The following is a 225,098-nucleotide window of genomic DNA, read 5'->3' as shown; positions in this document are numbered from 1 at the left end:
TCGGGGAAGCGTCGTTGTGGCGCGGAAGGCGCCCGCGGTCAGGACGAGGTCGCCAGGCTGATCGGCGACCCAGGCCGCGCCAGCCGCCGCCAGCGCGATCAGGACGAGGAAGAGGACGATGCGAAGCATGACGATCCCTATACGCGCTGATTGTTGCGCGAACCTTTATTGACCAGGCTTGACGAGATCCGCCATGGCGGCGTCGGCGAATTTGCGTGAGGCTGCGAGCGCGGCGTCACGGGCATCGGCCTTGTCGAGCCAGGCTTGCGCCGGTGCACGATCGGCCTCGGGCAGCGTCTTCAACTCGCGCCGTGCCTCGACGAAATCGTTGCGCAACGCAGCCGCCGTCACCCGCGCGACGATGGCGCCGCGATCGTTGCCGACCCCGTCGGTACGCTCGATGCGGACGAGTTTTGACGCCCCTGCCTGAAGGCGCTCGACGATGCCGGTGCCGCTGGCCGGAGCTTCCGCCGGCGGCGACAATTTTGGCACGATGTTGAGGAGCTCGCGACTCAATGCGACCGGCGTCGGAATGCCTGACGATGCAAAGGTGTCGAGCGGCTTCAGCATATCTGGCTTTGCTGCCAGCGACCGCGCGGCGGCGAGCTGCGACTCGAAGGCATCGCCGTGGCGAACGGCGACGTCGAGCAGGGCCGCCGCCACCACATGGCGCAGCGGCTTGTCGTCCATCGTTTTCGCGTCGGCGATCTTCTCGCTTTGCTGTGCGAGTTCCGCACGTTCGGTCTTGCTGGCACGTTCGAGCTGAGCGAGGCGGTCGTTGAGAGCGGCAAGATCGGGCGCGGCAGCGCGCGGCGCCGATGTCGCGTCGTTCAGGGCGCTCGCAGTCTTGTCGGATTGTGCGCGCAGATTGGCAATCTCGCTGCGCAGGCTCGTTGCGGATTTCTCCAGCGCATCGATCCGCGCCACCATGGCCGGATCGGCGGCAGGCTTGCCCGCCTTGGCTTCGACCGCGGCAATGCGTCCGCTTAGCGCGTCGACGGCTGCGCCCGTCACTTGCGGAGCAGCCGGCGGTGCCTGCACCGCGGGCCAGCCCAGTATCCAGCCGACCGCGATCACAATTGCGGCTGCGACAGCGCCGGAGAACGGCGCGATAACCCAAGGCGAAATCGACGGCGATACCGATGCGGACGCAACGGAAGACTCCTCCGCGGCAGGTTCGGGCTGCGGCTCGGCATTAGCTTCTTCGGACTTGGCTTCTTCAGACTTGTCCTCTTCGGACTTGGCCAGCTCATGCGCGGCCTGTTGGGTCGCTGCCTCAGGCTCGCCCGCCACCTCCTGCGGCTGGGTCGAGACTTCCGTCGCCTCGAGGTCGATGGTGGGCGGGATGCGCTTGGCGCGGCCGGACTCGGGAGCCAATCCTGCGTCTTCAGGCTTGTCGTCGGCCATCGTGACGGTTCCTCACACTTACCTGCCCTGAACGAACGGACCCGATTGCGTCGGATTCGGCCCGACCTCTTACGCCAAACGGGTGCGCAAAGCACGCTCCAAGGTGTCAAATAAGGCATTTTCGTCCGGCGTCGCCGCCACCAGAACCTGCGAGGCACCGGCCTCGCGCAGCACGCCGGCGACGGCCTCGGACAGGCAGCATTGCGGGATCGCCAGAGCCGAGATTTCGACGCCTTCGCCCCGCGCGGCCTCCAGGAAAGCCCGCGCACTGCGCCGGGAGTAGTGCAGCACCGCCCTGATCCCATGGGCGGCAAAGCCCTCACAGACATCGCGCGGCAACAGCTTGACCGGCGCCATGCGATAGGTCGTGTGCGTGACGACGTTGAAGCCTTCGGCGCTCAGCTCGCCTCCGAGGTCGCGCGACAGATCCGCGCCCGCGAGATAGAGCAACGTGCCCTTTTTCTTCAGCCGCTTGTCGCGCGCGCTCTGCATCACCTTGTCGCGCAGGGCAGTACCGTCGCCGCCGGCGACGATCACCTCGGCAAAGCCGGCATCGCGCGCGGCGGCGGCCGTGTGCTCGCCGACGGCAAACAGCGGCAGCTCCAGGAGACCAAGGTCCTGCAATCGCGGCGCGACGGCACGGATCGCATTGGCCGACGTGACGATGACGGCGCTGTAGCTCGTTTCACTCTCGGCATGGAAGGCGACCGGTTCGAACTTGAGCACCGGCGCGAGCAGCACCACATGACCCCGTGCACGCAGATTTTCCGACGTCGCCTCATTGTCGGGATGCGGCCGTGTGACAAGAATGGACATCGCTTGTGTTCCCGAACCACGTGGCGGTGGCGCTTTCACGAGGAACGGCCGCGCGTGACGATTGCGTTGGCCGACCCCGGAATGCTACCGGACGTACCAGAACTCTGCTTTGCGGATGAGCGCAAGGGGGGGTGAGAAGGGCGCAAATTGGATAACAATTCGCCAATGCTGGTACTGGGCATCGAAACCACCTGCGACGAGACCGCCGCGGCGGTGATCGAGCGTGCGCCTGACGGCGCAGGCAAGATCCTGTCGAATATCGTGTGGTCGCAGGTCGAGGAGCATGCCCGTTTCGGCGGCGTGGTACCGGAGATCGCGGCCCGCGCCCATGTCGACCTGCTCGACGGCATCATCGACCGCGCCATGCACGAGGCCGGCATCGACTTCGCCCAGCTCGACGGTGTCGCGGCCGCCGCGGGCCCAGGACTGATCGGTGGTGTCATCGTCGGGCTCACCACCGCGAAGGCGATCGCGATGGTGCACGCCACGCCGCTGGTCGCGGTGAACCATCTGGAGGCGCATGCGCTGACGCCGCGCCTGACCGACGCACTCGAATTTCCCTATTGCCTGTTTCTCGCCTCGGGCGGCCATACCCAGATCGTCGCCGTCACCGGCGTCGGCCAGTATGTGCGGCTCGGCACCACCGTCGACGATGCGATCGGCGAGGCCTTCGACAAGGTCGCGAAGATGCTGGGACTGCCCTATCCGGGCGGACCGCAGGTCGAGCGCGCGGCGAAGAGCGGCGATCCCGCGCGATTTGCGTTTCCGCGGCCGTTGCAGGGACGCCCCGACGCCAACTTCTCGCTATCGGGATTGAAGACGGCGGTGCGCAACGAAGCAAGCCGGTTGGCCGAGATCACACCGCAGGACGTCAACGATCTCTGCGCGAGCTTCCAGGCTGCCGTGCTCGATTCCACCGCCGACCGGTTGAGCGTAGGTCTCAAACTTTTCCGCGAGCAGTTCGGCGCACCGCGCGCGCTTGTGGCGGCCGGCGGCGTCGCCGCCAATCAGGCGATCCGCGACGCGCTGCATGACGTTGCGAGGAAAGCCGGAACACAATTGATCATGCCGCCGCCGGCGCTCTGCACCGACAATGGTGCAATGATCGCTTGGGCCGGCGCCGAACGTCTCGCACTCGGCATGACCGACACGATGGAAGCACAGCCTCGCGCGCGCTGGCTGCTCGATGCGAACGCGACGGCACCGGCCGGATACGGCAAGACGCGCGCGGGATTCTAGCAATGACAGCGTTCCAATCGATTGCGGTGATTGGAGCCGGCGCCTGGGGCACGGCGCTGGCGATGGTGGCGGCTCGGGCCGGACGGAACGTGACGCTGTGGGCGCGCAATCCCGAGCACGCGACGCGAATCGCATTGAGCCGCGACAATCCGCGGCTGCCGGGCGTGCGGCTTGCTCCGGATATCGTCGTGACGAGCGATCTGGCCCTCGCCGCGCAGGCGGACATGCTGCTGATCGCGGTGCCCGCGCAGCATCTGCGCGGTGCTGTCAACATGCTCGCCTTGCACCTGGAAAAGCCGGTGCCGATCATTGCCTGCGCCAAGGGCATCGAGCACGGCACCCATAAATTCATGACCGACGTGATCGCCGAGGCCGCGTCCCACGCGCAGCCGGCGATCCTGTCGGGCCCGAGCTTTGCCGACGATGTCGCGCGTGGTCTGCCGACCGCGGTCACGCTGGCGGCGAGGGACGAAGCGCTGGCCAACAGCCTGGTGCAGGCGCTGGGCTCGACGACCTTCCGGCCCTATCACTCCACCGATGTCCGCGGCGTCGAGATCGGCGGCGCCGCCAAGAACGTGCTGGCGATCGCGGTCGGCATCGCGGTCGGGCGCAAGCTCGGCGCTTCCGCCCAGGCCGCCCTCACCACCCGCGCCTTTGCCGAGCTGACACGCCTCGGCCGCGCGCTCGGCGCACGCAGCGAAACACTCACGGGCTTGTCTGGCCTCGGCGATCTGATCCTGACCTGCTCGAGCCCACAATCGCGCAATTTCGCGCTCGGCCTGGCGCTTGGCCGCGGCGATCAGCCGCCCGCCGCCAAGCTTGCCGAAGGCGAATTCACCGCGCCGGTCCTGATCGAGCTCGCGGCTTCGCAAAACATCGAAATGCCAGTATCGGAAGCCGTCGCATCGATCCTGACCGGCAGAAGCACGATCGACGCCGCGATCTCGGGGCTCATGACGCGACCTTTCAAGGCAGAGGAATGAACATGGCGTACTGGCTGGTGAAATCCGAACCATCGGTGTGGTCCTGGGACCAGCAGGTGGCGAAGGGCGCCAAGGGCGAGGCCTGGACCGGCGTGCGCAATTACACCGCGCGCCAGAACCTCGTCGCAATGAAAAAGGGCGACAAGGCGTTCTTCTATCATTCCAACGAGGGCAAGGAGATCGTCGGCATCGCGGAGATCGTCAAGGAAGCCTACCCCGATCCGACCGACAAGACCGAGAAATTCGTCTGCGTCGACATCAAGGCCGACAAGCCGTTGAAGATTCCGGTGACGATGGCGGCGATCAAGGCCGAGAAGAAGCTCGCCGACATGGCGCTGGTGAAATATTCGCGCCTCTCGGTGCAGCCGGTGACGGCCGAGGAATGGAAGCTCGTCTGCAAGATGGGTGGGATGTAGGCTTAGGCACTGTAGCCCGGATGAGCGAAGCGATATCCGGGACTACTGCTGCGATCCCGCATGTCGCTACGCTCATGCGGGCTACGATATCGGAGTTCGCGTCTCCGGCAGCGCAAACACCTCGCATGGCGCGGCAATGCCGCGCAGCGAATGTGATCCGAGCGCGATCAGAGGCATGTCCGTCTCGGCGGCGAGCGCGCCCGACGCCAGCACGGTTCTGCCGAGCGGCTTGCACAATCCTTCGAGCCGGCTGGCGAGATTGACGGCGGGGCCGATCGCCGTGAAATCGAGCCGGTTGGCGGCGCCGATATTACCCCACAGCATTTCGCCGAGATGCAGCGCCGCCCCGAACGCGAGTGGCGGCACACCTTGGGCACGGCGCTCCGCGTTGAGATACGCCATCCCGGCTTCGGCTGCGCTCGCGGCACGCAGAGCTGCATCGCACGCTTGGCGCGGTGACGCCCCGACCACCGGAAAGATCGCGAGCACGCCGTCGCCGATGAATTTCAGCACCTCGCCGCCGAAGGCGTGAACCGCGCCGGCGATGCGATCGAACCATGCATCGAGCGCCGCGATGACGTCGGGAGGCGGATTGGTTTCCGACAGGAGCGTGAAGTTGCGCAGATCGGCATAGAGCAGCGCGGCCTGTATAGTCTCGCCGAGATCGCGCCGCAGGGGTGCCGCCAGCACCCGCTCCGCGCTGCGCTTGCCGAGATAAGCATCCAACGTCGCGCGCAACGTGGCACGCGCGGCAAGCACCGCAAGGGGCGTCGCGGCGAAACGCGCGGCCTGGCGCAATTGCTCGGTCTCGTCTGCGGTGAACGGACGCGGCCCGATCCAGCCGAGCAACGGCCCGTCAGGCCGTCCGACCAAATGTTCGTGCACCTCACCGTCCGCGATGTCGCGCAGCCAGCGGCGGCCGGCATCGTTGGGCGGGTCGGGCGCGAGGCCGCCTGGTGCGAAGCCGAGCGCTTCGATCACCCGGCCGTTCTCCGCGCGCCACAACCAGGTCCGCTTCGCGATCAGCGGATGCGGCACCTCGAGCGTCAGGCTGCCTGCCGCAAGCGGCACGCCGTCGGCGACCAGATGTGCGCCGAGGTCCGCGAGCAGGCGGTCGGCCCCGGCGCTATCGGCGGCGGCGTCGACAAGCCAGGCGAGCGTCGGAGAGAGGTGCATGGCCCGATCATGACGATGCCAGGCCGTCTTTGTCACGGGCAATCCTTGACGGGCCGCTCGCGCGCCGCCATGTCCCAGTGTCAGCCCAGGGATGATCGCGGATGACCGAACCGTTCATAGTGCGACGCGAGACCCAGATTGCCGCCCCACGTGCCACCGTTTTCGCTTACCTGACCGACCCCGAGAAGATTTTGAGCTGGATGGGTTCCGACGCGACCACGGAGCCGCATCCCGGCGGGCTATATCTGCTCAAAGGCATCGGCCCTCGCGGTGGCGTCGCCCGCGGCGCGTTCCGCGAAGTCGTGCCGGTGCATCGTCTTGCCTACACGTTCGGATGGGAGGGCGGCCAGGAAGTGCCGCCCGGCTCGAGCCTGATCGAGATCGACCTGATCGAACGCGACGGCGGCACATTGCTGTGCATGACCCATAGCGGGCTGCCGACCGAGGAACAGGCTGCCGCCCACGCGACGGGATGGGCGCATTATCTGGGACGGCTCACGGCGGCAGCCGCGGGCGGCGATCCCGGTCCCGACAACGGCGTTTCCAACAAGGCGTAACGACGCCGAGGTCAGACCGCCGCGGTCGCCACCACCTGCTGTAAAAGCTGCTCGCGCCTGGCCTGCGAGCGCTGGCCCTTCATGGTCGCGGCGAAGCGTTCGAGGATGCCGTCTTCGAACGCGGTGACGATGGTGTCGTGAACATAGCTCTTGCGGCAGATCGCCGGCGTGTTGGAGAGCTGATCGGCGGCGCCGCGGATTGCCTCCAGCACCTGCTTCTTGCGGCCACGCTGGCTGGTCGCCGGCGTGATCCGCGACAGCGATTCCACCACAACCGCAGAGGCCATCAGCGTGCGGAAATCCTTCAGCGAGATCTTGATGCCGGCGATCTCGCGCAGAAACGCGTTCACCTGTGTGGTGCTGACCGCACGCACGATGCCGTAGGGATCGCGATACTGGAACATGCGCTTGCCGGGAACGCCCTGCAAAATGCCGATGGCGCGCACGAGCTTGGCGGCGTCGCACTCCTTGCGCACGGCCTTGCCGCCCTTCGCCTTGAAGGTCAGCACGAAGCTGTCGTCTTCCAGCGAGACGTTGGACTTCAGCAGCGTGGTGGCTCCGCGGGTGCCGTTGAGACGGGCATAGGATTCGTTGCCGGGGCGGATCGCGGTGCGCGCGATCAGTTCGATGACGGCCGAGAGCGCGAACTCGCGGGTCGGCTCGTCGCCCGACAGGAACGCCGAGACCTTGCGCCGGATCTTGGGCAGCGCGCCGACGAGTTTTTCAAGGCGATGCGCCTTGCGTTGCTCGCGGACCTTCTCCCAATCGGCGTGATAGCGATATTGCAGCCGGCCCGCGGCATCGCGTCCCACCGCCTGGAGATGCGTGCTTGGATCGGCCGAGTAGCGCACCTCGCGATAGGCCGGCGGCACCGCCATGGAATGCAGCCGCCGAATGGTGCGGGGATCGCGGATGTGGACGCCGTTGTGCCGCACGAAGGAATAGCCCTTGCCGCGCCTGATGCGGCGGATGGTCAGCTCGTTCTGGTCGCCGAGCCGCAGGCCCAGTTCCTTGGCGAGGGCCTCGACCGTCGCCGCAGGCGCCGCGTCGAACACTTTTTTTGGGCTGGGACGGCCGGAACCGGCCGGTTTCGGCCATTGTCCGAGGGCTTTGGCCAGCGCAATGGCTGCAGGATCGGCTGAAGCGGGCCGTATCGTCCCGAGATTCTGCTGATCCATCATAGTCTTATGCCTTAGCCCTGTCTGTTATCGGTCAATGCCGCTGTTCTGATTTTCGTTCCAAGGGGTCTCGTTGGACCCGGGTTGGCCATTTAGGGTGTTCCGAACCGCATTGCGAGTCCCGAATCAGTGAGAGACGGTTTCTAAATACCTCTGCTGGGTGCATGGCGCTCTGCGCGGGCCCATTCCGACGATCTGGATAAAGACCCGAAAGCCGCCCGTTGCCCTGTTTCAAAACTGCGACAGTCGCAAGAAGCGGCTTGATCCTCCGCATGGCAGGCTGCTCGCCGAAGGTCCAGCTTGTGCACCTTGTCGGGTCCGGTTAGCCCGACGCATAATCGGTTCAACGATCAAGTCGGCTCGCCAGTGGTCTGTGCTCGGCTTGCCGTATCTGGAGGGAAACATGTCCGAGAAGATCTACGACGTCCCCGCGGAATGGGCGAAGCGCGCCTGGGTCGACCAGGCCAAATACAAGGACATGTACGCCCGCTCGATCTCGGACCCGAACGGTTTCTGGGCGGAGCAGGCCAAGCGCATCGACTGGATGCACGCTCCGACCAAGATCGAGAACGTCTCCTTCGCGCCCGGCAACATCTCCATCAAATGGTTCGAGGACGGCGTTCTCAACGTCGCCCATAATTGCATCGACCGGCATCTCCACAGCCGCGCCAACCAGACCGCGATCATCTGGGAAGGCGACGATCCCTCACAATCCCGGCACATCACTTACAAGGAGCTGCACGACGAGGTCTGCCGGATGGCCAACATCCTGCGCACCCGGAACGTCAAGAAGGGCGACCGTGTCACCATCTACCTGCCGATGATTCCGGAGGCGGCCTACGCGATGCTGGCCTGCGCGCGGATCGGCGCGATTCACTCCGTGGTGTTCGCCGGCTTCTCGCCCGACAGCCTCGCCCAGCGCATCAACGACTGCCAGTCCAAGGTGATCATCACCGCGGATGAGGGCCTGCGCGGCGGCAAGAAGGTGCCGCTGAAGGCCAACGTCGACGCGGCGCTCGCCAAGGCAGACGGCGTCGACTGGGTGGTCGTGGTCAAGCGCACCGGCGGCGCGGTCGAAATGAATCCCTCGCGCGACCTCTGGTACCACGACGCCGCCAAGATGGTGACGACGGAATGCCCGGTCGAGCACATGCACGCCGAGGATCCGCTGTTCATCCTCTACACCTCGGGCTCGACAGGCCAGCCCAAGGGCGTGCTGCACACCTCCGCGGGCTATCTCGTGTTCGCCGCGATGACGCATCAATACGTCTTCGACTATCACGACGGCGATATCTACTGGTGCACCGCGGACGTCGGCTGGGTCACCGGCCACAGCTACATTCTGTACGGACCGCTCGCCAACGGGGCGACCACGCTGATGTTCGAAGGCGTGCCGAATTACCCGGATAATTCGCGATTCTGGAACGTCATCGACAAGCACAAGGTCAACATCTTCTACACCGCGCCAACCGCGATCCGCGCGCTGATGCAGAGCGGCGACGCGCCCGTGAAGAAGACCTCGCGCGCCAGCCTGCGCCTGCTCGGCTCGGTCGGCGAGCCGATCAATCCGGAAGCCTGGGAGTGGTATCACCGCGTCGTCGGCGACAACCGCTGCCCGATCGTCGATACCTGGTGGCAGACCGAGACCGGCGGCATTTTGATCACGCCGCTGCCCGGCGCCACGAAGCTCAAGCCGGGCTCGGCGACGCAGCCATTCTTCGGCGTGATGCCCGAGATCGTCGATGCCGACGGCAACGTGCTGGACGGCGAGACATCAGGCAATCTGTGCCTGACGCGGTCATGGCCGGGCCAGATGCGCACGGTCTATGGCGACCACGCCCGCTTCGAGCAGACTTATTTCTCGACCTACAAGGGCAAGTATTTCACCGGCGACGGCTGCCGACGCGATGCCGACGGTTATTACTGGATCACCGGCCGCGTCGACGACGTCATCAACGTCTCCGGCCACCGCATGGGTACCGCCGAAGTCGAAAGCGCACTGGTCGCGCATGAGAAGGTGTCGGAGGCCGCCGTGGTCGGCTTCCCGCATGACATCAAGGGCCAGGGCATCTACGCCTATGTGACCCTGATGGCCGGCATCGAGCCGACCGAGGATCTGCGCAAGGAGCTCGTCACCTGGGTGCGCAAGGAGATCGGCCCGATCGCTTCGCCCGACCAGATTCAGTTTGCACCGGGTCTGCCAAAAACGCGCTCCGGCAAGATCATGCGCCGCATCCTGCGCAAGATCGCCGAGGACGAGCCGGGCAGCCTGGGCGACACCTCGACCCTGGCCGATCCCGGCGTGGTCGACGACCTCGTCAAGAACCGGCAGAACAAGAAGTCGGCGTAAAGGCGGTCTCGTGCCCCGGACGCAGCGCAGCGCTCGTTAGCGGTGCGCTGCAGAGCCGGGGCCCATGCAACAGCAGACTCTGAGGCTTTCTGGGTCCCGGCCTTCCGTCGCACCGCTTCGCGCTTCGCCGCGTCCGGGACACGAGACCCATCCCCGCGTTAGCGCTCCCCCGAACAACGGTCGTTCACCTCCTCACGCACTTGTCAGGCCGCGCCCCGGCGGCCGGGCATCTTTCCCGCCGAGTGTTGTTTTCAGGTCATTTACTTTGTTTCGAACATTTCCTTTGTTCCCCCTGCTGGCTGGCCCTTGGCGGCCGTGCGTGGAAACCATCCGGTTAACAAGCGCGGTTAAGAATGTCCCCTGACAAGGACTTGCAACAAGGACTTGGCGAGCCAGCGATTGCCGGTTTTGCGTAATTTTGGACGGTCCGTTCGGGGCAGGGGGAAAATCGATGTCGATGAGGATTGCTGTGGCGCTGGCCGCCACCGTCGGGGCTGGGGTCTTGATGTCGACGGCGGCGCAGGCGCGGCCGGAAATGGTGGGGACGCACCTGGCCGACTATTCGCCGGGCACCATCGTGGTCAAAACCAACGAGCGTCGGCTCTATCTCGTCCTCGATAACGGCCACGCCGTGCGCTACCCGGTCGGCGTCGGCAAGTCCGGCAAGCAGTGGGCCGGCACCACCCGCATCGACGGCAAGTACCGCAATCCGGCCTGGTCGCCGCCTGCCGAAGTGAAGCGCGACAAGCCGACCATCCCGGACGTTATCCCGGGCGGCTCACCGCGCAATCCGATGGGCGTCGCGGCGATGACGCTGTCCGGTGGTGAATATGCCATTCACGGTACCAACGTGCCGGGCTCGATCGGCGGCTTCGTCTCCTATGGCTGCATCCGCATGCTCAACGACGACATCACCGATCTCTACAGCCGCGTCTCGGTCGGCACCACGGTGGTCGTGACGCGCTGATCGCCGGCATCGGGGTGAGACGGCAAGAGCCGCGTCTTTCGACGCGGCTTTTTTGTCACCAGAAGCGCCAACTCCGCGCGCACCAGCCGTCGCGATGGCCGCCATTGTAGCTCCGCGCGTAGCCGCCGGCGAGCAACGCCGCCGAGACATTGGCCGTACGTTTCGTCGCGACGTCAGCGAGAACGCGTCCGTATTTGTCAGGTCCGAGATTGGTAATCGTCACGCCACCTTGCCCGAGCAGATCGCGCAATGCGCGGGCCGCGGCTTCGGCCTTGTCCAGTTCCTCCTGGCAGGAGGCTTTCATCTCGGGTGCATCGATGCCGCGCAGGCGAACGCGCGCGACGAGGTCGCGGCCACCCTGCTGATGCACGCGCGCGAGAAAGGTGTCGCCGTCGATGGTGCGGATGACGTCGACGGGCTGGCGAGCATCGGCATTGCCAGATTGCTCGAGGATGATCTCGGCTTCCTGCGACCGGCCGTCGGCGCCATGCGGAACGGGCCAGTTCGGCCCATGCCGGAAGGTGAGCACGATCGCCACCACGACGCCGACCACGAACATCCACGGCAACAGCCCCGAGAAACGGCGACCGAAAGGCGAGCCGCCGAACTGCGGCCGATAGGCATTGGGACGATCCTGGAAACGCATCATTGCAGGCTAGGGCTGAGTCGGGGAAGCCGGCAAGGCACCTTCAAGACACCATCGGATGCCGACTTGGTGGTCCGTCGCCTGATCGTGGTCGCGGAAGTCCGGAACGTTGCTCCGTAGAATCGCACCTATGCGCGCCACGCTGTTCCGAGCACTCTCCAATCGATACGTCCTGTAGTTGTACGGAGTTTGATCTTCAGCCGTTGTTTAGTATTAAGGCCGAGTACTCGGTATGCGTGTGGGGGAGCGGTAAGCATGGCATCGTTCAAGTTTCGCATCGGTACAAAGCTCGGATTGACCGCGAGCGCGGGGGTCCTTCTCGTCGGTGGCATGCTTGCCAACCAGCTCGTCCGCAACGAGCAGATCGCGGATCTGAGCCGGCTGGTGGTCATCAACACCGCCAACAAGGCCAATGCCCAAGGGGCCGAGCTCGCAGTGACCCGGGCACGCCTCGCCATAGCGGAAATCGGATCCGCATCCTCAGCCGAGGGTCTCGGCAAACATCTCGAAACGTTGCGCGGCTCCATCGCCGCTGCCACAACCGAAATGGACGCCGCATTAGAGCGGTCCAGGCGCGCCGAAGCCAAAGAGCTCTGCCGCGAGGTCAAGATCCTGCTCGAGGCCTCTCTGAAGGCCGGCAACGATCTTGGCGAGGCACGTCGCACCGCCGTCACCGAATTCGCCGCAGCAAACCAGATCGAAGAGGCCTGGAACAAGGCTATCGAGAAACTGCTGGCGTCGTCCGCACTCGTCGCATCGCAGAACCACCTCAACGTCGAGGTCGCGTTGCGCGAAGCCGACGCCTTGTTCAAGGCGGTCAGCGCGGCCGATTGGCATTTCACGGCGACCGGCGACGTCGCGCAGAAGGACCATATCGCCGGACGGGCCGACGCCATGATCCGCGTTCTCAAGCAGGTTCGTCAGTCCGCCGGCGACAAGGATATCGCTGATGGAATCGACGCGCTCGCCGGGCTCGCGGGGCGCTACAAGGCGGCAACCGGCACAGTCATGAAGGCGGAGGAAGCGAAGAGGCGCATTTTCGACGAGCGGGTGCTTCCGGCCGCCAGGGAAATCACGACGCGTGTCGACAAGCTGGTCGCCGCCAACAATGAGTTTATGGCTCTGCGGCAGACCCAGCTCGTCACCGCGCTGGAGCAGGCCACCCAAGTCAGCCTGATCGTCGGCGTCCTCGTGATCCTGGTCCTGGCCGGCTCGGCGCTATTTTCGGTGCTGAGCATCGCCCGGCCCATCCGCCGCATCGGCGACGTGCTGCTGCAGCTCGCCGGAGGCAACAAGGCCGTCGAGATTCCCTACACCTCCCGCGGCGACGAAGTCGGCGACAATGCCCGTGCGGCAAGCACGTTCAAGGACAATCTGATCCGCATCGAGCAGATGGAGGCCGAGCAGAAGGATCAGGAGGCCGCAGCGACCGCCCGACGCAAGAACGAGATGATCAAGCTCGCCGACGCATTCGAAGCCGCGGTCGGCGGCATCGTGAACTCGGTTTCAACCGCTTCGCAACAACTCGAATCCGCCGCCGGCACGCTGTCGGGAACGGCCGAAGAGACCGAGCAGCTTTCCGGAATGGTGGCCGCCGCTTCAGAGGAAGCATCCGCCAACGTCGGAGCCGTAGCATCCGCTGCCGAGGAAATGAGCGCATCGGTCGTCGAGATTGGCCGTCAGGTCCATGATTCCAGCCGCATCGCCGGCGAGGCGGTGCAGCAGGCCGAGCGCACCGACGCCCGGATCAATGAATTGCTCAAGGCCGCAGGCCGGATCGGCGACGTCGTCAAATTGATCACTGCGATTGCGGAGCAGACCAACCTTCTGGCGCTCAATGCGACCATCGAGGCCGCACGCGCCGGCGAGTCCGGCCGTGGGTTTGCCGTGGTGGCCAGCGAGGTCAAGGCACTCGCGGCCCAGACCGCGCGTGCCACCGACGAGATCGGCGCACAGATTGCCGGCATGCAGACCGCGACGCAAGATTCCGTCGGCGCCATCAAGGAGATCGGTACGACCATCTCCAAGATTTCGGACATCTCGACCACCATTGCTGCCACCATCGAGGAGCAGGGGGCTGCAACCGCCGAGATCGCACGCAACGTCAGCGAAGCCGCCAAGGGAACGGTCGAGGTCGCTGACAAGATCGCCCAGGTCAGTCACGGCGCCAGCGCCACCGGTTCGGCGTCGACGCAGGTGCTCGCATCCGCGCGCTCGCTCTCGACCGAGAGCGGTCGCCTCAAGGACGAGGTCGCAAAGTTCCTTGACACGGTGCGGGCCGCCTGAGGCGCCGCAAATCATGCGGCCGACCTGAGGCCGGCCGCACGCCACTTTCCGACCCGTCCATCAATCAACGGCTTTGGGAGGCCCCCACGCCGAGCCCCCGCTCGCGCCTGGGTCAAACATGGCAAATGGGGGATTGAGCGATGATCATCAGCATTGTCGGCGGCGGCGCAACCGGCATCACGATCCTGCGTCATCTGGCGGAGCTCGCCACATCGGGACGAGACCACCACGCGATCAGCGGAATTCAGCTCTTCGATAAATCCGGCTTCGATGGTGGGACGGCCTATCGCACGCAGAGCGATCGCCACCTGCTCAACATGAAGGCGTCGACGATGTCGATCCGTCCGGGCGATCCGGAGGAGTTTCTGCGCTGGCTTCGGGTCCGCGGTCTCAGCTGCCACGGCAACAAGCATCTGCCGCGGATGGTCTACAGGGACTATCTCGACGCAGTGCGACTGGCCGCGATCGCTCAATGCCGCAGCGCCGGTCTGTCCGTCCATGTCGAAGATGCCGAAATCGTCCGCATGCGGCTCTCGCCGGATCGCGATGTCTTGCTGACGACCGACCGCAACATCACGCATATCTCGTCTTTGCTGGTCCTCTGCACCGGTCACAACGCGCCCGACGATCACTACGGTCTCACAGGAATCCCGAACTATCTCCGCGATCCCTATGCGCAATTCACCTTCGCGGATCGCGACGGCTTCGAGATCGGTATCCTCGGAAGCGGGCTCAGCGCGGTCGACACTGCAACGGCGCTGGCCAAGACCCACCAAGCCGTCAGGATGACTTGCCTCTCCAGAAGCGGCCTGTTTCCCACGGTGCAGCCGGCGACTGTTCCCGCAACCACGAACGACTTCCGCGACGCGCTGCATCGCTATGTGACCAGCCGTGAGCGGATCGAGGCCGACGGCTTTGCCGCCCGTCTGTCCGAACTGCTGCTGGAGACCACCGGGATTCGCTGCGATCTGTCATGCCGGAACGTCGATGGCGACGCACTGAGCGATCTCGAGCGCAACATCTTGCGAGCTGAAACCGGCGATCTCAACGTCCACTCCTATCTCGTCAGCGTCATCGACGTGATGTGCGACGCCTGGAGCCGGATGAGCGATGCCGAGAAGATGCGTTTCATGGACCTCTATAATTCCGGCTGGCTTCGCAACCGTTCGGCGATGCCGCTGGAGAACGCGATCCGTATCCGCGACCTGATGCGGTCGGGCAGGCTCTCGGCGCGCGCCCGGCTACGCAGGGTGACCGCCATTGACGGCCGATTTCGCGCGATCCTGGGCGAGGGCGATCATCACGACGTCGATTGCGTCATCGACGCGACAGGACCGTCCTACCGGCCGGATGCCAGCCCGCTCTATCAGGACATGCAGCGACAGGGGCTCATCGCCTTCGACGCGCTCGGCGGGATTCGCTGCGGCTACGACGACAGTCGTGTCCACGACCGCCACGGCACACCTCATCCGAACATCTATGCGGTCGGTGGCCCCACCAAGGGTACACACTTCTACGCCGCAGCTGTCGACGTCAACATGCGCCGCGCACAGATCGTGGTCGATTCGATCCTCAACCCGAAAGGTCCGAAGATGAGCACCATCACGACGTCAGTCGAAGAAACCGACCGCCTTGCCGATCTGGTCCGCCGCGACGATCCTTCGCTCGATACCATGGTGCTCGCGCCGGACGGCAAGTATCAGACGCGGCCCGCCGCGCTGGACGAATTGATGTGGGAGGTGAGGGACTGCCTTGGCGAGGCGTTCCGGCACTGGGCTCCGGAGGACTTCCCGACGCTCTACTGCGCGTGGGGCCGCTGCCGCGTAGGTTCGACAGCGCTCACCAACCTCTTCGGCGTCGCCGGGATGCCCTCCTATTTCCAGCCGGTGAAGGCAATCCTGCGCCATCGTCTCGTCGGAAACGCGGGGGAGCCCTGGGCCGTGCCGGTCGCGGCGGAGCAGCCGCACGTCTTCAGCAAGGAAATGGCGGGCCCCTATGTATTGGCCGAAAGCCTGTTCCTGCCGCTGCTGCCATTGATCGAGGCCGGCTGGCCGGCAGACAAGCTCCACATGATCATGCTCGACCGCGATCCCGCCAGCTCACTCGCATCGTGGCTGGAGAAATGGTCGGACCGCGTTCCGGAGGACCGGCTGATCCAGAACTACGTCATCTCCACGCTGAACGCCCTTCGCGTCGAAAGCTACGCAAGGCGGCAGGGTGTGGCCGTCACCCGCTACGTCTATGAAGCCAGCAAGGACGCGACCGGCTCGGTGCGAAAGCTGTTCGACCGGCTCGGCCTCGGCGCCCGCTTCACCGAGAGCGCCGTCACCGATTGGCGGGAGCGCGGGCAGATCGAATCGAAGGGTTCGGGCGTCACCTTCCTCAGCGAGCCCAAGGTCTACACCGTCGTCGGCCTTCATGGATCGGACACCGCCTACCGCTATCGCGGCCGCAAGACGGCGTCGCTGAGCGATGCCCAGCTGGCGGTCATCGAACGCTACGACATCAACGGCATCTACCGCGCCTCGGTCGCGGCCTGCGTCGATGACCTCTCACTGGACGCCGACACTGCGATGCGCCTGTTCGGCGACCGCCTGGGCACGGCCGCATGACCGCTCAGATCGATTCCGCGATAGAGGCGCCAGTGCGCGGCGCCTCCGATCAACCCGCGGCGCGCCACAGCGTTACCAGTCATCTCCAGCGCCTGGAGGCGGAAAGCATCCACATTCTGCGGGAGACCGTGGCCGAATTCCGCAAGCCTGTGATGCTGTATTCCATCGGCAAGGACTCCTCCGTGCTGCTGCATCTGGCGATGAAGGCATTTCATCCCGGCAAGCCGCCCTTTCCGCTGCTGCACGTCGACACGACCTGGAAGTTCCGCGAGATGATCGCGTTTCGCGACCAGCGCGCACGCGAACTCGGCCTCGATCTGATCGTCCATACCAATGACGACGGATTGAACCAGGGCATCGATCCCTTCACCCACGGCTCGGCCCGTTACACCGACGTCATGAAGACGCAGGCATTGCGGCAGGCGCTCGACCTCCACGGCTTCGACGCCGCGATCGGAGGCGCGCGACGCGACGAGGAGAAGTCGCGCGCCAAGGAGCGCGTGTTCTCGCACCGGAGCGCGGCGCATCGCTGGGATCCGAAGAACCAGCGGCCGGAGCTGTGGAGCCTGTACAACACGATGCTCGCGCCCGGCGAGAGCATGCGGGTGTTTCCGCTGTCGAACTGGACCGAGCTCGACGTCTGGGATTACATCCTGCTCGAGGACATCCCGATCGTTCCCCTCTATCTGGCAGCTCGGCGCCCGGTGGTCGAGCGCGACGGCGCGCTGATCATGGTGGACGATCAACGGATGCCGCTGCTTGCAGGCGAAGAGCCGCGGTGGCGCTCCGTCAGGTTTCGCACCCTTGGCTGCTATCCCCTCAGCGGCGCGACGATCTCGACGGCGGCAACTCTGCCCGAGATCGTACGGGAGATGATGGCATCACGCACCTCGGAACGGCAGGGACGCATGATCGACCGGGACAGTCCCGCATCGATGGAGCGCAAGAAAGCGGAGGGCTACTTCTGATGTCCTATCACGAGGCCCCCACGATCGCCGCAACCGACGTGCCGCGGCTCGAACAGGACGACGATCGTCCGACGCTGCGTTTCGTCACCTGCGGCAGCGTCGACGACGGCAAGAGCACGCTGGTCGGCCGCCTGCTCTACGATTCGAAGACGCTCCTCGACGACCAGCTCGACGCGCTCGCCTCGGAAAGCAAAACGTCCGGCACCACCGGCGGCGATCTCGATTTCGCTCTGCTGGTCGACGGTTTGCAGGCCGAGCGCGAGCAGGGCATCACGATCGACGTCGCCTACCGGTTCTTCGCCACCAAACTGCGGCGCTTCATCGTCGCCGACACGCCCGGGCATGCGCAGTATACGCGCAACATGGCGACCGGCGCCTCCAACGCCGATCTCGCCGTGGTGCTGGTCGACGCCCGCAAGGGCGTGATCACGCAGACACGGCGCCACAGCCACATCCTGTCGCTGCTCGGCATCCGCCACGTCGTGCTCGCCGTGAACAAGATGGATCTGATCGGCTTCGACGGGGACTGCTTCGCGGCCATCACCGCCGAATATCTGACCATGGCCGGTCAACTCGGGATCTCCCAGGTCCAGTGCATCCCGGTCGTTGCGCCCGACGGCGACAACATCGTCGCCGCGAGCGCGCGGATGCCCTGGTACGCCGGGCCGACCGTCACGGCCTATCTGGAATCGGTGGACGTTGCCGGCGACGTCTCGCAGCGGCCGTTCCGGCTGCCGGTGCAATGGGTCAACCGGCCTCATGCGGAGTTTCGCGGCTTCTGCGGGCGAATCGCCAGCGGTACGATCGCGACCGACGAGAGCATCGCCGTGCAGCCCTCGGGCCGTCGCACGAAAGTCGCGCGCATTCTCACACCCGGCGGCGAGCGCGACCGGGCTGTGGCGGGCGATTCGGTGACGCTGACTTTGGCGGACGAGATCGACGTCAGCCGCGGCGACGTGCTGACGGCAGGACCCACGCCCCTGATCTCGGATCAACTGGCCGCCCATCTCGTGTGGTTCGACGACGAGGCCATGGTCGCGGGCCGGCGCTATTTGCTCAAATGCGGCACGGCCTCGACCGGCGCGGTGATCACGACGCTCAAGCACCGTGTCGCCATCGACACCATGGCGCTGGAGAGCGCCGCCACGCTCGATGCCAACCAGATCGGCTACGTCCATTTCAGCCTCGACCGTCCGCTGGTGTTCGAGGCCTATCGCGACGACCGCGACATGGGCAGCTTCATTCTCGTCGATCCGATCAGTCACCGCACGGCTGCCGCGGGGATGATCGACCTGTCGCTGCGGGCGGCCACCAATATTCATTGGCAGCACCTTGCGGTGGATAAATCCGTGCGGTCACGGCTGAAGCAGCAGCGGCCCTGCGTGCTCTGGTTCACCGGCCTCAGCGGTGCCGGCAAATCGACGATCGCCGATCTCGTCGACCGCAGGCTTGCCGAACTCGGACGCCACGCCGCGCTGCTCGACGGCGACAATCTGCGCCACGGCATCAATCGCGACCTCGGCTTCTCCAGTGCGGAGAGGATGGAGAACGTCCGGCGCGTCGCGGAGATCGCAGCGCTGTTCGTCGATGCCGGCATGGTCGCGCTGGTCGCGCTGATCTCACCCTTCCGCAGCGAGCGCGAGCTGGCCCGCCAGCGGGTCGAGGCAGGCGAGTTCATCGAGATCCATGTCGCGACCCCGCTCGCCGAATGCGAGCGCCGCGATCCGAAGGGACTCTATCGCAAGGCACGGGCAGGGGAGCTGAAGGGTTTCACCGGCATCGATGATCCCTACGAGGCACCGCAGGCGCCGGAGATCACCATCGACACCTCGGAACTGTCAACCGAGGCGGCCTGCGAACGCATCATCCGCTATCTCCGGGAGCATGATTATCTGTAGCGGCCGGGACCGGTCTTGCCCGGCATCATCCGGGCGGCCGGCACAGAGCTCAGAAGTCGGAAGCGATGCCCTTGCGCTCCCAATCGCCATAGCGGGTCGGTTCGGGTCCTTTTGGCCCCTGCAACTCCTTTGGCGTCGCCTGGCCGTCGTTTTTGGCTCGGACTGCCGCAGCCTGCCGGCGCGCTTCGGCCTCGGCCAGCGCACGCTGGGCGGCCGGTGTGAGCTGCTTGCGGTCGGAAACGGGAGGCTGGTCACTCATCGTCGGCTTTCTAGCGCGGGACGGCCCGCGACGCGACGCCCAATACCGCATTCCTGAAATGGCTCCGAAAGGGCTGAAAAACCCGGAAGCGATTCTTACATTTGGCATATTCGCGTGCCAGAGATCGCCTTCTCAAGGCATGCGCCCATTACGGCGAACTGCCGCTCGCTCAGAACCTTGTTTCCGCATGCCTTCTCAACGTTTCGCTCCTCCATCCGAAGTGCCCGGTCTCGCGGCGCGGCGGATTGCCGCCGACATCGTCGACGGCGTGCTGCAAAAGCACCGCACGCTTGACGAGCAGCTCGACGGCAGCGGCGCCCATCCCGGACTGAAGACGCTCCCCGATCGCGACCGCGCGCTGATGCGCCGCCTGGTCGCCACCGTGCTGCGCCGGCTCGGCACGCTCGGCCATGTGCTGTCCCGCTTGCTCGACAAGGGCATTCCCTCCGACGCGCCGCGCGCGCAGAGCGCGCTGTTGATCGGCGCTGCCCAGATCCTTTGGATGGATGTGCCCGATCACGCGGCCGTCGATCTCTCCGTTCGCCTCGTGCAATCCGACCGGCGCGCCGCGCGCTATGCCGGCCTCGTCAACGCCGTGCTGCGCCGCTGCGCCCGCGAGGGCAAGGCGCTGGTGGACGAGGTTGCGGCGCAGTCGCTGGACCTGCCGCCCTGGATGGTCGCGCGCTGGAGCGCGCATTACGGCGAGACGGTCGCAAGGGACATGGCGCTCGCGCTCAGCCACGATCCTTCGCTGGATCTGACCGTGAAGTCGGACGCCGCGCAATGGGCGAGCCGCTTACATGGCGAAGTGCTGCCAACGGGATCGGTGCGTACGGTGCTGCACGGCGCGGTGACCATGCTTCCCGGCTTCGCCGAAGGACAATGGTGGGTGCAGGACGCCGCCGCTGCGCTGCCGGCCCGGCTGTTCGGCGACATCAAGGGCAAATCCATCGCCGATCTCTGCGCCGCTCCCGGCGGCAAGACCGCGCAGCTGGCGCAGGCCGGTGCGCATGTCACGGCCATCGACCGCTCGCCTGCCCGGGTGGCGCGGCTGCGTGAGAATCTGACGCGGTTGTCGCTCCAGGCCGAGACTGTCGTCGCCGACGCCGCGGAATGGGTGGGTCCGGCCGATGGCTTCGACGGCATCCTGATCGATGCGCCCTGCACCTCGACCGGGACGATCCGCCGCCACCCTGATGTCTCCTGGCTCCGTCAGGAATCCGACATCGCAGCAATGACCGTGCTCCAGCGGAGGCTGCTGCAAAACTCGGTCCCGCTGCTCAAGCCCGGCGGGACGCTGGTGTACTGTACCTGCTCGCTGGAACCCGAAGAGGGCGAGCATGCGGTCGCCGCGCTGCTGGCCGCAGAGCCTGGGCTTCGCCGGGTCCCGATCGATGCGTCCGAGGTGTCGGGGCTCAGCGAGATCGTCACCGCCGAGGGCGATTTGCGCACTCTGCCCAGCCATCTGCCGAACGCCGATCCCAAGCTCGGCGGGCTCGACGGATTTTTCGCGGCCCGGCTCGTTAAATCCTGATTTTGCACTGGATTTTGCAACCACGGCGCTGATTCGCGTCGTTCAAGGTGGTGTCGGCCGTCCGATTTTGGGATTAATAAGGATTCGTCGGAATCCTCTCCCCATCAAGGCAAGGCGTGTCGGTCGCTCAACGCAGACGTATCTCGACGCTGGTGATGAACCGCTTCGCGCGGAACATGCTCGCGCGCGCGAGCGGCGGTTCCGTCGCCCTGTCGCGGGTCTGGCCCGGCCGCGCCGACCGGCTGATCATCGCGCCGCATGATCTGCGCACCGCGGATGCGACCCGCGCCGCCGAGATCTATGCCGGCCGCTTCGTCTTCGCCGGCAAGATCGTCAACTGCCACGGTCGATCGATCTTCGATCTCGAGCCGCCCTCGGAGGATTGGGAGGTCGCGCTGCTCGGCTTCGGCTGGCTGCGCCATTTGCGCGCCGCCGACACCGCGCTGACGCGCGCGAATGCGCGCTCGCTGATCGAAGACTGGATCGCCAACCCTGCCAGCAAGCGCCGTCCCGTCGCGCGACGCGCCGACGTGCTGGCGCGGCGCGTGATCTCCCTGCTGTCGCAGGCACCGCTGGTGCTGAACGATACCGACAACAAATTCTACCGCCGTTATCTGCGCGCGCTGGCGCGCGAAATCCGCTTGCTGCGCTACACCATGGTCAACATCCCCGACGGAGTGCCGAAGCTCCAGGTGCTGATCGCGCTGTGCTATGCGGCGCTGTGCCTCGCCAACCAGGCAAGTCACATCCGCAGCACCTCGAAAAAGCTCTCCGATGAATTGCAGCGGCAGATCCTGCCCGACGGCGGGCATGTCTCGCGCAACCCGGGCGCGCTGATCGAGCTGTTGATCGACCTGTTGCCGCTGCGGCAGACCTTTGCCGCGCGCAATATCGCGCCGCCGCCCGCGCTGCTCAACGCGATCGACCGCATGATGCCGATGCTGCGCTTCTTCCGCCACGGCGACGGCAATTTCGCGCTGTTCAACGGCATGAGCGCGACGCCCTCGGACCTGCTCGCGACGCTGCTTGCCTATGACGACACCCACGGCGCGCCGATGTCGAACATGCCGCATACGGGTTTCCAGCGCCTCGATGCCGGCCAGACCACGCTGATTATCGACACTGGCCCGCCGCCGGCAGCCAGCGTCAGCCACGACGCCCATGCCGGCTGCCTGTCGTTCGAACTGTCCTCCGGCATCAGCCGCATCGTCACCAATTGCGGCATGCCGGCCACGGGCCGCGACAATTGGCGGCCGTTCGCACGCGGCACGGCGGCGCATTCGACGCTGACCTACCACGACACCTCGTCATGCCAGTTCGTGGAGATGTCGGCGATGAAGCGGCTCTTGCACGGTGCTCCGGTCACCAGCGGCCCCGTCGAGGTCGAGAGCTATCGCGAAATCGTGCAGAACGGCACGCTGCTGACGACGTCGCATGACGGTTACCTGACAAAATTCGGCGCGATCCACCGCCGCGTGCTGATGATCGCCAATGACGGCGCGCGCATCGACGGCGAGGACACGCTGTCGCCGCCGCAAGGCGGACGATTCAAGGGTCCGGATGCCGATTTCGCGCTGCGATTCCATCTGCACCCGGCGGTGAAGGCGAGCCGGCTGTCCGATGCCCGCGGCGTCATGCTGGTGCTACCGAACCGCGACGTCTGGACCTTCGAGGCGCTCGACGACAAGGTGGAGCTGGAGGACAGCGTATCCCTGGCCGGCAATGACGGCCCGCGCCGCACCGCGCAGATCGTGATCCGCCAGGATGCGCGGCAGGCGCCCTCGATCCGCTGGAGTTTTGTCCGCTCCAGCGCCTCGCCGGCAGTCACGAATGCCCGCAGAAATGCGCGGCGGGAGCCGGAACTTCCGCTGTAGACGCATGTGATTCGGCCCGATCTGAACGTTGTGAAAGCGATCGAAAACTGCTATCGAGCCCTCGCTCGCGCGACTGGCGACCTTGGATGGAGCACCATCGGGAAGCGCGGGACTGAGAAGCCGCGCGCCTGGGCATAGACACTCCTTCAGACAGAGGATCTTGCTCATGACTGACCATCCCCGCCGCGTCACCCGCGCCCTTCTCTCCGTTTCCGACAAGACCGGCCTGATCGACTTCGCAAAGGCGCTTGCCGCGCACGATGTCGAACTGATCTCGACCGGCGGCACCGCAAAGGCGATCGCCGCGGCCGGCCTTGAGGTGAAGGACGTCTCCGAGCTGACCGGCTTCCCCGAGATGATGGATGGCCGCGTCAAGACGCTGCATCCGAAGGTGCATGGCGGCCTGCTCGCGATCCGCGACAACAAGGACCATGCGGATGCGATGACGGCGCATGGCATCGCGCCGATCGATCTCCTCGTCGTCAATCTCTATCCGTTCGAGGCGACCGTCGACAAAGGCGCGGGCTTCGAGGATTGCATCGAGAACATCGATATCGGCGGCCCCGCGATGATCCGCGCCGCCGCGAAGAACCATGACGACGTCGCCGTCGTGGTCGAGGCGCAGGACTACCAGGCCGTTCTCGACGAGCTCGCCGCCAACAAAGGCGCAACCACGCTGAAGTTGCGCCGGCGCCTTGCTGCCAAGGCGTACGCGCGCACTGCTGCATATGACGCCGCGATCTCGAACTGGTTCAACCGCCAGCTCGAGATCGACGCGCCCGATTTCCGTGCCTTCGGCGGCCGGCTGATCCAGTCGCTGCGTTATGGCGAGAATCCGCACCAGACCGCGGCGTTCTATGCGACCCCCGACAAGCGGCCGGGCGTCTCGACCGCGCGGCAGCTCCAGGGCAAGGAGCTCTCGTACAACAACATCAACGACACCGATGCGGCCTATGAATGCATCGGCGAGTTCGACGCCAAGCGCACCGCGGCCTGCGTCATCGTCAAGCATGCCAATCCCTGCGGCGTCGCGGAGGGCTCCGACCTCGTCAGCGCCTACCGCAAGGCGCTGGCCTGCGATTCCACCTCGGCCTTCGGCGGCATCATCGCGATGAACCGCGCACTCGATGCCGACACCGCGCGCGAGATCACGAAAATCTTCACCGAGGTGATCATCGCGCCCGACGCAAGCGAGGAAGCGATCGCCATCATCGGCGCGCGCAAGAACCTTCGGCTTCTGCTCGCCGGCAGCCTGCCCGATCCGCGCGCGTCCGGCCTCACCGCCAAGACGGTGGCGGGCGGTCTCCTCGTGCAGAGTCGCGACAACGCCGTGGTCGACGACATGACCTTCAAGGTTGTCACGAAGCGCGCGCCCACTGATGCCGAGATGCGCGACCTGAAGTTTGCGTTTCGGGTGGCGAAGCACGTCAAGTCCAACACCATCATCTACGCCAAGGATCTCGCCACCGTCGGCATCGGTGCCGGCCAGATGAGCCGGGTCGATTCAGCGCGGATCGCGGCACGCAAGGCCCAGGATGCGGCCGCCGAGCTGAAGCTCGCCGAGCCGCTCACCAAGGGCTCGGTGGTGGCGTCGGATGCGTTCTTCCCGTTCGCCGACGGCATGCTGGCCTGCATCGAAGCCGGCGCCACCGCCGTGGTGCAGCCCGGCGGCTCCATGCGCGACGACGAGGTCATCAAGGCTGCCGACGAGCATGGCATCGCCATGGTGTTCACGGGCACGCGCCACTTCAGGCATTGATTGAATGGCGGTAGCCCGGATGGAGCGAAAGCGAAATCCGGGTTCTCGCCTCACGGAGAGACCTTCCCGGATTGCGCTTCGCTCCATCCGGGCTACGAAGCTACTCCCGCACCCGCATCAACAGCGCCAGCCCCGCAACGAAGAACACCACCAGCACGGCCATGCCGGCCTTTTGGCTCGCCGTCACCGCGGTGATCACGCCGATCAGCAGCGGGCCGATGAAGGACGTCACTTTCCCAGTCAGCGCGAACAGACCGAAATACTGCGCGATGCGGTCCTTCGGTGCGAGACGGATCAGGAGCGTGCGTGAGGCGGCTTGCAGCGGACCGCCGGCTGCACCGATCAGGCAGCCCAGCACCAGATAAGCGCGCTCTGACGCAGCGGCGAACAATGCACCGCCGGGCGTGGGCGGCGCGACCTTGATGAAGAAGATCGAATCCTTGTCGACCAGCAGGATCGCCGCCAGCGCCAGCAGCAGGACCAGCATGCTGCCGGCGATCACGCGCTTCGGCCCGAAGCGATCGTCCAGCTTGCCGCCGAACCACGCGCCAAACGCGCCGGCGATCGCGAGCATGATGCCGAAGGTGCCGATCTGGATCGTGTGCCAGCCGAACGTGCCGGCAGCATAGATGCCGCCGAAGGCAAACAGCGACACCAGACCGTCGGTGTAGATCATGTTGGCGAGTAGAAACGCCGCAAGCGATTTCTGCTGCGGCAGACCTTTGATCGATTGCTTCAGCTCCGACAAGCCTTCGTGCAGCGCCTCGCGCACCGGGCGCTTCGCCGGATAGTCCGGCGTGAACAGGAACATCGGCGTCACGAAAATGATGAACCAAAGCCCGGTCAACGGTCCGGCGGCGCGGTCGCCTTGATGGCTGACGGGATCGAGCCCGAACAGAGGCGTGAGCCCGAGCAGCGTGCGACCGGTCTCGGGATTCGCGGCGAGCAGGCCGAGCACGATGATCAGGCTGACGATGCCGCCGACATAGCCCGTCGCCCAGCCGGTGCCGGAAAGCCGGCCGATGCGCTCCGGCGGCACCAGCGTCGGCATCATCGCATTGTTGAAGAGGGTGGCGAATTCCGCGCCGACGCTGGCGAGCGCGACCGCGGTGAGCAGCGGCGGAACGATCGAGGGATCGCCGGGCTTCCCGATCCACAGCGTGCAGGATGCCAGCACCAGCACTGCGCCAAATCCCGCGATCCATGGCTTCCTGCGGCCTGAAGCATCGGCGATAGCCCCCAACACCGGCGACATCAACGCGATCGCGAGGCCCGCGGCAGCCATCGCAAAGCCCCACAGCGATTGCCCGGTGGCGGGATTCGGCGCAATGCCGGTGGCGAAATAGGGCGCGAACACGAAGGTCGTGATCAGCGTGAAATAAGGCTGCGCGGCCCAGTCGAAGAAGATCCAGCTGACGACGGCGCTACGCGGCGGATAGGTCCGCTGCGCGCCCGCGATGCGCGCATCCGGGGCGATCGTCGTCACTCCATAATCCTCATCACGAACAGTTTTGCCTCTGTCTGGGCAAACCGTATAGCATTGCAGCGCTGCATGTGAACTGCCCATGGCCTTTGCGGAAGTTTGATGATGTCGTCTTTTTCGACACGGCGGACATTTTTCGCCTTCCTTGCCACTCTGGCGTTCGGACTTCCGGCCGCGACCGCGCAGGATGCGCGGCGGGCCTATGTACCGCCCGCGCTCGACACGGTGCATGCCGTTCCCGCTGAGCACGGCATGGTGGTGGCGCAGGAGAAAATCTCTGCGCTGGTCGGCGCCGACATCCTGCGGCGCGGCGGCAATGCCGTCGACGCCGCGGTCGCGACCGGCTTTGCGATGGCCGTGACCTATCCACGCGCCGGCAATATCGGCGGCGGCGGCTTCATGGTGATTCATTCCACTGAGCGCAACGAAGACATCACGATCGATTATCGCGAGACCGCGCCGGCTGCGACCACGCCCCAGATCTTCCTCGGTGCCGACGGCAAGCCCGATGCGGCGAAGTCGCGGGATTCCGCGCTCGGCGTCGGCGTGCCCGGCACTGTTGCGGGTCTTGCGCTGGCGCTGGAAAAATATGGCTCGGGCCGGTTCACGCTGGCGCAACTGCTCGAGCCCGCAATGGCGCTCGCCCGCGATGGCTTCCTCGTCGGCGACGACATCGCCGACACGCTGCCGGGCTGGCACAAGCGGCTGGTGCGCTGGCCCTCCTCGGCCAGGATCTTCTCGCGGCCCGATGGCACGCCACTCAGTGAAGGCGACCGGCTGGTGCAGAGCGACCTCGCCGAAACGCTGTCGGCTGTCGCCGCACAGGGCCCGCGCGGTTTCTATGAGGGGCCGGTCGCGGAGAAACTCGCCAAGGCCGTGGCCGACGCGGGCGGCATCATGACGCCGGCCGATTTGAAATCCTATCAGGCGGTGATCCGCGCCCCGGTGCGCGGCACCTATCGCGGCTATGACATCGTGTCGATGCCCTTGCCGTCGTCGGGCGGCGTGGTGCTGGTGGAGACGCTTAATATCCTCGAAGGTTTTCAGCTCGCCGATCTTAAACAGGGATCGCCGGCTTCGCTGCATCTGCTGATCGAGGCCATGAAGCGCGGTTATGCGGACCGGGCGCGCTATCTCGGCGATCCCGCCTTCGTCAACGCACCGATCGGGACGCTCACCGCCAAAGATTACGCCGCTAAACTGCGGGCAACCATCTCCGCCGATCGCGCCACGCCGTCGAAACAGCTCGTTTCCACCGCGACCTCACCGCACGAGGGCAGCAACACCACGCATTTTTCCGTCGTCGACGGCAGCGGCAACGCAGTCAGCAACACTTATACGCTGAACTTCAGTTACGGCGTCGGCCTCGTCGCCGACGGCACCGGCGTGCTGCTCAACAACGAGCTTGACGATTTCACAGCGGCGGTTGGCGCTTCCAATGCCTACGGCCTTGTCGGCTACGAGGCCAATTTGCCCGGGCCGGGCAAGCGGCCGCTGTCCTCGATGTCGCCGACCATCGTCCTGAAGGACGGCAAGCCGGTTCTGGTGACGGGCTCGCCCGGCGGCAGCCGCATCATCTCGACCGTGCTCCAGGTGATCGTCAACGTGCTCGATTACAAGATGGACGTGGCGGCCGCCGTGGTCGCACCGCGGCTGCACCACCAATGGCTGCCCGACGAGGTCCGGATCGAGAGCGGCTTTTCCGACAATGTGCTGCTCGAGCTGAAGGCGATGGATCATCTCATCGTCACGCCGATGGGGCAGACATCGGCGAATTCGATTGCGGTGACCGCCAACGGTCCGCTCGGCGCGCCCGATCCGCGTAGCCGGGGTGCGGAAGCAGCGGGGCAGTAACCCTGTCGTTGCATGGCGCGAAGGCCGGCGGCCGGCTTGCGCAGGCCGCCGCGCGTGCTACCACCGCGAGGCCAAAGAGGCCGCAAAAGAAAACACTGTCGGGAAACGCACATGACCACCGTTGATCCGAACCAGCGCATCGAACGCGCCGAGATCGAGGACACCAGCCTTCTTGCTTTCTATCGCGACATGAACGCGCCGGAGCGGCGGACGTTCTGGGCCTGCGCCGCGGGCTGGGCGCTCGACGGCATGGACTTCATGATCTATCCGCTGGTGATCGGCACCATCATCGCGCTATGGAAGGTCGATGCGGGATCGGCCGGCCTCGCCGGCACCGTGACGCTGCTGGCTTCCGCCATCGGCGGCTGGCTCGGCGGCTATCTCTCCGATCATATCGGCCGGGTCAGAACGCTCCAGATCACCATCATCTGGTTCTCGTTCTTCTCGCTGGTCTGCGCGGTCGTGCAGAATTTCGAACAGCTCCTGATCGCACGCGCGGTGCTGGGCCTCGGCTTCGGCGGAGAGTGGGCGGCGGGCGCCGTGCTGATGGGTGAAGCGATCCGGCCGCAATATCGCGGGCGAGCGGTCGGCTCGGTGCAGTCGGGCTGGGCCGTCGGCTGGGGCCTCGCGGTGCTGTCGCAGGCGATCCTGTTCTCGGCTTTGCCGGCGGAGACGGCGTGGCGCTGGATGTTCGTGGTCGGCGCGCTGCCGGCGCTGCTGGTGTTCTACATCCGCCGCTCCGTGACCGAGCCGGAGATCGCGGCTGAGGCCCGCGCCAAGCAGGCCGCGAGCGGCAATCGCCCGGCGCTCTGGGAAATCTTCTCCGGTCCAATCCTGAAGACCACGATCCTGGCGTCGCTGATGGCGACAGGCTGCCAGGGCGGCTATTACGCCGTCACCTTCTGGGTGCCGCAGTTCTTGACCAAGGAGCGGCATCTGTCGATCGTCGGCTCGACCGGCTATCTCTCGACGCTGATCATCGGCTCCTTCATTGGCTATCTCACCGGCGCCTGGCTCGCCGACCGGATCGGACGGCGCAATCTCTTTCTGACCTTCTCGATCGGCGCGATGGCGGTGGTGCTGCTTTACACGCAGCTGCCCCTCACCAACGAAATCCTGTGGGTGCTCGGCTTCCCGCTCGGCTTCTTCGCCTCGGGCTATTTCTCCGGCGTCGGCGCGTTCCTGACCGAGCTTTATCCAACGCGACTGCGCGGCTCGGGCCAAGGGTTCTGCTACAATTTCGGCCGCGGCATCGGCGCGCTGTTTCCGTTCCTGGTCGGAGCGCTGTCGGCGACGACGTCGCTTGCGAATGCGATCGCGATGTTCGCGGTGGTGGCTTACGCGCTGTTCTTCATCGCCGCTTTCGCGCTGCCGGAGACGCGCGGGCGCGTGCTGCACGCGGACTGATGAAGGCCAACTATCGTCCGACCTGATACGGCCCGCCCTTTTCGAGGGCGCGACTGTATGCCGGCCGCGCATGAATGCGCTCCAGGAACGCCATCGCCTTGGGATGGCCGAGCTCGAGCCCGCCGCGCGCCTGGGCTGCCTCGAGCGGAAAGCTCATCTGGATGTCGGCGGCGGTGAATTCGTTGCCGGCGAACCACTCGCTCTTGCCGAGCTCGCCTTCCCAATAATCCATGTGCTGCTTGATCTGCGGATTGACCAATGCGGTGAGCGCCTGGTTCGAGACCTTGCGCACCAGCGGGCGGAGCAACGCCGGCGCGCGCTTCGGCATCAGCGTGAACAGCAGCTTGAGCAGCAGCGGCTGCATCGCCGAGCCCTCCGCATAGTGCAGCCAATAGGTGAAGCGCAGCCGCTCGGGCGTGTTCGGCGGCGGGACCAGCCGGCCGTTGCCGTAGGTGGCGATGAGATATTCGATGATCGCGCCGGATTCAGCGATGGTGTTGCCGTTGTCGGTGATGACGGGCGACTTGCCGAGCGGATGGATGGCGCGCAGCTCCTTCGGCGCGCGCATGTCCGGCTGTCGCTGATAGCGCACGATCTCGTAGGGCACGCCCAACTCCTCGAGCAGCCACAGCACGCGCTGCGATCGGGAATTGTTGAGGTGATGAACGGTCAGCATCGCGTGGTCCCCGGGGCTAGGCATGGTCGATCGGCCGCGCGTTCGTGCCAGCCCGGGAACGCAATGTCGAGCCATCCGGTCGGATATTTTAACCCGGGTATATTGACCTTTGTAATTCACCCGGGTATTAAAGTCGCCACCGTGATCAATATGGCAATGATTCCAATGCAGAAGACTTTCACCGCTTTCCAAGGGCATCGCCGTCTGGTCTCCGGGCCGGCAGGAGAGGTCGCGCTGGTCGTCAAGCGGATGGCGGAGCGGCCGGACGAGCCCATCGTCATCTTCGAGGACGCCACGGGCCGAACGATCGACTTCGATCTGCGCGGCGGAGACCGCGAGGTGCTGGCGCGGCTGGCGAAGCTTGTCCCGTCCCCGGTTGAGGAGACGCCATCGCCGAGCGGGCCGCGCGGCCGCGGCCGGCCGAAGCTCGGCGTGGTCGCGCGCGAGGTGACGCTGCTGCCGCGGCACTGGGAGTGGCTCAGCGCGCAAGCAGGCGGCGCTTCGGTCGCGCTGCGGAAACTTGTCGAAGAGGCGCGGCGTGCCAGCGGCGACAAGGATCGCGCGCGGCAGGCGCGCGATGCGGCCTATCACTTCATGTCGACCATGGCCGGCAATCTGCCGCAGTTCGAGGAAGCTTCGCGCGCGCTGTTTGCGGATGACCGGCGGCGTTTCACCGGACTGATCGCAGATTGGCCCGCCGACATCCGCGACCACATCGTCAAGCTCGCCTACAGCGACCGCGCTTGAGCTTGAGGCGTTCGTACGCGCAACTCGCGCCCAACGTGTTCGCGCGCTCACAGTATTATGACCGTCATTAAACGGTGGACCTGTGGTGCGCGCCGCGCCACAATGGATGGCAATCCAGATCAAGAAGCCAGGTCAGGGAGGATGATTTTGACCCGCACAGCCCCGCAATTCCTATTCGATTTCGGCAGCCCGAACGCCTATCTCAGTCATCTCGCGATTCCGGCCATCGAGCAACGCATCGGCGTTAAATTCGAGTACGTGCCGATCCTGCTCGGCGGCATCTTCAAGTCGACCAACAACAAGTCCCCGGCCGAGACGCTTGCCGGCGTCAAGAACAAGCGGGAATTCCAGGCGGTCGAGACCGAGCGCTTCGTCAAGCGCTTCAAGGTGCAGCCCTATGTCTGGAATCCCTTCTTCCCCGTCAACACGCTGAACCTGATGCGCGCGGCGATCGCGGCGCAGCTCGAAGGCGTGTTCGAAACATACGTTGAGGCCGCCTTCCATCACATGTGGCGCGAGCCGAAGAAGATGGACGATCCGGAAATCGCGGCCAAGGCGCTGGCGTCCTCCGGCCTCGACGCGCAAAAGCTGTTCACCCGCGCGGCGGAACCGGAGGTGAAGGGCAGATTGATCAAGAACACCGAGGAGGCTGTTGCACGCGGCGCGTTCGGCTCGCCGACCTTCTTTGTCGGCGACGAGATGTTCTTCGGCAAGGAACAGTTGCGCGAGGTCGAGGAGATGGTCTCGGGGAAGTGATTTTCGTATGATGGACAGATCGAGCCATCATCTCTGATGTCGTCCTGGCGAAAGCCAGGACCCATAACCACCGAAGGCTGTGGCTGTGACGAGCTGGGGCTCCAGCTTGCCCGACAATATACAGTCGGGGTAATGGGTCCTGGCTTTCGCCAGGACGACAGCAAGAAACAACAAGGACAATCCCATGCGTATCCTCGTGGTCGGCGCTGGCGCCATCGGCGGCTATTTTGGTGGCAGGCTGTTGCAGGCGGGCCGCGACGTCACCTTCCTGGTCCGGCCGCGGCGCGCCAGCGAGCTCGCGAGCGCCGGCCTCGTCATCAAGAGCCCGAACGGCGACGTGACCTTGAAAAATCCGCCGACCGTTCAGGCCGACGCGCTCAAGGACAAGTTCGACGTCGTGCTGCTCAGCTGCAAGGCCTTCGACCTCGATGACGCCATCAAGTCGTTCGCGGCAGCAGTCGGGCCGAATACCGCGATCATCCCGATGCTCAACGGCATGAAGCATCTCGACATCCTCGACGGCAAGTTCGGCAAGGAGCGCGTGCTCGGTGGCCTCTGCGCCATCGCCGCGACGCTCGACGAAAAGCGTGAGGTGGTGCAGCTGCAGCCGATGCAGTCGATCAATTACGGCGAGCGCGATGGCAAGCTGTCGGATCGGGTCAAGGCGATCGACGAGGCCTTCAAGAGCGGCATCGTTGGGGCCACCGCCAGCCAGAACATCATGCAGGACATGTGGGAGAAGTGGGTGTTCCTGTCCTCGCTGGCTGCGTCCACCAGCCTGATGCGCACCTCGGTCGGCAACATCCTCGCCGCTCCCGGCGGCAGGGATTTCCTGCTTGGCATGCTGGACGAGACCAGCGCGATCGCCGCCGCGTCGGGCTACACGCCGGGCGGGCCGTTCTTCGAGCGCGTGAAGGGCAACCTCACCACCGAGGGTTCGCCGATGACGGCCTCGATGTTCCGCGACGTCAAGGCCGGCCTGCCGGTCGAGGCCGATCACGTCATCGGCGACCTCATCGAGCGTGCCGATGCCGCCAAGGTGCCGGTGCCGAAGCTGCGCATCGCGTACACGCATTTGAAGGCGTATGAGAAGCAGCGGGCGGGCTGACCGCAGCTTCCGCTATTTGAAATACGCGAGATAGTGCGAGACGGCGGTGATTTCCTCATCGCTCATGTGATAGGCGACATCGGCCATCGCGGCGCCGCCACCGCCGACGCGCTGGCTGCTCTTGTAGTCGTGCAGCGCCTTGACCAGGTATTCCTCGCGCTGGCCCGCCAACCGCGCGACGGCCTTGGTGCCGGCAAAGCTATCGGTATGGCATGAGGCGCAGCGGCGGCCGGCGGCAACTTGCGCGCCCTTTTTCGACAGGTCCGGATCCTTGTCCTCCGCCGCTGTCGGCGGCGTCAGCGCGGCGAAATAGGCGCCGAGATTGCGGACGTCCTCGTTGGTGATCTCCTCGGCGATCGGCTGCATCTGATCGTTCTTGCGCGAGCCGGCGCGGAAGAACACCAGCTGCCATTGCAGGAATTGATCGGGCTGGCCAGCGAGCGAAGGGATGTTCTCGGTCTGCGAGATGCCGTTCTCGCCGTGACAGCCGGCGCAGACGGCGGCCTTCTCCTTGATCGCAGCATTGTCGGCGGCGCTTGCGGAGAGAGAACCGAGCGCGAGAAGCGCAACCGCGCTGATTGCGTGCGAGATGAACTGCCGGCGCATGATTGGGATTCCGATCTATCGAACGCGCCATTCCGGGCGAAGAAGCGCGAGCTATGATGCGCAATGGCGCATCTGAGAATTCCATAACCCGCGTTCGTGGCCAAGGGTTCCGGGCTTGCGCGCAAGGGGCGCGCAATCAGAAACGACGGCGTGCGAAATTGAAATGAGAAAGGCTGCGGCGCCGCTCGGCACCGCAGCCTCGTGTCATCTTGCGCTACTTCTTGCTGTAGCTGATGCGGTAGATCGCGCCGGCCCAATCGTCGGCGACGAGGATCGAGCCATCCTTGGCGAGGATGATGTCGTCGGGACGGCCGAGATAGCCCTGGTCGCCCTCGATCCAGCCGGAGGCGAACACCTCCTGCTTGGCGTTCTTGCCGTCGGGCCCGACGATCACGCGCATGATGCGGCCGCCCTGGTACTTGTGACGATTCCAGGAGCCGTGCTCGGCGATCAGGATGTTGTTCTTGTACTCGGCCGGGAATTGGTCGCCGGTATAGAACTTCATGCCGAGCGGAGCGACGTGAGCACCGAGGTTCAGCACCGGCGGCGTGAACTCGGAGCATTTGTGGCCCATCGCGAACTTGGTATCCGGCAGGTCACCCTGGTGGCAGTAGGGATAGCCGAAGTGCTCGCCGATCTTGCTGATCATGTTCAGCTTGTCCGAGGGCAGATCGTCGCTGATCCAGTCGCGGGCATTCTCGGTGAACCAGAACTTACCGGTGCGCGGATCGACGTCGCCGCCGACCGAGTTGCGAACGCCGAGCGCGTAGATTTCCGCATTGCCGGTCTTGGGATCGACGCGGCGGATCTGCGAGACGCTGGTCGGGGGCACGCCGATGTTGAAGGGCGGTCCGAACGGAATGTAGAACCAGCCTTCCTTGTCGACCGCGATGTACTTCCAGCCATGCGCGGCATAGGACGGCATGTCGTCATAGACGACCTTGCCCTCGCCGGGATTGTCGAGCTTGTTTTCGATGTCGTCGTAGCGGATCAGCTTGTCGACCGCGATGACGTAGAGCGCACCGTCCTTGACGGCCAGACCCGTGGGCATGTTCAGCCCCTTGAGGATGGTCTTGACCTCTTTCTTTCCGTTGTTGTCCTTGATCGCGTAGACGTTGCCGAGGCCGAACGAGCCGACGAACAGCGTGCCCTTGTCACCCCAGGCCATCTGCCGCGCGGCCAGCACGCCGGAGGCGTAGACCTCCATCTTGAAGCCAGCCGGCAGCTTGACCTTCTTGACGATATTGGCGAGTTCGGCGTCGGAGGCGCCGGTCGGCGGCCCCGACGGCGGCGCCAGGCCCTTCTGCGCCTCGGTCTCGTCGCCGAGGAACCAGTCGTCCGGCGGATGGGTCCAGAACTCCTTGGTGCCGGATTCGTATTTCTTCAGCGGCTTGTTCTTGTCCTGCTGCTGCGCGTGACCGACGCTTGTCCCCGCGAGAAGGGCAACCGCTGCAAGCGCCAGGATGGATTGAAAGACGGATCGATGGAATTTCATCGCGTCACTCCCCTAAGGCAGCCGTCAGGGCTGCACATTTATTTTATTTTGCTGTCGAGAGGCGAAGTTCGGACTCTGTCGAGAGGACAGACGCAGAAAGGTTAGCACATCTGCGAGCGGTGAGAAGCGCGCCGCGTGCGATGCGATAGCGCTCAGTAAAAATTGAGACGGAAAGTCAATGATGGCGAACGCCGCGACAACAACGCTCTCGCTGCAGCGCGGAATCAAGATCACGCGCGGCTAATTTACAGGCAGCAGGAGGTTCGGAACAAAAAAACGCGAAAACAACCCCATGCACAGTAGAACGGCTCCGGCCATCTTGCTGCCGGTGATTCCGGGTAGACATCTGACGAGTCGAGCGAATTAGCAAAGGTGGCGGCTACGGGGCGACGGGGTAGGGACCATCGTCGAAAATCGTCTCATGATAGCCTTTCGATCCGATATCGCGCGCCAGCGTGCTGCGAAAATCGCGATCATCGCGAAGACAGTTCAGGACATGCGCGAAGTCGAATTCGGGCCGCCAGCCGAGCTCGTGCCGCGCGCGCTCGTTGACATAGACGCGATCGATCGCGGGGAACAGGCGCCAGCCGCGCGCCGCGTAGAGCTCCGGACAATCCGGATAGAGCTCGCGCACCACACCGGCCGCGTCGCGCGCCAGCGCAGTCAGGTGGCGCTGCTCGAACGGGCTTGTGGCCGACAGGATGTAGCGGGCAAATCCGATGTTCGGCGCGCGCTCGACTGCGAGCAGATGGGCGCTCACCGCGTCCGCGATATCCAGCCGGCGATAGAGCAGCTCGTTGGCCTGCGCGTTCTCCGGCGCGTAAGCCGACCGCATCGCCGGATCGTCATCGTCTTCCGGAAAGAAGCGCGAGGTCCTCAAGACCACGACAGGCAGGCCGCGCTCGCGACAGAACAGCTCGCAAAGGGTCTCGGCCATCAGCTTGGTCGTGCCGTAGATGTTCTTCGGGATCGGCGGCAGGTCCTCGGTGACCCACACCGCGGCCTGTCCCGCCTCGGAGCGGAGCTGCGAGCCGAACGCGCTGGTGGTGCTGGTGAAGACAAAACTGCGCACGCCGGCCGCCACAGCCGCTTCAAGCAGATTGAGCGTGCCGGTGACGTTGGTGTCGATGAAGGCTTGCTTGCTGTGGGTCGCCACATGCGGCTTGTGCAGCGTCGCGGTGTGGATCACCGCGGTGACGCCGTCCATCTGGCGCCGCGCGAAATCGGAATCGACGATCGAGCCGACAGCGTCGGTGAAGGGCGATGGCTTCAGGTCGATCCCACGCACAGACGAACCGCGCCCGCGGAGCGTGCGGAGAAGGCCCTCGCCGAGATGGCCCGCGCTGCCTGTGACCAGGATTGTCATTCGTTACCCAATACAGCCGCCAGCGGCGTGGAAAACCACGTGCCCGTCCGGTCCGGCTGGATGCTTTGGGAAAAATTGGAGCGGGCGAAGGGGCTCGAACCCTCGACCCCGACCTTGGCAAGGTCGTGCTCTACCACTGAGCTACACCCGCATCCTGTGTCGGTCACATGACTGCGCCGGCAACGGCTGTCGTATGCCAAAAGCGGGAGGGGAATGCAACAGCTACCGGCGGCATAGATGCGCAATCGGAGGCCCGATATAGACCCGAACGCGGCCAAATGACCCAAAAAGGCCCCGGAACCGTCGAATCGGCACGCACGGATTGAAATTCGGCCGTCCCGGCCCAATTTAGGGCCAACAGCGAAGCATATGAATTGGCGACGTGCTAAAGACCCGCCAATTCCAGACATCAGACGAGGGGATCCCGTGACGATCATCGACCAGGGTAACGGAGCAGCGGGCCCGGCTGCCGCCGATCTGATCAAGGACACGACCACCCAGACGTTCGTGAAGGACGTCATCGAGGAATCGAAGCGCCAGCCGGTGCTGATCGACTTCTGGGCGGAGTGGTGCGGCCCCTGCAAGCAGCTCACGCCCTTGCTGGAAAAAGCGGTCAAGGCCGCCAAGGGCAAGGTCAAGCTGGTCAAGATGAACATCGACCAGCACCCGGCGATCCCGGGCCAGATGGGCATCCAGTCGATTCCGGCGGTGATCGCCTTCGTCAACGGCCAGCCGGCCGACGGCTTCATGGGTGCGGTCCCGGAGAGCCAGCTCAACGCCTTCATCGAGAAGCTGACCAAGGGCGTGACCGCGCCGGGTGAGCCGAATATCGCGGAAATCCTCCAGGAAGCCGAGGCCGTGCTCGCCGAGGGCGATGCCGCCGCGGCCGCGCAGATCTACGCGGAAGTGCTGCAGCTCGAATCGACCAACATCGCAGCCCTGGCCGGGCTCGCGAAATGCTACGCCGTCTCCGGTGCGATGGAGCAGGCCAAGCAGACGCTCGCCATGGTGCCGGAATCCAAGCGCAACGACCCGGCCGTGAAAGCCGTGCAGACCGCGATCGATCTGGCCGAGCAGGCGGAGCAGCTCGGGCCTGTCGCCGAGCTGGAACAGAAAGTCGCCGCAAACCCGCTCGATCATCAGGCCCGATTCGACCTCGCGATCGCGCTCAACGCCCAAGGCAACCGGGCAGCTGCCACCGAGCAGCTGCTTGCGATCGTCAAGCGCGACCGCAAATGGAACGACGACGGCGCCCGCAAGCAGCTGGTGCAGTTCTTCGAGGCCTGGGGCGGCACGGACGATGCAACCGTCGAGGGACGCAAGCGCTTGTCGATCATCCTGTTTTCCTGACGCGCGCTGGCAAGGCCAGGGGACCCGGCAGATGCCGATCAACATCGAATATCGCGGGCCCGCCGACCTTCCGGAGATCCTTCCGGTGTTTCCGTTGCCGGGCGCGCTGCTGCTGCCGCGCGGGCAGATGCCGCTCAACATCTTCGAGCCGCGCTACCTCGCGATGATCGACGATGCCTTCCGCGATGGCCATCGCCTGATCGGCATGATCCAGCCCGACATCGCGCACTCGCCCAAGAATTCCGACAAGCCGGCGCTGTTCCGCGTCGGTTGTGTCGGCCGCATCACCCAACTCGCGGAATCTGGCGACGGCCGCTACATCCTCGAGCTCACCGGTGTCTCGCGCTTCAAAGTGCTCGAGGAGCTCGAAGTGCTCACCGCCTACCGGCAGTGCAAGGTGGATTTCTTCGCCTTCGTCGACGATTTCACGCCGCGCATGGGCGAGGAGGAGGTCGATCGCGAAGCACTGCTGACGGTGCTGGCGGACTTTCTGAAGGCCAACAACCTCAAGGTCGACTGGGAGGGCGTCGAGACCGCTCCCAACGAGGCGCTCGTCAACGCGCTGGCGATGATGTCGCCCTATGGTGTGGCCGAGAAGCAGGCGATGCTGGAAGCGCCCGACCTGAAGACCCGCGCCGAAATTTTGATCGCGGTCACCGAGATGGATCTCGCCAAAAAACGCACCTCAGGCGATCCGCCGCTGCAGTGACGGCCTGAACGCTCACGCAGCGCAGACGGCTGCTCCGTCATCTCGCAGCAGCATTTTCGCGATGCTGGATGCAGGCATCGGCCGGCTGAAATAGTAGCCTTGCGTTTCGGCGCAGCCGTCTTCACGCAGGATGTCCAGCTGCTCCCTCGTTTCGACGCCTTCGGCGGTCGTGGTCTTGCTCAAGCTGACTGCGAAACGAACCACTGCTCGCGCGAGATGTTGCGCCTCTGCCCTCGCGCTGGTCAGTTCGCTGACGAAGCTGCGGTCGATTTTGATCTTGTCGAACGGGAATCTTTGCAGAAAGCTCAGAGAAGAATAGCCGGTGCCGAAATCGTCCAGGGCGATTCGCACACGGAGTTGGCGCAGCTGACCGAGGGCCTCGAATACAGCTTCGCTGTCATGCATGATCGCTGTCTCCGTAACTTCGAGCTCGAGCCTGTGCGGCGCCACACCCGAACTCGCCAGCGCGCTGACAACGACCGGCACAAGCTCCTTGCTCCTGAATTGAGCGGGAGACAGGTTGATCGCGATGCTGAGATCGACAGGCCATTTTGCGGCTTCCGCACAGGCCGTCCTCAGGACCCATTCCCCCAGCGGCACGATCAGGCCGGTCTCCTCCGCAAGCGGGATGAATTCGCCCGGCATGACCAGACCTCGCTGCGGGTGGTGCCAGCGCAGCAGGGCCTCGAAGCCCCTGGTCTTACCGGTCGCGGCGTCGATGAATGGCTGGTAATAGAGCTCGAATTGACCGTCGGCAAGCGCATCGCGCAAGTCGCGCTCCAGATTCCGTCGCGCATGCATGATCTCGTCGAGTTCCGGCTCGAAGAAACGGAATGCGCCACGTCCACCATTCTTGGCCGAGTAGAGGGCGAGATCGGCGCTCTTCATGATCGCGTCGGGATCATTGCCGTCGCGCGGCGCGATGGCAATGCCGATGCTGGTGCCTACGGTGACCCGGTGATCGCCGAGGTCGAAGGGTTTGCAAAGCGCCTTTCTGATGTTCTCGGCGAGGGTCGCGGCCTCCACGGCCGGGCTGGTCACGTAGTCGATCACCGCGAACTCGTCCCCGCCCAGTCGGGCGATCAACGCCGTTTCCGTGGTGCATTCGCGCAAACGCGCCGCGACGGCGCGCAGCAGGGAATCGCCCGCCGGATGTCCAAGCGTGTCATTGACTTCCTTGAAGCGATCGAGGTCAAGCATGAGCACGGCAAGATCAAGACCACCATTGCGCGTAACTGCAATGGCATGCTCCATCCGCTCTCTGAGCAGCACCCGATTTGGCAGGTCGGTCAACGCATCGTGTTGCGCCATATGGGTGATTTTGGCCTCGGACCGGCGTTGCTCCGTAACATCAAGATGCGTGGCCACCCATCCGCCGCCGGGCATCGGCTGTCGCGTCACGCAGATCAACCGACCATCCGCAAACTCGTCGATCCTGCTCGAGACTGTGTCGAACGGCAACGCAGCCAGTCTCGAGATGTATTGCCCGGCAGCGCCCTCGCTCGTATCGCCCTTGAGGATGCCGTTCACAACGCGGTGCTTGATGATGTCGACGTGCGGCGTCCCCGTCTTCAGCAGTTCCGGCGGCAGCCGATAGAGCAGGGCATAGCGCTCGTTGCAGACGACGAGCCGCTTCTCCGTGTCAAACATGCAAAGGCCCTCGACCATGTTGTTGATGGCCGTGTCGAGCCTGATCTTCTGGTCCTGGATTTCCTTTTGCGAATCTTCCACCTGTTGCCTGGCAAACGAAAGCTGAGTGATAACTTCCTCGAATCGGCTGGTTCTGGTCGCAAGCCGGCGATCCGCCAGCACGCCCACAAAACTCATCCCGAGCACCGACAGGGCCACGCCCGCGATTGCCACGGCGAGGAAGCCGGGAGAAAGCGACAGGGTGTCGCTTGCCAGCGTCGGGTCTGGAACGATCTGTACCGCCCCCATAGCTGTGAAATGATGCGACACGATGGCGAGCGTCAGCAGCAGCGCCGCAGCGAAGGTCCCCCACCTGTCCTTGCGACCCAGGGCGACCGCAAGTGCGGCGTAGCCTAGGACCATGCCGAGGGCGATCGAGATGAGCACCAGCTCCGGCGACCAGGTCACGCGACCAGGCACTTCGAGGGCCGACATGCCCAGATAGTGCATGCTCGCAATACCGCCGCCGATGATGCCGCCACCGGCAGCCGCGCGCCAGCGGCCGGGGCTGCCGACGGCAACGCCAAAACCTGCCGACGTCAGGATCATCGCTGCGGCGAGCGACAAAGCTGTCAGCGTGATGGCGTAACCGGTCGAGACGCCGGGCTCGTAGGCAAGCATTGCCACAAAATGCGTTGCCCAGATTCCATAACCGATGGCGGCACCGGCGATCGCAATCCAGATCAGTCGCGTCCAGGCGCGCGATGCGTTCGCTCGATGAAAGATGCTGACGGCTACAATGCTTGCGGCGAAGCAAACCAGACCGGCGAGCATGACAAGCCGCCAATCGTGCTCTGCCGTGAGGCAGGTAAAAACGCGGAACATCGAAATCGCCTCCCTCGTCAATAAGCTCGACGATTGATCCGATTGGCTTTGGTCACGTTAATTTCTTGCAATGCCCGGTTGCATGCCTATCGGGAGGTAAACCCAACCTCGACAATGGCGCCGTTTGGCGGTAGCCGGTGCGGGCGAAGGACTTAATTCTCGTGGAACCACGGGTTTAGGCGGGCCCAAGGCTCCATCCGCTTGAATTAACCCGGTGCTGCTTAGAGGTGCCCGCGGATTCGTTTGCGGCCGGTGATCATCGCGCGGATCAGGTTCTCGCGCTGGAGACGCCCCATCAACAGCACGCCCAGGACGTGCAGCACGACCAGGAGGATGACCGCGTCGGATGAATAGTGGTGGGTGTCCTCGATCCACCAGACGCCGAAGAAAGTGACGGTCACCGACATCGCGCCTGATATCGTCGAGACCGCGAGCGAGACCAGCAGCGCCACCAGCATCAACGTGCCGGCTGGATTGAGACCGATATAGCGGCCGGTGATGCCGCGGCGCAGATTCCAGAGATAACCCGGCGCGGCCCGAAGTCTGACGCCGACCATGCGAAAGCGCGAATAGCGGCTTCCCCAAAAGCCCCAGACCAGACGGAACGCAAGAAGGCCGAGTACGGCATAACCGACGATGCGGTGAAGTCCGTCATAGACGGTCGGCGTGGACCACGCGGCCAGAACGCAAGCCGCGAGCGCCCAGTGCCAGAGCCGCAGCGGGAGGTCCCAGACCGCGACTGTCCGCGCGGCGGTTCGATCCGCGGGGGTCCGGTCGGACCCCCCGCGTGCGTGCGGCACCGTTTCTTCGATCAAGCGAGGACCACCCTCAGGCATGACTTTGCGCAGACCATTTGCGCGCAGACCATCTCGCGCGGTCTACTTCGCAATCGTGTGCTTCAGGCTGAGATCTTCTGGGCTGTAGAACAGCTCGTAAAGCTTGCCTTCCTTGACGCCGTAGACCTCGTAGCACGAGCCTTCGATCTTGGAGCGCCGCACCTCGTAGCCGAGCGCCTTGGCCTTGGCTTCGGCGTCGCTCGCCGGCTTCCACGACGCCTTGTCGAGCTTGGTGCAGTCCTTGAAACCATCGGCCAAGGCTGCCGATCCCATGCCAATCCCGATCGTCAATGCAACGGCAACAACACGAATAACCTTCACGAACGTCTCCTCTTCTGTCGTGGGCGCTGCGCCGGCAGGCGAAGCGGGACCGAAGGAAGCAAAGCACATGATGAAGTCAATGCGCTTCAGAAGCAGTTGGCTTTAGAGTTATTCTAACGATCCGAAAAAGCTCAGCGCTCTCCGTATGCAGCGCGTGTTTACAGCGACACTGCGGCCTTACGTCTCACGGTTTGATGGCAAGCAGATCGGGCGCGCCGCTCAGTAGCCGGCAACCGCCATCGCGACGACGGCACTTAGCGCCATCCATCCAAAATGCCGGCCGCGCGTGGCCCATGCGTTGGCGAAAGCAGCGAAGCCGAACACGCCGGCCATGGTGACGACGATCCAGTGGCGCGCCGGCTCCGATTGCATCCAGGGCGCCGCGATCAGGAGCGCACCTCCGCCGATCCAGGCGACGGTCGAGGCCTGCCACACCAGGCGGATCAGGGTGCGGAGCCGTTCCGGCTCTATGCGGGCGCGGGCAAAGACCTTGGTCTCGCCGAGAATGCCGTGAATGAGGGCCACGGCAATGGTCACGACCCCGGCGCACTGGAGCAAGAGATCACGCATCGTCAAAGCTCCCTGCAAATTTCGTCCATACAGTTGTGTATGGTGAGATAGGCGCTGGCCTGCCGGCTGTCAATACACTAGTGTATGGTCCGAATCCGGAACCCGATATGGCCGAACAGCTCACCGCCGACGATTGGATCAAGCAGGGCCTGAAGGCGCTCGCGAGAGACGGCTTCACCGCCCTGAAGGCCGATCCGCTGGCGAAAGCCATGGGGGTCTCGCGCGGCAGCTTCTATTGGCATTTTGCCGATCTCGGCGCGTTCCATGCTGCACTTTTGAAGCGCTGGCGCGAGATCGCGGCCGAGCAGATCATCGCCGACGTCGAGGCGGACAGCGGCGAGCCGCTGAAAGCGCTGCTGCGCAGGACTTTTGGCGCGCGGCTCGACCTCGAGCGCGCGGTGCGGAACTGGGCGGCCTTCGATGCGGCGGCACAGACGGCGGTGCGTGCCATCGACCGGCGCAGGCTCGACTATATCGAAGAGTTGCTGAGGAAGCGCGGGTTCGAGGCGGCGACGGCGCGAGCCCGCGCCCAAATCCTGTACTGGACGTTTCTCGGCTTCGCCCTGTCGGGCCCGCCATTGCCGGCCGCGCGGCTCGAGGGCCTGCTCGACGAGATCCTGCGGATGGCTTCGGCTTGAGCGACGCAATGGGCTGCTACGATTTTTTATGCTAGAGGCAACCGACCGTCGGAGACCCCAATGAACGCGCCCACCGAACGCCCCGAAGCCAGCGTCGATCCCAAATTGCTGGAGATTTTGGTCTGCCCGCTGACCAAGGGCCCGCTGGAGTTCGATTCTGCAAAGCAGGAGCTGATCTCGCGCAGCGCCAAGCTCGCCTATCCGATCCGCGACGGCATTCCGATCATGCTGCCGGAAGAGGCTCGCAAGATCGATTGAGAGACTTGTGGCCCGTTGGTCGTTTGGCGCGATGACCGCACCACACCCCAGGTGTCGTCCTGGCCTAGTGCGCAATTGCGCACGGGGGCCGGGACCCATAACCACCGAATTGGGTTGTTGCGCGAGCTGGTCACTCCGAGTCTTCGCAAAACTATTGCTGCGGCGTATGGGTCCCGGATCTGTGCGCGCTTGAGGCGCGCTTGTCCGGGACGACAGGAAAAAACTACAGCGCCTCGCCCTTCAGCAACCGCGGTATCTCACCGGTCAGACCCGCGGCCTGGCGGATGAACAGGTTCTTCAGCGGCGGGGCGCGGTCGACGAGGCCGAGGCCGATGTCGCGCACCGTGCGCAACAGCGTCGACTGGTTGGAGAACAGGAAGTTCAGCGAGTTGGTGGCAACGCCCATGGCCATCGTGTCGAAGCGGCGCCAGCGCTGGTAACGTTCGAGCACGTCGGCGGCGCCGATATCCATGCCGAGCCGCGCGGCATCGACCACGACCTCGGCCAGTGCGGCGACGTCCTTCAGTCCCATGTTGAGACCCTGGCCCGCGATGGGGTGGATGACGTGGGCGGAATCGCCGACCAGCGCGAGGCGCTGGGCAATGAAGGAGCGTGCGACGAAATAGGACAGCGGAAACGCGCGCGGCTTGTCGAGCGCCTTCACCTCGCCGAGATGCAGGCCGAAGCGCTGCTCGAGCTCGCCGTGAAATTCCTCATCGCTCAACGCAATGATACGCGCGGCTTCGCTGCGGCGCTCGGTCCAGACCAGCGAGGAGCGCTTGCCCGAAAGCGGCAGGATCGCGAACGGACCCGCCGGCAGAAAATGCTCTTCGGCGCGGCCTTCATGATCGCGATCATGGCCGACGGTGACGACGATGCCGGATTGATCGTATTCCCAGCCATGGGTGGCGATGCCGGCGCGCTCGCGCAGTTTCGACTTCGCGCCGTCGGCCGCAACCAGGAGGCTCGCCGCAATGACGCTGCCGTCGCCGAGCGTCACATCGATGCCCTCGGCTCGCGCGTCGTAAGACGACACGGTGGTCGCGCGGAGATCAATGCCCTCGGCCTCGGCGCGGACCACCAGCGCATCGATCAGGCGGCGGTTCTCGACCATATGCGCGAAGGGCTCGCCCGGCGCGACATCGCCGGCAAAGTTGAGGAACGCCGGACGGGTGGCGTCTTCCAGCTTGGAATCGGTGACGACCATGTCGAGGATGGGCTGCGCCTCGCCCTTGACGTCATCCCAGGCGCCGATCGCCTCGAACAGGCGGCGGCAGGCGGCCACGATCGCAGTCGCGCGCGGGTCCCGGCTCGGACGTGTGGAGAGCGCGGGGTCGGCGACGATGACGGGGATCTCGGGGCCGAGTCCCTGGCGCAACGCCACAGCCAGCGCCAGGCCCGCAAACGCGCCGCCACCGATGACAATGCTACCCTGTACCGACATATCCAATTCCCGGCTAAATCCTGGCCTTGCTAGCAGACTTGAGGTGGGCGAAACAGTGCGGTGAAACAAGGGCGGAAAGCCCCCATTGTGTCATTCCGGAGCAGCGAAGCCGGGGCGGCAAGGCGAAAGCTGAATTCCATGTCCAAGAGCCTGATCGACCTCATCTCGATCCTCGACCTCGAACAGCTCGAGGTGAATCTGTTCCGCGGCAACAGTCCGAAGACCAGCTGGCAACGGGTGTTCGGCGGCCAGGTGATCGGGCAGGCGATGGTTGCAGCGTGCCGCACCGTAGAGGGCAGGCTGCCGCATTCGCTGCATTGCTATTTCGTCCTGCCGGGCGATCCGCAGATCCCGATCATCTACCAGGTCGAGCGCCTGCGCGACGGCAAGAGCTACTCGACGCGACGCGTCACCGCGATTCAGCACGGCAACGCGATCTTCTCGATCATGGTGTCGTTCCATGCCGAGGAAGAGAGCGCGTTCGATCACCAGGACAAGATGCCCGACGTGCCGCGGCCGGAAAAGCTGACGGCGGAGGAGGTCGCGAAGCAGCCGATGTTCAAGGAGATGCCGGAGTTCATCCGCCGCTACTATGAATCCGACCGTCCGATCGAGCTGCGCCCGGTCGAGCTCGGCCGCTATTTCGGCCAAAAGATCGAGGACGGCCGCATCCATGTCTGGATCAAAACCGCGGCAACGCTGCCGGACGATCCGGCGCTGCACATGTGCGCGCTGGCCTACGCGTCCGACTTCTCGCTGCTCGACGCGATCATGGCGCGCTACGGCCGCACCCTGTTCGACAAGCGCATGATGCCAGCGAGCCTCGACCACGCGATGTGGTTTCACCGGCCGTTCCGCGCCGACGAATGGCTGCTCTACGCACAGGATTCGCCAAGCGCCCGAAGCGGCCGCGGCTTGACCCGCGGCTCGATCTTCAAGCCCGACGGCACGCTGGTGGCCTCCGTCGCGCAGGAAGGCTCGGTGCGCGAACGGAAAGCCTGAGAGGCATAAGCACGATCGATCGCGCTTATGCCTCTCGAGGTCAGGTCCGGAGCGATCCTCGCGGAGCCAGGACGGTCTCCGACGCGAACCAGTTCATGATCCAGCGATACACCCACGGGATCGGGATGATGAAGCCGCAAAGGAATGCAGCCACGATGCCCCGCCAGAGAATCCCGAGACCGCTGCCGTTGAAGACGATCTCGCGCCGCGTGCCTTCGATGCTGCGGCAGAACCAGCGCATTTGAGCCGCGGCGACCCAGGCCCAGCCGATGATGGTGATGATGGAGATCGCAAACAGCAGGCTCCAGCCGACATAGGCCCAGACCGTGCCGGTGAAGCTCAGGCCGAGCGGCTGCCCGTTGGAGGCGAGGTTCGCGACCATCCATTTGATCAGGAGCCAGTAGAGAACGATCTGGGCGATGAACAGCAAATTGCTCAGCAAGGGGACGCCGATCAACCCGATCACGATCGCCAGAACGATGAAGCCGAAATACCAGGGCACCAGCGCCATCGCATTGCCGGTGAAGCTGAGATTGGGCCGTCCGGGGACCTTCACGCAGGACACGATCCATTTCGTGTACCAGACGAACACCCACGGCACCGGGATGATGAAGCACATGCCGATCAGCATCACGATGCTGCGCCAGGTGAACTCGAGGATGCCGAAATCGACCGCCAGCGATCCTCCGCCGCCACCGCCGCCGTAGCCTCCGGAGCCCATCATCGGCGGGCCGCCAGCCGGCATCATCGGAGGCGCACCGCCGCCGCTGATCAGGCCAGGGATTTCGGCCGCCTTCTGCCAGCCGGCCATGCCCTCCGACCACACCAGCGTATCGGGGCGCACGACTCCCTGGGCGACGAGGTCGCGGAATTGCCCTTCCTGGTAGGGCCCCTGCTGCTTGCCCTCGGATGCGTAGAACCAACTCGCCATGAAGCGTCCCCCCTCAAACATAGTTTTGTACCGGCCGCGACGCTTGGGTTCATCGCATCCATGCCAAAAACGCATTGTGGAGGATGAACGGCTGCCCTGTACAGAGGCGGCCGTTCACATAGCCCAACGATTTTCCGCTTCAATCTGCAACTTTTTTATGCCATTTGCCCGGAAAGATGCCAGATTGACGCAGCGCCGGGGACATACGGCGCGGCGCATCCCGGGGAATAGGCCTGACCATGAAACTCGTCGTCGCGATCATCAAACCCTTCAAGCTCGATGAAGTCCGCCAGGCACTGACGGCGATCGGCGTCCACGGCATGACCGTGACCGAAGTGAAGGGCTATGGCCGCCAAAAGGGCCACACCGAGATCTATCGCGGCGCTGAGTACGTGGTGAATTTCCTGCCGAAGCTGCGGATCGAGATCGCGGTCGCCTCCGATATCGCCGAGAAGGCGGTCGCCGTCATCACCGCGACCGCGCGCACCGGCCAGATCGGTGACGGCAAGATCTTCGTCACGCCGATTGATCACGCGACCCGCATTCGCACCGGCGAGACTGACAGCGACGCGCTCTGATTCAAGACCCTCATGGTGAGGAGCGCGGAACGCGTTTCCGGACGATGCTTTGCATCGCCGGGCGAACCATGAAGGCCCGGCTCTCGCCCGCGGCCATCCTTCGAGACGCCCGCTTGTCGCGGGCTCCTCAGGATGAGGGTGGAGTGCGGTGAGGCAGGGACTAATTCTTATCTAGATCGCACCGGGCAACGGCGCCACGGCGTGCGACGCAATCAATAGCTGGGGGAAACGACATGGCGGGATTGTTGCGCCGCGCGGCTGCTATTGCCGCGCCGATCGGGCTTGTGTCGATCATGGCTTCGCCGGCGCGCGCCGCGGGCTCAGAGATCAACACCGCCGACACCGCCTGGATGATTGTCGCCACCGCATTGGTGCTGATGATGACGATCCCGGGGCTCGCGCTGTTCTATTCCGGCATGGTGCGCAAGAAGAACGTGCTCGCCACCATGGCGCAGAGCCTCGCCGCGGTGACGATCATCTCCATTCTCTGGGTCGCCTTCGGCTATTCGCTGTGCTTCGTCGGCGACGGCCCATGGATCGGCACGCTCGACCGCTGGTTCCTCGCCGGCATGACCATGGACAGCGTCAACCCGGCGGCGAAGACGATCCCGGAAGCGCTGTTCATGCTGTACCAGATGACGTTTGCGATCATCACGGTGGCGCTGGTCGCGGGCGCGGTCGCCGACCGGATGCGTTTCTCCGCTTATCTGCTGTTCTCAGTGGCCTGGTTCATCTTCGTCTACATTCCGCTGGCGCACTGGGTGTGGGGCGGCGGCTTCCTCGCCAGCATGGGCGTGCTGGATTTCGCCGGCGGCCTCGTGGTGCATCTGTCCGCCGGCACCGCCGGCCTCGTTGCGGCGAAGGTGATGGGACGCCGTCACGGCTACGGCACCGAAAATCTTTCGCCGTTCGATCTGTCGCTCGCGGTGATGGGCACCGGCCTGTTGTGGGTCGGCTGGTTCGGTTTCAACGGCGGCTCGGCGGGCGCAGCCAATTCGCGCGCGGTGCTGGCGATCATCGCGACCCATCTCGCAGCCTGCTCCGGCGCGCTGACCTGGGGTGCGATCGAATGGTCGACGCGACGCAAGCCGTCCGTGCTCGGCATGATCTCCGGCGCGGTCGCCGGCCTCGGCACCATCACGCCGGCCTCGGGATTCGTGGCGCCCTGGCACGGTATCGTCATCGGCGTGATCGCAGGCCTCGTCTGCTACTGGGCCTGCACCTGGCTGAAGCACCGGTTCGACTATGACGATTCGCTCGACGTGTTCGGCGTCCACGGCATCGGCGGGCTGACCGGGACCCTGCTGGCCGGCGTGTTCGCAACCAGCGCGATCGGCGGCACCGCCGGCCTGCTCGAAGGCCATCCGCAGCAGCTTCTGATCCAGCTGTATGGGGTCGCCGTCACCTTCGTCTGGTCGGCCGGCGTGAGCTTCGTCCTGCTCAAGCTGGTCAGCCTGTTCGTGCCGTTGCGCGTCTCGCGGGAGCACGAGCTCGAAGGGCTGGATATTTCGCAGCACGGCGAGGCGCTGCAGTAATGGGCCTTGCGCAACACATAAGCCTGTGCTTATGTGTTGCCATGATCGAAGCCGACATCTTCAAGGCGCTGGCCGACCCGACCCGCCGCAAGGTCTTTGAAAAGCTTGCCGGCGGAAGCCTGAATGCGAGCGCCTTGCGCGACGGATTGGAGATCAGCCAACCGGCGATGTCGCAGCATCTTGCGGTGCTGCGCGGAGCAGGCCTGGTGCGCGAACAGCGGCAGGGCCGCTTTGTGAATTACGAAGTCGATCCCGAAGGAATTCTCGCCATCGGGACCTGGCTTGCGCGCTACCGCGCCTATTGGCCGAAACGCATGGATGCCCTCGCCGATCTCTTGAAGGAGATGGATCAATGAGCGACGCCGCGAAGCCTGATCCCTCCGACGCAGCTCTCGTCCTCGAATATGAATTCGATGCGCCGCCGGCCAAGGTCTGGCGCGCGGTGACCATTCCGGCGTTGCGCGAGCGCTGGCTGCCGGATTGCGACCTTGCGGGCGCCGAGCCGGAATCATCAATCCCAGGCCAGGAGGTGCGCTACCGGCTTCGCGATTCCGAACCGCCGTTTCGCGAAAGCCATGTCATCTTCCGGATCGAACCGAACGAGGATGGCGGCACCCGCTTCCGCATCATCCAGCAAACCTGCATGAAGCTGCCGCAGCCGGCCAACAGCAATGGCTGCCTGATGCGCGCGGCCGCCTAACACCAACACCACTTCATCACCCGCAGACATGGAGGTCGCCGATGCGCGACATGCTTCAGCTCGTCCCTATGGTCGTCGAACAATCCGCCCGCGGCGAACGATCCTTCGACATCTATTCGCGCCTGCTGCGCGAGCGCATCATCTTCCTCAACGGCGAGGTCAATGATGCGATGTCGGGCCTCGTCTGCGCGCAGCTCTTGTTCCTGGAGGCGGAGAATCCGAACAAGCCGATCAATCTCTACATCAATTCCTATGGCGGCGTGGTCACCGCTGGCCTTGCGATGTACGACACCATGCAATTCATCAAGGCGCCGGTGCATACGCTGTGCATGGGCACCGCGCGCTCGATGGGCTCGTTCCTGCTGATGGCCGGCGAGCCCGGTCACCGCGCCGCCCTGCCCAATGCGAGCCTTCACGTGCATCAGCCGCTCGGCGGCTTTCAGGGCCAGGCGTCCGACATCCTGATCCATGCCACCGAGATGCAGGAAACCAAGCGGCGCATCATCCGGCTCTATGCCCAGCATTGCGGGCGCCCCGAACCGGACGTGGAACGGACCCTGGACCGCGACCACTTCATGACTGCGCAGCAGGCGGTCGACTGGGGTCTGATCGACCGGGTGTTCACGGAACGCAGCGCCGCCTGACGGTCTCTGCCTGCAACCGTCCGGCGAGCTCGCCCCGCTTAAGCTGTTTGGCCGGTTACGCGCATTCCGTGAGCACAAGTGCGGGGGGTCCGATATTTCGCCGCACGACAAGCCCTGCAACAGGCGTCCGCCTTACGGAAATACCGTTCTGCTGCCCGACGCATGAGCATCAATGTGTCGGCAGCTTGACGTGCCTTTATTTTAATCAGGCATGATCAGGTATTGAGCGCGGCGTAATAGCGCACCGCACCGCAATACGCGTCAAACGCGAAAACACCCGTTTTCATAGTCCGTTAGCCAACACGCCCGATCTGGCACGGCATTTGATTCTAAGGGTCCTGGCTGTGCCCGCGTAGTGAACTTTCTCCCTCGTGGCGAACCAGTCGAGAAACGCCCGGCCACGTCCGGACCGGGCCCAAGCGGGGATAGGACCCATGAAAATTGTTATGGCGATTATTAAGCCATTCAAGCTGGAAGAAGTCCGTGACGCCCTGACCGCCATCGGCGTTCACGGTCTCACGGTGACGGAAGTCAAGGGATATGGCCGCCAGAAGGGCCATACGGAAATCTATCGCGGCGCCGAATATGCCGTGAGCTTCCTGCCCAAGATCAAGATCGAGGTCGCTGTCGCCTCCGACCAGGTCGACAAGACCATCGACGCCATCACGACCGCCGCGAAAACCGGTCAGATCGGCGACGGCAAGATCTTCGTCATCAATCTCGACCATGCGGTTCGCATCCGCACCGGCGAGGCCGATGCTGCGGCCCTTTGATTTCGCGCTCAATCAAAATTCAATCAGGAGTAAATGAAATGACGTTTAAGCGTCCCTATGGCGCGGGATTGGCGGCTCTCGCAGTCGGCCTGTTCGCTGCGACCGCAGCCTATGCCGAGCCAACGGTCAACAAGGGAGACAACGCCTGGATGCTGACATCGACAGTGCTCGTGCTGTTGATGACGATCCCCGGCCTCGCGCTGTTCTACGGCGGCCTCGTCCGCTCCAAGAACATGCTCTCGGTCCTGATGCAGGTGTTCTACACCGTCTGCGTCGTCACCGTGATCTGGGCCGTGTACGGCTACAGCCTCACCTTCACCGGCGGCTCGGACTTCATCGGCGGCTTCTCCAAGGCCTTCATGATGGGCGTCACCACCGACTCGAAGGCTGCGACCTTCTCGGTCGACGCCAACATCTCGGAGCTCATCTATATGTGCTTCCAGATGACCTTCGCAGCGATCACGCCCGCCCTCATCGTCGGCGCCTTTGCCGAGCGCATGAAGTTCGCGGCGATTGCGCTCTTCATCCCGCTCTGGGTCACGCTGATCTACTTCCCAATCGCGCACATGGTCTGGTATTGGCCCGGCCCGGACATGATCCAGGACGCTGCCAAGGCTCTGGCTGCTGCGGCTGATGGCGCGGCGAAGACCGCGGCGCAGGCCAAGCTCGACGAGATCAACGCCGACGCAGGCTGGATCTTCAAGAAGGGCGCGATCGACTTCGCGGGCGGCACCGTGGTGCACATCAACGCCGGCATCGCAGGCCTCGTCGGCGCTCTGCTGATCGGCAAGCGCGTCGGTTACGGCAAGGAGCTGATGGCTCCGCACTCGCTGACCATGTCGATGATCGGCGCCTCGCTGCTCTGGGTCGGCTGGTTCGGCTTCAACGCCGGCTCCAACCTCGAAGCCAATGGCGGCGCAGCGCTTGCCATGACCAACTCCTTCGTCGCCACCGCAGCCGCCGCGCTGTCGTGGATGTTCGCGGAGTGGATCATCAAGGGTCACCCGTCCGTGCTCGGCGTCATCTCCGGCGCTGTCGCGGGCCTCGTGGCCGTCACGCCTGCCGCCGGCTTCTCCGGCGTGATGGGTGCGATCGTCCTCGGCCTCGTGGTCGGCGTGGTCTGCCTGTTCTTCTGCACCGTCGTGAAGAACGCGCTCGGCTACGATGACTCCCTCGATGTGTTCGGCGTGCACTGCGTCGGCGGCATCATCGGCGCCCTCGGCACCGGCATCCTCGTCAATCCGGCGTTGGGTGGTGCGGGCATCATCGACTACACCGCGATCCCGCCGAAGGTTGCCGATTACGACTTCGCAGCGCAGATGATCTCCCAGGTCTGGGGCGTCGGCACCACGCTGGTGTGGTCGGGTATCGGTTCGGCGATCCTCTACAAGGTCGTCGATGTGATCGTTGGCCTCCGCGCCAATGTCGAGAGCGAGCGTGAAGGCCTCGACATCACCGAGCACACCGAGCGCGCCTACAACATGTAAGTCTCCTCCCGGGCGCGGCCTCCTCGGAGGTCGCGCTCACAACTACGGTTTGGGGCACATACCCGGCAATGTCCCGGCCGTTGAGGGGCTCCAGCGCAAGTTGGAGCCCCTTTCTTTTTGGACCCGAGCACCGCTGGGCCGTCATAAGTTAAATTGCATTGCTGCGAGCTTGTTGAATATCATGCTCCCCATTTGGAGCAGGATTTCATGCGTCTGCCCTATTGCCTGGTCTGGTGCTTCCTGTTGCTCGCTTTGTCGAGCCTCGATGCCCGTGCGGACAAGCGCGTCGCGCTGGTGATTGGCAACGGCGCCTACCGAAACGTTCCCATGCTCGCCAATCCGACCAATGATGCGGCCGATGTCGGCGCGGCCCTCAAGCGATCGGGGTTCGATCCTCTGGTCGCGACCGACCTCGACCAGTCCGCCATGCAGGACACCATTCTTCGCTTCGCGCGTGAGGCTCGCGGCGCCGATGTCGCCCTGTTCTACTACAGCGGGCACGCGCTCCAGTTCGCCGGCGTCAACTATCTGGTGCCTGTCGATGCCGTCGTTCGCGACGAGGTCGATCTGCGCCGCCTGGTACGCGCCGACGAGATCCTGGCGGATCTCCAGCAGGCGAAGAACCTGCGCATCCTCGTGCTCGACGCCTGCCGCGACAATCCATTTGCCGACGAGTTGCGGCGAAACGTCGGACAGGGCCGTGGCGTCACCGTCTCTCGCGGCCTCGCCAAGATGGAAAGTCCCGAGGGCACCATCATTTCCTACGCGACACAGGCCGGCCGGACTGCCGACGACGGCAGCGGCCGCAACAGCCCCTATACCAGCGCGTTCCTGGAGCACATCGGCGACAAGGGCAACGTCAACACGGTATTTCAAACGATCAGCGCCGGCGTCTACCAGCGCTCCAAAGGCTTGCAAGTGCCGGAGCTGTCGCTGTCGTTCTTCGGCGAGTTCTACCTCAACGGCAAGCCCGAAACGGCGGCGTTGTCTCCTGCGACGCCTCAGGTCGATCCCTGCGCGGAGGCCAGCGACCATTGGCGTAGCGCGGAAGCGCTGGGAACGCTCGCGGCGTTCAAGGATCACCTCGCACGCTTCCCAGCGTGCGCGTTCGCAGATTTGGCGAAATCACGCATCGAGACTTTGGCGAAACCATCAGACGCCGCCAAGCGCGTAACCGCGTTCGATGGAACCTGGATCGCGAAGGAAACTTGCGAGAACAAGCCCCCGTTTCCCGAGGCCTATTTCCAGTATGCGCTGCGCGTCAAGGATGGCGTGCTGCACACTCTCTCCGGGGAAGAGGGCAAGCCCGGTGCCACAATCTATGACGGGAAGATTGAAGCGGACGGCAGCGCGACTGTCACCGTCAACGGGCTGATTGGCGAAAAGGATCCGCTTCGCCGCACCGCCGGCGCGCCCTATCAGTACAAGCTGGCACTCGAGCTGAAAGAAACCACCGGCGCCGGCGTCCGCACCGAGACCGGCCGACCGTGTCGGATGGAGCTCTCCAAGCTGACGACACCGAGCCCCGCTGCAAGTCCGGGCCAACCTGATTCGAAGCGGCCGACCAAGCGCGACGACAAGAGGGCCGTGCTGCCGCCAGATCAGGCCGGAGCAGGGCAACCACGGCAGACCGGAAGCGGCATGAGCTGTTCGTTCATGCGAAGCAGGTGCGCCACGGCGTGCGTCAGTATGGGCGGCCGCGCGGATTGCGCTTCAACCGCTTGTCCACGGCTGGAAGCCGAGTGCATGAGCAGCGGTTGCTGGCGCGGCCGGGGATTCAACGGCTGCGGGCTTGCCAAGCGATAGATGCACGAACCGGCTGCGGATGGTCTGCCTTTGTCCGCTCGCAAAGAAAAAGATTGCCATTCCGCACCGCTGGCGCAGAAATATCGACCACAAGAAACAACAAAAGGGAGGTCGTCATGCGTTTGGAAGGCGGATGCTATTGCGGCGAAGTGCGCTATGTCGCCGAGGGCGACCCAATGATGCAGGCGCAGTGTCATTGCCGCGAGTGCCAGTACATCTCGGGCGGCGCGCCCAACACCTTCATCGCGATGCCGGCGGCCGGCTTCAGCTACATCGCCGGGCAGCCCAAGCAGTTCACCCGCAAGGACCTCGAGCGCGCCGTCACGCGCGAATTCTGCGCCGAATGCGGCACCCATCTGGTGACCAAGGTTCCGGGACTGCCGGCTGCGATCCTGAAGGTCGGCACGCTGGACGAGCCTGCGCAGTTCCATCCGCAGATGGCGATCTACACCTGCGACAAGCAGGACTTCCATGCGATCCCCGCGGGCATGGCGACATTCGAGAAGCTGCCGGCGCACTAGAGCCGCAATGACGGCGCGCTCCCTCCCCCGCATGCGGGGGAGGGCTGGGGAGAGGGTGCCTCAACATCGGGACAGTCCCTGTTTGGAGAGAACCCTCACCCACGCCTCCGGCGCGACCTCTCCCGCAAGCGGGAGCGGTAAGAACCCCCGCAGCCATCCCGTTGTTATCCGGCCTTATTTTTCCTGCTCTGGACGGAGCCGGCGACCGATGGTTAATCGCGTCTTAACCTCGCCCTATCTATGGTGAACTGAACCGCTTCCCGTCGGCGCCTTGCTGCGACCGGCTGTTCCAAGAGTGCTGGCGTCCAGAATGGCTATGACCGCTTCATCCCGTGCGCCGCAGGACAGTGGAAGCTCCGATAGCGAACGCTCTCCCTTCGTCCGGCTGAACGAGCTGCTGGCACCCCATCAGCCCGGCAAGCCGTTGATTTCGCTTGCCGTCGGCGAGCCGCAGCATCCCGTGCCCGACTTCGTCGGCCCGGTACTGGCCAAGCACATCGCCGATTTCGGCCGTTACCCCGCGAACAAGGGCACCGACCCGTTCCGCAAGGCTGCCGGCGCCTGGCTGTCGTCGCGGTTCAAGCTGCCGCGCACCCTCGATCCCGAGAGCGAGATTCTCGTCCTCAATGGCAGCCGCGAAGGCCTGTTCCTCGCCGCGATCGCGGCCGCGCGCTATGTCGGCCCGCGTCCCGGCAAGCCGGCGATCCTGATGCCGAACCCGTTCTATCCGGTCTACGGCGCCGGCGCCCGCGCCGCCGCTTGCGAGCCGGTCTACCTGCCGACCACGGCTGAGAACGGCTTCCTGCCCGATCTCGACGCCATCGACGAGGCGACGCTGGCGCGCACGGTGGCGTTCTATCTGGCTTCGCCCGCCAACCCGCAGGGCTCGGTCGCCTCGCGCGATTATTTCACGCGCCTGAAGCAGCTCGCCGACCGCTACGGCTTCGTGATCCTCAGCGACGAGTGCTATTCGGAGATCTACACCCGCGAAGCGCCCGGCAGCGCGCTCGAATGCGCCGGCCCTGATTTCACCCGCGTGGTTGCGTTCCAGTCGCTGTCGAAGCGCTCCAACCTGCCGGGCCTGCGCGTCGGCTTCGCCGCCGGCGACAAAAAACTCATCGGCATGTTCCTCGAGCTGCGCAATATCGCGGCGCCGCAGGTGCCGGTACCGCTCCAGCATGTCGCGACCGTCGCTTACGGCGACGAGGCGCATGTCGAGGAGAACCGCAGGCTCTACCGGATCAAGTTCGATCTCGCCGACCAGATCATCGGCAATCGCTACGGCTATCGCCGGCCCGATGCCGGCTTCTGCGTCTGGCTCAACACGTCCGAAATCGGCGACGACGTGTCTGTGTGCCTGAAACTCTTCAAGGAAGCAGGCGTGCGCGTGGTGCCCGGCAGCTATCTGGCGCGGCTCCAGCCCGACGGCTTCAATCCCGGCGCAGGCTACATTCGCCTTGCGCTAGTGCAAGATGGCGAGACTACGGCGCAGGCGCTGCACCGCCTGGTCGAGACTCTGGGTTAGGCGGGGCCCGTGAGCATGTCGACAATCGAACGTGTCATTCCCTTGGTCGGCCATCTGCCGCCCTCGATCCGCGAGGGGTTGGCGCGGCGCGTGCGCGAGCTCAGCGGTCTCGGCCTGATCGCATTGTCGGGCGTCGCCTCGGCGGCGCTGATGACCTGGTCGGTGCAGGATCCCAGCCTCAGCCACGCAACGTCGCGGCCGATCCGCAACATTCTCGGCTATGCCGGCGCAATCGGCGCTGACCTTGCGATGCAGATCCTCGGGCTCGGCGCGATCATGCTGGTCCTGACGATCGCGGTCTGGGGGTGGCGCATGCTGACCCATCGCCCGTTCGACCGCGAGGCGCTGCGGCTCGGCTCCTGGATTCTCTGCACGGTGATCGCGGCGGGCTTCGTCAGCTGCTGGCCACATGGCGGCGCCTGGCCGCTGCCGACAGGCCTCGGCGGCGTGGTCGGCGATGCCTTGGTTCGCGCGCCCGCGGTGATCTTCGGACCGCCGGGCATGATCTATCGCATCGTGCTCGGCACGATCCTGTTCGCGGCGATGGCGGCGACCTTCCTGATCGCCTGCGGCCTCGGCGCACGCGAGCATGACGACGAACTCGCGGACATCGAGGACGACGACAAGCCGCTCGAACAGGACGAGGACAGCGATCGCGGTTCGGTGTCGCTGGGCTGGCTGTTCCATGCCTTGATGAGCACGAAGGCGCGACTGACCTGGTTGCTTGGTGCGGCCTACCGCTCGCTGGTCTCGAGCGGACCGAAGACCAAGGCCGTTGCATTCAGCCGCCAGGAGCCGAAGCTCGGTGGCGGCCGCACCGCGCCGTCGATCTCGCCCCAATCCGAAGACGAGCACGACGAGGACGAACACGAGGACGACGAGGAGGAGGAAGAGGAGGAGGAGCCGGCCGCGCGCGCCCCGCGTAAGAAGGCTGCGCCCAAGGCCGCTTCCAAGAAATCCTCCGACAAGTTCGAGCTTCCGTCCGTGTCGGTGCTGGCCGCGCCGAAGGCCGGCGATCGTCAGCCGCTCAGCAAGGCCGAGCTGGAAGCCAATTCGCGCGCGCTCGAAGGCGTGCTGCAGGATTTCGGCGTTCGCGGCGAGATCGTGAAGGCCCATCCGGGTCCCGTGGTCACGCTGTACGAGCTGGAGCCGGCGCCGGGCATCAAATCGTCGCGCGTGATCGGATTGTCCGACGACATCGCGCGTTCGATGAGCGCGCTGTCGGCGCGCGTCGCCGTCGTGCCCGGCCGCAACGCCATCGGCATCGAGCTGCCGAACGCCCATCGCGAAAAGGTCTATCTGCGCGAGCTGCTGGTCGCCAAGGAGACCGTCGATTCGGTTGCGAAGCTGCCGCTCTGCCTCGGCAAGACCATCGGCGGCGATCCCGTCATCATCGACCTCGCACGCACGCCGCACATGCTGATCGCCGGTACCACCGGCTCCGGCAAATCGGTCGCCATCAACACCATGATCCTCAGCCTGGTCTACCGGCTGCGCCCGGACCAGTGCCGCCTGATCATGGTCGATCCGAAGATGCTCGAACTCTCCGTCTATGACGGCATTCCCCATCTGCTCACGCCCGTCGTGACCGACCCGAAGAAGGCGGTGGTCGCGCTGAAATGGGCCGTGCGCGAGATGGAAGAGCGCTACAAGAACATGGCCAAGCTCGGTGTGCGCAACATCGACGGTTACAACACGCGCTTGCTCGAATTGAAGGCCAAGGGCGAAGAGCCAACGCGCACGGTGCACACCGGCTTCGACAAGGAAACCGGCAAGGCGATCTACGAGGAAGAGAAGCTCTCGCTCGACCCGCTGCCCTACATCGTCATCATCGTCGACGAAATGGCCGACCTGATGATGGTTGCCGGCAAGGACATCGAAGGCGCGGTGCAGCGTCTGGCGCAGATGGCGCGCGCCGCCGGCCTGCACGTGATCCTCGCAACGCAGCGTCCATCGGTCGATGTCATCACCGGCACCATCAAGGCGAACTTCCCGACCCGCATCGCCTTCCAGGTCACGTCCAAGATCGACAGCCGCACGATTCTCGGCGAGATGGGCGCCGAGCAGCTGCTCGGCCAGGGCGACATGCTCTACATGGCCGGCGGCGGTCGCATCAGCCGCGTGCACGGACCGTTCGCGTCGGACGACGAAGTCGAGAAGGTGGTGCGCCACCTCAAGACGCAGGGACAGCCGGAATATCTCGAAGCCGTCACGGCCGAAGAACCCAGCGAGGACGAGGACGGCGCGGTGTTCGACGCCTCCGCCATGGGCGCGGATGGCGGCGGCGATTTGTTCTCGCAGGCCGTTGCGATCGTCAAACGCGACCGCAAGGCCTCGACCAGCTACATCCAGCGCCGCCTGCAGATCGGCTATAACCGCGCCGCATCGCTGATGGAGCGCATGGAACTGGAGGGCATCGTCGGACCCGCCAACCACGCCGGCAAGCGCGAGATTCTGGTCGAGGAAGAAGACAGCCATATGTGAGGCGAGCCGCCTCGGACCACCATTTCACGCAAAAACGTTATCTGCTTTTGGCCGAAATCACGCTAAAAGGGCGCCCAGCCACACAGGACGACGCGTTGATCAGACATCCGGACATTCGATTCGCTGCCATCGTCGCCGCGCGAAGCGCGCGCATGGCAGGCGTGATTCTCGTCACCGCCGCGATGGTGAGTGCGGCGTCGTTCGCGCAGACCGTTCCCGTGCCGAAGCCCGCACCGAAGGGCCGCGATGGCAGTCCGGCCGGTGGAGGACCCGCTGTCACCGGCGCGACCCAGACGCCGCCGAATCCAGTGATTCCGGATCCGCGCCGCAACGTGCCGAGCAGCATCTTCCAGACCTTCGATGCGAACCAGAAGGCCCAGGCCGCCAAGGTCAGCGCCTATTTGTCGTCATTGTCGACGCTGGTCGGGAATTTCGTCCAGGTCGGTCCCGACGGCAGCAAGACGCAAGGCGACTTCTACATCCAGAAGCCGGGCAAGGTGCGCTTCGAATATGACGCGCCGAGCCCGATCGACATCGTCGCCGACGGATCGTCGCTGGTGGTGCGCGACCGCAAGCTCGCGACGCAGGACGTTTATCCGCTGTCGCAGACGCCGCTGCGTTTCCTGCTGTCCGACCGCATCGACCTGATGAAGGACACCAACGTCGTCAACGTCTCGGCCGACGACGTCTTCGTCAGCGTCACCATCGAGGAGAAGCAGGCGCTGGTCGGCACCAGCCGCCTCTTGCTGATGTTCGGCGCCAAGGACGGTCAGTTGAAGCAGTGGACCGTCACCGACCCGCAAGGCTACGACACCACGATCGCCGTTTATAATCTGGACACGAGCAAGAAGCTCGATCCCGGCATGTTCAAGATCGATTTTACCAATTACGGCCCGTCGCCGGGCTAGGTGCCGTAGGGTGGGTTAGCCGAAGGCGTAACCCACCATCTCGGTCCGCAAATTTGGAAGCATGGTGGGTTACGCTGCGCTAACCCACCCTACGATTCCGCTGCTGTGGACAAGCATTTTCCTCGCGCAAATCCATGCTAAGACGCATCCCTCATGCGTTTTTCCCTGACAACCTGGAACATCAATTCGGTGCGGCTACGCATCGATCTGGTCGCAAAATTTCTCAAGAGCTCGCGGCCGGACGTGCTGTGTCTCCAGGAGACCAAGTGCATCGACGACGCCTTTCCACTGAAGCGCTTCAAGCGGCTCGGCTACGAGCATGTCGCGCTGAACGGGCAGAAGGGTTATCACGGCGTCGCCATCGTCTCGAAGATTCCGTTCGAGTCGAAGGACATCCGCACCTTCTGCGACAAGGTTGATTCACGCCATATCTCAGTATCGTTCGGTGAGAAGGCCGGGATCGCGAAGCCCCTGGTGGTGCATAATTTCTACGTGCCGGCCGGCGGCGACATTCCCGATCCCGCGCTGAACGAGAAGTTCGATCACAAGCTCCGCTTCCTCGACGAGATGAAAGCGTGCGAGCCGTTGCATCCGCGCGGCGAGGATCGCCACATCCTGGTCGGCGATCTCAACGTCGCTCCGCATGAGAACGACGTCTGGTCGCACAAGCAGCTTCTGAAGGTGGTGTCGCACACGCCCATCGAAACCGAGAAGCTGCAAGCCGCGCTCGCCGCCGGCGAATGGGTCGACGTCGCGCGCGACCGCATTCCGATGTCGGAAAAGGTCTACACCTGGTGGAGCTACCGCTCCGCCGATTGGACCCTCGGCGACCGCGGCCGCAGGCTCGACCACATCTGGGTCTCGCGCGCGCTGAAAGACGCGGTCGGCGATTTCAAGATTTTACGCGACGCGCGGAGCTGGGAGCGTCCGTCGGATCATGTGCCCGTGACGGTGACGCTCGAGGTGTGATCTTGTAGCCCGGATGGAGCGTAGCGAAATCCGGGGCAGCTTTTCCGGAGGCACGAATCCCGGATTGCGCTTCGCTCCATCCGGGCTACGGCACTGCTAGCTGGTCAGCTTCGCACCCGCCATCAATATATCGCTGGCGATCTGGCTGGAGCGCACCGCGAATTCATCGCGAAGGCGGACGGCCGCAGCGGGGTCGCTTTCGAGCACACGCTGAAACAGGCTGCGCGCGACGCGGATGACGGAGGCGTGCTCGATCGCGATCGCGCTCGACGGCCGCTTCATCGGCACGATCAGCGCGAGCTCGCCGATCAGCGCACCGGGACTTGCGATCATCTCCGCGCCGGCGCCGTCGTCGACCCGGAAGGCGCCGCGCTGGACCACGAAGCCGGCATCGGCATCGTCGCCGAGATTGAACAAGACGTCGCCGCGGACGAAGTCACGCTGCTCGGAGCCGATCGCCAGCATGCGCAACGAAGCGTCTCCCAACAGGCGCAGTGTCGGGACACGCTCGAGAAGCGCTACATCGTCGTCGATTGACATTCAGGTCCGGGGCTCAAGGGCATGCAATCTAAAACGATTCGCACGCCCCAGAAGCGTATCACGGCACCAGCTTGTAGCCACCGGCTTCCGTGACCAGGATCTCCGGGTTCGCGGCGTCCTTCTCGATCTTCTGGCGAAGGCGGTAGATGTGGGTTTCCAGCGTGTGGGTGGTGACGCCGGAATTGTAGCCCCAGACCTCCTGGAGCAGGGTCTCGCGGGAGACCGGCATCTGACCGGCCCGGTAGAGGAAGCGGAGGATCGCGGTTTCCTTCTCCGTCAGCCGGACCTTGCGCGCGTTGGCGGCGGTCAGCATTTTGGAGCCGGGCCGGAAAGAGTAGGGGCCGACCGAGAACACCGCGTCCTCGCTGGCTTCGTGCTGCCGGAGCTGGGCGCGGATGCGCGCCAGCAGCACGGCGAAGCGGAAGGGTTTTGCGACATAGTCGTTGGCGCCGGATTCCAGCCCCAAAATCGTGTCGGAATCGGTGTCATGCCCGGTGAGCATGATGATCGGAGCCTTGAACCCGCCCTTGCGTAATGAACGCACCACTTCGCGGCCATCGGTGTCAGGCAGGCCAACATCCATCAGGACGAGATCAGGGGCATTGGCCTTCGCGGCGCTCGCGCCCTTGGCGCCGGTATCGACCGCGGAGGCTTCAAATTCTTCGTGCAGCGACAATTGCTCCACCAACGTATCGCGCAGATCGGTATCGTCATCCACGATCAGGATCTTGCGGGCATTGGCCATAGGGGGTCATCCTTTTGGGGTCCGGCGCGGCGCGCATCCATGCTGCACCCAACCGAGAGGGAAGTTTAGGGGTCGCCGTTATTATTATTGTTCGTGTTGAAGTAGTGGGCTGTTACCGATTCACAAGCCAGAACCACTCTAACCCAGAATAGCAGGCCGTTTTGATGAATGTCCTGTAATGAATTCGACATCGCACGTTCACATGAAAAATAAAGCTGCTTCAGCTAGTTACACCATGAACCGAAGCGCCGGGCCGCTGTCGGCGATCCGCGTTAAGCCTGCCGCCGGGAATCCGCGCCGGGGCTGGCTGACCGCCGGAGCGCTGACGATTCCGGTGGCGCTCGGACGCGGCGGCATTTTGGCGAACAAGCGCGAGGGCGATGGCGGCACCCCGAGGGGCAGCTTCCGTCCCAGACGATTGTGGTGGCGGGGCGACCGGCACAGCCGCCCGCAGACCTTCCTGTCGGCCCGGATCATCACCGGCGAGGACGCCTGGTGCGAGGATCCCAAGGACCGTCACTACAATCAGGCAATCCGCCTCGGCGAGGGGCAGGGCGGCGACCGGCTCAAGCGGGCCGACCATCTCTATGACTTCATCATCGAAATCGACCACAATACGAGGCCTCGGATCGCCGGCCGGGGCAGCGCGGTGTTTTTGCATCTGGCCCGCGACAATTTCGGCCCGACCGCAGGCTGCGTCTCGATGACCGAAGCGGCGATGCGACAATTGCTGCGGCGGCTGGGACCAAAAACAAAAATCATCATCGGGTGAGGACACATGCTCGACAGGGATCAGATCGCCGCCGCTTCGCAGGTCCTGATCAAACATTGGCGCGACGGCACCAAGCTTGACGCGCTGGAGCCACCGTTGCGGCCTCAGAACCGCACCGAGGGTTACGCCATACAGGCCGCACTCAGCGGGACTTTGTTCGGCTGGAAGATCGCGGCGACAAGCGAGTCCGGACAGAAGCACATCAACGTCGCGGGACCGCTGGCCGGTCGGATCATGAGCGACACCGTGATCGCCGATGGCGGCACAGTCTCGATGAAGGGCAACGCGATGCGCGTCGGCGAACCTGAGTTCGCTTTCCGCATGGCGCGCGATCTGCCGCCGCGCGCGGCGCCGTATACTGTCGACGAGGTGCTCGCCGCCGTGGACAGCTTGCATCCCGCGATCGAGATTCCCGATTCGCGCTTTGCCGATTTCGCCAGCGCCGGCGAGGCGCAGCTGATCGCCGACAATGCCTGTGCGCATCTGTTCGTGCTGGGCGCGGCGACGAATGCGAACTGGCGTGCCATGGATCTCGTCGAGGAGCGGCCGCAGATCACGCTGCGTGGCCAGCGCTATCTCGGCCACGGCAAGAACGTGCTCGGCGATCCCCGCATTGCCCTGGTCTGGCTGGCCAACGAGCTGCGTGGCCTCGGCATCACCTTGCGGGCAGGAGAGGTGGTGACCACGGGCACGTGCCATCCGCCGCTGCCGATCCAGGCCGGCGATCAGTTTGTCGCGGACTTTGGCGCGCTGGGAAAGGTGGCGGTGGGGTTTGAATAGGTTCTTCCCCACTGTCGTCCTGGCGAAAGCCAGGACCCATACCGCGTGATCTACGCAAAGGGCAGAACGGTCGTTGCCGCGGTCTTCGTCAAACAGACTATCGCGGTAATGGGTCCTGGCTTTCGCCAGGACGACCAAAAACAAATTCGCTTATGATCACCGGTGCCCGAAGATCGAACTGCCCACGCGCACATGCGTGGCGCCGAGCATGATCGCGGTCGCATAATCCGCGCTCATGCCCATCGAGAGCTTCTTCAATCCATTGCGCGCGGCGATCTTGGCGGTCAGCGCGAAATGCGCCGCCGGCGGCTCGTCCACCGGCGGGATGCACATCAACCCCGAGATTGTCAGCCCGTAGGTGTCGCGGCAGCTCGCGATGAAAGCATCGGCCTCGCCGGGGGCGATGCCCGCCTTCTGCGGCTCCTCACCGATATTGATCTGGACGAACAATTCCGGGTGCTTGTCCTGGGATTCGATTTCCTTGGCTAACGCCTGGCAAATGCTCGGGCGGTCGACCGAATGGATGGCATCGAACAGCGCGACCGCCTCTTTCGCCTTGTTGGATTGCAGCGGGCCGATCAGATGCAGCGCGATATCGGGGTAAACAGAAGTTAACGCGGGCCATTTGCTTTTGGCCTCCTGCACGCGATTTTCACCGAATACGCGCTGTCCGGCGTCGATGACCGGGGTAATTGCATCCGCGGCGAAAGTTTTCGACACCGCAATCAGCGTCACGGAGGCACGTTCGCGCCGCGCATCCCTGCAGGCGCGCGCGATTTCGGCTTCGACCGCGGCGAGCGCGTTTGGTGAATGGCCGGTTAGCGGCGCGGCGTTGGCTTCAGTCATGATGTCGCATCGGAGCTGTTGTTGCGGAGCTAGTTCTAATTTTACCGAGTTCAAGAAAGAGTTTTTGAACCCTTTGCTTTACCTTAGCCGCGGGGTGGGCAGCGAAGATGGCAAACGTCAGTTTCAACCGCAAACGAGCGAAACTCAAGCAGGTTCTCGGAATCCGGGCGCGGCTTGCGTTGCTCGCGGTAATTCTGGTGACGCCTTTGATGTTCGAGCGCATCCGTTCGCTCGAAGACACGCGCACGCGGCAGATCGCGCAGGCCACGGCCGAATTCACCACCGTTGCAAGACACAGCGCCGACGCGCAGCGCGAGGTGATATCGTCGGTCGAGACCATCCTGAAATCGGAAGCTTTCATCCGCGCCTCCGTCGGCGGCATCAGCAAGAGCTGTGACGTGCTGCGCGCGAGCCTGCCGTCGAATCTTCCCTGGATCCGCACGCTTCTGATCGCCGGCCAGGACGGGCGCATCCAGTGCGCCACCAACAACATGTATGTCGGCCTCGACCTCGGTGACCGGCCGTACTTCCAGCAGGCGCAGGAAACCGGCCGCTTCGTGCTGAGCGACTTCATCCTGTCGCGCCCGGTGCCGACACCGACCGTCATGGCGGTCTACCCGGTGTCCGCCTTCAGCGGCGTAGCGGATGCCGTCGTGCTCGCCACCGTCAACCTCGACTGGATGTCGAAGGTCATGAGCAATCTGGGTGGCCGCGCCGGCATCACGGCCGTGCTGGTCGACAGCGCGGGCACCGTGCTGGCGGCACCGGCCGACCAGCATAGTGCGATCGGACGTCCGCTCGACAACATGCCGCTGATGTCCGCGATCGCCGACAAGGCGCTGAGGTCTGACCAGGACGAAGGTTCACTCTCCTTCCTCGCCGCGGACGGCTCCCGCCGCGCGGTCAGCTATATCCGCATCGCCGGAACCAATGCCCGCCTGATCGCCAGCATCGACGAGGACAAGGTGTCCGCGGCCGTGAGCCGCGACATCCGCACCGCCTATCTCCAGCTCGCTTTCGTCGTCGTGTTCGTGCTGCTCGGCGCGCTGATCGCAGCCGAGAAACTGGTGATCAAGCCGATCAGGATGCTCGCCGACATGGCCAAGCGTCTGGGCGAGGGCGATCTGTCGGCGCGCGCCGCGCGCAATCGCCTGCCATCCGAGTTCGTGCCGCTGGCCCGTGCGTTCAACGCGATGGCCGCGCAGCTCAGCCAGCGCGAACGCGAGCTGATGGCGAGCAACGACCGGCTCACGGTGATGGCCTCGATCGACATGTTGTCGGGGCTCGCCAACCGCCGCGGCTTCCAGAGCCGCCTCGACTTCGAATGGATGCGCGCGCAGCAATATGGCAGCGACCTCGCGCTGTTGATGATCGACGTCGATCATTTCAAGCTGTTCAACGACACCTACGGCCATCTCGAAGGCGATTCCTGCCTGACCAGGCTCGGCGAGTCGCTGTCCGGCATCGCCGCCGACACGATGGGCTTCGCGGCCCGCTACGGCGGTGAGGAATTCTGCCTGTTGCTGCCGAACACCGACATCGCGCGCGCCGTCGAAATCGGCGAACAGGCGCGCGCGGCCGTGCTGAAGCTGTGCCTGCCGCACATCACCTCCGACCACATGATCGTCACCGTCTCGATCGGCGTTGCCGCGACGAAGCCCAACGAGAGCTTGCGGCCGGGCGATTTGATCGAAGCCGCCGACGCCGCGCTCTACGCCGCCAAGCACCGCGGTCGCAACAACGTCGTCGAACACGGCATCATGGTGATCGACAACGGCGCGGCGGAAATGATGATGGCGGGTTGAGGGCTAACCCGCAGCCCCGGTGGCATCGAGCTCGCGCTCGGTGACCACGCGATTGCGGCCGTTGTTCTTGGCGAGATAGAGCGCGCGATCGCAGCGCTCGATGAGATCTGTGATCGGTCGAGATCGTCGAAGCTGGTGGCCATCGCAAGTCTTCGGGTCCTGGCCACCAACCTGGCATCGACCTCTTAATCACACCCCAATGGCGGCCGCACTATTTGCCCGGGACGGTCGCGAAGGTTCCCAAATTGCGGCAACCCATTGACCCCTTGAGGACTTCTATGGCCTAGTCCGCCGTCTTTAGCTGGCCCAGATCCACGAAAACCCAACGATTCCATGACCTCCGAACGCTACAACGCCCGCGACGCCGAACCGCGCTGGCAAGCCGCCTGGGACCAACAGGCGATCTTCGTCTCCAGAAACGACGATCCGCGGCCGAAATACTATGTGCTGGAGATGTTCCCCTACCCGTCGGGACGCATCCATATCGGCCATGTCCGCAATTACACGCTCGGCGACGTGCTGGCCCGCTTCATGCGCGCCAAGGGTTTCAACGTGCTGCATCCGATGGGCTGGGACGCTTTCGGCCTGCCGGCTGAGAACGCCGCGATCGAGCGCAAGGTGGCGCCGAAAGCCTGGACCTACGACAACATCGCCGCGATGAAGAAGCAGCTCCGCTCGATCGGGCTGTCGCTGGACTGGAGCCGCGAGATCGCGACCTGCGATCCCAGCTACTACAAGCACCAGCAGAAGTTGTTTCTGGACTTCCTGCGCGAAGGCCTCGCCGAGCGCGAAAAGCGCAAGGTGAACTGGGACCCCGTCGACATGACCGTGCTCGCCAACGAGCAGGTGATCGACGGCAAAGGCTGGCGTTCGGGCGCCGTTGTCGAACAACGGGAAATGAACCAGTGGGTCTTCAAGATCACGAAGTACTCGCAGGAGCTGCTGTCGGCACTGGATACGCTGGACCGCTGGCCCGACAAGGTGCGGCTGATGCAGCGCAACTGGATCGGCCGGTCCGAGGGGCTGCTGATCCGCTTCGCGCTCGACGCGGCGACGACGCCGGCCGGCGAGAGCGAGCTGAAGATTTTCACGACGCGCCCCGACACGCTGTTCGGCGCGAAATTCATGGCGATCTCGGCCGATCATCCGCTGGCGCAGGCGGCCGCGGCGAAAAATCAGGAGCTCGCCGAGTTCATCGGCGAGATCAAGCGGATGGGCACGGCGCAGGAGATCATCGACACCGCCGAGAAACAGGGATTCGATACCGGCATCCGCGCGGTCCATCCGTTCGATCCGAGCTGGAAGCTGCCGGTCTATGTCGCGAACTTCGTGCTGATGGAATACGGCACCGGCGCCATCTTCGGCTGCCCTGCCCACGATCAGCGCGACCTCGACTTCGTCAACAAGTATGCTCTCGGCAATACGCCGGTGGTGTGCCCCGAGGGCCAGGATCCGAAATCGTTCGTCATCACCGATACCGCCTATGACGGTGACGGCCGCATGATCAATTCGCGCTTCCTCGACGGCATGACCATCGATCAGGCCAAGGACGAGGTGGCGAAGCGTCTCGAGAGCGAGCTGCGCGGCAACGCTCCGGTCGGCGAGCGTCAGGTCAATTTCCGCCTGCGCGACTGGGGCATTTCGCGCCAGCGCTATTGGGGCTGCCCGATTCCTGTCATCCACTGTCCGAAGTGCGACGTGGTGCCGGTGCCGGATGCCGACCTCCCCGTGGTGCTGCCGGAGGATGTGAGCTTCGACAAGCCAGGCAACGCGCTCGATCATCACCCGACCTGGAAGCACGTGACCTGTCCGCAATGCGGCGGCAAGGCGCAGCGCGAAACCGACACCATGGACACCTTCGTAGATTCGTCCTGGTACTTTGCGCGCTTCACCGATCCCTGGAACGAGAACGCGCCGACGACGCCAGAGGTCGCCAACCGGATGCTGCCGGTCGACCAGTATATCGGCGGCGTCGAGCACGCGATCCTGCATCTGCTCTACAGCCGCTTCTTCACGCGCGCGATGAAAGCGACCGGGCACATCGCACTGGACGAGCCGTTCGCCGGCATGTTCACGCAGGGCATGGTGGTGCACGAGACCTACCAGAAGGCCGACGGCACCTACGTCCAGCCGGTCGAGGTGAAGGTCGAGACCGGCGCCAACGGCCGCCGCGCCACGCTGCTGACGTCAGGCGAAGACATCCAGATCGGTCCGATCGAAAAGATGTCGAAGTCTAAGAAGAACACGGTCGATCCCGACGACATCATCGAGACCTATGGCGCCGACGTCGCCCGCTGGTTCATGCTGTCGGACTCCCCGCCCGAGCGCGACGTGATCTGGAGCGATGAGCGCGTCCAGGGCGCCTCGCGCTTCGTGCAGCGGCTGTGGCGGCTGGTGAACGATTCCGTGGAACCCGGCAAGGCCGCGCCGGCGGCCCGGCCGGCCAGCTTCGGCCCGGACGCCACCGCCTTGCGCAAGGCCGCCCATGGTGCGCTGGACAAGGTCACCACCGGGATCGAACGGCTGCACTTCAACGTCTGCCTCGCCCATATTCGCGAATTCACCAATGCGTTCGCGGAGGTCTTGCAGCGTCCCGGCCAGCCGGCTCCAGATTTGGCTTGGGCGATCCGAGAGGCGAGCCAGATCCTGGTCCAGCTGTTCTCCCCGATGATGCCGCATCTGGCCGAGGAATGTTGGCAGGCTCTCGGCCACAGCGGGCTGGTTTCCGAGGCCAATTGGCCCCAAATCGAACGTGATTTGCTGGTTGAAGACAGTGTGACCCTGGTGGTTCAGGTCAACGGCAAGAAGCGGGGCGAGGTCACAGTTGCAACAGCGGCCGAGAATCCGGAAATCGAGGCTGCCGTTTTGGCCCTCGATGCGGTAAAACTGGCCCTGGATGGCAAGCCCGTCCGCAAGGTGATTATCGTCCCCAAGAGGATCGTGAATGTTGTCGGCTAGGATCCGCATCGCAGCCCGCTTGCTGGCGGTCGCCGCACTGGCGGCCATGACGGCCGGCTGCTTCCACCCGATGTATGCCGAGCACACCGACGGCACGCCCGGCCTGCGCGAGAAGCTGATGGGGGTCGATCTGCCCCCGATCTCCAAAGCCAATGCCTCGCGCGAGGCCCGCGTCGGCGTCGAGGTCCGCAACGCGCTGGCCTTCAAGCTCTATGGCACCGCCACCGGCATGCCGCCGACCCACCGCCTGGAGATCCGCTTCTCAAGCAGCAAGTCGTCGCTGATCGTCGATCCCAATACCGGCCTGCCGAGCAGCGAAAACTACGGCCTCGACGCCCAGTACAATCTGATCGAGGTCGTCAGCGGCAAGTCGGTAATGACCGGCACCACGTTCTCCCGCGTGTCCTACGACATGCCCGGCTCCTATCAGCGTTTCAGCCGCAACCGCGCAATACGTGATGCCGAGGATCGTGCCGCCAACGAGATCGCCGAGAACATCACGACTCGCCTCGCCTCGTTCTTCACCGCGGGCACTTAATTCATCCCGTCCCCCCGGTTCGCCCGGAATGACGAATCCCAGGCAACATGGTCGCGCTGCGCGGAAAAGAGATCGACGCCTTTCTCGCCCGCCCCGATGTGGGCCGTTCGATCATCCTGCTCTATGGACCTGACGCCGGCCTGGTCCGCGAACGCGCGGATGCGCTGATTGCCTCGGCTGTCGACGATCCCAACGATCCGTTCTCGCTGGTCAAGGTCGATGGCGACGAGCTCTCCGCCGAGCCGTCGCGCCTCGTCGACGAGGCCATGACGGTGCCGCTGTTCGGCGGCCGCCGCGCCATCCGCGTGCGCGCCGGCTCGCGCAGCTTTGCCAGCGCTATCGACACGCTGGCTGAGATGGGCGTGAAGGATTGCCGCATCGTGATCGAGGCCGGCGAGCTGCGCCCGGAATCGCCACTGCGCAAGGCCTGCGAACGCGCCAAGACGGCCGTCGCGATCGCCTGCTATCCCGATAGCGAGCGCGACCTGGCCAAGCTGATGGAAGACGAGCTCCGCATCGCCAATTTGCGCATCGCGCAGGATGCCCGCGCGGCGCTGATGTCGTTCCTCGGCGGCGACCGCCAGGCCTCCCGCAACGAGCTGCGCAAGCTCACGCTCTATGCCCATGGCAAGGGCGAGATCACGCTGGATGACGTGATGGCTGTCGTCGCCGATGCGTCGGAGCTGAAACTCGATCCGATCGTCGATGGCGCCTTCGCCGGCCGACCCGAGATCGTCGAGAACGAGTTTGCCAAAGCCATGATCGCCGGCACCTACCCCGGCGTGATCATCTCTGCGGCGCAGCGCCAGGCGGCGTGGCTGCACAAATCGGCGCTCGCGATCGCCGACGGCACGCCCGCTTCCGCCGTGCTCGACAGCGGCTATCCGCGCCTGCATTTTTCGCGGAAGCCCGCGGTCGAAACCGCACTGCGCAATTTCAGCGTGGCGCGGCTCGCCGCCATCATCGAGCAGCTCGCGACCGCCGCGCTCGACACGCGCAAGCAATCCACCCTCGCCGCCGCCATCGCCCAGCGCACGCTGATGGCGATCGCCGCGAACGCGAAGCGGCGGAGCTGAGCACGCCGCTCTGCCCCCCGTCATTGCGAGGAGCCCTTGCAACGAAGCAATCCAGAATCTCTCCGCGGAAAGATTCTGGATTGCTGCGCTCGCGATGACGAGGACGGTGCGTGCCCCTCATCCTGAGGAGCGCGCTCTTGCGCGCGTCTCGAAGGATGCAGGCCGGGCCCTCGCCCTTCGAGACGCCGCTCCGCGGCCCCTCAGGGTGAGGGTGAGAGAGCGGAACTAGCGGCTACAGTGCGCCCTTCGCCAGCCGCCGCATCACCTCGTCGAGCTGATCGAGGTTGCGGTAATTGATCTGCACGGAGCCGCCGGGGTCGCGGTGGCTCACCGTGACCTTCAGCCCGAGCGCATCGCTGACGCGCTTTTCCAGATCGATCGTATCAGGATCCTTTTCCTTCCCCCCGGTGCTGCGGGCCTTCTGCGGCTTGCGCTCCGGCACGCCCTCTTCATGCGCCAGCGCCTCGGTCTGGCGGACGTTGAGGCCTTCGTCGACGATACGCTTGGCAGCCGCGAGCGGATCAGGCACGCCGATCAGCGCGCGGGCATGACCAGCGGTCAGATCGCCGCTCGTGATCAAGGCTTGCACCTCGGCGGGAAGCTTCGTCAGCCGCATCATGTTGGCGATGTGGCTGCGGCTCTTGCCGACGACTTTGGCGATGTCGTCCTGGCTGCGTTTGAACTCGTTGGCGAGCGCGTGATACCCGAGCGCCTCTTCCATCGGGTTGAGGTCTTCGCGCTGCACGTTCTCGACGATCGCGAACTCCAGCGCATCGCTGTCGCTGATGTCGACGGGGACGATCGGCACTTCGTGCAGGCCGGCCATTTGCGAGGCCCGCCAGCGCCGCTCGCCGGCGATAATCTCGAAGCGGTCCTGCGCACCCTTCACCGGCCGCACCACGATCGGCTGGATCACACCATGCTGCCTGATCGAATCGCTGAGCTCCCTGAGCTCGCTTTCCGAAAAGCTGCGGCGCGGATTGCGCGGATTGGGCTTGATGAACTCGATCGGCACCTTGCGTTGTGCGCGCGGCCGATCGACATGCTGAGCCTCGCCGCCGACGTCACCGATCAGACTCGCAAGACCCCGGCCCAGTCGCGAACGCGCTTCGTCGGCCATCGCCAGCTCCCTTGGATTCACGCTGCAGCACTCCAGAACTGAATTATCGAAACTCGTAACTCGTAGGATGGGTAGAGCGAAGCGAAACCCATCCTGTTGGCGCGACCCATGATGGGTTTCGCTGCGCTCTACCCATCCTACAGATCAGCGCACCTTCAATGCGTCGTCCGCAGCTCGCGCTCGCGCTGGATCACTTCGGTGGCGAGCCGCAGATAAGCTTCGCTGCCGACGCATTTGAGATCGTAGACCAGCACCGGTTTGCCGTAGGACGGCGCCTCCGAGATGCGCACGTTGCGCGGGATCATGGTCTTGTAGACCTTCTCGCCCATGAACTGCCGGACGTCGGCAACGACCTGGTTCGAGAGATTGTTGCGCGAGTCGAACATGGTCAGCACGATGCCGTGGATCGACAGGTTCGGATTGAGCGTCGAGCGCACCTGCTCCACCGTCTGCAGCAATTGCGACAGACCTTCGAGCGCGAAGAACTCGCACTGCAGCGGCACCAGGATTGCGTCGGAAGCCGCCATCGCGTTCACGGTGATCAAGTTGAGAGAGGGCGGACAGTCGATCAGCACGTAGGTGTAATCGGCGTCGGGCGAGACGTTGTTGTTGAGCGCGCTGATCGCGTCGCGCAGCTTGTACGCACGACCGGGCGTGGTGCCGAGCTCGAGCTCGAGGCCGGAGAGATCCATGGTCGAGGGCGCGATATGCAGCCGCGGCACCGCAGTCGACACCACCGCTTCCCGCAGGCTCGCCTCGCCCACCAGCACGTCATAGGTCGAGCAGGAGCGGTTGCGGCGATCAATGCCGAGGCCGGTCGAGGCGTTGCCCTGCGGATCGAGATCGACGATCAGGACACGCTCGCCAATCGCCGCGAGCGCCGTGCCGAGGTTGATCGCCGTGGTTGTTTTTCCCACGCCGCCCTTCTGATTCGCCAGCGCCAGAATGCGCGGATGGCCCTGCGGGACGGCGGCGGTCTGTTCTTGCTGCGGTTCGTCAATCACGCTCATCGCAAATTCCCCACTCGGCCCCTGACGCCTCACCCGCGCCGTTCGACGGAAGCCAGCTCGACGATCCAACCGTCGCCTGTCCGGCTTTGGTGGAGCTGCGGCTGAATATTCCAATATTTAGTGGCTTCGGTCAATTCAGACTCTACATCTTGACCCTTGAGAAACAACGCTTTTGCGCCTTGGCGCATCAGCGGCTCCGCAAAGCCGATGAGTTGGTGTAGCGGAGCCAGCGCACGCGCGGTGACGCAATCGACCGGGCCGGTGATTCTATCCACATTATCCCCGATCTCAGCGAGATGTACGACTCCCGGGGATGTAGTTATGCGGACGGCTTCGCGCAGGAAGGCCGCCTTCTTGGCGATTCGCTCGACCAGATGGACGCTGGCCCCGGCCGTCCCCGCCATGGCGCAAGCCAGCACTATGCCGGGGAAGCCGCCGCCACTGCCGAGATCGGCCCAGCGTTTGGCCGATGGGGCGAGAGCGACGAGCTGAAGGGAGTCGGCGATGTGCCGGGTCCAGAGATGCGGCAATGTCGAGGGCGCAACCAGGTTGGTCTTGGCCTGCCACTCCCGGAGCAGTGCGATGTAGCGATCGAGCCGGGCCTCCGTTTCATGTGAAACGGGCGCAAGCTTGAGCGCCGCAATCTTGTCGGCTGCGATGACGGCGTCCAGCGATCGATGGTTGGCGCTGGCCTTGTCGATCTTCGGTCTGGTCGGCGCCGGTTCGAAGCGACCACCGGCGCCCTCTCCCGCCGAGGGTTTTCCTGATGACGATCTGCCGCCGCCCGGCCCGCGCTGTTTCACGTGAAACCTATGCGATCGCTTTGGACGTCTTCCGCGCTTCGCGGCGGAGATAGGCCGCAAGGATGCCGAGCGCGGCCGGCGTCATCCCGTCGATTCGGCCGGCTTGGCCAACCGTGAACGGACGTGCCTTCTCCAGCTTGGCCCGGACCTCATTGGAGAGACCGGGGACCTGCTGGTAGTCGACGTCCGACAGCACCATCCCCTCGTCCCGCCTGAAGGCTTCAACGTCGGCGCTCTGGCGCTCCAGATAGACGTCGTACTTCGCGTCGATCTCGAGATGGGCGGCAATGACGGGATCAATGGCAGCGAGCTCCGGCCAGATCGCACGGACCTGACTCCAGCCGATGTCGGGATAGGCCATCAGCTCGAAGGCCGACCGCCGCTGGCCGTCCCGGTTCAGGGACAGTCCATGCTTGATCGCTTCGTTCGGGGTGATCGTCAGCGACTTCGACAGCGCTCGAGCCGCATTCAGGGCGTCCATCTTGGCGCGATGATGCACGGTCCGGGCGCTCCCGACGCATCCCAGGGCGATGCCCTTCTCGGTCAAGCGCTGATCGGCATTGTCTGCGCGCAGGGTCAGCCGGTACTCGGCCCTGGAGGTGAACATCCGATAGGGTTCGCTGATGCCGCGGGTGACGAGGTCGTCGATCATGACGCCGAGATAGCCATCGGCGCGGTCGAACACGGTCAGCGCGGCGCCGCTCGCGGCCAATGCCGCGTTCAGCCCGGCCACGATGCCCTGGCCAGCGGCTTCCTCGTACCCCGTGGTGCCGTTGATCTGCCCGGCCAGGAACAGGCCGCGCAGACGCTTGGTCTGGAGGGTCGGATCGAGCTCCCGGGGATCGACGTGGTCGTATTCGATGGCATAGCCCGGCCGGACCATCTTGACCCGCTCCAGGCCGGGAATGGTTGCGAGGATGGCGAGCTGGACCTCCTCCGGCAGCGAAGTGGAGATGCCGTTGGGATAGACCGTGCTGTCGTCGAGCCCCTCCGGCTCCAGGAAGATCTGGTGACCATCGCGATCGCCGAAGCGAACGATCTTGTCCTCGATCGAGGGGCAATAGCGCGGTCCGGAGCTCTTGATCTGGCCGGAGTACATCGGAGAACGATGGACATTGGCCCTGATCACGTCGTGGGTCGCAGGCGTGGTGCGGGTGATCCCGCACTGGATCTGTGGCGTCGTGATTCGCTGGGTCATCACCGAAAACGGCTCCGGAGGCTCGTCCCCCGGCTGCATCTCGACCGCCGGCCAGTCGATCGTGGTGCCATCCAGACGCGGCGGTGTCCCTGTCTTGAGCCGTCCAAGGGTGAACCCGGCGCGCTCGAAGGACGTCGAAAGGCCCATTGCCGGCGCCTCGCCAACCCTGCCGGCCGGCCAGTTCTTCTCTCCGAGATGGATCAGACCGCGGAGGAAGGTGCCGGTGGTGACGACGACAGCCCCTGCCCGAAGTTCGCGGCCATCTGCCAGGCGCAGGCCGATCACCCGTCCCTCGACCACGATCAGCTCGTCCGCCTCGCCTTCGATGACGGAAAGACCCTCGGTCTCCCGGATCGCCGCCTGCATCGCGGCGGCATAGAGCTTCCGGTCGGCCTGGGCGCGCGGACCACGCACCGCCGGGCCCTTACGTCGATTGAGGACGCGAAATTGGATGCCGCCGGCGTCTCCGACCCGGCCCATCAGACCATCGAGCGCGTCGACCTCGCGAACCAGATGGCCCTTGCCGAGACCGCCAATCGCGGGATTGCAGGACATTGCGCCGACCGTGGAGAAACGGTGCGTCACCAGGGCGGTCGCCGCGCCCATCCGGGCAGAGGCAGAAGCGGCCTCACAGCCGGCGTGGCCGCCGCCAATCACGATGACGTCGAAGCTCTCTCGCTCTGTTCGCATGGGCGGACTTCTAACTCAGAGGCGGGCAAGCCGGAAGTGGAAACTGGTCAAGGCAGTTGTTTCACGTGAAACGGGGAAAGCGGAGCCCAAGTGTTTTCCGCGAAAACAACCCCATGCACAGTAGAATGGCCCTTGGAAAGATTACCATTTTTAGTCAGGGGAAATGGAGATTACGAAGGGAAAAGCGTGGTCCGTAGGTCGCAACGCCTGAGGACGGACGGTGATCGGAAAGGCCACGGCAGAGCCTACAACCGGCATTGCGGGGTGTCCCTTCCGCACTCCCGCTCCTTAAGGCGCCATCGCTCGCAGCGCAGTCAGTCCCGAGGGCGACCGAGTGAACCTCAAGGGCCAATGTTTCACGTGAAACAGCTTGAACAGCGGCTGCCGCGTTTCACGTGAAACGGAAGAGGTGGAACAAAGGCTAGTTCTACAATGAAGAACTAGCGCTACTTCCCAACACAGAATTTCTGGAAAATGGCACCCAAGACGTCTTCGACATCCACCCGACCCAACAGCCGGCCCAAGGCATAGGCCGCAGCGCGCAGCTCTTCGGCGGCGAGCTCCTCACCCTGTTCTACGAGATCCAGACTCCGGCGCAAGCTGTCCGCTGCCCGGCGGAGCAGATCCCGTTGGCGGGCCCGGGTCACCAAGGCCCCCTCGGTCGTTCCGAAGAAGTCGGCGGCGAATTTCACGAGGGCATCGACCAGCTCGGGGATGCCGTCCCCCCGGCTCGCTGCGATTCCGAACTCACCGCGCGGGCCGACGTCCTCGACCCCGCCAAGATCGATCTTGTTGCGTACGATCCAGACCGAGCCGCCGGAGCGACTGCCTGCGTTGCCGGACTTCCCCAGCAGCGGCATCGCGGCCGGATCAACAGCGCGCCCACCCTCCACCAGCCACAACACGAGGTCGGCGTCTTCGGCTCGCGCCCGCGCCCGGCGCACACCCTCCTGCTCGACTGGATCGTCGGTCTCGCGAATCCCGGCCGTGTCGATCACCGTGACGGGATAGCCGTCGAGATCGAGCTGCACCTCGATCACATCGCGCGTCGTACCGGCATGCGGCGAGACGATCGCGACGTCGCGGCGCGCGAGCTGGTTGATCAGCGTCGACTTGCCGACATTCGGCTCGCCCGCGATCGCAACCACCAAGCCGTCTCGCAAGCGTTCAGCTTGTCCCTGTGCCGCAAGGACTTCTGTGATTTCGTCGTGCAGCGCACTGATCGCCTTCACCGCAGGCGCCATCAACTCGGCGGGCACATCGCCCTCGTCGGAGAAATCGATGCCGGCCTCGATCAAGGCCGAGGCGTCGATGATGCGCTCCCGCCAGTCGCGCGCGCGATTGCCGAGGAGACCCTGCAGCTGCCGTAACGCCTGGCGGCGCTGGCGGTCGGTGTCGGCGTGAATGAGATCGTCGAGGCCCTCCGCTTCGGTCAGGTCGAGCTTGCCGTTCTCGAAGGCGCGCTGGGTGAATTCGCCGGGCTCGGCGGCGCGCATATTCGGAATTACGGAGATAGCGGCGAAGAGTGCCGCCAGCACCGCGCGGCCGCCATGGACGTGAAATTCGGCGACGTCCTCGCCGGTCGCGCTGGCGGGGCCTGGAAACCACAACACCACCGAATCGTCGATCGGCTGGCCCACGCCGTCATGAAGCAGCCGGCGGCTGGCCTGTCTCGGCGCCGGCAGCTTGCCCGCCAGCGTCGTCAACGCCAGGCTGGCGCCTGGCCCGGAGACGCGCACCACCGCGAGCGCACTCGGCGGACGGCCGGACGACAGCGCAAAGATGGTCTGGTCTCGCGGATGCATGGCCTATTTGTCCGGCTGAAAGGGAAAAGGCAAACATCTGTTTCTGCCGACGAACGGCGGGTTTTGCTGCGCCAAATCCTGCAGCAAAACCTATGTTGCAATGCAATATATCCAGTGGCAATTGCTGCGAGAATTACTCACTGCGGAATGATAAACGAGCCGGATAATAAATATTACCAAGTAGTATCAAGGCCTTATTACAAAATCCGGTCGAGGCAACAAACACGCCGCCATGCTGCACCTTCGCTGCAGCAAAGCCGCACAAAAAAAGGGCGCCCGGAGGCGCCCTTTGATCATATTGCACCGCAATCAGGTGTTCATCGAGTCGAAGAACTCGGAATTGCTCTTGGTCGAACGCAGCTTGTCGAGCAGGAAGTCGATACCGTCCATCGTCCCCATCGGATTCAGGATGCGGCGGAGCACGTACATCTTCTTCAGGACCACCGGATCGGTGATCAGCTCTTCCTTGCGGGTGCCGGAGCGCGAAATGTCGATCGCCGGGAAGGTCCGCTTGTCCGAAACCTTGCGGTCGAGGATCAGCTCCGAGTTACCGGTGCCCTTGAACTCTTCGAAGATGACTTCATCCATGCGGCTGCCGGTATCGACCAGCGCGGTCGCGATGATCGTCAACGAGCCGCCCTCTTCGATGTTGCGGGCGGCGCCGAAGAACCGCTTCGGCCGCTGCAGCGCGTTGGCATCGACACCGCCGGTCAGCACCTTACCCGATGACGGCACCACGGTGTTGTAGGCGCGGCCGAGGCGCGTGATGGAGTCCAGCAGGATCACCACGTCGCGGCCATGCTCGACCAGGCGCTTGGCCTTCTCGATCACCATCTCGGCGACCTGGACGTGGCGCACCGCCGGCTCGTCGAAGGTCGAGGAGACGACCTCGCCCTTCACCGAGCGCTGCATGTCCGTGACTTCTTCCGGACGTTCGTCGATCAGGAGCACGATCAGATAGCACTCGGGATGATTATGCGCGATCGAGTGCGCGATGTTCTGCATCAGCACCGTCTTGCCTGTGCGCGGCGGCGCGACGATCAGCGCGCGCTGGCCCTTGCCGATCGGCGCGACGATGTCGATCACCCTTGCAGAAAGGTCTTTCCGCGTCGGATCGTCGATTTCCATGCGGAAGCGCTGATTCGGAAACAGTGGCGTGAGGTTGTCGAAATTGACCTTGTGCTTGGCCTTTTCCGGGTCCTCGAAATTGAGCGTGTTGACCTTCAGCAACGCGAAATAGCGCTCGCCCTCTTTCGGGCTGCGGATGTGGCCTTCGATGGTGTCGCCGGTGCGCAGGCCAAAACGGCGGATCTGCGAGGGCGAAACGTAGATGTCGTCCGGGCCCGGCAGATAATTCGCATCGGGCGAACGGAGGAAGCCGAAGCCGTCGGAGAGAACCTCGACGACGCCTTCGCCGACGATATCGGTCTCGGCGAGCGCAAGCTGCTTGAGGATGGCGAACAGCAGCTCCTGCTTGCGCATGGTGCTGGCATTCTCGACCCCGTTCTCTTCCGCGAACGAGACGAGCTCGGCCGGCGTCTTCGACTTGAGGTCCTGGAGTTTGATTTCCCGCATTGGGGTGGTCCTGTGGGGTAACCTGGGGAGGGGTGCGAGGAGGCTCTGAAATGCGGACGCGAAAAGGTAAGGTCCGCAGGTCTGGCAAGGAGAGCGCCGGTGAGGCTTCAAACCTGATGGGGTGTCCGGCCTCTGGAAAGCTCAGACACGACCACATCCGCCTGCGTTGGGTGGGATATTGCTAATATAGAAAATCGCCTCTCACTCCGCAAGCAGAAGCACTGAGCGATTGTTCGCGACCCCTGCCTAGAACGGCTTCACGATCACCATGATGACGATCAGAATCATCAGGCCAGTGGGTACCTCGTTGATAATCCGATAAAATTTCTGGCTCCGGGGGCGCCGATCCGCGGCGAAATCCTTCAGCCAGCGCGAAAAAAAGCCGTGGACCGCGGACATCGCGAGGACCAGTGCCAGTTTTACGTGCAGCCAGCCGAAGCTGAACCAATGGCCAGCCCAGGCGAGATAGAGCCCGGCGAGCCAGGTCACGATCATGGCGGGGTTGATGATGGCCTTGAACAGCCGCCGTTCCATGATCTTGAACGTTTCCGACTGCTTCGAGCCGATGTCGGCCTCGCAATGATAAACGAACAGCCGTGGCAGATAGAGCATGCCCGCCATCCAGGAGATGACGGCGATCACATGCAGCGCCTTGATCCAGAGATAGACGTCTTCAAACATGTCTGGGATCCGGATTCCTGCCCAGCCGCGGGGAACGCTGGGGATAGTAAGAACTCGTTAAGGTCTTGCCTGCACACATATCCGTCCGTAGCGCCCTTCTCCAATAAGAATCTTAGATTCTTAAGGTTTGAGTCTATGTGACGGTGAATTGGACTCACACATTTCCGTCCGCCCGTTCACACGCGCTTGTTCACATCCATCAACATATCCCTGATCACTCTGGCCGCCCTCGATAAGGCGGTCAGCTTCAAAGGCTTGCGCGTTTCTGTCGGCAGCTTATCAAGAGGGTTATCGGCACAATCCCGTTTCCCTTTCGACGGGGCGCCGAACTTGTTCTCACGGGCAGTGGTGTGAAGAAAATTGGCACTTGTCCCGCCCCCGGTGTCGCGCATCCCTTTCCGAGGGGTTAAGGTCCACAGAAATCCACAAACCAAACCGGTTTCATACAAAGGGCTTTTGTGCCGACCTCGAACAATTATTTCCATCTGCACCTCGTGTCCGATTCCACCGGTGAGACGCTGATCACGGTCGCGCGGGCCGTTGCCGCCCAGTACGCCAACGTGACCCCGGTCGAGCACGTCTATCCGCTGGTGCGCAGTCAGAAACAGCTCGATCGCGTGCTCGACGAGATCGAGGAAGCGCCGGGAATCGTGCTGTTCACGTTGCTCGAGAAGGATCTGGTCGCCAGGCTCGAGGACAAGTGCAAGGGGATCAATGTTCCGAGCCTGTCGATCATCGGCCCGGTGATGCAATTGTTCGAGGCGTATCTCGGAGCCGCCACGACCGGCCGGGTCGGTGCCCAGCACGTGCTCAACGCCGAATACTTCAAGCGCATCGACGCGCTGAACTACACGATGATCCATGATGACGGTCAGCATGTCGAAGGGCTCGACGACGCGGACGTGGTGCTCGTCGGTGTCTCCCGCACCTCCAAGACCCCGACATCGATCTATCTTGCCAACCGTGGCATCCGCACCGCCAACGTGCCGCTGGTTCCAGGCATTCCGGTGCCGTCGCAGTTGGAAACGTTGACGCGACCGCTGGTGGTGAGCTTGCATGCGACGCCGGAACGCTTGATCCAGGTGCGCACGAACCGCCTGCTCTCGATGGGCGCCGATTCCAGCGGCGACACCTACACGGACAAGCAGTCGGTCGCCGAAGAGGTCGCATTTGCCCGCAAGCTGAGCGCCAAGCACGATTGGCCGCTGCTCGACGTCACGCGGCGCTCGATCGAGGAAACCGCCGCGGCGATCATGAAGCTCTATAGTGATCGTCAGCGTAACCGGCCTTCTGAATAGTTTTGGGAATAGTTTCGTGATGGGTCTGTGGCTCGGCAAATCCTCATTGATCCTGGCCTCGCAGAGCAGCGCGCGAAAGATGCTGCTGGCCAATGCCGGGCTCGAGTTCAAGGTGATCACAGCTGATATCGACGAGCGCGCGATCCAGGCCGCCTCCGGGCTGTCTGGTCCGCGCGAGATTGCCTTGCTGCTGGCGCGCGAAAAGGCCAAGGCGGTCTCGGCTCATCACGCTGGAAGCACCGTCATCGGTGCGGATCAAACGCTGGCGCTTGGCGATCGCATCTTCAACAAGCCTGCGGGCCGCGCCCAGGCGCTGGCGCAACTGCGCGATCTCTCCGGACACAGCCATGAGCTGAATTCTGCCGTGGCGATAGCACGTAATGGTGAGATCATCTTCGAGGACGTCTCGGTCGCCCGCCTCACCATGCGGCAGATGACCGAGGCCGAACTTTCGACCTATCTCGACATCGCCGGCGATGCCGTCACCACCAGCGTCGGCGGCTATCAGCTCGAAAGCCTGGGGATCCATTTGTTCGAGCGTATCGAGGGCGACCACTTCACCATTCTCGGCTTGCCGCTGCTGCCGCTGCTTGCGTTCCTGCGGCACGAGCGGCTAGTTGCGGTGTGATTGGCAAAGATGGCTGGGCGCTGATGCGAATCTTGGGACTGACCGGCTCGATCGGGATGGGAAAATCCACCACCGCGAAATTATTCGCGGAGGCTGGCGTCCCTGTCTACGATGCCGATGCCGCCGTCCATCAGCTCTATGAGGGCGAGGCTGCGCCCGCGATCGAGGCCGCCTTCCCCGGCACCACCGCGAACGGCAAGGTCGATCGGTCAAAACTGTCGGCGCGTGTGGTGCACGATGCTGCGGCCATCAAGCAGCTGGAGCAGATCGTCCATCCGATGCTGGGCGCTTCCCGCAAAAAATTCTTCGCCGACGCCGAAGCCGCCAAGGCGCCCGTCGTGGTGCTGGACATTCCACTGCTGTTCGAGACTGGGGGCGAGACGCGGGTCGATGCCGTAGTCGTGGTGACGACGTCTCCGGAACTGCAGCGCGAGCGGGTGCTGGCGCGCGGCACGATGGACGAGGCCAAGCTCGACGCCATCATCGCCAAGCAGACACCCGACGCGGAAAAGCGCAGGCGTGCCGATTTCGTGGTGGATACGTCCCACGGACTCGATCCGGTGCGCGCCCAAATCGCGCACATCCTGGCGGAGGTCGTTAAGATGCCGCAGCGGCGCGCCTGATTCGGCGCCTGACACGGCTTCTCAGATCATGCGCGAAATCGTTCTCGACACAGAAACCACCGGCCTCGACCCGCTGCGGGGAGACCGCCTGGTCGAAATCGGCTGCGTCGAGATGCTCAATCGCATGCCGACGGGGCAGAGTTTCCACGTCTATATCAATCCCGAAAGGGACATGCCGGCAGAAGCCTTCGCGGTGCACGGGCTGTCGGCCGAGTTCCTGGCGACCAAGCAGCTGTTTCACGAGGTCGTCGACGATTTTCTGGAGTTCATCGGCGATGCGCCGCTGGTGATCCACAATGCCTCGTTCGACATCAGCTTCATCAATGCCGAGCTCGACCGGATCAAGCGCCCGGCGATCCCGCGTGAGCGGTTGGTCGATACGCTGCTGCTGGCACGGCGTAAGCATCCCGGCGTGTCGAACCGGCTCGACGATCTCTGCTCGCGCTATGCGATCGACAATTCACGCCGCACCAAGCACGGCGCGTTGCTCGACGCCGAGCTGCTTGCGGAAGTCTATGTGGATCTGGTCGGGGCGCGGCAATCGCAGCTGCTGCTGGCCTCGGAATCCGAGGAGACTCGCGCCAACGGGGCTGCTGATGCGCCACGGCGGCAGCGGCCAGCGCCGCTCGCGCCGCGGATTTCAGACGCCGAGCGCGAGGCCCACCGGGCCTTCATCGCAACGCTCGGCGACAAGGCGATCTGGAACGAGTTCTTGCCCGCTCCAGCTGTCGCTTCGGCCGGTTAGGCCTGACCGCTCGGCTGAGCGGCCATTTGCCGCTCCATGTTCTGACGATAGAGGCCGACGAAGTCGACCGGGTCCAGCATCAAAGGCGGGAACCCGCCGTCGCGCACGGCCGTGGCGATGATCTCACGGGCGAACGGGAACAGCAGGCGCGGGCATTCGATCATTACCAGCGGATGCAAATTGTCCTTCGGCACGTTGGAGATGCGGAACACGCCGGCATAAGCGAGCTCGAACGAGAACATGATCTTGCCGGCGGTCTCGGCCTTGCCCTCGACCGACAGGGTCACCTCGAACTCCTGTTCGCTGAGGTTGTTGGCGCTCACATTGATCTGGATGTTGATCTGGGGCGGTTGGCTCTGCTGCTGGAGCGAGCTGGGCGCATTCGGATTTTCGAACGAGAGGTCCTTGGTATATTGCGCCAGGACGTTGAGCTGGGGAGCCTGGGCCGCCTCGGGAGGGGTGCCGTTACCGTTGGTCATAAGAGTGTCTCCTTACCCGATTGGGCTGAATTTCGCGGCGGTTGGCTAACATAGGGCTACCTCGTTCCACAAGGACGAACGGTCCCGGATGGGGAATTCCGGCCACGGCCACAACTGCGGCGTTCATCCCGCCGATCCAGCGCAACTGCGCCTTAAACGATTGAAGATGCGCGATTTCCGGCCAGGATCGGGTTTCCCCTTAAGCATAAAACGCGCTACACTCGGTGCTGTGCCAAAAGGCGCCATTGGCCGGGCAAGATTTCGTGCCTACATCCCACGGACCTGACGCGCGGACCCGAAATGGTGATGTGGACTTGCCGTTCCGGTATGGAACGGTCTACTGGCCGGATCGATTTTCCCGGCACGATCCTTTCGAGACGGCCCCTTCTACAGACGACCAGAAAGCGAATACGACGTGGACATCTACACCATCATCTTCCTGGCGCTGGCGGTCTTCATCTTTCTGAGGCTGCGCAGCGTGCTGGGGCAGCGCACCGGCAACGAGCGGCCGCCGTTCGACCGTAACGCGCTCCAGGGTGCCCAGGACAAGAACGTCGTCACCATGCCGGGCAAGGTCATCGACCAGGCTCCGTTGGCGCCGACGGCCGAGCCGGCCCCGCCCTCCGACCGCTGGAAGGGCCTGACCGAGCCGGGCACCGTGCTCGCCCAAGGTCTCGATTCCATCGTCGAAAAGGACTCCACCTTCGATCCGCGCCATTTCATCTCCGGCGCCCGCGGCGCCTATGAGATGATCGTGCTGGCCTTTGCCAATGGCGACCGCCGCGCGCTGCGCGACCTGCTGTCGTCGGAGGTCTATGAGAGCTTCGATGCCGCAATCAAGGAGCGTGAGAAGAACGAGCAGAAGACCGAGACGCGCTTTGTCTCGATCGACAAGGCCGAACTCGTCGGCGCCGAGCTGCGCGACCGCACCGCCCAGCTCACGATCCGCTTCGTCTCGCAGATGATCTCGGCCACGCGTGACAAGGCCGGCAACATCGTCGATGGCAGCGCCGACACCGTCGCTGACATCACCGACATCTGGACTTTCGCCCGCGACATCACCTCTCGCGATCCGAACTGGAAGCTGGTTGGCACCGGAAGCGCGAATTAAGGCTTTCCTGAAGACCAGCGCGACGGCGCTCTGCGCAGGTGCCGTCGCGCTGTCGTCGTTTTCACTTGGCGCCGAGGCGGCGCGGCGCCACTATCGCAGCCATCACCATCATCTCCCGGAATTGCCTGCCGCGCCGCCGCGCGCCTTGCCGTATCCGCAGCTTCCCCTGCCGTTCGAGATTCCCGGCGCGCAATATCTGCCGCTGGCCTGGGCCGACGTGAAGGGCTGGGGCGACGACAATCATCTCGCCGCCTACCGGACCTTTCGCGCGAGCTGCCGTCCGATCAGCGCCCAGACCGGCGCGCCCGAACCGAAGGCTTTGGGCGCCTCTCTGGCCGAACCATGCCGGGTCGCCAAATCGCTCGAGCTTACCGACGACGCCAGGGCCAAAACCTTTTTCGAGGAAAATTTTGCGCCGCTACGGATCTCTCGCCTCGGCGAGCCGGATGGTTTCGTCACCGGCTATTACGAGCCGGTGCTGGAGGGATCGCGCACGCAGACCGACGTCTACAACGTCCCGGTCTATCGCCGCCCGTCGAACCTGTTCGTGCGCGGCTACAAGCAGGATTCGGTCAGCCTGCCCAACAAGGGCCCGGTCTATCGCAAGATCGGCCGCCGCAAGCTGGTCCCCTATTACGACCGCGCCGAGATCGAGGACGGCAAGATCGCCGGCCGCGGACTCGAGATTGCCTGGCTGAAGGACCCGACCGATCTGCTGTTCGCCCAAATCCAGGGCTCGGCGCGGATCAAGTTCGACGATGGCGGCACGGTCCGGCTCAACTACGACGCCTATAACGGCTATCCCTATACAGCGGTCGGTCGCATCCTGATCGAGCGCGGCATCATTCCGAAGGAAGAGATGTCGATGCAGAAGATCAGGGAGTGGATGGCGCAGACACCAGACGGTGCCAAGGAGCTGCGGCGCCAGAACCGCTCCTACATCTTCTTCCGCGAGGTCAATCTGTCCGACAAGGAGGAGGCCGTCGGCGCGCAGGGCATTCCGCTGACGGCCGGCCGCTCGATCGCGGTCGACAAATCGCTCCACGTCTACGGCACGCCGTTTTTCATCGAAGGCGAGTTGCCGATCGATTCCGAACGCGCGAAGACGCCGTTCCATCGGTTGATGATCGCGCAGGACACCGGCTCGGCCATCATCGGTCCGGCGCGCGCCGATCTCTATTTCGGCGCGGGCCAGGAGGCCGGCCGCGTCTCCGGGCGGCTGCGCCATGCCATGCATTTCGTGATGCTGGTGCCGAAGGGTCTCGATCCCACGGCGCGTGCCGCGCGGCTGCCGGTGCCGGACCCGCGGCCGTCGGAGAAGATCGCGAAGCTGTTTCCGCAAACAGAGCCCGCGAAGGACAAGCCGGCGGCAGCCGAGGCGCAAAGCAGGAGCGAGACGGTCGCTGTCGCCGGTCCAGTCCCGCTGCCGGTGCCGCGTCCCGTGATCGAGCCGGTTCAGGAGCCGCGGCGGCCGGTGAAAAATCGTTCCCATCGGCAGCAATGAAGCGATCGTCCCGTCCGCCCGTGCTGGAGCCTCGTCCCTCGCCGCGCCGTCGCGCGCTGAGCGAAGAAGAGCGCGCGCTGTGGGATACGGTCGCAAAGCAGGTCAAGCCGCTGAGGAAGCCTCGTGCGGTGAAGGCGCAAGCTGCGCCGCGCACCGAGCCTTCCCCCGCAGCGCCCCCCACGCGGCCTGCGCCATCACCACGTCCGATTGCCGCTGCCCCGGCACTGCGTGCAGCGAAGCCGGCGGTGCCGCCGCTGGCGCCGCTCGGCAAGCGCGAGCGCACAAAGTTGTCGCGCGGGCGCAGCGAGATCGAGGCGCGGCTCGATCTGCACGGCATGACCCAGATGCGCGCGCATCGCGCACTGACCGGATTTCTGCACCGCGCTCATCATGACGGCCTGACCTTCGTGCTCGTCATCACCGGCAAGGGCCGAAGCGGCGGCGAAAGCGGCGTGCTGCGCCGCCAGGTGCCGGAATGGCTGAGCCTGCCGGAATTCCGGGCTTTTGTGGTCGGCTTTGAGGAAGCCGGTATCGGCCATGGCGGCGAGGGCGCGCTTTACGTGCGGATCAGGCGGGCGAGATTCTAACCGCGGGCTCGCTGCAACCTCTCCCGCGTGCCTTGCGGGTGAGGTTTCGGAGCCCGCGGGACGATCGTCTGCTTCACTATTCTGCTGAAGACGTAGCGACCAACCCATCACTCCCGAATGCTGCACCGCGAACGGAGGACGCCGCTCGCGGCATTCGCCTATTTGACGGCTTCCCTTTTGCCGCGCTTGCCGCTTTCGTTTCGGCCGCTTACACAGTCATGTGAACGTCATATGGCGCTGCTAGCGCAAGCGATCATTTTTGACGGCCCAAGAGAACGGCCAAGGGAGGTTTACTTGATGGCTCTTAGACACTTTGGAGCGGCTGCCGCTATTGCGCTCACGGTTGGACTATCGGCCTCGCCGGCCTTGGCCGTGACCGAAATCCAGTGGTGGCACGCGATGACCGGCGCCAACAACGACGTCATCGTCAAGCTCGCCACCGATTTTAACGCGTCGCAGAGCGACTACAAGGTGATCCCGACCTACAAGGGCAACTATCCCGATACGATGAACGCCGGCATCGCGGCGTTCCGCGCCGGCAACGCCCCGCACATCATGCAGGTGTTCGAAGTCGGCACCGCGACCATGATGGCCGCGACCGGCGCCGTGAAGCCCGTCTACAAGCTTATGGCGGACGCCGGCGAAAAGTTCGATCCCAAGATCTACCTGCCCGCCATCACCGGCTACTATTCGACGTCGAAGGGCGAGATGCTCTCATTCCCCTTCAACTCGTCCTCGACTGTGATGTGGGTGAACCTCGACGAGCTGAAGAAGGCGAACGTGGAGATTCCGAAGACCTGGCCCGAAACGTTCGAGGCCGCCAAGAAGCTGAAGGCTGCGGGTCACGACACCTGCGGCTTCTCCGGCTCCTGGGTCACATGGGTCAATCTCGAGCAGCTCTCGGCCTGGCACAACGTGCCGCTCGCCAGCAAGGCCAACGGCCTCGACGGCTTTGACACCGTGCTCGAGTTCAACGGACCGCTTCAGGTCAAGCATCTCGAAACCCTTGTCGAGCTGCAGAAGACCAAGACCTATGACTACGCCGGCCGCACCAACACCGGCGAAGGCCGCTTCACCTCCGGCGAATGCCCGATCTACCTGACCTCGTCGGCGTTCTTCGGCAACGTCAAGGCGCAGGCCAAGTTCAACTTCACCGCCGTGCCGATGCCGTATTATCCCGACGTCAAGGGCGCGCCGCAGAACTCGATCATCGGCGGCGCTTCGCTCTGGGTGATGGGCGGCAAGTCGGCCGAGGAATACAAGGGCGTCGCGAAATTCCTGACCTTCCTCTCGGACACCGATCGCCAGGTCTATATCCACAAGGCGTCAGGCTATCTGCCGATCACCAAGGCGGCCTACGCCAAGGCAAAGGAAGAGGGCTTCTACAAGGATCAGCCCTATCTCGAGACCCCGCTGCTCGAGCTGACCAACAAGGAGCCGACCGAGAACTCGCGCGGCCTGCGCCTCGGCAACATGGTGCAGCTGCGTGACGTCTGGTCGGAAGAGATCGAGCAGGCGCTGGCCGGCAAGAAGACCGCCAAGCAGGCGCTGGATTCCGCCGTCGAGCGCGGCAACACGATGCTGCGGCAGTTCGAAAAAACCGCCGTCAAGTGAGGCAATGAGCGGCAGGCCGCGACCCGGCCTGCCGCTCTGCTGGCATCATGCAAAAGCAAGCCATTTTCCAGTCAAGGCTGTTACCGTACGCGCTGGTTGCGCCGCAGCTCGCGATCGTCCTGATTTTCTTCTATTGGCCGGCCCTGCAGGCGGTGATCCAGTCCTTCCTGCTCCAGGATGCGTTCGGTCTGTCGACCACCTTTGTCTGGTTCGAGAATTACATCGAGCTGTTCAAGGACGCGGCCTATTTCGAGGCGATCGCCCGAACGTTCTTCTTCTCGTTCGCCATCGCCGTCTCGTCGCTGTCCTTCGCGCTGCTGCTCGCCGTGATGGCGGACAAGCCGCTGCGTGGCTCGATGCTCTACCGCACGCTCCTGATCTGGCCCTATGCGGTGGCGCCGCCCGTGGTCGGCGTGCTCTGGATCTTCATGCTGCATCCCTCGCTCGGCGTGCTCTCGCGCTATCTGCGCAACGTGGGCATCGACTGGAATCCGCTGCTCGACGGCGACCAGGCCGCGGCGTTGATCATCCTCGCCGCCGCGTGGAAGCAAATCTCCTATAATTTCCTGTTCTTCCTCGCAGGCCTGCAAGCGATCCCCAAGAGCGTGTTCGAGGCCGCCGCGATCGATGGCGCCCGTCCGATGCGGCGGTTCTGGACCGTGACTTTCCCGCTGCTATCGCCGACCATCTTCTTCCTGCTGGTGGTCAACATCGTCTACGCCTTCTTCGACACGTTCGGCATCATCGACACTATGACCCGCGGCGGACCCGGAACGTCGACGGTCACGCTGGTCTACAAGGTCTATTCCGACGGCCTGCTTGGCGGCAATCTCGGCAGCTCGGCGGCGCAGTCGGTGATCCTGATGGTCATGGTCATCGTGCTCACCGGAATCCAGTTCCGGTTCGTCGAACGCAAGGTGACCTACTGATGGTCGAGGAAGAGGGCTTCCGGCGCTACATCGCCCATATCATCCTCTGGATCGGGATCGCGATCGTCGCTTTCCCCGTCTACATCGCGTTCGTCGCTTCGACCCAGGACAACGCGCTGATCGCCAACGGACAGATGTCACTGCTGCCGGGCGGTCATTTCTTCGAGGTTTACTACCAGACCATTTTCGTCGGCACGAGCGGATCGACCCGCGAGCCCGTCGGCAACATGATGCTGAACTCGCTGGTGATGGCCTTGCTGATCGCGGTCGGCAAGATCGCAATCTCGATCATCTCGGCCTACGCGATCGTCTATTTCCGCTTTCCGTTCCGGATGCCGATCTTCTGGATCATCTTCATCACGCTGATGCTGCCGGTCGAGGTCCGCATCTATCCGACCTACAAGATCGTCGCAGATCTGCACATGCTCGACAGCTATGCGGGCCTGTCGCTGCCGCTGATCGCCTCGGCCACCGCGACGCTGCTGTTCCGCCAGTTCTTCATGACGGTGCCGGACGAGCTGCTGGAGGCCTCGCGCATCGACGGCGCCGGTCCCCTGCGCTTCTTCTGGGACACGCTGCTGCCGTTGTCGCGCACCAACATGGCGGCGCTGTTCGTGATCCTCTTCATCCTCGGCTGGAATCAATATCTCTGGCCGCTGCTGATCACCACCCGCGACGACATGCAGACCATCCAGGTCGGCATCCGCAAGATGATCACCACCACTGACGCGCTGACCGAATGGCCGATCGTGATGGCGACCGCCGTGCTCGCGATGCTGCCGCCGGTGTTCGTCGTCGTCGTAATGCAGAAATTGTTCGTGCGCGGACTCGTGGAGACGGAAAAGTAAATCCCATGGCTAACGTCACTCTGCGCAACGTCCGCAAAACCTATCCCGGCGGCTTCGAGGCCATCAAGGGCGTCAACGTCGATGTCGGCGACGGCCAGTTCTGCGTGCTGGTCGGTCCCTCCGGCTGCGGCAAGTCGACATTGCTGCGCATGGTCGCGGGCCTCGAGACCGTCACCGGCGGCGAGATCGACATCGGCGGCCGCATCGTCAACCAGATCGAGCCCGCCGACCGCGACATCGCGATGGTGTTCCAGAACTACGCGCTCTATCCGCATATGAGCGTCTTCAACAACATGGCCTACGGCCTGCGCAACCGCGGCATGAAGGAGGCCGAGGTCAAGACCCGCGTCGACGAAGCCGCGCGCGTGCTCGAGCTCACCTCGATGCTGGAGCGCAAGCCGCGCCAGCTCTCCGGCGGCCAGCGCCAGCGTGTCGCCATGGGCCGCGCCATCGTGCGTCAGCCAAAAGTGTTTCTGTTCGACGAGCCGCTGTCCAACCTCGACGCAAAACTCCGCATCGCGATGCGGGTCGAGATCCGCAAATTGCAGCGCCGGCTCAACACCACGTCGATCTACGTCACCCACGACCAGCTCGAGGCGATGACTCTCGCCGACGTTCTCGTGGTCATGAATGGCGGTCAGGTCGAGCAGGTCGGCAATCCCCTGGCGATCTACGAAAAGCCGGCCACGACCTTCGTCGCCTCCTTCATCGGCGCGCCGCCGATGAACCTGATGTCGATTCGCGCCGATGAAATCAAATCGCAGCTCGGCAGCACTAACGCCGGCATCCTCGGCATCCGCCCGGAAGACTTCGTGATCACCGACCAGACCCCGGCCGGCGGCGTCACGCTCCCGCTCACCGTGGAAGCGATCGAGCGCGTCGGCGCCGAAACCTTCGTCTACGGCACGCGGGCTCAGGACGAGCAGCGCATCGCTGCCAATCCCGGCGAGCTGCCGCCCGGCGAGGTCATCGTCCGCATTCCCGGCTCAGAGGCACCGCCGATCGGCGAGAAGATCCGCGTCGCAGCGACGCGCCAAAAGCTGCATCTGTTCAGCGGCGACGGCCGGACGCGGATTGAGGCCTGACCGGGTTCCGCGGGGCCGCCGATTAAAAAACGCGAAAACAACCCCATGCACCATAGAAGGGGGTTTGTTTTCGTTGAGAAAAATCGCGCCGCAATTTCGTCGTGCCGGGCTTGTCGCAGGCGTTTCGCGCCATGACGACAAGTCGGCATTTGTGCATGGCAGAGTAAGTGAGCTGCCAATCCACAGCCCCCGGCTACGTCCTTGAACCTACAAGCGGATATGCCCATATTGCTGATCAAGGGGTGCCTGTACGGGGCCCTGATGCACCAAAGTCGCTTCGAGAGGACTTTGTAAACTATGTCTCGTGTTCCCACGCTTTCCAGTCCGTTCCTTCTGGGCTTCGACGAGATCGAGCGCGTGCTCGATCGGGTCGTCAAAGGCGCCGACGGTTACCCTCCCTACAATATCGAGAGGTGCGACCGGTCGGAGGGCCAGCCCGAGCGGTTGCGGATCACGCTGGCGGTCGCCGGATTCACCCGCGACCAACTCGATGTAACCATTGAGGAAAACCAGCTCGTCATTCGCGGACGGCAGCAGGACGACAAGACCCGGCAATACATCCATCGCGGCATTGCCGCGCGCCACTTCCAGCGCACTTTCGTGCTGGCGGAGGGGATGCTGGTGCTGGGTGCGGATCTGAAGAACGGATTGCTGGCGATCGATCTTGCCCGGCCGGAACCGGAGAGGATCGTTAAGACAATCGCTATCAATGAGCACGAATAATGGAACGAGTAGCGGACTCGACCGCTTAGTTTCTGTGAAGGAGTCGAGACCATGAGTGAAGGTCACGTTGCGTTCGAATACGAAGCCAAGAACGTCTCGCCCGAGACGCTGGCAACCCTCGGCGAAGGCCATATCGCCTATGTGAAGCAGATCCGCTCTGAGGATGTGCCGGGCCTGTTTCCCGAAGCGCCGAAGATCGCGCCGGGCCTCAAGCTCTTCGCGCTCCACGCCGCCGACGGCACGCCGATCATGCTGACCGACAGCCGCGAAGCCGCGATCGCCAACGCCTGGAGCAACGAGCTGCAAGCGGTGAGCGTGCACTGAGCACGCGCGCGTCGCACGAATAGAGTTTCAAGCGGGCATGCCTTCGAAGGAAGGGGTGCCCGCTTTGCTTTTAACGTACACTTGGTCCAAGTCCGGGGTCGCTTTAGATTGGCTCGATCGAGCCACGCGCTCCCTCAACCTCTCCCGCTTGCGGGGGAGGTCGGCGCGAAGCGCCGGGTGGGGGCTTTCTCCTCGCGGGGGTACTCTCCACCATCTCAACAATCCCAACGCGGAGACACCCCCACCCCAGCCCTCCCCCGCAAGCGGGAGAGGGAGCACACTGTCTTCGCAGCAGAGATTGAGCTTCATCAGATCACAACGACGACGGAGATCGCGGAATGCCCAAACCCGAAGAGATCAATCAAGATTGGGCACAAGCGATGGCTGCCGACTCGAACAGGATGTCGACGTCACCAAACCTTAGCGATCCAAATGCTCAGCCGACCGGTGGAGATATTGTCGTTGCACTCGCGAATTCGCCACTCGTAGGGATCGAAATTGCTCGACTATCCATTCGACCCACGGTGCGATCAGAACCACGAGATATGGACGAGTGGTTTTAAGTTACGCCGCAGTCGCCGGCGGCAGCGCGAGCACCGAATAGATCGCCTGGGCATCGCGCGAGGCGCGGAGTTTTTTCGCGATGTCCTGGTCGCGGAGCAGGCGGGCGATGCGGGCTAGTGCCTTCAAATGATCGGCGCCGGCGCCTTCGGGGGCGAGCAGCAGGAAGACGAGATCGACCGGCTGGCCGTCCATCGATTCGAAATCGATCGGACGATCGAGGCGCGCGAACAGTCCGAAGATCTTTTCCAGCTTGGGCAGCTTGCCGTGGGGAATGGCGACGCCGTAGCCGACCGCGGTGGTGCCGAGCTTCTCGCGTTGCAGGAGCACTTCGAACACGGAACGCTCGTTCTGCCCGGTCAGCTCGGCGGCCCTGGCCGCGAGTTCCTGAAGCGCCTGCTTCTTGCTGTTGACTTTCAATGCCGGGAGAATCGCCTCGGGCGCGACCAGATCGGTAATCGGCATGGAAGTCTTCCGAGGTGAATGAAAACGTCAGGTTCCGAATTGGCCAGCCTGGACAAAGAACCTGGGCGGGCCGACGTCAAGAAGATGAAGCAGGAGGCGGACTTAGCTCGCCCCTGATGTGGGGGGCTTCTACTCCAACGCAATCCCGGTGCCAACTCCCGCGTGCAGCTTTGCCCCGGTCATTGTTAAGGCGGAAAGGAGCCCCCGCGCCGGGCCGCAGGGGCGTCGTCCGGCGGCCTCAGGCCTTGCCAGCCACCTTGCCGTCCGCCTTGACCCCCGGGGGGTCGATCCAGCCGACATTGCCGTCGGCCCGGCGGTAAATGATGTTCACCCGGCCCGAGGAGCCGTGCTGAAACACCAGGCAGGGCGCCCCGCTGAGGTCGAGTTCCATGACTGCTTCGCTGACGGACAGCGGCTTCAGCGAGGTGGTGGCCTCGGCGATGATGACGGGGCTGTAGCCGGTGATTTCGTCCTCGTCCTCACCTTCGCCCGGCGCCTCCAGCACGTAGCTGGTGGCATCCATGGCGGCCAGCGCCGCGGAGGCGACATGGGCCTTGCGGGCGGAGCGGTCCTTGAGCCGGCTCTTGTAGCGCTTGAGCCGCTTCTCGATCATCAGCAGCGCCTGGTCGGCACTGGCATAGGCATCCGGTGCGTTCGAATCGGCCTCAAGCGTAATTCCCGAATCAAGATGCAGCGCACAGTCGGTGCGGAAGCCGAAGCCGTCCTTGCTCAGCGTGATGTGGCCGGAATAATTACCGTCGAAATATTTGCGCAGGACCTCTTCAGTCCGGTCGGTGACGCGGCCGCGCAGGGCCTCGCCGACGTTGACGCTCTTTCCCGAGATGCGGAGAGTCATGTGAACCTCGCTTGGTTCGTGCCTGGCCAGGATCGGGCCCGATAGCGGATCGAGAGTAGCGCGATTTGGCGCCGACGCAATCAGGCCGGTTCGGGATTGCGGGAGCGATCGGCCATGGCGGTGGAGAGGACGTTACCAAGAGCGCTCTGCTTGTCGCGACGGCGTTGCACCGAGGAAGGAATGCGCATGGCTTCGCGGTACTTCGCGACCGTGCGGCGGGCGATATCAATGCCCGAGCCGCGCAAGCGTTCCACGATGGTGTCGTCGGATAGGATCGCGGACGGCGCCTCCGCATCGATCAGCAGCTTGATGTGGTGACGCACGGCTTCGGCCGAATGCGCCTCGCCGCCATCGGCCGAGGCGATCGAGGCCGTGAAGAAATATTTCAGCTCGAACGTGCCGCGATTGGTCGCCATGTATTTGTTGGCGGTGACGCGCGACACCGTGGATTCATGCATCTGGATGGCGTCGGCGACGGCCTTCAGATTCAGCGGTCGCAGATGCGCCACGCCATGGGTGAAGAAGCCGTCCTGCTGGCGCACGATCTCGGTTGCGACTTTCAGGATGGTGCGAGCGCGCTGGTCGAGCGCACGCACCAGCCAGGTCGCGTTCTGAAGCGCGTCGGTGAAATACGATTTGTCGCCGTCCTTGCCGATCTTCTTCGAGAGCTGCGAATAGTAGGTCTGGTTGACCAGCACGCGCGGCAAGGTGTCGCTGTTGAGCTCGACATGCCAGCCGCCATCGGGGCCCGGGCGGACATAGACATCGGGCACCATGGTCTGGAGCCGGGCTGTACCGAACTTCATGCCGGGCTTGGGATTGAGCCGGCGGATCTCGCCGATCATGTCGGCGATGTCCTCGTCGTCGACGCCGCAGAGCTTGCGCAAGGCCGCGACGTCGCGCTTGGCGAGGAGATCGAGATGCTCGACCAGGGCCTGCATCGCGGGATCGTAGCGGTCGAGCTCGCGGAGCTGGATCGCCAGGCATTCGCTCAAATTGCGCGCGCAGACGCCGGGCGGATCGAATTTTTGCAGCACGGCAAGAACGTTCTCGACATCCTGCTGCGATGCGCCCAGCCGTTCGGCGGCCTGGCCGAGATCCGGGGGCAGATAGCCGGCCTCGTCGACGAGGTCGATCAAATACTGGCCGATCATGCGCTGCGCTGCGCCGGTGAAGGCAACCGAGAGCTGCTCGGCGAGATGGTCGCCGAGCGTGGTCTCCGCGGCGACGAAGGCTTCGAGATTGTAGTCCTCGTCACCGGAGGCGCCGCCGCCCCATTCGGTATAGGTGGTCGGCGCCGCATCCTGGGCGTTGCGCGCGGCCGCTTCGGCGGGTTCCTCGGAGAAGACGTTGTCCAGCCCGGTGTCCATGGTCTGCTCGATCTCGGCGCGGGTGCCGAGATCCTTGCTCATCCACTCTTCCTGGCCGGGCTCGAAGGCTTCGCCCGGGCCGCCGCCCGGCTCGTCGTTGTGGCCGCCATCGCTGTCGTTGAACTGGCCGGTCTCGGCCGGGCCCTCGCCCACGGGCGGCTCGTCGTTGGCCCGTTCCAGCAACGGGTTACGCTCGAGTTCCTCTTCGACGAACGTCGTGAGATCGAGGTTGGACAATTGCAGCAGCTTGATCGCCTGCATCAACTGCGGCGTCATGACTAGCGACTGCGATTGCCGGAACTCTAATCTCTGCGAAAGCGCCATGAAGCAAGAACCGATCCCAAAAAGTTGGTCCGATTTTTGCTTATCTTAGTCCGAGCCCGATGTACACGTCTTGACGAAATGGAAAAACGGGCTAGAGGCGGAATTCCTCGCCAAGGTAAAGGCGGCGCACGTCCGGATCGGCGACGATCTCATCCGGGCTGCCCTCGGTCAGGATTTCCCCGGCATAGACGATGTAGGCGCGATCGGTGAGGCCGAGCGTCTCGCGCACATTGTGGTCGGTGATCAGCACGCCGATGCCGCGGTTGGTGAGATGGCGGACAAGGTCCTGGATGTCGCCGACCGCGATCGGATCGATGCCGGCAAAGGGCTCGTCGAGCAGCATGTAGTTCGGACGCGTCGCCAGCGCGCGCGCGATCTCGACGCGGCGCCGCTCACCGCCGGACAGCGCGATCGACGGCGATTTCCGCAGGCGCGTGATGTTGAATTCGTCGAGCAGCGAGTCGAGCTGCTGCTCGCGCTTCTTGCGCGAGGGCTCGACCACTTCGAGCACGGCGCGGATGTTCTGCTCGACGGTGAGACCGCGGAAGATCGAGGCTTCCTGCGGCAGATAGCCGATGCCGAGCCGTGCGCGCTGATACATCGGCAGCTTGGTGACGTCGTGGCCGTCGAGCTCGATGGCGCCGCGATCGGCCTTGATCAGGCCGGTGATCATGTAGAACACGGTGGTCTTGCCGGCGCCGTTGGGCCCGAGCAGGCCGACCGCTTCGCCGCGGCGCACATAGATGCTGACGCCGCGCACGACTTGGCGGCTGCCAAAACTCTTTTCCACGCTATGCACAGCCAGGAAGCCCGGCCGCTTCAAGAGCTGAGGCCCGCCGGAACCGTTGGCCCTGCCGGCGGCCCTCACGGGATGAACCGCCTGGGCCCGGGGCGGCTCGGCCTCATAGTCGCCTTGGAACTGATCGGGCGCATGCATCGGCTGGTTCCGGGCGATCGGCGGCGCGTCCCTGACTGGGCTGGCCACGAGGCCGCCGACGCTGTCACCGAGCGCGGTGATGTCCTGGCGTGCAAATCCTGGCCGGCCGCGTTTGGCGGGGTGCCGACGGAACATGCTGAAGAGATCGACCATCCCCGCCTTCTAGCCTTTCGCGACGATCCTGCGCGATCTTCGCGCGATCTGCCGCGCCGGCCTCAGGATTCGCCGACGCAGCATGAATGAAGGCATGTCTCATGCCCAGTGAAACACGCCCGAAAAGCGGCGAACCCCGCTTCGAAAGCCCTTCGCGCTAGATACAGTCTCGGCGGGCAAGCTTCAACCTCGGATCGGGATCATCCAGATCAAGGCGTTGAAATCGCGAACGGAATTTACTTTGGCTTGTTCCCGCCGGGCAACTGCAAAGGCGGGGCCGTGCCCGGGGCCACCGGCGTCCCGCATTTGCCGTTCTGTCCGCCCTGGGACTGGATGAACAGGCCTTGCACCCTTCCGCTGTCCGACTCCACCCGGGAGACGCCGGTGGTCATGTCGACCAGGAGGCGGTCGCCGCGCAGCACGTTCTGGCACTGCGTCAGCACGACCTGGCTCCCAGCTCCGCCGAGCATGGTGATGAGATTGGTCTTCGTATCGAACACCGCGGTCTCGCCGGTCACCACCTGGTCCTTTTGGGTGACCACGACATTGCCGCGTGCCTCCAGCCGCTTGATCGAGGAGCTACCGCCCGGGCCCGGTGTCGCCGACTGGATCGGCGCGGCCTTCGCACCCTTTGCTGCCGCAGGCTGCGGCGTCGCCGGCTTGTCGCCGCCCGAGTCGTAGAACACCACCAGCGTCTTCGAGGTCATGGTGGTATCGCCCTGCACGACCTTCACGTTGCCCGAGAAGGTCGCCTCCTTTTTCTTATCGCGCATCTCGAGCGATGCAGCGTCGATCTGGATCGGCTGATCGCGGTTCTGCGAAAAACCCTGCATCGCGTTGGGCACGCTCGCCGAGCTCTGTGCGTGCGCCGCATCTGCAGTGAGCAGCAAGAGACCGGAGACAAGCGTCGCTACACTGACAGCAATGCGACGCTTGCTCAGATGAAGATGGGTCATGAGAATCATTTTGAATTCGCGGATTTGTTCTTGGACTTCGCCGCCGGCGGCGGCGTGGGCTCGACCGGCGCGGGCGCGCTGGCGGCGGGATCGTCCAGCTTGTCGAGGTGCATCACCACATTGCCTTCGAAGCGGATGACGTCGCCGCCCTCCGTGATCCGCAGCCGATCGGCGGTCAGCGTTCCGTTGGTCAGCTTGACGTCGACATGCTCATCAGAGGAGACCGTGCCCTTGCCCATGTCGACGAAGGCCGAGTTCAGCCGCGCCTCATAGCCGGTCGAGGTGCGCAGGAAGATGTCCTTGTGCAGGTCGAGCTGCTGCTGCTTGTTGTCGAATCTTCCGGTGCGGGCATCGAGAAACAGGGTCGATTGGTCTTCCATCAGCACTTTCGCGCGCAAATCATGGAGATCGACATGATCGGGATCGGTGATGTCCTGGGTCGCGGTCTTGGCCCAGAGCTCGTAGGGCCGTTGGTCCGGAGTAAAGCCGGACATATGCGGCGATTCCATCGTGATCTTGGTGCCTGTGACCACGAGATTTCCGGAGTCGAGCTTCACGGGGATCTGGAACGGGTTGAAAATGGTCGAGATAAGGACGAGCAGACCCATTGCCGCAGCCACTGTCGCCGGCACCGCGACGCGCAGAATCCGCACCAGGCGGCTGTGGCGCGCCGCGCTGGCGAACTTCGCCGCAAGCGCGGCATCATAGGTGACATTATGGGCCGAATTCACCTGGGCTCCTGAGGTGTCGCTCGCCTGGTCCGGCTGGCGGGCGCCCCATTGTAGCCGGCAACGCCAAAATATGCAGCCAGCGACAGGCCGTTACGAAAGTGTCTGAAACGGGGCGACCGCCCCAACCCGGCCGCGACGCGAAACGCTAGGAATGCGCGAAAATGTCCTCTTCGGCCCAGCCCTGGAGATCGAGCAAAGCACGGGTCGGCAGGAAGTCGAAACAGGCCTTGGCCAGCGCGGTGCGGCCTTCCCGCGCCAGCATGGCATCGAGCCGCTCGCGCAAGCCGTGCAGATGCAGCACGTCGGAGGCGGCGTAGGCGAGTTGCGGCTCGGTCAGGCTGTCGGAACCCCAATCGCTCGATTGCTGCTGCTTGGAGAGGTCGACATTGAGCACCTCGCGCACGAGGTCCTTGAGGCCATGGCGGTCGGTATAGGTGCGGATCAGGCGGGAGGCGATCTTGGTGCAGTAGATCGGCCCGGTCATGACGCCAAACGTCTGGTACAGCACCGCGACGTCGAACCGCGCAAAGTGGAAGATTTTCGTGTTCGCGGGATTGGCCAGCAGGGCCTTCAGGTTCGGCGCGTCGGTATGCCCCTTGGGGATCTGCACCACGTCTGCGCTGCCGTCGCCGGGCGAGAGCTGCACCACGCAGAGCCGGTCACGATGCGGGTTCAGGCCCATGGTCTCGGTGTCGATCGCCACCGCTCCGGTGTAGCGGGACAGATCGGGCAGGTCGCCGCGGTGCAGGCGTACGGTCATGGCGTTTCAAACCTCAATCGAATCGGTGCGCTTTTGCAGGCTAATCCCCGGGACAGATGCTGGCGAGGGCCGGCCGCGATGTATCCGCTGGCAGCCGCCGGCGCAAGCATCAGGCGCGGCTAGTAATTCAGGCGCACGAGCACGTCGTTGGTGGCGAACGGGCTGGCGGGCGCATCGCAAGCGCCGCGCCGCGCGAAGACGCAGGCCGGCTTGTCATCGCTCATCATCGCGCAACTTCGTTGCGAGAAATCCGCCGGCAATTCGCTGGCCACGCTCGCCGGCCCGATGATGCGGTTGAACCCGGCCCGGTGCGTCTGCACCATAGCTGGAAGACGCCCCTTGGCCAGGGGGTCGTCCCGATAAAAGGAATAGATCGGCCGGCGGGCCGCGAGCTGCCCACGTCCGGGCACAAAGGGATAGTTGATCGCGTAGAGGGCCAGACCGCAGGCTTCAGGATCGGCCTCGAGCTCCGCCATCAACTGGGCCACGCCGATGCCGCGCATCCAGTTGTCACGCATGATGAGCGTAGCGCCCGACAGACCGAGCGAGAGCAGCAGCCAGCCGCCACATACGACGGCGAGTGCCCGGGAGCGCCACGCGCTTTGCCGGCGCATCATCTCGACCCAATCGGCGGAGCCAAGCGCCGCCGCGATGATCAGCAGAGCGATCGACAGGAAAATGAAACGGTATTCCTTGTGCACGATCATGCTGTGAAACGCGACGTTCACGACGGCCGCGACGATCAGCAGGGGGGCATGTCGCCAGCCGCGCCAGAGCGCCAGCAGCATCAGCAGCGTCGCGCCCGACCACAGAATTGAAGCCTGCAGAACGTACGCGGCCGCCGGCGCGTCACCGAATTCCGATGCCCGGTCATGCAGGAGGTTTTGCTGAATATTCCGGACGAGCCACGCAAACGGCGCTGAGCCGTGGGCCAGGTCGAGGGCGCCGGACAGCGCCAGGACGATGCAAGCGCCCGCGACCAGCGCAATCGCGTTTCGCAGGTCGCGCCAGCACGCCGCCAACGCAAACACCGCACAAGCCGGTACATATTGAAAGCGCCAGACACAGGCGAGAGCAAGCAGTGCGCCTGCGGTGAAGAGCCGGTTTCGCGCGAGTTCGCCCGTCAGCAGATAGGCCGCCGGCAGGATCACGGCCGTCGCCAGCGGTTCGCTCAGCGTGTGGGGCGCGTAGTAGACCAGCTCAAACCAGACCGCGGCGGCAAACGCCGCGACGACGGCATGCGATCTGGAGATGCGTTCGCCGAAATGCCAGGCCGTCACGACGATCGACAACGAGGCAAGCCCGACCACCAGGCGAGGCACGACGAAGGCGCCCCACCCGCCCGGCGCAAGCCAGTCCCCCAGAGCGACCGGCCCTGCGAACAAGGTCGGCAGAAACCAGCTCCGGATACCGTCGCGCCATTCCCAGGTGACGACCCCCTGGTGACCAAGCAGGCGCCAGGCCGGCTCGAGATATTGATACAGCTCGTCGACGTGAACGATGTTCGGCCAGAAGGCGAGCGGCAGCCGGACTGCCGCAGCCAGCAGCAGCAATGCGCACAAGGCACCGTACCGCATCGCGAAGCTCTCGGCTCTGACGGCGGGCGCGATGTCGGGCAGAGCCGCGGCGCTGGTGGTCATTGTCGTTTGGTGTCGCCGGCCAAACCGGAGTGGGGCCTGACGTAAACGGTCTCGTAAGCGCCGGTGTATTGCTCGCGCCAGCCTCGCCGCTTCACCAGAAACTGCCGCAGCTGTTCGTGCGCCTTGACCCACAGCACGGCGTCGATCCGGTATTTATCGAGCACCATGTCCCACGCGGCTTCGTCGATCTCCCAGCTCACCAGCTTGAAATAGTCGCGCAGCAAATCGTCCGGATAGGCGGTCGCGGCGCGACCATCGACGAATGGGGAGACCGTGCCGTGCGTCGCGAAAATCAAGTAGCCGCCGACGTTCCAATTGTTCAGGACCCGCCGACCTGCGAGATGCTCTCGCAGGTAGCCGGCATCTTCGCTCGACAGCATCGGCGGAAGCGCGAGCGCCGGCGCAACGCGCAAATAGACAATCGGCAGGGTGCCGAGACCGACGATGCCCGCGGCCAGCAACGGTCCACGCACGTCAAGCGCAGTGAGACGCCGAGGCAGCAAGCGGCTGAGGTGAAGCGCCATCGGTGCGGTCGAGAAGATGAAGAAGAAAGCGATGTACCTGAACTGATACAGCCCCAGAATCAGGAACAGCCAGGACATCAATCTCGGCTCGAGCGGGATGGGCCTGGAGTTTCTGTAGCGGAGCTCGAGCGCGACAAAGGCCAACATGTACAGGATGCCGGGAATGCTGCCCGGCATTTCCATGTTGTGATAGTAAGACAGCCATTCGCCGATATTGCCCTGGACGAAGTGCCCCATCGTTGCGGCGGCACCGGCATAGATATTCCAGCCGAGCGGATTGACGAAGGTCGCGGCAAGGCACGCGATGCCCGCGAGAGCAAGGATCCTGAGGTCGGCCCAGGCCCCTCTAAGCACGGCGGCGCCGCAGAAGACGCCGATCACGAAAAAGCCGAGCAGGAAACCGCCGTGCAGATTGGCCCAGAGCACCATCAACAGGGGAAGCACGAACCATCGCGTTCGTCTCAGGCATTCGCGATAGAAGACGACGCAGAACAACATCGTGCATGTATTCGGCGAGACCGCGAGATACATGTTCGGCGAGGCTTCGTATGCGGGATAGAGCAGGCAGGCCAAGAAGACCGAAACGCAGACGGCGATCGCCGACGCGCCGTAGCCGAGAGAGATCGCGGTCAGGATGCCGACGATCGCCGCGCCGCAGGCCACCGTCAGCAGGACGAGGCCGCCAAAGCCTGCGTATTGAAATGTCGCACTGGCAAGCGCGTCCCAGAGCCAGGACAGATTGAGCCATGGCTTGTCGCCATGGGTGAACGACCATGGGTCCTCGAGCGGGAGTGCGTTGCGTTCCCGGATGAGATCTCCGGCCGCCAGATGCCAGCCCAAATCGTAGTGACCGAGCAGAAGCGGCGCGTTCAAGACGTAGAACAGGCAGATGAAGGAGATCAGGAACAGATAAATCCCCGACCTCAGGAAAAACGGGCTGATCGCGTTCGCAACCTTGTCGAATGCCGGCTCGTGCCAGACTTGGTGCTGATCCACCGCTTCCCTCACGACAAAGCGAGCCCGATGGCTCCGCGCTCGCCGACGGCCGGATGCGAGCCTGCCGGCTGACTTAGGGCCAGTTTGTCTAAAGTGGGGTAAATTCGGATCGTGCAATCGAGGGGTTTGGCGGAATAAATTCGGCTGGAGGGCGGGCTTCCGAAGCTTTCAAGCAGCTGTTTAGACTTGAAAATTCCAGCGTCCAATAATAGTTATTAGAGGTCGAACGGAGGTTCCGGTATGGCTGTGAGCGCCGATTTAGGAGAGACGCTCGAGAGCGTGATGAACGAGCTCGTGGCGTCCGGTCGATACCATTCCAAGAGCGAGGTGCTGCGTGAGGGCGTACGCCTCGTCCAGGAAAGAGAGGCCAGGCTGGCCGCCCTGGACGCTTCGATTGCACGCGGACTCTCAGATGCCGACGCAGGCCGGACCAGAGCGGGCTCTGACGTGTTCGATCGGCTCGAAGCCAGATTGGCGGTCCAGACGGACGGCAAGTGATCCTCACCGTCAGCGCCGAGGCAGAGGCCGATCTCGAACAGATCGTGGCGTATGTCGCGGAGCAAAGTCCTGCGAGCGCCCTCAAGCTCGTTCGCACGCTGCGAGAAAAATGTGAGTCTTTGCTGGACGCCCCACGCGCCTATCCCTTGGTGCCGCGCTACGAGCAATTTGGCGTGCGCAGGCGTCCGTTCGGTCAATTTCTGATTTTCTATCGTGTGGGTGACGACGCGGTTGAGATCATTCACATCCTCCACGGCGCGCTCGACTACGAGGCGTTGCTGTTCCCTGAGGAGTAGTTCGCGATCGCCGCTTGCTCAACGTCGGGCAGATAGCCCGACAAGCAATTTCAATCGCTTAGGGAAAAGATGGTGCCCAGGAAAGGACTCGAACCTTCACGGCCGTTAAGCCACTGGCACCTGAAGCCAGCGCGTCTACCAATTCCACCACCTGGGCATGCCGGTTAGGCACGGAGGCGGTTACTACGGTTCGGTGACGCGGTTGTCAATTCATGCTTGAACCCCGCTTCGGGATGCGGATTGCGCATCGCAAACCGGCCCGATACAAGCCTGACGAGACGCACTCTTCCCGCAGGAACGGACCCCAGGAATGGATCCCATGGCATCGAATCTGGACACGCTCGTCACGGTTTTCGGCGGATCGGGGTTTTTGGGCCGGAATGTCGTCCGCGCGCTGTGCCGGCGCGACTACCGGATCCGGGTCGCGGTGCGGCGGCCGGAGCTGGCCGGGTACCTCCAGCCCTCCGGCAAGGTCGGGCAGGTCCACACCGTGCAGGCCAACGTGCGCTATCCGGCCTCGATCGAGGCGGCGCTGCGTGATTCGCATGTCGTGATCAATCTGGTCGGCATCCTCGCCGAGGGCGGCGCGCAGAGTTTTGATGCCGTCCAGGCCAAGGGCGCCGAGACCGTCGCCAAGGCGGCCGCGGCCGCTGGGGCAGACCTGATCCATGTCTCGGCGATCGGCGCCGACGCGGAATCGCCCTCGCGCTATGCCAGGGCCAAGGCGGCTGGCGAAGCGGCGGTGTTGGCCGCGGTGCCGTCGGCGACGATCTTCCGCCCCTCCGTGATGTTCGGCCCCGAGGACCAGTTCACCAACCGCTTCGCGGCGCTGGCGCGGATGTTGCCGGTGGTGCCGCTGATCGGCGGTGAAACCAGGATGCAGCCGGTCTATGTCGGCGACGTCGCCACCGCGGTCGCGGATGCCGTCGACGGCAAGGCCAAGGCGGGCGCGACCTACGAGCTCGGCGGACCGGAAGTGCTGACCATGCGCGAGATCATCGAGGCCATTCTCGAGATCGCCGATCGCAAGCGAATGCTCATGCCGCTGCCGTTTGGCCTCGCCCGCTTCAAGGCCAATTTCCTGCAATTCGCGCCGGGCGCGCTGAAGCTGACGCCGGACCAGGTCACGCTGCTCGCGCGCGATAATGTGGTGTCGGACGCGGCGAAGGCCGCTGGGCTAACGCTGGAAGGCCTCGGCATCACGCCCGACTCGCTTGAAGCGATCGCCCCGCAATATCTCTGGCGCTTCCGCGCCGCCGGGCAATTCCAGCGCAAGAGCGCGTAGGTATTTTTCACCTCTCCCCGCTTGCGGGGAGAGGTCGGATCGCCCTTGCGATCCGGGTGAGGGGGTACAGGTCCCACCGCGATCTCACGTGTGGAGAGAGGCCCCTCACCCCAACCCTCTCCCCGTAAGAACGGGGCGAGGGAGTGCACCGCGGGCTTGGTGCGAATCTCACAGTCGCGAGAATCTCCGCTTCTTAGCGCGTCGACGTCCTCGGAAGTTTACCGCCCCAGCGCCAGCGCGATCAGGCCGAGCGTGCCGACGATCACGCGCCACCAGGCGAACACCACGAAGCCGTGGCGGGTGACGTATTCCAGGAACGTCTTCACCACGATGATCGCGGTGACGAACGACACCACGAAGCCGATCGCGACGATGCCCATGTGGTCCATCGTCATCTCGGAGCGGTTCTTGTAGAAATCGTAGGCGAACGCGCCAATCATGGTGGGAATGGCGAGGAAGAACGAGAACTCCGCCGCCGCGCGCTTGTCGGCCCCCAGGAACATCGCCGCGACGATGCTGGCACCGGAGCGCGATACGCCCGGGATCATCGCGATGCACTGCGCGATGCCGATATAGAGATACATCAGCAGCGGAAACCGGGTGGCGTCGTGCTCGCGCGCCTTGAGATCGAGCTTATCGACCCAGAGCAGGATGGCGCCCCCGACGATCAGCGAGAAGCACACCACCCATGGATTGAACAGCATGCTCTTGATGTATTTGCCGGCGACGAGACCGACGACGACCGCGGGCAGGAACGCCACCAGCACGCCGAGCACGAAGCGGCGTGCATAGGCGTCGCCCGTGAACATGCCGATTGCGACGTCCCACAATTTCTTGAAGTACAACACGACGATCGCGAGGATCGCGCCGAGCTGGATCAGGACCGTAAACGAATCCCAGAACGCGCCTTCGCCGAGATGGAAGAAGCGTTCCGCGAGCAGCAAATGGCCTGTCGAGGACACGGGAAGGAACTCGGTCACACCCTCGATGATGCCGAGGATCACTGCCCGGATTGCATCTGACATATTTACGGTCCATTTCGGCTGGAAAAGCGGGGATCTTCTCGCCCATCCGCTCCCTTGCTGCAATCGCAAAATGCGGCGTCGCGCCCTTGCTTCGCGGTTTTGAATGACTAGTGTGGCGCCGCACAAAACATTGATGGATTCTTAAGCACCATCACATAGTCAAAGGCTTCATGTTTACGCTGTTTCATCATCCGTTCTGCCCGCACTCGCGGTTCATCCGCCTGATCGCGGGAGAATACGGGCTTGAGCTGAAGTTGATCGAAGAGCGCAGCTGGGAGCGGCGCGAAGCATTTCTGCTGCTCAATGCGGCGGGCACGACGCCCGTCCTGGTGGACGACGAGCAGCCGCCGATCCCAGGCGCGGCGATCGTCGCCGAATATGTCGACGAGGCCTATGGCTCCGAGATGGGACTGAAGCGCCTGATGCCGGACACGATCGGCGAGCGCGTCGAGGTCCGCCGGCTGATGGCCTGGTTCAACGAAAAGTTTTTCGAGGAAGTCTCTCACCCGCTCGTCACCGAGCGCATCTACAAGCGCTTCATGAGCGAGGACAACGGCGGCGGACCGCCCTCGGCCGACGTGATGCGCGCCGCCAAGGCAAATGTGCGCTATCATCTGGCCTATATCGGCTGGCTGGCGCAGACGCGTAATTTCCTCGCCGGCGACCGGCTCAGCTACGCGGATCTCGCCGCCGCGGCGCACCTCTCGGCGATCGACTATCTGGGCGACGTGCCATGGAGCGAGGACGACGCGGCAAAGGCGTGGTACGCACGGGTGAAATCCCGCCCGTCGTTCCGTCCGCTGTTGAGCGAATGGCTGGCCGGCGTGCCGGCGTCGCGGACCTACGTGGACCTCGACTTCTGAATTCCGATCCGACCGAACTGAAGACGGCGCTTGCAAACGAGGCACGTGCGCTCGGCTTCGATTGCATCGGCATCACGGAGCCCGGCACGATCGAAAGCGCCGGAAAACATTTCCTCGAGTTCATCGCATCCGGCGGCCATGGCGACATGGACTGGCTCGCCGCGCAGCCGGAGCGCCGGGTCGATCCGCGCGGGCTGTGGCAGGACGTGCGCAGCGTCATCATGCTCGGCGTCAACTACGGCCCCGACCAGGATCCGCTCGCGATCCTGCAACAGCGCACGCGCGCGGCGATCTCGGTCTATGCGCAGGGCGACGACTATCACGACCTCATCAAGAAGCGCCTGAAGGCACTGGCGCGATGGCTGGTCGCGACCTCAACTTGTGAGGTGAAGCCTTGCGAAGTGAAGGTGTTCGTCGACACCGCGGCCGTGATGGAGAAGCCGCTGGCGCAAGCCGCGTATCTGGGCTGGCAGGGCAAGCACACCAATCTGGTCTCGCGCGAATTCGGCTCCTGGCTGTTTCTCGGCGCGATCTACACCACGCTGGAACTGCCGCGCGACGATTCCGAGATCGATCATTGCGGCTCGTGCCGGGCGTGCCTCGACATCTGCCCGACCGCCGCCTTCCCCGCGCCCTACAGGCTCGATGCAAGGCGATGCATCTCGTATCTCACCATCGAGAACAAGGGACCGATCCCGCGCGAATTTCGCAAAAACATCGGCAACCGCATCTATGGCTGCGATGATTGCCTCGCCGCCTGCCCCTGGAACAAGTTCGCGCAGGAGGGCCGCGAGGCCAAGCTCGCCGCACGTGACGTTTTGCGCGCGCCGGGTCTCGCCGAGCTCGCACGGCTCGACGACGCTGCGTTTCGTGCGCTGTTCACGAAGTCTCCGGTCAAGCGCATCGGCCGCGAGCGCTTTTTGCGCAACGTGCTGATCGCGATCGGCAACTCCGGCGATGCGGCACTGGCGGACGAGGCGCGGCGATTGCTGGAGGATGAGAGCGCGCTGGTGCGCGGGGCTGCGGTGTGGGCGCTAGGGCAGTTGATGCCGCGGGATGAGTTCGAAACGATCAGGACGAATGCGATTGTTGGCGAGCGCGACGAAAGCGTGCATGAGGAGTGGCGCACCGCCTCCTAGTTCCTCCGCTGTCATGCTCCGCGAAAGCGGGGCATCCAGTACGCCGCGGCGTCTCGACTGAACCACAGCCGTCTCGGAGTACTGGATCGCCCGGTCAAGCCGGGCGATGACACCGTTGTTGTGATGAGAGCGCTTCGCGCCTCCTCACCATGAGGATTGAGCATCTTGATTTCCCCGCAGCTTCCCGCAAAGTCGCGCGTCATGACAAACATGCCTTTCTTCACCCGCGACGGCGACACATTCCATCCGACGGAAGTCGCCAACGGCCCGTGGGATCCGAAATCGCTGCACGGACGCGTCATCATCGGCCTGCTCGGCTTCGCCATCGAGGAGCGCCATTCCGGCCCCGAATTCGTGCCGGCGCGGCTGACCGTCGATATGTTTCGGCTTCCGACCATCGACAAGCCGATCGAGATGACGACACGTCTGGTGCGCGACGGGATGCGCATCCGCGTCGTGGAAGCAGAGTTCTTATCCGGCGGCGTCGGCATGGCGCGCGCTTCGTGCCAGCTGTTGCGGCGAACGCAGAATCCGGACGGCAATGTCTGGTCGCCGCCGAACTGGGACGTGCCGAAGCCGGCCGACATTCCCAAGCCGACCGATCCCAGGCTCGGCATGAACGGCAAATGGACCACGCGACCGATTGTCGGCCACATGGGCTCGCTCGGGCCACGAAAGCTCTGGATGAGCGAGGTGCGCGAGCTGGTCGCGGGCGTGCCGATGACGCCGTTCGTCCGTGTCGCTACCGGCGCGGACTTCGCCAGTCCGTTCGCCAACGCCGGCGACAAGGGGCTCGGCTACATCAACAGCGACGTCACGATCTATCTGCACCGCCTGCCGGTGACGAACTGGATCGGCTTCGACGTCGTGAACCACCAGGCCACCGATGGTGTGGCGATCGGCGAGTGCTGGCTGTACGATGAAGCGGGCCCGATCGGCACCGCCACAGTTGCGGCGCTGGCGCAGCGCAAGCCGATGGTAAACCCGTCGAAGCGGTAGGTGCGCAACAACGACGGTTAACCCAAGTGCCGCTGCATTTCCGGCCGCGCCTTGAGTTCCGCGCCCTGCCTGGCGACGATCTTCGCGATTCTATCAGGTGCAAACTTCAAATCGACAAACGCCGGCGCGGTGTTCGCGACCTCGTGATAGCTGACGATCCTGCCGTCTCGAAGCGTCATGATCGCCACGCCCTCGAACATCGCCCGCGCGCCATTCGCCTCCGGCAAGGTCGAGCGATAGCTGAACGTGTAGCGCGCATAGAGCGTGGTGCTGTTCGATACCGGGTCGTGCATGTCCCAGCGGAAGTCGGTCGCCGTGCGGTAGAACCAGTCGTCGATCATCGCGGCGATCTTCTCGCGGCCGGCGAAGGCGCCATAGAACACGTCGTGATAGACGCCGTCCTCGGTGAAGAGATCAGCGAAGGCTTTTCCGTTGCGTTGTTCGACCGCGTCGCAGAAGGCGCGCAGCATGGCGGTGGTGGTCATCGGCGATTCTCCCCTCCCATTCTCAGTCATGCCCGGGCGTGACCGGGGCATCCAGTACGCCGCGGCTTCTCGGCTTGAGCACGAGCGCCTCTGGAATACTGGATCGCCCGATCAAGTCGGGCGACGACACCGAGTGCTAGGTCGCGATTTCACCCGATCTCGGCCACCGCGGCAAGAATGCGGGCGATGTCCTGCGGGCGCGAGAGGCGGTGATCGCCGTCCTGGATCATGGTCAGCACGACATCGTCGGCGGGCAGGCGATGAGTCAGCGCGAACGCGTGCTGCCAGGGCACGTCAGGATCCTGCGCTCCTTGCAGGATGCGAACGGGACAGCCGAGGTCGATGGCGCTGCCGAGCACGAGATGGTTGCGCCCCTCCTCGATCAGATTCCGCGTGATCGGATAGGGCGAGCCGTCGCCATAATCCGATGGTCTCAGCCAGACGCCTTTGGTCTCGATCTCCTTCTTCACCGCGGCCGAAAAATTCTTCCACATCAGCTCCTCGGTGAAATCGGGCGCCGGCGCGATCAGCACCAGGCCCGCCAGCGAGGCTTTGGCTTGCTGTGTCTCTTGCCGCTTTTTGATTTCGCGCGCGAGCAACAGCGCCATCCAGCCGCCCATGGACGAGCCGATCAGGACTTGCGGGCCGGCGCAGAACCGCTCGAACACCGCGACGCTTTCCTCGAGCCAGCGCCCGATGGTTCCGTCGGCGAAATCGCCACCGGATTCGCCGTGGCCGGAATAATCGAACCGGACCAATGCACGGCCGTGATCCCGGGCCCATTCGTCCAGCGCCACGGCCTTGCTGCCCCGCATGTCCGATTTGAACCCGCCGAGCCAGACCAGCCCCGGTCCTTGAGCAGATTCTTGACCAGATTCTTGCGTCGCGCGGCGGCGCACTGCGATCCGGCGTGCGGACGGGCCCTCGCCCACATCGATGAAGTCGAGCACGGCATCGGGAATTGCAGGGGTCATGGAACGTTTACTCTGGCTGTGCAGTTTGAGCTGTCCGGACGCGCTCCGCAGCGCAGCCGGACGTCGGCATTTGCCCTTTGGGACGCTTGCGGAACGGAAGCAAGGTGTCTATGTCCCTCTGCGTGCCCCGCCGTGGCCAAAATGCCTCGCATTTGAGGCTTTTTCGACCGCCGCACGAGCGATTGCTTGCCGGCAACCGTATCTTCCTGCAAAATAGCCGCCTCTTTTCATAACTTTGGAGAACCACCCATTCGCCGTCCCAATAAAGCCCCGCCCACTGCCGCCAAAGACGGGCCGCGCATCAATGACGACATTCGCAATGCGCAGATCCAGCTGATCGATCAGACCGGTGACAACAAGGGCACCATCGAGACCGTCGCGGCTATCCGCCTGGCCCAGGAAGCCGGCATGGATCTGGTCGAGATCTCGCCGAACGTCAGCCCTCCCGTCTGCAAGATCATGGACTACGGGAAGTATAAGTATTCCGCGCAGAAAAAAGCCGCCGAAGCCCGCAAGCGGCAGAAGATCGTCGAGATCAAGGAGATCAAGCTCCGCCCGATGATCGACGACCACGATTACGAAGTGAAGATGCGCGCCATGCAGCGGTTCTTCGAAGAAGGCGACAAGGTCAAGATCACCCTGCGCTATCGCGGCCGCGAAATGGCGCACCAGGAGATCGGCACCAAGCTGCTCGACAAGATCAAGACCGACGTCGCCGAGCTCGCCAAGGTGGAGCAGGACGCGCGGTTCGAGGGCCGTCAGGTCGTCATGGTGCTGGCGCCGCGCTGACGCGAGTTGTTCAGGATTGAGAGTTCAACGGCCCGTCCGGCCTTCCGGCGGGCCGTTTTGTTTTGGCCGAGGAAGAAGGGGAGGGAGCGCATCGAATGCTTGGCGACTAACTCCTCGTCGCCTGCCAGGTGCCGCTGCACTGATCGCCGGAGATGATACCCCTCCACGAACCGGCGCCGTTCACGCCGGCAAGCCGACCGCCGCCGCTGGCATGGGACGCCCCGACCGAGACCTGGACCGCGACGGTACCGCTGCGATTGACCTTGCCGGAGACCCGGCCACCGCCGGCGGACGACACCCGGCTGCCGGCGACGGTGAAGGGAACGCTGTAGCCGGAGCTGCAATTGCCGCGGGTGGTGGCGAAGGTGACGTTCCAGACTCCGTCATAGCCGCGGATGCGCGCATCGGCAGTCGAGGGAAACGCAGCCATGGCGAGCACGGCCAACAGCGCCAGGCGGCGCGGACGAGCGAAATCAGTCAAAGACGGAAGCGATTGGGAAAAATGGGGCATTCTGGTCCTGCTCCGGGCGACACGGCCCGGACATGAAGATAGCAATTCCGGATAGTCGGCGGCTAGGTTCCGCCGGTTCATCGTTGCCAATTCGCCCGTCCTCTGTCATAAGCCCAGCCTTCATTGCCCGGCTGATTAAGGGCTGCCGTGGCGGTGTCCGTGCGGGTTTCGCGCTTGTTCGTAAAACCTGAGCACAATCAACGCTCTAACGAGCATTTTGACGGCCAGCCGCCTTTGCGGGCGGATTTCTATGGCCATTAGGAGAGCCAAATGCCCAAGCTGAAGACCAAATCGGGCGCTAAAAAGCGCTTCAAGGTGACTGCCACCGGCAAAGTGATGTTCGCGCATCGTAGCAAGCGGCACGGCATGATCAAGCGGACGAAGAAGCAGATCCGGCAGCTGCGCGGCACCGCCGTGCTGTTCAAGACCGACGGCGACAACGTCAAGAAGTACTTCTTGCCGAACGCCTGATCGCGTCCACGATCATTGCCACCCGCGCCGCAGCTTTCGCGGCGATCCGAACATCAAGTCACTTCTGAAGGATATTTGTCATGGCTCGCGTCAAACGCGGTGTGACCGCCCACGCCAAGCACAAGAAAGTCTACAAGGCCGCCAAGGGTTTCCGCGGCCGCCGCAAGAACACGATCCGCACCGCCAAGCCGGCGGTCGAGAAGGCTCTCGTGTATGCCTTCCGTGATCGCAAGCGCAAGAAGCGGACGTTCCGCGCGCTCTGGATCCAGCGCATCAACGCCGCCGTGCGTCCGTTCGGCCTGACCTACAGCCGCTTTATCGACGGCATGGCCAAGTCCGGGATCACCGTGGACCGCAAGGTGCTGTCGGATCTCGCGATCAACGAGCCCGCGTCGTTCCAGGCGATCGCCGAGAAGGCCAAAGCCGCTCTGGCGGCCTGAAGCCTAACGGCCGGCTCCGCCGGCCTTCAGCGCGCGTTGCGAGTAGCGCTGGGCGATCTCCGCCCGGCAGAATGCGGTGAATGACAGATACATGGTGCCGGATTTATTCCGGTACTTCCGGTCGCACACGCGCATCTCGCGTTGGTAAGCCTGTTTCCGCGCACTGTTGAGGCTGGGCATGAAGTCCGCCTCGCATTTCTTCTCGACGGCGGCGCCGAGCTGGACATCGCCGCTCGCGGTCAATTGGCAATCCTGAAACACTTTCATCGCGCTTTCGCAGCCCTTCTGGGCACCGATGGTGTCGACGACCTCGTCCAGCGTCATGGATTTCTCCATGCAGACCATGGCGCGCGCCGGGGTGCTCGTGACAGAGAGAACGACAGCGAGAGCAGCCAGACCGGATCTTGAGAGCATCGCGAAAGTCTCCTCATATCCTCCTTGGTGCCAGCCTCCCGCGCGAGGTTCAACCCAGCCGCTCGTCAGCCCGAATCACCGGCTTTTCGCTTGACGTTACGGCCTTCGGGCGGCGACAACCCAGCCGAATTTGGCAGCAGGGATTTGACCGTGTCCGACCTCGCAATGCTCGAAACATCCATCCTCGACCAGATCGCCGCCTCCGGCGACGAGGCCGCCCTCGAAGCGGTGCGCGTCGCAGCCCTCGGCAAGAAGGGTTCGATCTCGGCGCTGCTTGCCACGCTCGGAAAAATGTCGCCGGACGAACGCAAGACCCAAGGTGCTGCGATCAACCAGGCCAAGGACAAGGTCACCGAGGCACTCGCCGCGCGGCGCGACGTCTTGAAATCGGCGGCGCTCGACGCGCGGCTTGCGTCGGAAACCATCGACGTCACCCTGCCGCTGCGCGATGCGCCGGCTGAAGCCGGCCGCATCCATCCGCTGAGCCAGGTCTGGGACGAGCTGACCACGATCTTCGCCGATATGGGATTCTCGGTCGCCGAAGGCCCGGATATCGAAACCGACGACTACAACTTCACCAAGCTGAATTTTCCGGAAGGCCATCCCGCGCGCGAGATGCACGACACCTTCTTCTTCCATCCGAAGGAGGATGGCTCGCGCATGCTGTTGCGCACCCACACCTCGCCGGTGCAGGTGCGCACCATGCTGAGCCAGAAACCGCCGATCCGCGTGATCTGCCCGGGCCGCACCTATCGCATCGATTCGGATGCGACGCACACGCCGCAATTCCACCAGGTCGAAGGCCTCGTCATCGACAAGCACTCGCATCTCGGCCACCTCAAATGGATCCTGCACGAGTTCTGCAAGGCGTTCTTCGAGGTCGACCATATCAACATGCGTTTCCGGCCCTCGTTCTTCCCGTTCACCGAGCCGTCGCTGGAAGTCGACATCCAGTGCCGCCGCGACAAGGGCGAGATCCGCTTCGGCGAGGGCGAGGACTGGCTCGAGATTCTCGGCTGCGGCATGGTGCATCCGAACGTGCTGCGCGCCTGCGGCATCGATCCCGACGAGTACCAGGGCTTCGCCTGGGGCATGGGCATCGACCGCATCGCCATGTTGAAATACGGCATCGCCGATTTGCGCCAGCTGTTCGACAGCGACGTCCGCTGGCTCTCCCATTACGGCTTCAAGCCGCTCGAAGTGCCGACGCTGGCGGGAGGGCTGAGCTCGTGATGGGCTTGCCCGGACGCACGTACGCAAAGACTCTCTCCGTTCCCTCCCCCCTTGTGGGGGAGGGTCAGGGAGGGGGGTAGCCGCGGATGCCGCACGCAGTTGTGAGCGAACGTCAGCGCAGCCGGGCGAAGCAGCTTCGCCAAGCGATGACGCGCGCCGAAACACTGCTGTGGCGGTATTTGAAAGCTAACCGGATGGATGGTGTCGGCATCCGACGTCAGACGCCGATCGGAAACTACATCGCCGATTTCGTTTGTTTCTCATCAAAACTCATCATCGAGGTCGATGGGGAATCTCACGATTTCGAAGAGCGCCAAAAGGCGGATCAACGGCGCGATGCGTTCTTTGCTGCCGAGGGTTTTCAGGTTCTGCGCTTCACCAACGAGCAGGTGATGACAAATCTGGAGGGCGTTGTTGAGGCAATCCGCCAGGCGGCATCCGCCGGAGCCCGCGGCTTACCCCCCTCCCTGACCCTCCCCCACAAGGGGGGAGGGAACATTGACACCGACAAAAGCAACTCAGTGAACACCGACAAGAGCCGAGGCACACAGCCATGAAATTCACTCTCTCCTGGCTGAAGGAACATCTCGACACAAACGAGCCGCTGGATAAGCTTGCCGAGAAGCTCACCATGATCGGGCTCGAGGTCGAGAACATCGAGGACAAGGCGAAGGCGCTGAAGCCCTTCACCATCGCGAAGGTGATCTCCGCCGAGCAGCATCCGAATGCCGATCGGCTGCGCGTCTGCATGGTCGACACCGGCGACGGTGGCGCGCCGGTGCAGGTGGTGTGCGGCGCGCCGAATGCGCGGACGGGTCTTGTCAGCGTGTTTTCGCCGCCCGGCACCTACATTCCCGGCAAGGACATCACCCTCGGGGTCGGCACCATCCGCGGCGTCGAGAGCCGCGGCATGCTGTGCTCGGCGGCCGAATTGCAGATTTCCAACGACCATGACGGCATCATGGAATTGCCCGCGGATGCGCCGATCGGCGCTGCTTACGCTGCATGGGCCGGCCTCGGCGATCCCGTGGTCGAGATCAATCTGACACCGAACCGGCAGGACTGCACCGGCGTGCACGGCATCGCGCGCGATCTTGCCGCCGCCGACATGGGCAAGTTCAAGGACCCCACCATCAAGCCGATCAAGGGCGAATTTCCTTGCCCGGTGAAGGTCACGGTCGAGGACGCGACGTTGTGCCCGGGTTTTGCGCTGCGGCTGGTGCGCGGCGTGAAGAACGGGCCGTCGCCGGAGTGGCTGCAGAAGCGGCTGACCGCGATCGGGCTGCGTCCGATCAACGCGCTGGTCGACATCACCAACTTCATGACTTACGACCGCGCGCGGCCGCTGCACGTGTTCGACGCGAAGAAAGTGAAGGGCCATCTCGTGGTGCGCCGCGCCCGTGACGGCGAGACGCTGCTCGCGCTGGACGGCCGCACCTACAATCTCGATCCCAACGTCTGCGTGATCGCGGACGAGCACGGCGTCGAATCGCTCGCCGGCATCATGGGCGGCGAGGCCTCGGGCTGCGACGAGACCACCACGGACGTGCTGATCGAATCGGCGCTGTGGAACGAGATCAACATCGCCCAGACCGGCCGCAAGCTCGGCATCAATTCGGACGCGCGCTACCGTTTCGAGCGCGGTGTCGATCCGGCTTTCATGGTGCCCGGGCTAGAGCTCGCGACCAAACTCGTGCTGGAGATGTGCGGCGGCACGCCGTCGGAGAACGTCGTCGTCGGCAAGACCTTCGGCGACGACCGCGTGATCGATTTTCCGGTCAACGAGGTCAAGCGGCTGTCGGGCATCGAAGTGCCGATGCCGGAGATGAAGCGCATCCTGACCCATCTCGGCTTCATGATGGCGGGCCCGGGCCCGGTCGTGAAGGTCGCCGTGCCGTCGTGGCGTACCGACGTGCACGGCAAAGCCGACATCGTCGAGGAAGTCGTCCGCATCCACGGCGTCGACAAGGTGCCGATGACGCCGTTCGAGCGCGGCGAGGACGCACGCAAACCCGTGCTGACCCCGCTCCAGCTCCGCACCCGCCGCGCCAGGCGCGCGCTGGCGAGCCGCGGCATCATCGAAGCGGTGACCTGGTCCTTCATCACCAAGTCTGCCGCAAAGCTGTTCGGCGGCGGCCAGCGCGAACTCGAGGTAGCCAACCCGATCGCGTCGGATTTGTCCGACATGCGCCCGACCCTGTTGGCCGGCCTGATCGCGGCGGCGCAGGTCAATGCCGATCGCGGCTTTGGCGATGTCGCGCTGTTCGAAGTCGGGCAGGTGTTCAAGGGCGATCGCCCGCAGGATCAGTTCATGGCGGCAAGCGGCGTCCGCCGCGGCTTTGCGTCATCGCAGGGTCTCGGACGGCACTGGTCGGGTTCGGCGCCGGCTGACTTGTTCGACGCCAAGGCCGATGCGCTCGCGGTGCTCGCTGCCGCCGGCGCACCGATGCAGGCCCTTCAGATCGTCGCGGGCGGCCCGTCCTGGCTGCACCCCGGGCGCTCCGGTACGATCCAGATCGGGCCGCAGAACGTGCTGGGTTATTTCGGCGAGATGCATCCGCGCGCGCTCGAGGCGCTCGGCGCCGGTGGCCCGCTGATGGTGTTCGAGGTGATCCTCGACCGCATCCCCGAGGCGAAGAAGAAGCCGACCCGTGCCAAGCCCGTGATCGAGCTGTCGGCATTTCAGCCCGTGTCGCGTGACTTCGCCTTCATCGTCGACCGCACCGTGAAGGGCGGCGACATCGTGCGCGCGGCCCAGAGCGTCGACAAGAAGCTGATCACCGCTGTGAACGTGTTCGACGTCTACGAAGGCAAGGGCATCGACGACGGCAAGAAGTCGATCGCAATCGCGGTGACGATCCAGCCGCGCGAAAAGACCCTGACCGACCAGGAGATCGAGGCCGTTGGCGCGAAGATCGTGGCGGAGGTGACGAAGAAGACCGGCGGCACTTTGAGAGCATGATCATGCTCGAGAAATCATAGAGCATGAGTCTCACTGACTTTCTTCCGAAGGACGTCAGCCTCACCATTGCGATGGCGCTCTGCGCCGTCGCTTTCGTTTCGGGCACCGCGCGCGGCTTCTCCGGCTTCGGCTCGGCGCTGATCTTCATGCCGCTGGCGAGCAGCATCGCGGCGCCGCGTCTGGTTGCCGCGCTGCTCCTCGTGATCGATTTCGTCGCGGCCGCGCCGCTGCTGCCCGACGCCTGGCGCAAGGCCGACCGCAAGGCCACCGCCGTGATCGTGCTGGGCGCGCTTGTCGGCGTGCCCGTCGGCACCTATTTCCTCAGCGTGCTCGAACCCGTCACGACGCGATGGATCATCTCCTGCTTCGTCGCCGCGCTGTTGCTTCTGCTACTGTCGGGCTGGCGCTATCGCGGCAAGGACCATGCCTGGCTCTCGGTCGGCATCGGCAGCCTCTCCGGCTTCTGCAGCGGCCTCGCCCAGACCGGCGGCCCGCCGATCGTCGGCTACTGGCTCGGCCGTCCCATCGCCCCGATTGTCGCGCGCGCCAACATCTTGCTGTTTTTTGGCGCGTCGGATTTTTTCTCGATGGTCAGCTATGCGACGACCGGCCTGATCTCGCGCGAATCGCTCGTGCTCTCGCTCATCGTCGGTCCGGTCTATGCGATCGGCGTCGCCTTCGGTGCGTCGCTGTTCGGCCGTGCCAGCGAAAAGGTGTTTCGCGCCATTTGCTACGCGCTGATCGCGATCGCGGTGGTCGCGGGACTACCGCTGCTGGATGGGATTTTGCGGTAAGCCATCCATTGTCGTCCTGGCGAAAGCCAGGACCCATTACCCCGGTCAGCGTTTGTAGCGCGACTGACAACCACAACTCTTCGCCAAACGACTTCCTGGGGTAATGGGTCCTGGATCTGCGCTGCGCTTGTCCAGGACGACGGCTGAATCAATTGCCCTATTGCCGCGGCGCCCTGCGCTTCTTCGTCGGCACGTCGGCCGGCTCATCCTTCAGCGCGCCGATCTTGCGCAAGGCTGCGTCCGCGGCGCGCTCGCCGCTTTCCCAGGCGCCGTCGACAGTGCCCCACAGCGTCTCGTGCGTGGCTTCGCCGGCGAGGAACATGTTGCCGATTGGCTCCGCGAGGATTCTTCGCGAGAGCTGACCGCCGGGCGAGGCCGCCGACATCGCACCCATCACGAACGGCGAGGCGTTCCAGCGCGTCACGCTCGCTTTCTGCACGGCCGCGGCGACTTCGCTGCCGAACAGCTTCGTGATCCATTCTCTGGCGAAGGCCGTCATCGCCTTCTCGCCTTGCTGAGTGAGATCGCGGCCGAACGAGCCGCCGACATCGATCGAACACAGCGAGGAGCCGCCGATATTGGCGAACATCAGCGCCGTGCGCGTCGAGTTGCTCTGCTCGATCAGGATGTCGTCGCGCGACAGGCCGAGCGGATTGCCCGGCAGTTGCAGCACGATGTGATCGTAGCTTCCGAGCGTGAGCTTCGATGCAGCATCGAGCGTGCGCTTGGGAATGTCAGGCCCAAACTTGATCGCGCCCGAAATCAGCACATTGGTCGAGACTGTGATGATGGCGGCGCGTGCGGCGATCCTGCCGGCCTGTGTCTCCACGCTGACGTCGCGATTGCTCCAGACGATCCGGCTCGCCGGCGTCGACAACGCGACCGGCGCCTGCTCACCGAGTTTGGTGATCAGGGTCCCCAGGCCCTGGCGGCAGGCGATCGCGGCGTTGCGATCCTGTGCCCGCGCCTTGTCGATCGCAGACAGCTCCTTCAGGTCCTTGCCGGCGAAGCTCGCGCCCAGCATGAACTCGGCCGCGCCGGCCCAATCACCGAGATCCTTCGGCAGCACCGAGGCGCAGGCGGTATCGAGCTTGCCGCGCGCGGCCTCGTCGATGGCGCGGTTGGCGCGCACCAGCGCCGCCAGGAACTCCTCGGTCTCGCCGGCCCGTGCGTTGCGGCGGCCGATGCGCATCTTCTGGCCTGACGGCGCCGGCAGAACGTCGAGCCCGGCGCTGCGCGCCAGCCGGATCATCGGATTGGTGTCGGGATTGTGCATCCAGCGCGCGCCGCGATCGAACGGCGTGTCGAAGGTCGTCGTGTCCGTGATGCAGCGGCCGCCGATCTGCGACGCCGCTTCCACCACCACGACCTTGCGATTGGCCGCCATGATGCGCCGCGCCGCGGCAATTCCGGCCGCGCCCGCGCCGATCACGACAATGTCAGCCTCGCGCGGCAGGGTCGCGGCGGTTGCGCGCAGGACCGGCATCGCGGCAAGGCCCGCCGACGCCGATAGGAAGCTGCGGCGCGTGATTGTCATGGCATGGTTTCCGGAGACTTGCAGCAAACGGGAACAGCTAGCGAACCTTGCCGTATCTGATGTTGCGCGGCAACCATCATGGTGAATCAATCGTGCTTGATGTCACGGAGCGATGAACCGAATTGCAACACGTTCCGACCATGGTAGAGAAGAGAAAAAGACGGCCGGAAAAGGCCGTGGGGGAGTTTTGAAATGGGGACGGTCCTGGATTCAGTCGGCAAGCTGATTGCCGCGTACCTCTCGAAGGAGGTGCCGGGCTATGAGCCGTTCACGCCGAGCGACCCCGAGCATCTGCGCGGCATCATGGAGCCCGGCGACGTGCTGCTGGTCGAGGGCAACAACCGCATCTCCGGCATCATCAAATATCTGACGCAGTCGACCTGGTCCCACGGCGCACTCTATGTCGGCCCGATCGAGGGCGCGGAAGAGCCCGACGGCGAGCCGCACGTGCTGATCGAGGCCAATATCGGCGAAGGCGTCACCTCCGCGCCGCTGTCGAAATATTTCCCCTATCACACCCGCGTCTGCCGCCCGGTCGGGCTGTCCTATGAGGACCGCACCACGGTCTGCCGCTATGCGATCAACCGCATCGGCTTCGGCTACGACACCAAGAACATCGTCGACCTGATGCGCTTTCTGTTTCCGCTGCCGATCCCGCAGCGCTGGCGGCGCCGCATGATCTCGATCGGCTCGGGCGATCCCACCAAGATCATCTGCTCGGCCCTGATCGCGCAGGCGTTCGACGCCGTGCGCTATCCGATCCTGCCGAAGATCACCAAGGCCGGCAGCCGTGCTGCCCGCCGCGAGATCCTGCATATCCGCGATTCCTCGCTCTACATGCCCCGCGACTTCGACATCTCGCCCTATTTCGAGGTCGTCAAACCCACCATTGTGCACGGCTTCGACTACACCGCCTTGCACTGGGCCGACAAGCAGAAGCCGCTCGAGGAGGTAGCCGGCACATTCAGTGTGTTTCCAGAAACGTTCAGTGCGCCGCCGCTCGTTCCTGAAGCGCTTGACGAAGAGGCGCCGCTTCCGGCTGAAGAAGTGAGCGCGCATCCAGCGGAGAGGGTCGATCGCATCACCGTCTCGGAGCGCTTCCGGCGGCTGAAGAAGCTGGCCATGGACCGCCCAAGGCGGCGCGGTCGGGCGCGCGAAAGGGCGGCGTAGCCTCGACTGCCCTGCGTCGTCCTGGCGAAAGCCAGGACCCATTATCCCAGAGAGACGTTTGGCGAAGATTCGTCGTTCGGTAGGGCTACCTGGCAAGCTCGATGGATTCCGCGGTATGGGTCCTGGCTCCCGTGCGCAATTGCGCACTAGGCCAGGACGACGCCAGAGGAAATATCGCGCATCCCTCTCCGCAATTGTGCGAGCGTCGCAAGGGAGCGACGAGCAGAACCTACCGCTCCGCCCGCCCGATCACCGCCATCAGCTCCGCGATCTTCTCGCGCTGGTCGGCCTTGTCGCCGCTCGCGATCGCATGCTCGACGCAATGGGCGACGTGATCTTTCAGAACCTCTTCCTCGACCCGGCGCAGCGCGGCGCGCACCGCCGAGATCTGCGTGACGATGTCGATGCAATAGCGGTCTTCCTCGACCATCTTCGAGAGGCCGCGAACTTGCCCCTCGATCCGGCCGAGACGTTTTCCGACAGATGCCTTGATGTCCTTGCGCATGCGGACTATATACCCCCCTGGGGTATCATTTGCAAGGCCGGAGCGTGGCAATGAACGACGCGGAACACGAGCACCATCACAAGCCGGAAACACATTCCGGATGCGGCTGTTCCAGTAAGGGTGCCCCGGTCGACAAGCCCGCGGCTGCGTCCTGCTGCGGCGCGCACGGCGATCACGCGCATGACCACGGCGCCGCGGCAAAAGTCCGCGATCCCGTCTGCGGCATGACGGTCGATCCCGCGACGTCCAAGCACCGCTTCGACCATCATGGCGAGACCTTCCATTTCTGCTCGGCCGGCTGCCGCGCCAAATTCGCCGCCGACCCCGCAAAATATCTCGCCAAAGAGAAGACACCCCAGCCCGAGATGCCCGCAGGCACGATCTACACCTGTCCGATGCATCCGCAGATCCGCCAGGCCGGACCCGGCACCTGCCCGATCTGCGGCATGGCTCTGGAGCCGGAAGTGGCAAGTTTGGAGACCGGCCCCAATCCTGAGCTTGCCGACATGACGCGGCGGTTCTGGATCGGCGGCGCGCTGGCGCTGCCGGCCGTCGTGCTGGAGATGGGCGGCCATCTCGCGGGCCCGCACAACTGGATCGATGCGACGCTGTCGAACTGGATCCAGCTCGTCTTCGCCACGCCCGTGGTGCTGTGGGCCGGTTGGCCGTTCTTCGTCCGCGGCTGGCAGTCGCTGCTGACGCGCAACCTCAACATGTTCACGCTGATCGCGATGGGCACGGGCGTTGCCTATGTCTACAGCCTGATCGGCACCATCGCGCCGCAGATTTTCCCGGCCACCTTCCGCGGCCACGAAGGCGCGATCGCGGTCTATTTCGAGGCGGCGGCGGTCATCACCGTGCTGGTGCTGCTCGGGCAGGTGCTGGAGCTGCGCGCCCGCGACGCGACGTCGGGTGCGATCAAGGCGCTGCTGCAGCTCGCGCCGAAGACCGCGCGCCGGGTCGATGCTGACGGCGGCGAGCACGAGGTCGAGATCGACGCACTTCATGCCGGTGACCGCTTGCGCGTGCGTCCTGGCGAAAAAGTGCCGGTCGACGGCGTCATTCTGGAAGGTCGTTCCTCGCTCGACGAGTCGCTGGTCACAGGCGAATCCATGCCGGTGACCAAGGAGACGGACGCGAAGGTGATCGCCGGCACGCTCAACCAATCCGGCAGCTTCATCATGCGCGCCGACAAGGTCGGGCGTGAGACGCTGCTGTCGCAGATCGTGCAGATGGTTGCGGACGCGCAGCGCTCGCGCGCGCCGATCCAGCGTCTCGCCGACCAGGTCGCGGGCTGGTTCGTGCCGGCAGTGATTGCGGTCGCGGTCGCTGCTTTCGCGGCCTGGGCTTGGTTCGGGCCGGAGCCGCGGCTGGCCTTCGGCCTCGTCGCCGCCGTCAGCGTGCTGATCATCGCCTGCCCCTGCGCGCTTGGCCTGGCGACTCCGATGTCGATCATGGTCGGCGTCGGCCGCGGCGCGCAGGCAGGCGTGCTGATCAAGAACGCCGAGGCGCTGGAGCGAATGGAGAAGATCGACACGCTGGTGGTCGACAAGACCGGCACCCTGACCGAGGGCAAGCCGAAGGTGGTCGCGATCGTGCCGGCCACCGGCTTTGCGGAAGATGATATCCTCCGCATGGCCGCCAGCGTCGAGCGCGCCAGCGAGCATCCTCTGGCCGATGCGATCATGCGCGCCGCAAAGGAGAAGCAGCTCGCGCTGGGCCAGGTCGAGCAATTCGATTCACCGACGGGCAAGGGCGCGACCGGCAAGGTCGACGGCAAAACCATCGTGCTCGGCAATGCCAGATATCTGACGTCGATCGGCATCGACACCCAAGCACTCGATGGCGAGGCCGAACGGCTGCGCGGCGATGGCGCGACCGTGATCAACATGGCGGTCGACGGCCGGCTTGCCGGCCTGTTCGCGATCGCCGATCCGGTCAAGGCTTCCACGCCCGAGGCCCTGAAGGCACTGGCAGCCGAAGGCATCAAGGTCATCATGCTGACCGGTGACAACCGCACCACGGCCGAGGCCGTCGCACGCCGGCTCGGCATCGCCGATGTCGAGGCCGAGGTGCTGCCGGATCAGAAGAGCGCGGTGGTGACAAAGTTGCAGAAGGCCGGCCGCAGCGTCGCGATGGCCGGCGACGGCGTCAACGACGCGCCGGCGCTGGCCGCAGCCGAAGTCGGCATCGCCATGGGCACCGGCACGGACGTGGCGATGGAGAGCGCCGGCGTCACGCTGCTGAAGGGCGATCTCACCGGCATCGTGCGGGCGCGAAAACTGTCGCAGGCGACGATGAGCAACATCCGGCAAAACCTGTTCTTCGCCTTCATCTACAACGCCGCCGGCATTCCGATCGCGGCCGGAATTCTCTATCCGACCTTCGGCGTGCTGCTCTCACCGATCATCGCCGCGGCCGCGATGGCGCTGTCCTCGGTCAGCGTCGTTGGAAATGCGCTGCGGCTGCGGGCAACGCGGCTGTGAGCGAGCGCCCTCTCTCTCGCACCGTTCACGAAACGAGGTAAGATGCGCGTAGCCCGGATGGAGCGGAGCGAAATCCGGGATCTGTCCACGTATCGAAGCCGCCACGGATTGCGCTTCGCTCCATCCGGGCTACCACATCATCGCCGAACGCGGCGTGCGTTATGGCCGCGTGGTGATGATCCCGACGGGGACAGCAAGCAGGCGAAGGCACGGAAGCAGGCGCACCGGCATGAGTAGATTTGCCGCGCAGGCGGTGCGTTCCCCTCTCCCCTTGTGGGAGACGGGTGAGGAGTATGTGTCCGCGACTACTCCGCTTCGAGCTCGCGGAGAGCCACCCCTCATCCGGCGCTTCGCGCCACCTTCTCCCACAAGGGGAGAAGGGAAGAGCGTTCCACCCTGCGGATTTAAGCCGCCTTCGCCGCGCTCCCACCCGGCAATCCCGCCCGGGCGAGGCCGCCGTAGAGCTGCTCATTCGGCATTTCCTCGCGCAGGATCCTGCGCACCGCGATCAATTTCTCCAAATCGATGCCGGTCGCAAAGCCCTTGCTCTCGCACAGGAACACGAGATCCTCGAACACGACATTGCCGGTCGCGCCGGGAGCGAAGGGGCAGCCGCCGAGGCCGCCGAGCGAGCCGTCGAGGATACGCGCGCCTTCGTCGAGCGCCGCGGCCGCGTTCGCGATGCCCATGCCGCGGGTGTCGTGGAGATGGATGCAGATCGGCTTTGACCCCGCGAGCTTCACCGCGGCGCGCGTCAGCTCCGCCACCTGCTTCGGCCCGGCATAGCCGACGGTGTCGGCGATGCCGACGAAATCGACACCGGCCTCCAGGCATTTGTCGACCAGCCGCAGCACTTCTGCAGGGTCGACCGCCCCGGTGATCGAGCAGCCCAGCGCCATCGAGATCGCCGCGTTGACCAGCGGCTTGTGGCTGGTGCCATCGCGCATCTCGCACAGGCGTTTCAGATTGGCGATCGCGGACTCGCGCGAGCGGTGCGCATTGGCCTGGCTGTGCTCTTCCGTTGCCGAGACCACGGAGGCGATTTCGCCGACGCCGGATTCCAGCGCCTCGTTCACGCCGCGTTCGTTGAGCGCAAGCGCGATGCCATGCGCGCCGGACAATGAAGCGACGGTCGCGACGACATCACGAACATCGATAAATTGCGGAAACGTCTTCGCCGGCAGGAACGAGCCGACCTCGAAATGCCGCACACCGGCGGCATATTCCTCGCGCACCCAGCGTTGCTTGGCTTCGGTCGACGGAATTTTCTTCACGAGCTGGAGCCCGTCGCGCAGGCCGACTTCGCGCAGGCTGACGCGTTCTGCGGGGTAAATCTCCTGAATCCGGCTCATGCGCGCCTCCCTGTTGTTTTTGACGTGGCGTCTTCATTTTCGGTGTTGATCTCGGCGCGAACGGTCGCGGTGTCGCCCCCGAGCGGCGCGACCCTCAGGCCTTCGCCTATATGGCTGCCGTTCCACTCGATCGGCAGCGCCGGCACCCGGAACGGCTTGCCGTCGGCGGTGACATTGTTGACGAGGCCGCCCGGCCGCAGCACATGCGGATCGGTGAAGAGATCCTCGGGCCGGTTGATCGCAGAAAAGCAGATGTTGAGCGCATCGAGCCTCTGCGACAGTCTTGCCACGTCCCACTGCCTGATGATCCCGGCCGCGCGCGGAATGATCCGCCCACGCGCCAGAATGCGATCGGTCGTGGTGCGCAAGGCGGGATCATCGAGGAATTCAGTCAGGCCGAACTCGCGGCAAAAGCTCTGCCAATGGCCTTCGGTGACGACGCCGATGAAGATGCGCTCGCCGCCGGCGGTCTCGAAGATGTCGTAGATCGGCCACGCATGCTCGCGCTCCGGCATCGAGCGCGGCTTGTTGCCGGTCATCTCGTATTCGACCATGTGCTGGGCAACCAGAAACAGGCAGTTCTCGAACAGGCCGATGCGGATGTCGGCGCCGTCGCGTTGTCCCCCGCGCTTCTGATAGAGCGCAGCGAGGATCGCGATCACACCGAACATGCCGCCCATGATGTCGTTGGCGGACGAGCCGACACGCTGGGGCTTTTCGCTGGTGCCGGTCATGGCGGCAAGCCCCGCCATCATCTGCACGACCTCGTCGAGCGCGGGGCGGTGCTCGTAGGGACCGGAGAGGAAACCCTTGTGGCCGGCGATGATCAGCTCCGGATGCCGGCGGCGCAGTTCGTCGGCGCCAAGCCCCTGCTTCGCGAGCTGGCCGTCGCGAAAATTCTCCAGGAACACGTCGGCCGTCGCCAGCAGCCGGTGCATGGTGTCGAGATCCTCAGGCTTCTCGAAATCCAGCACCACGCTGCGCTTGCCGCGGTTGAACAACGGGAAGAAAGCGGTGCCCATGCCTCCCAGGCTCCGGGTCTTGTCGCCCGCGGGCGGCTCGACCTTGATCACGTCGGCTCCGAGCTGCGCCAGGATCATGCCGCAGGTCGGGCCCATGACCATGTGGGTCATCTCGATGACGCGCACGCCTGCAAGCGGCAATCCGGCCACCGATTCTTCCGTCGCCATATGCGCCTGTTCCTTTGCCCGGCTGGTTCCGCTTGTTGTCAAGCGGGTTGGTGAAGCAACGGTCTTGCCGAATTCATCGTGGCTTCGTTGATGCGGGCGGTCAATCCGGCCATAAGCGGTGCCGCCGATCTCCCTTGCCGAAGTGGCCCGGGGTGTCTACCTCTCGCGGGTGATTTCGTGAGAGGTACTCCCATGCTGGATGCCGCCGTCAAGGCGCTGTCGCAAATGATCTCGCCGCCGATGCGCTCGATCCTGTGGCGGTCGATCGGCGTCGCACTGGTGCTGATCATCGTGCTGGCGATCGGCTTGCAGCGGCTCCTGAGCTGGTTTGCGACCTATGGCGAGGCCTGGCTGGAAGGCCTGCTCGGTCCGGGCTGGCACTCATCGCTCGAGGTGTTGTCCTGGATCATTTCGATCGCCGCGGGCTTCGGCGTCGTGTTCGGGGCTGTGTTCCTGATGCCCGCCATCACCTCGCTGGTGGCGAGCCTGTTCGTCGACGACGTCGCCGACATCGTCGAGCGCGAGCACTATCCGGCGGAGCGGCCGGGCGTCGCGCTGCCGTTCAGCCAGGCGATCTACGAGGGCGTCAAGACCGCGCTGCTGACGATCCTGGTCTACCTGATCGCGTTGCCGCTGGTGCTGTTCGCCGGCGCCGGTTTCCTGGTCTTCTTCCTCGCCACGGCCTGGCTGCTCGGCCGCGAATATTTCGAGCTCGCGGCGATGCGGTTTCGCTCGCCGGAGGAAGCCAAGGCGATGCGGCGCGACAATGCCGCGACCATCTTCACCGCGGGCCTGTTCATCGCAGCCTTCGTCTCGATCCCGATCGTCAATCTGGCGACGCCGATCTTCGCCATGGCCTTCATGGTCCACATGCATAAGCGGCTCTCAGGCCCGCGGCCCGAGCTGATCGAGCCGGCGCGACAGATGCGGTGAGGGGACGCTCCCTCTCCCGCTTGCGGGAGAGGTGACCAACCCCGTCGCGCGATCGGGCGAACCAACCATCGTCGCATTCAGGCGACCTTCACTCCGCATCTGCGCAACAGCATCCTGGCGAAGCCGAACGGCGCCGGCGTGAACGGGCCGGGCGGGGCACGGGTAACAAGCGCGACGACGCCGAGCGCGGCCATCGCCACCCAGAAGCACAGCCAGAAGCCGTCGATATAGGCGAGCACATTGGCCTCGCGCTGGACGAAGCCCGCGAGCGTACCGACCGCGCGTGCCTGTGCCGAGCCGGCACCATGGGCCGCAAAATGGTCGGCGAGCTGTTTCAGCATGCGGACCACATCGACGTCGCCGACGCCGAGATTCTGGCCGAGATAGAAGGAATGGATCTGCTCGCGGACGCGCAGCCACGTCCCCATCAACGCCACGCCGATCTCGGCACCGCCGAGCCGCATGATCTGGATATAGGCGGCAAACGAGGTCGCGCGGCTCGGATCGGAATTGGACAGCAGCGTGATGATCAGCGGCAGCAAGGTCAACGACTGCCCGATCGCCTGGAGCAGCACGATGCCGGCGAAATCCTCACGCGCCCAATCATGACTGAGCTGCGTGCCCCAGAGATTGGCGGCGGCGAAACAGGCAAATCCCACGACCACCACTGTCCGCGTATCGAAATGCCGCAGCAGCCAGATCGAGAGCGGCACCAGCACGAACATCGGCAACGCGCCGTAGGTGAGCAGCAGCAAGCCACTCTGCTCCGGCCTGAGCAGGGCGATGTTGGCGAGGAAATTCGGCACCAGCGACGCGTTGGACAGGCTGGTCAGCGTGTAGAGCAGGATCAGGACCAGCCCCAGGCCGATATTGCGCGAGAACAGGACGTTCACATGCGCCCAAGGCTGCCGCACCAGGGATTCGTTGACGAGAAAACCCGCGACCAGCACCGCGCCGGCAATGATCAACGCCATCACCGTTCCCGACCCCAGCCAGTCCAGCCGATTGCCTTGGTCGAGCCCGGCATAGATCATCGAGACGCCGGCGCCGAGCAGCAGCATGCCGCCCCAATCGGCCTCACGCAGCAAAGCGCGATTCACCGGCTCGTTCGGCGTGCCCCAATAAACCATCAGGCCCATCAGCGGCGCGATCACGACGCTCTGCCAGTACAGCCATTGCCAGCCGAGATGGTCGACATAGAAGCCGACCAGCGAGCTCGAGGTATCAAGCGCGAAGCCGACGCGGATCGAATAGATCGAGATCGCTGGGAGCCACCAGCGGATCGGCAAATTGCGGAACACGATCATCAACGTCGCCGGCACGAAGGTGCCGAGCAGGAGGCCATGCACGACGCTGAGCGCGAGCAATGTCGGATAGTCGTGCACGAACGGGATGATCAGCGAGACCGCGGCATAGACGAGGCTCGGGATACCGAGCACACGTCGCAGGCCGAATACGGTGGCAAGCCAGGCCACCGCGGGTGCGATGAAGATCTGCGAGCCGATGCCTGCTGTGGAGAGCCAGGCGCCCTCGTCGAACGAGAGCGAGAACGCGCCGCGCAGGTCCGGCAGGCCTATTGTGGTCAGGCGGCTGTCGAAATTGGCGAGGAACGAGCCGAGCAGCACCGCCGTCACCGCAAACAGCGGCTGTGGCGCGACGCCGCCGCGCGAGAGCGGTCCGCGACTGGAATCGTCATTTTCCGCCATTGCCGGCCTTGGTGTCGATGCTGGTGACGACCGACATGCCCGGCACCAGCCGCGCCAGCAGTGGCTGGTTGTCGTCGAACTGGATGCGCACGGGAATGCGCTGCACGACTTTGGTGAAGTTACCGGTTGCGTTGTCCGGCGGCAGCAGCGCGACCTGCGCGCCGGTCGCGGGCGCAATGCGCTCGACCCGGCCGCGCAGCTTCTCGCGCGGGAAACTGTCGACAGTGATCTCGACTGGCTGGCCCGGTGCGACGTGGGTCAGCTGGGTCTCCTTGTAGTTCGCGATCACGTAGACCTTCGGCAACGGCACAACGTTGATGAGATTGGTGCCGATGTTGACGTAGTCGCCAGGCTGGACCTGCCGCTCGCCGACGACGCCGTCGAACGGTGCCGATATCTTGGTGTAGCCGAGCTTGAGCTTCGCACTCGCCAGTGTTGCCTTGGTCGCTTCGAGATCGGCGGCGCGCTGCTTCCTGGTGCCTTGCAGCACCTCGAGCTGGTGCTGCTGGGCCGCGATCACGGCGCGGCTCGCGCGCACGTCGGCCTGCGCCTTGGCATAGCCTGCGACCGCCTGCTCGAACCGCTGCCGCGTGCCGGATTCGGTCTGCGACAGCGACTGCTGGCGCTCCTGCTCCTGCCGCGCCTCGACCTCCACGGCTTCGGCCGAGAGCCGCGCGGCCTGCGCCTGTGCAATCGTCGCATATTGCAGCTCGATCTGATTGGCCAGATTGTCGAGCACGGCTTGCGCGGCGGCGACCGCCGCTTCGGACTGCGCGACTTGCGCCTCATAGTCGGCAGGATCGATCTGGATCATGAGATCGCCGGCCTTGACGCGCTGGAAATCGGTGACCCCGACGGTCAGCACTTCGCCGGAGACGCGACTGGCAAGCCGCGTCAGCTCGGCGCGCACATAGGCGTCGTTGGTGGTCTGGACCGCCGAATTGCCGACCCATTCGTCGAAGCGCTGCGTGGCCAGCGCGACGAAGCCGAGCGCGACGATCACCGCGAACAGCGGAATCGCGAGCCGGCTCCACAGTGAACTCGCTGGTCGCTGCGTTGGCTTCGGTGGCGGCGCCGGTGTGGCAGCAGGTGGTGACGGCGAGATTTGTTCCTGCTGACTCACGCTAGACTCCAAAAACCACTTTCCCGAACGCTATTTTCAGACCGTCTTTTCCGGCCACCGGCAGAGATCGTTGATCAGGCAAACCTCGCAGCGCGGCTTGCGCGCGAGGCAAGTATAGCGGCCATGCAGGATCAGCCAATGATGGGCATGCAGCATGAACTCGGCCGGGATCACCTTTTCGAGACCGAGCTCGACCTCCAGCGGCGTCTTGCCGGGCGCAAGTCCGGTCCGGTTGCCGACGCGGAAGACATGCGTGTCGACTGCCATGGTGTGCTCGCCGAAGGCCATGTTGAGCACGACATTGGCGGTCTTGCGCCCGGCGCCGGGCAGTGACTCGATCCCGGCGCGCGTGCGCGGCACCTCGCCGCCGAACTCGCTGAGCAGCTTCGCCGACAGCGCAATGACGTTCCTGGCCTTGGTGCGATAGAGCCCGATGGTCTTGATGTACTCGCGCAGGCGTTCCTCGCCGAGGTCGAGCATCTTCTGCGGCGTGTCGGCGATCGCAAACAGCGCGCGCGTCGCCTTGTTGACGCCGGCATCGGTCGCCTGCGCCGACAGCACCACGGCGACCAGCAGCGTGAACGGATTGACGTGCTCAAGCTCGCCTTTGGGCTCCGGGTTGGCTTTGCGGAAACGGCTGAAGGCCTCGCGGACTTCTGGCGGCGTCCAAGGCCTCATGGCCTTGAGGGATTTCTTGCCGGGGGCCTTGGGCTTCGCGGCGGCCGCCTTCGCCTTTTTCTTCGGCACGGACGTTTTGCGCGGGGCCGGCTTGCGGGTGATTTTCGCCATGATCGGGATATACTGAGGGACGATGAGCACAGGCAATGAAATTGCGCGCGAACGATCGGGAAGCGAGGCTGAGCCTCAGATCTTTTCCGCGCGCCTGACGCCGCACCGCTCGCTGAACCGCACCGGCTTCCTCGCGGTGATGCTGTTCCTGAGCGCCGTCAGCTTCGTCACCGGCCTCGTCTTCCTGATGATGGGCGCGTGGCCGGTGTTCGGCTTCTTCGGCCTCGATGTGCTGGTGATCTGGTGGGCCTTCAAGGCCAATTTCCGCGCGGCGCGGGCCAGCGAGGAGATCGTGGTCACGCCCTCTGAATTACGCGTGCGGCGCGTCAGCCAGCACGGCCAAATCGTCGAATGGACATTCAATCCGCTCTGGGTCCGGCTGGACATGGAAATCGACGAGGATTTTGGCATCGAGCACCTCTATCTGATCTCGCGAGGTCACCAGATCCAGATCGCCCGCTTCCTCGGACCGGATGAAAAAGCAAGTTTTTACAAGGGTTTGGTTGAGGCATTAAATGCCGCCAGGCGCGGTCCGACCTACAATCCGGTGACCTGATTTGCGGATCGGAAATCGGGTGGTTTCGCACCCTGCCCTCTCCTACATTTGTCGTCATGATGACACTCGCGATACATGACCAGCGCCTGGCCGGGCCGGGCTCCCAGAACGCCGCGATGCGCGACTATGATTCCGTGCGCCGGGCGATCGCCTTCATTTCGGAAAACTGGCGCGCGCAGCCGACCATCGAGGCGATGGCGGATGCGGCCGGCGTCACCCCGGACGAACTGCACCATTTGTTCCGCCGCTGGGCCTCGATCACGCCGAAGGCGTTTATGCAGGCGCTCACGCTCGATCACGCCAAGGGCTTGCTCAGGGATTCCGCGAGCATCCTCGATGCGGCGCTCGACTCGGGCCTGTCGGGTCCGGGGCGCTTGCACGATCTCTTCGTCACGCACGAAGCGATGTCGCCGGGCGAATGGAAGAACGGCGGCGCGGGGCTGATCTTGCGCTATGGCTTTCATCACTCGCCGTTCGGCACTGCGATCGTGATCGCGACCGATCGCGGATTGTCGGGACTTGCTTTCGCCGATCCCGGTGAGGAACAGGTGGCGCTTGCCGATATGACGCGGCGATGGCGGAACGCAACTTACGTCGAGGATCACGAAGGCACCGCACCGCTGGCGCAGCGCATCTTCGACACAAAGCTCTGGCGGCCGGACCAGCCGCTGCGCGTGGTGATGATCGGCACCGATTTCGAGGTCCGGGTGTGGGAGACGTTGCTGAAGATCCCGATGGGCCGCGCGGTGTCCTATTCGGACATCGCCTGCAACATCAACAGCCCGAAAGCCTCACGCGCCGTCGGCGCCGCCGTCGGCAAGAACCCCGTGTCCTTTGTCGTGCCCTGCCACCGCGCTCTCGGCAAGAGCGGTACGCTCACCGGCTACCACTGGGGCATCACCCGCAAGCAGGCGATGCTGGGCTGGGAGGCCGGGCAGCTGGGGATGCAGTAAGACTGTCATCGGCAAAGTTTCGTAGGGTGGGCAAAGGCGCGCACTTCGCGCGCCGTGCCCACCATCGTTCCGCAATCGCTGCTGCATGGTGGGCACGCTACGCTTTGCCCACCCTACAATTCTGCGTGCTTAGCGCGGCCTAGCCGCCCCTCATCTTCAGCCCGCCAGATCCAGCTTCGAGGCCACCGTCGAATCCGCATTGAGGCGGTAGATGATCGGCACGCCGGTGGCGAGCTCGCGCTTCAAAATGCCTTCGGGCGAGAGCTTTTCCAGCACCATGATCAGCGCGCGCAGCGAATTGCCGTGGGCGGCGACCAATGTGCGCTTCCCGTTGAGCACGCCGGGCAGGATCTCCTGCACGTAATAGGGCAATGCGCGCGCGAGCGTGTCCTTCAGGCTTTCACCGCCGGGCGGTGGCACGTCGTAGGAGCGGCGCCAGATCAGCACCTGGTCCTCGCCCCATTTCTTGCGGGCGTCGTCCTTGTTGAGCCCCGAGAGATCGCCATAGTCGCGCTCGTTCAGCGCGAGGTTCTTCGTCGTCGGCAGGCCCTTCTGGTCGAGCTCGCCGAGAATGAGATCGAGCGTGTGCTGTGCGCGCGTCAACACCGAGGTGTAGGCGACGTCGAACACGAGGCCCTGCGCCTTCAGCTTGCGGCCGGCTTCCGAGGCTTCCTTCACGCCGAGCTCGGTGAGATCAGGGTCCTTCCAGCCCGTGAACAGGTTCTTCAGATTCCATTCGCTCTGACCGTGCCGCACCAGCACGAGAAGACGTTCGCTCATTGATTGCTTTCCGTTTAGTTCAAATGTCAGACAGGCCGAGCACGTCGGCCATGGAATAGTGCCCCGGCTTCTTGCCGTGCGCCCAGAGCGCGGCCTTCAGCGCGCCGTGGGCGAACAGCATGCGATCCTCCGCGTGATGCGACAGCGTCAGGCGTTCGAACGGGCCGAGGAAGCTCACGCTGTGATCGCCGGCCGCGGTGCCGCCGCGCAACGACGCAAAGCCGATATCGCCGGGCTTGCGCGCGCCGGTGATGCCGTCGCGGCCGCGATCTGCATGCTCGTCGAGCGCGATGCCGCGGCCGGTCGCCGCCGCCTGGCCCAGCATCAGCGCCGTGCCCGAGGGCGCATCGATCTTCATGCGGTGATGGGTTTCGACGATCTCGATGTCGAAGCTCTCGTCGAGCGCCTTGGCGACGCGCTTGACCACGGCGGCGAGCAGATTGACACCCAGGCTCATATTGCCGGACTGCACCACGACGGCGCGGTTGGTGACGCTCTTGATCACGGCGTTGTCGGAGCCCGATAGGCCGGTCGTTCCGACCACGTGCACGAGGCCGCGTTCGGCGGCGATCGCGACATTGGCCAGCGTCGCCGCGGGCACGGTGAAGTCCAGAATGCCGTCGGCGTCCTTCGACAATGCCCAGAGATCGCCGGACAGTTTGACGCCATTGGCCGGCAGGCCTGCGAGCACGCCGGCATCCTTGCCGAGCAGCTCCGATCCCGGCGCCTCCAGCGCACCGGCCAGCACCGCGCCTTTGGTCTCGGCAATCGCCCGCGTCAGCGCTCGGCCCATCCGGCCGCCGGCTCCAGCAACGATCAAGCGCATGTCGGACATGGTGCAATCCTCTCGCGGTCGTTGTAGCGGGGGGATGCAGTTCCGGCAACCAAGGGGGATTGGGGGCAGGCGGGCTTCCACCCTCCCCTGGAGCGCGGTCGCTTGCGGCCATCCTTCGAGACGCCCGCCTACGGCGGGCCCTCAGGATGAGGTCGGAATCCGTGGCAACAAATTCGACGGGCGCCGATACTGCTTAGCCTCATCCTGAGGAGACCGCGGAGCGGTCGTCTCGAAGGACGAGGCGCGCGCGCAGACCCAGCCTCAGCCGTCCGACGGCTGCGGGCCGTCATAGCCCTCGATGATGATGAGGTCGGCGACGGAGTGCGGCTGGCGCACCTTGATGTTGGCCTGGTATTCCGGCGAGTTGTAGCAGGCGATCGCGGTCTCGTAGTCAGGGAATTCGATCACGACGTTGCGGGTGCGGCTACTGCCTTCGACTGTGGTGAACTTGCCGGCGCGGACGACGAAGCGGCCACCCCATTTCTTGAAGATCGGACCATTGGCGACGGCATAGGGCTTGTAGCCCTCGTCGCTGCTCACGTCGACACGTCCGATCCAGTAGCCTTTTGCCATTGTTCTTCTCCCTGTGTTGTTGGGCTTCTATTTGAGCATGATCTGATCGGAAAACCGCTGCACACTTTGCGCTAACGCGGCCCTTCGGGTCCGGATCATGCTCCGAGTGCCTCGGCGATCTCGCTCTGGATCGCCTCCGCGATCGCCTTGGGGTCCGTGGCTTCCACCACCGGCCGCCCGACGACGAGATAGTCCGCGCCGGCCGCAATCGCGCGGCCCGGCGTCATGATGCGTTTCTGATCGCCGCTCGCCGCGCCCGCCGGCCGGATGCCGGGGGTGACGAGGCTCATCTGGTGGCCGACGATCTTGCGCAAGGCTCCGACTTCCTCGGGCGACGACACCAGCCCGTCGATGCCGAGCACCTGCGCCTGCTGGGCGCGCGCTTCGACGAGCTCGGAGACGCCGAGCCGGAAGCCTGCCGCGTGCAGATCGTCCTCGTTGTAGGAGGTCAAAACAGTGACGGCGAGGATCTTCAGGTTCGAGCTGCCGCGACCTTCGACGGCACCTTTCATGGTCTGCGGATAAGCGTGCACGGTGAGGAAGGTCGCGCCGAGCCTGGTGATGCTGTCGACGCCCTGCGCCACGGTGTTGCCGATGTCGTGCAGCTTGAGATCGAGAAAGACCTTCTTGCCCTTGTCGGCGAGCTTGCCGACCAGCGGCAAGCCGCCGGCATAAGCCAGCCGATAGCCGATCTTGTAGAAGGTGACGCTGTCGCCGAGCCGGTTGACCATCGCTTCCGCGGCGTCAACGCCGGGCAGATCGAGCGCGACGATCAGGCGGTCTTTCGGGGCGATCTCGGCTGGCGTCATGTCACCTCACATCATGCGTTGGGAAATGTCGATCAACTGCCGCACCAGGTCCTTCAACGCGGCGAGATCACCCTCGTGCTTCAGCCTGTCCATATCGTCATAGGCCTGGTCGGCAAAGGCGAGCGTGAGCTGGCTGGCAATCACATTGGCGTGGCAGGAGGTCAGGATCAGCCGCAGCGCCTGCAGCGCGCGAGCCGCGCCGAGCCGGCTCTGCGAGGCGCCGGCGAGCGCGAAGACGCGGTTGCGGAACACCTCGCCACGCGGCTCGTGCAGCTCATGCACGCGACTGACCCAGTCGATCGCGTTCTTCAGCAGCGGCGGCACCGAGGCATTGTATTCGGGCGAGACGATCAGCACGCCATGATGCGCGCCGATCATGCGCTTGAGATTGATTGCGTGTTTGGGCACACCGGACTTGGCCTGCAGGTCGCCGTCATAAATCGGCAGCGGAAAATCGGCGAGCGAGACGCGGGTGACGTCGACGCCGGCCTGGTCGAATGCATAGGCGGCGACCGCTGCCAGCTTCGCATTGTGCGAGCCGGTGCGCAGGGAGCCGGGAATGATCAGAATTTTCGGTGCGGACATCCGCTTCCATGCGTTCGGCGAAACGAGCCCGCCACGCAAACAGCAATGCCGGCGGAATTAGTCCTTGCGATACACCCAGACGCGGGCCGGCGGAAGGTTCATCCAGATCCGTTCGGAGGCCTCTGTGGACACGCCGGGCAGCGATTTCGGAATCGGCGGCACCACCGCGTAGGTGAACTGGACGAAGGGCGCACCGGGCGCCAGGGCCGTGAAGGCGTCGCGGATCAGCCGCAGCCGCGTCAGCATCGGTTTTGTGACCAGCGGCAGGCCCGAGACGACCGCGGAGGCCGGCGCGCTCAGCACGTTCCACAGCGTGTCGCGCAGGCGATAGGCATCGCCCTGCACCACCTTGGCCTGCGGATAGCGGTCGCGCAGCAGGGCGCAGAAGCCCGGATTGTATTCGACGAGGACGAGACGCTTCTGGTCGACGCCGCGCTCGACCAGGGCCGAGGTGATGGCGCCGGTGCCGGGGCCGAGCTCAACCACCGGTGCGTCCGAATTGACGTCGACGTAATGGGCCATGGTCCGGGCCAGCAGCTTGCCCGACGGCATCACCGCACCCATGTGGAGGGGCTTTTCGATCCATGACCGGAGAAAACGCACCTCGTCATCGAGACGGGGCTTCTTCAACGCACGCGCGGACGATGGCAATGGCATGTCGGGACCGGCCGGGACCGCGTGACCGCGGCGTGTCAGAAAATGGTCATAAAGACGTATAGGCCGAAGGCGGCACGGTCAAGACGCGTCAACTCGCCCGATTACCGAAGAAATCCTTGACCTTGGTGAAGAAACCCTCGGATTCCGGCTGGGTGTTGCCGGAGGAGAGCTTGTCGAACTCGGCCAGCAATTCCTGCTGCTTTTTGGTGAGGTTCTGCGGGGTCTCGACCACGACCTGAACGTACATGTCGCCCATTTGGCGCGAGCGCAGCACCGGCATGCCTTTTGATGCGATGCGGAATCGGCGGCTGGACTGGGTCCCGGCTGGGACCTTCACCTTGGTCTTGCCCTTCTCGATGGTCGGCACCTCGAACTCGCCACCAAGCGCCGCCGTCACCATCGAGATCGGCACACGACAATGCAGATCGGCGCCGTCGCGCTGGAAGAACTGGTGCTGGGCCAGCGACAGGAAGATGTAGAGGTCGCCGGGCGGGCCGCCGCGGACCCCGGCCTCGCCCTCGCCGGCGAGCCTGATCCTGGTGCCGTCCTCGACTCCAGGGGGAATGTTGACCGACAGATTCCGCTCGCGGGTGACGCGCCCCTGACCCGAGCAGGACGGGCAGGCGTCCTCGATCATCTGGCCGCGGCCCTGGCAGCCCGGACAGGTCCGCTCCAGCGTGAAGAAGCCTTGCGACTGCCGTACGCGTCCGGCGCCGCCGCAGGTCGAGCAGGTCTTCGGCTTGGTGCCGGCCTTGGCCCCGATGCCCGAACAGGCTTCGCAAGTGACCGAGACCGGAATCTCGATCTGCGCGGTCTTGCCGCCAAAAGCTTCCTCGAGCGTGATTTCCATGTTGTAGCGCAGGTCGGCGCCGCGCTCGCGGCCGCCACGGCCGCCGCGCTGTCCGGCCATGCCGAACAAATCTTCGAAAATGTCGGAAAAGGAGGAGGCGAAGCCCGCGCCGAAACCGGCGCCGCCACCGCCGCCCTGCTCGAAGGCGGCATGGCCGTAACGGTCATAGGCGGCGCGCTTGTCCTTGTCTTTCAGGACCTCGTAGGCCTCGTTGATTTCCTTGAACTTGACTTCGCTGGTGTTGTCCCCGGGATTACGGTCGGGGTGAAACTTCATCGCCAGCTTGCGGAACGACGATTTCAGGACGGAATCGTCGGCATCGCGTTCGACTTCGAGGGTTTCGTAGTAGCAGCGCTTGGTGGACGTGGACATGATGAGCTCAGTCTATCCGATCGCGATTCAAGTCGGAGCGAAGCAACGTCGCCATGCAACGATATAGGCAGCCTTCCGCCTCGCGACAGAGGATTGCATGGCAGTGTTCAGAATAACGGCTGGGAATTGATCGATCGTAACGGGCCCAAATTTAAAGCCTTGGTCCGTCGAGCCCGACACGATGGCCTCCCCCGCGAGGGAGGAGGCCGTTGGCGCGTGTGGGGTCCAAGCCGTCCGCATCATCACCCTCGCGGGGTTCAGGCGGACTTCTTGTTGGTCTTGTCGTCGTCGACTTCGGTGAATTCCGCGTCGACGACGTCGTCCTTGGCCGCGTCCTTCTTGGCGTCGGCCTCGGCCTGCTGCTTGTACATGGCCTCGCCGAGCTTCATCGATGCCTGGGCCAGCGTTTGGGTCTTGGCCTTGATCGCTTCGGCATCGTCGCCCTTCAGCGCTTCCTTGAGGTCGCTGACGGCATCCTCGATGGCGCGGCGCTCAGTCTCGGCGACCTTCGAACCGTGCTCGGCCAGTGCCTTCTCGGTCGAATGCACAAGTCCGTCCGCGTCGTTCTTGGCAGTCACGGCCTCGCGGCGCTTCTTGTCCGCCTCAGCATTGGCCTCGGCGTCCTTGACCATCTTCTCGATGTCGGCTTCCGACAGACCGCCAGAGGCCTGGATGCGGATCTGCTGCTCCTTGGACGTGGCCTTGTCCTTGGCCGAGACGTTGACGATGCCGTTGGCGTCGATGTCGAAGGTCACCTCGATCTGCGGCATGCCGCGCGGGGCCGGCGGAATGCCCATCAGGTCGAACTGGCCGAGCATCTTGTTGTCGGCCGCCATTTCACGCTCGCCCTGGAAGACGCGGATGGTGACCGCGTTCTGGCTGTCCTCGGCGGTCGAGAACACCTGGCTCTTCTTGGTCGGGATCGTGGTGTTGCGGTCGATGATGCGGGTGAACACGCCGCCCAGCGTCTCGATGCCCAGCGACAGCGGGGTCACGTCGAGCAGCAGCACGTCCTTGACGTCGCCCTGAAGCACGCCGGCCTGGATCGCGGCGCCGATCGCCACGACTTCGTCCGGGTTGACGCCCTTGTGCGGCTCCTTGCCGAACAGTTGCTTCACGACTTCCTGGACCTTCGGCATGCGGGACATGCCGCCGACCAGCACCACTTCGCCGATCTCGGCGGCGGTGAGGCCGGCATCCTTCAACGCCTTGCGGCAGGGCTCGACGGTCTTCTGGACGAGGTCATCGACCAGCGCCTCGAACTTGGCGCGGGTGAGCTTCATCGTCAGATGCTTCGGGCCGGTCTGGTCCGCGGTGATGAAGGGCAGGTTGATCTCGGTCTGCGTCGTCGACGACAGCTCGATCTTGGCCTTTTCAGCGGCTTCCTTCAGGCGCTGCAACGCGAGCTTGTCGTTGCGCAGGTTGATGCCCTGCTCCTTCTGGAATTCGTCGGCGAGATAGCCGACGAGGCGCATGTCGAAGTCTTCGCCGCCGAGGAAGGTGTCGCCGTTGGTCGACTTCACCTCGAACACGCCGTCGCCGATTTCGAGAATCGAGATATCGAACGTGCCGCCGCCGAGATCGTACACGGCGATCGTGCCGGCCTTGGTCTTGTCGAGGCCGTAGGCGAGCGCGGCCGCGGTCGGCTCGTTGATGATGCGCAGCACTTCAAGGCCCGCGATCTTGCCGGCGTCCTTGGTCGCCTGGCGCTGGGCGTCGTTGAAGTAGGCGGGCACGGTGATGACGGCCTGGTCGACCTTCTGGCCCAGATGGGCTTCCGCGGTCTCCTTCATCTTCTGCAAGATGAACGCCGAGACCTGCGAGGGCGAGTAGGTCTGACCGTCGGCCTCGACCCAGGCGTCGCCGTTGGAAGCCTTCACGATCTTGTACGGAACGAGCTTCTTGTCCTTCTCGACCATCGGGTCGTCGTAGCGGCGGCCGATCAGGCGCTTCACTGCGAAGAACGTGCGCTCGGGATTGGTGACCGCCTGGCGCTTGGCCGGCTGGCCGACGAGGCGCTCACCGTCGTCCGTCACGGCGACGATCGAAGGCGTCGTGCGCATGCCTTCGGAATTCTCGATGACTTTGGCGTTCTTGCCATCCATTACGGCGACGCACGAATTCGTGGTACCGAGGTCGATCCCGATGACCTTTCCCATGGTCCTATATCCTTGTTTTTGCGGCAGGCTGGCTGGGCCCAGAAGGCACCCGAACCGAAACCCCCTAAGATCAAACATTCGCGATATTGCGATGGTTGGGGGTCATATAGGAGGGGGGGAGGTGCCTGCAAGGACCGAACGCAAGTTTCGGCCGTGAAAACATTGGGTTTTGGAAGAACATATCCGGGCTGCACCGCCCTTGCGGGTGAGGAAATATTAACAGGTCCCGCGATCGGCCCGCATCCGTCACAGCATCCCGCCCCGCCCTGTTGCGGCCAGACCAAAACCGCTAAAAGGCGGGCAGCCGGCCGGGCTCGTCATCAGGCCGCCTCGCGCGACAAAACGGCCGGCTGGCCACCATCGAACGGCCTCAATGTGAACCAATCAGAGTGCCCATGAAGCTGATCCGCCCCCTCGCCGCGCTCGTCCTCCTCGTCGCCTCTGCGCTTCCGGCTCTGGCTGCCGACGCCGTTTTCCCACCTGGCTTGCGCCTCGGCATGGTGCCATTGGTCGGCCTTAACACGGCCAAGACTTTTCCCGGCTTCGAGAGCGAGGACGGCAGCGTCAAGGTGCTGATCACAGAGCTGCCGCCGGCGGCCTATGGCGAGGTCGTGAGCGCCTTCAACTCCAATCCGGCCGGAGCCAACGGCGTCAAGCAGGACAAGATCGAGACGCCCGCGGGACTTGCCTATTTCACCACCGAGAGCGGCAAGGCCGGCGAGACCCCGGTGCGGCGCTATTCGATGATCGTGCCGGGCGCCGGCTTCTCCGGCTATGTCGCGGTGCAGATTCCCGAGAATGCGGTCAAGATCTACACCGACGAGGCGGTGCGGCAGATGTTTGCGAGCGTCGTCACCCGCAAGCAGGTCTCGGCCGACGAGCAGATCGCGCTGATGCCGTTCAAGATCACCGATCTCGCCGACTTCAAGGACGTCCGCATGCTGGCGCCGGGCTCGAGCATCATCCTGGCCGACGGCGACGAGAGCTCCGGCTATGAATCGAAGCCGTTCATCATCCTCGGCGTGATTGGCGCCACCCCGCAAGCCGCCGACGACCGTGCCCGCTTTGCCCAGGAGGCGGCGCTCCAGATTCCCGGCGTGCGCGAATCGCGCGTCACCATGTCCGAGCCGATCCGCATCAGCGGCCAGCAGGGGTTCGAGACCCGGATCGACGGCGTCAGCGGCAAGGACAAGACGCCGGTGACCGTGGTGCAGTGGATCCGCTTCAGCAGCGGCGGCGCCTCGCTGCGCATCATCGCCAGCGCCCCGCGCGAGCAATGGCCGACTGCCTTCACCCGCTTCCGCGCGGTCCGCGACGGCATCCAGCCAAAGGGCTAGCAGCATCTGCGCATGAGATGCGCTCCTCCCCCGCTTGCGGGGGAGGGCTGGGGAGAGGGTGTCGCCGCACAGGGACACTCCCCCAGAGGATAGAACCCTCACCCGCCGCGCTCTCCGAGCGCAGCGACCTCCCCGCAAGCGGGCGAGGTGCACCGAACCCGCGGCTCAAGCCCAACGACTCACCAAAGCCGGCTGCATTTTCGGGCTTCTGTTCGTATACGAACGGAACTAGGCTCCCCTTCCGTTGAGTTCATCCTGGAGGGAGGCGAATGATGCTGGATCGGCGACAAGTCTTGGCGGCGCTCGGGACGAGCGCGCTCGTGGCGCTCGCGCCAACCGCGATTCTGGCAGCGGCATCGATCAAGCCGGACGATGCATCCGCGCTGCTCGTGATCGACGTGCAGAATTGCTTCCTTCCCGGCGGCAGCCTTGCCGTGAAGGAAGGCGAGCAGGTGGTGCCCGTCATCAACAAGATCTCGAAAGCGTTTTCGAACGTGGTGATGACGCAGGACTGGCACACGCAAGGCCATGTTTCCTTTGCGTCAGTCCACGCCGGCAAGAAGCCGTTCGAGACCGTCGATCTTCCCTACGGCAAGCAGGTGCTGTGGCCCGACCATTGCGTGCAGGGCACCGACGGCGCCGCGCTGTCGAAAGACCTTGCGATCCCGCACGCCGAGCTCATCATCCGCAAGGGTTTTCACAAGGACGTCGACAGCTATTCGGCCTTCCTCGAAGCCGACGGCAAAACCTCGACGGGTCTCGCCGGTTATCTGAAGGCGCGAAAGATCAAGCGCGTCTTCGTCGTGGGGCTGGCGACGGATTTCTGCGTGGCCTGGACCGCGCTCGACGCGCGCAAGGCGGGCTTCGAGGTCTATGTGGTGGAAGACGCCTGCCGCGGCATCGACAATCAGGGTTCGCTCGCAAAAGCCTGGGCCGACATGGCCAAGGCCGGCGTGAAGCGGATTCAGTCCGCAGATATCGCCGCGAGCGCGTAAGAGACGCAACCGAACTGCCAGACCCTCATCCTGAGGAGCGCGCTTCTTGGCGCGCGTCTCGAAGGATGAAGGCCCCCGCTGCAGCAGCTCGGCCTGCATGGTTCGAGACGGCGCTGACGCGCCTCCTCACCATGAGGATCGATCAGTTCGCAGCGCCGTTCGGCTCGTTGCTGTTGGCGGGCGCGGCCTTGGCGCCGCCCTTGGCGACACCGACCAAGGCGGGACGCAGCACGCGCTCGCCGATGGTGTAGCCGGCCTGCATGACCTGCACGACGGTGCCCGCGGGTACCGACGCATCGGGCACCTCGAACATCGCCTGCTGGAAGTTCGGGTCGAACTTCTGGCCCAAGGGATCGAACTTCTTCACGCCGTGTTTTTCCAGCGCGCTCAGTAGCGAGCGCTCGGTCAGTTCGACGCCCTCGATCAGCGAGGCGAGGCCTGCATCGGCCGCCGCACGGGCTTCGGCCGGAACGGCATCGAGCGCGCGCTGGAGGTTGTCGGCGATGTCGAGCACGTCGCGGGCAAAGCCCGTGACGCCGTAGAGCTTGGAGTCAGCGACCTCCTTGGCGGTGCGCTTGCGCAGATTCTCCATCTCGGCCAGCGTCCGCAGCATGCGGTCGCGCGCCTCGGCGACTTCCTTCTGCAGGAGCTCGACCGAGCCGGGCTCGGGATCGTCGGGCATGATGTAGGGTTTTGACACCACGGGCTCGCCGGCCGCAGCACTCGTGTCTTCGGGTTGCCGGTCTCGATCGGTCATCGGCTCTCTTTTCGCATTCGTCTCAGGGGGTTTCTGGCCCGCATATCGTGCTTCGGGCGCCGAAAATCAAGCGCCCGTGATCGGGAGAGACGCCGGTCAGCCCCCCAGGAGCCGGCTGACGATGCGGGCAGCATAGTCCACGGTCGGGATCACACGGGCATAATTCAGCCGCGTCGGCCCGATTACGCCCAAAACGCCGACGATATGGCCGGCAGCGTCCCGATAGGGCGAGATGATGGTGGACGAGCCCGACAGCGAGAACAGCTTGTTCTCACTGCCGATGAAGATCCGCACGCCTTCCGCAGTCTCGGCCCGGCCGAGCAGGTCGATCACGCCGCGCTTGGTCTCGAGATCGTCGAACAGCAGGCGAACGCGCTCGAGATCCTCCAGCGCATGCAAATCCTCGAGCAGATTGGCGTGGCCGCGGACGATGAGCTGGCGGTCCTCGTTCTCGCCGCCGGACCAGCTGGCGATGCCGGCCGAGATCACCTTGTGCGTCAGCTGATCGAGCTCGGTGCGCGCCTCTCCGAGCGCGGTTTCGAGCTCCAGCCGGGCCTCGGCCAGGGTCCGGCCCCGGATACGGGCATTGAGGAAGTTCCCGGCTTCGGTCAACGCCGAGGATGGAACCCCCGGTGGCAGCGTCAACACGCGGTTTTCGACCTGCCCGTCCTCGCCGACCAGGATCACCAATGCCTTTTCCGGTTCCAAGCGGACGAATTCGATATGTTTCAGCCGCGCATTGGATTTCGGCGTCAGCACGACGGCGGCTGCGCGGGTCAGGCCGGAGAGCCGCGTCAATGCCTCTTCGAGCGCAGCCTCCACCGATTGCGCGTGGCCGACGGAGGTCAACTGGCTCTGAATCGCCTGCCGTTCGCTGTCATTGAGATCGCCGACCTGCATCAGGGCATCGACGAAGAACCGCAGGCCGAGTTCCGTCGGCAACCGGCCGGCGGAGGTGTGCGGGGCGTAGATCAAGCCGAGCTGTTCCAGGTCGGCCATGACGTTGCGGACCGACGCGGGCGACAGCGGCATGGCGATCAGGCGCGAAATATTGCGTGAGCCCACCGGCTCGCCGGTCGCGAGGTAGCTTTCGACGATTTGACGAAAGATGTCGCGGGAACGCTCGTTGAGCTGGGCGAGGCCCGCGCGCGGCGCGATCAGATGGATCGGATCGTGATGGGCCACAGACCGTAACTCCTCTAAGATACAGGTAATTTGTCTATCCCGGGCGCGTCTGACAAGCGTGGCGTTCGCGGATTGAAAATCGGGGGTGAATAAGGCCTCGATCTTCCCCCTTGCCGCCCACCCTCACCCAACCTACAAGCACCGCCAACAGCCCTTTTCCGAGAGTTTTGGAGGATTTCCCATGCGGCCAAGCCGCCGTGCGCCCGACGAATTGCGCCCCGTGACGCTGGAGCGCGGCGTGGTCAAATATGCGGAAGGCTCGTGCCTGGTGAAATTCGGCGACACCCATGTGCTGGTCACCGCCACGCTGGAAGACCGCCTGCCGCCATGGCTCAAGGGCCAGGGCCGCGGCTGGGTCACCGCCGAATACGGCATGCTGCCGCGCGCGACCTCGGAACGCACCCGCCGCGAGGCCTCCGCTGGAAAGCAGAGCGGCCGCACCGTCGAAATTCAGCGCCTGATCGGCCGCTCGCTTCGCACCATCATCAATCTCGAAGCACTCGGTGAGCGCCAGATCACGGTCGATTGCGACGTCCTCCAGGCCGACGGCGGCACCCGCACGGCCTCGATCACCGGTGCCTGGGTCGCGCTCGCCGATTGCGTCAGCTGGATGAAGGCGCGCAACATGGTCAAGGCCAATGTGTTGCGCGACAACGTCGCCGCGATCTCCTGCGGCATCTACAAGGGCACGCCCGTGCTCGACCTCGACTATGCCGAGGACTCCGAAGCCGATACCGACGCCAATTTCGTCATGACGGGCGATGGCCGCATCATCGAAGTCCAGGGCACCGCGGAACGCGAGCCGTTCACGGAAGCCGAGTTCCTGGCGTTGATGGCGCTTGCGCGCAAGGGCGTCGCGCGTCTCGTGGACTTGCAGAAACTGGCGGTAGCGTAGTCAATAGGCCGATGCATCGCCGAATCACCGGAAAGCTGGTCATCGCGACCCATAATCCCGGCAAGCTCGCCGAGATGAAGGAGCTGCTTGCGCCTTACGGCATCGAGGCGGTGTCGGCCGGCGAATTAGATCTTCCGGAGCCGGAAGAGACCGGAAACGATTTCCGCAGCAACGCCGCGATCAAGGCGATCGCGGCAGCGCAGGCGACCAAGCTGCCGTCTTTCGCCGATGATTCCGGCATCGTGGTCGACGCGCTCGACGGCGCGCCCGGCATCTACTCGGCGCGCTGGGCCGGGCCGAACAAGGATTTTGCCGCGGCGATGGCGCAGATCGAACGGCTGTTGCAGGAGCGCGGCGCGACCACGCCCGCCAAGCGCAAGGCCCATTTCGTTTCCGCGCTGTGCGTTGCATGGCCCGACGATCATCTCGAACAGGTCGAGGCGCGCGTCGACGGCACGCTGGTGTGGCCGCCGCGCGGCACCGCCGGCTTTGGCTACGACCCGATATTTTTGCCCGACGGCCACAGCCGCACCTTCGGCGAAATGGAAAGCATCGAAAAGCACGGCCTGCCGCCGCTCGGTCTCGGCCTGTCGCACCGTGCCCGCGCCTTCGTGAAACTGGCGGAGATCTGCCTTGAGCCGCGCTAAGGAAGCCTTCGGCGTCTACGTGCACTGGCCGTTCTGCCTGTCGAAGTGCCCCTATTGCGACTTCAACAGCCATGTCCGTCACGCCGCGATCGACGAAGCGCGTTTTGCGTCAGCATTCGCGCGTGAGATCGCGACGACCGCCGAGCGCGCGCCCGGCCGCGAAGTCACCTCGATCTTTCTCGGCGGCGGCACGCCCTCGCTCATGCAGCCTGCAACCGTGGGCGCTGTGCTCGACGCCATCGGCAAGCACTGGACCGTGGCGAAAGACGTTGAAGTCACGCTGGAGGCAAACCCGACCAGCGTCGAGGCCACGCGCTTCGCCGGTTATCGCGCCGCCGGCGTCAATCGCGTCTCGCTCGGCGTGCAGGCGCTCGACGATGCCTCGCTGAAAGCGCTCGGCCGCATGCACAGCGCGCGCGAGGCCCTCGATGCCGTCGCCATCGCGCGCCGCTCGTTCGATCGTTATTCGTTCGACCTGATCTACGCCCGTCCCGACCAGACGCCGGCGATGTGGGCCGATGAATTGCGTCTCGCGATCGACGAGGCGGCCGAGCATCTGTCGCTCTATCAATTGACGATCGAAGAAGGCACGCCGTTCTTCGGCTTGCATCAAGCCGGCAAGCTGAAGACGCCGGATGAAGCGGTCGCACGCGCGCTCTACGACGTCACGCAGGAGACCTGCGACAAGCTCGGCCTGCCCGCCTACGAGATTTCAAATCACGCGCGGCGGGGCGCCGAGTGCCGGCACAATCTGGTCTACTGGCGCGGCGAGGAATATGCCGGCATCGGCCCCGGTGCCCATGGCCGGCTCGACATCGACGGCATCAGGCACGCGACCGCTACCGAGAAGCGTCCCGAAGCCTGGGTGATGCGGGTCGAGACCAACGGGCACGGCGTCGTCACCGACGATCTCCTCAACAGCGAAGAGCGCGCCGACGAATTTTTGCTGATGGGGTTGCGCCTCGTCGAGGGCATCGACCCCGAGCGCTACCGCGCGCTGTCAGGCCGCTCGCTCGATCCCAAGCGCATCACGCTGCTGCGCGAAGAAGGCGCGATCACGGTGGATGCAACGGGACGGCTGCGCGTGACCAGCAGCGGTTTTCCGGTGCTGGACGCGGTGGTCGCGGATCTGGCGGCGTAGCGAGCTGTCGTAGGGTGGGCAAAGCGAAGCGTGCCCACCATTTTTACCACATGTGCAGAAAGATGGTGGGCACGGCGCGCAAAGCGCGCCTTTGCCCACCCTACGGCACCGTCATCTTGAACTACGCCCCAAAACTCTTCGGCGAGCCCGCCACGGCCACGCCGCCGCCCGTCGTGACCTTCATCACCGCGAGGCCGCGCTCGTTGGTGCCGTCGGCGCGGAAGCGGAACAGGCCGTCAATGCCGGCAAAGCCGGACGGATTGGTGAGCACGTCGGATGAGAAGCGCGTCGTGCCTTGCGTGCGCGCCAGCGCGGCGACCAGGGCGACGGCGTCATAGGCGAGCGTCGCGGTGCGCACGGGCTCCGCGCCATATTTGGTGCGATAGCGGCCGGAGAAGGCGCGGAAGCCGGCCGGGTCCGGCGCGGCGTAGAGGCCGCCTTGCAAGCTGGAGCTGGCATAGACGCGCGGGCTGTCCCACAGGCCGGTACCGAGCAGCTGGATATTGCGCAGATTCGCCCCCGCCGCGCTCATCGCATCGGCGACCGCGACGACGGCATCGCCATCATCGGCGATGAACAGCGCATCGGCGCTGCCGAGCTGCTGCGCCACGGTCCGGGCCGGCGTGGCGCGATCGGCGCCGTATTTCTCGAACGCGACGATGCGCCCGCCGCGGCGCGGCACCGCCGCCTTCACCGCGGCCTCGACCACGTTGCCATAAGCATTGTCGGGCACGAGCACAGCGACGGAGCGCTTTCCGATGCTGGCGGAATATTCGACGATGCGGTTGACGTCGGACTCTGGCAGGAAGCTCAGCAGATAGACACCGCGGCCGGCAATGCTGGAATCGGTCGAGAACGCCATCACCGGGATCCCGCGCGTGCGCGCGATCTGCGCCACCGCAGGCACCGATTGCGCGAACAGCGGCCCCAGGATGATCTCGGCGCCCTCGTCCACCGCCTGCTGCGCACTGGCCTGCGCGCCCTGCGGGCTGCCATTGTCGTCCTTGATCAGGAGCTGGATGTTGGGATTCTGGAACTCGGCCAGCGCCATCTCGGCGGCGTTGCGCATCGACTGCGCGGCGAGGCCGGCATTGCCGGATGCCGAGAGCGGCAGGATCACGGCAACCTTCACCCCGCCGGTGCCGGCGGTCGTCGCCTGTTGCGGCGGGCCGGCCGGCTGGGCCGGAGGCGGGGAGGAGCTGCTGAACGGATTGGAGAACTGGCTCAGGCTCTGCTGCACGCCGGCGCAGGCCGACAGCAGCGGCGCGCCGAGCAACAGACCGAGCGCGCTTCGCCGGGTCGCCCCTGACATCAGGGGCCCCTGAACGGGAGACTCCTCCGAAAAGGAGGATCTGGGATCACGTGGGCCCGTCATGACAGTTTCTCTTCCGACCGACCGTCGCCAGCCGGTCACGACATTCTTTCCACGACACCGGCCATGGATTCAGGCATATTGTCGGCAAATAGTTAACTCAAACAAAAGGATAATGCCCGCTTAACGCGGCTTCCTCTCAAGTTCTGGCTAGCTGTCCGCCGTCCGTCACCCAGCATCAAGGCGGCGTTTCCGCCACGAATATGGCGCTGACGCTTCATTCCCTGCTGTATGTGATGCCGAATGGATCACATTCCAGTCCTTCCTCGCCCCTTGTCGCCCCTTGCCCAGGCACGATCTTTTTTCGGGGACCGGTTCCCAGCTCCGGGGATCATGCCTAAGTTCGTTTGATTATGCGCGCAAAGCCGTCCCCGATAAATACACCCGAGATCACGGAGCCCGCCTCGCGCGGTTTCTCCATCGACGCCCATCGGCTTGTCGCGCCGAAGGCCGCGTCGGGCCTGCACCTGGTCGCGACCCCCATCGGCAATCTCGGCGACATCACGCTGCGGGCGCTGCAGACCCTCGCCGGGGTCGATGTCATCGCCTGCGAGGACACCCGCATCACGCGGCGTCTGACCGAGCGCTACGACATCTCCGCGCAGCTCAAGCAATATCACGAGCACAATGCGGAAGCGGCCCGTCCGAAGATCCTGGAACGGCTGTCGCAGGGCGGCTCGATCGCGCTGGTGTCGGATGCCGGCACGCCGCTGATCTCGGACCCCGGCTACAAGCTGGTGCGCGAGGTCTGCGCGGCCGGCCACGCGGTCTACGCGCTCCCCGGTCCGTCCTCGGTGCTGGCGGCGCTGTCGGTCGCCGCGCTGCCGACCGACCGCTTCTTTTTCGAAGGGTTTTTGCCGGCCAAATCGGCGGCGCGACGATCTCGCCTGACTGAGCTTGCGCGCATCGATGCGACGCTGGTGATGTTCGATTCCGGCAACCGCGTGCAGGACACGCTCGCCGAGCTTGCCGAGATCATGGGGAGCCGCGAAGCCGCGATCTGCCGCGAGCTGACGAAACTGCACGAGCAGATTTCGCGCGCCACGTTGCGTGAGCTCGCGCGCGGCGCCGACACGCTGGAGACGCGCGGAGAATTCGTGCTGGTGATCGCTCCGCCTGCGGCGGATGCCGAGATGCTGACATCGGATGCGCTCGACGGTGTCCTGCGCGAGCAGCTCGCCGCGAACAGCGTCAAGGATGCGGTGGCGCATGCGGTCGCGCTCTCGGGCCGGCCGCGCCGCGATGTCTATGCCCGCGCGCTCGAGCTTGCCAAGGAGTTGCGGGGCGGCGATGGCGAAGGCTGAGGTCCCGACGGAACCGAAAATCGCCTCGCCCGAGCGCGTCGCCGCGTTTCGCACCGGCATCTCCGCGGAAAGCCGCGCCGCGGCCTATCTCATGGCCAAGGGCTATCGCATCCTCGCCAAACGCTACCGCACGCCGCATGGCGAGATCGACATCGTGGCGCGCCGCCGCAATTTGATCGCCTTCGTCGAGGTCAAGGCGCGCGCGACGCTGGACGACGCCGCCTTCGCGGTGACGCCGCGCCAGCAGCAGCGCATCATCGATGCCGCGCAAGGCTGGCTCGTCGCGCATCCCGAGCATGCGGAATTTGAAATGCGATTCGATGCCATGCTGATTGCGCCGCGGTCACTTCCACGCCATGTGTTGGCGGCATTCGACGCCTCGACCTGAAAGGCAGACCATGAAACTGAACGTCGCCGTCCAGATGGACCCCATCGCCCGCATCAACATCAAGGGCGATTCCACCTTTGCGCTGCTCCTGGAGGCGCAGAAGCGCGGCCACGGCCTGTCCTATTACACGCCCGACAAGCTCTCGATGGTCGGCGAGGAGATCGTCGCTCCGGTTCAGCTCCTCACCGTGCGCGACGAGCCCGGCAATCATTTCACCCTGGGCGAACCCAGGCGCGAGGCGCTCAACGGCTTCGACGTGGTGCTGCTCCGCCAGGATCCGCCGTTCGACCTCGCCTATATCACCTCGACGCACCTTCTCGAACGCATCCATCCGAAGACGCTCGTCGTCAACGACCCCGCCTCGGTGCGCAACGCGCCGGAAAAGCTGTTCGTGATGAACTTCCCGCAGCTGATGCCGCCGACGCTGATCTCGCGCGACCTCGACGAGATCAACGCGTTTCGCGACAAGCATGGCGCCGTCGTGATGAAGCCCTTGCACGGCCATGGCGGCGCGGCGGTGTTCCGCGTGATGCCGCAGGACATGAATTTCGGCTCGCTGTTCGACATGTTCTCGGTGACCTTCAAGGAAGCCTGGGTGATCCAGCAGTTCATCCCCGAGGTCAAGCACGGCGACAAGCGCATCATCCTGATCAACGGCGAGTTCGCCGGCGCGGTGAATCGCGTGCCGGCCGCCGACGACCTCCGCTCCAACATGGTGCGCGGCGGCGCAGCGCAGGAGACCGAGCTTACGCCGCGCGAGCGCGAGATCTGCGCCACCGTGGGCCCGGCGCTGCGCGAGCGCGGGCTGTTGTTCGTCGGCATCGACGTCATCAACGGCAATCTCACCGAGATCAACGTGACCTCGCCGACCGGCATCCGCGCCATCGCGCGGCTCGGCGGACCCGACGTTGCCGCAAAGCTCTGGGACGTGATCGAGCAGAAGCGGGCGAGGTAGGCATCGGCTTGTAGCCTCAATGTCGTCCTGGCGAAAGCCAGGACCCATTACCCCGGCTGCCAGTTTGACGAACATCGAAGCGATCACCTCCTTAACAACTCATCGCGGTGGTAATGGGTCCTGGCTTTCGCCAGGACGACAGCGGTGATGTGGCGCGTTGTTTCCATCTCACTGCATGCCGGCACCAAGCATCACCCCACCCATCACTAACCACCCATTCACCACGACGCGGCGGCGCATCGTTCGAATGCATGGGCCGCGACTGCGTGAAACTACGGGGCCAGTGGCCGACCGGCTAACGCGACGTTCACCATCTGCCGAAAGACCACAGCGCGGCCGTCGATCACATTCGGCCTCGCAACACCGCTTATACTTTTACTGCCTACTCATCGACACGGGGAACCCGCCAGGTGCGGTTCGAGTGCCCCGCGTAAGAGTAGAAGCGTATGAACACCGCACGCATTGTCGTTCTCGTCATCGCACTGGGCGCCGGCGGCGTCGCTGCGTATCTGGCGAGCGGCTATGACAACAAGCCCGCGCCCGTTCTTCCTGTCGCCGAAAAGCTGCCGACGGTCGAGGTCCTGGTCGCCAAGAACGACATCCAGCTCGGTCAGGCCGTGAAGCCCGAGGACCTGCAATGGCAGGTCTGGCCGGCGGCGACCGCGAGCAGCGCCTTCATCCGCCGCGACAACAGGCCCGAGGCGCAAATCCAGATCGCAGGCTCGATCGCACGCGTGCCGTTGATGCAGGGCGAGCCGATCCGCGAGCAGAAGCTGGTCAAGGCCGACGGCTCCGGCTTCATGGCCGCGATCCTGCCGTCGGGCATGCGCGCGGTCTCCACCGAGATTTCAGCCGAGACTGCCGCCGGCGGCTTCATCCTGCCGAATGACCGCGTCGACATCGTGCTGACCCGCCGCTTGAAGAATCCTGACGGGGCCGGCGGTAACGACCTCATCCTGTCCGAAGCGATCCTGACCAATATCCGCGTGCTCGCGATCGACCAGGCGCCGAAGGAAAAGGACGGCCAGAACGCCGTCGTCGGCAGGACCGTCACGCTCGAGCTCAAACCCGACCAGGTCGCCGCGCTATCGGCAGCGCGCCAGGGCGGCACGCTGACACTCGCGCTGCGCAGCATCGTCGATGCCAACTCGGTCGACAGTACGCCCGAGGACCAGGCGAGCAAGCGGTCCGCCGGGATCAACGTGATCCGCTACGGCGTACAGGCGCGGCAACTGACGTCACAGAAGTGATGGGGACATGATGAACTACGGGGATGATCGGACGGGCATGCGCATTCGGGGGAATCGCGCGCGCTCGTTCTGGACGGGGACGATGCTGATCCTGGGGCTCCTCGCAGCCCCCGATGTCGTCAGCGCTGCAGATGCGCCGGTCGGCGACCAGGCGCCGATGCAGGCAGCGGATCTCGATGTGTCGCCGGTCGGGACGATCGTGCCGGCGAAGACGCGCTTCCTGTCGCTCGGCGTCGGCAAGTCCGCCGTCATCGACCTGCCGCGCGACGTCAAGGATGTGCTGGTCGCCGATCCCAAGATCGCCAATGCCGTGATCCGCTCGGCCCAACGCGCCTATATCATCGGCGGACAGGTCGGCCAGACCAACGTCGTGTTCTTCGCTGCCGACGGCCAGCAGGTGGCCGCCTACGACATCGCGGTGAAGCGCGATCTCAACGGCATGCGCACGGCGCTGCGTCAGGCGCTGCCGGGCGTGCAAATCGAAGGCGTCGGCGACAGCGTGATGCTGACCGGCTCGGTGTCGAGCCCGGTCGAGGCCCAGCAGGCCGGCGACGTCGCGGCCAAACTGGTCGGCGGCTCCGAGAAGGTGGTCAACAACATCGTCGTGCGCGGCCGCGACCAGGTGATGCTCAAGGTCGTCGTCGGCGAAGTACGCCGCGATATCGTCAAGCAGCTGGGCGTCGATCTCAGCGCCAGCCTGAACGCCGGCACCGCGGTGGTGAACTTCAACAATTCCAACCCGTTCTCGGTCAGCGGCGGACCGATCGTCAGCAACAACGGATTAGGTGTGGCCGGCATCACCAAGGGCTTCGCGACCGTCAGCGCCACGATGCGCGCGATGGAAAGCGCCGGTGTCATGCGCACGCTCGCCGAGCCGAGCCTGACCGCGATCTCCGGCGAATCCGCCACCTTCATCGCCGGCGGCGAATTCCCCATTCCGTCGGGCTACGCCTGCGATCCCGTCACCCACGTTTGTACCACCCAGATCACCTACAAGAAGTTCGGCATCTCCCTGAACTTTACCCCCGTCGTACTGAGCGAGGGCCGGATCAGCCTGCGCGTGATGACCGAGGTGTCGGAGCTATCGAACCAGAGCGCCATCACGGTGACCCAGGCGCTGTCCTCGAGCTCGAGCAACTCGATCACCATCCCCTCGATCCAGACCCGCCGCGCCGAAACGACGCTGGAAATTCCCTCGGGCGGTTCGATGGCGATGGCCGGCCTGATCCAGCAGCAGACCAAACAGGCGATCAACGGCCTGCCTGGCGTCGACCAGGTGCCGATCATCGGTGCGCTGTTCCGCAGCCAGGACTTCGTCAACAACGAGACCGAGCTGATGGTGATCGTGACGCCCTATGTGGTGCGCGCGGTGGCTCAGAAGGAACTGTCCCGGCCCGACGACGGCTTCGCGCCGGCCTCTGACGCCCAGACGGCGCTGCTCGGCCGCATGAACCGCCTCTATGGCATCGCGCGCCGCGTCGATCCGATCGCGGGCACGCCCGGTGATTTCGGCTTCATCATCGACTGATGACGAACGGACGACTTGGGGCAAGCGGCAGAGACGGGCGAGAGACGGGGCACGAGGGATGAAGCGATGACGAAGACCATGGCCGATCGACGTCGCAGGTTGAGCGTCGCGCTGGCGCTGACGGGGCTCTCCGTCATGTTGGGCGCCTGCAACACCACCGGCGAGATCGTCACCCAGACGGTGCCGACCGACTATCGCCAGCGTCACCCGATCGCGGTCGAGGAAGCCAAGAAGTCGATCGTGATCTTCGTCGGCAAGGCTCGCGGCGGCCTCTCGGCCGCGCAGCACGCGGACGTCGCCGGCATTGCCCGGGACTGGGTGCGCGAAGGCACCGGCTCGGTGGTCGTCGACGTCCCCGCCAACGCCGCGAATTCGCGGGCGGCGGCAGCGACCTATCACGAGATCCGTTCCGTGCTCGCATCCGTCGGCGTGCCCTCGCGTGCCATCGTCCAGCATCCCTATCGGCCGGAGGATCCCGGACTACTGCCCACCATCCGCCTGAGCTATTCCCGGATCGCCGCAGTCGCCGGCCCCTGCGGGCTGTGGCCGGAAGATATCGGCCCCTCCATCCTCGACCCCGGCTACAACGAGAACCAGCCCTATTTCAATCTGGGCTGCGCCAGCCAGCGCAACCTCGCGGCAATGATCGACAATCCAGCCGACCTCGAGCAGCCGCGGTCCGAGACGCCAGCCTATAACGCACGGCGTGACATCGCCTTCGAGCGCTATCGCAAGGGCATGCCGATCGCGACCACCAATTCAGACGCCGACAAGGCCAAACTCAGCGATACAGGCAGATGACACGCGTCCACGACGAAGAAGCGGACGATCCGCAGCACCCCGAGGAACACATTGCGCCGGTTCCTCGCATCTCCGTGCAAGCCTTTTGCGAGACCGAGCAGACGCTCGCCGCGGTGACCGCGGCCGGGCAGGATCGCCGTCTCGCCAAGGCGCATCTCACCGCCAAGGACGGCGGCCTCGCTGCGGCCATCGAAGTCTATGAAACGATGCCGACGCCGAACGTCATCGTGATCGAATCCGACGGCACGCGCGACATTCTCGAGGGCCTCGACGACCTCGCCGGTGTCTGCGATCCCGGCACTCGTGTGGTGGTGATCGGCAATCCCAGCGACACCGCGCCCTATCGCGAGCTGGTCCGCCGCGGCGTCAACGACTATGTGGTGGGACCGGTCGAAACGCTCGACGTCGTCCGCTCGATCTGCAGCCTGTTCTCGGCGTCCGAAACCATCATCACCGGCCGCGTCATCGCGGTGGTCGGCGCCAAGGGCGGTGTCGGTGCCTCTACCGTCGCGCACAATGTGGCCTGGACCATCGCCCGCGACCTCGCGCTCGATTCCGTCGTGATCGATCTCGACCTCGCCTTCGGCACCGCGGGCCTCGACTACAATCAGGACCCGGTGCAGGGCATCGCCAATGCGGTGCTGTCGCAGGATCGGCCGGACACGGCCCTGATGGAGCGTCTGCTCTCCAAATGCACCGAGCGTCTCAGCCTGCTTGCTGCGCCTGCCACCCTTGACCGCGTCTACGATTTCGGCGCGGAGGCCTTCGATGCGGTGTTCGACACGCTGCGCATGACGACGCCCTGCATCGTGCTCGACGTTCCCCACCAATGGTCGGGTTGGACGCGGCGTGCGCTGGTCAACGCGGACGACATCGTGATCGTGGCCGAGCCCGATCTTGCGAACCTGCGCAACACCAAGAACATGCTGAACGTGTTGAAGGCGGCGCGGCCGAACGACCGGCCACCGCTCTACTGCATCAACCAGGTCGGCATGCCCAAGCGGGCGGAGATCGAGGTCAAGGCATTCGCCAAAACCATGGAGAGCCAGCCGATCGCGGTGATCCCGTTCGATTCAAAGCTGTTCTCGACCGCGGCCAACAACGGCCAGATGATCGCGGAGGTCTCCAAGAGCCACCGCACCACCGAGCTGTTCCAGAACATGGCGAACCGCCTCGCCGGGCGCGGCGAGGTGAAGAAGCCGAAGCGCTCGCTGCTCGGGCCGCTGCTGAAGAAGCTGAAGGGCAGGTCGGGGCGCGCGTCAGCCCCGCATCGCAAGGCGTCGTAGGGACAAGAGCTGAGCTCTCTCCGTTCCCTCCCCCCTTGTGGGGGAGGGGCAGGGAGGGGGTGCTACACGGGGACTCTTTCCGTCGCGCACCCATTCGATGCATCGTCACCAATCAGCACTTTTTCCTGGGCTACCCCTCTCCCTAGCCCTCCCCCACAAGGGGGGAGGGAATGCACCTCCCTCGGTGCGCTCGGCGAGGCTCAATCTGTCGAGCTCAGGAATGAGCGGGCTACTTCTCCGCCCGCTGCTGCTTCTTCACCAGCAATTGCCGCAGCGCTGTGACCTTTGCCGCCGCTTGATCCGGCGGCAGGTCCGCCTTCACGATGGTTTCGGCCTCGGCCTGCTTTCCTTCCAGTCCCAGCACGAGCGCGAGATTGGCGCGCACCCGGAGATCGGCGGGATTGCGCTCGTGCGCGCGGCGCATCGTTTCCTCTGCCCGCGGCAGATTGTTCTGCAGCATGTAGGACAGTCCGAGATTGGACAGCACCGACGGTTCGTCCGGCACGATTTTCAGTGCGGCGGCGTAGTATTGCTGCGCCTCCTCGTTGCGACCGAGCTGATCGAGCGCGGCGCCCTGCGCCGACAGGATATGCCAGTCGGGATCCTCGGGCGAATGCGCGCGACCGAGGACGTCGAACGCCTGCTGGAAACTGCCGCTGTCGGCGAGCGCGCGGCCATAGCCGGCGAGCAGCGCCTTGTTGCTGGAATGGGCAAGCACGGCCTGCTCCAGCACCGCGAGCGCCTGCGCGCGCTGGCCGGTCTGGCGCAACGCCTTGCCATATTCGAGCGCGACGTTGGGATCGCCAGGCTTGGCGCGATAGCGCTCGCGCAGCGCGTCCATGTCCGGCCTCACGTCTGGCTTGGCCTCGGCCCTGACAGCCGTGTCCGATTTTCCGCCGAGCGCGCCGGTGATGTCCTCGATGCCGGTGGTCTGACAGCCGCCCAAGGCCAAGATCAGAAGTGCGGAAAACAGATATCTCGCCGGAGGAGAGGCGACGGACAAACGCTTGGACATACTCTGATCACTCGGCGACTGATCAGAGATGCTTACCGATTAACGCTAAAGTCCCGTTAAGGCGGGGCGCTTCCGAAAGCTCAGTCGGTGAATTCAGCGCCGAACTCGCAGCCGATGCGCCAGCGCAGGCGGCACTGCCGGGAATAGTCGGGCGCGAAGATGATGGTGAATTGCGGCGGCACTTCCAGAAATTCCGCCACCACTTTCACGCCGCCATCCGAAATATCCGTGATCGTGCAGTCCCGCGGCAGCGAACCCGCGCCAAAATGAATCTTGGCGAGCCGCGTGCACATCCGTCGTTCGCTTCTCCGGCGATTTGCAAGCATCTGAATTGTTCACCCGTTAGACCACGGCCCATCCCGCAGCCTAGGAGTAGCGGACATTCGTTGGAATGTGCTGAGCAGAGCAGCTTGCATTCGAGGCGTAGTGTCTTCGACGTGTTTACGATCGGTTAAGGCCTTCCGGCCCTCTCGACCCGTTCCCGTATTGTTCTTGCAAGAACTGGCCCGCTCTGCTACCCCTAATTGTGCAAAAGGGCAGGCTGGTTCGGGCATGGTTCAGCGGGTTTCTACCGTCGCCTTTGAGGGGATCGAGGCCCGTGCGGTCGACGTGCAGGTGCAGGTCGCGCCCGGTCTGCCGGCCTTCGCGATCGTCGGTCTCCCGGACAAGGCGGTGTCGGAGGCGCGCGAGCGGGTCCGCTCGGCGCTGATCGCCTCTGGGCTGGCGCTGCCGGCGCGCAGGATCACCGTCAATCTCGCGCCCGCCGATCTGCCCAAGGAGGGCAGCCATTATGACCTGCCGATCGCGCTCGGGCTGATGGGGGCGATCGGCGCGATCCCCCCGGATGCGCTGACCGGCTTCACGGTTCTGGGCGAGCTTGGCCTCGACGGATCGATCGCACCGGTGGCCGGTGTCCTTCCCGCCGCGATCGGCGCCAATGTGCGCGAGGAGGGGCTGATCTGTCCGGCGGCTTGCGGCTCGGAAGCGGCATGGGCGAGCCCGGACATCCAGATCATCGCCGCAAGTTCGCTGATCCAGATCGCCAACCATTTCAAGGGAACGCAGGTGCTGTCGCGGCCGGTGCCGAAGGTGCATGAAGCCGCCGCCTCGCCGCTCGACCTGCGCGACATCAAGGGCCAGGAGAGCGCCAAGCGCGCGCTGGAGATCGCGGCCGCCGGCGGCCATCACCTGCTGATGATCGGCGCGCCCGGCGCCGGCAAATCGATGCTGGCGGCACGCCTGCCCTCGATCCTGCCGCCGCTGTCACCGGGCGAGTTGCTCGAAGTCTCGATGATCGCCTCTGTCGCCGGCGAGATCGAGGGCGGCGCACTGACGGCGCGGCGGCCGTTTCGATCGCCGCATCATTCCGCCAGCATGGCCGCGCTCACCGGTGGCGGCATGCGGGCGCGGCCAGGCGAGATCTCGCTCGCGCATCAGGGCGTGCTGTTCCTCGACGAGCTCCCCGAATTCGATCCGCGCGTGCTGGATTCGCTGCGCCAGCCGCTGGAGAACGGCGAGGTCTCGGTGTCCCGCGCCAATCACCGCGTCACCTATCCCGCACGCTTCATGCTGGTCGCGGCGATGAATCCGTGCCGCTGCGGCAATGCGTTCGAGCCCGGCTATGCCTGCAAGCGCGGCCGCATCGATCGCTGCACTGGCGACTACCAGGCCCGCATCTCGGGGCCGCTGATGGACCGTATCGACCTGCGCATCGAGGTTCCCGCCGTGACCGCGGCCGATTTGATCCTGCCGCCGCCGGCGGAGGGCTCGGCCGAAGTCGCCGCGCGCGTGGCCGCCGCGCGCGACATCCAGCTCGCACGCTACGCGGACGCCGGCCTGCCGAAGGTTCGCACCAATGCCGAAGCGCCGGCCTCGGTGCTGGAGGAGATCGCCAAGCCGGATGCGCAAGGCCAGAAGCTGCTGCGCGACGCCGCCGAGACCATGCGGCTGTCGGCGCGCGGCTATCACCGCGTGCTGCGGGTGGCGCGCACGCTGGCCGATCTCGATCGTGCCGACAAGATCGGCCGGCTGCATCTGGCCGAAGCGCTGTCCTACCGCGCACTCGCGGAGGATGTGCGCCAGTTGGCCTGAGCAATGCGCCGCCGCAGCTTTCTCGACAACATCACCATGCCCGAGATTGAACCATGACCGACGTCAATGCCTGCACCATCAGATTTGTCCGCCCGTCCCAATATGCCGATCGGCTGAGGTCGTACGAGTTGTGGGTCAACGGGACCAGCGTTGGGAAGCTTGCGCGCAATGACGCGTTGGAGGTCACGCTGCCGGCCGGTGCCTGCACGATCGAGGCGACTATTGATTGGGGCAGAAGCCAACCGCTCATCGTTCGCACCACTCCTGGCCAAATCGTCGAGATCGAGGTCAGGAACAGGTGGGGCGCCTGGGCAGCGCTGTGGGCGATCAGCTTCGGCAAGAACAGCTATTTGGTTCTCACTGAAGTCGAGCGAAAAACGAACAGAAGCGCTTAACCGACTGAGATTCTCATCCCCAGATACCGGCATCAACCCGGCGGTAACGAGTTTCCTTTACGCTCTGCAAACCATAAGGCCCATCAGTTCCCCGTACAGGGCCTGGCGAGTAGCGTGTCATGTTGCGTTTCAAGATCCTGGCCTCGGTTGTTCCCCTGTTGGCGGCCGCGGTGTTCGCGCGCAGCGAGATCGGATCGGTCTCGCATCCCTGCATCGCCCTCGGCGACACCTCGGTCGAGCTGACGTCGCTGTTCTGGACCGCCGGCGTGCATGTCGCCTTCACCGACGATCCCGCGCGCGCCACGGTGCGGGTTCAGATTACCGAGGATGCGGACGCTGCCGACTTCGCCGTTGTCGACGATGGCCCCGGTTCGGAATCGGAGTCCTGCCAGGCCAACCCTTCGACTCGCCTGATCTCGATTGCCGCACAGCCCGTCGACGGCGGTCAGGTGGTCTATCTCTCCACCGAGGGGCCGGCGGATTACCGGGTCTATGTGCGCTCGAAAACCTTCTCGCAGCGCGAGGCGGCGGCGCTGATCGTCGGCGCCCGCGGCGGCCACCGCCATCTCCAGGCGGCCTCGCTTTGAGCCGCCTCGCTTTGCGCCGTTAACGTCTCGTCAACCCTGTTTGGAGGCGGTCGCAGGGCCTCAAACTGTTCGCAAGGTCGGCGGCACATCGTCGTTTACAGCGAGCACAGGTTTTTACGAAAAGAGTCGGGTCGGTGGCGATGGATCGGACGTTCCGGATCAAGGTGCGCATGCGTCGCTTCAGGCGACAGTACCCACGAATCGCCTTCGCGATCCGCTCCTTCATGATCTTCTCGGCGACCTTCGGCGGCGCCTATGGGTTTGTCTCCGGCAGCCGGTCCGAGACGTCCGGCTACGATCCCAATGCGTTTGCGATCGGCGTCAGCTTCCTGTTCGCGCTCGCCTGCCTCGGCCTCGCCACGCTGAGCATGCGCCTGCGCTTCGTCAACAAGCGGATGCGTGCGCTGGCTGCCCACAACGAAACGCTGATCGACCGCAATTGGGAGCTGAAGGAGGCCGAGGAGCGCGCTCGCAGCCTGTTCGAACAGCAGGGCGATCTGATCGTGCTGCGCGACACAGGCGGCCGCATCACCTTCGCCAACGACGCCTATTGCGCGCTTGCCGCACAGGCGCGCGGCGCGCTGGTCGGCACGCGCTTTGATTTCGACGTGCTGGAGCAGGGCGACAGCGCCCGCGAGAGCAACGGCACGCGGATTCACGACCAGAAGATCGCAACTCCGCTCGGCGCGCGCTGGATCGCCTGGCGCGAAGGCTATGTCCGCCTCGACGCCGGCCAGCCCGCCGAATTGCAGAGCGTCGGACGCGACGTCACCGACCGCACCGAGACCGAGCGGGCGCTGTCCGAGGCCCGCGATCAGGCCGACGCCGCCAACCGGGCCAAATCGCGCTTCCTGGCGATGGCGTCGCACGAGATCCGCACGCCGCTCAACGGCATCATCGGCATGGGCGGGCTGCTGCTCGACACTACGCTGACGCCGGAGCAGTCGACCTACGCCAAGGCCGTGAAGACCTCCGGCGAAGCGCTGATGGCGCTGATCGAGGAGTTGCTCGACTATTCCAAGATCGAGGCCGGCAAGCTCGATCTCGAGCAGCGTCCCTTCGCGCTCTCGGCCCTGATCGAGGACATCACCGAGCTGCTCGCGCCGCGCGCGCAGGCGAAACAGCTCGAGATCGCCGCCTATGTCGACGAGCGGCTGCCGCTCGAAGTGGTCGGCGACGCCGCGCGGCTGCGCCAGGTGCTGCTCAACCTCGCCGGCAACGCCATCAAGTTCACGGCGAGCGGCGGCGTCGCGCTGATCGTCGAGCCCGGCATCTGGCCGAACGAAATCAGCTTTCTGGTGCGCGACACCGGGATCGGCATCGCAGCCGACGCGCAACAGCGCATCTTCCGCGAATTCGAGCAGGCCGACGAACGCGTCGCCCGCACCTATGGCGGCACCGGCCTCGGTCTCGCTATCAGCGAGCGCATCGTCAAGCGCATGGGCGGCCGCATCACGCTCGCGAGCGAGCCGGGCAAGGGTTCGACCTTCGACGTCTCAGTCCCGCTGGCATCATCCTCCGCCGGCGCGGAGCAGACGGCGTTCCCGAGTCCCGACCTCACAGGCAAGTCGATCCTGCTGATTGCCGACGGCATCGAGGCTTCCCTGATCGCGCGGCGGCTGGAGCGCTGGGGCGGCCAGACCTGCATGGTGACCGACGCCGCGGTGGCGGAAGCGCTGCTGCCGGAACGCTCATGGCATTCGGTGCTCATCGATCGCGCGCTCGGCGCTGCCATTGCCGACCGCCTCGGCGAAGCCGCACGCAGCCATGCGACGCAACGCCTCGTGCTGCTGACGTCCGGCTCGCGCCACGAGAAAATCTCGCCGGCCTTCACCGGCTTCCTGGTGAAGCCGCTGCGCGCGGCCTCACTCGCCGCACGCCTCGCGCTGCCCCCGGAGGTCGCCTCGCCCGATCTCGCGCCGGAGCCATCTGCCCCATCCACCGGCGCGGTACCGGCGAAAGGCCTCTCGGTTCTCGTCGCCGAGGACAACGAGATCAATGCGCTGTTGATGCGCTCGCTACTGACGAAACTCGGTCACCGCGTCATCATCGCGATCAATGGCGAGGCCGCGCTGGAATCCTGGCTCGGCGCGTCCTCGGCCGGCACGCCCTATGATCTCGTGCTGATGGACATCCAGATGCCGCAGCTCGACGGCATCGAAACGACAAAACGCATCCGTGCGCATGAGGCAGCCAAGGGCGGCCACCACACGCCGATCCTCGCGCTCACCGCCAATACGCTGGTGGAAGATCGCTACGCCTGCTTTGAAGCGGGCATGAACGGGTTTCTGATCAAGCCGCTCGATCGCGAGAAGCTGGAAGAGGCGCTGGCCGGACTGGCGGCGGCGCGGCAGCTGACGGTTTGATCCGGATTCCATAGGAACCCGATCTCGGACGGCAATCGACAATTGAAATCGAGCGCTTCGCGCGTCACCATCCTCTGGGGCATTTTAAGCAGAGGATTTCGCATCAACATGCTTTGCCGCCTCGCCTTCGTGATCCTTCTCTGTGGTTCCACTCAAGCCACCTCGGCCGATAGCTCGCAACTGATCGCCTCGCTCAAGCAAGGCGGTTACGTGTTGGTGTTTCGCCACACGGCCACCGACGACAGCCAAAAGGATGTCTACCCTTTCAAGTTCGACGACATGAGCGCCCAGCGTCAGCTCAGTGAAAAGGGCCGCGACATGGCGCGCCAGATCGGGACGGCCATCAAGGAACTCGCGATCCCGATCGGCGATCTCTACACCAGCAAGCTGAACCGCGCGATCGAGGCGGGCAGACTGATCTCCGGTCGCGAGCTCAAGCCAGTCGACGCGTTGACGGACAGCAGCAACGCGAGTGCGTCGGGCATGGCAAATCCGACCGGTGCAAATGCAAAAGCGGGCCAGGCCGTGCGGCGGCTCGTCGATGCGCCGCCCAAGGCGGGCACCAACACCGTCCTGGTCACCCACAAGACCAACATCGCCGATGTCTTCGGCAAGGATGCCGGGGACGTGCAGGAAGGCGAAGCTTTCGTCTACCGGGCAAGCACCACCGGTGCGGCGGCTTTCGCAGGGCGCATCAAGCCTGCGGATTGGATCGCGAAGGCCGGCAAGTGAGCCGCTTGCCGGCGACGCACGTCAGCTTGGGTGCGGAGCAGGCCGGGCGCCCGGCATCACTGCGCGCTCCGGCGGAATGAACCGTTATGCGGCGTGAGCAGGAAACCGCGGCGCGGACAGCTTGGCCGTCGGCGCTGGCGTGCCCCTGAATTTGGTGTCTGCCTGGGCCGCGCGCTTGCAATGCGGACACACGAAAAGATGCGCGATGATCGGAGTCGGCTCGTCCGCCAGCAGTTCGGAACGGAACCACTTCATCTCGATATGGCAGTCCGGGCAGGTCGGTGCTTCCAGCTGCTCGGCGGCGTTTCTGAGACGATCAACCATGGGTCCCTCGCGTTTACGAAGGTCATAGCGGAATACCCTTTGCCGGTCTGCAACAAAAGACACTCTGCGCGCGGGCTAGACTCGTCGACCGCAGCGATTACAGCCTGCGCAGCGCCACGCTCGCCACCGTGTGGTCGGCGCCCTTCTTCAGAATCAGGGTCGCGCGGGGGCGGGTCGGCAGGATGTTGTCCTCGAGATTTGCGAGGTTGGTGCGTTCCCAGATCGCGATCGCGGTGGCGGTGGCTTCCTCGTCCGACAACAGCGCGTAGCGGTTGAAGTAGGATTTTGGATTGGTGAACGCGGTGTCGCGCAGCGACAGGAAGCGCCTGATGTACCACTGCCGCAGCGCGGCCTCGTCGGCGTCGATATAGACCGAGAAATCGAAGAAGTCGGACACCACGGGCACGGCCTTGCCGTCACGCGGCAGTTTGCCGGTCTGCAGCACGTTGACGCCCTCGACGATCAGGATGTCGGGCTGGTCGATCTCGGCCCACTGGTTCGGCACGATGTCGTAGGTCAAATGCGAATAGACCGGCGCGCGCACATGGCGGCGGCCGGCCTTGATGTCGGAGAGGAAGCTGAGCAGCAGCGGCAGGTCGTAGCTTTCCGGAAAACCCTTCTTCTGCATGATGCCCTGCCGCTCCAGCACGGCGTTGGGATACAGAAATCCGTCGGTGGTGATCAGCTCGACCTTGGGACGCGGCGACCAGCGCGCCAGCAGCGCTTGAAGCACGCGGGCCGTGGTGGATTTTCCAACCGCGACCGAACCGGCGACGCCGATGATGTAGGGCATCTTGCGGTCGCGGATGTTGAGGAACTGGCGCTCCGCGTAATAAAGCCGCTGCATCGCATCGACATAGATCGACAGCAGGCGCGACAGCGGCAGGTAGATGTCCTCGACCTCCTGCAAGTCGAGGCGGTCGTGCAGCGAGCGCAGCCGGTCGAACTCGCCCGGCTCCAGCGTCATCGGCGTGTCGTCGCGCAGTCGCGACCACTCCTCACGCGTATAGACGCGGTAAGGATTATACTGCTGCTCGGGTGCGCGGATATCCATGACGCGACTCTCCACCTCGGCTAGCTGCCGCCCTTGCGCGACGCCTTTTCTTCCAACCCTGACATATTGGTCCGCTTGTCCAATGCGGCCTCGACCTCTTCCAGCTTTACGCCGCGGGCCTTGAGCAGCACAAGGAAATGATAGAGCAGGTCGGCGCCTTCGGCGATCAGATGCGCGCGATCGTTTTCGACTGCTGCGATTACGGTTTCGACTGCTTCCTCACCGAACTTCTTGGCGCAATGTTCGGCGCCCTTGTCGAGGAGCTTGCGGGTATAGGACGCCTCGCCACCCGCTGCCGCGCGGGCGTCGATGGTCTCGGCCAGATCGTGGATCGTGAAACGCGGCATACAAAATACTCGGAAAACGCGCCTTGGCCGATGATTGGCCGGTTATCTGGCGGGATAAGCCGATCCCCGCCAATCATGTAGCATTTTTAGGAACGGGAGTCGTCAGGCATCGAGGCGCATGGGCAACCCGCGCCGGGACATGTGCTCCTTGGCTTCGCGGACGGTGAATTCCCCGAAGTGGAAGATCGAGGCGGCCAGCACGGCGGTGGCGTGGCCGTCGCGAATACCGTCGACGAGGTGGTCGAGATTGCCGACGCCGCCCGAAGCGATCACGGGAACGGGAATGCTGTCGGCGATCGCCCGAGTCAGCGGGATGTCAAAACCCTGCCGCGTGCCGTCGCGGTCCATCGAGGTGAGCAGGATTTCGCCGGCGCCGAGCGAGACCACCTCCTGGGCATATTCGATGGCGTCGATGCCGGTCGAGTTGCGGCCGCCATGGGTGAAGATCTCCCAGCGCTCCCCGCCACCGGCGCGCTTGACCCGCTTGGCGTCGATCGCGACCACCACGCACTGCCCGCCGAATTTCTCGGCGGCTTCCTTGACGAACTCGCGCCGCGACACCGCGGCGCTGTTGATCGAGACCTTGTCGGCGCCCGCGCGCAGGAGGGTCTTGATGTCGTTGACCTCACGCACGCCGCCGCCCACGGTGACGGGCATGAAGCAGGCTTCCGCGGTGCGCCGGACCACGTCCAGCATGATGCCGCGATTCTCATGGGTCGCGGTGATGTCGAGGAAAGTGAGCTCGTCGGCGCCGGCAGCGTCGTAGGCGATCGCCGCTTCGACGGGGTCACCGGCATCACGCAGGTCGACGAAGTTGACGCCCTTGACGACCCGGCCGTCCTTGACGTCGAGGCAGGGGATCACGCGCACCTTGAACATCGGATGTCTCCTAGGCCGCGGCGCGGATCAGGGTGAGGGCGGCTGAGGGATCGAGCCGGCCATCGTAAAGCGCGCGACCGGCGATCGCGCCGGCGAGCTTTTTCGCGCGCGGCGTCAGCATCGCCTTGACGTCCTCGATCGAGGCGAGGCCGCCGGAGGCGATCACGGGAATCGAGATCGCATCCGCCAGCGCAATGGTCGCATCGAGATTCAGGCCCTTGAGCAGGCCGTCGCGCGCGATGTCGGTGAAGATGATGGCGGCGACGCCGGCATCCTCGAAACGCCGTGCGATCTCCAGCACTGTTACCTGCGAGGTCTCGGCCCAGCCTTCGACCGCGACCTTGCCGTCACGTGCGTCGAGCCCGACCGCGACGCGGCCGGGGAATTTTTTTGCAGCAGCCTTCACCAATTCGGGGTCGCGCACCGCGGCGGTGCCGATGATGACACGGGTGACGCCCTTTTCGAGCCAGGCTTCCACGGTCGCGAGATCGCGAATGCCGCCACCGAGCTGCACCGGAATCGTGATCGTCTTCAGCATCGTCTCGACCGCCTGCGCATTCACGGGCTTGCCGGCAAACGCGCCGTCGAGATCGACGACGTGGAGATACTCAAAGCCCTGCGCGACGAAGCTCTCGGCCTGCGCGGCGGGATTGAGGTTGAACACGGTCGCGCGCGCCATGTCGCCCTGTTCGAGGCGCACGCATTGGCCGTTCTTGAGGTCGATCGCAGGAAAGAGAATCATGATTGAGCCAGGATTTTTCTGCGCGAACGGTGCGCTCCCTCCCCCCTTGTGGGGGAGCGCTGGGGAGAGGGGTAAGCCACGGGCACCACCGTTGTGGCTACCCCCCTCCCGAATGCTTCGCATTCGACCTCCCCCACAAGGGGGGAGGTAACAAGAGCAGCGGCCATCACGGTTTCCATCGCAAGAAGTTCGAGATCAGGGCCAGACCAAAGCGCTGGCTCTTCTCGGGGTGAAACTGCGTCCCGATCGCCGTGTCCTTGCCGACGATCGCGGTGACGGGCCCGCCGTAATCGGCGCGCGCAAGCACGTCCGCCTCGTTGGCGGCTTTGAGGTGGTAGGAGTGCACGAAATAGGCGTGCTGGCCCTTGGGGCCGAGCGGCAGCCCGTCCAGCACCGGGTGCTCGCGCAGCACATCGAGCGTATTCCAACCCATGTGCGGGATCTTGAGGCTCTCGTCGCGCGGCGTGATCTTCTCGACGTCGCCGCCGATCCAGTTCAGGCCTTGCGTGATCACGTGCTCTTTGCCGCGGGTGGCGAACAGCTGCATGCCGACGCAGATGCCGAACATCGGCCGCGCCTTGACGCGCACCGCCTCGGTGATCGCCTCGACCATGCCGTTGACGGCATCGAGCCCACGCCGGCAATCGGCGAAGGCGCCGACGCCCGGCAGCACCAGACGGTCGGCGCCGTAGGCCTGGTCCGGATCGCTGGTGACGAACACCTTTTGCGGATTGTCCATGCTGCGCGCGGCGCGCTCGAACGCCTTGGCGGCCGAATGCAGATTGCCGGAACCGTAATCGATGATGGCGACGCTCATCTTGACCCTCCCGGTTCTGGAAACAAACCAATGATGCCACCGGCCGGCATCGGCGGCGGGTTGGAGAATTGCTGACCCGGCACGTTGCGGGTCGGCGGCGGGCCGCCGCGATCGACGGCCCATTGATCGTTGACGATGCCGCGCTGCTTCTGGCTCCAGCGCTCGAAGAAACGGCGCTCGGCGGTGTCCTCGTCGTCGGAAATCACAACGTCGAGCTGCCGCCATTTGCCGCGCGACAGCGTCCAGCGGCGCAGGCTCGAGGCCTCGAATCCCATCAGCAGCGCGACGATGATGTCGGCGAAGAAGATCGACGAACGGCCGACGCCGAGGCTGGACAGCCCGACGTTGAACGCGGCAACGAAGATCACCCAACCGATCAGCGCCAGCCACAGCCGATTCCACAGCAGCCAGAGCGGGCCGAAGATCATCGCCCAGAAATGGAAGCCGTCGCGCACGAAGACGAACTTGTCGGTCGCGCGCAGATCGGCTCCGGCAGGGGAGGGTGCATGAACTGTGTAGACGGACATGGCGATGCCCCGTTCCCAAGAATTCAGTGATACCGCAAACGGCGCGTGCCGCGGGCCGAAAGATGTCAGCCGCCGAGCGAGCCCTTGGTGGACGGGATTTCGCCCACCGCCTTCGGATCGATCGCGACGGCGGTGCGCAGCGCCCGTGCCAGACCCTTGAAGCAGGACTCGGCGATATGGTGGCTGTTATCGCCATATAGGGTCTCGACGTGAAGAGTCACGCCGGCGTTCATGGCGAAGGCCTGGAACCACTCGCGCACCAGCTCGGTGTCGAACTCGCCGATCTTGTCGCGAGGGAAGTCGGCCTTGAACACCAGGAAAGGGCGGCCCGAGATGTCGATGACCACGCGTGACAGCGTCTCGTCCATGGGCATGTGCACGCCAGCATAGCGGGTGATGCCCGCCATGTTGCCGAGCGCCTGCTTAATGGCCTGGCCGAGCGCGATGCCGGTGTCTTCGGTGGTATGGTGATGATCAATGTGCAAATCGCCGACCGCCTTGACCGTGAGGTCGATGCGGGAATGGCGGGCGAGGAGATCGAGCATATGGTCGAAAAAGCCGATGCCGGTCGCGATATTGGACACGCCGGTGCCATCGAGGTTCACGGTGACCTCGATGTCGGTTTCCTTGGTCTTGCGCTTGATCGTCGCGGTGCGCATCAAAACTAGCTTTCATCCTCGTTCGGGGCCGAAAACGCCGGTCTTTTAACAGCCAAATGACGCCTTCGCTACTGCGGGAACGGCTGGCCGGGCCTCTACTTCTGCCTATGGTGAGCGAAATTGGTCCCGGAGCGGCCCGTTGTGCCCCCGCTCCCGACCGCCTAAATCAGCCCGGACAATGAGGATCATTCATGCAGGACTCCCCAAACAGCTCGCCGGGCTGGCACGGCACCACGATTTTGACGGTCCGCAAGGGCGGCACGGTGGTGGTCGGCGGCGACGGCCAGGTCTCGATCGGCCAGACCGTGATCAAGCACAACGCCAGGAAGGTCCGGAAACTCGGCAAGGGCGACGTCATCGGCGGCTTTGCCGGCGCAACGGCCGACGCCTTCACGCTGTTCGAGCGCTTGGAAGCCAAACTCGAGCAATATCCGGGGCAATTGACCCGGGCCGCCGTCGAGCTCGCCAAGGACTGGCGCACCGACCGTTATTTGCGACGGCTGGAGGCCATGATGATCGTTGCCGACAAGGACGTCTCCCTGGTGCTGACAGGCACCGGCGACGTGCTGGAGCCCGAAGCCGGCGTGATGGCGATCGGCTCGGGCGGGAATTACGCGCTGGCGGCGGCCCGCGCCCTGCTCGACACCGACAAGGACGCCGAGACCATCGTCCGCCGCTCCCTCGATATCGCCGCCGACATCTGCGTCTACACCAACCGCAATGTCACCGTCGAAGCGCTGTCCGCCGGGTAGGGCCTATCTGTGGCTGGACAATGTAGCTCCGGACTGGCTGCAACCTCACCCGCTTGCGGGAGAGGTCGCGCCGAAGGCGCGGGTGAGGGCTCTGTCCTCTTGGGGGCTGTCCCATTGCGGACGCACCCTCTCCCCAACCCTCTCCCGCAGACGGGAGAGGGAGCGCAGCACCGCTAGATGACCCTCGCCTACACCTTCCGCCCGATGACCGCGGCCGATCTGCCGTTGATCCGGCGATGGCTCCGCGAGGTACATGTGCGGGAATGGTGGGGCGATCCGGACGAGCAGTTCGCGCTCGTGAGCGGCGATCTCGATGAGCCGGCAATGGACCAGTTCATCGTGTTGGCCGGCGACAAGCCGTTCGGCTATCTTCAATGCTACCGCCTGACAGCCTGGAATACGGGTCTTGGGCCGCAACCGGAGGGCACCCGTGGCATCGATCAGTTCATCGGCGAAGGCGACATGATCGGGCGCGGGCACGGTTCGGCATTGATCCGCCAATTCGCCGACGCGCAGTTGCGGCAGGGTCTGCCCCGCATCGTCACTGATCCTGATCCGCTCAACGCGCGCGCGGTGCGTGCCTATGAGAAGGCCGGCTTTGTCCCCGACCGCATGGTCGAGACGCCCGACGGAGCGGCGCTGCTGATGGTGCGCGAGCCATGACGCTGGCAACCACGCATGAGAGCAGGGCCGCGTTTCCACCGCTCGCCTGGGTCGGCATCGCGCTGCTGCTGCTGGCGATGCAGGCCTCGATCCTGCTCGCGATGGGACGGGTGCCGATCTGCACCTGCGGTTACGTCAAGCTGTGGCATGGCGTGGTGAACAGCTCGGAAAATTCGCAGCACATCGCCGACTGGTACAGTTTCTCGCACATCCTGCACGGCTTCCTGTTCTATGGACTGACCTGGCTGCTGTTCGCGCGGCTGCCGTTCGTGTCGCTGTCCTGGCCCGCGCGCCTGATCGTCGCGATGCTGATCGAGGGTGCCTGGGAGATCGTCGAGAACTCGCCATTCATCATCGAACGCTACCGCGCCGGCACGATCTCGCTGGATTATTTCGGCGACAGCATCGTCAATTCGGTTTCTGACAATTTGTCCATGATGCTGGGCTTCCTCGCCGCGCGCCTGCTGCCTGTATCGGTGACCGTCATGCTCGGGCTCGCCTTTGAAATCATGCTGGCGCTGCATATTCGCGACAATCTGACGCTCAATATCCTGATGCTGATCCACCCGGTCGAGGCCGTGAAACAATGGCAATCGGGTCCGCCGATCATCTGATGGCAAAAAAGCGGCTTGTCCCCCGCCGCATCTGATCCTAGCTAAGGTCCCATGACAGACTTCTCCCCCCGCGAAATCGTTTCCGAACTCGACCGTTTCATCGTCGGCCAGGCCGATGCCAAGCGCGCCGTCTCGATCGCGCTGCGCAACCGCTGGCGGCGGCAGCAGCTCGAAGGCTCCTTGCGCGAAGAGGTGCTGCCGAAGAACATCTTGATGATCGGCCCCACCGGCGTCGGCAAGACCGAGATCGCGCGGCGGCTCGCCAAGCTTGCCAACGCGCCGTTCCTGAAGGTGGAGGCGACGAAATTCACCGAGGTCGGCTATGTCGGCCGCGACGTCGAGCAGATCGTGCGCGATCTCGTCGAGGTCGCGATCGCCCAGGTCCGCGAGCGCAAGCGCAAAGACGTGCAGGCACGCGCGCAGCTCGCCGCCGAGGAGCGCGTGCTCGATGCGCTGGTCGGCGCCAATTCCAGCGCGGCGACGCGGGACTCCTTCCGCAAGAAGCTGCGCGCGGGCGAGCTCAACGACAAGGAGATCGAGATCGAGACGCAAGGCGGCGGCAGCGGCTTTCCGATGTTCGAGATCCCGGGCATGCCTGGCGCGCAGATGGGCGCGGTTTCGATCGGCGACATCTTCGGCAAGCTCGGCGGACGCAGCAAGACGCGGCGGCTGACGGTGGAGAGCTCGCACGAGATCCTCATCAACGAGGAATCCGACAAGCTGCTCGACAGCGATCAGTTGACGATGGAGGCGATCAGCGCGGTCGAGAACAACGGCATCGTGTTCCTGGACGAGATCGACAAGATCTGCGCCCGCGAAGGCCGCGCCGGCGGCGACGTCTCGCGCGAGGGCGTGCAGCGCGACCTGCTGCCGCTGATCGAGGGCACCACGGTCTCGACCAAGCACGGCGCGGTGAAGACCGACCACATCCTGTTCATTGCCTCCGGCGCCTTCCATGTCGCCAAGCCGTCCGACCTGTTGCCGGAATTGCAGGGCCGCCTGCCGATCCGCGTCGAGTTGCAGGCGTTGACCCGTGACGACATGCGCCGCATCCTGACCGAGCCCGAGGCCTCGCTGATCAAGCAATATGTTGCGTTGATGCAGACCGAGGGCGTCACGCTCGACATCACCGACAACGCCATCGACGCACTTGCGGACGTCGCGGTCGCCGTGAATTCCACCGTCGAGAACATCGGCGCGCGGCGGCTGCAGACCGTGATGGAGCGGGTGCTGGACGAGATCTCCTTCACCGCCCCCGACCGCAGCGGTGAGACCGTCAGGGTCGACGCCGATTTCGTCCAGAAGCACGTCGGCGACCTCGCCAAGAACGCGGATTTGAGCCGGTTCATTTTGTAATTCCGGGCGGCCGCGCTATGGATGCGGCGTGACCGCACGCATCCTGCAAAACCCCTGGCGCGTCCTGCTCGCGATCAACGCGGCGGTCATCGTCGGCGTCTTCGTTCACAAGATCCAGCTGCCGCCTTACGTCCCCTACATCCACCTCCTCGTCGACTATCATTTCGGCTTCATCAAGCGCGCGCTGATCGGGGCGATCGTCGCGCTGTTCACCGACAAGGTGCCGGTATGGCTGGTGTTCGCGCTCGGCGGCGCGACATGGCTGGTGACGCTGGGACTGTACGCAAGACTATTTCAGAAGACGTTCGGCTTCACCACGAAGACATTGCCGCTGTTCGTCTTCATCGCGGGCTCGCCGTTCTTCCTCAAGAACTTCATGCACACGCTCGGCCATTTCGACATCTATGGCTGCGCGCTGGCGATCATCCTGCTGCTGGTGCCGGCCGGCTCGCTGCTGTTCGTGGCGCTGGCTGCGCTGTTCTCGATCGTTCTCGTCCTGATCCACCACATCCATCTCCTGATGTATGTGCCGACGATCATCACCATCGTCGTGATCAGGCACTATCTGACGCAGGGCTGCGATCGCACCAATGTCGCGTTCGGCGTCGTTGCCCTGCTTGCCGTCTCCACGCTGTTCTTCGCCGCGCAGTTTTGGGGAACGATGCCGATCGCGGAGGCGGATTTCGTTGCCTACCTGAAGAGCCGGATGGCCGATCCGTCGCGGACCGATATGTTGCAGTTTGCCTACATCTGGTATCAGCCGCTGACGAAGGAGATTTCCGACACCTGGGGCCGCCTGCCCCACAACATCCTTGGCGTGCCCGTGTTCTTGCTGCTGATCTGGCTGCACATACCGCTGTGGCGTTATTTTGCAAACCTTATCGGCGCGCTGGCAAACGACACGCATCGCCGTCTTGTGATCGCGGCGCTTGCCGGCGTCAGCCTCGCCTGCCTCGTGATGTTCGCGATGGTGTTCGACTATTCGCGCTGGATCTCGAACTGGGCGGTCTGCATGTTCCTGATCCTGCACGCGGTGAAGATGCTGCCCGCCGCACGCGAGACGCCGCTGATTCGGGCGGAGGATCAGAAGACGAATATCTTCGGCCTGATCCTTACGCTGATCCCGCGCGTCGGAATCGTCCGGCCGTTTTAGACGGTGAAGCTCGATCTTCGTCTTATCTCAGCGCTTGCGCTCGGGTCCGCAGACCGTGCCCTGCTCGACCATCGCGTCGATCTCGGACCTGGAGTAGCCGAACTCGCCCAGCACCTCGGCGGCGTGCTGGCTGAATTTCGGCGGCAGGCGACGTAGGCTCGGCTTGCTGCGATCGAGCCGGATCGGGGATGCCACGCCCTTGTACCAATCCTTCTCGATGATATCGCCGCGCGCGATCGTGTGCGGGTTGGTCAACGCTTGGTCGATCCTCTGCACGGGGCCTGCGGGCAGGCCCGCAGCGAGCAGGCGATTGCACAGCGGCTCGGCCTCGTGCTGGCTGAACACGGCGGCGAGCTCGGCCCGCAGCGCCTCGCGATTGGCGATGCGGTCCTTGTTGCGCGCAAAGCGCGGATCGGTGCCGAGCTCGGGCTTGCCGATCTCCTTGGCGAGCTTGCGGAAGGTGCCGTCATTACCGACGCCGATGAAGATGTTGTCGGTCTTGGTCGGGAAGATCGCATAGGGCACGAGGTTGGGATGCTCGTTGCCGGTGAGCGCCGGCGGCTTGCCATGCATGAAATAATTCGCGGTGTGCGGATGCATGATGGCAAGGCCGGTCTCGTACAGCGTGGTCTCCAGGAACTGGCCCTGGCCCGAGCGCTGCCGCTCCGACAACGCCATCAAGATGCCGATCGCCGCATAGAGGCCGGTGCCGATGTCGACCAGCGGCACGCCGATCCGCATCGGCCCGCTCTCGGGCGAGCCGGTCGCCGCGATCATGCCGGTCATGGCCTGGATGATGGCGTCATAGCCGGGATTGCCGCCGCGGGGACCGTCGGCGCCGAAGCCGCAGATCCGGCAATGCACGAGGCGCGGAAATTTTTCGCGCAGCACCTCGTTGCCGATGCCCCATTTCTCCAGCGTGCCCGGCTTGAAATTCTCGATCAGGACGTCGGCGCTCTCCAGCATCTTGAGCAGCACGGTCCGGCCGCCCTCGGAGGCGAGATCGAGGCCGATCGAGCGCTTGTTGCGGTTGATGCCGATGAAATAGGCTGCGTCTTCGTCGTGGAAGGGAGGGCCCCAGTCGCGCACCTCGTCGCCTGCGGGCGGCTCGACCTTGATCACGTCGGCGCCATGGTCGGCGAGGATCTGGGTGCAATAGGGCCCGCCGAGCACGCGCGTGAGATCGATGACGCGCAGGCCGCTCATTGCGCCCGTGGCGGCTCCAGAACTGGCGGCTTCAGTCATGCCTTCGCGTCCCCTGTGTCGATGTGATCACAGGCCTAACGAGGTTCGTCCGAGCGGGCAATGGCTTCCCGCGTAGGGCGTCATGCAGGCGGTCGCCGCAATCCCGCGGGATGGCAAATCAAGGGAAGCGGCTGGCCTGAGAGGGATCCCGGGTCAGCCGCTTCACCGAACCGATCAGACGACCGTCAGGCGAACGTCGACATTGCCGCGCGTCGCGTTGGAATACGGGCACACCTGGTGCGCCTTCTCGACCAGCGCCTCGGCTTCCGCGCGGGCGAGGCCCGGCAACGAGACGGCAAGGTCGATGTCGAGACCGAAGCCGCCGGCCGCGCGCGGGCCGATGCCGACGGTCGAGGTCACGGAGGCGTCGGCCGGAACCTTGGGGCCGCCCTGCGAAGACACGAACTTCATCGCGCCGATGAAGCAGGCGGCATAGCCGGCCGCAAACAGCTGCTCGGGATTGTTGCCCGCGCCGCCTCCGCCGCCGAGCTCCTTCGGCGTGGTGAGCTTGACGTCGAGCGCGCCGTCGAGGGTCGCAGCATGGCCGTCGCGGCCGCCGGTGGCCTTTGCGCTGGTCTTGTAGAGGACGTTCACTGACATTTTCGTCTCCCTGTGTGTTCGGGTGGGGTGCGATCCTTATTGCAAACAATTAGATTGTGCGCAATTGAAATTATGGCGCCTCACATTTAATTGTTCGCAATTGAATGTGGCGACGGCCGGCCCCAGAATGGAAGCAAGTCCTGTGAGATTCTCCATGCCCCGGAAACATTCGGCAGCGGACGCGCCGCTGCGCCTCGACAACCAGATCTGCTTCGCGGTCTATTCGGCCGCGCACGCCTTCAACCGCGTCTACAAGCCGCTGCTGGACCGGCTCGGCCTGACCTATCCGCAATATCTGGTGATGCTGGTGCTGTGGGAGCGCGACGACGTGCCGGTCAAGGACATCGGCGAAAAGCTGCACCTGGATTCGGGCACGCTGACGCCGCTGCTCAAGCGGCTGGAGGCGGCCCACCTCGTCAAGCGCACCCGCTCGAGCGAAGACGAACGTCAGGTGCTGATCGCATTGACGCCGCAGGGCCAGGCCCTGAAGGACAAGGCGCGCGCCGTGCCGCAATCGATCCTGGCCGCGTCGGACTGCTCGGTCTCGGAACTGGTCGCGATGAAGGATGAGATTGTGGCGCTGAGGGACCGGTTGAATGCGGTGATCGGGGAGTAGGGGAAGAGGTGCGCTCTTAGGACAGCCGCTTCTTTGTGAAGGCCCGGCCGGAGTGAGACTTCAGGTACGCTTCAAAAGCGAGCGCTTTGTACTTGTCACGGAAGGCGCAGTACCAGATCAGCTTCCAAGGCTTGAACTTGGCGGTGTGGGTGGATTTGCCAGCATTGTGCTCTGGAATCCGGCGCTTCAGATTTTCCGTGGCCCCAACGTATTCCTGCTCGGGAAATTCGATGCTGCGGAGGATGTAGACGGACCACATTGACGATTATCGCCTGGGCAGCCGCTGCGTGGGAATCTCACCAGCCCGTCTTCGCCCTTCGGGCTTCGCCGGACACCACGCTTCGCCCTTCGGGCTGTGCGCGGCTGCGCCACGCGTAGCCCGAAGGGCGAAGCGTGGTGGAGCCAGGCGGGATCGAACCGCCGACCTCTTGCATGCCATGCAAGCGCTCTCCCAGCTGAGCTATGGCCCCTTAACCGTCCGACGCGCCTTGGGCGACGCGTCGGGAAAGACCCAGAACCACAGTTCTGGAATTATCTCAAGTCTCTTCGTCACCGCCGACATCACCAATGATGTCGGTGACGTCCTCATCGCCCTCTTCGTCGTCGGCGATAAAGGTCGAATCATCGTCGTCATCGTCCTCGATGGTCTCATCGACTTCGATGTCGTCCTCGGATTCGGGCACGACGGCCTTGACCTTGCCGGTGTTCTCCTCGGCATCGGCCTCCTCGAGCGAGACCTCCTCGACCTCCGCCGGCTCCGGCGTGGCGTCGGCGGCAGCGGCTGCGTGGCGGGCTTCGGCGCCGCGGGGCGCGCGCGCCGGCGCGATGGGCGCGATCGGCACGACTTCTCCGGTATAGGGCGAGATCACCGGATTCTTGTTGAGGTCATAGAACTTTTTGCCCGTCGTCGGGCAAATACGTTTAGTTCCGAGTTCGGACTTGGCCACGGCAGAGGAATCCTGGAAATGTCTGAAAAGCGGTGCTTCACTTGGCTAGTTGGCGGCCCGCTGTCAATAGCGCATTACGGGAGAACGACATGCCCGTGACGGCGGGGAGACCGTGTGGTACCTGCCCCGCGAGTCCCGCAGGGACGTTTCGGGCCTATCCAAGGACACAAACTTGACCGATTCCGACAAGCCGACGCCGCTCCAGTCGCGCGCCAGCGGTCCCCTGACCGGGAAAGTACGGGTGCCCGGAGACAAGTCGATCTCCCACCGTGCCCTCATCCTCGGCGCGCTCGCGGTCGGAGAGACACGGATTTCGGGCCTCCTGGAGGGCGAGGACGTCCTTAACACCGCCAAATCCATGCAGGCGCTTGGCGCCAGGGTCGAGCGCACCGGAGATTTCGCCTGGAAAGTCGACGGCGTGGGTGTCGCAGGCTTCGCGGAGCCCAAAGCGCCGCTGGATTTCGGCAACTCCGGCACCGGCTGCCGGCTCGTCATGGGCGCCGTCGCCGGCTGCCCGATCTCTGCGATTTTCGACGGCGATGCCTCGCTGCGCACCCGGCCCATGCGCCGGATTCTGGACCCGCTGGAAAAGATGGGCGCGAAGGTCGTCGCCGGCGGCGAGGGCGGCCGTCTGCCGTTGACGGTCCAGGGTGCGCGCGATCCGCTGCCGATCACCTACAAGACCCCGGTCGCCTCGGCGCAGATCAAATCCGCCGTGCTGCTCGCGGGCCTGGCCGCGCCCGGCATCACCACGGTCATCGAGACCGAGGCCAGCCGCGACCACACCGAGCTGATGCTCAAGCATTTCGGCGCCGAGATCACCTCGGTGCGGGAAGGTCAGCACGGCCGCCGTATCACGCTCGTGGGGCAGCCGGAGTTACATGGCGCCAATGTCGTCGTGCCCGCCGATCCCTCATCGGCGGCGTTCCCCATCGTTGCCGCGCTGATCGTCGAAGGTTCCGAAATCGTTCTGTCCGACGTCATGACCAATCCGCTGCGCACCGGTCTTTTCACCACGCTGCGCGAAATGGGTGCCTCGATTGAGGAAAGTGAAGTTCGCAGCGACGCCGGCGAGCCGATGGCGAAGCTGCGCGTACGCGCCTCGAAATTGCGCGGTGTCGAGGTGCCGCCGGAGCGCGCACCGTCGATGATCGACGAATATCTGGTGCTGGCGGTGGCGGCCGCCTTTGCCGAGGGCACGACCATCATGCGCGGCCTCCAGGAGCTGCGCGTCAAGGAATCCGACCGTCTTGAAGCCACCGCCGCGATGCTCCGCGTCAACGGCGTCAAGGTCGAGGTCTCCGGCGACGATTTGATCGTCGAAGGCCGCGGCCATGTTCCCGGCGGCGGCGTCGTGGCCACCCACATGGACCATCGCATCGCGATGTCCGCGCTGGTGATGGGCTGCGCGTCCGACCAGCCGGTGACCGTCGACGACACCGCCTTCATCGCCACCAGTTTTCCGGATTTCATTCCGATGATGCGTTCGCTTGGGGCCGATTTTTCATGATCATCGCCATCGACGGGCCCGCGGCGTCGGGCAAGGGCACGCTCGGCAAGCGCCTCGCCCACCATTACGGCTACCGTCATCTTGATACCGGCGTGATCTATCGCGCGGTGGCCTATTCCCTGATGCAGTCCGGTCATGATCTCCGGGACGAGGCGGCGGCGGTCGCTGCGGCGCTGGAACTCGATCCCGAGAAGTTCGGCAATCCCGCCCTGAAGACCCAGAAGGCCGGCGAGGGCGCCTCCATCGTCTCGGCGATCCCAAGGGTGCGCGAAGCCCTGATCAGTTTTCAGCGGCAATTCGCCGCCGATCCGCCGGGCGCCGTGCTCGATGGGCGGGATATTGGAACCGTGATCTGCCCCCATGCCGACGTGAAGATCTTCGTCGTCGCCGACCCCAAAGTCCGCGCCCGCCGCCGGACCATGGAGGCCAAGGCGAGGGGTGAGGAGGCCGATGAGGCCGCCGTACTCGCCGACATCATCCAGCGCGACGAACGCGACAAGAACCGGGCGATCGCGCCCCTGAAGCCGGCCGCGGATGCTTACTTGCTAGATAACTCCCAACTGGATATAGAAGGCGGCGTCCGGGCCGCCATCGACATTATCGAGGCCGTCCGAGCGGGCCGGTCGCGGGGTTAAGCCGCTGCCGTCATTGGAGGAAGCGCCCGCTCCCGCTCTTTGAGGTCGATACTCTCGGTCCCTGCTTGGGGCCGACGCGATCCAGGCTCCGGACAAAAGATTTCCACGTATCGCACGCGCGGGCCTCAGCCGGCCCGCTTCCGCTGTTCCGTCCTCCAGGTCGGAGCAGCGAGCGGTCGCTCGAAGGTTCTGCGGACCTTCCGACACTGCGCGTACGATGCGCCCAAGAACCCAACGGCCGGCACGACATCCGCAACTGGAGAACAAATGGCTTCGACTTCTGCTGATACCTATAGCCCGTCGCGCGACGATTTCGCCGCGATGCTCGACGAGTCCTTCGCAGGCGGCAACCTGCAGGAAAGCTCAGTCATCAAGGGCAAGGTTGTTGCAATCGAAAAGGACATGGCCGTCATCGACGTCGGCCTGAAGACCGAGGGCCGCGTTGCCCTGCGCGAATTTTCCGGCCCCGGCCGTGACAGCGAGCTCAAGGTCGGCGACGAGGTGGAAGTGTTCCTCGATCGGATCGAGAACGCCCTCGGCGAAGCCGTGCTGTCGCGCGACAAGGCGCGCCGCGAAGAGAGCTGGGGCAAGCTCGAGAAGGCCTTCCAGAACAACGAGAAGGTCAACGGCGTCATCTTCAACCAGGTCAAGGGCGGCTTCACCGTCGACCTCGACGGTGCCGTGGCCTTCCTGCCGCGTTCGCAGGTCGACATCCGTCCGATCCGCGACGTTGCGCCGCTGATGAACAACTCGCAGCCGTTCCAGATCCTCAAGATGGACCGTCGCCGCGGCAACATCGTCGTGTCCCGCCGCACGGTTCTCGAAGAGACCCGCGCCGAGCAGCGTCAGGAGCTGGTGCAGAACCTCGAAGAGGGTCAGGTCATCGACGGCGTGGTCAAGAACATCACCGATTACGGTGCGTTCGTTGATCTCGGCGGCATCGACGGTCTGCTGCACGTCACCGATATCGCGTGGCGCCGCGTCAACCATCCGACCGAGGTGCTCTCGATCGGCCAGACCGTGAAGGTCAAGATCATCAAGATCAACCACGAGACGCACCGCATCTCGCTGGGCATGAAGCAGCTGTTGGACGATCCGTGGCAGGGCATCGAAGCCAAGTACCCGCTGGGTGCCCGCTTCACCGGTCGCGTCACCAACATCACCGACTACGGCGCGTTCGTCGAGCTCGAGCCGGGCATCGAAGGCCTGATCCACGTCTCCGAGATGTCGTGGACCAAGAAGAACATGCACCCCGGCAAGATCGTTTCGACCTCGCAGGAAGTCGAAGTGCAGGTGCTCGAAGTCGATTCCGTCAAGCGCCGCATCTCGCTCGGCCTCAAGCAGACCATGCGCAACCCGTGGGAGGTCTTCGTCGAAGGTCACCCGACCGGTTCGACGGTCGAGGGCGAGGTCAAGAACAAGACCGAGTTCGGTCTGTTCCTGGGCCTCGAAGGCGACGTCGACGGCATGGTCCATCTCTCCGACCTCGACTGGAAGCAGCCGGGCGAGCAGGTGATCGACAACTACAAGAAGGGCGACATGGTGAAGGCCGTGGTGCTCGATGTGGACGTCGAGAAGGAGCGCATCTCCCTTGGCATCAAGCAGCTCGAAGGCGACCCCTTCGCCGAGCCGGGCGACGTCAAGAAGGGCGCTGTCGTGACCTGCGAAGTGATCGACGTGAAGGAGAGCGGTATCGAGGTGAAGATCACCGGTACCGACTTCACCACGTTCGTGAAGCGCTCGGAGCTCGCCCGTGACCGCAACGATCAGCGCGCCGAACGCTTTGCCGTCGGCGAGAAGGTCGATGCCCGGGTGATCCAGTTCGACAAGAAGGCCCGCAAGGTCCAGGTGTCGATCAAGGCGCTCGAAGTCGCCGAAGAGAAGGAAGCCATCGCGCAGTACGGCTCCTCCGATTCGGGGGCGACGCTCGGCGACATTCTCGGCACCGCGCTCAAGAACCGCGACACCAAGTAAGCGAAACGCAGGTTTCGCTGCACCAAAGCCCCGGCGCGAGCCGGGGCTTTTTTGTTGTTGAGGTCGTAGCCCGGATGGAGCGAAGCGCAATCCGGGAAAGCCTCTCCGTGAGGCGAGAACCCCGGATTACGTTTGCGCTCCATCCGGGCTACGCCGCTACCGGCCTTGTTTTCTTCTAATTGCGCCGCAATTGATGTATCCAGATAAGCCAATGGTGACGCTGCGACGGCACAACGCGCCTGGCCTTTCATTTGGAGATATCTCGATGTCGCTCGATTCGGACATCATCGTCGATCGCCGCAGGATCCGCCGCAAGCTGACGTTCTGGCGCGTCTTGGCCGCGCTGATCGCGATCGCGGCGATCGCTGGCTTCGCACTGGTCGCGACGCCGGGTGCGCGCGGCACGTTCGCGTCCGCCGGCTCGATCGCGCGGGTCCAGATCGACGGCCTGATCCGCAGCGATTCCGATCGCACGCAGGCGCTCGAGCGGCTGGAGAATTCGCAGGCTGCCGCCGTCATCGTCCACATCAACTCGCCGGGCGGCACCACCGCCGGCTCCGAGCAGCTCTACGATTCCCTTGTGAGTCTGAAGGCGAAGAAACCGCTCGTAGTCGTCGTCGAAGGCCTCGCGGCTTCCGGCGGCTACATCACCGCGATCGCCAGCGATCACATCATCGCCCAGCAGAGCTCGCTGGTCGGCTCGATCGGCGTGCTGTTCCAGTTTCCGAACGTCTCGGAGCTGTTGAAGACCGTCGGCGTCAAGGTCGAGGAGGTAAAGTCCACGCCGCTGAAGGCCGCGCCCAACGGTTTCGAGCCAACCAGCCCCGAGGCACGGGCCGCGCTCGATGCGCTGGTGAAGGATTCCTATGCCTGGTTCAAGGGATTGGTGAAGGATCGGCGTGGCATGGATGACACGCAGCTCGAGAAAGTGGTTGATGGCCGTGTCTTCACCGGACGCCAGGCCATCGATCTCAAGCTGATCGACCAGATCGGCGACGAGAAGACCGCCGTGACCTGGCTGGTCGAGCAGAAGGGCGTCAAGAAGGGGCTCTCCGTGCGCGATTACAAGCTGCAGCCGCGCTTCAGCGATCTGCCGTTCCTCAAGACGGCGGCCGCAGTGACGCTGGAAGCACTGGGTTTAGGCTCGATTGCGCATCAAATCGGACAAACCGGCGTCGCACAGGCGGTCGATCGGCTCGGAATGGATGGAATGCTCGCCTTGTGGCAGCCGGCGGCGTCGAACTGACGGAACCGGGCGAGCCCCGGAGGTTTTTCCCGTTCGGCGCGTGCAGGGCCAGCCTGCTTTTTTGGCATTTGTCACGTATTTTCACGACGCTCAACCTTCATTTAGCGTCTTGACAGATCACGGTATTTTCACGGAAATGGTCGTCCGCACGCTCCCGGGTCCTATCTCTCGATGATCAAATCCGAACTTGTTCAGCGTATCGCCGAGCACAACCCGCATCTGTACCAGCGGGATGTCGAGAACATTGTGAATGCGATTCTCGAAGAGATCGTAGCGGCTCTCGCGCGCGGTGACCGCGTCGAGTTGCGCGGCTTCGGTGCCTTCTCGGTCAAGCATCGCCCTGCGCGCGCAGGGCGCAATCCGCGCACCGGCGCCCATGTGCCTGTCGATCAGAAGAGCGTTCCGTTCTTCAAGACCGGCAAGGAAATGCGCGAACGGTTGAATCGCGACCATCCGGATCCAGGCGCGCCAGACTGAGGTCCACCTCAGGGTTTCCGGCGGTCGCCACCGATGCGGCCGCAACTTTGATTCAAGGCGAGCGAGCCGAGATGCGAAAATTCCTGACCGCGCTGGTCGTGATTCCGCTGGGCCTGATCCTGATGATCTTTGCCGTCGCCAACCGGCATTTCGTCACGGTCTCGTTCGATCCCTTCGTGTCCAACGACCCGTCATTCTCGGTCACGCTGCCGCTGTTCCTGCTCCTGATCGTGGTGGCCGCGCTCGGGGTTCTCGCGGGCGGTTGTGCCGTCTGGTTCGGCCAGCGGCACTGGCGGCGTGCGGCGCGCCGGCATGACGCGGATGCCCGGGCCGCGCGAGGCGAGCTGGCCGATCTGCGGGCCCAGGCGGCCGCAGCAAGGCCCGAGTCCCAGCGCCTCCCCGTTCCCTCCGGGGTGGGGCTTTACGGGCCCGTCGGGCGAGACAAGCAGCGCGCGACGTTGTAGAAGCGGCCGCGACCGAAAAGCCCGTTTTCCGGCCGCGGACCTGCGGCCTCCATTTGCTTTGAGCCCATATCCGTCGAGAACATGTCCCTGCTCGTCAAAATCTGCGGCCTGTCCACGCCCGAGACGCTCGAAACGGCGCTCGAGGCGGGTGCCGACATGGTGGGCTTTGTGTTCTTCCCGCCGTCCCCGCGGCATTTGTCGCTGGAAGCCGGCCGGGGGCTCGGCCGGCAGGTGAAGCGGCGCGCGCTCAAGGTCGCCCTCACCGTCGATGCCGACGACGCCACGCTCGACAACATCATGGACGCGCTGTCGCCGGACATTTTCCAGCTTCATGGCACGGAAAGCGTGGCCCGGCTGCGCGACATCAAGCAGCGGTTCGGTCGCCCGGTGATGAAGGTCGTGCCGGTCGCAACGTCAGCCGATCTCGCCGTGCTGCCCGGCTACGCAGAGGTGGCCGAACGCATCCTGTTCGACGCGCGCGCACCGAAGGACGCGACCCGGCCCGGCGGCCTCGGTGCACCGTTCGATTGGCATTTGCTCGGAAACCTGGAGCTTGCGTTGCCGTATATGGTCTCGGGCGGCCTCAGCGCCGACAACGTCGCCGAAGCCGTTCGCGTCACCCGCGCCGGTGGTGTGGACGTCTCCTCCGGTGTCGAGAGCGCCCCGGGCGTGAAGGATCCCGGGATGATCAAGGCCTTCATTCGCGCCGCGCGCGCAAGCCAAGATGCAAGTCAAGAGTTGAGCGTCCGATGAATGTTGTAAAACCCAATTCCTATCGCAGCGGCCCCGACGAGCGCGGCCATTTCGGCATTTTCGGCGGACGCTTCGTCGCCGAAACCCTGATGCCGCTGATCCTCGATCTGGAGAAAGCCTACACCGATGCCAAGGCCGATCCGGCCTTCCAGATCGAGATGAACGGCTATCTCAAGAATTACGTCGGCCGGCCCTCGCCGCTTTATTTCGCCGAGCGTCTGACCGAACATCTCGGCGGCGCCAAAATCTATCTCAAGCGCGAAGAGCTCAACCACACCGGCTCGCACAAGGTGAACAACGTGCTCGGCCAGATCATGCTGGCGCGGCGGATGGGCAAGAAGCGCATCATCGCCGAGACCGGCGCCGGCCAGCACGGTGTCGCCACCGCGACGCTGTGCGCGCGCTTCGGCCTGGAATGTATCGTCTATATGGGCGCCGTCGACGTCGAGCGGCAGCAGCCCAACGTCATCCGCATGGAGATGCTGGGCGCAACGGTGGTCCCGGTGCAGTCGGGCACGCGCACGCTGAAGGACGCCATGAACGAGGCGCTGCGCGATTGGGTCACCAACGTGCACAACACGTTCTACTGCATCGGCACGGTCGCAGGGCCCCATCCCTATCCGACGCTGGTGCGCGACTTCCAGTCGATCATCGGCAATGAGACCAAGGCGCAGATGCAGGAGATCGAAGGCCGCCTGCCGGATTCGCTGGTCGCCTGCATCGGCGGCGGCTCCAACGCGATGGGCCTGTTTCATCCGTTCCTTGACGATTCCTCGGTCGAGATCTTCGGCGTCGAAGCTGCGGGCCACGGGCTGACGCAACTGCATGCGGCATCGATCGCGGGCGGCCGTCCCGGCGTGCTGCACGGCAACCGCACCTATCTCCTGATGGACGCGGACGGCCAGATCCAGGACGCGCATTCGATCTCCGCCGGCCTCGACTATCCCGGCATCGGCCCCGAGCACTCCTGGCTGCACGAGATCGGCCGCGTGAACTATCTCTCCGCGACCGACGACGAGGCGCTCGCAGCGTTCCAGCTGCTGTCAAAGCTGGAAGGCATCATCCCCGCGCTCGAACCGGCACATGCCATCGCCAAGGTGATGGAGCTCGCGCCGAAGCGGACAAAAGATCACCTGATGGTCGTCAACCTCTCCGGCCGCGGCGACAAGGACGTCCCGCAGGTCGGCGACATCCTGAGGGGCAAGAGCAAGTGACCACGCGTATCGACACCCGTTTCGCAGAGCTGAAGAAAGCCGGCCGCTCGGCCTTCGTCACCTTCGTGATGGCCGGCGATCCCGATCCGGCGACCTCGCTCGAGATCATCAAGGCGCTGCCGAAAGCGGGCGCCGACGTGATCGAACTCGGCATGCCCTTCACCGATCCGATGGCCGACGGTCCCTCGATCCAGGCGGCAGGTCTGCGCGCGCTCAAGGCCGGCATGACGCTGAAGAAGACGCTCGATCTCGTGCGCGGCTTCCGCAAGGACGACAACACGACGCCGATCGTGCTGATGGGCTACTACAACCCGATCTACATCTACGGCGTCGACAAATTCCTGGTCGATGCGAAAGCCGCCGGCATCGACGGCCTCATCATCGTCGATTTGCCGCCGGAAGAGGACGACGAGCTCTGCCTGCCCGCGATGAAGGCCGGCCTTAATTTCATCCGCCTGGCGACGCCGACCACCGACGACAAGCGCCTGCCGGCCGTGCTCGCCAACACCTCGGGCTTTGTCTACTACGTCGCGATTACCGGCATCACCGGTGCGGCGGCTGCGGACGCCTCCGCCGTCGGCGAGGCCGTTATCCGCATCAAGCGGCACACCGAGCTGCCGGTCTGCGTCGGCTTCGGCATCCGCACGCCGGAGAATGCCCGCGCGATTGCCTCGCATGCCAATGGCGCCGTGGTCGGCACCGCGCTGGTCGATGCCCTCAAGAACAGCCTCGATGCGGACGGGCACGCCACCGGCAAAACCGTCAACGCCGTCGCTGAGCTGACGGCGGCACTCGCGCAGGGCGTCAAAGGCGCGCAACAGGCGGCGGAATAGGCCACAATTTCGCTGCCAAGTCCGGCGAGCAAGTCCGACGAGCAAGGCCGACGATATGGCGGCTTGCCGGGCCGGGTCCCGGCCGCCATATATCTCTTCAGGCGGTCCCCAGGCGGGATCGCACATCGGAGCAAACCATGAACTGGCTTACCAATGTGGTCCGGCCGAAGATCCGCAACATGCTGCGGCGGGAGACGCCGGAGAATCTGTGGATCAAGTGCCCGGATTCCGGACAGCTCGTGTTCTACAAGGACGTCGAGGCCAACCAGTTCGTCATCCCCGGCTCGAACTATCATATGCGCATGAACGCGGTGGCGCGTCTGAAGTCGATTTTCGACAACGAGACCTGGTACGACGTCGCGCTGCCTGACGTCACGCCCGATCCGCTCAAGTTCCGTGACGAGAAGAAGTACGTGGATCGCATCAAGGATGCGCGCGCGCGAACCAACCTCAACGACGCGATCAAGGTCGGCTACGGCAAACTCGAAGGTGCCGCCGTCGTCGTCGCCGTGCAGGATTTCGACTTCATGGGCGGCTCGCTCGGCATGGCCGCGGGCGAAGCCATCGTGCGCGGGCTCGAGCTTGCGGTCGAGAAGAAATCACCCTTCATCGTGTTCGCCGCCAGTGGTGGCGCGCGCATGCAGGAAGGCATCCTGTCACTGATGCAGATGCCGCGCACCACGGTCGCGGTGCAGATGCTGCGTGAAGCGAAACAGCCCTACATCGTCGTGCTGACCAACCCGACCACCGGCGGCGTCACCGCGTCTTACGCGATGCTCGGCGACGTGCAGATCGCCGAGCCCGGTGCGCTGATCGGTTTTGCCGGCGCGCGCGTGATCGAGCAGACCATTCGCGAAAAACTTCCCGAGGGTTTTCAGCGCGCCGAATATCTCAAGGAGCACGGCATGGTCGACATGGTCGTGCATCGCCACGAATTGCGCCCGACCCTGGCGCGGCTCTGCCGTCTGTTGACCAGGGCGCCGGCGCTGGAGAGTGGATCCAAACCGGTGCAGCCGGTCGTGAGCCCGGCGCAGATCGTATCGGCTCCCGAAACGGCGCCGGCCGCGCCGCACGCGTGAACGCTTCCTCTGACAGCGCAAAGCCGCCGCTCGGCGAATTGATCGGGCGGCTGTCGGCCCTGCATCAGAAACGCATCGATCTCGGGCTGGATCGGATGCACCGCCTGCTCGAGCGGCTCGGTCACCCCGAGCGCAAGCTGCCGCCGGTGATCCACATCGCCGGTACCAACGGCAAGGGCTCGACGCTGGCTTATCTGCGCGCGACGCTGGAAGCCGCAGGCCTGCGCGTCCACGCCTACACATCGCCCTATCTCGTTCGCATCAACGAATGTTTCCGGCTCGGCCGCGTCGGCGGCGGCGTGCTGGTCGATGACGACGAGTTGCGCGCGGCACTGGAAGAGGTCGAGCGTGTCAATGCCGGTGAGCCGGCCACCCTGTTCGAGCTCAAGACGGCGGCTGCATTTCACCTGTTCGCGCAGAACCCGGCCGATGTGGTTCTGCTGGAGGTCGGCCTTGGGGGCCGGCTTGATTCAACCAATGTGGTTGACGCGCCGGCGGCCTGCGTGATCACGCCTATCAGCATGGACCACATGGATTTCCTCGGCGATACTTTGACGTCGATCGCCGGCGAAAAGGCTGCAATCATCAAGCAGGGCGTGCCCGTGGTGTGCGCCGAGCAGCCGGGTGAGGCGATGGCCGTGATCGAGGCGCAGGCCAAGCGCATGCGGGCGCCGTTGTTTGCCGCGGGCGAGAGCTGGCATGTCAACGTCGAGCACGGGCGCCTGGTTTATTCCGACGAGCGCGGCTTGATGGATCTCACAGCGCCGCGCCTGTTCGGTCGCCACCAGTTCGACAATGCCGGTCTCGCCATCGCAACGCTGCGGGCCACCAACGCCTTCAAGATCAACCAAGCGGCGTTCGAGGCCGGGATCGTCGGTGCGGAATGGCCGGCACGGATGCAGCGCATCGCTTCGGGCGAGTTGCTCGCTCTCGGCCCGCAGGGCTCGGAGATCTGGCTCGACGGCGGCCACAATGCGGAAGGCGGCCGCGTTGCGGCGGCCGCGCTCGGCGATCTCGAAGAGCGGGTGTCGCGGCCGCTGGTCGTGATCGCCGGCATGATGGCCAACAAGGACGCGCAGGCTTTTCTCGCCAATTTCGCCGGTTTGACCCGTCACATCATCGCGGTGCCGATTCCCGACACCGACAACGCGATGCCGGTCGACCGCCTCACGGATGCCGCCCGCAGCCTCGGCATGCGCGTCGAGCCCGCGCCCGGCGTCGAGGCCGCACTGCGCGCCTTGGCGAAGCTCGCCTACGAAGTGCCGCCGCGCATCCTGATCACCGGCTCGCTCTATCTCGCCGGCCACGTGCTCGCCATCAACGGCACGCCTCCTGCATAGAGGTTGGGTAGCCCGGATGGAGCGAAGCGCAATCCGGGATTGTACCAAAAGCGACAAAGGCCCCGGATTACGCTTCACTCCATCCGGGCTACAGGAAGACCCATGCGTTTTGCAGCGATTGCCGACGTCCACGGAAATTACCTCGCGCTGGAAGCTGTGCTCGCCGACATCCGCGCGCAAGGCGTCTCCGACATCGTCAATCTCGGCGACATGCTGAGCGGTCCGCTCGATGCCGGCCGGACCATCGAAATCCTGATGCAGCTCGATGCCGTGCACGTGCTCGGCAATCACGACCGCTATCTGCTCGACCGTCCTCCGGAGAAGATGGGTTCGTGGGATCGTCCGGCCCATGCAGCGCTCGACGCCGCGCAACTCGACTGGCTGCGTGCCCAGCCGATGACGCGCGTCTTTCGCGAGCAGGTGTTCCTCTGCCACGCGACGCCCGACAGTGACGAAGTCTATTGGCTCGATACCGTGCATCCCGACGGCGCGGTGGCGCTGTCGCCGCTCGATCGCATCGAGCAATTTGCGCAAGGCATCACGCAATCGCTGATCCTGTGCGCCCACACCCATCTCGCCCGTGCCGTGCGACTTCGAGATGGAAGGCTGATCGTCAATCCCGGCAGCGTCGGCAGCCCCGGCTATCGCGACAAGCATCCGTTCCCGCATGTCGTGGAGGCCGGTACGCCGCACGCGCGTTACGCGATCCTCGAGCTGGCCGATGGTGCCTGGCAGGTCACGTTCCACCATGTCGTCTACGATCATGAGGCGATGGCCGCGCTTGCTCGCCGCAACGGCCAGCCGGAGCTGGCGAACGCGCTGGCGACGGGATGGATTGCCTAGCGCCGTCGCCTCGTAGCCTGGATGGAGCGAAGCGCAATCCAGGAATCGTGCCACAAATGACGACGGCCCCGGATTACGCTGCGCTCCATCCGGGCTACCGGTTACGGCTGTTTCAACAGCTTCATCGGATCGGCCACCTTCTGCTTCAGCTGCTCGAAGCTGCATTGCCGCGGGGCCTTGTCGGGACGCCAGCGCAGAATCGAGGTGCCGTGGCGAAAGCGCTCGCCGCTGAAATGGTCGTAGCAAACCTCGATCACCAACTTCGGCTTGAGCGGACACCACTTGGCCGAGCGCTCGGTGGACCAGCGGCTCGGCCCGCCCGGCGCGTTGCCGGTGAAGCCCGGCTCGCCGATCAGCGCCTCCAGCCGATCGGTCAGACCGGGCTTGTCCGTCGCCTTGATCGCCGAGGTGAAGCCGACATGATGCAGGAGACCTTCGTCGTCATAGAGTCCGAGTAGCAGCGATCCCACCACCTTCCGGCCGGCGATCTTGTTGGTGGCATAGCGGAAGCCGCCGACCACGCAATCGGCGCTGCGGAATTTCTTGATCTTCTGCATGCCGTCGCGATTTCCCGCCTGGTAGGGCAGGTCGATGCGCTTGGCGATGACGCCGTCCGAGCCGCCGCCGGATTGCGCCAGCCATTTCCTCGCAATGGCGTAGCTCGTGGTCGCCGGTGAGAGGCGGAAGATGCTGCCTTTCAGATGGGCCTTGGCAAACGCTTCCAGCGCCGGCCGTCGTTCGCTCAGCGGCTGCTCGGCAAGTTGTTTCTCCCGGGCCGTCGCAAGCAGATCGAAAGCGAGATAGAGCGCCGGCGTCTCCTCCGTGAGCTTCTTCACGCGGCTCGCCGCAGGGTGAATGCGTTGCAGGAGCGCGTCGAAGGAAAATCCCTTGCCGTGCGGCACGACGATCTCGCCGTCGAGCGTGAAGCGATCCGCCTTCAGCTTCAGCGCCGCGGCGACGATCTCAGGGAAATAGCGCGCGAGGTCTTCACCGGATTTCGAGCGCAGATCAATGCTGCCGCCGTTGCGCGACAGCAGGCAGCGGAAGCCATCCCATTTCGGCTCGTATTGCCACTCCTTGCCGCGCGGGATCTCGTCGACCGAGCGCGCCTCCATCGCCACGAGGGACGTCGATTTTCGCGCGCACTTTGCGGGAGGAGGAGGCAACAGGCGGGACTCATCATACGCTGGACATGTCCCATCAACGCAAAACGGCCGGCTTTCGCCGGCCGTTTCCAAAAATATTCTTGTGCGAGCCGGATCAGACCGCGGAAGTGATCCACTGCTGCAGCTTCGCCTTCGGCGCCGCGCCGACCTGGCGGGAGGCCATCTCGCCGCCCTTGAAGATCATCAGGGTCGGGATCGACATCACGCCATATTTCGACGCGGTCTTCGGGCTCTCGTCGACGTTGAGCTTCACGATCTTGACTTTGTCGCCCATCGCGCCGGCGATCTCGTCGAGCGCGGGTGCGATCATGCGGCAGGGGCCGCACCATTCGGCCCAGAAATCGACGACCACGGGGCCGTTTGCCTTGAGCACTTCGGCTTCGAAATCGGTGTCAGAAACCTTACCAACGGCCATGGGAGTACCTCGTACCTGAGAGAAGGGCGCGACGGGAATCGCGCCCGAGATCATGGCGTCAACCTATGAATGGCTCCTTGCCGGGTCAAGGACGCTCACACCGAGATGAAGAGATGCCAGCGCCGCGTCCAGCGCGGGAGCCGAAATCTCCATATATTCAAGGGCCTCGGTCCAGAGCAGGACGGCGCGGATCGGCTTTTGGGGATAAAGCCTCGATAGCACCGCCCGGTACAGCGCCAGCTGCCGGACATAGGCGGCGGGCGCCGCATGGGCGCTCTTGGAAGCCGCCTGATTGGTCTTGAAATCGACGATCAAGACCTCATCCGGCCGAACGACCAGCCGGTCGATCTGGCCGGACACCAGCGCGGGAGCGTGGCCCGGCCGTTCCAGCCTGCCGACAATCGCGACCTCCGCCCGGCTGCCGGCGGCAAACACGGGGGCAAACCGTGGTTCGGCGATCAAGGCGAGCACCTTGTCGGCCAGCGCGGCCCGGTCGGCCTCCGCCCAGTCCGCGGCATTGCGCGCCATGAAGCCGAGCGCGGCCTCGCGCCGACGCTCGGTGGGGATGTCGGGGAGCGATTGCAGCAGCCGGTGCACCAGCGTGCCGCGTTGCAGCGCGAGCGCGCGGGACTGCACTGATTCGCCCGACAGCACGGTGCGGCCTTCCCCGGACGGCTGGCCGGAGGGGCGCACCGGATCGTCTTCGATGGTCTCGGGCGGTACCGGCGTCCGCAGCCAGACCGGGAGCGCGGTCGTCTGGTCCAACGAGATCGCGGGCGTGCCCAGCGCCACGACATCCTCCGGTCGGGAGAAGCGCGTTACCTTTCCCAGCGGCGTCTCGATCGTCTCTTTCGCCAGGCCCGAGCCGGCGAGCCCGGTGTCGACCAGATCGTACCAGCTCAGCTTGCGGACCGTCTTCATGTTGCCGGGCATGCAGCCGCCGACGATGAGCCGGTCGGCGGCGCGCGTCATCGCGACGTAGAGCAGGCGGCGGTATTCGTCCTCGGTCTCCTCGAGCATCGCCTTGCGGGCGTCGGCGACGGGCTTGGGATCGTCCGCCTTGCGTCCGGCCCAGACCACCACCTCGCCGCCATTGCCGCGCGGGACCTGGATCAGCCGGAGCCGCTGCGAATCCGCGGGCGACGATGTGGTGTCGACCATGAACACGACCGAGGCCTCCAGGCCCTTGGCGCCGTGCACGGTCATCACCCGCACCTCGTCGCGCGAGATCTCCATGTCGCGCTTCACCTCAGTATCGGCCGAGCGCAGCCAGGCCATGAAACCCTGCAGCGAGGCCGGCGCCTTGCGCTCGTAATTCAGCGCCAGCTCCAGGAACTCATCGAGCGCGTCATTGGCCTCATGGCCGAGCCGGCGCAGCATGCGCGCGCGTCCGCCGTCGCCCCCGAGCAACCAGGCGTAAAAGGCGAACGGCGTCTCCTCGCGGGCTCGGGTTTCGCAGGCTTCGAGGCGTCGCAACGCCGCAGTGAATGTCTCGCTTGTCGGGGCATGTTCGCCGAGCGCGCGGCGCAGCGATCCCTTGCGGTCATGGGCCAGCTGGAACAGATCGTCGTCATCGAGCCCGAACAGCGGGCTCTTCAGCGCCACCGCGAGCGCGAGATCGTCCTGCGGCAGCAGCAGCGCGTCCGCAAGATTCATTAGGTCGATGATTCCGATGTGCTCAGTGAGCTTGAGCCGATCGGCGCCGGCGACCGGAACGTTGGCGTGCTTCAGCGCCTGGATCACTGCATCGAACGCGTTGCCGCGGCGGCGCACCAGGATCAGCATGTCGCCATAACGCAGGGGACGCCGCTCGCCCTCGTGGCCCGTCAGCGTGCCGCTCTCGACCAGCCGCTTGATCTCGGTCTGGATCCGGCGCGCGAGCTTCACCTCTGGGCTGGTGGCGGCGACGCCGTCGAACGGCGCGCGCCAGCCCTCGATCTCCTGCCTGTCGTCGGCTTCCGCAAGGTCCCAGAGCTCGATCACGCTGGGACCTGCATCGCCGAGAGCGTTGTGCAGGGGATGACCGGTCTCGAGCGAATGGATGCTCTTGTAGATCGCGGGCTCGCGGAAGACGTGGTCCACCGAATGCAGGATCGCGGCGCCGGAGCGGAACGAATAGGTGAAGGCGACCGGATCGAATTTCAGTCCGGCCGCCGTGAACTTGCGGTGCAGCTCGCGTCGGCGTGCGTCGAACTCCCGGGGCTGAGCACCCTGAAAGGAGAAAATCGACTGCTTCTCGTCGCCGACAGCGAAGACGGTGCGATTCAGGCCTTCGCGCGCACCTTCGCCGGCGGTGAATTCCGAGATGATGTGCGCGACGATGTCCCATTGCCGCGGGCTGGTGTCCTGGGCTTCGTCGATCAGCACGTGATCGACGCCGCGGTCGAGCTTGTAATGCACCCAGCCCGAGGAAACGCGGTCGAGCATCGCCAGCGTCTTGTCGATCAAATCGTCATAGTCGAGCAGGCCGCGCTCCTGCTTCTCGCGACGGTAGTTTGCGGCGGCGGCGGTTGCGATATGCAGCAGGGCCGCGCTGCGGTCGCGCATGGTCACCGCGCGGCGCTTCTCGATCAATCCTGCCAGGCGTTGCGCCTCGTTCTCGAACAGGCGGGCGACGGATGGTTTCTGCTCGCCGAACTTCTTGGTCAGCACCGCCTTGCGCGGCAGCTTTTCGTCGGTCAGGAAGACGCAGAGATAGGCATCGACCTGCGCGGCACCGGAAAACGCCTTTGCTTCGCGGAGCCGGCTGGCCTGGTCGTTGTCGGACTTGCTGCCGTCTTCCAGCGCGAAGGCGATGTCGTCCCAGCGCGATCGCGGCAGATACGGGCCGTCGAGAATCTCCGTCTCGACATCCTCGATGCGGTCGTTTGCGTCCACGCCCAGCACGGCCGCCATCTGCGCAGCAGCGGCCTCGGCGTTGCCGGCCTCATCGGTCCAGGCCATGAAGTGGTCGCGGCTGAGACATGCCTCGCGCACGACCTCCTTGAAGGTGACGTCGGCGGCGCTCGCCATCGCGGTCTGCAGCGCGCGGCCGGTGATGCTTTCAGGGTCGCGCGCGGCCTCCAGCAGCACCTTCAGATTGGCGCGCTCCATCATGTCGGTCTGGTCGCGCTCGTCGATCACGGCAAAGCGCGCGGGGACATTGGCCTCGAACGGAAACTGCTGGAGCAGGCGCGTGCACAGCGCGTGGATGGTCTGCACCTTCAACCCGCCCGGCGTCTCCAGCGCGCAGGCGAACAGCTTGCGCGCTTCGCGCCGCAGTTTTCGGTCCGGATGGGGAATGCCGACGTCACGGATCGCCGCATCGAGCGCGGTGTCGTCGAGCGTCACCCAATGCCCGAGCGTGGTGAACACGCGCTCGGCCATGTTGGCGGCAGCCGCCTTGGTGAAGGTGATGCAGAGGATCTTTTCCGGCGGCACGCCCGAGAGCAGCAGGCGGATCACGCGCTGCACCAGCACATGCGTTTTGCCCGAGCCGGCATTGGCCGACACGAAGGCCGACGCGGTCGGATCCGATGCGCGCGCCTGTCGCGCGCGCAACTCATCCGGGATGGGGCGCGGTGCCTTCACCATTCCTCGATCCCCAATCCACCGGCCGCGGACCATTCCTTGATCCGGGCGAGATCGTCATAGGCGCCGTAGCGGTTGGTCCACATCGGCAGGTTCAAGGAGGTATAGGGCTGGTTCTCGTCGTCGAAGGCGCGAATCAGCGCCTCGAGCTTGGCCCTGGCCTCAGCAGCCGCGGTGTCCGGCGGCTGCGGCTCGTCGCCTTGCCTATACTTGAGCTCGAGAACGCGCTCCTCGCCCGGCGGATTGTTGCCGCTCAGGCGAACATAGACGAGCTGGCTCACGGACGCACCAGCATCGATGTCGGGAAAACCGCCCTCGCGCAGGATCGCGGCTTCCAGCGTGAGCTGCGGCGACAGGCCCATGCGGACCTGCTTGCCGGTCGGTGGCTGGCCGGTCTTGTAGTCGAGGATAGCGTAGCCGCCGCCTTGGCGCCGTTCGATGCGGTCGGCGCGAGCGGAGAGACGGAAGCTGCGCCCATGGTCGAGCGGGATCGAGATTTCGCCGCGGGTTTCCGCGGTGATCACCTCGATCGCGCCGCGCCGCGCCGTCTCCCATTCGCCGAACCAGCGCGCGATGCGCTGGAAGCGCGGCCACCACAGCGCCCGCGCCTCGGGTCGCTCCATCAATGGCGCAAAGTATTTTTCGCCGATCGCGCGCAGCACGCGTGAGGGATCATCTGGCAGATCGGTGGCGTAGCGTTCCGTGAACTCGCCGAGCGCATCATGGATTGCCGAGCCGCGGTCGGCGGCCGACAGCGGCATGTCGACGGGATCGAGCGCGTCGAGCCGCAAAATGTGTTTTGCGTAGATCGTATAGGGATCGCGCAGCCAGTCCTCGATCCCGGTCACAGACATCCTGAGCGGCCGGGTCGCGCGGGGCGGTCGCGGCTCGGGCTGCTTGATCGGTCTCACCTCGTCGGGCTGGTCCAGCGCGGCTGCGAACCGCACGTATTTCTCGCCCGCGCGAATCGCGGCCTTCCAGTGCGCATCGCCCGCGACCGCCTCTAACCGATGCAGGAAGCGCGAGGCGACCGCCGGCGCACCGCCGGCCTTGGCGGAGTGGGTGAGGATGACCTCGTCGCCACCGAGCAGTTGCGCAAAATCGTGGGCGGAGAGGCCGATGCGGCGTTCCGGCAGATCGAGGCCGAGCTGGTGCCGCATCGGTCGGCTCAGCCACGGATCGATCCGCGGCGCCGGTGGCCAGACCCCCTCGATCAGGCCGCCAACGATGATGCGGTCGGCCTGCATCAGGCGCGATTCCAGCGGGCCGTAGATCTGCAAGCGCGCGCCCGGCCTGTCCCGCCGCCGCACCGCGCGATCGCTGAACGCGGTCTGGAAGACGTCTGCGTAGTCGGGCAGCGTGACCATCAATCCGCTGGTCGTGCCGCCGCGCAGGAGATCGTCGAAGGCGCTCGCGAGCGCGAGGCCTTCGCGCTCCTCGAACGCCAGCGGGATGCCCTGCTCGTCGCGCGACAGCTCGATCATGATCTCGCGATGCCGATGCGCGAGTTCGGCGAAGTCATATGGTCTTGATGATGCAAGACTCTCGATCGGCGCCAAGGCTTGTCGTAAGCCATCGATCAGCACCTGAATGCGATCGAGGTCTTCGGCCTTGAGACGTGCACGCGGCTCGGCCTTGTGCAGCGCGGAGACCTCGCTGCGCCACAGCTTTGCCAGTTCCTCGCGAAAGCGATTGAATTCGCGCAACAGGCCGGCGGTGCCCGCGGGCGGGCGCGTGCCGCGCAACAAAGCGAGCTCCAGGTCTTCGATCGCCGCCTTCCATGCACCAGACGCCCGGCCGATCCGGCATAGCGGATGCTTCAGCATCGCCAGCAGCGTCGGCGGCTCCAATCCCTTGGTCGCAGCCTCCGCTGTCAGTCGCGCAAAGACGCCGGCGGCGGTTTCCATCAGGACATCGCCGCCGGAATCATCGAATGCGAGATCCCATCGTGTCAGCGCAGCCATCACCCGCCGCGCCAGCGCGCGATCGGGCGTGACCAGCGCCGCGGATTTGTCGAGGTGCCGCGCCTCGCGCATCGCGATGGCGATGGCGAGCGCTTCCATTTCCGGGTTGGGGGCTTCGACAACCGCGAGGTTCTTCATGCCGCCGGTGATCTTCGCGGCCACATCCGGCTGCTTCAGCCGGTCGTGCCATATCTCGGTCTTGGCCGAGGGCCGCATCGATTCCGACGCCAGCAGATCGCGACCGCCTTCCGCCGGTGGCTGGAGACTATCGACGTCGCTGCGCTTGATGCCAAACCGATCCAGCAGCGCGTGCATGGCATATTGCGGATGGTTCGAGACCGGGTGCTCAGCGAACTTGCCGAGCGAATCGCGTACGCCGCCGATGCTGCGCCATGCATCGTCGTCGAGATCAGTGTCGAGGCCGGGCAGCACCACGGCGCCATGCGGCAGCGAGGCGACTGCATGGAGAAATCTTGCCGTGGCCGGCATCGAGCCGGTCGAACCGGCCGCGATCACGGGGCCTTGGTGATGCGCGATCAGCCGCTTGGCTTCGGCATCGATCAGGAGGTCGCGGCGGGCAGCGGGCTCGATGCGTTTGATTTCGGCGAGATGACCCGGCCAAGCGATGCGCGCGATACGCAAAAATTCAAGCGAGTGCTGCCAGTACCGGTCGAGCATATCAGGTACGAGGCCATCGAGCGCGCTCCAGTCGACGCCGCGCGTGACCATGTCGTCGATCAGACGCGCGAGATCGGAAGCCAGCGCCAGCGTCGAGGCGGGGCCCCCGACGACCAGCGGAGACAGCACCGGGCCCTTGGCCCAGGCCGCGACGAGCTGCGCCAGTGTCAGCCGCCGTTCGAGCTCGCCGAGCCGCGGCGGAATGTCGAGCGGCGTTGCGCCGGAAAACTGTTCGCCCTCATCGGCGAAAGCGAGCTCATCCTCGTCGATGTCGCCGAGCGCGACGATGCGCGGCAGCACGACCGCATCCGCCTTCATCTCGTCGAGGAAGATCTCGCGGACGACGCGCATGGCGCGCCGTGTCGGCAGGTACAGCGTGGCGTCCGCCAGCCGCGCCGGTTCCTTGCGCGCCTCAAAGCCCTCGACCAGCCGGCCGTCGAGCAGGCTGGAGACGACGGTGCGCAGGAACGGAACTGAGATGGGAACGCTGAAAACGCGCATGAGCTGCCTGATTCGGGAATCAGGCGCCAATATAGGGAGGCGGACTCAAATGGATATGGGTGGAGGGAGATAGTCCCCGCTGTTCGCCGGACCAGAACAGGTGCCGTAGGGTGGGCAAAGGCGCAACGCGCCGTGCCCACCATGTTTCCGCGAATTTCAGCTTAGATGGTGGGCACGCTTCGCTTTGCCCACCCTACGGCACCGTGCGCGAGAGCGGCCCTACGCCACGCTCTCCAGAAACGCCTCTTCGGCCGCGTGGACGGCATCAGGCGTGCCGACATGCATCCAGACGCCGTCGAGGCGAAGGCCGAACAGCCGCTCCTGCTCGTTGGCACGGTCGAACATCTTGGTCAGCGAGAACTCGCCCGTGGGGGCATCGGCGAAGATCGACGGCGACAGGATCGCCGCGCCGGCATAGACGAACGGAACGACCTCTTTTTCCTTGCGCTTGCGCAGGGCGCCGTCCGCCAGCATGCCGTAATCGCCGCGGCCGCTATAGCCGATGCTGGTCGCCGTCGGCGCCATCAGCAGCAAAATGTCCATGCGCTCAGGGTCGAAGTTTTCGGCGAGCCGCGTCAGGTTCGAGCGCACGCCGTCGATCCACAGCGTGTCGGAATTGACGTGAAAGAACGGTGCGTCCCCGAGCAGCGGCAGTGCCTTGACCACGCCGCCACCGGTGCCGAGCACCTGGTTGCGCTCGTCCGAGATGGTCACGCGCGGATGCTGGCGGGATGCGGTGTGATCGATGATCTGGTCCGGCAGATAGTGCACGTTGACCACCGCCTCGCTCACTCCGGCGTGGGCGAGCTTGTCGAGCACGTGGTCGAGCAGCGGCTGGCCGGCCACCGGAACCATCGGTTTCGGCATCTTGTCCGTCAACGGACGCATGCGCAGGCCGAACCCTGCGGCGAGCACCATGGCTTTGGTCGGTTTGACGGACATCCTTCGCTTTCTCAGACCTACTGATTTCGCGTTCGCAGCAATCCTAACACGAGGTTCGACTGACCGCACCGCGTCTTAATCGCCTTAACCACCTGCCGTGACGCTTGTACGACGGGTGTTGCCGTTACGCCCCGATGGATGTGGAACGCGTCTTTTTCTTCTTGTCGCCGAGCTTGAGAAAGTTGACGCCGATCTGGTCGCCATTGACCCAGGCGAGCTCGCAGCGTCGGTACGCAAGTCCGGTGGACGACAGCAGCAGAAAAAATTCCTTCAGATGCAGGCCTTCGACCGAGCCGTCGATGGTCAGCTTGGCGCCGCTGTCGGACACGTCCTCCATGGTGCAGTCGCGGCGCCAGGTGCCGTCGATACCCATCATCTGGGCCGCGATCCCGCGTTCGAAAACAACCCGGCTGTTGCCGCGCTGGTCCGTCTTCACCGCCATCTGCCCTGCTCCAGCCCCGTAATCATCCGGCTGCCTCGCCGCTAGATTACCGGTGTCTTGGCTAACAGCCGGTAAATCGGGCCCCGAATCAGCCTTTTCCGCCCCTGCTAGCCTTTTCAGCCTTGGGCCTCAGCCTTGGGCCGGCCTTTGGGGTGGCGGGACATTGGCGAGATACCAGTCGCGCAGATGGGCGAGCGCGGGATGCGCCAGCGAGCGCTGGAGATAGGTCCAGATCCGCGGCTGGTGACGCAGATAATGCGGCTTGCCGTCGCGGCGGTTGAGGCGGGCGAAGGTGCCGAGCAGACGCGTGTTCCGCTGCGCCGACATGATGGCGTAGAGCTCCGCGAAGCCGGCCGCGTCGAAGCTCGCGGCGCTGGCGCGGCGCGCCTTGATGTAGCGCGACAGCAGCGTCAGTTCGATCGCCTCGGGCACATCGATGCGGGCGTCCTGGAGCAGCGACACCACGTCGTAGGATTGCGGCCCCAGCACGGTGTCCTGGAAATCGATCACGCCGACGCGTTCGATGCCGGTGCGATTCCCGAGCCAGATCAGGTTCGGCGAGTGATAGTCGCGGATGATCCACGTCTTCGGCGAGGACTGCGGCTTCTGCAGCAGCTCGCGCCACATCGCGAAAAATTCGGCGCGCTTCCCGTCGTCCAGCGGCGCGTTGCGATCGGGCAGGTACCATTCCGGCATCAACCCAATTTCGGTCAGCAGTGCCTCGGTATCGAAGACGGGAATGGCGTAGGTCTGCCCCCCGAGCGGCAGCGTCTCCGGCAGCGTCTTGCCGTGCAGCACGGCTAGCAAATCGACGGCGGCTTCGTAGCGTTCGGTGATCGGGCGGGGCGGATCGCCCTCAATCACGCCTTCGCTGCCGAAGTCTTCGCTGATCAGGAATCCGTGGTCGAGGTCGGAATGATGGATCGCGGGCGCGGAGATTCCCTGCGCGCGCAGGCCCTCATCGATGGCGACGAAGGGTTTGATGTTTTCGGCGAGATGCACCGCGGCGCTGTAGGATTTTCCGTTGTACATCGCAGCGCCATCCGGGCGCTGCGGCGAGTTCATGAGGATGACGATCTCGTCGTCGCGCAGCAGCCGCGCATAGGAGCGCGTCGAGGCGTCGCCTGCCATCCGCTTGCGCGTTGCCTCCATGTAGCCGGATGCATCGAGGAATTCTCGCAGCGCCTTTAGCCGCGCGACGATGGCGGCAGCCTTGCCATGGCCGGTGATGTCGGCGGCGCGTGCGTTCGAGCCCAGTGCCGGCCGGTGCGTCAGCGCGATGTCGATGCGGTCTTGAGGCATCGCCGAGGGCGCGCGCTCCGGCCATTCGATCAGGACGAGGGTTGCTTCCGGCAGCGGCGACAGCCCGATCTCTTCGAGCTCGCTCTCGTCCTCGACGCGGTAGAGGTCGGCATGCATCACCGGGAATGGCGGCAGCTCGTAGCCCTGCACCAGCGTGAAGGTCGGGCTCGGCACTTCCAGTGCATCGTCGCCGGCGAGGTAGCGGATCATGGCCCGCGCCGCCGCGGTCTTGCCGGCCCCGAGATCGCCGGTGAGCGTGATGACGTCGCCGGGGCCGACCAGCAGCGCGAGGTCGGCCATCAGTTGCGCAGTGGCCGTCTCGTTGTGGAGCGCGACGCAGAATGTGGCTGGCGCAGTCATTCGGCGGCGTCGCGATGCGCCGCCTGGTCGGTCGGGAAATCACAGATCACGACCGTGCCCCTGCCCACGATCGAATCGACCCGGATGTTGCCGCCATGCAGCTCGACGAAGGAGCGCACCAGCGACAGGCCGAGCCCGGCGCCGCGATGACGCGAGCCCTGCGAGCGGCTCTCGAACCAGTTGAACACCTTGTCCTTCATGTCGGCAGGTATTCCAGGCCCGGAATCTGTCACCGTGAAGACCACACTGCGTTCGGTGCGGCGGGCGCTGATGCCGACGGTGGAATCCGGTGGAGAAAACCCGACGGCATTGGCAAGGAGGTTATAGAGCACCTGCACCACGCGCTTCTCGTCGCCGGTGAAGCTGCCGACATCGGGCGCGATCTCGACCTTGAGGCGGATGCGGTCGGTGGCGAGCCGGTCCTGGAGACCCTCGGCGGCAAGCTCGATGGTCTTGCTGACGTCGACCGGGCCGAGTTCCAGCTTCATGGCACCGGCGTCGATGGTGGCGAGATCCAGGATGTTGTTGGTCAGCGCCAGGAGCGCATTGGTCGATTTGGTGACGTAGTCGAGATATTCGGCCTGTTTCGGCGTCAGCGGCCCGGTCGAGGGATCGCTGAGGAAATGCGCGAAGCCGATGATGGTGGTGAGCGGCGAGCGCAGCTCGTAGGAGACATGGTGGACGAAATCCACCTTCATCTGGTCGGCGGCCTCCAGCGCCTCGTTGCGCTCGCGCAGCGCGCGCTCGACGTTCTCGGTGTCGGTGATGTCCTGGAACGTCAGCATCGTTGCGCCGTCGTGCAGGGGCCGGATCATGCCGTCGAGCACGCTGCCGTCCTTGCGCTCCAGCTTCAGCGGAACGTCGGCGCGGCTCTCGATCGAGGTGACAGCCTCGCGGATCTGGCGCCAGACGATCGCGTCGTCGAACAGCTGATGGCACCAGCCCTCGACCGTCTGGATGTGCGGCTCGTCGCGCATGGCGTCAGCGGACAGCTTCCACATCCGGACGAAGGCCGGGTTGAACAGCTGCGCCTTGCCGTTGCTGCCGAACACCGCGACGCCCTCGGCGAGGCTGTCCAGCGTCTCGCGCTGGACCCGGATCATGCCGTCGAAGCGGCGGGCGAGCTCGAGGCTCTCGGTGACGTCGTCGAACAGATAAGTGACGCCGCCTTCGGGGTTCGGCGTGGTGACGACGGAGAGCGCGCGGCCGTCGGGCAGGTACCAGGTGTCCTTGGCAGCCTCGACCGCCCGATAGGCCTCGTGCAGCTTCGCCTTCCAGGCGCGGAAGTCCGGCTGCTCCGGCAATTTGCGCGCGGCGCGGAGCTTGTCGAGCACGCTGGAATCGTCAGGGTTGGCGTCGAGAAAGCTGCGGTCGAGGTCCCACAGCTGACGGTAGGAATCATTGTAGAAGGCCAGTCGGCGCTGGCCGTCGAACACGGCAACGCCGGAGGAGAGCTGGTCGAGCGTGCGGCGATGCGCTTCCGCCATCCGCACCAGCGCCGAGCTCAAGGCATCCGCTTCGCTGGCATCAATGGCAACGCCGACATTGCCGCCGCCGACATTGACGGCGCGCACGTCGTAGATGCGCCGCTCGCCGCCGATCACGATCGGCAGGCGCGAGGTGAAATTGGCCGTTTCCTTCAGCCCCCGCTCCATCGCGGTGCGGTCGGCGCTGTCGAGCAGCTCGAGCTTGCGCTCCTGGGCGTCGGTGATGCTGGCCGCCTCGGTCGCACGGACATAGGCGGGGTTGGCGTAAGCCAGCGCGCCGTTCTCGCCCTTGGCCCAGATCGGCCAGGGTGCGGCGGTCGCGAAGCCGCGCAGCATTTCCGTCTCGTCGGAGAGGGCCTTGTAACGCAGATTGGTCTCGGCCAGATCGCGGCGGAGCCCTGAGAGCTCGCGAATCCTGACGATGGCCTGGCCGCCGATGGCGCGGCCGATAGCCTCCAGCGTGTGGCCATGCGCGGTGGTGAGCGTCAGCTGGAACCCGTCGCCGCGGTCGCGCAGCGCATCGACGGCGTGATCCATCCGGAGCGCCGGTTCCGGCGGCAACCAGGTTCCAAACGCGAGCACGCGCTGTGGAGAGGAGTCGCGCGGCAGCACCATGGAGATGTCACCGGAGATCTGCGCGCGATTGTCGCCGGCCGGCCAGGAGATCAGGATCTGCGGCTCGGCGAACAGCAGTGCGCCGAAGCGGTCGGCCTGGAGCTGGAGTTCCCCGATCCGGGCGCGCAGCCGCGCCTCATTCTTCGCCGTGCGCACGCGCGTGCGCATCAGGAGGATCGCGGCGACCACCGAGAAGCCGAGCAAGGCCAGCGCGGTGGCCAGCACCGCGAGCTCCTGCCGGTTGAAATCCAGCAATGCTGAGAGTGTGTCGACGAGGTCGGCGGCCTCAGCCGGCGCAGCCGGCAGCAGCGCTGCGAGAGCGCTTCCCAACAAGCCGTTGCGCACGAGCGATGTGCACGACAGCAGCGTCCGACGCATCGACACGATCACGCCTGACATAGTTGCCCCAAGATCGCACGAATTTGCGCGCGGCGACCCCCGTCGCGCGCGAATCAAACGACAATACCCTCACCGTGACTCCACCGGTAAGAGTCCAGACCGTGAACGCAACGGCGACCCCAAAAAAATGCGGGGCGCGGTGTTCCAATTCACGTAGTTCCTCGGGTGATTCGAGTGGAATTGCCGTGTGATCGCGCGTCATGCGGAGCTTACCGCGAAGCCGGTGCGTTCCCTCCCCCGCTCGCGGGGGAGGGTTGGGGAGAGGGTATCTCGGCAACGGGACAATCCCCCAGAGGATAGAACCCTCACCCGCGCCTTCGGCGCGACCTCTCCCGCAAGCAAGCGGGAGAGGTGCACACCCAACGCTCACCCCGTCTTAGCGGCCGGTCGAGCCGAATCCGCCGGCACCGCGGTCGGTCGCGGACAGGGTCGCCACGGGAACCAGCGCGGCCTGCACCATTGGCGCGATCACCATCTGTGCGATGCGCTCGCCGCGCTTGACCACGAAGGCGGTCTGGCCGTGATTGATCAGGATCACCTTGATCTCGCCGCGATAGTCCGCGTCGATCGTGCCCGGTGAGTTCAGCACGGTGACGCCGTGCTTGGCGGCAAGGCCCGAACGCGGCCGCACCTGCGCCTCGTACCCGGGCGGCAACGCTATCGCGAGGCCCGTCGGCACCAGCGCATATTGGCCGGGCGCAAGCGTCAGCGGCTCGTTCTCGGCCACCGCCGCCATCAGATCGAGACCGGCGGCATCATTGGTCTGATAGGCCGGCAGCGGCAGCCCTTCCGCGTGGGACAGGCGTTGCAGTTCGACGGTGACTTTGGTGCTCAAGATGCGGGCTCCCGGGATTTGCCGGTCACGCTCTTTGCGATATGCGCGACCAGTTCAATGGCGACCTGTTCCTTGGTCATCGCCGGCCAGGAATCAACTGCAATCTCGCCATCCTTCTTATCGTTCTTCTCACCATTGTTACGGCTGATGAGGTGCACGGTGTTGCGGTCCCCGCCCATCACGCCGGTTGCGGGAGAGACGTCGTTGGCGACAATCCAATCGCAGCCCTTGCGGGCAAGCTTCGACTTCGCGTTGTCGATGAGGTGCTCGGTCTCGGCGGCAAAGCCGATCACCAGTGGCGGACGCTTGTCGGTCAGTTTCGAGATCGTCGCGAGGATATCGGGGTTCTCGACCAGCTGGAGCGGCGGCATGCCGGCCGAGGTCTTCTTCAGCTTCTGCTCGCCTTCATTGACGACCCGCCAGTCGGCGACTGCGGCGGCGAAGATCGCGATGTCAGCGGGAAGCGCGGCCTGCACCTGCTCCAGCATCTGCCGCGCCGATTCCACATGCTTGACCGTCACGCCCTGGGGATCGCTGAGATCGACCGGGCCGCTGACCAGGATCACCTCAGCGCCCGCGGCCTGTGCGGCGGCGGCGATCGCAAAACCCTGCTTGCCGGAGGATCGGTTGGCGATGTAGCGCACCGGGTCGATCGGCTCGTGGGTCGGGCCTGCGGTGATCAGCACGCGCTTGCCGGCGAGTGGGCGCGGCACCGGCGGCCGCAGCAGCCGCTCGGCGGCGGTCGCAATCTCGATCGCTTCGGACATGCGGCCGATGCCGGCTTCACCTGCTTCCGCCATCTCGCCGGAATTCGGCCCGATCAACATCACGCCGTCGCGTTGAAGCTGCGCGACATTGCGCCGCGTCGCCGCGTTGTTCCACATCAGCGGATTCATGGCCGGCGCGAGCAGGACCTTGCGGTTGGTCGCGAGCAGGATGGCGCTGGCGAGATCGTCGGCATGGCCGTTGGCCATCTTGGCCATCAAATCCGCGGTCGCAGGCGCCACCACGATCAGGTCGCACTCCCGCGCCAGCCGGATATGACCGGCGTCGAACTCGCTCTGGGCATCGAACAGGTCGGTGTAGACGCGCTCGTGCGAGAGCGCGCTCACGGCCAGCGCGGTGACGAATTGCTGCGCCGCCTTGGTCAGCACGCAGCGGACCTCGATCCGCCGCTCCTTGAGCCTTCGAATCAGGTCGAGCGATTTGTACGCCGCGATCCCGCCTCCGATGATCAGGGTGACGCTGGCTTCTGGAACGGCGCCGGTGCGTTGAGGAATCGGGGTGGTGAAGGCCGCGGGCGGCGCCGTGAACGGCGTCAGGGGCTCCTCACGGCCTTCGATCAGCTCTCCGAGGATGACCCGGACCTCTTCCTCGACCGACCTGCGGTTCTTGGCCGAGCGCAGCCTGAGGTAAGTTTTGATGCCTTCATCGAGCTTGCGAATGGTCAGGCTCGCCATGACGCCCCTCCAGCACAAATGATAGCGATGCTATCATTTGTGTGATTGCACTGCAATCAAAGATTCCGGACGGCGATCAGGATGCCGATGAAGGTCGCGGCAATGATCCAGAGCGCCACGGTGCGCCAACGGTTCTTGCGGCCCTCGCTGCGGCCCATCGCCGCGATGCTCTCCGGCGACAGCCGGATGCCCTCCCGGGTCATGGTCTCCAGCTGTTCGAGCACCGCAACCGAGCGCTCGGCGATGTCAGGCAGACGCATCAGGATGCGCGCGAGATCGCCGGTCCCGGAGATCGCGCCCTGGACCCGGCCGATCGGGCCGAGATTGCGCTCGATCCATTCCCGCACCACGGGGTCGGCGACCTTCCAGATGTCGAGCTTGGGATCGAAGCCGCGTGCCACGCCCTCGACCACCACCATGGTTTTCTGGAGCAGGATCAGCTCGGGCCGCGTGGTCATGTCGAACAGGCCGGTGACCTCGAGCAGCAGCGTCAGCAGCCGCGCCATCGAGATCTCTTCCGCCGTGCGGTTGTGAATGGGCTCGCCGATGGCGCGGATCGCTTGCGCGAAGTTCTCGACCGAGTGATGCGCGGGCACATAGCCCGCCTCGAAATGCACTTCCGCGACGCGACGATAGTCGCGGGTGATGAAGCCGAGCAGGATTTCGGCGAGGAAGCGCCGCTCCTTCATGCCGAGCCGGCCCATGATGCCGAAATCAACCGCGACGAGGCGACCCGCGTCATCCAGGAACAGATTGCCCGGGTGCATGTCGGCATGGAAGAAGCCGTCGCGCAGCGCGTGGCGCAGGAAGCTCTGAATCACCTTGCGGCCGAGATCGGGCAGGTCGACCTGCGATTCTGCCAGGCGCTTGTGATCGTTCAGCGCGATGCCGTCGATCCATTCCATCGTCAGCACGTTATGCGTGGTACGGTCCCAATCGACGGTCGGTACGCGGAAATCAGGATCGTCGCGCGTGTTCTCCGCCATTTCCGACAGCGCCGCGGCCTCGAGGCGCAGGTCCATCTCCATCGCGACCGAACGCGACATGGTGTTGATGACCTCGATGAGGCGCAGGCGCCGCGCCTCGGACGAATAGGATTCGGCCTTGTATGCGACGAAGAAGAAGTCGGAGAGGTCGCGGCGGAAGCGTGCGGCCACGTTGGGCCGCAGCACTTTCACGGCGACCGCCTTGCGGATGCCGTCGCGCAGGACTTCGCCGCGATGTACCTGTGCGATCGAGGCGGCTGCGACCGGCGCACTGAGGCTCGCGAACACATCGGTCAGCGGCCGTTCCAGCGAGGTCGCGATCACAGCTTCCGCTTCGGCTTGCGAGAACGGCGGCAGGCGGTCCTGAAGGCTTTCGAGGTCGCGCGCCATGATGACGCCGACGACGTCGGGGCGGGTCGCCAGAAATTGCCCAAGCTTGAGATAGGCCGGGCCCATCCGGGTCAGCGCACGCGACAGCCGCGGGCCGTGCTTCGGACCGCGCCGCTCGATGATGCGCGCAAGCTTCAGCGCGAGCTGCCCGGGCGGCGGCACCAGGCTCGGATCGACGGCGCCGAACACGCCCTCGCGCGCAAAGACGAACGCGGCGCGCATCAGGCGCGCACTATGGGTTATGGCAGAGATCACAAACGCCAGCCCGAATGCAGTGCGACGATGCCGCCGGACAATATCTGCCAGTTCACGCGGGCGAAGCCGGCGTCACGGATCATGTCGGCGAAGGCGTTGGGTCTTGGAAACTTGCGGATCGACTCGACCAGATATTGGTAGGACTCGGCGTCACCCGTGATCATGCGCCCGAGCGGCGGGATCACCTTGAACGAGAACAGGTCATAAAGGCGATCCAGCCCGGGCATCTCGACGGTGGAGAATTCCAGGCAGAGGAAGCGGCTGCCTGGCTTGAGCACGCGATAGGCTTCGGCCAACGCGAGATCGATCCGCGGCACATTGCGAATGCCGAAAGCGATCGTATATGCGTCGAAGCTGCGGTCGGCGAAAGCGAGCGCTTCGGCATTGCCTTCGACGAAATCGACCTGGGTCTCGAGATGCCGCTTGGCGGCGCGCTCGCGGCCTACCTCCAGCATCCCGGAATTGATGTCGCAGACGGTGGCATGGAAGCCGGGGCCTGCGGCGTTGGCGGCGCGGAAGGAGATGTCGCCGGTGCCGCCGGCGACGTCGAGCAGCGCGAACGGCCGGTCGCCTCGCGGCGGGTCGAGCGCGGTGATCATGATGTCCTTCCAGACCCGATGCAGGCCGCCGGACATCAAATCGTTCATCAAATCATAGCGCGACGCCACGCTGTGAAACACATCGTTCACCAGCGTCTGCTTGTCGCCCAGGGGCACGTCCCTGAAGCCAAAATGCGTGGTTTCGCCCGGCCGATCCATTACTCTACTCCACGAGGCGGACCATAGCGCGCCCGCCGCAATGGCGCTATCACACCGCCCTCATAAGGTGAATGCCTGACCATGCCCGAATTGCCCGAAGTCGAGACCGTCCGCCGCGGCCTTCAGCCTGTCATGGAGGGCGCAAAAATCCTGGTCGCGGAGGCCCGCAGGCCCGATTTGCGCTTTCCCTTCCAGCCGGATTTCGTGGCCCGACTGAAGGGGCAGGTCGTCACGGGGCTCGGCCGCCGTGCAAAATATCTCATGGCCGATCTCGCCTCCGGCGACGTGCTGTTGATGCATCTGGGCATGTCGGGCTCGTTTCGCGTCATCAAGCCGGACAACGAGGTAGCGCCCGGCGAGTTTCACTATCCGCGAGCCAAGGACTCCACGCACGATCACGTGCTGTTTCGGATGTCCTCCGGCGCCGACATCATCTTCAACGATCCGCGCCGCTTCGGTTACATGAAAGTGATCGCGCGCAGTGCGCTCGACGACGAGCCACTGCTGCGCGGGCTCGGCCCCGAGCCGCTCGGCAACGAATTCGACGCTGCGATGCTGGCGCGATCCTGCGCAGGCAAGACCACGAGCCTGAAAGCCGCGTTGCTCGATCAGCGCGTGGTCGCCGGGCTCGGTAATATCTATGTCTGCGAAGCCCTGCATCGCTCGCATCTGTCGCCGCGCCGGATCGCGGCGACACTCTCGACCAAGAAGGGCGAGACGACGGACCACGCAAAGCGATTGGTCGGCGCGATCCACACCGTGCTGAACGATGCGATCAAAGCCGGCGGATCGTCATTGCGCGACCACCGCCAGACCTCGGGCGAGCTCGGCTATTTCCAGCACTCGTTCAAGGTCTATGACCGCGAGGGCGAGAAATGCACCACGCCGCGATGCGGCGGCATCGTCAAGCGTTTCACGCAGAACGGCCGGTCGACCTTCTGGTGTCCGAAATGTCAAAAATAGCTGCTCATGCAGACGCCGCAACTTGAAACCGAACGGCTGATCCTGCGTCCGCTCGCGCTATCCGACGCGCCGGCGATCCAGCGCCATTTCGACAACTGGAATATCATTCGGCATCTCTCCACCGTCGTACCCTGGCCGTATCCAGCCGATGGCGCAGAAGCTTTCGTCCAGCTGCAGTTCGACAAGGTCTCAGCCGGAGAGGAGATTTATCTCTGGGTGCTGGTGCTGAAGGGCGGCGATGATGAGGCGATTGGAAACATTCATTTCCGGCCCCGTGCCGAAGGCCTGAAAGGCCATCGCGGCTTTTGGCTGGCCGAGCCTTACTGGCGCCGCGGGTTGATGACGGAAGCGGTCGCCGCGGTGAACGACTTCGCCTTCGTTACACTGGGCCTCGATCATTTCTACGTCTGCAACGCGGCCACCAACGAGGCCTCACGCCGGGTCAAGCAGAAGACCGGTGCAGAGTTCGTCGGCTTCGTCGAGCTCGCGCATCACGGCGGACGGTCGAAAGCAGAGAAATGGATCGTGCGGCGTGAAGCCTGGCTGCGCGATAAGGGCAATGTGCGGTTGGATTGAGCCAGAGGGGCGCGATGGTGCGATCCATCCAGGCTACGAAAGCGAATTCGTCGTGCTCGCAATGCCGATGGATGGAGTCCTCTCAAAAACGCGAAGCGAAGCAATCCGGCCGGGCTGGTGGCCGGATTGCTCCGTCGCTGGGGCCCTTCCGGATGGTGAAGGGCCGGCTGGCGTCTGAGCGATTGCCCCGCTCAGGACGCCAGTGTCGTGGTCTCGTCGGCCGCTAGCTCGGCGGCCACGTGCAACATTCCGTCCGCGGCCGCGATGACCTGGTCGATCAGGACATTGGTGGTGGCGGCGAGCTCGAGCCGGGTCTCGATCCAATGCCAGAGGCCGCGGATCTCCTCGGTCGACTTGCCGTTCGGCGCGAATTCGCTCACCGCAAGGCCGCTCGCGAGCGAGTCCTGGTGGTCGTTGCGCATCCCGATCAGCGGGCGCGCGAGCACCTCGGCGAGATCGAGCGCTGCTTCCTCGGCGAGGGTGTTGGCGGCATTGTCGATGCGCTGACCGCGGATCGGAGTCTGGTTCAGGACGAAGCTGTAAGGCCGCTTCCAGGCACGCGCGACGCTCAGCGTCGAAACGGTCGCCTCGATGTCGGCGACGCTCGGGCGGGCCGGGATCAGGCAGAGATCAGAATGGCGGATCGCGGCGGTGGTCGCGGCGCTGAGGCCGGCGGCGGTATCGACGATCGCGAGCTGGAGGCCGCTGTCGGCCAGCATCTTCAGGCGCGGCTCGATGTCGGCGGCGTGATAGATCGGCTCGACGACGAGATCGTCGGTGGTGCGGCGGCGCTGCCAGTTGGACAGTGTGCCCTGCGGGTCGGTTTCGATGAGGCGAACGGTGAAGCCGGCCTGCTTGGCTGCCAGCGCGAGGCCGATGGCGAGCGTGCTCTTGCCGCTGCCGCCCTTTTGGGTGGCCAGTACGATCGTGTGCATTGAAGGTCCTTTGGAGTGCTCGGGTCAGGGAAACGCCACGCGAACGTGCATCGATCTCGATGCTGAGCTCTTCTCGCTCAGGACGTGCCGGCCCGATCCAAAGGGGATCGCGGAGGTCCGAATCAGCAGTCACGATGATGGCGGAATCGGAAAAGCCAGCGAATCCGTACCATTACTGGACCCGTACTCGTACGTGTGCTGTGTGCGCTGACGAGTTGATCGCGTGCCCCGGACACAGCGCAGCGGCATCTCATGCCGCACCGCGCCCGTGACACGAGAGTTACTTGCGCACGCAGATCACGCGCACAACGGCGGCTGTCGCATCTGTGGAAGTGCCGTTCGCCGCGACACCATTCGCTTTCAGGAAATCACGCACCGTCTCCGCGGAGACCATCACCGCCTGCGATGCCGGCACCGCTGTCGCGGGTCCTGCGACCATCGCCGGCTTCAACAGTGCGATCCCTGCGAACTTGCCGTCGGTGTCGATGGCGGGGCTGCCGGAGAAGCCGACGGCCGGCGGCGGTGAGAGCGGGGAATCGCCGCCACCGACAGATGCCAGCGCGGCCTTGAGGCTTGACACACCGGCGGCTCCGCCCTGGCTCTGCGGATCAGCGATACCGATGACATCGATACTCGTCTTTGCCGCGCCGGCGGCGAGGCTGAAGGGCTTCAGGCCGCGGGCACCGTAGATATGCAGCAGCGCGAGGTCGTGTTCCCGGTCCTCGGCGAGCCGGTCGGCGCTGCCATAGCCGGCGATCGTGATCGCGAGACAGGAATCGGTGACGAGGCGGTCGGTGACGATCGCGCCATCGTCGCTGACGACGAGACCGGTGCCATACTCGACGGTCTTGCGCGGCGGCGGCCCGGCTTGCGGCCCTGACGGAAACGCGTTGAACGCGCTCGACATCGCGATCACGACCGGCTCGACCGTGTTCTCGGTCGCCTGATCGTAGAGGATCGTCATGATGCGGACTTCATCACCCCGAGAAGTGCCGCGCATGTAAAATTTCTTCAGGCCCTGCAGACCCGACAGCACGAAGAAGTCGGGCTTGACCACGGTGTAGTCGACCTTGCGACCCGGCTCCTTCTTCTCCGCTTCGGCAAGCTTGGCTGTGGTCGGGCTCGCCTCCTTGCGGCGGCTGAGCAGCACCTGCACCGTGCCATTGGGCGAGGTCCATTTCGAGCCGTTGGCGTCGGTCGCCTGCTGCGGCACCAGCTTTGAGGGAATGCCAAGCCGCGCGCCGCTGGTCATTTCCGTCACGATCTTCCAGCCGACGCTGTCCTGCTTCCGCCGCGCCGTCTCGGCGAGCGCGGCGCGTTCCTGCGGATTGAGTACGCCGGTCGGCTTGCCGCCCTTGGCCTTCTGATACTCTTTGATCGCCTCGACCAGGCGCGCGCTGACGTCACCGGTGATGGCGCCGTTGTACTGGCCGACCCAGGCGAGGTCGGACTGCAGCGACAGCCGCTCCGCCTGCGCCATGGCATCGGCCGTCGCAGCCGGCGTCTGCAATGCAGGAGGCCGGATCGGAACGGTCTGGACCGGCTTCGGCTTGGTGCCGGGCATCTGCGGTGTCGTCATCTGGGCGTTCGCGCCTGTCGCAGCCGCAAACATCAGTGTTGCCGCAAGCATCGATCTCATGACAAATCCAGCCAGCCCATTGAACGCAATGCCATTGAAGCACATCTCGTTGGTCGCGAACAATGTTGCGGTGGTTCAGGCCGGCGATAGAAGCCGTGGACTCAGGCCCTCATCCTGAGGAGCGGCCTCAAGGCCGCGTCTCGAAGGATCGCCCGCGGCGATAGCAGGGCCTGCATGGTTCGAGACGCGCGTTCCGCGCTCCTCACCATGAGGATCGACAGCGAGAGCGTAGTAGGAGAGGCGTAGGACGATGCTGAGCCCGGACGAACTCGAACGCTATGCCCGCCATATCGTGCTGCGCGATGTCGGTGGTCCCGGCCAGGCTGCGCTGAAGCGGGCCTCCGTGCTGGTGATCGGCGCCGGCGGGCTCGGTGCGCCCGCGTTGATGTATCTGGCGGCCGCCGGCATCGGTACGCTCGGCGTGGTCGATGACGATGTGGTGTCGCTGTCGAACCTCCAGCGCCAGGTCATTCACACCACGCCCGATATCGGCCGGCACAAGGTCGAGAGCGCGGCCGAACGGATCACGGCGCTCAATCCGCATGTCCGCTTCGTCGGCCACGCCACCTGGCTCAATGCCGACAATGCGCTGGCGCTGATCGGCGACTATGACCTCGTGCTTGACGGCTCCGACAATTTCTCGACCCGCTATCTGGCCTCGGACGCCTGCTTCTTCGCCAAGAGGCCGCTGATCACGGCGGCGCTCGGCACCTTCGATGGCTCGCTGACCACCATCCGTGCGCATGAGAAGAACGAGCAGGGCGAATTCAATCCGACCTATCGCTGCCTGTTCCCGGAGGCGCCGCCGCCCGGGACCGTGCCGGCCTGCGCCGAAGCCGGCGTCATGGGCGCGCTCGCGGGCGTGATGGGCTCGATGATGGCGCTGGAGGCGATCCGCGAGATCGTCGGCTTTGGCGACGGCCTGGTTGGCCGTCTCCTCATGATCGATGCGCGCGCGATGCGCTTCGAGACGCTGCGTTACGCGCGCGATCCGGCCAATCCGCTCAATGGCGATGGGCCTGTGATCACCGATCTCAGCGCCCATCGCACCTGATCGCAGCCGCTACGCCGTGGCCGGCTTCTCGCTGTCGAGATGCGCCATCTGCTCGGCCGCGTAACGCGTACCGGCGGCGACATCGGGCGGGAAGGCCTTTGCCAGCACCGCGAGATGAGCCGGCGTCAGCGTGACCTCGGCCGCACCAAGTGCCTCGCTGAGGCGGTTACGGGTGCGGGCGCCGACCAGCGGCACGATCTCCTTCCCTTGCGCCGCCACCCAGGCGATCGCGACCTGTGCCGGCGTCGCGCCAATCTCGGCGGCGATGGTGCGCAGCTGCTCCACCAGAGCCAGATTGACCTCGAGATTCGATCCCTGGAAGCGCGGCGTCATCAGCCGGTAATCCTTGCCTGCCTTGCCGGAGTCCTTCGACCAATGACCGCTGATGAGGCCGCGCGCCAGCACGCCGTAAGCCGTGATGCCGATGCCGAGCTCGCGGCAGGTCGTCAGGATGTCGCGTTCGATGCCACGCTCGATCAGCGAATATTCGATCTGGAGATCGGCGATCGGGTGCACGGCATGCGCGCGGCGGATGGTGTCGGAGCCGACCTCGGACAGGCCGATATGTTTGATGTAGCCGGCCTTCACGAGATCGGCGATGCCGCCGATGGTTTCCTCGATCGGAATGTTGGGATCGAGCCGCGCCGGACGGTAGATGTCGATGTAGTCGGTGCCGAGCCGCTGCAGTGAATAGGCCAGGAAGTTCCTCGTTGCGGCCGGCCTCGTGTCCATGCCGGTGAATTCGCCGGCAGGACCGCGCAGCGCACCGAACTTGACGCTGATCTGCACCCTGTCGCGCGGCACGTCCTTGAGCGCTTCGCGCACCAGCATTTCATTGTGGCCCATGGCGTAGAAATCGCCGGTGTCGACCAGGGTGATGCCGGCATCCAGCGCCGCGTGGATCGTGGCGATGCTCTCGCCGCGATCGGCGGGGCCGTAGACCTCGGACATGCCCATGCAGCCGAGGCCGAGGCTTGAGACGGTGGGGCCGGTTGAACCGAGTTTGCGCTGTTCCATGATGGCTCTCCTCGAAAAGGCGGTGACTGCGCCGCGTGACGAGGCCAGATATGCGCCTGATCGATTACGCCGATAAGCTGGACAATCGAGAATGGCTTGTTCACATTGGCGAACAATGCCCGAGCCCGACCTGCGTGATCTCGACGTCTTCGTGGCGGTCGCCCGCACCCGCAATTTCCGGCGTGCGGCGATCGATATTCGCGTGTCGGTGTCGAGCCTTAGCCAGCGATTGCGGGACCTGGAGGAGCGCCTCGGCGTCCGCCTGATGAACCGCACGACCCGTAGCGTCGCCCTGACCGAGGCGGGTGAGTTGCTGCTGTCGCGCGTGGCGCCGGCGCTGCGCGATGTCGGCGACGCCCTGGATCAGGTCCGGGGCCTGCGCGAGGTGGCCTCGGGCCGGCTGCGCATCAACGCGCCGCCGCCTGCGGTCGATCTCGTGCTGGCGCCGATGGTCGGGCCGTTCCTCAAGGCCTATCCGCAGGTCGACCTCGACATCGTCTCCGAGAGCGGGTTCGTCGATATCGTCAGCGCGGGCTTCGATGCCGGCGTGCGTTATGGCGAGCATCTCGCGCAGGACATGGTGGCGATCCCGCTGAGCGGCCCGCAGAGCTATGTCGTGGTCGCTTCGCCCGATTACCTCGCACGCCGCGGCAAGCCTGAGCATCCGAAGGATCTACTCGACCACGATTGCATCCGCGCCCGCTACTCCAGCGGTGTCATGCATGATCTGGAGTTCGAGAAGGCCGGTCAGCTGGTGAAAGTCGACCCGCCGGCAAAGCTGATCTCGACCAACATGGGCCTCTCCATGCGCGCGGCGCTCGACGGAGCCGGCATCTGGGCGACGCTTGATGGTTACGTCGGCGAAGCCCTGAAGTCGGGCGCGCTGGTCAGGCTGCTTGAAGACTGGTGCGAGCCGTTTTCCGGACCGTTCCTGTACTATCCAAGCCGGCGCCAGACGCCGCCGGCGCTGCGGGCCTTCATCGATTTCGTCGCCGACTGGCGCAAGCGAAACGCCCGAGGATAGCAGACCCTCATGGTGAGGAGCGCGGAACGCGCGTCTCGAACCATGAAGGCCCGGATCTCGCCTGCGGCAATCCTTCGAGACGACCGCTACGCGGTCTCCTCAGGATGAGGCAGGAGAGCTTATCGCGCAGAAAGTTGAACTCAGAGCATGCTCGGCAGCACGCGATCCGGCGGCTTGTGCGCGTCGAGGAAGGTGCGGATGTTGATGATCACCTTCTCGCCCATCTCGACGCGGCCCTCGATCGTGGCCGAGCCCATATGCGGCAGCAGCGTCACCTTGCCGGCCTTGGCGAGCCGCACCAGCTTCGGGTTCACCGCGGGCTCGTGCTCGTAGACGTCGAGGCCGGCGCCGCCGATCTCGCCGCCTTCGATCAGCTTGATCAGCGTGTCCTCGTCAGTGACCCCGCCGCGCGCGGTGTTGACGATGTAGGCGTCCTTGCGGATCAGCTTCAGCCGGCGCGCCGACAGCAGATGGTAGGTCGCCGGCGTGTGCGGACAGTTCACCGAGATGATGTCCATTCGAGCCAGCATCTGGTCGAGGCTTTCCCAATAGGTCGCGCCCAGCTCTTCGGCGATCTTCGGCGCCACCGGCCGGCGGTTGTGATAGTGGATCTGCAAGCCGAAGGCGCGGGCGCGGCGTGCGACCGCCTGGCCGATGCGGCCCATGCCGATGATGCCGAGGCGCTTTCCGCCGATGCGATGGCCGAGCATCCAGGTCGGCGACCAGCCCGGCCAGGGTTTTCCTTCCGTCAGGATCGAGGCGCCTTCGATCATCCGCCTGGGCACGGCGAGGATCAGTGCCATGGTCATGTCGGCGGTGTCTTCGGTCAGAACCTTCGGTGTGTTGGTGACGGTGATGCCGCGGGCATGCGCGGCCTCGACATCGATGTTGTCGACGCCGTTGCCGAAATTCGCGATCAGTTTCAGCCTGCAGTCGGGCTGGTTGACGATGTCGGCGGAGATGTGATCGGTCACGGTTGGGACCAGCACATCGGCCGTGCGGGCGGCTTCCGCGATCTGCTCGGGCGACATCGGCGCGTCGTCGAGATTGATCCGCGCGTCGAATAGCTCGCGCATCCGGGTCTCGATCGAGTCCGGAAGCTTGCGCGTCACCACGACGAGGGGCTTTTTCTTCACCGACATGTCCTGCCCTCATGAGGCGTTGCGAGCCGCCTCTGTCGCCAAAGGCCGGCCGTTGAGGCCTCATTAACCCGGTTGTTCGACACTGCAACTGCCGTGTCGTCCCCGGCGTTTCCTTCAAGCTCTCCCGACATTTCCGGCCGGAAAATCGGGACAAACCGGTTGTTCAGATGCCCGTCCTCTCTAGCAGAAGGCCGGGCCAAGACAAGAACCACGGGTAAAGGGCTCGGGAACACCCGCATAGGCGGGTCACAGGGGCGGCAGCGGCCTGGTTTTGGAATTTTGGGGCGAGGGCCCGGCTCGGCCGGACCTTCGACAGGAGACGGGTTGATGGCGTTGGGGCGTTTTTGTTCGGTGATGGCGCTCGTTTGCACCTGGTTGAGCGCTTCGGTCAGCCCGGGGCATTCGGCAAAGGACAGCACACCCCAGACTGCCTCGGGCCTCCCGGTGCCGCGCTACGTCAGCCTGAAATCGGATCACGTCAACGTCCGCGCCGGCCCGACCAAGGACAATGACGTCGCCTGGGTCTACACCCGCTCCGGCCTGCCGGTCGAAATCACCGCCGAGTTCGAGAACTGGCGCCGGGTCCGCGATTCCGAGGGCGCCGAGGGCTGGGTCTATCACTCGCTGCTGTCGGGCCGCCGTACCGCCGTCGTCACGATGAAGCACAAGGACGAGCTTGCGCCGATCTATGACCGCGCCGATCCCGACAGCGCGGTGGCCGCAAAGCTCCAGGCCGGCGTCGTCACGCAGGTGAAAAAGTGCACCACAAACTGGTGCCACGTCACCGGCAACGGCTTTGACGGCTGGATTCAGCAGGAGCGCCTCTGGGGCGTCTACTCGGACGAGCAGGTGAACTGACCCAACGGGTCATCCCGGGGCGATGCACAGCATCGAACCCGGGATCTCGAGATTCCGGGCTCGGTGCTGCGTACCGCCCCGGAATGACGGCGTAAAACAATATGGCCGGGAAATCCCGGCCATGAAAATCAAATCAGTGATGTAAGACGATCTCAGCGCTTCTTGCGCAGCCGTACGACCATGTCGATGCGGGCGATCTCGTAACCCGCGGGCACCTCCGGCATCTTGGACAGCGCCAGATGCGGATCCTCGATGTCGACCAGCTCGTGGCTGTTCTCGAGATAATAGTGATGGTGGGTCGTGACGTTGGTATCAAAATAGGTCTTGGTGCCGTCAACGCTGACCTGACGCAGCAGACCGGCGTCGGTGAGCTGGTTCAGCGTGTTGTAGACGGTGGCAAGTGAGACCGGCACCTTGGCCAGCGTCGCTTCCTCGTAAAGCATTTCAGCCGTGAGGTGTCGCGCACCCTTGCCGAACAGGAGCCAGCCGAGCGCCATACGCTGGCGCGTCGGGCGAAGCCCGGCGGATTGGAGCATTTCGTTGACGTCGTGCCACGGGCAACCGGTCAAAGCCGGCTGGCGGCCCGACATAAGAGCCGCCGCATGAGCCTCGTCGTCGCGATGGGGCGCGTTATTTTCGTTCATTTCCAGCTTCGGGCACGCGTGAACACTGTGGTCTCCAACATATATGGAGAGATAGATGCAGATGCAAGTTTCTCGCAACTAGAGTGGTTCTAATTAGCAGGGGAACCGGGCCGGCGGCCCGTCATTTTACCTTCATGAGAGCGCTTTGCTACCCGAAATGGCCTGTGTTAGAGAGCCCGCGGTTCCGCTTAACCGATTTTGGCGCGACCCGGCATTGAAGGCCGTTCGCTATCTATCCGGGGTCCTTCGTTATTCTCGTCTGAGAATGGCAACAGATGTTGCTTTTCGAACAGGATGGGGCCCATTTTCGCCGGAAACGCCGCTCAGTCGGGGTTAGAACACAAAGGCTTCCGCATGCTGAACAGGCGCAACGGTTACGAATATGAAGATCTGCTGGCATGTGCCCGCGGCGAGATGTTCGGCCCTGGCAATGCGCAATTGCCGCTGCCGCCGATGCTCATGTTCGACCGCATTTCGGACATCAGCGAGACCGGCGGCGAATTCGGCAAGGGGGTAGTGCGTGCCGAACTCGACGTGAAGCCCGACCTCTGGTTCTTCGGCTGCCACTTCAAGAACGATCCGGTGATGCCCGGCTGCCTCGGCCTCGATGCGCTGTGGCAAATGGTCGGCTTTTATCTGGGCTGGAGCGGCGGTGAAGGTCGCGGTCGCGCGCTTGGCCTGAACGAGCTGAAGTTCAGCGGCCAGGTGCTGCCGGAGGCCCGCAAGGTTGTGTACAACATCGATATCAAGCGCGTGATGCGTTCAAAGCTGGTGCTCGGTATCGCCGACGGATGGCTTTCGGTCGATGACCAGATTATCTATCGCGCGAAGGATTTGAAGGTCGGCCTGTTCAAGCAGGGCACGAGCCTGGGCTGAGCGCATCACCACGAAGATAACGATTGAGGCGAGGCTGTCATGAGGCGGGTTGTGGTCACCGGGATGGGCATTGTCTCTTCCATCGGAAACAACACCCAGGAAGTGCTTGCGAGCCTTCACGAGGCGAAGTCGGGCATTTCGCGGGCTGAGAAATATGCCGAGCTCGGCTTCCGTTCGCAGGTGCAGGGTGCGCCGACGCTCGATCCCTCGACGGTGGTCGACCGCCGCGCCATGCGTTTCCTCGGTCAGGGCGCGGCGTGGAATCACGTCGCGATGGAACAGGCGATCCAGGATTCCGGTCTTTCGCCTGACGAAATTTCCAATATTCGCACCGGCATCATCATGGGATCCGGCGGTCCGTCCGCGCGCACCATCGTCGAGGCCGCCGACATCACCCGCACCAAGGGACCGAAGCGCGTCGGGCCGTTTGCAGTGCCGAAGGCGATGTCCTCCACGGCCTCCGCGACGCTTGCAACCTGGTTCAAGATCAAGGGCGTGAACTATTCGATTTCGTCGGCCTGCGCGACGTCGAACCATTGCGTCGGCAACGCCTATGAGACGATCCAGATCGGCAAGCAGGACGTCATCTTCGCTGGCGGCTGCGAGGAGCTGGACTGGTCGCTGTCGGTGCTGTTCGACGCCATGGGCGCGATGTCCTCGAAGTACAACGACACGCCCTCCACGGCCTCGCGTCCCTACGACGTCAACCGCGACGGCTTCGTGATTGCTGGCGGCGCCGGCGTGCTGGTGCTGGAAGAGCTCGAGCATGCCAAGGCGCGCGGCGCGCGCATTTACGGCGAGATCGTCGGCTACGGCGCGACGTCCGACGGCTACGACATGGTCGCACCATCAGGCGAGGGTGCCGAGCGCTGCATGCGCATGGCGATGTCGACCGTGAAGACCAAGGTCGACTACATCAATCCGCACGCGACATCGACGCCGGCCGGCGATCCGCCGGAGATCGACGCGCTCCGCAGGGTGTTCGGAAGCGGCGAGAAGTGCCCGCCGATCTCGGCGACCAAGGCGCTGACGGGCCACTCCCTGGGCGCAACCGGCGTGCAGGAAGCGATCTATTCGCTGCTGATGATGAACAATGGTTTCATCTGCGAGAGCGCCCACATCCAGGAGCTCGACCCCGTGTTCGCCGACATGCCGATCGTGCGCAAGCGCATCGACAACGTCAAGATCGGCACCGTGCTGTCGAACTCCTTCGGCTTCGGCGGCACCAACGCCACGCTGGTGTTCAGCCGGCTTGATGCGTGAGGTCCTTGCGGACGCGCTGGTAATTTTCTCGTCATGGCCGGGCTTGTCCCGGCCATCCACGTCTTTGCTCACGTCTTGGCCTCCGGCTTCGAAGGGCGTGGATGCCCGGGACAAGCCCGGGCATGACGAAAGCGGAAAGTGAAAGGTGACCGTGAAATGGAAGGTTTGATGAAAGGCAAGCGCGGTCTGATCATGGGCATCGCCAATGATCATTCGATCGCCTGGGGCATGGCGAAGACGCTGCATGCCCATGGCGCCGAGCTTGCCTTCACCTTCCAGGGCGAGGCCTTGGGCAAGCGCGTCAAGCCGTTGGCGGAGCAGCTTGGCGTCGACATGGTGCTGCCCTGCGACGTCGAGGACATCGCCAGCGTCGATGCCACCTTCGATGTGCTCCGCGAAAAATGGGGCAAGCTCGACTTCGTCATCCACGCGATCGGCTTCGCCGACAAGAACGAGCTCAAGGGCCGCTACGCCGACACCAGCCGCGAGAATTTTTCGCGCACCATGGTGATCTCCTGCTTCTCCTTCACGGAAGTGGCAAAACGCGCCGCCGAGCTGATGACGGAGGGCGGCAGCATGATCACGCTGACCTTCGGCGCTTCGGAACGCGCGATGCCGAACTACAACGTGATGGGCGTGGCCAAGGCGGCGCTGGAAGCCTCGGTGCGCTATCTCGCCTCCGACTTCGGACCGCGCGGCATCCGCGTCAACGCGATCTCCGCCGGCCCGATCCGCACGCTCGCCGGCTCCGGCATCGGCGAGGCGCGCGCGATGTTCGCCTTCATGCAAAAGCATTCCCCGCTCCGCCGCGGCGTCACGCTCGACGAGCTCGGCGGCTCGGCGCTGTATCTGTTGTCGGATCTCTCCGGCGGCGTGACCGGCGAGATCCACTATGTCGATAGCGGCTACAACATCGTCCTGATGCCGAGGCCGGATGATATGAAGACGCAGGACTAACCCGCCGCGATCTGCTCCGCGCGCTGGAACGCCGGCCGTGCCATGCAGCGGGTGAGATAGGCCTCGAAGGCCGGGCGCGACGGCACCATCTTGAACAGGCGCACCGCGAAGTTCAGGCCCGAGCCGATCGTGATGTCGGCGGCGGAAAATTCCTCCCCGAGGACCCACGGCCCCTTGGCAAGCGCGGCTTCCAGCACGTCGAAGACCTGCGTTGCGCTGCCCCAGGCCGCGGTCGATGTCGGGATCTCGATCTTCGTGAAGATCTGGATGATGGCGGGTTCGATGCAGCCCGGCGAGAAGAACAGCCATTGCAGGTAACGCGCACGGCGCGGGTCCGTCACGGCTGGGGCTAGCCTGGTCTCGGGATAGCGATCGGCAATGTAGGCGCAGATGGCGGCGGCTTCGCCGAGCGCGGCATCGCCGTCGGTCAGCGCCGGAACCTTGCCCATCGGATTGACCTTCAGGTAGTCCGGCGCCTTCTGTGCGCCGGTCGAGATGTCCGTCAGCACGCGCTCATACGGCAGGCCACTCTCTTCCATCAGCCAGAGCGTCGTGAATGAGCGCGAACGGGGCGACCAATAGAGCTTGATCATGGAAGCGGACCTTTCATCGGTGGCAGCCGAACAGCGCGCAATTTCATGGCGCGTCCGCAGCGAATCCGCAATGCACTACGCCAGGTATGGAATGCTCCGGCTCAATCTTCCTTGAGATAGCCGGGGAGTCCGCGGTCGAGCCTATCTGCGACGAGTGTTCGTGTCCTCTCGCGCAGCGTCGCGTTGGCTGAAGCTGCCGCGGGCGGCTCGGGGAACAGCGAGTTGTCGAGCTTGGTGAGCGGGTCTTCGGTCAGCCGCAGACTTGCGGCGAAGTTCGCGCCGAAATTCACAAAGGGGCGCTTGATTTCCTCATAGCTTCTGCCGTCGATCAGGTTGATCGAGATGTTGGCGAACAAATGCGAATGCCGGATCAGATTTCCGAGCCCCTGATTGAATGTGCCGATGCCGTTTAACATCAGGCGGGTGCCCGGCAGTTCTCCCTTGTACGTGGTCGCAACCAGATAGCGAGCGCAGCTCCCGTTCGGAGTGATGCCGCGCACGATCGCTGGCAGGCGTTCGTTGGGATCGGGAATGAATCGCGATTTCGGATTGTAGAAGGGTTCGAAGGCCCCCTTGGGGTAGGCGATCCTGCGAACACCGGGATCGCCACCCGTTGCGGCTTTAACCCGCGCAAACACGAGATCGTCGAGACCCCAGTCGATGGGAATCTCGGTCTCCTCGCTCTCGAAAATGGTCAGCCCGAATTTCTGGACGGAATAGCGCTCGCCGATCACCGAGATCACGCCAAGCCGGCACGGGCCGCTCTCGACCGCGACCGGCTGCTTCGCCACCGGTTTGGCCTTCGGCGCGGCCTTCTTGGCAGCTGGTTTTGCCGGTGCGGGAGATGCGGTGGTTGCGGAAGGGGTTTGCGCTACTGCCGGAGCCAGAAAGGACAGCAGGACGAGCAATGAGGCAGCAGATCGAAACATGGATTCCAGGGGAGCAGCGGCAGGAGGACATCGGAGATGCCACACTAAGTTGGGATCGTGACAACCGCAAGCTGCATCAGAAGATCGTTGTCTATGCGGAGGGCCGCTGCCGCTTCCATCTATAATACTTCATCACAAACCCGTTCGAGGGCTCGATCTCTTGCTTCTCGAACACAAAGCCCTCGCGCTCGTACCAGCGCCAGGCTTTCTCGTTCTCGCGGACGCAGCGCAGATACATCTCGTCCGGCATTTGCGTACGCGTGAAGGCGAGCAATTGGCGGCCGAGCGATTGGCCCTGATAGGCGGGCGCGACGAACAGCATGTCGAGATAGAGTTTTGGCAAATGCAGCGCCAGCATTGCGGCGATCGTGCCGTCGTCGTCGGCGACGAACAGGCTCCAACCGTCCTCGATCTCGCGCCGGACGCGTGCACGCAGGTTTGCGAGCAGGAATTCACTCGTCTCGCCGAGCCCGGTCGAGACCCAGCTCTCCATCCAGACGCGGCCGATCTCGTCGTATTCGTCCGCGCGGGCCGGGCGGATGATGGGATGCGACATCGAGGGCTCAAATCGGCTTGCTGCGCACGGATGGGCGCGCGCGCACCTTGCCCGCCGACAGGCACACCACCTCGGAGATTTGCAGGAGTTGCCGCGCCAGCGGGCTGGTCTTGCGCCAGACCATGCCGATGGTGCGTGACGGCTGCGGGTCGCGGAAGCGCGCGAGCGAGACCGAGGCCGATCGCGTCTCCACCGACACGGCCATCTCTGGGATCAAGGTGACGCCGATGCCGGCGCTGACCATCTGGACCAGCGTCGACAGCGAATTGGCATCCAGCATCTCGCGCGGCGGCGCCGATTGCATGTTGCAGAATGACAGCGCCTGATCGCGGAAGCAGTGCCCCTCTTCGAGCAGCAGCAGCCGCATCTCGCGCATCATCTCCCGCGACGGTGCCGGCGTTCCCTCATCTGCGCTCGGCCGCACCAGCAGGAATTTTTCCTCGAACAGGGCGACCTCGGTGAGCGAGGGCTCCGACACCGGGAGCGCAACGATCGCGGTATCGAGTCGGCCTTCCACCAGTTCCTGGATCAGCCGCGGCGTCATCGTCTCGCGCACGCGGATGTCGAGCTCCGGATGCATGCGCGTCAAATTCTTGGTGATCGTCGGCAGCAGATAGGGCGCGATCGTCGGAATCATGCCGATGCGCAGCCGTCCGGAGAACCGGTCCTGCGAGGCGCGGGCGAAATCGCCGAGTTCGTCGACCGAGCGCAAAATGTCGCGGACGCGCTGCGCGAGCTCCTCGCCAAATCGGGTCAGCGCCACCTGCCGAGCGCTGCGCTCCAGCAGCAGGCCGCCGAGCGCCTCCTCCAGCTCCTTGATCTGCATTGACAGGGCCGGCTGCGAGATCGAACAGGACTCAGCCGCGCGGCCGAAATGATTGTGACGCGCCAGGGCGTCAAAATACCGGAGCTGGCGCAGCGTGAGATTTAGCATCAGAAAATCTTATCGCTGCGATCATTAAAGTCAACTTCCCCTGATCGAACGTGAAGCCTAGAGTGCTTCTACCTGGTCAATGGCGCGAGTTCGACGCCACCAGAGGAGGTATTCATGGACGACACTTCAAAGTGCCCGTTTTCGGGTGGAAAACGTGTGCCGGCGAACCGCGATTGGTGGCCGACCCAGCTCAGCATCGAGATGCTGCACAAGAATTCGGCCAAGTCCGACCCGATGGACAAGGACTTCGACTACGCCAAGGAATTCAAGTCGCTCGACCTGAACGCGGTCATCAAGGACCTGACCGCTCTGATGACCGAATCGCAGGAATGGTGGCCCGCCGACTTCGGTCACTACGGCGGCCTCATGATCCGCATGGCCTGGCACAGCGCGGGCACCTATCGCACCACCGACGGTCGCGGTGGCGCCGGCGCCGGACAGCAGCGTTTCGCGCCGCTCAACAGCTGGCCCGACAACGCCAATCTCGACAAGGCACGCCGTCTGCTCTGGCCGATCAAGCAGAAATACGGCCGCAAGATTTCCTGGGCCGATTTGATGGTGCTGGCCGGCAACGTCGCGCTGGAGTCGATGGGCTTCAAGACCTTCGGCTTCGCCGGTGGCCGCGCCGACGTGTGGGAGCCGGAAGAGCTCTATTGGGGTCCCGAAGGCACGTGGCTGGGCGATGAGCGCTACAGCGGCGAACGTCAGCTCGCCGAGCCGCTCGGCGCGGTGCAGATGGGCCTCATCTACGTCAATCCAGAAGGCCCGAACGGCAAGCCGGATCCGATCGCCGCGGCAAAGGACATCCGCGAGACGTTCGCCCGCATGGCGATGAACGACGAGGAAACCGTCGCGCTGATCGCCGGCGGCCACACCTTCGGCAAGACCCATGGTGCCGGCGATCCGTCGCTGGTCGGACCGGAGCCGGAAGCGGGCGCGCTCGAGGATCAGGGCCTCGGCTGGAAGAGCAAGCACGCTTCGGGCATTGGCGGCGATTCCATCACCAGCGGCCTCGAGGTGACCTGGACGACGACGCCGACGAAGTGGAGCAACAACTTCTTCGAGAACCTGTTCAAGTACGAATGGGAGCTGACGAAGAGCCCGGGCGGTGCGCAGCAGTGGACGGCCAAGGGCGCCGAGGCGATCATTCCCGACGCCTTCGACAAGTCCAAGAAGCATCGGCCGACGATGCTGACGACCGATCTGTCGCTGCGTATGGATCCGGCCTATGAGAAGATCTCGCGCCGCTTCCTGGAGAATCCCGATCAGTTCGCGGACGCCTTTGCCCGCGCCTGGTTCAAGCTCACCCATCGCGACATGGGCCCGATCCAACGCTATCTCGGCCCGCTGGTGCCGAAGGAAACGCTGATCTGGCAGGACCCGATCCCGGCCGTGAATCACGAGCTCGCGAGCGAGCAGGATATCGCCTCGCTGAAGACCAAGATCCTGGCTTCGGGTCTGTCGGTCTCGGAGCTGGTCTCGACCGCCTGGGCGTCGGCCTCGACGTTCCGGGGCTCGGACAAGCGCGGCGGCGCCAACGGCGCGCGCATCCGCCTCGCCCCGCAGAAGGATTGGGAGGTGAACGAGCCGGCTCAGCTCTCGAAGGTCCTGGGCAAGCTCGAAGCGATCCAGAAGGACTTCAACGCGTCATCCGGTGCGAAGAAGGTCTCGCTGGCGGACCTCATCGTGCTCGGCGGCACCGCCGCGGTCGAGAAGGCCGCCAAGGATGCCGGCGTCGACGTCAAGGTCGGCTTCACGCCGGGCCGCATGGATGCCTCGCAGGAGCAGACCGACGCCGCTTCGTTTGCTCCGCTGGAGCCGCGGGCCGATGGCTTCCGCAACTTCATCGGCAAGCGGCAGCAGTTCATGATGCCCGAGGAAGCTCTGGTCGATCGTGCGCAGCTGCTCCGGCTTACCGGTCCGGAGATGACGGTGCTCGTCGGCGGTCTGCGCGTACTCGGTGCCAATGCGAACGGTTCGAAGAACGGCGTCCTCACCTCGAAGGTGGGAACGCTGAGCAACGACTTCTTCGTCAACCTGCTCGACATGAGCACGCAGTGGACGCCGGCCGGCACCGACGGCACCTATGAGGCCCGCGACCGCAAGACCAACGCGGTCAAGTGGACCGGCACGCGCATCGACCTGATCTTCGGCGCACACTCGCAGCTTCGCGCCTACGCCGAGGT

General features: G+C 64.6%; 214 protein-coding genes, 3 tRNA genes, 1 pseudogene and 1 riboswitch (2 of these 219 running past the window's edge). Of the genes and pseudogenes, 117 read left to right on the top strand and 101 right to left on the bottom strand.

Annotated features, from left to right (window positions below; genetic code table 11):
• The 3 genes from ABIB80_RS04835 to ABIB80_RS04825 all read right to left on the bottom strand — a co-directional run.
• A protein-coding gene (locus ABIB80_RS04835; RefSeq protein ID WP_007598691.1) for a heme biosynthesis protein HemY crosses the window boundary here: on the bottom strand, positions 1-129 show its 5' end (the start). The gene continues 1,671 nt to the left of window position 1, outside the view; 129 of the gene's 1,800 nt are visible here — the first part of the coding sequence; the start codon lies at positions 127-129; its stop codon lies off the left edge, out of view.
• Positions 130-165: 36 nt separating this feature from the next.
• Entirely contained in the window at positions 166-1,407 is a 1,242-nt protein-coding gene (locus tag ABIB80_RS04830; RefSeq protein ID WP_007598690.1) for a COG4223 family protein, read from the bottom strand.
• Between the two features lie 69 nt (positions 1,408-1,476).
• Complete coding sequence (locus tag ABIB80_RS04825; protein ID WP_007598689.1) at positions 1,477-2,223, bottom strand: uroporphyrinogen-III synthase; 747 nt, start codon at positions 2,221-2,223, stop codon at positions 1,477-1,479.
• 165 nt (positions 2,224-2,388) lie between these two features.
• Between ABIB80_RS04825 and tsaD the strand changes: the two genes are divergently transcribed.
• Genes tsaD through ABIB80_RS04810 form a run of 3 tightly spaced genes read left to right on the top strand, consistent with a single transcriptional unit; the run spans position 2,389 to position 4,861 of the window.
• Positions 2,389-3,462, top strand: coding sequence for a tRNA (adenosine(37)-N6)-threonylcarbamoyltransferase complex transferase subunit TsaD (gene tsaD, locus ABIB80_RS04820; RefSeq protein WP_007598688.1), 1,074 nt, complete (start codon positions 2,389-2,391; stop codon positions 3,460-3,462).
• Between the two features lie 2 nt (positions 3,463-3,464).
• Positions 3,465-4,445 (top strand): NAD(P)H-dependent glycerol-3-phosphate dehydrogenase, encoded by a 981-nt coding sequence (locus ABIB80_RS04815; RefSeq protein ID WP_354127097.1) that lies wholly within the window; start codon positions 3,465-3,467, stop codon positions 4,443-4,445.
• A 2-nt stretch (positions 4,446-4,447) separates the two neighbouring features.
• The gene (locus ABIB80_RS04810; RefSeq protein WP_007598686.1) at positions 4,448-4,861 is read left to right on the top strand and encodes an EVE domain-containing protein; all 414 of its coding nucleotides are present in this window, start codon (positions 4,448-4,450) and stop codon (positions 4,859-4,861) included.
• Between the two features lie 81 nt (positions 4,862-4,942).
• Here the strand turns inward: ABIB80_RS04810 and ABIB80_RS04805 are convergent, their stop codons facing one another.
• Positions 4,943-6,037: an adenylate/guanylate cyclase domain-containing protein gene (locus ABIB80_RS04805; RefSeq protein ID WP_007598685.1), complete on the bottom strand. Its 1,095-nt coding sequence runs from the start codon at positions 6,035-6,037 to the stop codon at positions 4,943-4,945.
• Positions 6,038-6,138: 101 nt separating this feature from the next.
• Here ABIB80_RS04805 and ABIB80_RS04800 point away from each other — a divergent pair, with 101 nt between their 5' ends.
• Complete coding sequence (locus ABIB80_RS04800) at positions 6,139-6,594, top strand: SRPBCC family protein (RefSeq protein ID WP_007598683.1); 456 nt, start codon at positions 6,139-6,141, stop codon at positions 6,592-6,594.
• Positions 6,595-6,605: 11 nt separating this feature from the next.
• On the opposite strand, the gene ABIB80_RS04795 is transcribed toward ABIB80_RS04800, so the two are convergent.
• A complete protein-coding gene (locus ABIB80_RS04795) occupies positions 6,606-7,775 on the bottom strand; it encodes a DNA topoisomerase IB (RefSeq protein ID WP_219681865.1) in 1,170 nt (389 codons plus the stop codon).
• 400 nt (positions 7,776-8,175) lie between these two features.
• Here ABIB80_RS04795 and acs point away from each other — a divergent pair, with 400 nt between their 5' ends.
• Both acs and ABIB80_RS04785 read left to right on the top strand, forming a co-directional pair.
• The gene (acs, locus tag ABIB80_RS04790; RefSeq protein ID WP_007598679.1) at positions 8,176-10,122 is read left to right on the top strand and encodes an acetate--CoA ligase; all 1,947 of its coding nucleotides are present in this window, start codon (positions 8,176-8,178) and stop codon (positions 10,120-10,122) included.
• A 451-nt stretch (positions 10,123-10,573) separates the two neighbouring features.
• Positions 10,574-11,089 (top strand): L,D-transpeptidase, encoded by a 516-nt coding sequence (locus ABIB80_RS04785; RefSeq protein WP_354127096.1) that lies wholly within the window; start codon positions 10,574-10,576, stop codon positions 11,087-11,089.
• 55 nt (positions 11,090-11,144) lie between these two features.
• Here ABIB80_RS04785 and ABIB80_RS04780 read toward each other — a convergent pair whose 3' ends face one another.
• Complete coding sequence (locus tag ABIB80_RS04780) at positions 11,145-11,738, bottom strand: thermonuclease family protein (RefSeq protein ID WP_007598675.1); 594 nt, start codon at positions 11,736-11,738, stop codon at positions 11,145-11,147.
• A gap of 252 nt (positions 11,739-11,990) precedes the next feature.
• Here ABIB80_RS04780 and ABIB80_RS04775 point away from each other — a divergent pair, with 252 nt between their 5' ends.
• The 4 genes from ABIB80_RS04775 (at position 11,991) to cysC (ending at position 19,499) form a co-directional block, all read left to right on the top strand.
• Positions 11,991-14,021: a methyl-accepting chemotaxis protein gene (locus ABIB80_RS04775; protein WP_007598674.1), complete on the top strand. Its 2,031-nt coding sequence runs from the start codon at positions 11,991-11,993 to the stop codon at positions 14,019-14,021.
• Between the two features lie 140 nt (positions 14,022-14,161).
• Positions 14,162-16,633 carry an FAD/NAD(P)-binding protein gene (locus ABIB80_RS04770; protein ID WP_354127095.1) on the top strand — a complete coding sequence of 824 codons (2,472 nt, stop codon included), beginning with the start codon at positions 14,162-14,164 and terminating at the stop codon, positions 16,631-16,633.
• Positions 16,630-17,601, top strand: a complete 972-nt coding sequence (gene cysD, locus ABIB80_RS04765; protein WP_354127094.1) for a sulfate adenylyltransferase subunit CysD — start codon at positions 16,630-16,632, stop codon at positions 17,599-17,601. Before ABIB80_RS04770 ends, cysD begins: the two co-directional genes overlap by 4 nt.
• Positions 17,601-19,499 (top strand): adenylyl-sulfate kinase, encoded by a 1,899-nt coding sequence (gene cysC, locus ABIB80_RS04760; protein WP_354127093.1) that lies wholly within the window; start codon positions 17,601-17,603, stop codon positions 19,497-19,499. The genes cysD and cysC overlap by 1 nt, the downstream gene beginning before the upstream one ends.
• A 49-nt stretch (positions 19,500-19,548) precedes the next feature.
• On the opposite strand, the gene ABIB80_RS04755 is transcribed toward cysC, so the two are convergent.
• Positions 19,549-19,758, bottom strand: a complete 210-nt coding sequence (locus ABIB80_RS04755) for a DUF1674 domain-containing protein (protein WP_088941367.1) — start codon at positions 19,756-19,758, stop codon at positions 19,549-19,551.
• Positions 19,759-19,945: 187 nt separating this feature from the next.
• Here ABIB80_RS04755 and ABIB80_RS04750 point away from each other — a divergent pair, with 187 nt between their 5' ends.
• From ABIB80_RS04750 to purH, 3 genes are all read left to right on the top strand, one after another.
• Complete coding sequence (locus ABIB80_RS04750; protein ID WP_007598672.1) at positions 19,946-21,292, top strand: RsmB/NOP family class I SAM-dependent RNA methyltransferase; 1,347 nt, start codon at positions 19,946-19,948, stop codon at positions 21,290-21,292.
• Positions 21,293-21,447: 155 nt separating this feature from the next.
• A complete protein-coding gene (locus tag ABIB80_RS04745) occupies positions 21,448-23,166 on the top strand; it encodes a heparinase II/III family protein (protein ID WP_007598671.1) in 1,719 nt (572 codons plus the stop codon).
• Between the two features lie 59 nt (positions 23,167-23,225).
• Positions 23,226-23,307: riboswitch (ZMP/ZTP riboswitch) on the top strand.
• 25 nt (positions 23,308-23,332) lie between these two features.
• Positions 23,333-24,925: a bifunctional phosphoribosylaminoimidazolecarboxamide formyltransferase/IMP cyclohydrolase gene (gene purH / locus ABIB80_RS04740; RefSeq protein ID WP_007598670.1), complete on the top strand. Its 1,593-nt coding sequence runs from the start codon at positions 23,333-23,335 to the stop codon at positions 24,923-24,925.
• A 100-nt stretch (positions 24,926-25,025) separates the two neighbouring features.
• On the opposite strand, the gene ABIB80_RS04735 is transcribed toward purH, so the two are convergent.
• Positions 25,026-26,411, bottom strand: coding sequence for an MFS transporter (locus ABIB80_RS04735; protein ID WP_007598669.1), 1,386 nt, complete (start codon positions 26,409-26,411; stop codon positions 25,026-25,028).
• 99 nt (positions 26,412-26,510) lie between these two features.
• Between ABIB80_RS04735 and ggt the strand changes: the two genes are divergently transcribed.
• Entirely contained in the window at positions 26,511-28,262 is a 1,752-nt protein-coding gene (gene ggt, locus ABIB80_RS04730) for a gamma-glutamyltransferase (protein ID WP_035993882.1), read from the top strand.
• A 111-nt stretch (positions 28,263-28,373) separates the two neighbouring features.
• Positions 28,374-29,669, top strand: coding sequence for an MFS transporter (locus tag ABIB80_RS04725; protein ID WP_007598667.1), 1,296 nt, complete (start codon positions 28,374-28,376; stop codon positions 29,667-29,669).
• A 10-nt stretch (positions 29,670-29,679) separates the two neighbouring features.
• On the opposite strand, the gene ABIB80_RS04720 is transcribed toward ABIB80_RS04725, so the two are convergent.
• On the bottom strand, positions 29,680-30,345 hold the full coding sequence (locus tag ABIB80_RS04720; protein WP_007598666.1) for a glutathione S-transferase family protein: 666 nt from the start codon (positions 30,343-30,345) through the stop codon (positions 29,680-29,682).
• A gap of 150 nt (positions 30,346-30,495) precedes the next feature.
• On the opposite strand from ABIB80_RS04720, the gene ABIB80_RS04715 reads away from it, so the two are divergent.
• From ABIB80_RS04715 to panE, 3 genes are all read left to right on the top strand, one after another.
• On the top strand, positions 30,496-31,092 hold the full coding sequence (locus ABIB80_RS04715) for a DUF2239 family protein (protein ID WP_219681877.1): 597 nt from the start codon (positions 30,496-30,498) through the stop codon (positions 31,090-31,092).
• Between the two features lie 141 nt (positions 31,093-31,233).
• Entirely contained in the window at positions 31,234-31,848 is a 615-nt protein-coding gene (locus ABIB80_RS04710) for a 2-hydroxychromene-2-carboxylate isomerase (protein ID WP_007598664.1), read from the top strand.
• Positions 31,849-32,032: 184 nt separating this feature from the next.
• On the top strand, positions 32,033-32,956 hold the full coding sequence (panE, locus tag ABIB80_RS04705) for a 2-dehydropantoate 2-reductase (protein ID WP_007598663.1): 924 nt from the start codon (positions 32,033-32,035) through the stop codon (positions 32,954-32,956).
• A gap of 12 nt (positions 32,957-32,968) precedes the next feature.
• Here panE and ABIB80_RS04700 read toward each other — a convergent pair whose 3' ends face one another.
• The 4 genes from ABIB80_RS04700 to ABIB80_RS04685 all read right to left on the bottom strand — a co-directional run bounded on the left by ABIB80_RS04700 (position 32,969) and on the right by ABIB80_RS04685 (position 36,574).
• On the bottom strand, positions 32,969-33,562 hold the full coding sequence (locus ABIB80_RS04700) for a c-type cytochrome (protein ID WP_007598662.1): 594 nt from the start codon (positions 33,560-33,562) through the stop codon (positions 32,969-32,971).
• A gap of 214 nt (positions 33,563-33,776) precedes the next feature.
• Positions 33,777-35,057 (bottom strand): PQQ-dependent sugar dehydrogenase, encoded by a 1,281-nt coding sequence (locus tag ABIB80_RS04695; protein WP_007598661.1) that lies wholly within the window; start codon positions 35,055-35,057, stop codon positions 33,777-33,779.
• A gap of 379 nt (positions 35,058-35,436) precedes the next feature.
• Positions 35,437-36,423 carry an NAD-dependent epimerase/dehydratase family protein gene (locus ABIB80_RS04690; RefSeq protein ID WP_007598660.1) on the bottom strand — a complete coding sequence of 329 codons (987 nt, stop codon included), beginning with the start codon at positions 36,421-36,423 and terminating at the stop codon, positions 35,437-35,439.
• 76 nt (positions 36,424-36,499) lie between these two features.
• Positions 36,500-36,574: transfer RNA gene (locus tag ABIB80_RS04685), tRNA-Gly, on the bottom strand.
• A 275-nt stretch (positions 36,575-36,849) separates the two neighbouring features.
• On the opposite strand from ABIB80_RS04685, the gene trxA (ABIB80_RS04680) reads away from it, so the two are divergent.
• Together trxA (ABIB80_RS04680) and ABIB80_RS04675 are read left to right on the top strand one after the other, a co-directional pair.
• Positions 36,850-37,773 (top strand): thioredoxin, encoded by a 924-nt coding sequence (trxA, locus tag ABIB80_RS04680; protein WP_007598659.1) that lies wholly within the window; start codon positions 36,850-36,852, stop codon positions 37,771-37,773.
• Positions 37,774-37,804: 31 nt separating this feature from the next.
• A complete protein-coding gene (locus tag ABIB80_RS04675; RefSeq protein ID WP_007598658.1) occupies positions 37,805-38,482 on the top strand; it encodes an LON peptidase substrate-binding domain-containing protein in 678 nt (225 codons plus the stop codon).
• A gap of 12 nt (positions 38,483-38,494) precedes the next feature.
• Here ABIB80_RS04675 and ABIB80_RS04670 read toward each other — a convergent pair whose 3' ends face one another.
• The 4 genes from ABIB80_RS04670 to ABIB80_RS04655 all read right to left on the bottom strand — a co-directional run bounded on the left by ABIB80_RS04670 (position 38,495) and on the right by ABIB80_RS04655 (position 42,723).
• Positions 38,495-40,996, bottom strand: coding sequence for an EAL domain-containing protein (locus ABIB80_RS04670; protein ID WP_007598656.1), 2,502 nt, complete (start codon positions 40,994-40,996; stop codon positions 38,495-38,497).
• A gap of 221 nt (positions 40,997-41,217) precedes the next feature.
• Positions 41,218-41,811 (bottom strand): cytochrome b/b6 domain-containing protein, encoded by a 594-nt coding sequence (locus tag ABIB80_RS04665; protein ID WP_035993875.1) that lies wholly within the window; start codon positions 41,809-41,811, stop codon positions 41,218-41,220.
• A 63-nt stretch (positions 41,812-41,874) separates the two neighbouring features.
• Positions 41,875-42,153, bottom strand: a complete 279-nt coding sequence (locus tag ABIB80_RS04660; protein ID WP_007598654.1) for a PepSY domain-containing protein — start codon at positions 42,151-42,153, stop codon at positions 41,875-41,877.
• A 219-nt stretch (positions 42,154-42,372) separates the two neighbouring features.
• Positions 42,373-42,723 (bottom strand): hypothetical protein, encoded by a 351-nt coding sequence (locus ABIB80_RS04655; protein WP_007598653.1) that lies wholly within the window; start codon positions 42,721-42,723, stop codon positions 42,373-42,375.
• 107 nt (positions 42,724-42,830) lie between these two features.
• Between ABIB80_RS04655 and ABIB80_RS04650 the strand changes: the two genes are divergently transcribed.
• A complete protein-coding gene (locus ABIB80_RS04650; protein ID WP_007598652.1) occupies positions 42,831-43,361 on the top strand; it encodes a TetR/AcrR family transcriptional regulator in 531 nt (176 codons plus the stop codon).
• 60 nt (positions 43,362-43,421) lie between these two features.
• Positions 43,422-43,619 carry a Trm112 family protein gene (locus ABIB80_RS04645; protein WP_007598651.1) on the top strand — a complete coding sequence of 66 codons (198 nt, stop codon included), beginning with the start codon at positions 43,422-43,424 and terminating at the stop codon, positions 43,617-43,619.
• A 223-nt stretch (positions 43,620-43,842) separates the two neighbouring features.
• Here the strand turns inward: ABIB80_RS04645 and ABIB80_RS04640 are convergent, their stop codons facing one another.
• Positions 43,843-45,063 (bottom strand): ubiquinone biosynthesis hydroxylase, encoded by a 1,221-nt coding sequence (locus ABIB80_RS04640; protein ID WP_007598650.1) that lies wholly within the window; start codon positions 45,061-45,063, stop codon positions 43,843-43,845.
• Positions 45,064-45,201: 138 nt separating this feature from the next.
• On the opposite strand from ABIB80_RS04640, the gene tesB reads away from it, so the two are divergent.
• Positions 45,202-46,065: an acyl-CoA thioesterase II gene (gene tesB / locus ABIB80_RS04635; protein WP_219681884.1), complete on the top strand. Its 864-nt coding sequence runs from the start codon at positions 45,202-45,204 to the stop codon at positions 46,063-46,065.
• Positions 46,066-46,105: 40 nt separating this feature from the next.
• Here the strand turns inward: tesB and ABIB80_RS04630 are convergent, their stop codons facing one another.
• Positions 46,106-46,996 carry a DUF4339 domain-containing protein gene (locus tag ABIB80_RS04630; protein ID WP_007598648.1) on the bottom strand — a complete coding sequence of 297 codons (891 nt, stop codon included), beginning with the start codon at positions 46,994-46,996 and terminating at the stop codon, positions 46,106-46,108.
• Positions 46,997-47,235: 239 nt separating this feature from the next.
• Between ABIB80_RS04630 and ABIB80_RS04625 the strand changes: the two genes are divergently transcribed.
• From ABIB80_RS04625 to xth, 13 genes are all read left to right on the top strand, one after another.
• On the top strand, positions 47,236-47,574 hold the full coding sequence (locus ABIB80_RS04625) for a P-II family nitrogen regulator (protein ID WP_007598647.1): 339 nt from the start codon (positions 47,236-47,238) through the stop codon (positions 47,572-47,574).
• 233 nt (positions 47,575-47,807) lie between these two features.
• Positions 47,808-49,109, top strand: coding sequence for an ammonium transporter (locus ABIB80_RS04620; RefSeq protein ID WP_007598646.1), 1,302 nt, complete (start codon positions 47,808-47,810; stop codon positions 49,107-49,109).
• Between the two features lie 41 nt (positions 49,110-49,150).
• A complete protein-coding gene (locus tag ABIB80_RS04615) occupies positions 49,151-49,465 on the top strand; it encodes an ArsR/SmtB family transcription factor (RefSeq protein WP_035993871.1) in 315 nt (104 codons plus the stop codon).
• Positions 49,462-49,809 (top strand): SRPBCC family protein, encoded by a 348-nt coding sequence (locus tag ABIB80_RS04610; protein WP_007598644.1) that lies wholly within the window; start codon positions 49,462-49,464, stop codon positions 49,807-49,809. Before ABIB80_RS04615 ends, ABIB80_RS04610 begins: the two co-directional genes overlap by 4 nt.
• Before the next feature lie 41 nt (positions 49,810-49,850).
• Positions 49,851-50,453 (top strand): ATP-dependent Clp protease proteolytic subunit, encoded by a 603-nt coding sequence (locus ABIB80_RS04605; protein WP_007598643.1) that lies wholly within the window; start codon positions 49,851-49,853, stop codon positions 50,451-50,453.
• 434 nt (positions 50,454-50,887) lie between these two features.
• Complete coding sequence (locus tag ABIB80_RS04600) at positions 50,888-51,226, top strand: P-II family nitrogen regulator (protein WP_007598642.1); 339 nt, start codon at positions 50,888-50,890, stop codon at positions 51,224-51,226.
• A gap of 38 nt (positions 51,227-51,264) precedes the next feature.
• On the top strand, positions 51,265-52,713 hold the full coding sequence (locus ABIB80_RS04595; RefSeq protein WP_007598641.1) for an ammonium transporter: 1,449 nt from the start codon (positions 51,265-51,267) through the stop codon (positions 52,711-52,713).
• A gap of 207 nt (positions 52,714-52,920) precedes the next feature.
• Positions 52,921-54,519, top strand: a complete 1,599-nt coding sequence (locus ABIB80_RS04590) for a caspase family protein (protein ID WP_007598640.1) — start codon at positions 52,921-52,923, stop codon at positions 54,517-54,519.
• A 116-nt stretch (positions 54,520-54,635) separates the two neighbouring features.
• Complete coding sequence (locus tag ABIB80_RS04585) at positions 54,636-55,040, top strand: GFA family protein (protein WP_007598639.1); 405 nt, start codon at positions 54,636-54,638, stop codon at positions 55,038-55,040.
• Positions 55,041-55,350: 310 nt separating this feature from the next.
• Positions 55,351-56,565 carry an aminotransferase class I/II-fold pyridoxal phosphate-dependent enzyme gene (locus ABIB80_RS04580; RefSeq protein WP_354127092.1) on the top strand — a complete coding sequence of 405 codons (1,215 nt, stop codon included), beginning with the start codon at positions 55,351-55,353 and terminating at the stop codon, positions 56,563-56,565.
• Positions 56,566-56,574: 9 nt separating this feature from the next.
• Positions 56,575-59,049: a DNA translocase FtsK gene (locus tag ABIB80_RS04575; RefSeq protein WP_035993868.1), complete on the top strand. Its 2,475-nt coding sequence runs from the start codon at positions 56,575-56,577 to the stop codon at positions 59,047-59,049.
• 152 nt (positions 59,050-59,201) lie between these two features.
• Positions 59,202-59,957: an outer membrane lipoprotein carrier protein LolA gene (locus ABIB80_RS04570; RefSeq protein ID WP_035995361.1), complete on the top strand. Its 756-nt coding sequence runs from the start codon at positions 59,202-59,204 to the stop codon at positions 59,955-59,957.
• A gap of 153 nt (positions 59,958-60,110) precedes the next feature.
• Positions 60,111-60,926, top strand: a complete 816-nt coding sequence (xth, locus tag ABIB80_RS04565; protein WP_007598633.1) for an exodeoxyribonuclease III — start codon at positions 60,111-60,113, stop codon at positions 60,924-60,926.
• A gap of 96 nt (positions 60,927-61,022) precedes the next feature.
• On the opposite strand, the gene ABIB80_RS04560 is transcribed toward xth, so the two are convergent.
• Together ABIB80_RS04560 and ABIB80_RS04555 are read right to left on the bottom strand one after the other, a co-directional pair.
• Entirely contained in the window at positions 61,023-61,466 is a 444-nt protein-coding gene (locus ABIB80_RS04560; protein WP_007598631.1) for a cyclic nucleotide-binding domain-containing protein, read from the bottom strand.
• Positions 61,467-61,524: 58 nt separating this feature from the next.
• Complete coding sequence (locus tag ABIB80_RS04555) at positions 61,525-62,211, bottom strand: response regulator transcription factor (RefSeq protein ID WP_007598630.1); 687 nt, start codon at positions 62,209-62,211, stop codon at positions 61,525-61,527.
• 235 nt (positions 62,212-62,446) lie between these two features.
• Here ABIB80_RS04555 and ABIB80_RS04550 point away from each other — a divergent pair, with 235 nt between their 5' ends.
• Both ABIB80_RS04550 and ABIB80_RS04545 read left to right on the top strand, forming a co-directional pair.
• Positions 62,447-62,983, top strand: a complete 537-nt coding sequence (locus ABIB80_RS04550; protein ID WP_007598629.1) for a L,D-transpeptidase family protein — start codon at positions 62,447-62,449, stop codon at positions 62,981-62,983.
• Between the two features lie 6 nt (positions 62,984-62,989).
• The gene (locus tag ABIB80_RS04545; protein WP_007598628.1) at positions 62,990-63,763 is read left to right on the top strand and encodes a 2-keto-4-pentenoate hydratase; all 774 of its coding nucleotides are present in this window, start codon (positions 62,990-62,992) and stop codon (positions 63,761-63,763) included.
• Positions 63,764-63,919: 156 nt separating this feature from the next.
• Here ABIB80_RS04545 and ABIB80_RS04540 read toward each other — a convergent pair whose 3' ends face one another.
• Positions 63,920-64,609, bottom strand: coding sequence for a YggS family pyridoxal phosphate-dependent enzyme (locus ABIB80_RS04540; RefSeq protein ID WP_007598627.1), 690 nt, complete (start codon positions 64,607-64,609; stop codon positions 63,920-63,922).
• Positions 64,610-64,716: 107 nt separating this feature from the next.
• On the opposite strand from ABIB80_RS04540, the gene ABIB80_RS04535 reads away from it, so the two are divergent.
• On the top strand, positions 64,717-66,414 hold the full coding sequence (locus ABIB80_RS04535; RefSeq protein ID WP_007598626.1) for a diguanylate cyclase domain-containing protein: 1,698 nt from the start codon (positions 64,717-64,719) through the stop codon (positions 66,412-66,414).
• A gap of 3 nt (positions 66,415-66,417) precedes the next feature.
• On the opposite strand, the pseudogene ABIB80_RS04530 reads toward ABIB80_RS04535, so the two are convergent.
• Positions 66,418-66,525: pseudogene (locus ABIB80_RS04530) on the bottom strand (GGDEF domain-containing protein); the annotation flags it as partial.
• Between the two features lie 222 nt (positions 66,526-66,747).
• Here ABIB80_RS04530 and leuS point away from each other — a divergent pair.
• Genes leuS through holA form a run of 3 tightly spaced genes read left to right on the top strand, consistent with a single transcriptional unit; the run spans position 66,748 to position 70,986 of the window.
• Entirely contained in the window at positions 66,748-69,372 is a 2,625-nt protein-coding gene (gene leuS / locus ABIB80_RS04525) for a leucine--tRNA ligase (protein WP_354127091.1), read from the top strand.
• Positions 69,359-69,910 carry an LPS assembly lipoprotein LptE gene (gene lptE / locus ABIB80_RS04520; RefSeq protein WP_007598624.1) on the top strand — a complete coding sequence of 184 codons (552 nt, stop codon included), beginning with the start codon at positions 69,359-69,361 and terminating at the stop codon, positions 69,908-69,910. Before leuS ends, lptE begins: the two co-directional genes overlap by 14 nt.
• A 47-nt stretch (positions 69,911-69,957) precedes the next feature.
• A complete protein-coding gene (gene holA / locus ABIB80_RS04515) occupies positions 69,958-70,986 on the top strand; it encodes a DNA polymerase III subunit delta (protein ID WP_007598623.1) in 1,029 nt (342 codons plus the stop codon).
• A gap of 232 nt (positions 70,987-71,218) precedes the next feature.
• Here holA and ABIB80_RS04510 read toward each other — a convergent pair whose 3' ends face one another.
• The 8 genes from ABIB80_RS04510 to ABIB80_RS04475 form a co-directional block, all read right to left on the bottom strand.
• Positions 71,219-72,106 (bottom strand): ParB/RepB/Spo0J family partition protein, encoded by an 888-nt coding sequence (locus ABIB80_RS04510; protein WP_007598622.1) that lies wholly within the window; start codon positions 72,104-72,106, stop codon positions 71,219-71,221.
• A gap of 155 nt (positions 72,107-72,261) precedes the next feature.
• Positions 72,262-73,116, bottom strand: a complete 855-nt coding sequence (locus ABIB80_RS04505; RefSeq protein ID WP_007598621.1) for a ParA family protein — start codon at positions 73,114-73,116, stop codon at positions 72,262-72,264.
• A gap of 29 nt (positions 73,117-73,145) precedes the next feature.
• Positions 73,146-73,919, bottom strand: a complete 774-nt coding sequence (gene rsmG, locus ABIB80_RS04500) for a 16S rRNA (guanine(527)-N(7))-methyltransferase RsmG (protein WP_007598620.1) — start codon at positions 73,917-73,919, stop codon at positions 73,146-73,148.
• Between the two features lie 7 nt (positions 73,920-73,926).
• Complete coding sequence (gene mnmG / locus ABIB80_RS04495; RefSeq protein WP_007598619.1) at positions 73,927-75,807, bottom strand: tRNA uridine-5-carboxymethylaminomethyl(34) synthesis enzyme MnmG; 1,881 nt, start codon at positions 75,805-75,807, stop codon at positions 73,927-73,929.
• 446 nt (positions 75,808-76,253) lie between these two features.
• A complete protein-coding gene (mnmE, locus tag ABIB80_RS04490) occupies positions 76,254-77,612 on the bottom strand; it encodes a tRNA uridine-5-carboxymethylaminomethyl(34) synthesis GTPase MnmE (protein WP_007598617.1) in 1,359 nt (452 codons plus the stop codon).
• A gap of 309 nt (positions 77,613-77,921) precedes the next feature.
• Positions 77,922-79,187 carry a transcription termination factor Rho gene (rho, locus tag ABIB80_RS04485; protein ID WP_007598612.1) on the bottom strand — a complete coding sequence of 422 codons (1,266 nt, stop codon included), beginning with the start codon at positions 79,185-79,187 and terminating at the stop codon, positions 77,922-77,924.
• 246 nt (positions 79,188-79,433) lie between these two features.
• Positions 79,434-79,868, bottom strand: coding sequence for a protoporphyrinogen oxidase HemJ (gene hemJ / locus ABIB80_RS04480; protein WP_007598610.1), 435 nt, complete (start codon positions 79,866-79,868; stop codon positions 79,434-79,436).
• A gap of 176 nt (positions 79,869-80,044) precedes the next feature.
• Positions 80,045-80,260, bottom strand: a complete 216-nt coding sequence (locus ABIB80_RS04475; protein WP_007598608.1) for a hypothetical protein — start codon at positions 80,258-80,260, stop codon at positions 80,045-80,047.
• A gap of 66 nt (positions 80,261-80,326) precedes the next feature.
• Here ABIB80_RS04475 and ABIB80_RS04470 point away from each other — a divergent pair, with 66 nt between their 5' ends.
• The 4 genes from ABIB80_RS04470 to dnaQ are packed head-to-tail and all read left to right on the top strand — an operon-like array spanning position 80,327 to position 83,162.
• Positions 80,327-81,166: a pyruvate, water dikinase regulatory protein gene (locus tag ABIB80_RS04470; RefSeq protein WP_007598606.1), complete on the top strand. Its 840-nt coding sequence runs from the start codon at positions 80,327-80,329 to the stop codon at positions 81,164-81,166.
• A 19-nt stretch (positions 81,167-81,185) separates the two neighbouring features.
• Entirely contained in the window at positions 81,186-81,794 is a 609-nt protein-coding gene (locus ABIB80_RS04465; protein WP_007598605.1) for a Maf family protein, read from the top strand.
• Between the two features lie 23 nt (positions 81,795-81,817).
• Complete coding sequence (gene coaE / locus ABIB80_RS04460) at positions 81,818-82,417, top strand: dephospho-CoA kinase (RefSeq protein ID WP_007598603.1); 600 nt, start codon at positions 81,818-81,820, stop codon at positions 82,415-82,417.
• Positions 82,418-82,445: 28 nt separating this feature from the next.
• Positions 82,446-83,162: a DNA polymerase III subunit epsilon gene (dnaQ, locus tag ABIB80_RS04455; protein WP_007598597.1), complete on the top strand. Its 717-nt coding sequence runs from the start codon at positions 82,446-82,448 to the stop codon at positions 83,160-83,162.
• On the opposite strand, the gene secB is transcribed toward dnaQ, so the two are convergent.
• Positions 83,159-83,641: a protein-export chaperone SecB gene (gene secB, locus ABIB80_RS04450; RefSeq protein ID WP_007598595.1), complete on the bottom strand. Its 483-nt coding sequence runs from the start codon at positions 83,639-83,641 to the stop codon at positions 83,159-83,161. The genes dnaQ and secB overlap by 4 nt on opposite strands.
• A gap of 415 nt (positions 83,642-84,056) precedes the next feature.
• Here secB and ABIB80_RS04445 point away from each other — a divergent pair, with 415 nt between their 5' ends.
• The 9 genes from ABIB80_RS04445 (at position 84,057) to ABIB80_RS04405 (ending at position 92,366) form a co-directional block, all read left to right on the top strand.
• Positions 84,057-84,752, top strand: a complete 696-nt coding sequence (locus tag ABIB80_RS04445) for a Tim44/TimA family putative adaptor protein (RefSeq protein ID WP_007598593.1) — start codon at positions 84,057-84,059, stop codon at positions 84,750-84,752.
• A complete protein-coding gene (gene mltA / locus ABIB80_RS04440) occupies positions 84,730-86,256 on the top strand; it encodes a murein transglycosylase A (RefSeq protein WP_007598591.1) in 1,527 nt (508 codons plus the stop codon). Before ABIB80_RS04445 ends, mltA begins: the two co-directional genes overlap by 23 nt.
• Positions 86,253-86,843 carry a Smr/MutS family protein gene (locus ABIB80_RS04435; RefSeq protein ID WP_007598590.1) on the top strand — a complete coding sequence of 197 codons (591 nt, stop codon included), beginning with the start codon at positions 86,253-86,255 and terminating at the stop codon, positions 86,841-86,843. The genes mltA and ABIB80_RS04435 overlap by 4 nt, the downstream gene beginning before the upstream one ends.
• 297 nt (positions 86,844-87,140) lie before the next feature.
• Positions 87,141-88,457 (top strand): sn-glycerol-3-phosphate ABC transporter substrate-binding protein UgpB, encoded by a 1,317-nt coding sequence (gene ugpB, locus ABIB80_RS04430; RefSeq protein ID WP_007598589.1) that lies wholly within the window; start codon positions 87,141-87,143, stop codon positions 88,455-88,457.
• Between the two features lie 47 nt (positions 88,458-88,504).
• Positions 88,505-89,386, top strand: coding sequence for a sn-glycerol-3-phosphate ABC transporter permease UgpA (ugpA, locus tag ABIB80_RS04425; RefSeq protein WP_007598588.1), 882 nt, complete (start codon positions 88,505-88,507; stop codon positions 89,384-89,386).
• Entirely contained in the window at positions 89,386-90,234 is an 849-nt protein-coding gene (gene ugpE / locus ABIB80_RS04420; RefSeq protein WP_007598587.1) for a sn-glycerol-3-phosphate ABC transporter permease UgpE, read from the top strand. Before ugpA ends, ugpE begins: the two co-directional genes overlap by 1 nt.
• 5 nt (positions 90,235-90,239) lie before the next feature.
• Positions 90,240-91,319, top strand: a complete 1,080-nt coding sequence (locus tag ABIB80_RS04415) for a sn-glycerol-3-phosphate import ATP-binding protein UgpC (protein ID WP_354127090.1) — start codon at positions 90,240-90,242, stop codon at positions 91,317-91,319.
• A gap of 297 nt (positions 91,320-91,616) precedes the next feature.
• The gene (locus ABIB80_RS04410) at positions 91,617-92,042 is read left to right on the top strand and encodes an Hsp20 family protein (protein WP_007598583.1); all 426 of its coding nucleotides are present in this window, start codon (positions 91,617-91,619) and stop codon (positions 92,040-92,042) included.
• 51 nt (positions 92,043-92,093) lie between these two features.
• A complete protein-coding gene (locus tag ABIB80_RS04405) occupies positions 92,094-92,366 on the top strand; it encodes a BQ00720 family protein (protein WP_007598581.1) in 273 nt (90 codons plus the stop codon).
• 564 nt (positions 92,367-92,930) lie between these two features.
• On the opposite strand, the gene ptsN is transcribed toward ABIB80_RS04405, so the two are convergent.
• The 9 genes from ptsN to ABIB80_RS04360 form a co-directional block, all read right to left on the bottom strand.
• Positions 92,931-93,392, bottom strand: a complete 462-nt coding sequence (ptsN, locus tag ABIB80_RS04400) for a PTS IIA-like nitrogen regulatory protein PtsN (protein WP_007598573.1) — start codon at positions 93,390-93,392, stop codon at positions 92,931-92,933.
• A gap of 238 nt (positions 93,393-93,630) precedes the next feature.
• A complete protein-coding gene (gene hpf / locus ABIB80_RS04395; RefSeq protein ID WP_007598572.1) occupies positions 93,631-94,248 on the bottom strand; it encodes a ribosome hibernation-promoting factor, HPF/YfiA family in 618 nt (205 codons plus the stop codon).
• 80 nt (positions 94,249-94,328) lie between these two features.
• Positions 94,329-95,942: an RNA polymerase factor sigma-54 gene (gene rpoN, locus ABIB80_RS04390; protein WP_007598570.1), complete on the bottom strand. Its 1,614-nt coding sequence runs from the start codon at positions 95,940-95,942 to the stop codon at positions 94,329-94,331.
• A 91-nt stretch (positions 95,943-96,033) separates the two neighbouring features.
• The gene (lptB, locus tag ABIB80_RS04385; protein WP_007598569.1) at positions 96,034-97,032 is read right to left on the bottom strand and encodes an LPS export ABC transporter ATP-binding protein; all 999 of its coding nucleotides are present in this window, start codon (positions 97,030-97,032) and stop codon (positions 96,034-96,036) included.
• Positions 97,033-97,268: 236 nt separating this feature from the next.
• A complete protein-coding gene (locus tag ABIB80_RS04380; protein ID WP_007598568.1) occupies positions 97,269-97,997 on the bottom strand; it encodes an LptA/OstA family protein in 729 nt (242 codons plus the stop codon).
• Complete coding sequence (lptC, locus tag ABIB80_RS04375) at positions 97,994-98,719, bottom strand: LPS export ABC transporter periplasmic protein LptC (protein WP_007598567.1); 726 nt, start codon at positions 98,717-98,719, stop codon at positions 97,994-97,996. Before lptC ends, ABIB80_RS04380 begins: the two co-directional genes overlap by 4 nt.
• 145 nt (positions 98,720-98,864) lie before the next feature.
• Positions 98,865-99,479, bottom strand: a complete 615-nt coding sequence (locus ABIB80_RS04370; protein ID WP_007598566.1) for a ribonuclease D — start codon at positions 99,477-99,479, stop codon at positions 98,865-98,867.
• 119 nt (positions 99,480-99,598) lie between these two features.
• Entirely contained in the window at positions 99,599-101,119 is a 1,521-nt protein-coding gene (locus ABIB80_RS04365) for a glycosyltransferase family protein (protein ID WP_007598564.1), read from the bottom strand.
• Positions 101,116-102,639, bottom strand: coding sequence for a hypothetical protein (locus ABIB80_RS04360; RefSeq protein WP_007598563.1), 1,524 nt, complete (start codon positions 102,637-102,639; stop codon positions 101,116-101,118). The genes ABIB80_RS04365 and ABIB80_RS04360 overlap by 4 nt, the downstream gene beginning before the upstream one ends.
• 240 nt (positions 102,640-102,879) lie before the next feature.
• Between ABIB80_RS04360 and ABIB80_RS04355 the strand changes: the two genes are divergently transcribed.
• The gene (locus ABIB80_RS04355; protein WP_007598561.1) at positions 102,880-103,137 is read left to right on the top strand and encodes a type II toxin-antitoxin system ParD family antitoxin; all 258 of its coding nucleotides are present in this window, start codon (positions 102,880-102,882) and stop codon (positions 103,135-103,137) included.
• Positions 103,134-103,433, top strand: coding sequence for a type II toxin-antitoxin system RelE/ParE family toxin (locus tag ABIB80_RS04350; protein WP_354127089.1), 300 nt, complete (start codon positions 103,134-103,136; stop codon positions 103,431-103,433). The genes ABIB80_RS04355 and ABIB80_RS04350 overlap by 4 nt, the downstream gene beginning before the upstream one ends.
• Before the next feature lie 70 nt (positions 103,434-103,503).
• Here ABIB80_RS04350 and ABIB80_RS04345 read toward each other — a convergent pair.
• Positions 103,504-103,590, bottom strand: a tRNA-Leu gene (locus ABIB80_RS04345).
• Positions 103,591-103,752: 162 nt separating this feature from the next.
• Here ABIB80_RS04345 and ABIB80_RS04340 point away from each other — a divergent pair.
• On the top strand, positions 103,753-104,718 hold the full coding sequence (locus tag ABIB80_RS04340; RefSeq protein WP_007598555.1) for a complex I NDUFA9 subunit family protein: 966 nt from the start codon (positions 103,753-103,755) through the stop codon (positions 104,716-104,718).
• 218 nt (positions 104,719-104,936) lie between these two features.
• Here ABIB80_RS04340 and ABIB80_RS04335 read toward each other — a convergent pair whose 3' ends face one another.
• On the bottom strand, positions 104,937-105,743 hold the full coding sequence (locus ABIB80_RS04335; protein WP_007598554.1) for an undecaprenyl-diphosphate phosphatase: 807 nt from the start codon (positions 105,741-105,743) through the stop codon (positions 104,937-104,939).
• A gap of 170 nt (positions 105,744-105,913) precedes the next feature.
• On the opposite strand from ABIB80_RS04335, the gene ABIB80_RS04330 reads away from it, so the two are divergent.
• The 3 genes from ABIB80_RS04330 (at position 105,914) to ABIB80_RS04320 (ending at position 108,744) form a co-directional block, all read left to right on the top strand.
• Positions 105,914-106,606 carry a glutathione S-transferase family protein gene (locus tag ABIB80_RS04330; RefSeq protein ID WP_007598553.1) on the top strand — a complete coding sequence of 231 codons (693 nt, stop codon included), beginning with the start codon at positions 105,914-105,916 and terminating at the stop codon, positions 106,604-106,606.
• Entirely contained in the window at positions 106,555-107,745 is a 1,191-nt protein-coding gene (gene queG, locus ABIB80_RS04325) for a tRNA epoxyqueuosine(34) reductase QueG (RefSeq protein WP_007598552.1), read from the top strand. The genes ABIB80_RS04330 and queG overlap by 52 nt, the downstream gene beginning before the upstream one ends.
• A 201-nt stretch (positions 107,746-107,946) precedes the next feature.
• Complete coding sequence (locus tag ABIB80_RS04320) at positions 107,947-108,744, top strand: acyl-CoA thioesterase domain-containing protein (protein ID WP_035993858.1); 798 nt, start codon at positions 107,947-107,949, stop codon at positions 108,742-108,744.
• Positions 108,745-108,761: 17 nt separating this feature from the next.
• Here the strand turns inward: ABIB80_RS04320 and ABIB80_RS04315 are convergent, their stop codons facing one another.
• Positions 108,762-109,229: a nuclear transport factor 2 family protein gene (locus ABIB80_RS04315; RefSeq protein ID WP_007598549.1), complete on the bottom strand. Its 468-nt coding sequence runs from the start codon at positions 109,227-109,229 to the stop codon at positions 108,762-108,764.
• Positions 109,230-109,378: 149 nt separating this feature from the next.
• A complete protein-coding gene (locus ABIB80_RS04310) occupies positions 109,379-110,203 on the bottom strand; it encodes an alpha/beta hydrolase (protein WP_354127088.1) in 825 nt (274 codons plus the stop codon).
• A gap of 249 nt (positions 110,204-110,452) precedes the next feature.
• Here ABIB80_RS04310 and infC point away from each other — a divergent pair, with 249 nt between their 5' ends.
• Complete coding sequence (gene infC / locus ABIB80_RS04305; protein ID WP_085349942.1) at positions 110,453-110,992, top strand: translation initiation factor IF-3; 540 nt, start codon at positions 110,453-110,455, stop codon at positions 110,990-110,992.
• 106 nt (positions 110,993-111,098) lie between these two features.
• Here infC and ABIB80_RS04300 read toward each other — a convergent pair whose 3' ends face one another.
• Positions 111,099-111,503 (bottom strand): hypothetical protein, encoded by a 405-nt coding sequence (locus ABIB80_RS04300; protein ID WP_007598546.1) that lies wholly within the window; start codon positions 111,501-111,503, stop codon positions 111,099-111,101.
• 270 nt (positions 111,504-111,773) lie between these two features.
• On the opposite strand from ABIB80_RS04300, the gene rpmI reads away from it, so the two are divergent.
• Complete coding sequence (rpmI, locus tag ABIB80_RS04295) at positions 111,774-111,974, top strand: 50S ribosomal protein L35 (protein ID WP_007598540.1); 201 nt, start codon at positions 111,774-111,776, stop codon at positions 111,972-111,974.
• Positions 111,975-112,054: 80 nt separating this feature from the next.
• Positions 112,055-112,414: a 50S ribosomal protein L20 gene (gene rplT, locus ABIB80_RS04290; RefSeq protein ID WP_007598538.1), complete on the top strand. Its 360-nt coding sequence runs from the start codon at positions 112,055-112,057 to the stop codon at positions 112,412-112,414.
• Positions 112,415-112,417: 3 nt separating this feature from the next.
• On the opposite strand, the gene ABIB80_RS04285 is transcribed toward rplT, so the two are convergent.
• Positions 112,418-112,828 (bottom strand): hypothetical protein, encoded by a 411-nt coding sequence (locus tag ABIB80_RS04285; RefSeq protein ID WP_354127087.1) that lies wholly within the window; start codon positions 112,826-112,828, stop codon positions 112,418-112,420.
• Between the two features lie 150 nt (positions 112,829-112,978).
• On the opposite strand from ABIB80_RS04285, the gene pheS reads away from it, so the two are divergent.
• From pheS to ABIB80_RS04265, 4 genes are all read left to right on the top strand, one after another.
• A complete protein-coding gene (pheS, locus tag ABIB80_RS04280) occupies positions 112,979-114,061 on the top strand; it encodes a phenylalanine--tRNA ligase subunit alpha (RefSeq protein WP_035995359.1) in 1,083 nt (360 codons plus the stop codon).
• Between the two features lie 86 nt (positions 114,062-114,147).
• Entirely contained in the window at positions 114,148-114,618 is a 471-nt protein-coding gene (locus tag ABIB80_RS04275; RefSeq protein ID WP_007598532.1) for an endonuclease domain-containing protein, read from the top strand.
• Positions 114,615-117,023, top strand: a complete 2,409-nt coding sequence (pheT, locus tag ABIB80_RS04270; protein ID WP_007598528.1) for a phenylalanine--tRNA ligase subunit beta — start codon at positions 114,615-114,617, stop codon at positions 117,021-117,023. The genes ABIB80_RS04275 and pheT overlap by 4 nt, the downstream gene beginning before the upstream one ends.
• A 23-nt stretch (positions 117,024-117,046) precedes the next feature.
• Complete coding sequence (locus ABIB80_RS04265) at positions 117,047-117,817, top strand: sulfite exporter TauE/SafE family protein (RefSeq protein WP_007598526.1); 771 nt, start codon at positions 117,047-117,049, stop codon at positions 117,815-117,817.
• A 157-nt stretch (positions 117,818-117,974) separates the two neighbouring features.
• Here ABIB80_RS04265 and ABIB80_RS04260 read toward each other — a convergent pair whose 3' ends face one another.
• Positions 117,975-119,354 (bottom strand): flavin monoamine oxidase family protein, encoded by a 1,380-nt coding sequence (locus ABIB80_RS04260; RefSeq protein WP_354127086.1) that lies wholly within the window; start codon positions 119,352-119,354, stop codon positions 117,975-117,977.
• Between the two features lie 192 nt (positions 119,355-119,546).
• On the opposite strand from ABIB80_RS04260, the gene ABIB80_RS04255 reads away from it, so the two are divergent.
• Entirely contained in the window at positions 119,547-120,524 is a 978-nt protein-coding gene (locus ABIB80_RS04255; protein WP_007598522.1) for a YiiX/YebB-like N1pC/P60 family cysteine hydrolase, read from the top strand.
• A gap of 229 nt (positions 120,525-120,753) precedes the next feature.
• On the opposite strand, the gene ABIB80_RS04250 is transcribed toward ABIB80_RS04255, so the two are convergent.
• Entirely contained in the window at positions 120,754-121,029 is a 276-nt protein-coding gene (locus ABIB80_RS04250) for a metal-sensitive transcriptional regulator (protein WP_007598521.1), read from the bottom strand.
• Positions 121,030-121,079: 50 nt separating this feature from the next.
• On the opposite strand from ABIB80_RS04250, the gene ABIB80_RS04245 reads away from it, so the two are divergent.
• A complete protein-coding gene (locus ABIB80_RS04245; protein WP_007598519.1) occupies positions 121,080-123,515 on the top strand; it encodes a heavy metal translocating P-type ATPase in 2,436 nt (811 codons plus the stop codon).
• A 404-nt stretch (positions 123,516-123,919) separates the two neighbouring features.
• On the opposite strand, the gene ABIB80_RS04240 is transcribed toward ABIB80_RS04245, so the two are convergent.
• Positions 123,920-124,867: a hydroxymethylglutaryl-CoA lyase gene (locus ABIB80_RS04240; protein ID WP_007598517.1), complete on the bottom strand. Its 948-nt coding sequence runs from the start codon at positions 124,865-124,867 to the stop codon at positions 123,920-123,922.
• The gene (locus tag ABIB80_RS04235; protein ID WP_007598515.1) at positions 124,864-126,057 is read right to left on the bottom strand and encodes a CoA transferase; all 1,194 of its coding nucleotides are present in this window, start codon (positions 126,055-126,057) and stop codon (positions 124,864-124,866) included. Before ABIB80_RS04235 ends, ABIB80_RS04240 begins: the two co-directional genes overlap by 4 nt.
• 192 nt (positions 126,058-126,249) lie before the next feature.
• On the opposite strand from ABIB80_RS04235, the gene ABIB80_RS04230 reads away from it, so the two are divergent.
• Positions 126,250-126,990, top strand: coding sequence for a sulfate transporter family protein (locus tag ABIB80_RS04230; protein ID WP_007598514.1), 741 nt, complete (start codon positions 126,250-126,252; stop codon positions 126,988-126,990).
• A 77-nt stretch (positions 126,991-127,067) separates the two neighbouring features.
• Here the strand turns inward: ABIB80_RS04230 and ABIB80_RS04225 are convergent, their stop codons facing one another.
• Genes ABIB80_RS04225 through nth form a run of 3 tightly spaced genes read right to left on the bottom strand, consistent with a single transcriptional unit; the run spans position 127,068 to position 130,608 of the window.
• Positions 127,068-128,696 carry an MFS transporter gene (locus ABIB80_RS04225; RefSeq protein WP_007598512.1) on the bottom strand — a complete coding sequence of 543 codons (1,629 nt, stop codon included), beginning with the start codon at positions 128,694-128,696 and terminating at the stop codon, positions 127,068-127,070.
• Positions 128,683-129,819 (bottom strand): HlyD family secretion protein, encoded by a 1,137-nt coding sequence (locus ABIB80_RS04220; RefSeq protein WP_007598510.1) that lies wholly within the window; start codon positions 129,817-129,819, stop codon positions 128,683-128,685. Before ABIB80_RS04220 ends, ABIB80_RS04225 begins: the two co-directional genes overlap by 14 nt.
• A gap of 36 nt (positions 129,820-129,855) precedes the next feature.
• Positions 129,856-130,608 carry an endonuclease III gene (nth, locus tag ABIB80_RS04215; RefSeq protein ID WP_007598509.1) on the bottom strand — a complete coding sequence of 251 codons (753 nt, stop codon included), beginning with the start codon at positions 130,606-130,608 and terminating at the stop codon, positions 129,856-129,858.
• 22 nt (positions 130,609-130,630) lie between these two features.
• Here nth and ABIB80_RS04210 point away from each other — a divergent pair, with 22 nt between their 5' ends.
• Positions 130,631-131,164, top strand: a complete 534-nt coding sequence (locus tag ABIB80_RS04210; protein ID WP_007598508.1) for a DUF2244 domain-containing protein — start codon at positions 130,631-130,633, stop codon at positions 131,162-131,164.
• A gap of 56 nt (positions 131,165-131,220) precedes the next feature.
• A complete protein-coding gene (locus ABIB80_RS04205) occupies positions 131,221-132,117 on the top strand; it encodes a methylated-DNA--[protein]-cysteine S-methyltransferase (protein WP_007598507.1) in 897 nt (298 codons plus the stop codon).
• A 156-nt stretch (positions 132,118-132,273) separates the two neighbouring features.
• Here the strand turns inward: ABIB80_RS04205 and ABIB80_RS04200 are convergent, their stop codons facing one another.
• From ABIB80_RS04200 to dnaK, 8 genes are all read right to left on the bottom strand, one after another.
• Entirely contained in the window at positions 132,274-132,897 is a 624-nt protein-coding gene (locus ABIB80_RS04200; protein ID WP_007598504.1) for a 2,3-bisphosphoglycerate-dependent phosphoglycerate mutase, read from the bottom strand.
• A 19-nt stretch (positions 132,898-132,916) separates the two neighbouring features.
• Positions 132,917-133,732: a 4-hydroxy-tetrahydrodipicolinate reductase gene (gene dapB, locus ABIB80_RS04195; protein ID WP_007598502.1), complete on the bottom strand. Its 816-nt coding sequence runs from the start codon at positions 133,730-133,732 to the stop codon at positions 132,917-132,919.
• Positions 133,733-133,993: 261 nt separating this feature from the next.
• A complete protein-coding gene (locus tag ABIB80_RS04190) occupies positions 133,994-134,305 on the bottom strand; it encodes a DUF1330 domain-containing protein (RefSeq protein ID WP_007598500.1) in 312 nt (103 codons plus the stop codon).
• A 95-nt stretch (positions 134,306-134,400) separates the two neighbouring features.
• The gene (gene pyrF, locus ABIB80_RS04185; protein ID WP_007598498.1) at positions 134,401-135,114 is read right to left on the bottom strand and encodes an orotidine-5'-phosphate decarboxylase; all 714 of its coding nucleotides are present in this window, start codon (positions 135,112-135,114) and stop codon (positions 134,401-134,403) included.
• Between the two features lie 6 nt (positions 135,115-135,120).
• A complete protein-coding gene (locus ABIB80_RS04180; protein ID WP_007598496.1) occupies positions 135,121-135,699 on the bottom strand; it encodes an NADPH-dependent FMN reductase in 579 nt (192 codons plus the stop codon).
• 57 nt (positions 135,700-135,756) lie between these two features.
• The gene (locus ABIB80_RS04175; RefSeq protein WP_007598495.1) at positions 135,757-136,356 is read right to left on the bottom strand and encodes a class I SAM-dependent methyltransferase; all 600 of its coding nucleotides are present in this window, start codon (positions 136,354-136,356) and stop codon (positions 135,757-135,759) included.
• An 88-nt stretch (positions 136,357-136,444) separates the two neighbouring features.
• Entirely contained in the window at positions 136,445-137,578 is a 1,134-nt protein-coding gene (gene dnaJ, locus ABIB80_RS04170) for a molecular chaperone DnaJ (RefSeq protein WP_007598494.1), read from the bottom strand.
• 257 nt (positions 137,579-137,835) lie between these two features.
• Positions 137,836-139,737: a molecular chaperone DnaK gene (gene dnaK, locus ABIB80_RS04165; protein WP_007598490.1), complete on the bottom strand. Its 1,902-nt coding sequence runs from the start codon at positions 139,735-139,737 to the stop codon at positions 137,836-137,838.
• Between the two features lie 395 nt (positions 139,738-140,132).
• Here dnaK and ABIB80_RS04160 point away from each other — a divergent pair, with 395 nt between their 5' ends.
• Both ABIB80_RS04160 and pncA read left to right on the top strand, forming a co-directional pair.
• Positions 140,133-141,074 carry a hypothetical protein gene (locus ABIB80_RS04160; protein WP_007598488.1) on the top strand — a complete coding sequence of 314 codons (942 nt, stop codon included), beginning with the start codon at positions 140,133-140,135 and terminating at the stop codon, positions 141,072-141,074.
• A gap of 272 nt (positions 141,075-141,346) precedes the next feature.
• On the top strand, positions 141,347-142,069 hold the full coding sequence (pncA, locus tag ABIB80_RS04155) for a bifunctional nicotinamidase/pyrazinamidase (RefSeq protein WP_088941363.1): 723 nt from the start codon (positions 141,347-141,349) through the stop codon (positions 142,067-142,069).
• A 142-nt stretch (positions 142,070-142,211) separates the two neighbouring features.
• On the opposite strand, the gene grpE is transcribed toward pncA, so the two are convergent.
• Both grpE and hrcA read right to left on the bottom strand, forming a co-directional pair.
• A complete protein-coding gene (grpE, locus tag ABIB80_RS04150) occupies positions 142,212-142,826 on the bottom strand; it encodes a nucleotide exchange factor GrpE (protein WP_007598484.1) in 615 nt (204 codons plus the stop codon).
• A 96-nt stretch (positions 142,827-142,922) separates the two neighbouring features.
• Positions 142,923-144,011, bottom strand: a complete 1,089-nt coding sequence (gene hrcA / locus ABIB80_RS04145; RefSeq protein WP_007598483.1) for a heat-inducible transcriptional repressor HrcA — start codon at positions 144,009-144,011, stop codon at positions 142,923-142,925.
• Positions 144,012-144,192: 181 nt separating this feature from the next.
• Between hrcA and rph the strand changes: the two genes are divergently transcribed.
• From rph to hemW, 3 genes are read left to right on the top strand one after another with little or no spacing between them, the layout of a single operon-like run.
• Positions 144,193-144,906, top strand: a complete 714-nt coding sequence (gene rph, locus ABIB80_RS04140) for a ribonuclease PH (RefSeq protein ID WP_007598482.1) — start codon at positions 144,193-144,195, stop codon at positions 144,904-144,906.
• 11 nt (positions 144,907-144,917) lie between these two features.
• On the top strand, positions 144,918-145,553 hold the full coding sequence (gene rdgB, locus ABIB80_RS04135; RefSeq protein ID WP_007598481.1) for an RdgB/HAM1 family non-canonical purine NTP pyrophosphatase: 636 nt from the start codon (positions 144,918-144,920) through the stop codon (positions 145,551-145,553).
• Positions 145,540-146,694, top strand: a complete 1,155-nt coding sequence (gene hemW / locus ABIB80_RS04130) for a radical SAM family heme chaperone HemW (protein ID WP_007598480.1) — start codon at positions 145,540-145,542, stop codon at positions 146,692-146,694. Before rdgB ends, hemW begins: the two co-directional genes overlap by 14 nt.
• Before the next feature lie 121 nt (positions 146,695-146,815).
• Here hemW and ABIB80_RS04125 read toward each other — a convergent pair whose 3' ends face one another.
• A complete protein-coding gene (locus tag ABIB80_RS04125; RefSeq protein WP_371261329.1) occupies positions 146,816-148,069 on the bottom strand; it encodes a penicillin-binding protein activator in 1,254 nt (417 codons plus the stop codon).
• Positions 148,070-148,419: 350 nt separating this feature from the next.
• Here ABIB80_RS04125 and rsmI point away from each other — a divergent pair, with 350 nt between their 5' ends.
• From rsmI to ABIB80_RS04090, 7 genes are all read left to right on the top strand, one after another.
• Positions 148,420-149,370, top strand: a complete 951-nt coding sequence (gene rsmI / locus ABIB80_RS04120; protein WP_219681937.1) for a 16S rRNA (cytidine(1402)-2'-O)-methyltransferase — start codon at positions 148,420-148,422, stop codon at positions 149,368-149,370.
• Positions 149,357-149,758 carry a YraN family protein gene (locus tag ABIB80_RS04115; RefSeq protein WP_007598474.1) on the top strand — a complete coding sequence of 134 codons (402 nt, stop codon included), beginning with the start codon at positions 149,357-149,359 and terminating at the stop codon, positions 149,756-149,758. Before rsmI ends, ABIB80_RS04115 begins: the two co-directional genes overlap by 14 nt.
• A 10-nt stretch (positions 149,759-149,768) precedes the next feature.
• On the top strand, positions 149,769-150,713 hold the full coding sequence (gene gshB / locus ABIB80_RS04110; protein WP_007598473.1) for a glutathione synthase: 945 nt from the start codon (positions 149,769-149,771) through the stop codon (positions 150,711-150,713).
• Between the two features lie 446 nt (positions 150,714-151,159).
• Complete coding sequence (gene cpaB, locus ABIB80_RS04105; RefSeq protein WP_007598472.1) at positions 151,160-151,963, top strand: Flp pilus assembly protein CpaB; 804 nt, start codon at positions 151,160-151,162, stop codon at positions 151,961-151,963.
• Between the two features lie 10 nt (positions 151,964-151,973).
• Complete coding sequence (locus ABIB80_RS04100) at positions 151,974-153,491, top strand: type II and III secretion system protein family protein (RefSeq protein WP_088941362.1); 1,518 nt, start codon at positions 151,974-151,976, stop codon at positions 153,489-153,491.
• A gap of 66 nt (positions 153,492-153,557) precedes the next feature.
• Positions 153,558-154,292, top strand: a complete 735-nt coding sequence (locus ABIB80_RS04095; RefSeq protein ID WP_007598468.1) for a CpaD family pilus assembly protein — start codon at positions 153,558-153,560, stop codon at positions 154,290-154,292.
• On the top strand, positions 154,289-155,578 hold the full coding sequence (locus tag ABIB80_RS04090; protein ID WP_007598467.1) for a CpaE/TadZ family protein: 1,290 nt from the start codon (positions 154,289-154,291) through the stop codon (positions 155,576-155,578). Before ABIB80_RS04095 ends, ABIB80_RS04090 begins: the two co-directional genes overlap by 4 nt.
• 229 nt (positions 155,579-155,807) lie before the next feature.
• Here the strand turns inward: ABIB80_RS04090 and ABIB80_RS04085 are convergent, their stop codons facing one another.
• Together ABIB80_RS04085 and ABIB80_RS04080 are read right to left on the bottom strand one after the other, a co-directional pair.
• Positions 155,808-156,593: a tetratricopeptide repeat protein gene (locus ABIB80_RS04085; RefSeq protein WP_007598466.1), complete on the bottom strand. Its 786-nt coding sequence runs from the start codon at positions 156,591-156,593 to the stop codon at positions 155,808-155,810.
• A gap of 80 nt (positions 156,594-156,673) precedes the next feature.
• On the bottom strand, positions 156,674-156,919 hold the full coding sequence (locus tag ABIB80_RS04080) for a PilZ domain-containing protein (RefSeq protein WP_007598461.1): 246 nt from the start codon (positions 156,917-156,919) through the stop codon (positions 156,674-156,676).
• Positions 156,920-157,145: 226 nt separating this feature from the next.
• Here ABIB80_RS04080 and ABIB80_RS04075 point away from each other — a divergent pair, with 226 nt between their 5' ends.
• The 5 genes from ABIB80_RS04075 (at position 157,146) to ABIB80_RS04055 (ending at position 162,764) form a co-directional block, all read left to right on the top strand.
• Positions 157,146-158,684, top strand: a complete 1,539-nt coding sequence (locus ABIB80_RS04075) for a YifB family Mg chelatase-like AAA ATPase (RefSeq protein ID WP_354127085.1) — start codon at positions 157,146-157,148, stop codon at positions 158,682-158,684.
• Between the two features lie 53 nt (positions 158,685-158,737).
• Positions 158,738-159,079: a hypothetical protein gene (locus tag ABIB80_RS04070; RefSeq protein WP_354127084.1), complete on the top strand. Its 342-nt coding sequence runs from the start codon at positions 158,738-158,740 to the stop codon at positions 159,077-159,079.
• A 119-nt stretch (positions 159,080-159,198) separates the two neighbouring features.
• The gene (locus ABIB80_RS04065) at positions 159,199-159,666 is read left to right on the top strand and encodes a hypothetical protein (RefSeq protein WP_007598455.1); all 468 of its coding nucleotides are present in this window, start codon (positions 159,199-159,201) and stop codon (positions 159,664-159,666) included.
• Positions 159,667-159,806: 140 nt separating this feature from the next.
• A complete protein-coding gene (locus ABIB80_RS04060) occupies positions 159,807-162,032 on the top strand; it encodes an ATP-binding protein (protein ID WP_007598454.1) in 2,226 nt (741 codons plus the stop codon).
• Positions 162,033-162,134: 102 nt separating this feature from the next.
• Positions 162,135-162,764 (top strand): histidine phosphatase family protein, encoded by a 630-nt coding sequence (locus tag ABIB80_RS04055; RefSeq protein WP_354127114.1) that lies wholly within the window; start codon positions 162,135-162,137, stop codon positions 162,762-162,764.
• An 84-nt stretch (positions 162,765-162,848) separates the two neighbouring features.
• Here the strand turns inward: ABIB80_RS04055 and ABIB80_RS04050 are convergent, their stop codons facing one another.
• The 8 genes from ABIB80_RS04050 to hisB form a co-directional block, all read right to left on the bottom strand.
• The gene (locus ABIB80_RS04050) at positions 162,849-163,088 is read right to left on the bottom strand and encodes a hypothetical protein (protein ID WP_007598452.1); all 240 of its coding nucleotides are present in this window, start codon (positions 163,086-163,088) and stop codon (positions 162,849-162,851) included.
• Between the two features lie 97 nt (positions 163,089-163,185).
• Positions 163,186-164,142 carry a type I pantothenate kinase gene (coaA, locus tag ABIB80_RS04045; RefSeq protein WP_007598451.1) on the bottom strand — a complete coding sequence of 319 codons (957 nt, stop codon included), beginning with the start codon at positions 164,140-164,142 and terminating at the stop codon, positions 163,186-163,188.
• A 20-nt stretch (positions 164,143-164,162) separates the two neighbouring features.
• A complete protein-coding gene (locus ABIB80_RS04040) occupies positions 164,163-164,489 on the bottom strand; it encodes a phosphoribosyl-ATP diphosphatase (RefSeq protein WP_007598445.1) in 327 nt (108 codons plus the stop codon).
• Between the two features lie 102 nt (positions 164,490-164,591).
• The gene (gene hisF / locus ABIB80_RS04035) at positions 164,592-165,368 is read right to left on the bottom strand and encodes an imidazole glycerol phosphate synthase subunit HisF (RefSeq protein ID WP_007598443.1); all 777 of its coding nucleotides are present in this window, start codon (positions 165,366-165,368) and stop codon (positions 164,592-164,594) included.
• 10 nt (positions 165,369-165,378) lie between these two features.
• The gene (hisA, locus tag ABIB80_RS04030) at positions 165,379-166,110 is read right to left on the bottom strand and encodes a 1-(5-phosphoribosyl)-5-[(5-phosphoribosylamino)methylideneamino]imidazole-4-carboxamide isomerase (protein ID WP_354127083.1); all 732 of its coding nucleotides are present in this window, start codon (positions 166,108-166,110) and stop codon (positions 165,379-165,381) included.
• A 166-nt stretch (positions 166,111-166,276) separates the two neighbouring features.
• Positions 166,277-166,927, bottom strand: coding sequence for an imidazole glycerol phosphate synthase subunit HisH (gene hisH / locus ABIB80_RS04025; protein WP_007598439.1), 651 nt, complete (start codon positions 166,925-166,927; stop codon positions 166,277-166,279).
• On the bottom strand, positions 166,924-167,454 hold the full coding sequence (locus ABIB80_RS04020; protein WP_007598438.1) for a DUF2628 domain-containing protein: 531 nt from the start codon (positions 167,452-167,454) through the stop codon (positions 166,924-166,926). Before ABIB80_RS04020 ends, hisH begins: the two co-directional genes overlap by 4 nt.
• 65 nt (positions 167,455-167,519) lie before the next feature.
• Positions 167,520-168,113 carry an imidazoleglycerol-phosphate dehydratase HisB gene (hisB, locus tag ABIB80_RS04015; protein WP_007598437.1) on the bottom strand — a complete coding sequence of 198 codons (594 nt, stop codon included), beginning with the start codon at positions 168,111-168,113 and terminating at the stop codon, positions 167,520-167,522.
• A 191-nt stretch (positions 168,114-168,304) separates the two neighbouring features.
• Between hisB and hslV the strand changes: the two genes are divergently transcribed.
• The 5 genes from hslV (at position 168,305) to ABIB80_RS03990 (ending at position 172,651) form a co-directional block, all read left to right on the top strand.
• Positions 168,305-168,865 (top strand): ATP-dependent protease subunit HslV, encoded by a 561-nt coding sequence (gene hslV / locus ABIB80_RS04010; protein WP_007598435.1) that lies wholly within the window; start codon positions 168,305-168,307, stop codon positions 168,863-168,865.
• A gap of 177 nt (positions 168,866-169,042) precedes the next feature.
• Complete coding sequence (locus ABIB80_RS04005; protein ID WP_007598433.1) at positions 169,043-169,528, top strand: GNAT family N-acetyltransferase; 486 nt, start codon at positions 169,043-169,045, stop codon at positions 169,526-169,528.
• Entirely contained in the window at positions 169,525-170,142 is a 618-nt protein-coding gene (locus tag ABIB80_RS04000) for a DUF2585 domain-containing protein (protein WP_007598431.1), read from the top strand. Before ABIB80_RS04005 ends, ABIB80_RS04000 begins: the two co-directional genes overlap by 4 nt.
• Before the next feature lie 51 nt (positions 170,143-170,193).
• Positions 170,194-171,498 carry an ATP-dependent protease ATPase subunit HslU gene (gene hslU / locus ABIB80_RS03995; protein ID WP_007598430.1) on the top strand — a complete coding sequence of 435 codons (1,305 nt, stop codon included), beginning with the start codon at positions 170,194-170,196 and terminating at the stop codon, positions 171,496-171,498.
• A gap of 28 nt (positions 171,499-171,526) precedes the next feature.
• Complete coding sequence (locus tag ABIB80_RS03990) at positions 171,527-172,651, top strand: hypothetical protein (RefSeq protein WP_007598428.1); 1,125 nt, start codon at positions 171,527-171,529, stop codon at positions 172,649-172,651.
• Positions 172,652-172,678: 27 nt separating this feature from the next.
• On the opposite strand, the gene ABIB80_RS03985 is transcribed toward ABIB80_RS03990, so the two are convergent.
• The gene (locus ABIB80_RS03985; RefSeq protein WP_007598426.1) at positions 172,679-173,896 is read right to left on the bottom strand and encodes a CaiB/BaiF CoA transferase family protein; all 1,218 of its coding nucleotides are present in this window, start codon (positions 173,894-173,896) and stop codon (positions 172,679-172,681) included.
• A gap of 174 nt (positions 173,897-174,070) precedes the next feature.
• Entirely contained in the window at positions 174,071-174,496 is a 426-nt protein-coding gene (locus ABIB80_RS03980) for an organic hydroperoxide resistance protein (protein ID WP_007598424.1), read from the bottom strand.
• A gap of 154 nt (positions 174,497-174,650) precedes the next feature.
• Here ABIB80_RS03980 and ABIB80_RS03975 point away from each other — a divergent pair, with 154 nt between their 5' ends.
• Positions 174,651-175,112, top strand: a complete 462-nt coding sequence (locus ABIB80_RS03975; RefSeq protein WP_007598419.1) for a MarR family winged helix-turn-helix transcriptional regulator — start codon at positions 174,651-174,653, stop codon at positions 175,110-175,112.
• 16 nt (positions 175,113-175,128) lie between these two features.
• Here the strand turns inward: ABIB80_RS03975 and ABIB80_RS03970 are convergent, their stop codons facing one another.
• From ABIB80_RS03970 to ABIB80_RS03960, 3 genes are all read right to left on the bottom strand, one after another.
• Entirely contained in the window at positions 175,129-175,371 is a 243-nt protein-coding gene (locus ABIB80_RS03970) for a GIY-YIG nuclease family protein (RefSeq protein WP_007598418.1), read from the bottom strand.
• A gap of 135 nt (positions 175,372-175,506) precedes the next feature.
• Positions 175,507-175,582: transfer RNA gene (locus ABIB80_RS03965), tRNA-Ala, on the bottom strand.
• A 66-nt stretch (positions 175,583-175,648) separates the two neighbouring features.
• A complete protein-coding gene (locus tag ABIB80_RS03960) occupies positions 175,649-176,059 on the bottom strand; it encodes a TIGR02300 family protein (RefSeq protein WP_007598417.1) in 411 nt (136 codons plus the stop codon).
• A 172-nt stretch (positions 176,060-176,231) separates the two neighbouring features.
• On the opposite strand from ABIB80_RS03960, the gene aroA reads away from it, so the two are divergent.
• From aroA to ABIB80_RS03900, 12 genes are all read left to right on the top strand, one after another.
• On the top strand, positions 176,232-177,569 hold the full coding sequence (gene aroA / locus ABIB80_RS03955; protein WP_035993851.1) for a 3-phosphoshikimate 1-carboxyvinyltransferase: 1,338 nt from the start codon (positions 176,232-176,234) through the stop codon (positions 177,567-177,569).
• Positions 177,566-178,204 carry a (d)CMP kinase gene (cmk, locus tag ABIB80_RS03950; protein ID WP_007598415.1) on the top strand — a complete coding sequence of 213 codons (639 nt, stop codon included), beginning with the start codon at positions 177,566-177,568 and terminating at the stop codon, positions 178,202-178,204. The genes aroA and cmk overlap by 4 nt, the downstream gene beginning before the upstream one ends.
• Positions 178,205-178,471: 267 nt before the next feature.
• Positions 178,472-180,178, top strand: coding sequence for a 30S ribosomal protein S1 (gene rpsA, locus ABIB80_RS03945; RefSeq protein ID WP_007598413.1), 1,707 nt, complete (start codon positions 178,472-178,474; stop codon positions 180,176-180,178).
• 265 nt (positions 180,179-180,443) lie between these two features.
• Positions 180,444-181,424: a signal peptide peptidase SppA gene (sppA, locus tag ABIB80_RS03940; RefSeq protein ID WP_007598412.1), complete on the top strand. Its 981-nt coding sequence runs from the start codon at positions 180,444-180,446 to the stop codon at positions 181,422-181,424.
• 171 nt (positions 181,425-181,595) lie between these two features.
• Positions 181,596-181,901 (top strand): integration host factor subunit beta, encoded by a 306-nt coding sequence (locus ABIB80_RS03935; protein WP_007598410.1) that lies wholly within the window; start codon positions 181,596-181,598, stop codon positions 181,899-181,901.
• Positions 181,902-181,972: 71 nt separating this feature from the next.
• Positions 181,973-182,365, top strand: a complete 393-nt coding sequence (locus tag ABIB80_RS03930) for a lipopolysaccharide assembly protein LapA domain-containing protein (protein ID WP_007598407.1) — start codon at positions 181,973-181,975, stop codon at positions 182,363-182,365.
• Between the two features lie 81 nt (positions 182,366-182,446).
• Positions 182,447-183,118, top strand: coding sequence for a phosphoribosylanthranilate isomerase (locus ABIB80_RS03925; RefSeq protein WP_007598405.1), 672 nt, complete (start codon positions 182,447-182,449; stop codon positions 183,116-183,118).
• Entirely contained in the window at positions 183,115-184,332 is a 1,218-nt protein-coding gene (gene trpB / locus ABIB80_RS03920; protein WP_007598404.1) for a tryptophan synthase subunit beta, read from the top strand. Before ABIB80_RS03925 ends, trpB begins: the two co-directional genes overlap by 4 nt.
• Entirely contained in the window at positions 184,329-185,165 is an 837-nt protein-coding gene (trpA, locus tag ABIB80_RS03915) for a tryptophan synthase subunit alpha (protein WP_007598403.1), read from the top strand. Before trpB ends, trpA begins: the two co-directional genes overlap by 4 nt.
• Before the next feature lie 137 nt (positions 185,166-185,302).
• Positions 185,303-186,244 carry an acetyl-CoA carboxylase, carboxyltransferase subunit beta gene (accD, locus tag ABIB80_RS03910; protein WP_007598402.1) on the top strand — a complete coding sequence of 314 codons (942 nt, stop codon included), beginning with the start codon at positions 185,303-185,305 and terminating at the stop codon, positions 186,242-186,244.
• A complete protein-coding gene (locus ABIB80_RS03905; RefSeq protein ID WP_007598401.1) occupies positions 186,241-187,584 on the top strand; it encodes a bifunctional folylpolyglutamate synthase/dihydrofolate synthase in 1,344 nt (447 codons plus the stop codon). The genes accD and ABIB80_RS03905 overlap by 4 nt, the downstream gene beginning before the upstream one ends.
• Before the next feature lie 102 nt (positions 187,585-187,686).
• Positions 187,687-188,427 (top strand): metallophosphoesterase family protein, encoded by a 741-nt coding sequence (locus ABIB80_RS03900; protein WP_007598400.1) that lies wholly within the window; start codon positions 187,687-187,689, stop codon positions 188,425-188,427.
• A 101-nt stretch (positions 188,428-188,528) separates the two neighbouring features.
• Here the strand turns inward: ABIB80_RS03900 and ABIB80_RS03895 are convergent, their stop codons facing one another.
• From ABIB80_RS03895 to ubiE, 12 genes are all read right to left on the bottom strand, one after another.
• Complete coding sequence (locus tag ABIB80_RS03895) at positions 188,529-189,542, bottom strand: ATP-dependent DNA ligase (protein ID WP_007598399.1); 1,014 nt, start codon at positions 189,540-189,542, stop codon at positions 188,529-188,531.
• Between the two features lie 145 nt (positions 189,543-189,687).
• Positions 189,688-190,008, bottom strand: coding sequence for a thioredoxin (gene trxA, locus ABIB80_RS03890; RefSeq protein ID WP_007598398.1), 321 nt, complete (start codon positions 190,006-190,008; stop codon positions 189,688-189,690).
• 63 nt (positions 190,009-190,071) lie between these two features.
• A complete protein-coding gene (gene addA / locus ABIB80_RS03885) occupies positions 190,072-193,581 on the bottom strand; it encodes a double-strand break repair helicase AddA (RefSeq protein WP_007598397.1) in 3,510 nt (1,169 codons plus the stop codon).
• A complete protein-coding gene (gene addB, locus ABIB80_RS03880) occupies positions 193,575-196,721 on the bottom strand; it encodes a double-strand break repair protein AddB (protein WP_354127082.1) in 3,147 nt (1,048 codons plus the stop codon). Before addB ends, addA begins: the two co-directional genes overlap by 7 nt.
• Positions 196,722-196,940: 219 nt before the next feature.
• On the bottom strand, positions 196,941-197,663 hold the full coding sequence (locus ABIB80_RS03875; protein WP_007598395.1) for a nucleotidyltransferase family protein: 723 nt from the start codon (positions 197,661-197,663) through the stop codon (positions 196,941-196,943).
• A 124-nt stretch (positions 197,664-197,787) separates the two neighbouring features.
• Positions 197,788-198,105, bottom strand: a complete 318-nt coding sequence (locus tag ABIB80_RS03870; protein WP_007598394.1) for a PilZ domain-containing protein — start codon at positions 198,103-198,105, stop codon at positions 197,788-197,790.
• Between the two features lie 129 nt (positions 198,106-198,234).
• On the bottom strand, positions 198,235-199,767 hold the full coding sequence (locus ABIB80_RS03865; RefSeq protein WP_007598393.1) for a bifunctional tRNA (adenosine(37)-N6)-threonylcarbamoyltransferase complex ATPase subunit type 1 TsaE/phosphotransferase: 1,533 nt from the start codon (positions 199,765-199,767) through the stop codon (positions 198,235-198,237).
• Positions 199,764-202,268, bottom strand: a complete 2,505-nt coding sequence (locus ABIB80_RS03860) for a sensor histidine kinase (protein WP_007598392.1) — start codon at positions 202,266-202,268, stop codon at positions 199,764-199,766. The genes ABIB80_RS03865 and ABIB80_RS03860 overlap by 4 nt, the downstream gene beginning before the upstream one ends.
• 376 nt (positions 202,269-202,644) lie before the next feature.
• The gene (gene dut / locus ABIB80_RS03855) at positions 202,645-203,103 is read right to left on the bottom strand and encodes a dUTP diphosphatase (RefSeq protein ID WP_007598390.1); all 459 of its coding nucleotides are present in this window, start codon (positions 203,101-203,103) and stop codon (positions 202,645-202,647) included.
• Positions 203,100-204,563, bottom strand: a complete 1,464-nt coding sequence (gene coaBC, locus ABIB80_RS03850) for a bifunctional phosphopantothenoylcysteine decarboxylase/phosphopantothenate--cysteine ligase CoaBC (protein ID WP_007598388.1) — start codon at positions 204,561-204,563, stop codon at positions 203,100-203,102. The genes dut and coaBC overlap by 4 nt, the downstream gene beginning before the upstream one ends.
• Before the next feature lie 56 nt (positions 204,564-204,619).
• Positions 204,620-206,194 carry a 2-polyprenylphenol 6-hydroxylase gene (ubiB, locus tag ABIB80_RS03845; RefSeq protein WP_007598375.1) on the bottom strand — a complete coding sequence of 525 codons (1,575 nt, stop codon included), beginning with the start codon at positions 206,192-206,194 and terminating at the stop codon, positions 204,620-204,622.
• A complete protein-coding gene (ubiE, locus tag ABIB80_RS03840) occupies positions 206,191-206,952 on the bottom strand; it encodes a bifunctional demethylmenaquinone methyltransferase/2-methoxy-6-polyprenyl-1,4-benzoquinol methylase UbiE (protein ID WP_007598374.1) in 762 nt (253 codons plus the stop codon). The genes ubiB and ubiE overlap by 4 nt, the downstream gene beginning before the upstream one ends.
• 81 nt (positions 206,953-207,033) lie before the next feature.
• On the opposite strand from ubiE, the gene mutM reads away from it, so the two are divergent.
• Together mutM and ABIB80_RS03830 are read left to right on the top strand one after the other, a co-directional pair.
• On the top strand, positions 207,034-207,915 hold the full coding sequence (gene mutM, locus ABIB80_RS03835) for a bifunctional DNA-formamidopyrimidine glycosylase/DNA-(apurinic or apyrimidinic site) lyase (RefSeq protein ID WP_007598373.1): 882 nt from the start codon (positions 207,034-207,036) through the stop codon (positions 207,913-207,915).
• A gap of 6 nt (positions 207,916-207,921) precedes the next feature.
• Positions 207,922-208,491, top strand: coding sequence for a GNAT family N-acetyltransferase (locus ABIB80_RS03830; RefSeq protein ID WP_007598372.1), 570 nt, complete (start codon positions 207,922-207,924; stop codon positions 208,489-208,491).
• Positions 208,492-208,682: 191 nt separating this feature from the next.
• Here the strand turns inward: ABIB80_RS03830 and ABIB80_RS03825 are convergent, their stop codons facing one another.
• Both ABIB80_RS03825 and ABIB80_RS03820 read right to left on the bottom strand, forming a co-directional pair.
• A complete protein-coding gene (locus ABIB80_RS03825; protein ID WP_007598370.1) occupies positions 208,683-209,426 on the bottom strand; it encodes a nucleotide-binding protein in 744 nt (247 codons plus the stop codon).
• A gap of 280 nt (positions 209,427-209,706) precedes the next feature.
• A complete protein-coding gene (locus tag ABIB80_RS03820) occupies positions 209,707-211,065 on the bottom strand; it encodes a serine protease (protein WP_354127081.1) in 1,359 nt (452 codons plus the stop codon).
• A 250-nt stretch (positions 211,066-211,315) separates the two neighbouring features.
• Between ABIB80_RS03820 and ABIB80_RS03815 the strand changes: the two genes are divergently transcribed.
• Positions 211,316-212,119 (top strand): HesA/MoeB/ThiF family protein, encoded by an 804-nt coding sequence (locus ABIB80_RS03815; protein ID WP_007598366.1) that lies wholly within the window; start codon positions 211,316-211,318, stop codon positions 212,117-212,119.
• A 9-nt stretch (positions 212,120-212,128) separates the two neighbouring features.
• On the opposite strand, the gene ABIB80_RS03810 is transcribed toward ABIB80_RS03815, so the two are convergent.
• A complete protein-coding gene (locus ABIB80_RS03810) occupies positions 212,129-213,136 on the bottom strand; it encodes an aldo/keto reductase (RefSeq protein WP_007598364.1) in 1,008 nt (335 codons plus the stop codon).
• 115 nt (positions 213,137-213,251) lie between these two features.
• Between ABIB80_RS03810 and ABIB80_RS03805 the strand changes: the two genes are divergently transcribed.
• Complete coding sequence (locus ABIB80_RS03805) at positions 213,252-214,160, top strand: LysR family transcriptional regulator (RefSeq protein WP_007598362.1); 909 nt, start codon at positions 213,252-213,254, stop codon at positions 214,158-214,160.
• 140 nt (positions 214,161-214,300) lie between these two features.
• Here the strand turns inward: ABIB80_RS03805 and ABIB80_RS03800 are convergent, their stop codons facing one another.
• A complete protein-coding gene (locus ABIB80_RS03800; RefSeq protein ID WP_007598360.1) occupies positions 214,301-215,302 on the bottom strand; it encodes a 2-hydroxyacid dehydrogenase in 1,002 nt (333 codons plus the stop codon).
• A 327-nt stretch (positions 215,303-215,629) separates the two neighbouring features.
• On the opposite strand from ABIB80_RS03800, the gene ABIB80_RS03795 reads away from it, so the two are divergent.
• The gene (locus ABIB80_RS03795; protein ID WP_007598358.1) at positions 215,630-216,160 is read left to right on the top strand and encodes an SH3 domain-containing protein; all 531 of its coding nucleotides are present in this window, start codon (positions 215,630-215,632) and stop codon (positions 216,158-216,160) included.
• 152 nt (positions 216,161-216,312) lie between these two features.
• Here the strand turns inward: ABIB80_RS03795 and irrA are convergent, their stop codons facing one another.
• Positions 216,313-216,804 carry an iron response transcriptional regulator IrrA gene (gene irrA / locus ABIB80_RS03790; protein WP_007598357.1) on the bottom strand — a complete coding sequence of 164 codons (492 nt, stop codon included), beginning with the start codon at positions 216,802-216,804 and terminating at the stop codon, positions 216,313-216,315.
• Between the two features lie 354 nt (positions 216,805-217,158).
• On the opposite strand from irrA, the gene fabA reads away from it, so the two are divergent.
• The 3 genes from fabA to fabI all read left to right on the top strand — a co-directional run bounded on the left by fabA (position 217,159) and on the right by fabI (position 219,900).
• On the top strand, positions 217,159-217,680 hold the full coding sequence (fabA, locus tag ABIB80_RS03785) for a bifunctional 3-hydroxydecanoyl-ACP dehydratase/trans-2-decenoyl-ACP isomerase (protein WP_007598355.1): 522 nt from the start codon (positions 217,159-217,161) through the stop codon (positions 217,678-217,680).
• Between the two features lie 39 nt (positions 217,681-217,719).
• Positions 217,720-218,943, top strand: coding sequence for a beta-ketoacyl-ACP synthase I (fabB, locus tag ABIB80_RS03780; RefSeq protein WP_007598354.1), 1,224 nt, complete (start codon positions 217,720-217,722; stop codon positions 218,941-218,943).
• Positions 218,944-219,099: 156 nt separating this feature from the next.
• Positions 219,100-219,900 carry an enoyl-ACP reductase FabI gene (gene fabI / locus ABIB80_RS03775; RefSeq protein WP_007598353.1) on the top strand — a complete coding sequence of 267 codons (801 nt, stop codon included), beginning with the start codon at positions 219,100-219,102 and terminating at the stop codon, positions 219,898-219,900.
• Here the strand turns inward: fabI and ABIB80_RS03770 are convergent.
• The 4 genes from ABIB80_RS03770 to ABIB80_RS03755 all read right to left on the bottom strand — a co-directional run bounded on the left by ABIB80_RS03770 (position 219,897) and on the right by ABIB80_RS03755 (position 222,912).
• On the bottom strand, positions 219,897-220,493 hold the full coding sequence (locus tag ABIB80_RS03770) for a glutathione S-transferase family protein (protein WP_007598352.1): 597 nt from the start codon (positions 220,491-220,493) through the stop codon (positions 219,897-219,899). The genes fabI and ABIB80_RS03770 overlap by 4 nt on opposite strands.
• Before the next feature lie 101 nt (positions 220,494-220,594).
• Positions 220,595-221,422 (bottom strand): hypothetical protein, encoded by an 828-nt coding sequence (locus ABIB80_RS03765; protein WP_354127080.1) that lies wholly within the window; start codon positions 221,420-221,422, stop codon positions 220,595-220,597.
• A gap of 91 nt (positions 221,423-221,513) precedes the next feature.
• The gene (locus ABIB80_RS03760; RefSeq protein WP_007598350.1) at positions 221,514-221,978 is read right to left on the bottom strand and encodes a GNAT family N-acetyltransferase; all 465 of its coding nucleotides are present in this window, start codon (positions 221,976-221,978) and stop codon (positions 221,514-221,516) included.
• Between the two features lie 7 nt (positions 221,979-221,985).
• Positions 221,986-222,912, bottom strand: a complete 927-nt coding sequence (locus ABIB80_RS03755; protein ID WP_007598349.1) for a hydrogen peroxide-inducible genes activator — start codon at positions 222,910-222,912, stop codon at positions 221,986-221,988.
• A gap of 114 nt (positions 222,913-223,026) precedes the next feature.
• Here ABIB80_RS03755 and katG point away from each other — a divergent pair, with 114 nt between their 5' ends.
• A protein-coding gene (gene katG, locus ABIB80_RS03750; RefSeq protein WP_007598348.1) for a catalase/peroxidase HPI crosses the window boundary here: on the top strand, positions 223,027-225,098 show its 5' portion. 97 nt of this gene lie beyond the right edge of the window; 2,072 of the gene's 2,169 nt are visible here — the first part of the coding sequence; its start codon is at positions 223,027-223,029; its stop codon lies beyond the right edge, outside the window.

It is taken from the genome of Bradyrhizobium sp. i1.15.2 (assembly GCF_040548425.1).
GTDB lineage: Bacteria > Pseudomonadota > Alphaproteobacteria > Rhizobiales > Xanthobacteraceae > Bradyrhizobium > Bradyrhizobium canariense.
The sequence above is the reverse complement of the archived record's forward strand: the minus strand, read 5'-3'. Positions and strand labels throughout refer to the sequence as shown.

Coding starts and splice junctions, on each gene's coding strand:
- ABIB80_RS04830 (WP_007598690.1), bottom strand. CDS start 1,407: ATGGCCGACGACAAGCCTGAAGACGCAGGATTGGCTCCCGAGTCCGGC.
- ABIB80_RS04825 (WP_007598689.1), bottom strand. CDS start 2,223: ATGTCCATTCTTGTCACACGGCCGCATCCCGACAATGAGGCGACGTCG.
- tsaD (WP_007598688.1), top strand. CDS start 2,389: ATGCTGGTACTGGGCATCGAAACCACCTGCGACGAGACCGCCGCGGCG.
- ABIB80_RS04815 (WP_354127097.1), top strand. CDS start 3,465: ATGACAGCGTTCCAATCGATTGCGGTGATTGGAGCCGGCGCCTGGGGC.
- ABIB80_RS04810 (WP_007598686.1), top strand. CDS start 4,448: ATGGCGTACTGGCTGGTGAAATCCGAACCATCGGTGTGGTCCTGGGAC.
- ABIB80_RS04805 (WP_007598685.1), bottom strand. CDS start 6,037: ATGCACCTCTCTCCGACGCTCGCCTGGCTTGTCGACGCCGCCGCCGAT.
- ABIB80_RS04800 (WP_007598683.1), top strand. CDS start 6,139: ATGACCGAACCGTTCATAGTGCGACGCGAGACCCAGATTGCCGCCCCA.
- ABIB80_RS04795 (WP_219681865.1), bottom strand. CDS start 7,775: ATGATGGATCAGCAGAATCTCGGGACGATACGGCCCGCTTCAGCCGAT.
- acs (WP_007598679.1), top strand. CDS start 8,176: ATGTCCGAGAAGATCTACGACGTCCCCGCGGAATGGGCGAAGCGCGCC.
- ABIB80_RS04785 (WP_354127096.1), top strand. CDS start 10,574: ATGTCGATGAGGATTGCTGTGGCGCTGGCCGCCACCGTCGGGGCTGGG.
- ABIB80_RS04780 (WP_007598675.1), bottom strand. CDS start 11,738: ATGATGCGTTTCCAGGATCGTCCCAATGCCTATCGGCCGCAGTTCGGC.
- ABIB80_RS04775 (WP_007598674.1), top strand. CDS start 11,991: ATGGCATCGTTCAAGTTTCGCATCGGTACAAAGCTCGGATTGACCGCG.
- ABIB80_RS04770 (WP_354127095.1), top strand. CDS start 14,162: ATGATCATCAGCATTGTCGGCGGCGGCGCAACCGGCATCACGATCCTG.
- cysD (WP_354127094.1), top strand. CDS start 16,630: ATGACCGCTCAGATCGATTCCGCGATAGAGGCGCCAGTGCGCGGCGCC.
- cysC (WP_354127093.1), top strand. CDS start 17,601: ATGTCCTATCACGAGGCCCCCACGATCGCCGCAACCGACGTGCCGCGG.
- ABIB80_RS04755 (WP_088941367.1), bottom strand. CDS start 19,758: ATGAGTGACCAGCCTCCCGTTTCCGACCGCAAGCAGCTCACACCGGCC.
- ABIB80_RS04750 (WP_007598672.1), top strand. CDS start 19,946: ATGCCTTCTCAACGTTTCGCTCCTCCATCCGAAGTGCCCGGTCTCGCG.
- ABIB80_RS04745 (WP_007598671.1), top strand. CDS start 21,448: ATGAACCGCTTCGCGCGGAACATGCTCGCGCGCGCGAGCGGCGGTTCC.
- purH (WP_007598670.1), top strand. CDS start 23,333: ATGACTGACCATCCCCGCCGCGTCACCCGCGCCCTTCTCTCCGTTTCC.
- ggt (WP_035993882.1), top strand. CDS start 26,511: ATGATGTCGTCTTTTTCGACACGGCGGACATTTTTCGCCTTCCTTGCC.
- ABIB80_RS04725 (WP_007598667.1), top strand. CDS start 28,374: ATGACCACCGTTGATCCGAACCAGCGCATCGAACGCGCCGAGATCGAG.
- ABIB80_RS04720 (WP_007598666.1), bottom strand. CDS start 30,345: ATGCTGACCGTTCATCACCTCAACAATTCCCGATCGCAGCGCGTGCTG.
- ABIB80_RS04715 (WP_219681877.1), top strand. CDS start 30,496: ATGGCAATGATTCCAATGCAGAAGACTTTCACCGCTTTCCAAGGGCAT.
- ABIB80_RS04710 (WP_007598664.1), top strand. CDS start 31,234: ATGATTTTGACCCGCACAGCCCCGCAATTCCTATTCGATTTCGGCAGC.
- panE (WP_007598663.1), top strand. CDS start 32,033: ATGCGTATCCTCGTGGTCGGCGCTGGCGCCATCGGCGGCTATTTTGGT.
- ABIB80_RS04700 (WP_007598662.1), bottom strand. CDS start 33,562: ATGCGCCGGCAGTTCATCTCGCACGCAATCAGCGCGGTTGCGCTTCTC.
- ABIB80_RS04695 (WP_007598661.1), bottom strand. CDS start 35,057: ATGAAATTCCATCGATCCGTCTTTCAATCCATCCTGGCGCTTGCAGCG.
- ABIB80_RS04690 (WP_007598660.1), bottom strand. CDS start 36,423: ATGACAATCCTGGTCACAGGCAGCGCGGGCCATCTCGGCGAGGGCCTT.
- ABIB80_RS04675 (WP_007598658.1), top strand. CDS start 37,805: ATGCCGATCAACATCGAATATCGCGGGCCCGCCGACCTTCCGGAGATC.
- ABIB80_RS04670 (WP_007598656.1), bottom strand. CDS start 40,996: ATGTTCCGCGTTTTTACCTGCCTCACGGCAGAGCACGATTGGCGGCTT.
- ABIB80_RS04655 (WP_007598653.1), bottom strand. CDS start 42,723: ATGCGTGATCTCTTGCTCCAGTGCGCCGGGGTCGTGACCATTGCCGTG.
- ABIB80_RS04650 (WP_007598652.1), top strand. CDS start 42,831: ATGGCCGAACAGCTCACCGCCGACGATTGGATCAAGCAGGGCCTGAAG.
- ABIB80_RS04645 (WP_007598651.1), top strand. CDS start 43,422: ATGAACGCGCCCACCGAACGCCCCGAAGCCAGCGTCGATCCCAAATTG.
- ABIB80_RS04640 (WP_007598650.1), bottom strand. CDS start 45,063: ATGTCGGTACAGGGTAGCATTGTCATCGGTGGCGGCGCGTTTGCGGGC.
- tesB (WP_219681884.1), top strand. CDS start 45,202: ATGTCCAAGAGCCTGATCGACCTCATCTCGATCCTCGACCTCGAACAG.
- ABIB80_RS04630 (WP_007598648.1), bottom strand. CDS start 46,996: ATGGCGAGTTGGTTCTACGCATCCGAGGGCAAGCAGCAGGGGCCCTAC.
- ABIB80_RS04625 (WP_007598647.1), top strand. CDS start 47,236: ATGAAACTCGTCGTCGCGATCATCAAACCCTTCAAGCTCGATGAAGTC.
- ABIB80_RS04620 (WP_007598646.1), top strand. CDS start 47,808: ATGGCGGGATTGTTGCGCCGCGCGGCTGCTATTGCCGCGCCGATCGGG.
- ABIB80_RS04615 (WP_035993871.1), top strand. CDS start 49,151: ATGATCGAAGCCGACATCTTCAAGGCGCTGGCCGACCCGACCCGCCGC.
- ABIB80_RS04610 (WP_007598644.1), top strand. CDS start 49,462: ATGAGCGACGCCGCGAAGCCTGATCCCTCCGACGCAGCTCTCGTCCTC.
- ABIB80_RS04605 (WP_007598643.1), top strand. CDS start 49,851: ATGCGCGACATGCTTCAGCTCGTCCCTATGGTCGTCGAACAATCCGCC.
- ABIB80_RS04600 (WP_007598642.1), top strand. CDS start 50,888: ATGAAAATTGTTATGGCGATTATTAAGCCATTCAAGCTGGAAGAAGTC.
- ABIB80_RS04595 (WP_007598641.1), top strand. CDS start 51,265: ATGACGTTTAAGCGTCCCTATGGCGCGGGATTGGCGGCTCTCGCAGTC.
- ABIB80_RS04590 (WP_007598640.1), top strand. CDS start 52,921: ATGCGTCTGCCCTATTGCCTGGTCTGGTGCTTCCTGTTGCTCGCTTTG.
- ABIB80_RS04585 (WP_007598639.1), top strand. CDS start 54,636: ATGCGTTTGGAAGGCGGATGCTATTGCGGCGAAGTGCGCTATGTCGCC.
- ABIB80_RS04580 (WP_354127092.1), top strand. CDS start 55,351: ATGGCTATGACCGCTTCATCCCGTGCGCCGCAGGACAGTGGAAGCTCC.
- ABIB80_RS04570 (WP_035995361.1), top strand. CDS start 59,202: ATGGCAGGCGTGATTCTCGTCACCGCCGCGATGGTGAGTGCGGCGTCG.
- xth (WP_007598633.1), top strand. CDS start 60,111: ATGCGTTTTTCCCTGACAACCTGGAACATCAATTCGGTGCGGCTACGC.
- ABIB80_RS04560 (WP_007598631.1), bottom strand. CDS start 61,466: ATGTCAATCGACGACGATGTAGCGCTTCTCGAGCGTGTCCCGACACTG.
- ABIB80_RS04555 (WP_007598630.1), bottom strand. CDS start 62,211: ATGGCCAATGCCCGCAAGATCCTGATCGTGGATGACGATACCGATCTG.
- ABIB80_RS04550 (WP_007598629.1), top strand. CDS start 62,447: ATGAACCGAAGCGCCGGGCCGCTGTCGGCGATCCGCGTTAAGCCTGCC.
- ABIB80_RS04545 (WP_007598628.1), top strand. CDS start 62,990: ATGCTCGACAGGGATCAGATCGCCGCCGCTTCGCAGGTCCTGATCAAA.
- ABIB80_RS04540 (WP_007598627.1), bottom strand. CDS start 64,609: ATGACTGAAGCCAACGCCGCGCCGCTAACCGGCCATTCACCAAACGCG.
- ABIB80_RS04535 (WP_007598626.1), top strand. CDS start 64,717: ATGGCAAACGTCAGTTTCAACCGCAAACGAGCGAAACTCAAGCAGGTT.
- leuS (WP_354127091.1), top strand. CDS start 66,748: ATGACCTCCGAACGCTACAACGCCCGCGACGCCGAACCGCGCTGGCAA.
- lptE (WP_007598624.1), top strand. CDS start 69,359: ATGTTGTCGGCTAGGATCCGCATCGCAGCCCGCTTGCTGGCGGTCGCC.
- holA (WP_007598623.1), top strand. CDS start 69,958: ATGGTCGCGCTGCGCGGAAAAGAGATCGACGCCTTTCTCGCCCGCCCC.
- ABIB80_RS04510 (WP_007598622.1), bottom strand. CDS start 72,106: ATGGCCGACGAAGCGCGTTCGCGACTGGGCCGGGGTCTTGCGAGTCTG.
- ABIB80_RS04505 (WP_007598621.1), bottom strand. CDS start 73,116: ATGAGCGTGATTGACGAACCGCAGCAAGAACAGACCGCCGCCGTCCCG.
- mnmG (WP_007598619.1), bottom strand. CDS start 75,807: ATGCGAACAGAGCGAGAGAGCTTCGACGTCATCGTGATTGGCGGCGGC.
- mnmE (WP_007598617.1), bottom strand. CDS start 77,612: ATGCATCCGCGAGACCAGACCATCTTTGCGCTGTCGTCCGGCCGTCCG.
- rho (WP_007598612.1), bottom strand. CDS start 79,187: ATGCGGGAAATCAAACTCCAGGACCTCAAGTCGAAGACGCCGGCCGAG.
- hemJ (WP_007598610.1), bottom strand. CDS start 79,868: ATGTTTGAAGACGTCTATCTCTGGATCAAGGCGCTGCATGTGATCGCC.
- ABIB80_RS04475 (WP_007598608.1), bottom strand. CDS start 80,260: ATGCGCGACACCGGGGGCGGGACAAGTGCCAATTTTCTTCACACCACT.
- ABIB80_RS04465 (WP_007598605.1), top strand. CDS start 81,186: ATGGGTCTGTGGCTCGGCAAATCCTCATTGATCCTGGCCTCGCAGAGC.
- coaE (WP_007598603.1), top strand. CDS start 81,818: ATGCGAATCTTGGGACTGACCGGCTCGATCGGGATGGGAAAATCCACC.
- dnaQ (WP_007598597.1), top strand. CDS start 82,446: ATGCGCGAAATCGTTCTCGACACAGAAACCACCGGCCTCGACCCGCTG.
- secB (WP_007598595.1), bottom strand. CDS start 83,641: ATGACCAACGGTAACGGCACCCCTCCCGAGGCGGCCCAGGCTCCCCAG.
- ABIB80_RS04435 (WP_007598590.1), top strand. CDS start 86,253: ATGAAGCGATCGTCCCGTCCGCCCGTGCTGGAGCCTCGTCCCTCGCCG.
- ugpB (WP_007598589.1), top strand. CDS start 87,141: ATGGCTCTTAGACACTTTGGAGCGGCTGCCGCTATTGCGCTCACGGTT.
- ugpA (WP_007598588.1), top strand. CDS start 88,505: ATGCAAAAGCAAGCCATTTTCCAGTCAAGGCTGTTACCGTACGCGCTG.
- ugpE (WP_007598587.1), top strand. CDS start 89,386: ATGGTCGAGGAAGAGGGCTTCCGGCGCTACATCGCCCATATCATCCTC.
- ABIB80_RS04415 (WP_354127090.1), top strand. CDS start 90,240: ATGGCTAACGTCACTCTGCGCAACGTCCGCAAAACCTATCCCGGCGGC.
- ABIB80_RS04410 (WP_007598583.1), top strand. CDS start 91,617: ATGTCTCGTGTTCCCACGCTTTCCAGTCCGTTCCTTCTGGGCTTCGAC.
- ABIB80_RS04405 (WP_007598581.1), top strand. CDS start 92,094: ATGAGTGAAGGTCACGTTGCGTTCGAATACGAAGCCAAGAACGTCTCG.
- ptsN (WP_007598573.1), bottom strand. CDS start 93,392: ATGCCGATTACCGATCTGGTCGCGCCCGAGGCGATTCTCCCGGCATTG.
- hpf (WP_007598572.1), bottom strand. CDS start 94,248: ATGACTCTCCGCATCTCGGGAAAGAGCGTCAACGTCGGCGAGGCCCTG.
- rpoN (WP_007598570.1), bottom strand. CDS start 95,942: ATGGCGCTTTCGCAGAGATTAGAGTTCCGGCAATCGCAGTCGCTAGTC.
- lptB (WP_007598569.1), bottom strand. CDS start 97,032: ATGGTCGATCTCTTCAGCATGTTCCGTCGGCACCCCGCCAAACGCGGC.
- ABIB80_RS04380 (WP_007598568.1), bottom strand. CDS start 97,997: ATGATTCTCATGACCCATCTTCATCTGAGCAAGCGTCGCATTGCTGTC.
- ABIB80_RS04370 (WP_007598566.1), bottom strand. CDS start 99,479: ATGACCGTACGCCTGCACCGCGGCGACCTGCCCGATCTGTCCCGCTAC.
- ABIB80_RS04365 (WP_007598564.1), bottom strand. CDS start 101,119: ATGACCACCAGCGCCGCGGCTCTGCCCGACATCGCGCCCGCCGTCAGA.
- ABIB80_RS04355 (WP_007598561.1), top strand. CDS start 102,880: ATGGCTGTGAGCGCCGATTTAGGAGAGACGCTCGAGAGCGTGATGAAC.
- ABIB80_RS04340 (WP_007598555.1), top strand. CDS start 103,753: ATGGCATCGAATCTGGACACGCTCGTCACGGTTTTCGGCGGATCGGGG.
- ABIB80_RS04335 (WP_007598554.1), bottom strand. CDS start 105,743: ATGTCAGATGCAATCCGGGCAGTGATCCTCGGCATCATCGAGGGTGTG.
- ABIB80_RS04330 (WP_007598553.1), top strand. CDS start 105,914: ATGTTTACGCTGTTTCATCATCCGTTCTGCCCGCACTCGCGGTTCATC.
- queG (WP_007598552.1), top strand. CDS start 106,555: ATGGCTGGCCGGCGTGCCGGCGTCGCGGACCTACGTGGACCTCGACTT.
- ABIB80_RS04320 (WP_035993858.1), top strand. CDS start 107,947: ATGACAAACATGCCTTTCTTCACCCGCGACGGCGACACATTCCATCCG.
- ABIB80_RS04315 (WP_007598549.1), bottom strand. CDS start 109,229: ATGACCACCACCGCCATGCTGCGCGCCTTCTGCGACGCGGTCGAACAA.
- ABIB80_RS04310 (WP_354127088.1), bottom strand. CDS start 110,203: ATGACCCCTGCAATTCCCGATGCCGTGCTCGACTTCATCGATGTGGGC.
- ABIB80_RS04300 (WP_007598546.1), bottom strand. CDS start 111,503: ATGCCCCATTTTTCCCAATCGCTTCCGTCTTTGACTGATTTCGCTCGT.
- rpmI (WP_007598540.1), top strand. CDS start 111,774: ATGCCCAAGCTGAAGACCAAATCGGGCGCTAAAAAGCGCTTCAAGGTG.
- rplT (WP_007598538.1), top strand. CDS start 112,055: ATGGCTCGCGTCAAACGCGGTGTGACCGCCCACGCCAAGCACAAGAAA.
- ABIB80_RS04285 (WP_354127087.1), bottom strand. CDS start 112,828: ATGCTCTCAAGATCCGGTCTGGCTGCTCTCGCTGTCGTTCTCTCTGTC.
- ABIB80_RS04275 (WP_007598532.1), top strand. CDS start 114,148: ATGCCGCACGCAGTTGTGAGCGAACGTCAGCGCAGCCGGGCGAAGCAG.
- pheT (WP_007598528.1), top strand. CDS start 114,615: ATGAAATTCACTCTCTCCTGGCTGAAGGAACATCTCGACACAAACGAG.
- ABIB80_RS04265 (WP_007598526.1), top strand. CDS start 117,047: ATGAGTCTCACTGACTTTCTTCCGAAGGACGTCAGCCTCACCATTGCG.
- ABIB80_RS04260 (WP_354127086.1), bottom strand. CDS start 119,354: ATGACAATCACGCGCCGCAGCTTCCTATCGGCGTCGGCGGGCCTTGCC.
- ABIB80_RS04255 (WP_007598522.1), top strand. CDS start 119,547: ATGGGGACGGTCCTGGATTCAGTCGGCAAGCTGATTGCCGCGTACCTC.
- ABIB80_RS04250 (WP_007598521.1), bottom strand. CDS start 121,029: ATGCGCAAGGACATCAAGGCATCTGTCGGAAAACGTCTCGGCCGGATC.
- ABIB80_RS04245 (WP_007598519.1), top strand. CDS start 121,080: ATGAACGACGCGGAACACGAGCACCATCACAAGCCGGAAACACATTCC.
- ABIB80_RS04240 (WP_007598517.1), bottom strand. CDS start 124,867: ATGAGCCGGATTCAGGAGATTTACCCCGCAGAACGCGTCAGCCTGCGC.
- ABIB80_RS04235 (WP_007598515.1), bottom strand. CDS start 126,057: ATGGCGACGGAAGAATCGGTGGCCGGATTGCCGCTTGCAGGCGTGCGC.
- ABIB80_RS04230 (WP_007598514.1), top strand. CDS start 126,250: ATGCTGGATGCCGCCGTCAAGGCGCTGTCGCAAATGATCTCGCCGCCG.
- ABIB80_RS04225 (WP_007598512.1), bottom strand. CDS start 128,696: ATGGCGGAAAATGACGATTCCAGTCGCGGACCGCTCTCGCGCGGCGGC.
- nth (WP_007598509.1), bottom strand. CDS start 130,608: ATGGCGAAAATCACCCGCAAGCCGGCCCCGCGCAAAACGTCCGTGCCG.
- ABIB80_RS04210 (WP_007598508.1), top strand. CDS start 130,631: ATGAGCACAGGCAATGAAATTGCGCGCGAACGATCGGGAAGCGAGGCT.
- ABIB80_RS04205 (WP_007598507.1), top strand. CDS start 131,221: ATGATGACACTCGCGATACATGACCAGCGCCTGGCCGGGCCGGGCTCC.
- ABIB80_RS04200 (WP_007598504.1), bottom strand. CDS start 132,897: ATGAGCGAACGTCTTCTCGTGCTGGTGCGGCACGGTCAGAGCGAATGG.
- dapB (WP_007598502.1), bottom strand. CDS start 133,732: ATGTCCGACATGCGCTTGATCGTTGCTGGAGCCGGCGGCCGGATGGGC.
- ABIB80_RS04190 (WP_007598500.1), bottom strand. CDS start 134,305: ATGGCAAAAGGCTACTGGATCGGACGTGTCGACGTGAGCAGCGACGAG.
- pyrF (WP_007598498.1), bottom strand. CDS start 135,114: ATGACGCCAGCCGAGATCGCCCCGAAAGACCGCCTGATCGTCGCGCTC.
- ABIB80_RS04180 (WP_007598496.1), bottom strand. CDS start 135,699: ATGTCCGCACCGAAAATTCTGATCATTCCCGGCTCCCTGCGCACCGGC.
- ABIB80_RS04175 (WP_007598495.1), bottom strand. CDS start 136,356: ATGCCATTGCCATCGTCCGCGCGTGCGTTGAAGAAGCCCCGTCTCGAT.
- dnaJ (WP_007598494.1), bottom strand. CDS start 137,578: ATGTCCACGTCCACCAAGCGCTGCTACTACGAAACCCTCGAAGTCGAA.
- dnaK (WP_007598490.1), bottom strand. CDS start 139,737: ATGGGAAAGGTCATCGGGATCGACCTCGGTACCACGAATTCGTGCGTC.
- ABIB80_RS04160 (WP_007598488.1), top strand. CDS start 140,133: ATGAAGCTGATCCGCCCCCTCGCCGCGCTCGTCCTCCTCGTCGCCTCT.
- pncA (WP_088941363.1), top strand. CDS start 141,347: ATGCTGGATCGGCGACAAGTCTTGGCGGCGCTCGGGACGAGCGCGCTC.
- grpE (WP_007598484.1), bottom strand. CDS start 142,826: ATGACCGATCGAGACCGGCAACCCGAAGACACGAGTGCTGCGGCCGGC.
- rph (WP_007598482.1), top strand. CDS start 144,193: ATGCGGCCAAGCCGCCGTGCGCCCGACGAATTGCGCCCCGTGACGCTG.
- rdgB (WP_007598481.1), top strand. CDS start 144,918: ATGCATCGCCGAATCACCGGAAAGCTGGTCATCGCGACCCATAATCCC.
- ABIB80_RS04125 (WP_371261329.1), bottom strand. CDS start 148,069: ATGACGGGCCCACGTGATCCCAGATCCTCCTTTTCGGAGGAGTCTCCC.
- rsmI (WP_219681937.1), top strand. CDS start 148,420: ATGCGCGCAAAGCCGTCCCCGATAAATACACCCGAGATCACGGAGCCC.
- ABIB80_RS04115 (WP_007598474.1), top strand. CDS start 149,357: ATGGCGAAGGCTGAGGTCCCGACGGAACCGAAAATCGCCTCGCCCGAG.
- gshB (WP_007598473.1), top strand. CDS start 149,769: ATGAAACTGAACGTCGCCGTCCAGATGGACCCCATCGCCCGCATCAAC.
- cpaB (WP_007598472.1), top strand. CDS start 151,160: ATGAACACCGCACGCATTGTCGTTCTCGTCATCGCACTGGGCGCCGGC.
- ABIB80_RS04100 (WP_088941362.1), top strand. CDS start 151,974: ATGAACTACGGGGATGATCGGACGGGCATGCGCATTCGGGGGAATCGC.
- ABIB80_RS04095 (WP_007598468.1), top strand. CDS start 153,558: ATGACGAAGACCATGGCCGATCGACGTCGCAGGTTGAGCGTCGCGCTG.
- ABIB80_RS04090 (WP_007598467.1), top strand. CDS start 154,289: ATGACACGCGTCCACGACGAAGAAGCGGACGATCCGCAGCACCCCGAG.
- ABIB80_RS04085 (WP_007598466.1), bottom strand. CDS start 156,593: ATGTCCAAGCGTTTGTCCGTCGCCTCTCCTCCGGCGAGATATCTGTTT.
- ABIB80_RS04080 (WP_007598461.1), bottom strand. CDS start 156,919: ATGCTTGCAAATCGCCGGAGAAGCGAACGACGGATGTGCACGCGGCTC.
- ABIB80_RS04075 (WP_354127085.1), top strand. CDS start 157,146: ATGGTTCAGCGGGTTTCTACCGTCGCCTTTGAGGGGATCGAGGCCCGT.
- ABIB80_RS04070 (WP_354127084.1), top strand. CDS start 158,738: ATGACCGACGTCAATGCCTGCACCATCAGATTTGTCCGCCCGTCCCAA.
- ABIB80_RS04065 (WP_007598455.1), top strand. CDS start 159,199: ATGTTGCGTTTCAAGATCCTGGCCTCGGTTGTTCCCCTGTTGGCGGCC.
- ABIB80_RS04060 (WP_007598454.1), top strand. CDS start 159,807: ATGGATCGGACGTTCCGGATCAAGGTGCGCATGCGTCGCTTCAGGCGA.
- ABIB80_RS04050 (WP_007598452.1), bottom strand. CDS start 163,088: ATGGTTGATCGTCTCAGAAACGCCGCCGAGCAGCTGGAAGCACCGACC.
- coaA (WP_007598451.1), bottom strand. CDS start 164,142: ATGGATATCCGCGCACCCGAGCAGCAGTATAATCCTTACCGCGTCTAT.
- ABIB80_RS04040 (WP_007598445.1), bottom strand. CDS start 164,489: ATGCCGCGTTTCACGATCCACGATCTGGCCGAGACCATCGACGCCCGC.
- hisF (WP_007598443.1), bottom strand. CDS start 165,368: ATGTTCAAGGTGCGCGTGATCCCCTGCCTCGACGTCAAGGACGGCCGG.
- hisA (WP_354127083.1), bottom strand. CDS start 166,110: ATGATTCTCTTTCCTGCGATCGACCTCAAGAACGGCCAATGCGTGCGC.
- hisH (WP_007598439.1), bottom strand. CDS start 166,927: ATGAGCGTCGCCATCATCGATTACGGTTCCGGCAATCTGCATTCGGCC.
- ABIB80_RS04020 (WP_007598438.1), bottom strand. CDS start 167,454: ATGTCCGTCTACACAGTTCATGCACCCTCCCCTGCCGGAGCCGATCTG.
- hisB (WP_007598437.1), bottom strand. CDS start 168,113: ATGCGCACCGCGACGATCAAGCGCAAGACCAAGGAAACCGACATCGAG.
- hslV (WP_007598435.1), top strand. CDS start 168,305: ATGCAGGACTCCCCAAACAGCTCGCCGGGCTGGCACGGCACCACGATT.
- ABIB80_RS04005 (WP_007598433.1), top strand. CDS start 169,043: ATGACCCTCGCCTACACCTTCCGCCCGATGACCGCGGCCGATCTGCCG.
- ABIB80_RS04000 (WP_007598431.1), top strand. CDS start 169,525: ATGACGCTGGCAACCACGCATGAGAGCAGGGCCGCGTTTCCACCGCTC.
- hslU (WP_007598430.1), top strand. CDS start 170,194: ATGACAGACTTCTCCCCCCGCGAAATCGTTTCCGAACTCGACCGTTTC.
- ABIB80_RS03985 (WP_007598426.1), bottom strand. CDS start 173,896: ATGACTGAAGCCGCCAGTTCTGGAGCCGCCACGGGCGCAATGAGCGGC.
- ABIB80_RS03980 (WP_007598424.1), bottom strand. CDS start 174,496: ATGTCAGTGAACGTCCTCTACAAGACCAGCGCAAAGGCCACCGGCGGC.
- ABIB80_RS03975 (WP_007598419.1), top strand. CDS start 174,651: ATGCCCCGGAAACATTCGGCAGCGGACGCGCCGCTGCGCCTCGACAAC.
- ABIB80_RS03970 (WP_007598418.1), bottom strand. CDS start 175,371: ATGTGGTCCGTCTACATCCTCCGCAGCATCGAATTTCCCGAGCAGGAA.
- cmk (WP_007598415.1), top strand. CDS start 177,566: ATGATCATCGCCATCGACGGGCCCGCGGCGTCGGGCAAGGGCACGCTC.
- rpsA (WP_007598413.1), top strand. CDS start 178,472: ATGGCTTCGACTTCTGCTGATACCTATAGCCCGTCGCGCGACGATTTC.
- sppA (WP_007598412.1), top strand. CDS start 180,444: ATGTCGCTCGATTCGGACATCATCGTCGATCGCCGCAGGATCCGCCGC.
- ABIB80_RS03935 (WP_007598410.1), top strand. CDS start 181,596: ATGATCAAATCCGAACTTGTTCAGCGTATCGCCGAGCACAACCCGCAT.
- ABIB80_RS03930 (WP_007598407.1), top strand. CDS start 181,973: ATGCGAAAATTCCTGACCGCGCTGGTCGTGATTCCGCTGGGCCTGATC.
- ABIB80_RS03925 (WP_007598405.1), top strand. CDS start 182,447: ATGTCCCTGCTCGTCAAAATCTGCGGCCTGTCCACGCCCGAGACGCTC.
- trpB (WP_007598404.1), top strand. CDS start 183,115: ATGAATGTTGTAAAACCCAATTCCTATCGCAGCGGCCCCGACGAGCGC.
- accD (WP_007598402.1), top strand. CDS start 185,303: ATGAACTGGCTTACCAATGTGGTCCGGCCGAAGATCCGCAACATGCTG.
- ABIB80_RS03900 (WP_007598400.1), top strand. CDS start 187,687: ATGCGTTTTGCAGCGATTGCCGACGTCCACGGAAATTACCTCGCGCTG.
- ABIB80_RS03895 (WP_007598399.1), bottom strand. CDS start 189,542: ATGGAGGCGCGCTCGGTCGACGAGATCCCGCGCGGCAAGGAGTGGCAA.
- trxA (WP_007598398.1), bottom strand. CDS start 190,008: ATGGCCGTTGGTAAGGTTTCTGACACCGATTTCGAAGCCGAAGTGCTC.
- addA (WP_007598397.1), bottom strand. CDS start 193,581: ATGGTGAAGGCACCGCGCCCCATCCCGGATGAGTTGCGCGCGCGACAG.
- addB (WP_354127082.1), bottom strand. CDS start 196,721: ATGCGCGTTTTCAGCGTTCCCATCTCAGTTCCGTTCCTGCGCACCGTC.
- ABIB80_RS03875 (WP_007598395.1), bottom strand. CDS start 197,663: ATGTCCGTCAAACCGACCAAAGCCATGGTGCTCGCCGCAGGGTTCGGC.
- ABIB80_RS03870 (WP_007598394.1), bottom strand. CDS start 198,105: ATGGCGGTGAAGACGGACCAGCGCGGCAACAGCCGGGTTGTTTTCGAA.
- ABIB80_RS03865 (WP_007598393.1), bottom strand. CDS start 199,767: ATGACTGCGCCAGCCACATTCTGCGTCGCGCTCCACAACGAGACGGCC.
- ABIB80_RS03860 (WP_007598392.1), bottom strand. CDS start 202,268: ATGTCAGGCGTGATCGTGTCGATGCGTCGGACGCTGCTGTCGTGCACA.
- coaBC (WP_007598388.1), bottom strand. CDS start 204,563: ATGGCGAGCCTGACCATTCGCAAGCTCGATGAAGGCATCAAAACTTAC.
- ubiE (WP_007598374.1), bottom strand. CDS start 206,952: ATGGATCGGCCGGGCGAAACCACGCATTTTGGCTTCAGGGACGTGCCC.
- mutM (WP_007598373.1), top strand. CDS start 207,034: ATGCCCGAATTGCCCGAAGTCGAGACCGTCCGCCGCGGCCTTCAGCCT.
- ABIB80_RS03830 (WP_007598372.1), top strand. CDS start 207,922: ATGCAGACGCCGCAACTTGAAACCGAACGGCTGATCCTGCGTCCGCTC.
- ABIB80_RS03825 (WP_007598370.1), bottom strand. CDS start 209,426: ATGCACACGATCGTACTGGCCACCCAAAAGGGCGGCAGCGGCAAGAGC.
- ABIB80_RS03820 (WP_354127081.1), bottom strand. CDS start 211,065: ATGAGATCGATGCTTGCGGCAACACTGATGTTTGCGGCTGCGACAGGC.
- ABIB80_RS03815 (WP_007598366.1), top strand. CDS start 211,316: ATGCTGAGCCCGGACGAACTCGAACGCTATGCCCGCCATATCGTGCTG.
- ABIB80_RS03810 (WP_007598364.1), bottom strand. CDS start 213,136: ATGGAACAGCGCAAACTCGGTTCAACCGGCCCCACCGTCTCAAGCCTC.
- ABIB80_RS03805 (WP_007598362.1), top strand. CDS start 213,252: ATGCCCGAGCCCGACCTGCGTGATCTCGACGTCTTCGTGGCGGTCGCC.
- ABIB80_RS03800 (WP_007598360.1), bottom strand. CDS start 215,302: ATGTCGGTGAAGAAAAAGCCCCTCGTCGTGGTGACGCGCAAGCTTCCG.
- ABIB80_RS03795 (WP_007598358.1), top strand. CDS start 215,630: ATGGCGTTGGGGCGTTTTTGTTCGGTGATGGCGCTCGTTTGCACCTGG.
- irrA (WP_007598357.1), bottom strand. CDS start 216,804: ATGAACGAAAATAACGCGCCCCATCGCGACGACGAGGCTCATGCGGCG.
- fabA (WP_007598355.1), top strand. CDS start 217,159: ATGCTGAACAGGCGCAACGGTTACGAATATGAAGATCTGCTGGCATGT.
- fabB (WP_007598354.1), top strand. CDS start 217,720: ATGAGGCGGGTTGTGGTCACCGGGATGGGCATTGTCTCTTCCATCGGA.
- fabI (WP_007598353.1), top strand. CDS start 219,100: ATGGAAGGTTTGATGAAAGGCAAGCGCGGTCTGATCATGGGCATCGCC.
- ABIB80_RS03770 (WP_007598352.1), bottom strand. CDS start 220,493: ATGATCAAGCTCTATTGGTCGCCCCGTTCGCGCTCATTCACGACGCTC.
- ABIB80_RS03765 (WP_354127080.1), bottom strand. CDS start 221,422: ATGTTTCGATCTGCTGCCTCATTGCTCGTCCTGCTGTCCTTTCTGGCT.
- ABIB80_RS03760 (WP_007598350.1), bottom strand. CDS start 221,978: ATGTCGCATCCCATCATCCGCCCGGCCCGCGCGGACGAATACGACGAG.
- ABIB80_RS03755 (WP_007598349.1), bottom strand. CDS start 222,912: ATGCTAAATCTCACGCTGCGCCAGCTCCGGTATTTTGACGCCCTGGCG.